At 55.5% G+C, this 230,686-nt stretch carries 192 protein-coding genes, 3 tRNA genes, 4 pseudogenes and 1 riboswitch (1 of these 200 running past the window's edge); of the genes and pseudogenes, 102 read left to right on the plus strand and 97 right to left on the minus strand.

Going from position 1 to position 230,686, the window contains the following annotated elements; genetic code table 11:
- Positions 1–187 carry the 3' portion of a TIGR04282 family arsenosugar biosynthesis glycosyltransferase gene (locus tag GSQ62_RS17955; RefSeq protein ID WP_161890785.1) on the plus strand. The gene continues 410 nt to the left of window position 1, outside the view, so only the last 187 of its 597 coding nucleotides appear in the window; the start codon falls outside the window, past its left edge; the stop codon is at positions 185–187.
- 153 nt (positions 188–340) lie between these two features.
- The gene (locus GSQ62_RS17960) at positions 341–1,021 is read left to right on the plus strand and encodes a DUF2461 domain-containing protein (protein WP_161890786.1); all 681 of its coding nucleotides are present in this window, start codon (positions 341–343) and stop codon (positions 1,019–1,021) included.
- A 159-nt stretch (positions 1,022–1,180) separates the two neighbouring features.
- Here GSQ62_RS17960 and GSQ62_RS17965 read toward each other — a convergent pair whose 3' ends face one another.
- From GSQ62_RS17965 to GSQ62_RS17975, 3 genes are read right to left on the minus strand one after another with little or no spacing between them, the layout of a single operon-like run.
- Positions 1,181–2,536 carry a hypothetical protein gene (locus tag GSQ62_RS17965; protein ID WP_161890787.1) on the minus strand — a complete coding sequence of 452 codons (1,356 nt, stop codon included), beginning with the start codon at positions 2,534–2,536 and terminating at the stop codon, positions 1,181–1,183.
- Positions 2,537–2,538: 2 nt separating this feature from the next.
- Entirely contained in the window at positions 2,539–4,008 is a 1,470-nt protein-coding gene (locus GSQ62_RS17970; RefSeq protein WP_161890788.1) for a cellulose synthase family protein, read from the minus strand.
- 11 nt (positions 4,009–4,019) lie between these two features.
- The gene (locus tag GSQ62_RS17975) at positions 4,020–4,712 is read right to left on the minus strand and encodes a glycosyltransferase family 2 protein (RefSeq protein ID WP_161890789.1); all 693 of its coding nucleotides are present in this window, start codon (positions 4,710–4,712) and stop codon (positions 4,020–4,022) included.
- Positions 4,713–4,849: 137 nt separating this feature from the next.
- Here GSQ62_RS17975 and GSQ62_RS17980 point away from each other — a divergent pair, with 137 nt between their 5' ends.
- Positions 4,850–5,353, plus strand: a complete 504-nt coding sequence (locus GSQ62_RS17980; protein ID WP_161890790.1) for a peroxiredoxin — start codon at positions 4,850–4,852, stop codon at positions 5,351–5,353.
- Between the two features lie 76 nt (positions 5,354–5,429).
- On the opposite strand, the gene GSQ62_RS17985 is transcribed toward GSQ62_RS17980, so the two are convergent.
- From GSQ62_RS17985 to GSQ62_RS18010, 6 genes are all read right to left on the minus strand, one after another.
- Positions 5,430–6,026 (minus strand): hypothetical protein, encoded by a 597-nt coding sequence (locus tag GSQ62_RS17985; RefSeq protein ID WP_161890791.1) that lies wholly within the window; start codon positions 6,024–6,026, stop codon positions 5,430–5,432.
- A 241-nt stretch (positions 6,027–6,267) separates the two neighbouring features.
- Positions 6,268–7,353 carry a Gfo/Idh/MocA family protein gene (locus GSQ62_RS17990; protein WP_161890792.1) on the minus strand — a complete coding sequence of 362 codons (1,086 nt, stop codon included), beginning with the start codon at positions 7,351–7,353 and terminating at the stop codon, positions 6,268–6,270.
- Positions 7,354–7,858: 505 nt separating this feature from the next.
- Complete coding sequence (locus GSQ62_RS17995; RefSeq protein WP_237586769.1) at positions 7,859–10,945, minus strand: PQQ-dependent sugar dehydrogenase; 3,087 nt, start codon at positions 10,943–10,945, stop codon at positions 7,859–7,861.
- Between the two features lie 371 nt (positions 10,946–11,316).
- Positions 11,317–14,748 (minus strand): type ISP restriction/modification enzyme, encoded by a 3,432-nt coding sequence (locus tag GSQ62_RS18000; protein ID WP_237586770.1) that lies wholly within the window; start codon positions 14,746–14,748, stop codon positions 11,317–11,319.
- A 222-nt stretch (positions 14,749–14,970) separates the two neighbouring features.
- Positions 14,971–15,204 carry a hypothetical protein gene (locus GSQ62_RS18005; protein ID WP_237586771.1) on the minus strand — a complete coding sequence of 78 codons (234 nt, stop codon included), beginning with the start codon at positions 15,202–15,204 and terminating at the stop codon, positions 14,971–14,973.
- 491 nt (positions 15,205–15,695) lie between these two features.
- The gene (locus GSQ62_RS18010; RefSeq protein WP_237586775.1) at positions 15,696–17,081 is read right to left on the minus strand and encodes a neutral/alkaline non-lysosomal ceramidase N-terminal domain-containing protein; all 1,386 of its coding nucleotides are present in this window, start codon (positions 17,079–17,081) and stop codon (positions 15,696–15,698) included.
- A 726-nt stretch (positions 17,082–17,807) separates the two neighbouring features.
- On the opposite strand from GSQ62_RS18010, the gene GSQ62_RS18015 reads away from it, so the two are divergent.
- The 13 genes from GSQ62_RS18015 (at position 17,808) to GSQ62_RS18075 (ending at position 31,901) form a co-directional block, all read left to right on the plus strand.
- The gene (locus GSQ62_RS18015; RefSeq protein ID WP_161890793.1) at positions 17,808–20,066 is read left to right on the plus strand and encodes a Tex family protein; all 2,259 of its coding nucleotides are present in this window, start codon (positions 17,808–17,810) and stop codon (positions 20,064–20,066) included.
- Positions 20,067–20,203: 137 nt separating this feature from the next.
- On the plus strand, positions 20,204–20,389 hold the full coding sequence (locus GSQ62_RS18020) for a hypothetical protein (protein ID WP_161890794.1): 186 nt from the start codon (positions 20,204–20,206) through the stop codon (positions 20,387–20,389).
- Between the two features lie 271 nt (positions 20,390–20,660).
- Positions 20,661–21,821, plus strand: coding sequence for a PQQ-dependent sugar dehydrogenase (locus GSQ62_RS18025; protein ID WP_161890795.1), 1,161 nt, complete (start codon positions 20,661–20,663; stop codon positions 21,819–21,821).
- Between the two features lie 527 nt (positions 21,822–22,348).
- Positions 22,349–22,939: a hypothetical protein gene (locus GSQ62_RS18030; RefSeq protein WP_161890796.1), complete on the plus strand. Its 591-nt coding sequence runs from the start codon at positions 22,349–22,351 to the stop codon at positions 22,937–22,939.
- Between the two features lie 129 nt (positions 22,940–23,068).
- Positions 23,069–23,971, plus strand: coding sequence for a M48 family metalloprotease (locus tag GSQ62_RS18035; protein WP_237586777.1), 903 nt, complete (start codon positions 23,069–23,071; stop codon positions 23,969–23,971).
- A gap of 278 nt (positions 23,972–24,249) precedes the next feature.
- Positions 24,250–24,840 (plus strand): hypothetical protein, encoded by a 591-nt coding sequence (locus GSQ62_RS18040; protein WP_161890797.1) that lies wholly within the window; start codon positions 24,250–24,252, stop codon positions 24,838–24,840.
- A 47-nt stretch (positions 24,841–24,887) separates the two neighbouring features.
- Positions 24,888–25,802 carry a M28 family peptidase gene (locus GSQ62_RS18045; RefSeq protein ID WP_161890798.1) on the plus strand — a complete coding sequence of 305 codons (915 nt, stop codon included), beginning with the start codon at positions 24,888–24,890 and terminating at the stop codon, positions 25,800–25,802.
- Positions 25,803–25,858: 56 nt separating this feature from the next.
- Positions 25,859–26,359: a hypothetical protein gene (locus GSQ62_RS18050; protein ID WP_161890799.1), complete on the plus strand. Its 501-nt coding sequence runs from the start codon at positions 25,859–25,861 to the stop codon at positions 26,357–26,359.
- A gap of 334 nt (positions 26,360–26,693) precedes the next feature.
- The gene (locus tag GSQ62_RS18055; RefSeq protein WP_161890800.1) at positions 26,694–27,464 is read left to right on the plus strand and encodes an outer membrane beta-barrel protein; all 771 of its coding nucleotides are present in this window, start codon (positions 26,694–26,696) and stop codon (positions 27,462–27,464) included.
- A gap of 92 nt (positions 27,465–27,556) precedes the next feature.
- Positions 27,557–28,576: an SDR family NAD(P)-dependent oxidoreductase gene (locus tag GSQ62_RS18060; protein WP_161890801.1), complete on the plus strand. Its 1,020-nt coding sequence runs from the start codon at positions 27,557–27,559 to the stop codon at positions 28,574–28,576.
- Between the two features lie 58 nt (positions 28,577–28,634).
- A complete protein-coding gene (locus GSQ62_RS18065) occupies positions 28,635–29,150 on the plus strand; it encodes an NUDIX domain-containing protein (RefSeq protein ID WP_161890802.1) in 516 nt (171 codons plus the stop codon).
- A 328-nt stretch (positions 29,151–29,478) separates the two neighbouring features.
- A complete protein-coding gene (locus GSQ62_RS18070) occupies positions 29,479–30,600 on the plus strand; it encodes a sulfatase-like hydrolase/transferase (RefSeq protein WP_161890803.1) in 1,122 nt (373 codons plus the stop codon).
- 179 nt (positions 30,601–30,779) lie between these two features.
- Positions 30,780–31,901, plus strand: coding sequence for a hypothetical protein (locus GSQ62_RS18075; protein ID WP_161890804.1), 1,122 nt, complete (start codon positions 30,780–30,782; stop codon positions 31,899–31,901).
- 60 nt (positions 31,902–31,961) lie between these two features.
- Here GSQ62_RS18075 and GSQ62_RS18080 read toward each other — a convergent pair whose 3' ends face one another.
- Together GSQ62_RS18080 and GSQ62_RS18085 are read right to left on the minus strand one after the other, a co-directional pair.
- Positions 31,962–33,845, minus strand: a complete 1,884-nt coding sequence (locus GSQ62_RS18080; protein ID WP_161890805.1) for an ABC-F family ATP-binding cassette domain-containing protein — start codon at positions 33,843–33,845, stop codon at positions 31,962–31,964.
- Positions 33,846–34,036: 191 nt separating this feature from the next.
- Positions 34,037–34,540: an RDD family protein gene (locus GSQ62_RS18085; protein ID WP_161890806.1), complete on the minus strand. Its 504-nt coding sequence runs from the start codon at positions 34,538–34,540 to the stop codon at positions 34,037–34,039.
- 337 nt (positions 34,541–34,877) lie between these two features.
- On the opposite strand from GSQ62_RS18085, the gene murI reads away from it, so the two are divergent.
- The 14 genes from murI to GSQ62_RS18155 all read left to right on the plus strand — a co-directional run bounded on the left by murI (position 34,878) and on the right by GSQ62_RS18155 (position 52,328).
- Positions 34,878–35,681 carry a glutamate racemase gene (murI, locus tag GSQ62_RS18090; RefSeq protein ID WP_394351359.1) on the plus strand — a complete coding sequence of 268 codons (804 nt, stop codon included), beginning with the start codon at positions 34,878–34,880 and terminating at the stop codon, positions 35,679–35,681.
- Between the two features lie 146 nt (positions 35,682–35,827).
- Complete coding sequence (locus GSQ62_RS18095; RefSeq protein ID WP_161890807.1) at positions 35,828–36,376, plus strand: hypothetical protein; 549 nt, start codon at positions 35,828–35,830, stop codon at positions 36,374–36,376.
- 31 nt (positions 36,377–36,407) lie between these two features.
- On the plus strand, positions 36,408–37,586 hold the full coding sequence (locus GSQ62_RS18100; protein WP_161890808.1) for a glutathionylspermidine synthase family protein: 1,179 nt from the start codon (positions 36,408–36,410) through the stop codon (positions 37,584–37,586).
- 295 nt (positions 37,587–37,881) lie between these two features.
- A complete protein-coding gene (locus GSQ62_RS18105; RefSeq protein WP_161890809.1) occupies positions 37,882–39,018 on the plus strand; it encodes a glycerate kinase in 1,137 nt (378 codons plus the stop codon).
- An 18-nt stretch (positions 39,019–39,036) separates the two neighbouring features.
- A complete protein-coding gene (locus tag GSQ62_RS18110) occupies positions 39,037–40,395 on the plus strand; it encodes a GntP family permease (RefSeq protein WP_202621799.1) in 1,359 nt (452 codons plus the stop codon).
- Positions 40,396–40,520: 125 nt separating this feature from the next.
- Entirely contained in the window at positions 40,521–41,624 is a 1,104-nt protein-coding gene (locus GSQ62_RS18115; protein WP_161890810.1) for a complex I subunit 1/NuoH family protein, read from the plus strand.
- On the plus strand, positions 41,621–42,238 hold the full coding sequence (locus tag GSQ62_RS18120; protein ID WP_161890811.1) for a NuoI/complex I 23 kDa subunit family protein: 618 nt from the start codon (positions 41,621–41,623) through the stop codon (positions 42,236–42,238). Before GSQ62_RS18115 ends, GSQ62_RS18120 begins: the two co-directional genes overlap by 4 nt.
- 169 nt (positions 42,239–42,407) lie before the next feature.
- The gene (locus tag GSQ62_RS18125; protein WP_161890812.1) at positions 42,408–42,920 is read left to right on the plus strand and encodes an NADH-quinone oxidoreductase subunit J family protein; all 513 of its coding nucleotides are present in this window, start codon (positions 42,408–42,410) and stop codon (positions 42,918–42,920) included.
- Between the two features lie 2 nt (positions 42,921–42,922).
- Complete coding sequence (nuoK, locus tag GSQ62_RS18130) at positions 42,923–43,234, plus strand: NADH-quinone oxidoreductase subunit NuoK (protein WP_161890813.1); 312 nt, start codon at positions 42,923–42,925, stop codon at positions 43,232–43,234.
- Between the two features lie 9 nt (positions 43,235–43,243).
- Positions 43,244–45,430 (plus strand): NADH-quinone oxidoreductase subunit L, encoded by a 2,187-nt coding sequence (gene nuoL, locus GSQ62_RS18135; protein ID WP_237586779.1) that lies wholly within the window; start codon positions 43,244–43,246, stop codon positions 45,428–45,430.
- Between the two features lie 225 nt (positions 45,431–45,655).
- Entirely contained in the window at positions 45,656–47,398 is a 1,743-nt protein-coding gene (locus tag GSQ62_RS18140) for a complex I subunit 4 family protein (RefSeq protein WP_161890814.1), read from the plus strand.
- Entirely contained in the window at positions 47,399–48,904 is a 1,506-nt protein-coding gene (locus GSQ62_RS18145; RefSeq protein WP_161890815.1) for an NADH-quinone oxidoreductase subunit N, read from the plus strand.
- A 13-nt stretch (positions 48,905–48,917) separates the two neighbouring features.
- Positions 48,918–50,813 carry an amidophosphoribosyltransferase gene (locus GSQ62_RS18150; protein WP_161890816.1) on the plus strand — a complete coding sequence of 632 codons (1,896 nt, stop codon included), beginning with the start codon at positions 48,918–48,920 and terminating at the stop codon, positions 50,811–50,813.
- 210 nt (positions 50,814–51,023) lie between these two features.
- Positions 51,024–52,328, plus strand: coding sequence for a T9SS type A sorting domain-containing protein (locus tag GSQ62_RS18155; RefSeq protein WP_161890817.1), 1,305 nt, complete (start codon positions 51,024–51,026; stop codon positions 52,326–52,328).
- A gap of 80 nt (positions 52,329–52,408) precedes the next feature.
- Here the strand turns inward: GSQ62_RS18155 and GSQ62_RS18160 are convergent, their stop codons facing one another.
- The 4 genes from GSQ62_RS18160 to GSQ62_RS18175 form a co-directional block, all read right to left on the minus strand.
- Complete coding sequence (locus tag GSQ62_RS18160) at positions 52,409–52,735, minus strand: HesB/IscA family protein (RefSeq protein ID WP_161890818.1); 327 nt, start codon at positions 52,733–52,735, stop codon at positions 52,409–52,411.
- A 14-nt stretch (positions 52,736–52,749) separates the two neighbouring features.
- Positions 52,750–53,160 (minus strand): hypothetical protein, encoded by a 411-nt coding sequence (locus GSQ62_RS18165; RefSeq protein WP_161890819.1) that lies wholly within the window; start codon positions 53,158–53,160, stop codon positions 52,750–52,752.
- Positions 53,161–53,172: 12 nt separating this feature from the next.
- Complete coding sequence (gene iscU / locus GSQ62_RS18170) at positions 53,173–53,586, minus strand: Fe-S cluster assembly scaffold IscU (protein WP_161890820.1); 414 nt, start codon at positions 53,584–53,586, stop codon at positions 53,173–53,175.
- 112 nt (positions 53,587–53,698) lie between these two features.
- The gene (locus GSQ62_RS18175) at positions 53,699–54,913 is read right to left on the minus strand and encodes an IscS subfamily cysteine desulfurase (protein ID WP_161890821.1); all 1,215 of its coding nucleotides are present in this window, start codon (positions 54,911–54,913) and stop codon (positions 53,699–53,701) included.
- A gap of 114 nt (positions 54,914–55,027) precedes the next feature.
- On the opposite strand from GSQ62_RS18175, the gene mce reads away from it, so the two are divergent.
- The 3 genes from mce (at position 55,028) to GSQ62_RS18190 (ending at position 57,919) form a co-directional block, all read left to right on the plus strand.
- Positions 55,028–55,429 carry a methylmalonyl-CoA epimerase gene (gene mce, locus GSQ62_RS18180; RefSeq protein ID WP_161890822.1) on the plus strand — a complete coding sequence of 134 codons (402 nt, stop codon included), beginning with the start codon at positions 55,028–55,030 and terminating at the stop codon, positions 55,427–55,429.
- A gap of 152 nt (positions 55,430–55,581) precedes the next feature.
- Complete coding sequence (locus GSQ62_RS18185) at positions 55,582–56,154, plus strand: L-threonylcarbamoyladenylate synthase (protein ID WP_161890823.1); 573 nt, start codon at positions 55,582–55,584, stop codon at positions 56,152–56,154.
- Positions 56,155–56,494: 340 nt separating this feature from the next.
- Positions 56,495–57,919 carry a CCA tRNA nucleotidyltransferase gene (locus GSQ62_RS18190; RefSeq protein ID WP_161890824.1) on the plus strand — a complete coding sequence of 475 codons (1,425 nt, stop codon included), beginning with the start codon at positions 56,495–56,497 and terminating at the stop codon, positions 57,917–57,919.
- A 274-nt stretch (positions 57,920–58,193) separates the two neighbouring features.
- Here the strand turns inward: GSQ62_RS18190 and GSQ62_RS18195 are convergent, their stop codons facing one another.
- Positions 58,194–60,695: a PspC domain-containing protein gene (locus tag GSQ62_RS18195; RefSeq protein ID WP_161890825.1), complete on the minus strand. Its 2,502-nt coding sequence runs from the start codon at positions 60,693–60,695 to the stop codon at positions 58,194–58,196.
- Positions 60,692–61,036 carry a PadR family transcriptional regulator gene (locus tag GSQ62_RS18200; RefSeq protein WP_161891519.1) on the minus strand — a complete coding sequence of 115 codons (345 nt, stop codon included), beginning with the start codon at positions 61,034–61,036 and terminating at the stop codon, positions 60,692–60,694. The genes GSQ62_RS18195 and GSQ62_RS18200 overlap by 4 nt, the downstream gene beginning before the upstream one ends.
- 278 nt (positions 61,037–61,314) lie before the next feature.
- On the opposite strand from GSQ62_RS18200, the gene GSQ62_RS18205 reads away from it, so the two are divergent.
- Together GSQ62_RS18205 and porU2 are read left to right on the plus strand one after the other, a co-directional pair.
- Entirely contained in the window at positions 61,315–62,415 is a 1,101-nt protein-coding gene (locus GSQ62_RS18205; RefSeq protein WP_237586781.1) for a putative type IX sorting system protein PorV2, read from the plus strand.
- 41 nt (positions 62,416–62,456) lie between these two features.
- Positions 62,457–67,505: a putative type IX secretion system sortase PorU2 gene (gene porU2 / locus GSQ62_RS18210; RefSeq protein WP_237586783.1), complete on the plus strand. Its 5,049-nt coding sequence runs from the start codon at positions 62,457–62,459 to the stop codon at positions 67,503–67,505.
- A gap of 284 nt (positions 67,506–67,789) precedes the next feature.
- Here porU2 and GSQ62_RS18215 read toward each other — a convergent pair whose 3' ends face one another.
- The 3 genes from GSQ62_RS18215 to GSQ62_RS18225 all read right to left on the minus strand — a co-directional run bounded on the left by GSQ62_RS18215 (position 67,790) and on the right by GSQ62_RS18225 (position 70,621).
- Positions 67,790–68,275 carry a dihydrofolate reductase gene (locus tag GSQ62_RS18215; RefSeq protein ID WP_161890827.1) on the minus strand — a complete coding sequence of 162 codons (486 nt, stop codon included), beginning with the start codon at positions 68,273–68,275 and terminating at the stop codon, positions 67,790–67,792.
- A 146-nt stretch (positions 68,276–68,421) separates the two neighbouring features.
- The gene (gene fmt, locus GSQ62_RS18220; RefSeq protein ID WP_161890828.1) at positions 68,422–69,351 is read right to left on the minus strand and encodes a methionyl-tRNA formyltransferase; all 930 of its coding nucleotides are present in this window, start codon (positions 69,349–69,351) and stop codon (positions 68,422–68,424) included.
- A 1-nt stretch (position 69,352) separates the two neighbouring features.
- Positions 69,353–70,621: an exo-beta-N-acetylmuramidase NamZ family protein gene (locus tag GSQ62_RS18225; RefSeq protein ID WP_237586791.1), complete on the minus strand. Its 1,269-nt coding sequence runs from the start codon at positions 70,619–70,621 to the stop codon at positions 69,353–69,355.
- 33 nt (positions 70,622–70,654) lie between these two features.
- On the opposite strand from GSQ62_RS18225, the gene GSQ62_RS18230 reads away from it, so the two are divergent.
- Positions 70,655–71,863, plus strand: coding sequence for an ABC transporter permease (locus GSQ62_RS18230; RefSeq protein ID WP_161890829.1), 1,209 nt, complete (start codon positions 70,655–70,657; stop codon positions 71,861–71,863).
- Positions 71,864–71,989: 126 nt separating this feature from the next.
- On the opposite strand, the gene GSQ62_RS18235 is transcribed toward GSQ62_RS18230, so the two are convergent.
- The 3 genes from GSQ62_RS18235 to GSQ62_RS18245 form a co-directional block, all read right to left on the minus strand.
- Complete coding sequence (locus GSQ62_RS18235) at positions 71,990–72,826, minus strand: mechanosensitive ion channel family protein (RefSeq protein ID WP_161890830.1); 837 nt, start codon at positions 72,824–72,826, stop codon at positions 71,990–71,992.
- 96 nt (positions 72,827–72,922) lie between these two features.
- Entirely contained in the window at positions 72,923–73,624 is a 702-nt protein-coding gene (locus tag GSQ62_RS18240) for a peptidoglycan DD-metalloendopeptidase family protein (protein ID WP_161890831.1), read from the minus strand.
- Between the two features lie 47 nt (positions 73,625–73,671).
- Positions 73,672–74,232: a Pathogenesis-related transcriptional factor and ERF protein gene (locus GSQ62_RS18245; protein ID WP_161890832.1), complete on the minus strand. Its 561-nt coding sequence runs from the start codon at positions 74,230–74,232 to the stop codon at positions 73,672–73,674.
- A gap of 260 nt (positions 74,233–74,492) precedes the next feature.
- Between GSQ62_RS18245 and GSQ62_RS18250 the strand changes: the two genes are divergently transcribed.
- Complete coding sequence (locus tag GSQ62_RS18250) at positions 74,493–75,575, plus strand: ferredoxin--NADP reductase (protein ID WP_161890833.1); 1,083 nt, start codon at positions 74,493–74,495, stop codon at positions 75,573–75,575.
- 117 nt (positions 75,576–75,692) lie between these two features.
- Positions 75,693–77,423: a M3 family oligoendopeptidase gene (locus tag GSQ62_RS18255; RefSeq protein WP_161890834.1), complete on the plus strand. Its 1,731-nt coding sequence runs from the start codon at positions 75,693–75,695 to the stop codon at positions 77,421–77,423.
- Positions 77,424–77,488: 65 nt separating this feature from the next.
- Here GSQ62_RS18255 and paaD read toward each other — a convergent pair whose 3' ends face one another.
- The 5 genes from paaD to GSQ62_RS18280 form a co-directional block, all read right to left on the minus strand.
- The gene (paaD, locus tag GSQ62_RS18260) at positions 77,489–77,968 is read right to left on the minus strand and encodes a 1,2-phenylacetyl-CoA epoxidase subunit PaaD (protein ID WP_161890835.1); all 480 of its coding nucleotides are present in this window, start codon (positions 77,966–77,968) and stop codon (positions 77,489–77,491) included.
- 96 nt (positions 77,969–78,064) lie between these two features.
- Positions 78,065–78,820, minus strand: a complete 756-nt coding sequence (gene paaC / locus GSQ62_RS18265; RefSeq protein ID WP_161890836.1) for a 1,2-phenylacetyl-CoA epoxidase subunit PaaC — start codon at positions 78,818–78,820, stop codon at positions 78,065–78,067.
- On the minus strand, positions 78,817–79,431 hold the full coding sequence (locus tag GSQ62_RS18270; RefSeq protein ID WP_237586792.1) for a phenylacetic acid degradation b: 615 nt from the start codon (positions 79,429–79,431) through the stop codon (positions 78,817–78,819). The genes paaC and GSQ62_RS18270 overlap by 4 nt, the downstream gene beginning before the upstream one ends.
- A 32-nt stretch (positions 79,432–79,463) precedes the next feature.
- Complete coding sequence (gene paaA, locus GSQ62_RS18275; RefSeq protein WP_161890838.1) at positions 79,464–80,450, minus strand: 1,2-phenylacetyl-CoA epoxidase subunit PaaA; 987 nt, start codon at positions 80,448–80,450, stop codon at positions 79,464–79,466.
- Positions 80,451–80,523: 73 nt separating this feature from the next.
- Positions 80,524–81,117: a TetR/AcrR family transcriptional regulator gene (locus tag GSQ62_RS18280; RefSeq protein WP_161890839.1), complete on the minus strand. Its 594-nt coding sequence runs from the start codon at positions 81,115–81,117 to the stop codon at positions 80,524–80,526.
- A gap of 304 nt (positions 81,118–81,421) precedes the next feature.
- Here GSQ62_RS18280 and GSQ62_RS18285 point away from each other — a divergent pair, with 304 nt between their 5' ends.
- The 25 genes and pseudogenes from GSQ62_RS18285 (at position 81,422) to ftsZ (ending at position 107,068) form a co-directional block, all read left to right on the plus strand.
- On the plus strand, positions 81,422–82,195 hold the full coding sequence (locus GSQ62_RS18285; protein ID WP_161891522.1) for an enoyl-CoA hydratase/isomerase family protein: 774 nt from the start codon (positions 81,422–81,424) through the stop codon (positions 82,193–82,195).
- Positions 82,196–82,245: 50 nt separating this feature from the next.
- Positions 82,246–82,740, plus strand: coding sequence for a sterol desaturase family protein (locus GSQ62_RS18290; protein WP_237587155.1), 495 nt, complete (start codon positions 82,246–82,248; stop codon positions 82,738–82,740).
- Positions 82,712–83,590 carry a MerR family transcriptional regulator gene (locus tag GSQ62_RS18295; RefSeq protein WP_161890840.1) on the plus strand — a complete coding sequence of 293 codons (879 nt, stop codon included), beginning with the start codon at positions 82,712–82,714 and terminating at the stop codon, positions 83,588–83,590. Before GSQ62_RS18290 ends, GSQ62_RS18295 begins: the two co-directional genes overlap by 29 nt.
- Positions 83,591–83,826: 236 nt before the next feature.
- Complete coding sequence (locus GSQ62_RS18300) at positions 83,827–84,342, plus strand: RNA polymerase sigma factor (protein ID WP_161890841.1); 516 nt, start codon at positions 83,827–83,829, stop codon at positions 84,340–84,342.
- A gap of 24 nt (positions 84,343–84,366) precedes the next feature.
- The gene (locus GSQ62_RS18305) at positions 84,367–85,857 is read left to right on the plus strand and encodes a phytoene desaturase family protein (protein WP_161890842.1); all 1,491 of its coding nucleotides are present in this window, start codon (positions 84,367–84,369) and stop codon (positions 85,855–85,857) included.
- A 26-nt stretch (positions 85,858–85,883) separates the two neighbouring features.
- The gene (locus tag GSQ62_RS18310; RefSeq protein ID WP_161890843.1) at positions 85,884–86,717 is read left to right on the plus strand and encodes a phytoene/squalene synthase family protein; all 834 of its coding nucleotides are present in this window, start codon (positions 85,884–85,886) and stop codon (positions 86,715–86,717) included.
- 4 nt (positions 86,718–86,721) lie between these two features.
- Positions 86,722–87,255 (plus strand): hypothetical protein, encoded by a 534-nt coding sequence (locus GSQ62_RS18315; protein WP_161890844.1) that lies wholly within the window; start codon positions 86,722–86,724, stop codon positions 87,253–87,255.
- Positions 87,256–87,954 (plus strand): lycopene cyclase domain-containing protein, encoded by a 699-nt coding sequence (locus GSQ62_RS18320; RefSeq protein WP_161890845.1) that lies wholly within the window; start codon positions 87,256–87,258, stop codon positions 87,952–87,954. It abuts the gene before it with no gap.
- An 8-nt stretch (positions 87,955–87,962) separates the two neighbouring features.
- Entirely contained in the window at positions 87,963–88,814 is an 852-nt protein-coding gene (locus tag GSQ62_RS18325) for a 4-hydroxy-3-methylbut-2-enyl diphosphate reductase (protein WP_161890846.1), read from the plus strand.
- 76 nt (positions 88,815–88,890) lie between these two features.
- Positions 88,891–89,580, plus strand: a complete 690-nt coding sequence (locus GSQ62_RS18330; protein WP_161890847.1) for a fatty acid desaturase — start codon at positions 88,891–88,893, stop codon at positions 89,578–89,580.
- Positions 89,581–89,717: 137 nt separating this feature from the next.
- Entirely contained in the window at positions 89,718–90,305 is a 588-nt protein-coding gene (locus GSQ62_RS18335) for a hypothetical protein (protein WP_161890848.1), read from the plus strand.
- Between the two features lie 948 nt (positions 90,306–91,253).
- On the plus strand, positions 91,254–91,721 hold the full coding sequence (gene mraZ / locus GSQ62_RS18340) for a division/cell wall cluster transcriptional repressor MraZ (protein ID WP_161890849.1): 468 nt from the start codon (positions 91,254–91,256) through the stop codon (positions 91,719–91,721).
- 3 nt (positions 91,722–91,724) lie between these two features.
- The gene (gene rsmH / locus GSQ62_RS18345; RefSeq protein ID WP_161890850.1) at positions 91,725–92,645 is read left to right on the plus strand and encodes a 16S rRNA (cytosine(1402)-N(4))-methyltransferase RsmH; all 921 of its coding nucleotides are present in this window, start codon (positions 91,725–91,727) and stop codon (positions 92,643–92,645) included.
- Between the two features lie 29 nt (positions 92,646–92,674).
- Positions 92,675–93,106 carry an FtsL-like putative cell division protein gene (locus tag GSQ62_RS18350; protein ID WP_161890851.1) on the plus strand — a complete coding sequence of 144 codons (432 nt, stop codon included), beginning with the start codon at positions 92,675–92,677 and terminating at the stop codon, positions 93,104–93,106.
- A complete protein-coding gene (locus tag GSQ62_RS18355) occupies positions 93,096–95,198 on the plus strand; it encodes a penicillin-binding protein (RefSeq protein ID WP_161890852.1) in 2,103 nt (700 codons plus the stop codon). Before GSQ62_RS18350 ends, GSQ62_RS18355 begins: the two co-directional genes overlap by 11 nt.
- Positions 95,198–96,661, plus strand: coding sequence for a UDP-N-acetylmuramoyl-L-alanyl-D-glutamate--2,6-diaminopimelate ligase (locus GSQ62_RS18360; protein WP_161890853.1), 1,464 nt, complete (start codon positions 95,198–95,200; stop codon positions 96,659–96,661). Before GSQ62_RS18355 ends, GSQ62_RS18360 begins: the two co-directional genes overlap by 1 nt.
- Before the next feature lie 61 nt (positions 96,662–96,722).
- Positions 96,723–97,943, plus strand: a complete 1,221-nt coding sequence (gene mraY, locus GSQ62_RS18365) for a phospho-N-acetylmuramoyl-pentapeptide-transferase (protein ID WP_161890854.1) — start codon at positions 96,723–96,725, stop codon at positions 97,941–97,943.
- Positions 97,944–98,001: 58 nt separating this feature from the next.
- Positions 98,002–98,277 (plus strand): four helix bundle protein, encoded by a 276-nt coding sequence (locus GSQ62_RS18370; RefSeq protein ID WP_161891523.1) that lies wholly within the window; start codon positions 98,002–98,004, stop codon positions 98,275–98,277.
- 91 nt (positions 98,278–98,368) lie between these two features.
- The gene (gene murD / locus GSQ62_RS18375; protein ID WP_161890855.1) at positions 98,369–99,709 is read left to right on the plus strand and encodes a UDP-N-acetylmuramoyl-L-alanine--D-glutamate ligase; all 1,341 of its coding nucleotides are present in this window, start codon (positions 98,369–98,371) and stop codon (positions 99,707–99,709) included.
- Between the two features lie 25 nt (positions 99,710–99,734).
- Positions 99,735–100,900: pseudogene (locus tag GSQ62_RS18380) on the plus strand (FtsW/RodA/SpoVE family cell cycle protein).
- Positions 100,893–102,005, plus strand: coding sequence for an undecaprenyldiphospho-muramoylpentapeptide beta-N-acetylglucosaminyltransferase (murG, locus tag GSQ62_RS18385; protein WP_161890856.1), 1,113 nt, complete (start codon positions 100,893–100,895; stop codon positions 102,003–102,005). Before GSQ62_RS18380 ends, murG begins: the two are co-directional and overlap by 8 nt.
- Positions 102,002–103,411: a UDP-N-acetylmuramate--L-alanine ligase gene (gene murC, locus GSQ62_RS18390; RefSeq protein WP_161890857.1), complete on the plus strand. Its 1,410-nt coding sequence runs from the start codon at positions 102,002–102,004 to the stop codon at positions 103,409–103,411. The genes murG and murC overlap by 4 nt, the downstream gene beginning before the upstream one ends.
- 100 nt (positions 103,412–103,511) lie before the next feature.
- Entirely contained in the window at positions 103,512–104,162 is a 651-nt protein-coding gene (locus GSQ62_RS18395; protein WP_237586794.1) for a cell division protein FtsQ/DivIB, read from the plus strand.
- Positions 104,163–104,174: 12 nt separating this feature from the next.
- On the plus strand, positions 104,175–105,497 hold the full coding sequence (gene ftsA, locus GSQ62_RS18400) for a cell division protein FtsA (RefSeq protein WP_161890859.1): 1,323 nt from the start codon (positions 104,175–104,177) through the stop codon (positions 105,495–105,497).
- A gap of 26 nt (positions 105,498–105,523) precedes the next feature.
- Positions 105,524–107,068, plus strand: a complete 1,545-nt coding sequence (gene ftsZ / locus GSQ62_RS18405; RefSeq protein WP_237586802.1) for a cell division protein FtsZ — start codon at positions 105,524–105,526, stop codon at positions 107,066–107,068.
- Between the two features lie 568 nt (positions 107,069–107,636).
- Here the strand turns inward: ftsZ and GSQ62_RS18410 are convergent.
- The 4 genes from GSQ62_RS18410 to GSQ62_RS18425 form a co-directional block, all read right to left on the minus strand.
- A complete protein-coding gene (locus tag GSQ62_RS18410) occupies positions 107,637–108,161 on the minus strand; it encodes an NADPH-dependent FMN reductase (RefSeq protein WP_161890860.1) in 525 nt (174 codons plus the stop codon).
- A gap of 165 nt (positions 108,162–108,326) precedes the next feature.
- Complete coding sequence (locus tag GSQ62_RS18415) at positions 108,327–109,079, minus strand: succinate dehydrogenase/fumarate reductase iron-sulfur subunit (protein ID WP_161890861.1); 753 nt, start codon at positions 109,077–109,079, stop codon at positions 108,327–108,329.
- Positions 109,080–109,228: 149 nt separating this feature from the next.
- Entirely contained in the window at positions 109,229–111,163 is a 1,935-nt protein-coding gene (locus tag GSQ62_RS18420; RefSeq protein ID WP_161890862.1) for a fumarate reductase/succinate dehydrogenase flavoprotein subunit, read from the minus strand.
- Positions 111,164–111,181: 18 nt separating this feature from the next.
- Entirely contained in the window at positions 111,182–111,868 is a 687-nt protein-coding gene (locus GSQ62_RS18425; RefSeq protein WP_161890863.1) for a succinate dehydrogenase cytochrome b subunit, read from the minus strand.
- 242 nt (positions 111,869–112,110) lie between these two features.
- Here GSQ62_RS18425 and GSQ62_RS18430 point away from each other — a divergent pair, with 242 nt between their 5' ends.
- From GSQ62_RS18430 to GSQ62_RS18445, 4 genes are all read left to right on the plus strand, one after another.
- Complete coding sequence (locus GSQ62_RS18430) at positions 112,111–114,840, plus strand: T9SS type B sorting domain-containing protein (protein WP_237586805.1); 2,730 nt, start codon at positions 112,111–112,113, stop codon at positions 114,838–114,840.
- On the plus strand, positions 114,837–115,262 hold the full coding sequence (locus tag GSQ62_RS18435; RefSeq protein ID WP_161890864.1) for a thiol-disulfide oxidoreductase DCC family protein: 426 nt from the start codon (positions 114,837–114,839) through the stop codon (positions 115,260–115,262). Before GSQ62_RS18430 ends, GSQ62_RS18435 begins: the two co-directional genes overlap by 4 nt.
- Before the next feature lie 135 nt (positions 115,263–115,397).
- On the plus strand, positions 115,398–116,279 hold the full coding sequence (gene fabD, locus GSQ62_RS18440) for an ACP S-malonyltransferase (protein WP_161890865.1): 882 nt from the start codon (positions 115,398–115,400) through the stop codon (positions 116,277–116,279).
- Positions 116,280–116,561: 282 nt separating this feature from the next.
- Positions 116,562–116,795, plus strand: coding sequence for a hypothetical protein (locus GSQ62_RS18445; RefSeq protein ID WP_161890866.1), 234 nt, complete (start codon positions 116,562–116,564; stop codon positions 116,793–116,795).
- A gap of 184 nt (positions 116,796–116,979) precedes the next feature.
- On the opposite strand, the gene folK is transcribed toward GSQ62_RS18445, so the two are convergent.
- Together folK and GSQ62_RS18455 are read right to left on the minus strand one after the other, a co-directional pair.
- On the minus strand, positions 116,980–117,471 hold the full coding sequence (folK, locus tag GSQ62_RS18450) for a 2-amino-4-hydroxy-6-hydroxymethyldihydropteridine diphosphokinase (RefSeq protein WP_161890867.1): 492 nt from the start codon (positions 117,469–117,471) through the stop codon (positions 116,980–116,982).
- Positions 117,464–118,309: an alpha/beta hydrolase family protein gene (locus tag GSQ62_RS18455; RefSeq protein ID WP_161890868.1), complete on the minus strand. Its 846-nt coding sequence runs from the start codon at positions 118,307–118,309 to the stop codon at positions 117,464–117,466. The genes folK and GSQ62_RS18455 overlap by 8 nt, the downstream gene beginning before the upstream one ends.
- Before the next feature lie 376 nt (positions 118,310–118,685).
- Here GSQ62_RS18455 and GSQ62_RS18460 point away from each other — a divergent pair, with 376 nt between their 5' ends.
- From GSQ62_RS18460 to GSQ62_RS18480, 5 genes are all read left to right on the plus strand, one after another.
- Entirely contained in the window at positions 118,686–119,663 is a 978-nt protein-coding gene (locus tag GSQ62_RS18460) for a polyprenyl synthetase family protein (protein ID WP_161890869.1), read from the plus strand.
- 119 nt (positions 119,664–119,782) lie between these two features.
- Positions 119,783–120,298: an energy transducer TonB gene (locus GSQ62_RS18465; protein WP_161890870.1), complete on the plus strand. Its 516-nt coding sequence runs from the start codon at positions 119,783–119,785 to the stop codon at positions 120,296–120,298.
- 265 nt (positions 120,299–120,563) lie between these two features.
- The gene (locus GSQ62_RS18470; protein ID WP_237586807.1) at positions 120,564–121,025 is read left to right on the plus strand and encodes a DUF6265 family protein; all 462 of its coding nucleotides are present in this window, start codon (positions 120,564–120,566) and stop codon (positions 121,023–121,025) included.
- Positions 120,983–121,720, plus strand: coding sequence for a class I SAM-dependent methyltransferase (locus tag GSQ62_RS18475; RefSeq protein WP_237586809.1), 738 nt, complete (start codon positions 120,983–120,985; stop codon positions 121,718–121,720). Before GSQ62_RS18470 ends, GSQ62_RS18475 begins: the two co-directional genes overlap by 43 nt.
- Before the next feature lie 193 nt (positions 121,721–121,913).
- The gene (locus GSQ62_RS18480; RefSeq protein WP_161890871.1) at positions 121,914–122,480 is read left to right on the plus strand and encodes a sugar O-acetyltransferase; all 567 of its coding nucleotides are present in this window, start codon (positions 121,914–121,916) and stop codon (positions 122,478–122,480) included.
- An 11-nt stretch (positions 122,481–122,491) separates the two neighbouring features.
- Here the strand turns inward: GSQ62_RS18480 and GSQ62_RS20925 are convergent, their stop codons facing one another.
- The 11 genes and pseudogenes from GSQ62_RS20925 to GSQ62_RS18530 form a co-directional block, all read right to left on the minus strand.
- Positions 122,492–123,079: a sugar phosphate isomerase/epimerase gene (locus tag GSQ62_RS20925; RefSeq protein ID WP_237586811.1), complete on the minus strand. Its 588-nt coding sequence runs from the start codon at positions 123,077–123,079 to the stop codon at positions 122,492–122,494.
- Positions 123,076–123,417, minus strand: a complete 342-nt coding sequence (locus GSQ62_RS20930; protein ID WP_237586813.1) for a hypothetical protein — start codon at positions 123,415–123,417, stop codon at positions 123,076–123,078. The genes GSQ62_RS20925 and GSQ62_RS20930 overlap by 4 nt, the downstream gene beginning before the upstream one ends.
- A gap of 25 nt (positions 123,418–123,442) precedes the next feature.
- Complete coding sequence (locus tag GSQ62_RS18490; protein WP_161890872.1) at positions 123,443–124,891, minus strand: c-type cytochrome domain-containing protein; 1,449 nt, start codon at positions 124,889–124,891, stop codon at positions 123,443–123,445.
- 110 nt (positions 124,892–125,001) lie between these two features.
- On the minus strand, positions 125,002–126,498 hold the full coding sequence (locus GSQ62_RS18495; RefSeq protein WP_161890873.1) for a DUF1501 domain-containing protein: 1,497 nt from the start codon (positions 126,496–126,498) through the stop codon (positions 125,002–125,004).
- A 118-nt stretch (positions 126,499–126,616) separates the two neighbouring features.
- Positions 126,617–129,364, minus strand: a complete 2,748-nt coding sequence (locus tag GSQ62_RS18500; protein ID WP_161890874.1) for a DUF1553 domain-containing protein — start codon at positions 129,362–129,364, stop codon at positions 126,617–126,619.
- A gap of 637 nt (positions 129,365–130,001) precedes the next feature.
- Positions 130,002–130,139, minus strand: coding sequence for a hypothetical protein (locus tag GSQ62_RS18505; RefSeq protein ID WP_161890875.1), 138 nt, complete (start codon positions 130,137–130,139; stop codon positions 130,002–130,004).
- Positions 130,140–130,241: 102 nt separating this feature from the next.
- Positions 130,242–130,655 (minus strand): hypothetical protein, encoded by a 414-nt coding sequence (locus tag GSQ62_RS18510; protein WP_161890876.1) that lies wholly within the window; start codon positions 130,653–130,655, stop codon positions 130,242–130,244.
- 614 nt (positions 130,656–131,269) lie between these two features.
- Positions 131,270–132,253: an SGNH/GDSL hydrolase family protein gene (locus tag GSQ62_RS18515; protein ID WP_161890877.1), complete on the minus strand. Its 984-nt coding sequence runs from the start codon at positions 132,251–132,253 to the stop codon at positions 131,270–131,272.
- A 124-nt stretch (positions 132,254–132,377) separates the two neighbouring features.
- Positions 132,378–132,683, minus strand: a pseudogene (locus GSQ62_RS21200) (type II toxin-antitoxin system RelE/ParE family toxin).
- Positions 132,684–132,851: 168 nt separating this feature from the next.
- On the minus strand, positions 132,852–132,974 hold the full coding sequence (locus GSQ62_RS21015) for a ribbon-helix-helix domain-containing protein (RefSeq protein WP_262886636.1): 123 nt from the start codon (positions 132,972–132,974) through the stop codon (positions 132,852–132,854).
- A gap of 284 nt (positions 132,975–133,258) precedes the next feature.
- Positions 133,259–134,434, minus strand: a complete 1,176-nt coding sequence (locus GSQ62_RS18530) for a peroxiredoxin family protein (RefSeq protein WP_161890879.1) — start codon at positions 134,432–134,434, stop codon at positions 133,259–133,261.
- 277 nt (positions 134,435–134,711) lie between these two features.
- Between GSQ62_RS18530 and GSQ62_RS18535 the strand changes: the two genes are divergently transcribed.
- A complete protein-coding gene (locus GSQ62_RS18535) occupies positions 134,712–136,988 on the plus strand; it encodes an aconitate hydratase (RefSeq protein WP_161890880.1) in 2,277 nt (758 codons plus the stop codon).
- Positions 136,989–137,366: 378 nt separating this feature from the next.
- Here the strand turns inward: GSQ62_RS18535 and GSQ62_RS18540 are convergent, their stop codons facing one another.
- Both GSQ62_RS18540 and GSQ62_RS18545 read right to left on the minus strand, forming a co-directional pair.
- Complete coding sequence (locus tag GSQ62_RS18540) at positions 137,367–138,068, minus strand: hypothetical protein (RefSeq protein WP_237586815.1); 702 nt, start codon at positions 138,066–138,068, stop codon at positions 137,367–137,369.
- A 62-nt stretch (positions 138,069–138,130) separates the two neighbouring features.
- A complete protein-coding gene (locus tag GSQ62_RS18545) occupies positions 138,131–139,978 on the minus strand; it encodes a glycoside hydrolase family 3 protein (protein ID WP_161890882.1) in 1,848 nt (615 codons plus the stop codon).
- Between the two features lie 228 nt (positions 139,979–140,206).
- Here GSQ62_RS18545 and GSQ62_RS18550 point away from each other — a divergent pair, with 228 nt between their 5' ends.
- The 4 genes from GSQ62_RS18550 to GSQ62_RS18565 all read left to right on the plus strand — a co-directional run bounded on the left by GSQ62_RS18550 (position 140,207) and on the right by GSQ62_RS18565 (position 143,647).
- The gene (locus GSQ62_RS18550; RefSeq protein WP_161890883.1) at positions 140,207–141,052 is read left to right on the plus strand and encodes a rhomboid family intramembrane serine protease; all 846 of its coding nucleotides are present in this window, start codon (positions 140,207–140,209) and stop codon (positions 141,050–141,052) included.
- The gene (locus GSQ62_RS18555; protein ID WP_161890884.1) at positions 141,030–141,851 is read left to right on the plus strand and encodes a TVP38/TMEM64 family protein; all 822 of its coding nucleotides are present in this window, start codon (positions 141,030–141,032) and stop codon (positions 141,849–141,851) included. The genes GSQ62_RS18550 and GSQ62_RS18555 overlap by 23 nt, the downstream gene beginning before the upstream one ends.
- 347 nt (positions 141,852–142,198) lie before the next feature.
- Positions 142,199–142,717: an RlpA-like double-psi beta-barrel domain-containing protein gene (locus GSQ62_RS20705; RefSeq protein ID WP_202621801.1), complete on the plus strand. Its 519-nt coding sequence runs from the start codon at positions 142,199–142,201 to the stop codon at positions 142,715–142,717.
- Between the two features lie 87 nt (positions 142,718–142,804).
- Complete coding sequence (locus GSQ62_RS18565; protein WP_161890885.1) at positions 142,805–143,647, plus strand: potassium channel family protein; 843 nt, start codon at positions 142,805–142,807, stop codon at positions 143,645–143,647.
- Between the two features lie 199 nt (positions 143,648–143,846).
- On the opposite strand, the gene GSQ62_RS18570 is transcribed toward GSQ62_RS18565, so the two are convergent.
- Positions 143,847–144,038, minus strand: a complete 192-nt coding sequence (locus GSQ62_RS18570) for a hypothetical protein (protein ID WP_161890886.1) — start codon at positions 144,036–144,038, stop codon at positions 143,847–143,849.
- Between the two features lie 193 nt (positions 144,039–144,231).
- Here GSQ62_RS18570 and GSQ62_RS18575 point away from each other — a divergent pair, with 193 nt between their 5' ends.
- From GSQ62_RS18575 to GSQ62_RS18590, 4 genes are all read left to right on the plus strand, one after another.
- The gene (locus tag GSQ62_RS18575; protein WP_161890887.1) at positions 144,232–145,197 is read left to right on the plus strand and encodes a sterol desaturase family protein; all 966 of its coding nucleotides are present in this window, start codon (positions 144,232–144,234) and stop codon (positions 145,195–145,197) included.
- A gap of 157 nt (positions 145,198–145,354) precedes the next feature.
- A complete protein-coding gene (locus tag GSQ62_RS18580) occupies positions 145,355–145,873 on the plus strand; it encodes a hypothetical protein (protein ID WP_161890888.1) in 519 nt (172 codons plus the stop codon).
- Between the two features lie 96 nt (positions 145,874–145,969).
- Positions 145,970–146,668, plus strand: a complete 699-nt coding sequence (locus GSQ62_RS18585; protein ID WP_161890889.1) for a hypothetical protein — start codon at positions 145,970–145,972, stop codon at positions 146,666–146,668.
- A gap of 90 nt (positions 146,669–146,758) precedes the next feature.
- Entirely contained in the window at positions 146,759–146,926 is a 168-nt protein-coding gene (locus GSQ62_RS18590; protein WP_161890890.1) for a hypothetical protein, read from the plus strand.
- 116 nt (positions 146,927–147,042) lie between these two features.
- Here the strand turns inward: GSQ62_RS18590 and GSQ62_RS18595 are convergent, their stop codons facing one another.
- Positions 147,043–147,483 (minus strand): hypothetical protein, encoded by a 441-nt coding sequence (locus GSQ62_RS18595; RefSeq protein ID WP_161890891.1) that lies wholly within the window; start codon positions 147,481–147,483, stop codon positions 147,043–147,045.
- Positions 147,484–147,594: 111 nt separating this feature from the next.
- Positions 147,595–148,644 carry a nucleoid-associated protein gene (locus GSQ62_RS18600; RefSeq protein WP_161890892.1) on the minus strand — a complete coding sequence of 350 codons (1,050 nt, stop codon included), beginning with the start codon at positions 148,642–148,644 and terminating at the stop codon, positions 147,595–147,597.
- 241 nt (positions 148,645–148,885) lie between these two features.
- Here GSQ62_RS18600 and GSQ62_RS18605 point away from each other — a divergent pair, with 241 nt between their 5' ends.
- Positions 148,886–149,611 carry a porin family protein gene (locus tag GSQ62_RS18605; RefSeq protein ID WP_161890893.1) on the plus strand — a complete coding sequence of 242 codons (726 nt, stop codon included), beginning with the start codon at positions 148,886–148,888 and terminating at the stop codon, positions 149,609–149,611.
- A gap of 229 nt (positions 149,612–149,840) precedes the next feature.
- On the opposite strand, the gene GSQ62_RS18610 is transcribed toward GSQ62_RS18605, so the two are convergent.
- Positions 149,841–150,068 carry a hypothetical protein gene (locus GSQ62_RS18610; RefSeq protein WP_161890894.1) on the minus strand — a complete coding sequence of 76 codons (228 nt, stop codon included), beginning with the start codon at positions 150,066–150,068 and terminating at the stop codon, positions 149,841–149,843.
- A gap of 128 nt (positions 150,069–150,196) precedes the next feature.
- Between GSQ62_RS18610 and GSQ62_RS18615 the strand changes: the two genes are divergently transcribed.
- Together GSQ62_RS18615 and GSQ62_RS18620 are read left to right on the plus strand one after the other, a co-directional pair.
- Positions 150,197–150,946, plus strand: coding sequence for a DUF547 domain-containing protein (locus GSQ62_RS18615; RefSeq protein WP_161890895.1), 750 nt, complete (start codon positions 150,197–150,199; stop codon positions 150,944–150,946).
- A 100-nt stretch (positions 150,947–151,046) separates the two neighbouring features.
- Positions 151,047–151,409 carry a hypothetical protein gene (locus GSQ62_RS18620; RefSeq protein ID WP_161890896.1) on the plus strand — a complete coding sequence of 121 codons (363 nt, stop codon included), beginning with the start codon at positions 151,047–151,049 and terminating at the stop codon, positions 151,407–151,409.
- 412 nt (positions 151,410–151,821) lie between these two features.
- On the opposite strand, the gene GSQ62_RS18625 is transcribed toward GSQ62_RS18620, so the two are convergent.
- Together GSQ62_RS18625 and GSQ62_RS18630 are read right to left on the minus strand one after the other, a co-directional pair.
- Positions 151,822–152,232, minus strand: coding sequence for a response regulator (locus tag GSQ62_RS18625; protein WP_161890897.1), 411 nt, complete (start codon positions 152,230–152,232; stop codon positions 151,822–151,824).
- A 12-nt stretch (positions 152,233–152,244) separates the two neighbouring features.
- Entirely contained in the window at positions 152,245–155,592 is a 3,348-nt protein-coding gene (locus tag GSQ62_RS18630) for a PAS domain S-box protein (protein ID WP_161890898.1), read from the minus strand.
- Between the two features lie 357 nt (positions 155,593–155,949).
- Here GSQ62_RS18630 and GSQ62_RS18635 point away from each other — a divergent pair, with 357 nt between their 5' ends.
- Both GSQ62_RS18635 and GSQ62_RS18640 read left to right on the plus strand, forming a co-directional pair.
- Complete coding sequence (locus GSQ62_RS18635) at positions 155,950–158,184, plus strand: heavy metal translocating P-type ATPase (protein ID WP_161890899.1); 2,235 nt, start codon at positions 155,950–155,952, stop codon at positions 158,182–158,184.
- A gap of 51 nt (positions 158,185–158,235) precedes the next feature.
- A complete protein-coding gene (locus GSQ62_RS18640; protein WP_161890900.1) occupies positions 158,236–158,445 on the plus strand; it encodes a heavy-metal-associated domain-containing protein in 210 nt (69 codons plus the stop codon).
- A gap of 51 nt (positions 158,446–158,496) precedes the next feature.
- Here the strand turns inward: GSQ62_RS18640 and GSQ62_RS18645 are convergent, their stop codons facing one another.
- The 3 genes from GSQ62_RS18645 to GSQ62_RS18655 all read right to left on the minus strand — a co-directional run bounded on the left by GSQ62_RS18645 (position 158,497) and on the right by GSQ62_RS18655 (position 165,953).
- Positions 158,497–158,886, minus strand: a complete 390-nt coding sequence (locus GSQ62_RS18645) for a transmembrane 220 family protein (RefSeq protein WP_161890901.1) — start codon at positions 158,884–158,886, stop codon at positions 158,497–158,499.
- A gap of 170 nt (positions 158,887–159,056) precedes the next feature.
- The gene (locus GSQ62_RS18650) at positions 159,057–160,082 is read right to left on the minus strand and encodes a PorP/SprF family type IX secretion system membrane protein (RefSeq protein WP_161890902.1); all 1,026 of its coding nucleotides are present in this window, start codon (positions 160,080–160,082) and stop codon (positions 159,057–159,059) included.
- A 9-nt stretch (positions 160,083–160,091) separates the two neighbouring features.
- Positions 160,092–165,953, minus strand: coding sequence for an Ig-like domain-containing protein (locus GSQ62_RS18655; protein ID WP_161890903.1), 5,862 nt, complete (start codon positions 165,951–165,953; stop codon positions 160,092–160,094).
- 813 nt (positions 165,954–166,766) lie between these two features.
- Between GSQ62_RS18655 and GSQ62_RS18660 the strand changes: the two genes are divergently transcribed.
- Positions 166,767–167,039, plus strand: coding sequence for a hypothetical protein (locus GSQ62_RS18660; RefSeq protein WP_161890904.1), 273 nt, complete (start codon positions 166,767–166,769; stop codon positions 167,037–167,039).
- A gap of 148 nt (positions 167,040–167,187) precedes the next feature.
- Here GSQ62_RS18660 and GSQ62_RS18665 read toward each other — a convergent pair whose 3' ends face one another.
- From GSQ62_RS18665 to GSQ62_RS18715, 11 genes are all read right to left on the minus strand, one after another.
- Positions 167,188–169,131, minus strand: a complete 1,944-nt coding sequence (locus tag GSQ62_RS18665) for a PA14 domain-containing protein (RefSeq protein ID WP_161890905.1) — start codon at positions 169,129–169,131, stop codon at positions 167,188–167,190.
- Between the two features lie 898 nt (positions 169,132–170,029).
- Positions 170,030–170,653 carry a DNA-3-methyladenine glycosylase family protein gene (locus GSQ62_RS18670; protein ID WP_161890906.1) on the minus strand — a complete coding sequence of 208 codons (624 nt, stop codon included), beginning with the start codon at positions 170,651–170,653 and terminating at the stop codon, positions 170,030–170,032.
- Positions 170,654–171,015: 362 nt separating this feature from the next.
- Positions 171,016–171,468 (minus strand): hypothetical protein, encoded by a 453-nt coding sequence (locus GSQ62_RS18675; RefSeq protein WP_161890907.1) that lies wholly within the window; start codon positions 171,466–171,468, stop codon positions 171,016–171,018.
- 7 nt (positions 171,469–171,475) lie between these two features.
- On the minus strand, positions 171,476–171,922 hold the full coding sequence (locus GSQ62_RS18680; RefSeq protein WP_161890908.1) for a hypothetical protein: 447 nt from the start codon (positions 171,920–171,922) through the stop codon (positions 171,476–171,478).
- 46 nt (positions 171,923–171,968) lie between these two features.
- Positions 171,969–172,508 (minus strand): RNA polymerase sigma factor, encoded by a 540-nt coding sequence (locus GSQ62_RS18685; RefSeq protein WP_161890909.1) that lies wholly within the window; start codon positions 172,506–172,508, stop codon positions 171,969–171,971.
- A gap of 103 nt (positions 172,509–172,611) precedes the next feature.
- Complete coding sequence (locus GSQ62_RS18690; RefSeq protein WP_161890910.1) at positions 172,612–173,571, minus strand: transketolase family protein; 960 nt, start codon at positions 173,569–173,571, stop codon at positions 172,612–172,614.
- On the minus strand, positions 173,572–174,966 hold the full coding sequence (locus GSQ62_RS18695; RefSeq protein ID WP_161890911.1) for a vWA domain-containing protein: 1,395 nt from the start codon (positions 174,964–174,966) through the stop codon (positions 173,572–173,574).
- 70 nt (positions 174,967–175,036) lie between these two features.
- Complete coding sequence (locus GSQ62_RS18700) at positions 175,037–175,894, minus strand: transketolase (RefSeq protein WP_237586817.1); 858 nt, start codon at positions 175,892–175,894, stop codon at positions 175,037–175,039.
- Between the two features lie 232 nt (positions 175,895–176,126).
- Entirely contained in the window at positions 176,127–176,579 is a 453-nt protein-coding gene (gene bcp, locus GSQ62_RS18705; protein WP_161890912.1) for a thioredoxin-dependent thiol peroxidase, read from the minus strand.
- Between the two features lie 8 nt (positions 176,580–176,587).
- Entirely contained in the window at positions 176,588–178,519 is a 1,932-nt protein-coding gene (locus tag GSQ62_RS18710; protein ID WP_237586819.1) for a M23 family metallopeptidase, read from the minus strand.
- The gene (locus GSQ62_RS18715) at positions 178,479–179,090 is read right to left on the minus strand and encodes a fumarylacetoacetate hydrolase family protein (protein ID WP_161890913.1); all 612 of its coding nucleotides are present in this window, start codon (positions 179,088–179,090) and stop codon (positions 178,479–178,481) included. The genes GSQ62_RS18710 and GSQ62_RS18715 overlap by 41 nt, the downstream gene beginning before the upstream one ends.
- A 364-nt stretch (positions 179,091–179,454) precedes the next feature.
- On the opposite strand from GSQ62_RS18715, the gene GSQ62_RS18720 reads away from it, so the two are divergent.
- Both GSQ62_RS18720 and GSQ62_RS18725 read left to right on the plus strand, forming a co-directional pair.
- A complete protein-coding gene (locus GSQ62_RS18720; protein WP_161890914.1) occupies positions 179,455–180,252 on the plus strand; it encodes a M48 family metallopeptidase in 798 nt (265 codons plus the stop codon).
- Between the two features lie 15 nt (positions 180,253–180,267).
- Positions 180,268–180,879 (plus strand): hypothetical protein, encoded by a 612-nt coding sequence (locus GSQ62_RS18725; protein ID WP_161890915.1) that lies wholly within the window; start codon positions 180,268–180,270, stop codon positions 180,877–180,879.
- Between the two features lie 165 nt (positions 180,880–181,044).
- Here GSQ62_RS18725 and GSQ62_RS18730 read toward each other — a convergent pair whose 3' ends face one another.
- Together GSQ62_RS18730 and GSQ62_RS18735 are read right to left on the minus strand one after the other, a co-directional pair.
- Complete coding sequence (locus GSQ62_RS18730; protein WP_161890916.1) at positions 181,045–181,851, minus strand: 3'-5' exonuclease; 807 nt, start codon at positions 181,849–181,851, stop codon at positions 181,045–181,047.
- 21 nt (positions 181,852–181,872) lie between these two features.
- On the minus strand, positions 181,873–183,252 hold the full coding sequence (locus GSQ62_RS18735; RefSeq protein WP_161890917.1) for a UDP-N-acetylmuramate--L-alanine ligase: 1,380 nt from the start codon (positions 183,250–183,252) through the stop codon (positions 181,873–181,875).
- A gap of 154 nt (positions 183,253–183,406) precedes the next feature.
- Here GSQ62_RS18735 and dnaB point away from each other — a divergent pair, with 154 nt between their 5' ends.
- Positions 183,407–184,984, plus strand: a complete 1,578-nt coding sequence (gene dnaB / locus GSQ62_RS18740; protein ID WP_161890918.1) for a replicative DNA helicase — start codon at positions 183,407–183,409, stop codon at positions 184,982–184,984.
- Between the two features lie 81 nt (positions 184,985–185,065).
- On the opposite strand, the gene GSQ62_RS18745 is transcribed toward dnaB, so the two are convergent.
- The 6 genes and pseudogenes from GSQ62_RS18745 to hppD all read right to left on the minus strand — a co-directional run bounded on the left by GSQ62_RS18745 (position 185,066) and on the right by hppD (position 193,719).
- Entirely contained in the window at positions 185,066–185,653 is a 588-nt protein-coding gene (locus tag GSQ62_RS18745; protein WP_161890919.1) for a nitroreductase family protein, read from the minus strand.
- Positions 185,654–185,836: 183 nt separating this feature from the next.
- Positions 185,837–186,967 carry an IPT/TIG domain-containing protein gene (locus GSQ62_RS20935; RefSeq protein WP_237587156.1) on the minus strand — a complete coding sequence of 377 codons (1,131 nt, stop codon included), beginning with the start codon at positions 186,965–186,967 and terminating at the stop codon, positions 185,837–185,839.
- Positions 186,855–188,390 (minus strand): DUF7619 domain-containing protein, encoded by a 1,536-nt coding sequence (locus GSQ62_RS20940; protein ID WP_237586820.1) that lies wholly within the window; start codon positions 188,388–188,390, stop codon positions 186,855–186,857. The genes GSQ62_RS20935 and GSQ62_RS20940 overlap by 113 nt, the downstream gene beginning before the upstream one ends.
- A gap of 501 nt (positions 188,391–188,891) precedes the next feature.
- Positions 188,892–190,370: pseudogene (locus GSQ62_RS21205) on the minus strand (NHL repeat-containing protein); the annotation flags it as partial.
- A 362-nt stretch (positions 190,371–190,732) separates the two neighbouring features.
- A complete protein-coding gene (locus GSQ62_RS18760) occupies positions 190,733–192,466 on the minus strand; it encodes a phospho-sugar mutase (protein ID WP_161890922.1) in 1,734 nt (577 codons plus the stop codon).
- A gap of 158 nt (positions 192,467–192,624) precedes the next feature.
- Entirely contained in the window at positions 192,625–193,719 is a 1,095-nt protein-coding gene (gene hppD, locus GSQ62_RS18765; RefSeq protein ID WP_161890923.1) for a 4-hydroxyphenylpyruvate dioxygenase, read from the minus strand.
- Between the two features lie 145 nt (positions 193,720–193,864).
- Here hppD and GSQ62_RS18770 point away from each other — a divergent pair, with 145 nt between their 5' ends.
- Together GSQ62_RS18770 and GSQ62_RS18775 are read left to right on the plus strand one after the other, a co-directional pair.
- Positions 193,865–194,263, plus strand: coding sequence for a hypothetical protein (locus GSQ62_RS18770; RefSeq protein ID WP_161890924.1), 399 nt, complete (start codon positions 193,865–193,867; stop codon positions 194,261–194,263).
- 235 nt (positions 194,264–194,498) lie between these two features.
- The gene (locus GSQ62_RS18775) at positions 194,499–194,867 is read left to right on the plus strand and encodes a methylglyoxal synthase (protein ID WP_237586822.1); all 369 of its coding nucleotides are present in this window, start codon (positions 194,499–194,501) and stop codon (positions 194,865–194,867) included.
- A gap of 91 nt (positions 194,868–194,958) precedes the next feature.
- Here GSQ62_RS18775 and trpS read toward each other — a convergent pair whose 3' ends face one another.
- The 4 genes from trpS to GSQ62_RS18795 form a co-directional block, all read right to left on the minus strand.
- Positions 194,959–195,933 carry a tryptophan--tRNA ligase gene (trpS, locus tag GSQ62_RS18780; RefSeq protein ID WP_161890925.1) on the minus strand — a complete coding sequence of 325 codons (975 nt, stop codon included), beginning with the start codon at positions 195,931–195,933 and terminating at the stop codon, positions 194,959–194,961.
- Between the two features lie 78 nt (positions 195,934–196,011).
- Positions 196,012–196,551 (minus strand): copper resistance protein NlpE, encoded by a 540-nt coding sequence (locus GSQ62_RS18785; RefSeq protein ID WP_161890926.1) that lies wholly within the window; start codon positions 196,549–196,551, stop codon positions 196,012–196,014.
- Positions 196,552–196,949: 398 nt separating this feature from the next.
- The gene (locus GSQ62_RS18790; RefSeq protein ID WP_161890927.1) at positions 196,950–197,858 is read right to left on the minus strand and encodes an EamA family transporter; all 909 of its coding nucleotides are present in this window, start codon (positions 197,856–197,858) and stop codon (positions 196,950–196,952) included.
- A gap of 76 nt (positions 197,859–197,934) precedes the next feature.
- Positions 197,935–198,726 carry a queuosine precursor transporter gene (locus GSQ62_RS18795; protein WP_161890928.1) on the minus strand — a complete coding sequence of 264 codons (792 nt, stop codon included), beginning with the start codon at positions 198,724–198,726 and terminating at the stop codon, positions 197,935–197,937.
- Between the two features lie 582 nt (positions 198,727–199,308).
- On the opposite strand from GSQ62_RS18795, the gene GSQ62_RS18800 reads away from it, so the two are divergent.
- Complete coding sequence (locus GSQ62_RS18800; RefSeq protein WP_237586823.1) at positions 199,309–199,707, plus strand: hypothetical protein; 399 nt, start codon at positions 199,309–199,311, stop codon at positions 199,705–199,707.
- Here the strand turns inward: GSQ62_RS18800 and GSQ62_RS18805 are convergent.
- Genes GSQ62_RS18805 through GSQ62_RS18815 form a run of 3 tightly spaced genes read right to left on the minus strand, consistent with a single transcriptional unit; the run spans position 199,697 to position 202,008 of the window.
- Positions 199,697–200,614, minus strand: a complete 918-nt coding sequence (locus GSQ62_RS18805) for a ribonuclease Z (protein ID WP_161890930.1) — start codon at positions 200,612–200,614, stop codon at positions 199,697–199,699. The two genes, GSQ62_RS18800 and GSQ62_RS18805, sit on opposite strands and share 11 nt — an antisense overlap.
- A 14-nt stretch (positions 200,615–200,628) precedes the next feature.
- On the minus strand, positions 200,629–201,006 hold the full coding sequence (locus tag GSQ62_RS18810; protein WP_115567158.1) for an STAS domain-containing protein: 378 nt from the start codon (positions 201,004–201,006) through the stop codon (positions 200,629–200,631).
- A 45-nt stretch (positions 201,007–201,051) separates the two neighbouring features.
- The gene (locus tag GSQ62_RS18815) at positions 201,052–202,008 is read right to left on the minus strand and encodes a phosphoribosylaminoimidazolesuccinocarboxamide synthase (RefSeq protein ID WP_161890931.1); all 957 of its coding nucleotides are present in this window, start codon (positions 202,006–202,008) and stop codon (positions 201,052–201,054) included.
- A gap of 395 nt (positions 202,009–202,403) precedes the next feature.
- A riboswitch (SAM riboswitch) is annotated at positions 202,404–202,511 on the plus strand.
- A gap of 267 nt (positions 202,512–202,778) precedes the next feature.
- Between GSQ62_RS18815 and GSQ62_RS18820 the strand changes: the two genes are divergently transcribed.
- The 3 genes from GSQ62_RS18820 to GSQ62_RS18830 all read left to right on the plus strand — a co-directional run bounded on the left by GSQ62_RS18820 (position 202,779) and on the right by GSQ62_RS18830 (position 206,276).
- A complete protein-coding gene (locus tag GSQ62_RS18820; protein WP_161890932.1) occupies positions 202,779–204,104 on the plus strand; it encodes an O-acetylhomoserine aminocarboxypropyltransferase/cysteine synthase family protein in 1,326 nt (441 codons plus the stop codon).
- Between the two features lie 14 nt (positions 204,105–204,118).
- Positions 204,119–205,180: a homoserine O-acetyltransferase MetX gene (gene metX, locus GSQ62_RS18825; protein ID WP_161890933.1), complete on the plus strand. Its 1,062-nt coding sequence runs from the start codon at positions 204,119–204,121 to the stop codon at positions 205,178–205,180.
- Between the two features lie 421 nt (positions 205,181–205,601).
- Complete coding sequence (locus GSQ62_RS18830) at positions 205,602–206,276, plus strand: hypothetical protein (protein ID WP_161890934.1); 675 nt, start codon at positions 205,602–205,604, stop codon at positions 206,274–206,276.
- A 155-nt stretch (positions 206,277–206,431) separates the two neighbouring features.
- On the opposite strand, the gene lysA is transcribed toward GSQ62_RS18830, so the two are convergent.
- The 11 genes from lysA to GSQ62_RS18885 all read right to left on the minus strand — a co-directional run bounded on the left by lysA (position 206,432) and on the right by GSQ62_RS18885 (position 219,113).
- Entirely contained in the window at positions 206,432–207,577 is a 1,146-nt protein-coding gene (gene lysA / locus GSQ62_RS18835) for a diaminopimelate decarboxylase (RefSeq protein ID WP_161890935.1), read from the minus strand.
- Entirely contained in the window at positions 207,570–208,901 is a 1,332-nt protein-coding gene (locus tag GSQ62_RS18840) for an aspartate kinase (protein WP_161890936.1), read from the minus strand. Before GSQ62_RS18840 ends, lysA begins: the two co-directional genes overlap by 8 nt.
- Positions 208,902–209,067: 166 nt before the next feature.
- Positions 209,068–210,270, minus strand: a complete 1,203-nt coding sequence (locus tag GSQ62_RS18845) for a beta-ketoacyl synthase N-terminal-like domain-containing protein (protein WP_161890937.1) — start codon at positions 210,268–210,270, stop codon at positions 209,068–209,070.
- 89 nt (positions 210,271–210,359) lie between these two features.
- Positions 210,360–211,676: an adenosylmethionine--8-amino-7-oxononanoate transaminase gene (gene bioA / locus GSQ62_RS18850; protein WP_161890938.1), complete on the minus strand. Its 1,317-nt coding sequence runs from the start codon at positions 211,674–211,676 to the stop codon at positions 210,360–210,362.
- Between the two features lie 57 nt (positions 211,677–211,733).
- Complete coding sequence (bioD, locus tag GSQ62_RS18855; RefSeq protein WP_161890939.1) at positions 211,734–212,348, minus strand: dethiobiotin synthase; 615 nt, start codon at positions 212,346–212,348, stop codon at positions 211,734–211,736.
- Positions 212,345–213,481 carry an aminotransferase class I/II-fold pyridoxal phosphate-dependent enzyme gene (locus GSQ62_RS18860; RefSeq protein ID WP_161890940.1) on the minus strand — a complete coding sequence of 379 codons (1,137 nt, stop codon included), beginning with the start codon at positions 213,479–213,481 and terminating at the stop codon, positions 212,345–212,347. Before GSQ62_RS18860 ends, bioD begins: the two co-directional genes overlap by 4 nt.
- A gap of 76 nt (positions 213,482–213,557) precedes the next feature.
- Positions 213,558–214,556, minus strand: coding sequence for a biotin synthase BioB (gene bioB / locus GSQ62_RS18865; protein ID WP_161890941.1), 999 nt, complete (start codon positions 214,554–214,556; stop codon positions 213,558–213,560).
- A 258-nt stretch (positions 214,557–214,814) separates the two neighbouring features.
- A complete protein-coding gene (locus GSQ62_RS18870; RefSeq protein WP_161890942.1) occupies positions 214,815–215,441 on the minus strand; it encodes an HAD family hydrolase in 627 nt (208 codons plus the stop codon).
- 175 nt (positions 215,442–215,616) lie between these two features.
- Positions 215,617–216,930 (minus strand): toxin-antitoxin system YwqK family antitoxin, encoded by a 1,314-nt coding sequence (locus GSQ62_RS18875; protein ID WP_161890943.1) that lies wholly within the window; start codon positions 216,928–216,930, stop codon positions 215,617–215,619.
- Between the two features lie 336 nt (positions 216,931–217,266).
- Entirely contained in the window at positions 217,267–218,451 is a 1,185-nt protein-coding gene (locus tag GSQ62_RS18880; RefSeq protein ID WP_161890944.1) for an acetyl-CoA C-acyltransferase, read from the minus strand.
- Between the two features lie 206 nt (positions 218,452–218,657).
- Positions 218,658–219,113 (minus strand): PaaI family thioesterase, encoded by a 456-nt coding sequence (locus GSQ62_RS18885; RefSeq protein ID WP_161890945.1) that lies wholly within the window; start codon positions 219,111–219,113, stop codon positions 218,658–218,660.
- A 123-nt stretch (positions 219,114–219,236) separates the two neighbouring features.
- Here GSQ62_RS18885 and GSQ62_RS18890 point away from each other — a divergent pair, with 123 nt between their 5' ends.
- The gene (locus GSQ62_RS18890) at positions 219,237–219,632 is read left to right on the plus strand and encodes a VOC family protein (protein WP_161890946.1); all 396 of its coding nucleotides are present in this window, start codon (positions 219,237–219,239) and stop codon (positions 219,630–219,632) included.
- Between the two features lie 9 nt (positions 219,633–219,641).
- Here GSQ62_RS18890 and GSQ62_RS18895 read toward each other — a convergent pair whose 3' ends face one another.
- Both GSQ62_RS18895 and GSQ62_RS18900 read right to left on the minus strand, forming a co-directional pair.
- A complete protein-coding gene (locus GSQ62_RS18895; RefSeq protein WP_161890947.1) occupies positions 219,642–220,604 on the minus strand; it encodes a tetratricopeptide repeat protein in 963 nt (320 codons plus the stop codon).
- Entirely contained in the window at positions 220,601–221,572 is a 972-nt protein-coding gene (locus GSQ62_RS18900; RefSeq protein WP_161890948.1) for a VWA domain-containing protein, read from the minus strand. The genes GSQ62_RS18895 and GSQ62_RS18900 overlap by 4 nt, the downstream gene beginning before the upstream one ends.
- 345 nt (positions 221,573–221,917) lie before the next feature.
- On the opposite strand from GSQ62_RS18900, the gene GSQ62_RS18905 reads away from it, so the two are divergent.
- The 4 genes from GSQ62_RS18905 (at position 221,918) to GSQ62_RS18920 (ending at position 226,353) form a co-directional block, all read left to right on the plus strand.
- Positions 221,918–222,004, plus strand: a tRNA-Ser gene (locus GSQ62_RS18905).
- 122 nt (positions 222,005–222,126) lie between these two features.
- Positions 222,127–222,200, plus strand: a tRNA-Pro gene (locus GSQ62_RS18910).
- 69 nt (positions 222,201–222,269) lie between these two features.
- Positions 222,270–222,343, plus strand: a tRNA-Arg gene (locus GSQ62_RS18915).
- An 899-nt stretch (positions 222,344–223,242) separates the two neighbouring features.
- Complete coding sequence (locus GSQ62_RS18920; RefSeq protein ID WP_202621802.1) at positions 223,243–226,353, plus strand: transglycosylase domain-containing protein; 3,111 nt, start codon at positions 223,243–223,245, stop codon at positions 226,351–226,353.
- 166 nt (positions 226,354–226,519) lie between these two features.
- Here the strand turns inward: GSQ62_RS18920 and GSQ62_RS18925 are convergent, their stop codons facing one another.
- Positions 226,520–227,401, minus strand: a complete 882-nt coding sequence (locus tag GSQ62_RS18925; protein WP_202621803.1) for an SMP-30/gluconolactonase/LRE family protein — start codon at positions 227,399–227,401, stop codon at positions 226,520–226,522.
- A gap of 593 nt (positions 227,402–227,994) precedes the next feature.
- Here GSQ62_RS18925 and GSQ62_RS18930 point away from each other — a divergent pair.
- Complete coding sequence (locus tag GSQ62_RS18930; RefSeq protein ID WP_317164383.1) at positions 227,995–229,239, plus strand: acyltransferase family protein; 1,245 nt, start codon at positions 227,995–227,997, stop codon at positions 229,237–229,239.
- Between the two features lie 465 nt (positions 229,240–229,704).
- On the opposite strand, the pseudogene GSQ62_RS18935 reads toward GSQ62_RS18930, so the two are convergent.
- Positions 229,705–229,895: pseudogene (locus GSQ62_RS18935) on the minus strand (CsbD family protein).
- Positions 229,896–230,686: the final 791 nt, after the last annotated feature.

Here is a 230,686-nt window from a genome sequence, read left to right on the forward strand (position 1 = left end):
CGGGTATTACCTGCTGGGGATGAAGCAACTGCACTCAGAACTGTTCCGGAACAAGCGCTGGAGCACGGAGCATGTTTTGCCGGATACGCTGCAGGACATCCAGACGCTGCGACTGTCTTACAGCCTGCTTCCGCGCCTCTCCGATGTGGACCATGTGGAGGACCTGGATGCTTCGCTGTTATCCTGACAGAAGCCCCGGTTATATATAAACAGAGCATCGGCTCATCCTCATTTACCCTCAAAAGTGTACCTTGCATTCCGATTACAGCCTATATACAGGCACCCGAACAGCTGCTGCTACTTATATAGGCTATATATATAGCCCATCATCTTAAATTCAATGGCAACCAGGATACAGAAAAGCACCCTGCAGTTTCTTTCAGACTTGACCGGGAACAACACCCGGGAGTGGTTTAACGGGAACAAAAAACGGTACGAAGCCGCCCGCCACAACTACACGGATTTCTTAGACGAACTGCTGCTGGAGATACAACAGTTTGAGCCGGCGGCACGCGGGCAGAAAGGCAAAGACCTGCTCTTCCGGATATACCGCGACGTCCGTTTCTCTAACGACAAGCGCCCGTACAAGGACCATTTCGGAGCCTATATAGCCGAGGGTGGCCGAAAATCTATATACCCTGGGTATTACCTGCATCTTGCGGGCGGCGATAAATCGTTTGTGGCCGGAGGACTCTGGATGCCTCCTGCCGAGCAGTTAAAAGCCGTGCGCCAGGAAATCGACTACAACCTCGACGGATTCAGGGAAATTGTGGAGGCTCCCGCGTTCCGGGAAAGGTTTGGAGAATTGCAGGGGGAGCAGCTTAAAACCACGCCCAAGGGCTACGACAAGGAGAACCCGGCCATCCAGTACCTGCGCTACAAAAGCTGGAACGCCGTGATGCCGCTGCCCGATGCGGTGGTGCTGCAGGACGACTTTCTGCAGGTGGCAGTAGCGGCGATGCAGGCGCTGAAACCCCTGAACGACTTCCTGCTGCAGCCCATGCTGGATATAGGCGAGTAGCGCGAAAGACATAAGACAAGGCCATATGGCTATGTCTATTGCCCCATATCTTGTCCATCTTTCCCCTTGCAAACGCGGATAATAAATCCGCAACTCAATACTCCCGGATTGCAAATCCGGAAGAGCAGGCATTGCGGCTAGTGCCAGCTTGAACTCATATTACCTGTTTCCCGTCCGTTCGCCGGACTCCACCAAATTCGCGTGGCGGCGGCGCTGGCGGTAGAGGTACAATTCCACGAGCAGCCACAGAAACACCAGCGCATACTCCAGCCCCACCAGCAGCAGGTCCTCGGTATAGGCGCTGGTGCGGTAAGCGCCATAAGACAGGATGGCCGCCCCAGACCAGGCAATGGCGTAGCGGAAGTGGCTCGTGACGGTGAGGGCCAGGAGCGGGGTGATGTACCAAGGATGCACCGTCGTGGCCAGGAAAAGATAAACCGTAAGGGCCGCGGCCATATAGCCGGAGAGCCTGCGGACGGAGCCCAGCTTTTTGGAAAAGGCAAGCGTTATGATGATGCAGAAAGTTACCAATGAAAGGAAAGGCCCCAGGTACTGGATGATGTTGAAGCCAGTCAGTTCAAACCCAAGCCAGCGCAGCAGGTAAAACACGCTGGCGTTAAACTCGAACTTCCGGAAATAGAGGTCCAGGCTGCGGGAAATATTCTGAAGGACTTCGGCAGAGACGAGCGGGTAAAATAAAACCACCACCGTCAGCACCAGCACGCTTCCGAAAAGCAGGAACCGGCGCAGGCCGAGCCGCCGCAACAGGAAAGGCAGGAACATGAGCGGCAGCAGCTTTGTGCCAACCGCCAGCCCCATCGCGATGCCGGAAACGGCGAGCCGCTGGTAAAAGAGCTGGTACAGGCAAAGCAGCAGGAAGAAAATCAGGAGCGCCTCGAAGTGCAGGTTGCCCACCAGCTCAATTATCACAAGCGGGTTGAGGGCGTAGAGCAGCACGTTTTTATCCGGGAGGCCCATCTTGCGGAGCAGGCGCAACAGCAGGAAAATACTGCCTGTGTCGGCCAGCAGCAAAACCACCCGCATCACCACAATGCTCCCTAGGAAGCTACCACCAGACAGTTTCACAGACAGCCAGAACACGGCCTGCATCACGGGCGGGTACACGCTGTAGTATTCGGGTGAGTTCAGGTGGCGGTACAGGCCTTGGGTGATACCGGCTATCTGCGGCGCATCCATACCCATATAGTAAGCAGGCAGGTGCAGGTAGGGGTTTTGCCCGGCGGCGAGCAGGCTTCCATCCCATATAAACCGGAAATAGTCGTCGGAGAGCGCGGGCATGGCCACGATGAAGAGCAGCCGGAAAAGGACCCCTGCGACAATGCCCTGCCATATCGGAAAGCGCAGGTTCACCAGGTAGGCATAGCAGGCAAACACAACCGCATACAGCGCCAGCAACTGCATGAAGCCTTGGCGCGGCGTGGCGTAGGCCAGCGCCATATAGGCCAGCGCCGAGACAGCCAGTGCCATATAGCCTGTCGTGTTGCTTTTTCTCATGTTTAACCGCGCCTGCTATGGAAGAGCGAATAAAAGAAAACGGCACCAAACCCAAAGGCGAGCAGCAGGTGTAAAGGCAACTGCCCATATAGCTCCCACCTGAGCCCCAGCACGATGGCATATATAAAGTAAAGCGCCAGCAGCCCTTCCAGCACTGTCACGAAGCTTATACTCTTCAGGCGGTAGCCGCGTTTCCGCCAGGTGTCGCTGCGGGCCACCAGGTTGTATTTCGGCGTGCGGATGAACGGTGTTTTCCGGCCCATAAATCCCTCCAGCACCGCGATGCTGTTGTGCAGCGAGAGGCCCATGGAAATAGACAGGAACAAAAAAAACTCCGGCACAAACCGCAGCGTCGTGCGCCAGGCGCTTTCGCTGCGGGCATGCTGCGCCGACCAGTAAAACGCGACCAGCGCCCCCAGGCTCAGGAGCAGTGCATACCCGAACTGAAACAGCGGCGAAAGGGTAGGGGAGGTGTGCTTTATATATAAAACGGGCACGCTCAGCACGGCCGTGAGCAGCACGCAGACAAAGATGGCGCTGTTGAGCAGGTGGAAGAAGGCATGCAGCTTTGTCAGGAACGGGGCGTTGGAGCGCAACACGGGCCACAGGTGCTTGCGGGCCGTTTCGGCGGCGCCTTTCGTCCACCGGAACTGCTGCGATTTGAGCGCCGCCATGTCGGCGGGGAGTTCGGCGAGTGCCTCCACCTCCTCCATATATATAAACTGCCAGCCCCGGAGCTGCGCGCGGTAGCTCAGGTCGAGGTCTTCGGTGAGGGTGTCGGCCTGCCAGCCACCGGCGTCTTCGATGCAGGCCTTGCGCCATATACCGGCCGTGCCGTTAAAATTGATGAAGTGGCCGCCGCGGCTGCGCCCTGTCTGCTCCACCGTAAAATGCGCGTTCAGCCCGAACGCCTGCAGGCGCGTGAGCAAGGAGTAATCGCGGTTGAGGTGGCCCCAGCGTGTTTGCACCACGCCTGTATTGGCCTCGGTAAAGGCTACTACCGTGCGTTTCAGGAAATCGGGGGCAGGCACAAAATCAGCGTCAAAGATACAGATGAACTCCCCGGTGGCAAGCGGCAGGGCATGCTGCAGCGCCCCCGCCTTGTACCCGGAGCGCGTTGGCCGCCGGAGGTGCTGCACGTTCAGGTGCGGATAGGCTTTCAGCTTTGCCTCAATGATGGCCGTGGTATCGTCGGTGGAGTCATCCAATACCTGTAACTGTAGCCGATCGGGCGGGTAATCAAACGCAGCCACGGCTTCCAGCAGCCGCTCCACCACGTAGCGCTCGTTGTAGATGGGCAGTTGCACCGTCACCAGAGGCCAGCTCTTCTGCGGGTTTATATATGGCTTCTCCCGCTTGCCATGGCGCAGCCAGTAAAGCACCGTCAGGTGCAGCTGCGCCATGCTGTAGCAGAAAATGAAAGCGAGGCACCCGCCATATATAACCAGCACCGTTGCTTCTGCTATAGGCATGCCTCCAGGGTTTACAGGTATTTAAAAATGGTCCATATGATTTTATAGCCCGCCAGCACGGTTCCTTTCACAGTGCCCGACACTTTGGATGTGCCGATGCGCCTGCGGTAGGTTACAGGCACCTCGGCGTAGCGGATTTTCTGCTTCGCGGCTTTCGCCTGCATTTCCACCGTCCAGCCGTAGGTGCGGTCGCGCATGTCCAGGGCCAGCAGCGTGTCCAGCCGGATAGCCCGGAACGGACCCAAATCTGTGAAGCGGGCTTTATACAGCCAGCGCAGCAGGGTGGTGGCGAGCCAGTTGCCGAAAATCTGCTGGGGCAGCATGGCTCCCGCCTCGCGTTTCCCCAGCGCCCTCGACCCTATCACTATTTCCGCCTGCGCCGCCACAATCGGCTGCACCAGCATGGGCATCTCCTCGGGGTAATCCGAGAAATCCCCGTCCAGAAAAACGATGATGTCCGGGCGGGTGGTGGCGGGCTTGGCGGCGGCATAGGCAATTCCCTTCAGGCAGGCGTTGCCGTAGCCGGCCGCGGGCTCCTCCAGCACCGTGGCCCCGGCCTGCGCGGCGGCGGAGGCGGTGCTGTCGCTGGAGTTGTTGTTCACCACGATGACCTCCTCCACAAACCCGGCCGGTATGGCGTGCAGCACCTTGCCAATGGAACGCTCTTCGTTGTAGGCAGGAATGATAACGTTGATTCGGGGCATATACTCGGGCGTGGCCACAAAGATGCCTATTTTCTTTTTCTCATGCTATAATTGCGGACCTTCTTTGGATTTGTGCGATAACATCCGCTAACTTTGCGCGCTGAAAATTTTTGCATGGCGTTTGTTATAAACCGGTTATGATACTTGAGGCACTTTTGAAAGAAGAGGCAGTGAAGGAGGGAGACAAAGCGCCTGACTTCGAACTGCAACGGCAGGACGGCGGGCTGTTTCGCCTGTACGACCTGCTGAAGGAGAAGAACGTGGTGCTCTACTTTTACCCGAAAGACAGCACCCCTGCCTGCACAAAGCAGGCCTGTGAATTCAGGAACCAGTACGAGGTGTTTAAGGAGTATGACGCGGAAGTGGTGGGCGTGAGCTCTGACAGCCTGCAGTCGCACCAGAAGTTTGAGCGGGTGCATCACCTGCCGTTCACGCTGCTGAGCGACAGGGGCGGCCAGATCAGGGGCATCTACGGGGTGCCGCGCCGGCTGGGCCTGCTGCCGGGCCGCGTCACGTACATCATCGGCAAGGACAAAATCGTCCGGGCCGTCTATAACTCCATGAACAAACCGCTGGAGCACATAAACACCGCCCTGGAGGTGCTGCGCAGCATTAACACCGAGCAAGCACAGCTTGTCTGAGAAATGTAGATTTGTAGAACCTTAAACACGAGGGGCCAGCCGGAATTCCGGCTGGCCCCTCGTGGCTTTGGCAGGTTTACGGCGCAGCTATTCGTTCCAGCTTCTTGCCGCTGTTGAACGCCACGCGCAGGAATCCGAACTCCTTGTTGTACAGAAGCTGCGATACATTGTTTGCTGCCGTGCTTTCCGGGTTCACCTCAAAAACCTCGTAGTACATCCTGTCATTCACCTCCAGGCTGTCGTAGCTAGGGCTGCGCTCGTCTATTTCCCACACCCCAAGCTCCACCGCCTTGTCAGCCGCGTTTTCGCCTACGGCCAGTTCCACCACCAGGTCGTTGGGTTTGCTGAGGATGCGGGTGCTCAGGTACGGCTGGGCGTCTGCGATATCCTCCAGCACCGTGCGCACCTGCACATCTACCTGGTCGATGCACTCATCCTCCAGCGAAAGGCCCTCTCCCGGCACGTTCTGCGCATAGATTCCGGTGCGGGTGTAGCGCACCACATCGGCTGTCTCTGTCTGAAATGGAATGGTGTCTTTCTGCTGATATACCAGCCACTGAGAGTCTTCCGGGGTGGGCTCTGTGATGGCGACATTGCCGCACTTCTCGCAGGAGGTGAGCGCCGTAGCCGCGAGAAACAGCACTGACAGCGTTTTATATAGCGTTTTGTTCATATAGGTAAGGACAGGTAGCAAGCAGCGCGAAGGTAAGTTGAAATAAATTAAGTCAGGTTTTACGGTTGATTTTATATAGGCAGCACCCTTTCCAACTGCGGATGGTTGCACTGCGGCTGATAGATCCCTCTCAAATCGCTGCCATCATGAAATATCTACGGCATTGGGTTGCGGCAGGATGCGGTTGCGCGCTTTGTCCGGGAACCGAAACACCCTTCCATATAGGCGAGTGGACCCGGCGCTATAGAAGTGAAACCACCTGCCCGGTTCTGACGGACTCATCGCAGGCGAAGGCAATACGCAGGCTATTGACGGCATCCTGTATATGATCCGTCAGGTCCAGGTCCTCCTGTATGGCTTTCAGAAAATAGCGCTGTTCACGGTTGCAGAGTTCCTGGTGGTCGGGTTCGTCGTCCAGGTTTATCCAGCTGTCCGGCCGCACAAACTGGTCATCCTTATCCAGCGCCGCATGGTGAAAGCGGAGCGCTTCTGTTTTTGTGTGGGCCGCCACGGTATCCGATTTTCCTGTGCCGCCCGCTTCCTTTGCCACAATCGACACCGACCCTTTCGGCCCGATCACGTCTTTCACGAAAAAAGCGGTTTCACTCATCATCGGCCCCCACCCGGCCTCATACCAGCCCACCGAGCCGTCCTCGAAGCGGATTTGCAGCTGGCCGTAGTTGTAATTGCCCTCCGGGATTTCCTCGGTGAGCCGGGCCCCGATGGCGCTCACCCAGACAGGCCGGGAGCGCGTCATCTGGCACATCACGTCGATGTAATGCACGCCGCAGTCCACAATCGGGCTCAGGCTTTTCATCAGGTTGCGGTGCACGGTCCACATATAGCCGTGGCTCTGCTGGTTGAGGTTCATGCGCATCACCAGTGGTTTGCCCAACTCCTGGCTCAGATCGATGAAGCGCTCCCAGGAAGGATGGTGCCGCAGGATATAACCCACCACCAGTTTCCGGTTGGCTTGGCGGGCGGCGGCGGCGACGCGCTCGGCACCCGCTACCGAGTCGGCCAGTGGCTTTTCGATGAACACGTGGCAGCCCTGTTCGAGGGCTTTGATGGCGAAGCTTTCGTGCGTGTCCGGGTATGTGGAGATGCAGACGGCCGCTGGCTGCGTCTCCTGCAGCGCCTTTTCAAAATCATCGAACAGGGGGTAGCCGCCGCCCAGTTTTTGGTTCAGCGCTTCTTTGCTCTTGCCGGTGGAGACAAGGCCGCAGATTTCGAAGCCGTCCAGCGTGTGGTACGCCCAGGCGTGGGCCGCGCCCATGTTGCCGCAGCCCACCACCAGGATGCGCAGGTTCTCTGTTTTGTTAGACATAGCGTGCGTTTATATATAGATTTATATATGTTACGTTAATTTCACCTTCTTAGGGACAGGTCGCGACCTGTCCCTAAGAAGACATTGCGCCATATATGAAAGCGCTCTTCTGAAAAATTATACCATTATCAATTAGATTTTATGCATACTCGCTTTGCAACTATATCCAACCACCCCAGCCCCTCCTTGTCCAAGGAGGGGAGCCTGCTACTGCTTCCTCAAATTTTCAAGACTATAGTTATAGATATAGCCGTCAAATTAAACAAATTTAGTACACCCATATATAATCAGCCATTTGCCATGGGGAAGGAAGCAGAAGCAGTAAGAAAAACTCCCCTCCTTGGACAAGGAGGGGCTGGGGTGGTTCGACTTACAAGCAAAACTCATTTGATACTGGTATTATAGAACAAGATAAGGTTTAAGCACCGGCGTTGGCACTTAGCCGGTTAGTTTTAAATAAGGCATCCTCCTTTCAAAAGTATCCACCGTTGAACCTACCCTGACATCAGTTTAAGAAATACAGCCAGTCGATGTGGAACAGGGTGGCTTGCGGGGCCTGCTTGTTTGTGAAAACCAGGAAGACGTCGTGCTTACCCTTTGTCTCTTTCAATGGCGCTGTAACCTCTGTCCATTCTTTCTTCGCGTCAGCGGCTTTGCCTGCGGGTATGGGTACGGTACTCACCAACGGGCCGTTTAAGCTGTCAAGCCGCACTTCAATTTGGCCACTGGCGCCCTGCTGCTGCACACGGTATTTGATGCGTTTCAGGTGCGTGAGGTCGAGCTGGCTGAATTTCGCGTAGTTGCCGTGCCTGGCGCTGCCGTAAGTCAGGAACTCCGTGGTAACCGTGCCGAGGGCAACGTCGCCGCTGTCGTAATCCTCCAACTGCACCAGCGGGTGGCGCAGGGATATATGGCTGCGGGTTGACAGCGGTTCGATGCCGTTGGCGCCTTTGTCGGTGTAGCTGGCCGTCAGCAGGTAGGAGCCCTCGTTGCCTTTCCCTATATGGTCTTTCAGTTTCAGGGAACCCTGCAGCGGAAGCGACTGGCTGCCCTCGCTCAGGGAGAGGATATAGCGCACGATTTCTTTGGCATCGTCCACGGGCAAATCCGGGTGCGCCGACATCGTCCGCTGGCCCCAGTTGCCGCTTCCGCCCTCGATAATTTTCCGGGCCAGCTTCTCTGTTGCGCCAGCCTTGCCTGTATACCGTGCGGCAATGGCGGTATAGGTGGGCCCCACGGATGCTTTGTCGATAGAGTGGCAGGCTTTACAGTCGAGGTTGGCGAGCAGGTTCTGGCCCGCTATATGCCGCAGGTTATTGGAGGCCTCTGGGTTAGCCAGCGCCACCGCTACGTCTTTGCCGCGCGGCAGGAAGTTCAGTTTCACCGATACCCGACTGGTGTCGATCGCTTCATCTTCCTGGTCTGTCACGTTTACCCGGTAGTCCAAAACAGTATCATCCCAATAAAACGACTGGTTAGCGGTGGTGGAGATGGCTACGGCGGGCGACGCGTTTCCTACGTTTATTTCCACGGCGGCGGTGCCTGCCTCGCCCTGGCTGTCCGTTATCGTCAGGGCCACTTTATATATGCCTGGCTCGGAGAACGTGAACGACACATGCTCACCGTTCAGTTCTTTCTCTTCTATCTGCCATCTATAACGCAGCGTGTCGTCCGGGTCGAAATCTTTAGAGCCGGCGGCGGAGAACCGGGCGGTAAAGGGGGCGGCTCCGTAGAAGCTGTCGGTTTGGATATGGGCCACGGGCTTGCGGTTCCCTTCGGCATACTCTACCCGTATCAGCCGGGCGTCGGTGTTTTTGGCGAACCAGTTGGTGCCGTATTCGAGGATGTAGATGGCGCCGTCCGAAGCGAACTGCATATCGGTGGGGGCCGTGAATTCCATGTGGTCCAGGAAGGGCTCCATGCGCAGGTAATCCATCTCGGCATCCAGCGTGACGGCCATAAACCAGCGACGCACCCAGTCATATATAAACAGCTTGCCGTCGTAATATTTCGGCAGCTTGTAGGGCGCATCCGGATATAAATCAGCATAATACACCGGCCCCGCCATCGCGCTCTCGCCGCCTTTGCCCACCAACGGAAACTCCTCCGAAACGCCGTCGCCGTACCAGATCATGGCGGGTTGGGCAGGCGGCAAGTCCCGGATGCCGGTGTTGTTGGGCGAGCTGTTGAGGGGCTTGAGCGGGTTGAACTTCGGGCCTTCCTTTTTGGTGGCGAAGTCGTAGTCGGGGAAGGCCTCGTTGTTGCCCAGGAAGTAAGGCCAGCCAAAGAAGCCGGGCTTCCGGGCCTGGTTTATCTCGTCGTAGCTCAGGGTGCCGCCAGCGGAGGGTACTTTGGTGTCGGGGCCGACATCTCCCCAGTACACGAAGCCGTTCTTCGGGTCCACGGAGAAGCGGTAGGGGTTGCGGTGGCCCATGGTGTAGATCTCCGGGCGGGTGTGGGGCGTGCCTTTCGGGAAGAGGTTGCCCTCCGGGATAGAGTAGCTGCCGTCCGGCTCGGGCTTTATCCGCAGGATTTTCCCGCGCAGGTCGTTGCTGCTGGCGGCCGTTGCCTGGTCGTCGGCGAGTTCCCTGCCCGGCCGCTCGTCTATCGGGATATAGCCTTCTGTTTCCTCGGCGTTGGTGTTGTCGCCGGTGGAGAGGTATAGCAGGCCGTCGGGGCCAAAGTGGATGTAGCCGGCGGAATGGCAGCAGTATTTCCGCTGTGTCGGGATCTCCAGCAGCACTTTCTCAGAAGCCATCTGCAGGTGGCCGTCCTTCAGCTCAAACCGCGACAGGCGGTTTACGGATTTATCGCCAGCCAGGGCGTAGTAGAAGTACACCCAGTTGTTCCGGGCGAAATCCGGGTCAGCGGCCACTCCGAGCAAGCCGTCCTCGATGCCGCTGAACACGTCGAAGTTGGCGATGGTGCTGGTCTGGCCGGTGCCGGCATCATAGAATTTCACGGCGCCTTTGCGCTCCACAAACAGCACGTCGTTGTGGGGGAGCAGCGCCAGTTGCATCGGCTCGTCGAGGCCCTGGGCCAGCTCCTGGTAGGTGTAGCGGCTGGCCTCCGGCACGGCGGGCGTGGTGGCTTTGCTGTAATCGGGCAGGGTGTTGTTGCCGTTGGCGTACGTCAGCGACTTCTGCAATTCATCGGGGGAGAAGCTTTTGTTCAGGATAACCAGGTTCCCGGCGTCCTGCTTCATCTCCTGGCCTGGCTGCATCTTGTTCCAGGCCGTGAGCCAGGGCCATCCTGGCTGAGTGAGCGCGGTGTCCTTTACCGCCACCACGCCTCCGCCTGCCTCCATGTAGCGTTTCAGGGCGTTGATGGCCCGGTAGTCGAAGGTGTTCAGCGCCGAAAACGGCAAAAGCAAACGGCTGAACTGCCGCAGGGAATCCTCGTGGAAATACGCCGGGTCTGTTGCCTCTGTATAGCTTCCCGCCGACTTCCCGGCTGCCTGTTGAAACGGCTCCGCTGTATATAAACCCGCTGCACCGGCATACACCAGCGTCCGGTTGCCTGCGCGCTCAGAAGTGGTGGTGCAGGCGCAGAGGCAGGTCAGGAGGAGAAAAAGAAGGGGGATTGGTTTCATGGTTATGTTTTTTGTCTGATGCGGCGAGTTACTGGCTATATAAGATAGCGCCTGAGCATACGTGCCTCTGGCAACTGCTGTATTTTCTTGTTCCATGTTCTCGTAGGGACAGGTCGCGACCTGTCCGAATCGTTCCCGAATTATCTGAATCAGGATTTACAGGATTTATCGCGGGACCCTGCCCCCATGATGCACAGGATTGGCTGTTGCCATATTACTTGTTCCTGTTTCATCTTGCAGCCGTCGCACGGACAGGTCCCGACCTGTCCCTACGATAGGATTGAAACGCCGCACTTAAAATTTTTAGGACACAAGTTTGAAAATTTGCGCCATCGGGGGTTTATATAGGGTGCAACAGTTTATATGTTATGTTAACCTGGTGCCGCTTCGGCTGCTGCGCTTTCTTCCAGGTCCACTTTGTCGATTGCCTGCATCAGCCGGTCGGTTTCGGTGAGGGCGACGATGATCTTCTGGTAGTGCAGGATGTCGTCGAAGTTGAGTTGGCGGCCTTTGCGGTCTTTGAGCCACTTCTGGGCGGGCTGGTAGCCGCCAATGTAAAACTCCCAGGCCGTTTGCGGCACGCCGTCAAAATACTGCGTGTCATTGATGTAGACGCGGCCAAGACCTCGCAGCGTGCGCACCTGCCCCGAGGAATTTCGGGGGCTCTGCGAGTGTCTGGTTACATCCTCCGCAGTTGTTGCATCGTTACCCCAGACGCTCGCAGGACCTTCGGACGCTGCGAGGTCTGGTGCGTACCTCGGTTTCTCTATCATGTTGCTGCCGTCTTCGGGGTATTGCGTGATATAGTCGGTGACGGCGGGGCTTTCAAGCAGGTGGAGTTGGCGCAGCTCGGAGCCCAGGGCCACCAGTTGCCAGAACATGTCGGGGCTGGCGGGGTAGGGCACGCGGGGGAAGTCTATTTTCAGGAACTCCTTGTACTTGGCGCGGTAGGTGGGGCTGTGCAGCACGGCGTATATATAATCCAGCAGGTCGATGGGGGCGAAGGTCTGGCGGAACTCCGGGCGCAGGTCCGGGTTGTTGGCGAAACAAACTTTTCCCTCGGCTTCCTTTTCCGGCACAAACGTCAAGCCCAGCTTCGCGGCGATTTGCTTTACAATGTCCTTGTTGAGGTTCGGGGTGCGGGCGGGCCGCTCGTCTATAGATGTCTGGCCGGTGTTTTCAGGATATATGTAGAGGGGGGCAATATAGCTTCCATCATAAGGTGTTGCTATCTTATGTTGACCTAACGGCTCCTTTGATAAAAAGGCAGAAAATGCTTCTTTTGTTTGTCTCGTTGTGATGAAGGCAAAGTTTTCTTTCCTTAAAAGTTCGTCATTTATTTTAGGTCGATGATAGTCAAATGCAAATTCACCATAGAGCATATATCTGTAATCAAATGGCCGATAAATGCATTTTATGGGTTTATCGCTTTTCTTAATAGTCTTTCTTTTGCTATCAAACTTCCAGTCCCTATTATCCGCCAAACCATATTTCTTCCTAAGGAACTCTGTAGAAAGATTCTCATTTAAAAGGTCATTTATCTTCACTGCGGCATGTTCTCTATCAAAGGAAATTGCAAAATCATCACGGTGTGAATTTGGGCCAAGTAGCAAAGTAAGAAATAGGCTTTCCACGCTAAACCCTTGTAGGTAATTATCTTGAATTGTAAAATCCTTTTGGATGAAAAAGTAATTTGGAGCAGTGGTTTCCAATTCTGTATATGGAACAGAGTTGATTGAATTCTCAAACAAGAAATCATACTTCAACTCGCGTTTTCCATATAGATCATAGTGATAAACTTTCCCAAGTTCATCCGCTTTCTTCTTTCCCGTTTTGATGAACAGGTTAATGCTTACGCCCTGCATGATGTCAAACACGTTCACATCGGCAGAACCGTCCGGCGCAGTTTCTTTCTTTTTGCTGTTGCCGTGCAGGTCAATGGTATATATCTTGTCATAAGTTTTCAGCAGATTCCAACGCATACCCCTGAAGGTTGGGTTATCTAAAAAGCCGTGCGGGTTAATAAATGCCAGTACACCTTCGCCGTTCTTTTCAATGAAATGCTGCCCGTATCGGATGAACTTCACATAATCATCATTTATCCATTTCGGGTTTTTTTCGTTCAGCTTCACTTTTCCGCCCGGCTCTTTCTTATAATCTTCCATCAGCCCCGAAATCCACTCGCCTTTGTTGGCGCTTTCCCCGCTGTAGGGCGGGTTGCCGATAACCACCATTACCGGCGTGTCGCGTTTGATGTGGTTGGCCTCGTTCGCTTCGTTGGCCAGGGCGGTGGCGAACAGCGAGCCGGTGTCGGGGTGGTGCTCTTCCAGGCTGTTGGTCAGGTACACCCGGAAGCGCTGGTCGCGGGTGGGCTTGTAGCCCGTCTCGGTCAGCAGCAGGTCCAGTTTCAGGTGGGCCATGGCGTAAGAGGCCATCAGCAGCTCGAAGCCGTTCAGGCGCGGAATCAGGTGGTTCTCCACGTAGTTGCTCCAGATGCCCTGCTGCCCCTTAAACCTGCCATATATATGCTTCACCACCTCGGCCAGAAACGTGCCGGTGCCGGTGGCCGGGTCCAGGATCTGCACCTTGTGTACCTCCTGCTCGTACTCCCGCTGCCCCGCCTTAAAGCGCTTGTCGTGGGTGGGCACCTTCAGCGTCACCTTGGTTTTGGAGGTGTCCGCCAGGCCCTGCGGCAAGCCGAACTCCGTCTTCAGAATGTCGTCTACGGCCCGCACAATGAAGTTTACCACCGGCTCGGGCGTGTACCAGACGCCGCGCGCCTTGCGCAGCTTCGGGTCGTATTCGGCCAGGAAGGTTTCGTAGAAGTGGATGATCGGGTCGTGCGTCTGCGTGGCTTTCCCGAAGTTTTTCAACAGCGCCGCCACATCCGTTGCCCTGAAAAGGTCGGCCAGCCCGTCCACAATCCAGGCGATGCGGCTGTCGAGGTCGTAGCCGGCGATGTACTGGAACAGCGTGCGCAGAAAGGGGTTTGTCTTCGGAATGAGCCCCGCCGCCTCCTGGCGCGTGAAGGTGGGCAGCGTAGGGTCGTGCAAACGCGCCGCGAACATGCCGTAGGCGATGGTCTGGGCGTAGATGTCGGCAAACTCCCTGTTTTTTATATCGTGCATCAGCACCTGCTGAAAAGCGCGCATCTGGTCTTTGAGGGTGCTGTTTTCCTGGTTCTCCTCGTCGCTGTTCAGGGCGTTTTCAATCACGTCGGCCAGCATGCGCGCCTTGCCCGCCATCATCTCGGCCAGCTTTTTCGAGCTTTTGATGGTCTGCCCGTTAAAGGCGCAGAAGTCTTTGATGAGGTGGGTGAAGGCGGCGTAGTTGGCGGGCAGCGGCACGATTCGCCCGTGCTGTATCTCCGCAATTTTCACGGAGGTCTTAAACTCGCCGTCTATATATAAATGGAAGTCGAGGTAGTCGGTGATGAGGAGGTTGTCCAAAGAGGCCCGGTAGCGGTCGAACTGCTCCTTCAGGGATTTGCTGCCGAGCGCCACGCCAATGTCCTTGGCCTCTATATAGCCCACCGGTATGCTTTTGCGGGTGAGGATATAATCGGGGGCGCCGCAGGCCACGCGCGCCGGCTCGTTGGTGACCAGCACGTCGGGGGCCAGGGTTTCCAGCAGGTTCTGCAAGTCGCCGCGGTAGCTGTGCTCCCGGGAGATGCCAGTGTTGTAGCGGGTGGTGATGCGGTCTATATAGTCCTGAAGCGTCATGTGGGTCCGGTGTACAAGGGTGTTGGTTTGGTTTGCCCGGCGGGATGCTGTGCCCCGCGCCGAAGCCGTAGTAAGTTGCATATAAAACCCGCTTTATGCAAGAACTGCGATGTTTGCGCGGGAGACCCGGCTATCGGTTGGGGAAGGCAGGGCTATATATGGCCGGAGGGTTTGTCTGGATCTTCTCGAGGGACCCTACCCCCAGGATTTACAGGGTTGGTAGGCAAAAACAACAAAGCAGGCTTCAGGATGAAGTGCCATCCCAAAGCCTGCCTTACCCTTGACAGATTATATATAAAGCGTTTAGCTTCTCACCGGAATCGGCTGCGGCTTCATCTTCGGCCGGAGCAGGAGCCAGGCCAGCGTCCCGAAAACAGTGCCGGAAAAGAAGGTCAGGCCGGTAATCACCCAGCCGTTGAGGCCGCGCTGCTCGGCATCGTTGTACACCCAGGTCAGGATAAACGCAAGCAGCAGCATATACACGCCGATGATGGCCATAAAGATCAGGTTCGGTATATCGATTGTCGTCAGTTCCATGTCATTTTCTGTTAATTGTATCCAATGCAGCTGCCAAAGAAGCAGCTCTGCTTTATATAAACCGAAATCAGAAGCGAATGTTTAGCACTATGTAAAGAAGGAGATGGTATAATACAGAGTATATAGGATTTGCCGTTGCATTTTATGAAAAATACAGTCTGTTAGATGCCCCCTGTATAATTGCATTGGCTGCGACAGGCTTTTGCGCGGAGGCTATATACCCCGTGCGGACGCACATGTTTACATGCTGGCGGTGGACCCGATTGCACTCATTTTACCTTCAGGAAGTAGCTCAGCGCTGCCGCGAGACTATTTTTGTCCCCCTTTGAAGGGGGTGAGGGGGATGATGACACCTGCGAACAATCACGTGAGGGGTGTAATTACAACGACTTTGTCATCAAGCCAGAGCAGCTGAGGTACGTCCGGCCGCCTCTCATCCCCCTGCCCCCTTCAAAGGGGGACTTGCTCACAGTTGCGTAAGTACTATCATTTCAGCGCACCCCTGCCGCCTGCGGTTTGTCGTGCTGGGCTAGCAGCAACCGCAGGATATGGGTGAGGTACGAGCCGCTCTCGGGGCCAAAAAAACTCATGCTTCGCGTCTCGTACTCGTCCAGGTCGTAATGCTCTTCCGGGGTGATGTAGCCGACATAGCCGCCGTTGAAACTGGTAGCCACCACCTCCAGGTCCTCCTGTGCGGCGGTATGCTCCAACTCATCCATAAACTCCCCCGAATAATCAGCCGGAGCGCCCAGCAGCACAATATCTCCTATTTGCAGGCTGGTGACGTAGGCGGGATGCTTCCCGAACACCCAATTGAAGAGAAAAGGGGCCAGCCGGAGGTTTGTGCTGAGGCGCCACTGCGGCTCCGGCAGCAGCAGCGGCACGCGGTTGTAGCCGAGTGTATACACATAATCGGTTTTCACTTCGTGCAGCTCGCGGCGTAGGATCGTAGCCAGGCGCTCGCCCACTTCCGCTGTGCTCGCAAACGTAGCGCCATCAAAATAAACGGCGCTGTGGCTGCCCACGGCTCCCGCCGAGAAAGCCGCGAAATCCATCCGTTCTTCCAGTTCGTCCACCAGCACGCCGGGGTAGTCGCGGGAGAGGATGGGCTGCATGGAGGGCAGGATGGTGGGGTGGGCCGAGAAAAAAGAAAGCACCGCCGCCGTGCCGTCCGGCCGCTCGAACCGGATAAAGCGCAGCTCCGTGTCCCGGTCCTCGCGCGATTCGGTGAGGCGGTTTTTGACGAGGCTGGCGGCATTGGCGCTGCCGTAGCCGACTTTGGTGGGTTCGAGGTTTTGCCTGGCCAGCTGGATGCTCTCCACAATCTGCTGCGCCAGCTGTTGCACAAGTTCCTCATCGTACTTGCCAGACATGATTTTGATACCCGGCTTGCGGCCCCAGCCACCAAAGCTGGTGTGGCTGTGGGTGGCCGAGAGGTAGACCTGCTCCGGTTTCAGGCCCAGTGCCGGGTAGCATTTCTCCAGTTCCTGCAGCACCAGCATGGGCGTAATCAGCATATCCAGCGCCACGTAATACGCCTCCGTCTGCCCGTTGTCGAAAGCGAACGTGCGCACCCAGGCCGAGTCATGCACCTGCTCGTATTCCATGCCCAGCCGCTTGCCGTAGCCCGCCAGCGGCGTGGGGGCCGGGGGCGTGATGTTCACCTTCGCCCAGCCCACCTGCAGCGTGTCGGCGGTGGTAACGGTGGCCGGGTGGCTTTCCAGGTTTTGGAGGGTTGCTTCATAGTATTCGCTTTGCTCGTAAGGCCTGCGGTCGATGCGCTGCACCACGCAGGCGGGCAGCAAGAGCAGCAATAGTAGCCAGTACCAGCGCGAGACAGGCTTTTTCTCAGGGACAGTTTTCAGCGTGTGTAACAAATGATGATTCGGCAAAGCTACAGCTTAACAGCAAATAAGGAGCCGTGTTTCCAGATGTCGTGGAAATTCACAATGGTCGCATCCATGGGGTTACTCTTTCTTTACAACGTAGGCCAGGAAATAGAATCATATGGAAGCTGTTTAGCGTTTTCAATAAATCGATGCATGATGCCCTTGCTGCGTGTTCTCACCAGCAAGAATCTGTTGGTGAAAGTACAGTTGTCGGTGAAAACACCAACAACGGCAGGTGTTGACACTAAAACCGAAAACGCTAAACAGCTTCATACTACCATTTGAAGGGCTATATCATAAGTGAGCGTCTGCCCAACGGCTCGAAGCGAAACTGTTTCCAGTTTTTCCTTGAGGCGCCTTGTAAGTGATGTGGTGCCGAACGCAGAGAGGCAGCCCGTAGCGGAGCGAGGGCAACTTCACTTACACAGCGCTGAGAGGGAAAACGAGGCCTCTCGGCCCGAGAGCACCAATGCCAGCTATAGAACTTAAGAGTTGTAGGGCCCGCAGGGATATGCTGAAGAAAGAAGAGAAGGCAGAATAATTGCAGACTTCACGCTACTTAAGGCAATATACCTTAAATTTGGCGTTTCGATAACCCAGGCAAAACTTTAAAACCAGGCGGCAGGGCGGGGCGGCCATATATAATTCCTTTGCACGGGCACAGCAGCCTACATCCCGCTCATCATACAACCGTCTTCAGTATCAGCATTCTATATGGAACAAAACCTTGACCACCTTTTAAAAATCGCCACCGAGCTTTCCATCACCATCAAGCAGGTAGAGGCCACGGCCGCCCTGCTCGACGAGGGAGCGACGGTGCCTTTCCTTTCCCGTTACCGCAAAGAGGCCACCGGCTCGCTCGACGAAGTGCAGATTGCCGCCATCCGCGACAGGATGGAGCAGCTGCGCGAACTCGACAAGCGCCGCGAGAGCATCCTCAAATCCATCCGCGACCAGGAGAAGCTGACGCCGGAGCTGGAGGCGCAGATCATGGCTGCCGAAAACATGGCCCGGCTGGAGGACATCTACCTGCCTTACAAGCCAAAGCGCCGCACCCGTGCCACCATCGCCCGCGAAAAAGGACTGGAGCCGCTGGCGCAGCGCTTGTTTGAGCAGGAGAACTTCGATGTAAAAACCGAGGCCGCCAATTATATATCCGAGGAGAAAGAGGTAAAGGACGCCGAGGAGGCCTTGGCCGGAGCACGCGACATCATGGCCGAGTGGATGAACGAGAATGCCGAGGCGAGAGCTGCCATGCGCCAGCTTTTCGAAAAGAAGGGCGTGTTCAAGAGCCGCGTGATGATGGGCAAGGAGGAAGAAGGCCAGAAGTTCAAGGATTACTTTGAGTGGGAGGAGCCAATTGAGAAAGCGCCGTCGCACCGGATACTGGCCATGCGCCGCGGCGAAACAGAAATGGTGCTGATGCTGAGCGCGCAGCCCGAAGAGGAAGCGGCCCTGGCGAAGCTGGAGGATATGTTCGTGAAAGGCCACAACGCCGCCTCCGAGCAGGTGCGTATGGCGGCGAAGGAATGCTACAAGCGCCTGCTGAAGCTGAGCATGGAAACAGAAGTGCGCCTGAGTTCCAAAAAGCGGGCCGACGAGGAAGCCATCCGCGTGTTTGCCGACAACCTGCGCCAGTTGCTGCTCTCTTCGCCGCTCGGACAGAAAACGGTGCTGGCCTTAGACCCCGGCTTCCGGACCGGCTGCAAACTGGTGGTGCTGGACAAGCAGGGCAAGCTGCTGCACAACGACACCATCTACCCGCACACCGGCCAGGGCAAAGCGCTGGATGCCGCGCAGAACGTGAAGTACCTGGTAGACAGATATGAAGTGGAAGCCCTGGCCATCGGCAACGGAACGGCCAGCCGCGAGACAGAGGCGTTTGTAAAAGGCCTGAATCTGCCGAAATCCGTGCAGGTGGTGATGGTGAATGAAAGCGGCGCTTCCATCTACTCTGCCTCTGACGTTGCCCGCGAAGAGTTCCCGGACCAGGACGTGACCGTGCGCGGCGCGGTGTCCATCGGCCGCCGCCTGATGGACCCGCTGGCCGAACTGGTGAAAATCGACCCGAAATCCATTGGCGTGGGCCAGTACCAGCACGACGTGGACCAATCGGCGCTGAAGCACTCGCTGGATGACGTGGTGATGAGCTGCGTGAACGCCGTGGGCGTGGAAGTGAACACCGCCAGCAAGCAACTGCTGACCTACGTTTCCGGCCTCGGACCGGCGCTGGCGCAGAACATCGTGGAGTACCGCAACCAGAACGGCCCTTTCAAAACCCGTACGGAACTGAAAAAAGTAGCCCGTTTAGGCGACAAAGCCTTTGAGCAGGCGGCAGGCTTCCTCCGCATCCGCGATGCGAAGAATCCGCTCGATGCCTCTGCCGTACACCCGGAAAGCTACCCGATTGTGGAGCAGATGGCCAAAGACCTGGGCGTCACGGTGCAGGACCTGATCAAGATCGATGAGCTGCGCAAGAAAATCAACCTGAAAAATTACGTAACCGATAAAGTGGGGCTGCCCACGCTGCAGGACATCGTGAGCGAGCTGTCAAAACCCGGCCGCGACCCGCGCGAGACCTACGAGGCCTTCAGTTTCACGGAAGGCGTGAACGAGGTGAAAGACCTGCGGGCGGGCATGAAGCTGCCGGGCATCGTGACCAACATCACCGCCTTCGGCGCCTTCGTGGACATTGGCGTACACCAGGACGGCCTGGTTCACGTGAGCCACCTCTCCGACCGCTTCGTGAGCAACCCGCATGACGTGGTGAAAGTAGGGCAGAAAGTGGAGGTGACGGTGATGGAAGTGGACGAGGCCCGCAAGCGCATCTCCCTCAGCATGAAAAGCGACCCAACGGCCACCCGGCCTGCCGGTGGCGGCGGTGCCAACAAAAAAAGCGGTGCCAAAAAAGAGGAGGAGCCGCTGGATGATTTCCAGGCCAAGCTTGCCAAACTGAAGGGCATGTTCAAGTAAACGAGAAGTCCCTATATGAAGAAGGCCCTGCATGGTTGACGTGCAGGGCCTTCTTCATATATAATACTATTGGCATTTGGGTTTTATGCATACGCATACTCGCTGTGCAACTATACTCCAACCACCCCTGCCCCTCCTTGTCAAAGGAGGGGAGTCTGCTGCTACTTCCTATAACTTTAAAGACTATAGTTGAATATATAGCTATCGAAATCAACCCATCATATATACCCATATATAAGCAGGCGTTTGCCATGATGAATGAAGAAGCAGTAGTAAGAAAAGCTCCCCTCCTTGGACAAGGAGGGGCAGGGGTGGTTGGATAGATATGCTAAACTCATTTGATATTAGTATAAGTCTCTGTTACGCAGGCTAGGCGGTTTATATATGAACCCGCGTAATAACACGATGACTGATAAACCGTCCCTGCGATGAGAAGGCGTAATATAAGCATGTGAAGGAACTGCCGTACGCACTCTTTCCGCATCAGGCATCCATCCTTCAAAAGTTTAACCGCATTGCGTTTTCGCGCAGCCATTGCAGTTAGAGCGCCGTATGAGTTTAGATACTTCTAACCTGAAAATGAAACGCTTCTATATGCGATTGCAAAAATTAAGCTGCCTGCTGTTTATAGCGCTGTTGCTCGGCTGTTCCGGGACGGCCGATGCACAATATGAACTGAAAGATGCCTATCCCGGCGTGGAGATCAACGACCCGGTGGAGGCCGTTTCGGTGAACGCCGGGCAGGGCCGCCTGTATGTGGTGGATCAGGAGGGAAAGATCTTCTGGCTCCCGGAGGATAACGCAGCCAATGCAAAGCCCATGCTGTTTCTCGACATCTCTGACCGGGTGGCGGCAGGCGGCGAGATGGGCCTGCTGGGCCTCGCCTTTCACCCCGACTTCCAGAAGAACGGCTATTTCTATGTCAACTACACCACCGACGACCCACTGCAGACCCGAATCTCCCGGTTCAAAGCTCCGACAGATGGCAAGGGGCAGGCGGACCCTAAGAGCGAAACGATCCTGCTCACCTACGACCAGCCTTACCGCAACCACAATGGGGGCAAGGTGGTTTTTGGCCCTGATGGCTATTTATATATCGCCGTGGGCGACGGCGGCAGTGGCGGCGACCCGCAGAACAACGGCCAGGACCGGACAACGCTGCTGGGCAAAATCCTCCGCATCGACTTGAACACCGCATCCGGCAACCGCAAATACGGCATCCCGCCCGACAACCCTTACGCCAGCAACACCAAAGGCTTCCGCGAGGAGATATACGCCTACGGCCTCCGCAACCCCTGGAGAATCTCGTTTGACGAGGAGACGGGCCGCCTGTGGGCCGCCGATGTGGGGCAGAACAAGATTGAGGAGGTAGACATCATCGTGAGCGGCGGCAACTACGGCTGGCGCATCATGGAGGCCTCCGACTGCTTCAAACCCTCCGCCAACTGCGACACAACGGGCCTGATTCTGCCCGTACACGAGTACACCCACGACGACGGCGTCTCCATCACCGGCGGCTTTGTGTACCGGGGCAAGGCCATACCCGAACTGCAGGGCAAGTATATATATGCCGATTATGCCAGTGGCAAGGTGTGGGCGCTCAGCGTAAACGAGGATGGCAAAAAGACCGCCAATACGCTGCTGCTCACCACCGGCTTCCCCGTCTCCGCCTTCGGCGAAGACAGGAACCAGGAGTTGCTCCTGCTGAACTACGGCGAGGGCAAACTGCTGCGCTTGCACCGAAAAGCGAATTAGATCCAGGCCAAGTCGCGTGCCGGCAACCATGCGGTGCGGAGTCTGGCATCGCGCATTAGAATACAGGCGGCTTCTGTGAGAGCAGGAGCCGCCTGCGCGTTTATGAAACCAGGTTGCTATATATAACCGATTGTTATTTGATGCTTTAGCTCCCATTCAGCCTTCGTGACGTCAGCTTCAGGAAAAGCGTAGTGCTGTTTCGAATTTCTTGATCAGGAACTTTGTCTTGAGCGAATCTCCTAATCCCCGTGCATGCTTATATATGGGGATTCTCTGAAGTTGGCGGCACTGGGAATGGGTTATGCTTCAACATTGAAAGCAAATCGACCTGTGATTTAAAAATTAGTGAAGCCCCGCTTAAAGAAGGTGCAGCGATGCCATGTTCAGCGATGTCCAACGTAAGCATAGAGAAGAACCGCTATGCAGACAAGCATATTCTGGCAATGTATAGGTAAATACTGGCTACGGGCACTTGCCAAACAACACTGGTGCGCCATTTGCTTTCCTTCAGGTTTTAAGCGAAAAAGATGAGGAGATTAGCATTTATATATAGCCTGTTACTGGGCCTCGCCCTGGTGAGCGGGTGCAAGCAGGCCAGCGACCTGAAAGCCTTTACCGAAGCCACATACAGCCTGCAGGAAATGCACCACCTCGAGCTGAACGGCGTGGATGTGATGCAGAAGCGCAGCCCCTACGACTTCACCACCAGCGAGGGCGACAGCCTGCTGGCCTCCATCTCAAACAACACCCTGCAAGCCAGCACCACCCTGCTGTTGCAGGTGCAGATGCCCGAGCCGGAAGCAGACCGGCAGATGACGATCACGGAGATGAAGTGGCAACTGCTGGTAGACGGCGAGGAGACGCTGCAGGGCGTGGTGCAGGACACGATCAATTTGCGCGTGGGGCTGAACGAGCTCCCCATCCAAACGTCCGTGCTGATGTCGGAGCCGGAAGGCATGCGCAACTACGAGGGGCTCTCCAAGCTCATGACGCTCATCTCCCGGAAAAAAGACCTGCGCCAGCGGCTCACCATCCAGATAAAGCCCACGGTGCAGACGCCGCTGGGGGAGGTGGAATTGCCTGAGTACATCACCGTGGCAGAGCCCGCAAACAGTTAGGATAGCAGCCGCATCCCTTTTTCTGGCAACATATTTGCAACTAAGCAACTTGCCGCTAACAACTGGTGTACTACTGGTTGCCGCGCCGTCGTTTGAGCTTTACCGGACATACAAAAACCTCTTCTGAACATGTTGTACCTGAAAAAACTAACCTTCCTGCTTTTGCTGGCCTTCGCACCTTTGCTGGGCCAGGTTGCCACCGCAGCCGCGCCTGCACCCGACGGGCCGGGAGCCACGGCGACGGCGGTGGGGGCCCGCGACATTGTGCAGGAAATCATCAACGTGATCGGACTGAAGCCGCGCTTTGAGCTGCAGCCCGCCGACATCGAAAACGCCGCCGCCGTAGTGTACGGCGGCAAGCGCTACATCCTGTACAACGAACGCTTCCTGGCCGCCATCAACAACGCCGTACACACCGACTGGGGCGGCGTGAGCATTCTGGCGCACGAGATCGGGCATCACCTGAACGGCCACACGCTGAGCCGCAGCGGCAGCAACCCGGAGGATGAGCTGGAGGCGGACGAGTTCTCGGGCTTTGTGCTCCGCAAGATGGGCGCCAGCAAGGCAGAGGCCCAGGCGGCCATCGAGCTGCTCTCGGAGGAGGAGACTTCCCGGACGCACCCCGGCAAGCGTTATCGCCTGGCCGCCATCAGCAGGGGATGGCAAACCGCCAACGAACAGCTGCTGGCCAGCGCAAACGCGCCCCAGCCCGACAACCGCGGCATCGTAACCGAATCGCGCCCCGCCCGGCAGCGCCCGGCCGCCACAGCGCAGCGCGTAGCCCTGGACAGCCGCAGCGTGCTGACGCGGGTAAACTTCAACGAGGCTCCCGAACAGCAGTTTTACCTGACCACCCGCTACAACCTGGTGCGGATGACAGCGAACGGCGTGCAGGTGATCGGCAGGCTGGCGAAAACGAACAACCCGGACTATCCCTTCTATTTCGAGAGCGAGTACCTGGACACGGTGTTTGTGACCGCCGAAGGCTACCTCGTGAACGAACGGGGGCAGGAGGTAGGCTACCTGTCCTGAACATAAAGCCATTATAACTTAAATACCCGGAAGCCATGTCCGTTACAGGATGTGGCTTCTGGCTATATGCCCATCTTTTGATATATTGCCCGCTTATTCTGTCGGGCTCTTGTGTCTGGCTTTTGGGAGATAATAAAATAGCTAGAGTATGTAAGTACTCGGACAGAACTAATTTGTATTATCTATAAGATCACCCTATATAAGGCACCTGAAAGTCAGCAATATATAGCATGATAAGTCTTGTGTCTTGATACTTGTGTCCTTTTACTTAAAACGATATGATCAGAAAGATTGGAAATTATACGCTGGTGCTGGCCCTGCTGCTGCTCAGCTTTGCGTGTAAGAAGACGAGTGATGTAGAGGCTTTCAAGGAGGCCGATTATAAGCTGCAAAGCGTGGACAAGGTGGAACTGAACGGGGTGAATCTCCTGAAAATCAAGACGGCGCAGGACATGTCGTTCAGCGATGTGGCGAAGCTGTTCTCGGCTTTCTCCGATAATAACCTCAGCGCTGTCTCCACCATCGGCCTTGATGTGGCCCTGGGCGAGGGGCAGGAGGAACGCACCATGACGGTGAGCCAGCTGAAGTGGCAGCTTTTGGTAGACGACCAGCAGGCGGTGAGCGGCATAGTGGACGAGCCGGTGGAGTTGAAGAACGGCCTGAACGTTATCACCGTCCGTTCGCCCCTGAAACTGACAGAGGTGAACGGCCGCCCCGACATGAGCACGCTGCTGCAACTGGCCACGCTCCTGAACCAGGACAGCGCCTCAACCAAGCCGGACATCAAGCTGCAGATAAAGCCCACCATTCTCACCTCCGTCGGCCCGCTCGAGATACCCTCCTTCATCACCGTCACAGACAACAAATAGCCGACGGCATAGCTGTCTTTTGAGTGTTATATATAAAGTCGTGCCCCATGAAGAAGATACTCACTTTGTGTTTACTGCTGGCCCTGCCCCTTTTGGGGATGGCCCAGCGCCCCACGCTGGACAGGGAGCAACTGCTGAAAGACGTGGAAGTGCTGTCGGCCGACGCGATGCAGGGGCGGCAGAGCGGGAGCGAGGGCAGTAAAAAAGCGCAGGCCTATCTCCTGAAGCGCTTCCGGCAGGTTGGGCTGAAACCATTTGGGGAAAGTTACAAACAGCATTTCCGCATTGAGTCGAAGCGGCTGACGGTGGAGCAGGCAACGAACCTGGTAGGCTATATACCCGGCAGCTCCGAAAAGGCCATTGTAGTGACGGCGCACTACGACCACGTGGGGCAGCGCGACGGACAGATATATAACGGCGCCGACGACAATGCCTCCGGCGTGAGTGCCCTGCTGGCCGCCGCGGCCTATTTTGCGCAGCACAAGCCAACGCACACGCTCATTTTTGCGGCCCTCGACGGCGAGGAACTGGGGCTGCAGGGGGCAAAAGCCTTCCTCGAAAACCCGCCCGTGCCGCTGCAGCACATCCTGCTGAACGTGAACATGGACATGCTCAGCATCAACGACAAAGGCGAGCTATATGCCAGCGGCGCCCACCACAACCCACAACTAAAGCCCTACCTCGGGCAGGTAAAACCCTTGCCCCACGCCAAACTGGTGCTCGGCCACGACCTTCCGGAGCAGGGCCACGACGACTGGACAGCCCAGTCAGACCATTACCCGTTCCACAGGCGCGGTATCCCCTATATCTACTTCGGGGTGGAGGACCATCCGCACTACCACCAGCCCACCGACGATTACGCCCAGGTGAACAAGACCTTTTACCCCGATGCGGCGGCGCTGGTGCTGGACTTTATCCAGCGCATGGACGCAAACGCAGCGGTATTGGAAATGAAGGAGTAGGGAGAAAAGTATCGTCACACATATAGTCCAGATTATCAGGTATAATAAATAAAGGAATGATTCAGTTGAACGACCCTAAATGGAAAGAACTCAAAGGCGGATATAATACACCTTATGACGCTTCCATTGCATTAAAGAAACTGGAAGAGACGGACTACTCTCATGAAGTTGATAATATATTTAAAGAGCTTTGGGAAGAATTGCACCATCAGGGTGATGTCGGCTTAGCTTCCTATTTCGCTGTTCCGCACCTGATAAGGATAGCTAAAGTAAAGAAAAGAGTCAATTCAAGTTTACTTGGGCTGATAGCTGTAATCGAAATTCAAAGGCACAAGAAAAATCCTCAAATACCTAAAGAATACGAAGAAGCTTACCTGAATTCTCTGAATGAGATATCGGAACTGGTAGAAACTACAAAAAACAGGAAATGGGACTTGGAGTTCACGGCAGCTGCTTTATCTGCAATTGCGGCATCAAAAGGACAAATAAAAGTAGCTGAAGCTGTATTGAACTTTGATGATGAAGACATTCTGGACGAATTTCTTGAAAGCTACTAAGGATTTATCAGCCAACAAGATATAAGAATCAGCTACGCCTCGCTCAACTTTTATACAAGCTAATGCAGCAGCTATACTTCCATATAGCTGCTGTTTCGTTATATGACAGGTATAGTACCTCTGGATTTGCAGCTAAACATTAGCCTATTCAGATATAAAGATGAAATAATCGTTTTTTCTCCATCTTTATACTCGTTCAGACGTAGACAGGGAAAATCCACAGTTTGTCCTGCATGAGCGCAGGCCGCGCGAAACATCCGGCGCTATATATGGCAGACTTCGAAGGGACAAACCATATCCGGGATTTAACGCGAAATTCAAACCTGCCAGCCCTATGAACAGGAAATTTTACCCTTCTCTCCTGATTCTTTGCCTGATTCTCCTTAACCTCGGCTCCGCTGCCGCGCAACAATTGTTCGGCGGGAAGAACAGCACCAGCAAAACAACCGAGAGCGGCATCGTGGTAATAGTGGGCGCGGGCGTATCGGCCGCGAAGAGCAGCATCTGCGGCAGCCCCAGCTGCAGCGACTTCGGACCGAGCGTGAGCGTGGGGGCGCTTTATAAAGTGACTTCCCGCATCGGCCTCAGCGGGCAGATAGAGTACGCCCGCTTAAGCGCGACGGAAGAGAGTGCGAAACGGCCGCTCGACATTTCATTCCAGTCAGAAGTGATTGGCGTAACCGGAACAGCGGTCCTTAACCTGTTGGACAGCTACGCCGGCGGCTTCGGCTATCGTTCGCTGCGCAAGCGCTTCATAGTGCCCTATGTGCGGGTGGGCGCAGGCTTCGTTTACTACACACCAACTTCGTATCCGGGCCAGGGAGAGCTGCACGATTCCCAGACCACCTACTACCCGGCACGAAATTATCCCGGCATTGCCCTCGTTATTCCAATGGGAGCCGGGCTCCGGTTCAGGCTGAACGACGAATTCAGCATCGCCACCGAGGTAACGTACCACCTCACCTCCACCGACTATCTGGACAACATTGGTCCGGAGCTGCATCCTGCGGCCACCAAAGACCATTATGGCATTGCGGCTGTCAAGCTCCTGTACACGCCTCCCATCGAGAACAAAATCTTTTCCCGCAAGTACTCCCGCAAATAGCCTTAGACGGCGCGGTACCGTAGAGGAAAGGGCGGATGAGTTGCCGCTGTGGGCACAGCTGTGTCCGTACATCAACAAACAAACCTAACACAATGAAAACAGACGATAAAAAGAAGCTGTGGTGGCTGGCGGCGGGCGCGGGTGCCCTGATGGCCGCCCGCACGGTGAGCAGGAAAATGACGGCCTACAATTTCAGCAACAAGACGGTGCTGATAACGGGCGGCTCCCGAGGGCTTGGCCTGGTGATGGCCCGGCAGCTGGCCGCCGAAGGGGCCCGGCTCGTGCTCTGCTCCCGCGAAGAAAACGAACTGGAGAACGCCCGCATGGAACTGGCCGGAAACGGGGCGGAGGTGCTGGTGCAGAAATGCGACGTGACGGTGCAGCAGGAGGTGAACGATATGATCGCGAACGTGCAGAACGAGTTCTCCCCGATTGATGTGCTCATCAACAACGCAGGCCTCATCCATGCCGGACCAGTAACAGAAATGACTGTGCAGGAGTTCGACGAAGCCATCAAAACGCATTATTGGGGGCCGATATACACCATTCTGGCGGTGCTGCCGGCTATGAAGGCGCGCGGGGAAGGTATGATTCTGAACGTGGCCTCCATTGGGGGCAGGATAAGCGTGCCGCACCTGGTGCCGTACAGTGCGAGTAAGTTCGCGCTGGTGGGGCTGTCGGAGGGGTTGCGGGCCGAGCTGAAGAAATTTAACATACAGGTGACCACCGCCACGCCGGGTCTGATACAGACCGGCAGCACCGGCCACGCCATCGTAAAGGGGCAGCACAAAAAAGAGTACGCGCTGTTCAAGCTCATGGACTCCAGCCCACTGACCTCCATGAGTGCGGAGGCCACCGCCAGAAAGATCCTGAACGCCCTGCGCCATGGCGATGCGGAGGTGACGACCACCCTTCCGGCTAAATTTGGCGCTTTGCTGCACGGCATATCCCCGGAGGTGGTGACGGACATATTCGGTTTCGTGAACAGGCTGCTGCCCGGCGAAGGCGGCATCGGGAAGAACAGGGCCAAAGGCTTCGAAAGCGAGACAGCACTGTCAGAATCGGTGCTGACAGAGCGGACGCAGCAGGCGGCAAAGCGCAACAACGAATAAAGTTTTTGAGGGATATATAACAGCCGGCGGCACACCTTGCCTCTGGCCCGGGAGAGTTATGGAAATTAAAAAGAAAGAATGCGCCTACGACGGCTATTTTAAAATAAATAAGCTGACCGTTTCGCAGAACGGGCAGACCTTCACCCGCGAGCAGTTCGACCGTGGCAAGGCAGTGGCCGCACTGGTGTTCGATACCCAAAAGCAGGAGTATGTTCTCACCAGGCAATTCAGGGTTGGGGCGGAGTTTGCGCTGGTAGAGGTGGTGGCGGGCATGGTGGACGAGGGCGAGGCACCGGAGGAAAGTATCCGGCGGGAGATTGAGGAAGAGATCGGCTACCGCGTGGACCGGCTGCAGCACCTGTGCGGTTTCTACTCCTCACCGGGCGGTAGCACCGAAAAAGTGGAGCTGTATTATGCGGAGGTGTCGGAGCAGCACGCGGAAGGCGGCGGCAACGCCCACGAGCACGAGCAGATAGAAATCCTGCGGCTCACGGCGCCCGAGCTGGCCGCACTGGAGACCCCTGATGCCAAAACCATCATCGCGCAGCAGTGGGTAAAGCTGCAGCGGAGATAGTCCGGCATATAGAAGCCCGATATAAATCTGCTGGTGTGTAAGCCTTACTTTTTTCTCTTTTGGAAATAATCCATATACTCCAAGGAGACTAATTAAACTGCTTTGCTTTTGCGCAACACCATTTATGCTTTCATTTCGGGAGCATAGATGGTGTTGCATCTGGCGGACTGGTGAACTATCAGCTCCACTAATTTGCGGCAACCATATTGATTGCCAGTTGAATGACATGAAAAGTTCATATCAGGTTGAAGGCTCCTGATAGCCATCCGGCATAATGCTTCGTATATATAGGTATAGGTAAAACTATCCTGCAAATACTTAAAAGGCGATGGAAGCGACCCATGCTCCGGCAAAGAGAGGCGGCACAAATGTGCTGGCCTGCCTGCGCTGTTGCTTCGTCGTCGCTTTGCTGGCCGGGGCATTTTCCTCCTGCATCACTTCCGCTTCCAAAACAGAGGCGCACCTGCGTACCCGGAATGTGGTGATAGTGGTTATCGACGGCCCCCGGTACTCGGAGACGTGGGGAAATACGCCGGGCCTGATCCCAAACATGGCTACCACGCTGAAGCAGAAAGGCGTTTTCTTCAGCAATTTCCAAAACGACGGCTTTACCTATACCAACTCCGGCCACGCCGCCATTACGACCGGAGTGAACCAGCCCATCGACAACTACGGCGATGAGTTTCCGGCAAACCCTTCCATCTTTCAGTACTGGCTGAAGGAAACAGGAAAACCCGCCACTGCCGCCTGGCTTATCTCTAGCAAAGACAAACTTCATATACTGGCCAACACCATGGACTCGCTTTGGCACGATATGTTTCTGCCGTCCGTAAACTGCGGCGTGAACGGGCCGGGCACAGGCTACCGGGCAGATTCGCTGACGCTGGTGGAGGTGAAGCGGATTCTAACGGAGCACAGGCCAAACCTGGTGCTCATCAACTTTATGGAACCGGACGGGTTTGCCCATGCTGGTAACGCGGACTTTTACAGAAGGGGCATCTCCAGAGACGACAAGCTGGTGAAAGAGCTCTGGGATTTCCTGGGCAAGGACAGCCACTACCGGAAAAAGACAGCCCTCCTCATCACCAACGACCATGGCCGCCATTTAGATGGCATAGACGGCGGCTGGCAGGAGCATGGCGACGGATGCGAAGGCTGCCGCCATGTCAGCCTACTGGCTCTGGGCCCAGATTTCCGGAAAGGGGTGGCAATAGACGCCAGCCGCACCCTGGTGGATATTGCCCCCACGGTGGCCAGGTTGCTCCATTTTGAGATGGATTCCGTAGCAGTGGTGCCCAGGCTGGATACCACAGTCTTGCAGGTCGCCGCCGACTCTGCGCGGCTGGCAGGGCCCACGCGCGATTCGCTGGTTATCGTGCCCCGGCTGGAGAAAACGGTGCTGAAGGGGCAGGTAATCAGAGAACTGTTCCCCGCCGGGAAGCTCCGCTGAAGTGTAGCCGGGATAGTTCCCGTCGCAATTATTCTCCGCTGGCGCAAGCTGCGTCCTGCCTCCTGTCTAAATCCGGCAAATTTTTTATCCGGATTCCGCCTGTTAAACCTTTACATATATGCCCTACAGGTGAAAGGACCTCGCCCGGCAGCTTTTCGGGATTTAATTTTTAGCGCAAGATGAGACGCATCCTCTGGTTTTTATACATGCTGGCAGTGGCATCCGGCCTGCCGTACCCGGTTTCGGCACAGGATGTAAATGGGCAGGGCAGGCAGGATTCGCTGCGGGTGGCAGGTACTGAGGCAGACGGTTTCGAGAATCCTTTGTTTACGAGCGAGGACCTGCTACAGCTTACCCTCACGCTTGATTTCCAGGAACTCCTGAAAGACCGGGGCGAGGAGCGGGGGTATCATCCGGCCATTCTGAGTTACAGAGACGCCGCCGGTGCTGAAGTGGCTTTAAACCTGAAAGTGATGGTGAGGGGAAACCACCGCCGCAACCCCGAAACCTGCAATTTTCCGCCCCTGCTTCTCAACTTCTCCCGCAAAACAACCCGGAATACTGTTTTTGAGCATGTGAACAAGGTAAAACTGGTGACGCACTGCCTGAACGAGTCATACATACACCGGGAGTACCTGGTCTATAAGCTATATAACACGCTGACAGAGAAAAGCTTCAGGGCCAGGCTTTGCCGCATTACGTACGAGGACCTGCACAGCAAGCGGAAAGTAGAGACGAAATACGCTTTCCTGATTGAGGATGACAAGGAGATGGCCAGGAGAAACCACGGCGAGATTGTGCGGAAAGAGCTTGTAGTGGGGATGGAGGGGACAGATGAGCAAGCCATGGCCACCCTCGCCGTGTTCCAGTATATGATTGGCAACACCGACTGGTCCGTGCCTTACCGCCACAACATCAAACTCCTGTCCCTCGATTCGCTGGCTGCGCCTTTCCCGGTACCTTACGATTTTGATTACTCCGGAATCGTGGCGCCGCCCTATGCCATTCCTCCGGCCGAGCTGGGAATCTCCTCAGTGCGCCAGCGGCTGTACAGGGGCTACGATTTCCCGGACCAGGTATATAAGGAGGTTGTTAAAACTTTTGCCGCGCACCGCCCTGCTATATATAACCTGTACCGAAATTACCCTTACCTGGAGAAAAGCGAGGTGAAGCGGACGCTCAGTTTCCTGGACGAGTTTTACGAAACGATGGATGATCCCAAAGACTTTGAGAGGCGGATTGTGCGGGTAGGGCAGAAGAACCAGAAAAACTATGTCGTGGTGAAGGGCCTGAAGGAATAGCCTGACCTGAAAAATTAATGCATTCTCAGGTCAGGCTATATATAAGTTCGGGGGGAAAGCCTAAACTATCTCGGCCAGCTCCAGCCAGCGGAATTCCTTCTCCTCCAGGGTTTCATCTATCTGTTTCAGCTCCCTGGCCCAGGCAGCCAGTTGCGCGTGGTCGGTGGTGGTGCCGGCGTTCATGGTTTCGATGAGCTCTGACCTGCGCTTCTCCAGTGTGGCTATTTCTTTTTCCAACTGCTCGTACTCCTTCTGCTCGGCAAAAGTGGCTTTGCGCTTGTTGTTCGGCTGCTCAGGCTTTTTCTCTGCCGCAGGCGTGGCGGCCTTCTTTTCCTCCTGCTCCTGTTTATCCTGCTTTTCCTGTTCCTTCAGCCATTCGCGGTAGTCGGTGTAGTTGCCCGGGAAGTTGCGGATGCGCCCTTCGCCCTCAAACACAAACAGGTGCTCCACCAGCCGGTCCATGAAATAGCGGTCGTGGCTCACGATGAGCAGGCAGCCGCCGAAGTTGAGCAGGAAGTCCTCCAGGATGTTCAGCGTGATGATGTCGAGGTCGTTGGTCGGCTCATCGAGGATGAGGAAGTTCGGATTTTTGATGAGCACGCGCAGCAGTTGCAGGCGGCGCTTCTCGCCGCCGCTCAGCTTGCTCACAAAGGTGTACTGCTGTGCCGGCGCAAACTGGAAGTGCTGCAGAAACTGACTGGCCGTGATCACCTCGCCGTTGGCCATTTCCACCACTTCGGCTATCTCCTTCACAATATCAATCACGCGCTGGTCGTCCCTGAACGTCAGTTCGTCCTGGGTATAGTAGCCGAAAACGGTAGTCTGCCCTGCATCTATCGTGCCTGTGTCCGGGGCTAATTTACCGGTCAGCATGTTCAGCAGTGTGGATTTGCCCGCCCCGTTGGGCCCCACCACGCCAATGCGGTCTTTCTTCTTGAACACGTAGGTGAAGTCCTCCACAAGGTTTTTGCCGTCGAAGGATTTTGAGATGTGCTCCACCTCCATAATCTTGCCGCCCTGCCGCGTGGTCTTCACCGACAGCTCCATCTGCGGGCCGGTCACCTTTTTCGCTGCTTTCTCCTTCAGCTCCTCGAAGGCATCCACGCGGTATTTGGCTTTGGTGCCCCGGGCCTTTGGCATGCGCCTGATCCACTCCAACTCTTTGCGCATCAGGTTGCGGGCTTTTTCGGTTTCGGCCACGGCCGCTTCTTCGCGCTCCGCTTTCTTCTCCAGAAAATAACTGTAGTTGCCCTTGTAGGTATATAAATCGCCGTTGTCGAGCTCCACGATTTCGTTGGCCACCTTGTCGAGGAAGTAGCGGTCGTGGGTCACCATCAGCAGCGTGGTGTTCTGCGTCGAGAGCAGCCCCTCCAGCCATTCGATGGTGTCGAGGTCCAGGTGGTTGGTCGGCTCATCCATGATCAGCATGTCCGGCTCGTCTATCAGCACGCGGGCCATGGCCACGCGCTTGCGCTGCCCCCCCGAGAGGTTTTTCACCACCGCATCGAGGTTGTTGATGCCCAGTTTGGAGAGCACCTGCTTCACCTTCACCTCAAAGTCCCAGGCCTGCAGTTCGTCCATGCGCTCCATCAGTTCCTGCATTTTCTCGGCGCTGGTGTTGGGGTTGGCCATGGCTGCCTCGTAGTCGCGTATCAGGTCGAGGGTGGCGTTCTGGCCGGAGAAGATGTTCTGCTGCACGGTCTTCTCCTCGTCAAATACCGGGTTCTGGCCCAGGTAGCCGATGCTGATCTCTTTCCGTACGCTCACGCTTCCCTCGTCGGGGGGCAGAAAACCGGCCAGCACGTTCAGGAGCGTTGTTTTGCCGGAGCCGTTTACGCCCACCAGCACGATGCGCTGGCCCTGGCTGATGCCGAAGCTCAGGTTTTTGAAAAGCCAGCGGTCGCCGAAGCTCTTGGCTATATTGTCTGCAGATAGAAAATTCATAGGGCAAATTTAGGCATTAATCGGCACAGGTGCAGGCAAAATAAAACAGGCCAGCCCTATATGGCCAGCCTGTTCTACGTCGGATGTTATATAGACCGCCGGCGGATGGTGTCGTGCCGCGTCAGCTTAATGGAAAACCCATATGCGCTTCCTGAAGAATGGGAGGGAAAAGAGCGCTTTTTCAGCGGGATTCAGTTTGCCAACACTACTGTGCGGCACAGGTAATCGTGCAGGGCCTGCCTGCGGCGGGAAGTGCGCACCAACAGGAAGCCCAGGCCAAGCGTCATCGCAGAAAAAACCATGGCGAAGTAGCGGAGGTTGGCGTGCAGGAAGCTGATGCGCCTGCCCCGGAGGTCCGCCACACGCAGGCCCAGCTGGTATTTGCCGATGGTGGCCTGCTTCTGCGACGATTGCAGCACCGTGAAGTAAAGCCAGTGCAGCGCCGGAAAGTAGGGGTTGTAGAACACTATTTTGCCAACCTCCACCAGCTGGTTCATTGTGTCTCCTCCCTGGAAAATGTTCTCCCAGGTGTACAACTGCTGGGACGCGTCGCTCAGCCCGTACAGCACAAGCGAGTACGAGAAGACAAGCAGCGTAGAATCCACCAGGAAGGCAACAAAACGCGCGGGAAGGCTGCCGTACAGGGCGGCGCTCTTAACAGTGGGCGTGGGCTCCAGGGTAAAAACTGCTTGCATAAAAGGGCTGCTGGTATACTGGTTATCGTTTGTTCTGCTACACTTTGGTCAGGCGCACGAGGGTTTAGGCAGTTCTATATTTCCCGGTTCTGACCCACAGGTCGGGAGGCGTTTGTCAATTTATTATCGAAATTACACTATTGTTTTAATCTAACAAATTTTTATAATTAAATAATTTAAAAATTTACTATATAGTGTTGTTTTCTATTGAGAGGTAACCCTGCGGGCGAGGAAATGACTTCAGGCTCGGGCGCGATTCCAGTAGACGCACATAAATTGATGGTTGAGGCAACTCTTGCCTGGATTTTACTTAAATTCGCTGCTGATGGTGGAGGATATGAAACAACGGCCAATCGGCATTTTCGACAGTGGCATCGGCGGACTGACGGTGGCGCAGGCCATTATAAACGTGCTGCCGAACGAGCGCATCATTTATTTCGGCGACACGGCCCATCTGCCCTATGGCGACAAATCCACGGCGGCCATCCAGGCCTACGCCGTCAAAATATGCGATTTGCTGATACGGCAGCACTGCAAGGTGATTCTGATTGCCTGTAACTCGGCATCGGCGGCGGCATATGAGTTGGTGAAGGAATACGTGGGCAGCAAGGCCAAGGTGCTGAACGTGATAGACCCCACCGTGCAGCACATCGGGCAGCTATACCCCCGCAAGACAGTGGGACTGATCGGTACCAAGCAGACGGTGAACTCCAACGTGTACAAGAAGAAGGTGGACGAACTGGACCTGGGCATCACCCTCAAATCGCACGCTACGCCGCTGCTGGCCGCCATGATTGAGGAGGGCTTTTTCAACGACTCCATTTCGGAGAGTGTCATCCACGCCTACCTGTCTGACCCGGCTCTGAATGGGATAGAGGCGCTGATACTGGGCTGTACCCATTATCCGCTCATCAAAAAGCAGATAGAGGGGTATTACAAGGGGGAGGTGGATGTGCTGGATGCCAGCCAGATTGTGGCGCAGCATGTGAAGGAGTATTTGGAGGAACATAACTTAGCATCAGAGAAACTGACAGGCGACCATACGTTTTACGTATCCGACTTTACCCGCTCTTTTGAGGAGAGCACGCGCATTTTCTTCAAGCGCCAGGTGCAGCTCGAGCATTACCCGCTGTGGGAGTAGGGGGTGCGTTGCGTCAATTACGAGTTACGAATTAAGAATGAGGAGTATATATACAGTTAAGGGAATGGACAGGTAAATTATAGTCTATAGATTGTCTCCCGCTGATTTTCCGTACAGGGTATACTATCCTCCATAAAAAGACGAAAATGAAAAAGCGATATCTTTCCGTCGGCGACTTCCGGCGCAACGCCTTCATTGTGGCCGCCGCCGCCTGCATGGGCCTGACCAGCTGCGACAACCCATCCAGCCAGAACGAATGGAACGCGGGCGGCGAGGTGGCCGTGCCCGACGGCATCATTACCGAGATGACGGAGGAAGCGCCGGACCAGTGGAAAATAACCGACGAGCGCACCACGGCCCCCGGCCAGAGCATGGCGATACTGAAGTACAGCGACGGTCGCGTAGACACCCTGCAGGGGCTGGAACTCGATAATAAATTACAGGATCTCTCCCAGAACCAAGGCACCTACCAGCAGGGAGGCTTCGGGATGAGCAGCGTGCTGTGGTGGAGCGCCCTCGGCTATATGGCTGGCCGTAACATGGCACCGCGTGCCGGCTACTATGCCAACCCGAACCTGATGAACCGCACCGACACCTGGCGCCAGAACGTGCAGACGTACCGCCAGCGCGCCACAGCACCCACCTCAGGCCGCAGCGGGTTTTTCAGGGGGCGCAGCGGCGGTGCCGGGGCCTGATACAGGGCTGCCTTCTTAAACTGGTTTATATATGGAAAAAGGAACTGTGCGCCTGACCACCCATGGCGGTGACGTGGAAACGGCTGTGCGTGGCCTTGGCTGGGAGTGGTGCGTGGAAGACGGCTGTGCCAACTACGTGCCCGGTGAGGCGGTGGTGCTGACAGAGAAAGAGGCCGACGCGTTGCTTGATGCCGCCGATACCGTATATGATATGCTGGTGCAGGCCGTGCCCGACGGTCTGCCCGATGCGTTTCTGCAGGTACTGGGCATACCGGAGAATCTGTGGCCGCTGGTGCGGCAGTCGTGGAACGACGAGCGGCACTGGCACCTATATGGCCGTTTCGATTTGGCGCAGACGCCGGAAGGGCCCAAATTGATTGAGTTCAACGCTGACACGGCCACATCTATCCCGGAAACGGCCGTGGTGCAGTGGGCGAGCCTGGCCGCTGCCGGTAAAAAAGACGCCAACCAATATTCCGGTTTATATGAGGCGCTGGTGGAGCAGCTCCGGACCTGGCGCATTCTCAACGATGACCTGCCGCCTGCCTTGCTGCTAACCTATATAGGGGCCAGCGCCGAAGACGAAACGAATTGCGCCGTGCTGGCGCAGGCTGCCCGTGAGGCGGGCTTCGATGCGCACCTCTGCCCGATAGAAGAGTTGAACATTTCCACGGAAGGCGCTGAAAAAGGCATATGGGCGCAGGTAGGTTCGGAGCAGTGGCAGCAATTTCCATTCCTCTTTAAGCTGCTGCCCTGGGAGCAGATTGCCTGGGAGGAGCCGGAGCTGCTCGAAAGCCTGGCGCTGCTCTCCCGCACGCGCAATGTCGTGGTTGCCAACCCGGCGTACACCCTGCTTTTTCAGAGCAAAGGCATGCTGGCCTGGCTCTGGAAAGCCTATCCCTACCACCCGCTGCTCCTGCAAGCCGATCTGGAGCCTTTGACCGGTAAGTATATCCGCAAGCCTTACTTTGGGCGTGAAGGACAAAGCGTGGAAGTGGTGGACCGCGTGCGCGTCGCAAAAACAGAGGGTGAGTACGACGCCCAAAAGCAGGTGTACCAGCGCTGGTGCGAACTGCCCGAGGACAAGCAAGGTTATATATACCAGGCCGGTGTGTTCTGGGCCGGGGAGGGCTGTGCCATCGGCTTCCGCCGCGAGAAAGGCATCATCACCAACCTCTCGCAGTTTGTGCCGCATGTGGTGGAGGGGTAGAGAAGTGATGCGGTTATATAAAATTATAACCTCGCGAGGGTGCTAAAGACCTCGCGGTGTCCGAAGGTCCCGCGAGCGTCTGCGCTATGAAGCTACGGCCTTTCTCACCAGACGCTCGCAGGAGCCCCCGAAATGCTTCGGGGCAGGTGCGCACGCTGCGAGGTCTTTCGCAACCGCAGTTTGTGTTTTTTCACCCCACCATTTTCTGAATCTATATATAAAAGCATCTTCAATTAGGCTGCTTCTATATAGTTTCGTAAGTTATACCGCCAACGGATATAACTGAAGATTTTCCATGAAAATAGTTGTTGCGCCGGACTCTTTCAAAGGAAGCTTGACTGCAAAAGAAGCGGGCCTTACCATCCAGACGGCTTTTGAAAAGGAAATCCCCGGGGTGCGGGTGGCGGTAGTGCCGATGGCAGACGGCGGGGAAGGCACGCTGGACGCGCTGGTGTTTGCCACCAACGGCAAGAAGATAGCAGCCACGGCGACTGGCCCGCTGGGCGAGCAGGCCCAGACACATTACGGCATCCTGGGCGATGGGAAGACAGCGGTAATTGAGATGGCGCAGGTGGCGGGTCTGCCCATGGTGCCTGCAAACAGACGGAACCCCTTGCTGACTACCACCTATGGCGTGGGAGAACTGATAGCTGCTGCGCTGGATAAAGGGATTCGCTCCTTTATCATCGGCCTGGGCGGAAGCGCCACCAACGATGGAGGTCTCGGTATGCTGCAGGCACTGGGCGCTGCCTTTTTAGATGAAAAGGGGAGTCAGGTAAAACCTGTTGGCGCGTCGCTGCAGCAGATTGCAGAAGTAGATTTCACCAACCTCCGCCCGGAACTGAAGGCGTGCCGGTTCAGGATTGCCAGTGATGTACAGAATCCGCTGTGCGGGGAAACCGGCGCCTCTCATGTCTTTGGTCCGCAGAAGGGAGCGACAGCAGCACAGGTACGGCAACTGGATGAAGGCCTGAGCCATTATGCCTGCCTCGTGGAAAATCACCTGTATGTAAAACTGCAGAATACGCCTGGCGCAGGTGCGGCAGGCGGCCTTGGATTTGGCTTGCTGGCGCTGGGTGCAGAGATTCTATCCGGGGCACAGGTGGTGGCCGAGGCAACAGGCCTGGAGAAACAAATAGCCGCCGCCGACTGGGTGATAACAGGCGAGGGGCAGAGCGATTTCCAGACGCTGTATGGCAAAGCGCCTTTCTTTGTGGCAACTTTGGCGAAGCAGCACAAGGTAGATACCATTTTAATCTCGGGCGGATTGGGGAAAGGGCACGAGCTGTTGCTGGAGCATTTCGTGAGCTGCCATTCCATCATCAATGCCCCGATGCCGCTGGAGCAGGCCATTGCCGAAGCGCAGCCGCTATTGTTTTCCTGCGCCCGCAACATCGCCCGCTTAGTTAACAGAGCCTCCAAGTCAAAATAGACGCTTCTATATATTCTCATGGTACAAGGTCCCCTGCTTTTCCTGATTCTGCTGCTGGGCGTAGGCTTCATCGTGCTGGCCACCGCCAAATTCAAACTGCACCCTTTCTTCGGTTTGCTGCTGGCCTCCTTCGGGGTAGGCATCGCCGCGGGTTTGCCTTTGCTGGAAGTGGTGGACGCGGTCAACGAAGGCTTCGGCGGCCTGATGAGCTATATAGGCATTGTGATTGTGGCGGGCACCGTGATTGGCAAAATCCTGGAGAAGTCGGGGGCGGCGCTGCGCATGGCGGAGGTGGTGCTGCGGGTGGTGGGAGAGAGGCGGCCGCAGCTGGCCATGTCGCTGATCGGTGCGATTGTGAGCATTCCCGTGTTCTGCGACTCGGGCTATATCATCCTTTCGAGCCTCAAGAAATCGCTGGCGCACCGCGCGAAGGTGCCGCTGGCCTCTATGTCCATTGCCCTGGCGACAGGTTTATATGCCACCCACACGCTGGTACCGCCCACGCCGGGGCCAATCGCCGCCGCGGGCAACATCGGGGCAAGCGCCTACCTCGGCACCATTATATTGATAGGCTTGGTCGTGGCCATACCGGTGGTGGCAGTGGGGTATATATGGGCGGTCAAAGTGGCTGCTGCTGTTAAAATCGAGGGAGAAGACGACGGGATGTATAACTACAGTGAGGTGGTGCGGGAATTCGGACCGATGCCTTCTGCCGCGAAAGCCTTCACCCCAATCCTCCTCCCTATTCTTTTAATTGGGATGGGCTCCGTCGTCAGCTACCTGCAGTACAAAGGTGGTTTTGTCGATTTCCTTCTTTTCCTGGGCACGCCCGTCGTGGCGCTGCTCCTCGGCGTGTTTGCCGCCTTCCCGCTCATGCCGAAATGGAATGAAGAAACACTGACGGGCTGGCTCGGGGATGGTCTGAAAGATGCGGCCATCATCCTGCTGCTGACGGGTGCAGGCGGGGCCTTCGGCTCCGTTATCAAGGCAACTCCTGTAGCAGGCTTGATAGAAAGTATGGCGGGGGACGGAGAAGTGAGCGGCGCTCTTATTTTGCTGCTGCCTTTCTTTGTTGCTGCCGCCCTGAAAACAGCGCAAGGCTCCTCCACGGCGGCGATGGTAATCACCTCGGCTTTGGTGGCGCCCATGCTAGCGCAGGCGGGCATCGTAAGCGCCGTGCCCCTGGCCCTGGTGGTGATGGCCATTGGGGCCGGTGCCATGACAGTGAGCCACGTCAACGACAGCTATTTCTGGGTGGTCACGCAGTTCAGCGGCATGAAAGTGACGGATGCCTACAAAGCGCATACCATGGCCACGCTGGTGCAGGGCACCACGGCTATCCTTTTTACGATGCTGCTCTGGTACGTTTTCGTGTAGTAGGTCAGATTGTTTCTGTGGCTATATATGGCCCTGCTTTCTGGAACCTCAATTCCCATATCTCCTGATTAGCACATTCGCACTTTAAGCCCTACCTTTGCGCTCTTAAAACAACCCGGACGCCTATGCTCGCTTTCCTGCTGACACTGATGCTCTTACTCGGAGTCGTGATTGTGCTGGCGTATGCGGAGCGGAAGGTGGCGGCCTTTATGCAGGACCGGCTGGGACCAACCGAGGCAGGGCCCTACGGCTCGCTGCAGGCGGTGCTGGACGTGCTGAAGCTGCTCCAGAAAGAAGACATCGTGCCCGCGCAGGCGGATAAAGGCCTTTTCAAGCTGGCGCCCATCCTCATCTTTGCCGCTGTCTTCGCCGGGTTTGCCGTGATACCTCTCACCCCTGATTTGGTGCCTGCGGGCATCGGCATCGGTGTTTTTTACCTGCTGGCTATTATTTCGCTGGATGTCATCGGGTTGCTGATGGCTGGCTGGGGCTCTAACAACAAATACGCGATGCTGGGTGCCATGCGCTCGGTGGCCCAGATTGTCTCTTATGAAATTCCGGCCGGGCTGGCTATCCTGTCCGCCGTGATGATATGCCAGTCGCTGGACTTCCAGGAAATCAGCTACCAGCAGGGCGTGCTGCTGAATGCCTTTCCGGGAATGGGATATGATACGAACTGGCTCTTTGGCATCCAGGCGCTGGGCATCGACACCACCCATGTCGGCGGCATCACCACCTGGAACATTTTCCGGGCGCCCATGCTGCTGATAGCCTTTATCATCTACTTCATTGCCTCGCTGGCCGAAAGCAACCGCGCCCCGTTTGATATACCGGAGGCAGAGTCGGAGTTGGTGGCGGGTTTTCATGTGGAGTACTCCGGCTTCCGTTTCGCGATGCTTTTTCTGGCGGAGTACAGCATGATGGTGTTGGTGAGCCTGGTGGCAGTTATCCTTTTCCTGGGAAGCTGGAACACACCGCTCCCGAACATTGGTCCCGTATACCTTGCCAACTGGACCACCGGTACGGTCGGCGAGATTTCCAGCATCCTGTGGGGTGCTTTCTGGCTGCTTTCCAAAACGTTTGTACTGTTGTTTGTGCAGTTGTGGGCCCGCTGGACGTACCCGCGCCTGCGCGTGGACCAGCTCATGCACCTGTGCTGGAAGGTGCTGACTCCGGCAGCTCTAATTGTGGTGTTATTGGCAGGCATATGGCGACTACTGATGATATGAGGACGATAGAAAAAGAGGCATATAAACATAAAACAGGTTTCTGGCAGGCGGTGAAGTCGCTGGTGAGCGGTGCGCGCCTGACGCTGCGCCACTTCTTTAATGCGAAGGAGCGGCGCAAACCGGTTTACGTGACGGACGACAGCTACTTCAAGCAGCCGGACGGATTGGCGACGCTCACCTATCCTTACGAGTCATTGCCTGTTCCTGAAAATGGCCGCTACCGCCTGCACAACGAGATAGACGACTGCATTGTGTGTGACCTGTGCGCCAAGGTGTGCCCCGTCAACTGCATCACCATCGAGTCGGTGAAGGCGACAGAGGACATTGGCATGACCTCAGACGGGACCAAGAAGCGCCTGTACGCGCCGGTGTTCGACATCGACCTGGCCAAGTGCTGCTACTGCGGCCTCTGCACCGCCGTCTGTCCCACCGATTGCCTGACGATGACGCCGGTATATGATTTCGCGGAAGTGGACATCAAGAACATGATATACCACTTCACCGACCTCTCGCCGGAGCAGGCCCAGGAGAAGCAGCGGCTGTTTGAGAAGCAGCAGGAAGAAATGGCAGCGGCAAAAGCAGCGGCGCTGGCGGCGCGGAAACAGCAGGGGTAATGAACACAGACCTCGCGGAGTCCGAAGGTCCCGCGAGTGTCTTGCCTGCTACGAGGCAAAAGCTTATAGCACCAGGCGCTCGCAGGAGCCCCCGAAATGCTTCGGGGCAGGTGCGCATGCTGCGAGGTATTTGGAGATTATAGAGCAATGTTAACTGATAAATGACGTAATGCTTTTCTACATTTTCGCTTTACTGGCTGTACTTTCAGGGGCATATATGGTGCTGACGCGCAACCTGCTGTACGCGGGCTTTTCGCTGCTGGTGACTTTGCTGAGCGTGGCGGGCATCTACGTGCTGCTCTTCGCTGATTTTGTAGCGGTGACGCAGCTGATGGTATATGTGGGCGGTGTGCTGGTGCTGATTCTGTTCGGCATCATGCTGAGCAGCCGGGTACACGACCAGTCGGTTCTGTCGGAGAGTGTGAACAAGGTGTGGGGCACGGTCATCACCTTCTTGATTCTAGTGGGCCTGTGCCACACCATCCTGAATGCCAACCTCAGTTCGCTGCCCTGGCTGCAAACGGGCAATACAGCGGTGCTGGGGCTGCGGGAAAGTACGGTGCAGGCCATCGGCGTTAAGCTGATGACGGACTTTGTGGTGCCGTTTGAGGTCGTCTCGCTGCTGCTGCTGATTGCCCTGATGGGTGCCGCCTATATAGCCACCGATAAAACGAGAACCTAGCAATGAAGGAAATTCCCTTAGAGCATATCCTGCTTTTGAGCGCTGTGCTGTTCAGCCTGGGCATCCTGGCCGTTATCACGAAGCGGCACGCGGTGGTGGTGCTGATGGGCATCGAGTTGATTTTCAACGCTGCCAACCTGAACCTGGTCGCCTTCAGCCGCTACGACGCCACGCTTTTGCAGGGCCAGTTGTTCTCGCTGTTCGTGATGGTGGTGGCCGCCGCCGAGGCTGCCGTGGCGCTGGCGATTGTGCTGCGCGTGTACCAGTATTTCAAGACGGCCAACCTGAATCAAATCGACCACCTCAATAAATAACAGGACACCTTGGAGCTTCCCTCACTCATCGCGCCGCTGGCGGCCTCCCCTCAGACTACACTCACCCTGCTTGTGCTGTTGCTGCCGCTGCTGGGCTTCGTGGGGCTGGCCCTGTTCGGGGAGCGCCTGCCGCGCCGGGGCGATTGGCTGGGGATAGGCATTGGCGTGCTGGCCCTGGCACTGTCCGTCTGGCTTTTTACCCAAACCTGGAACACCGCCACCTTCCACAGCCGCACTATATGGTTCAGCCTGCCGTCGCTTGGCGGCTCTGTCACGGATTTTACGGCGGGCGTGCTGCTCGACAACCTCGCAGTGCTGATGCTGGTGATTGTCACGTTTATATCCCTGCTGGTGCAGCTGTTCTCAGTGGGTTATATGCACGGTGACCAGGGCTACAGCCGCTATTTTGCCTACCTGGGCCTGTTTACCTTCAGCATGCTCGGCATTGTGCTGGTAGATAACCTGCTGCTGCTTTTCATGTTCTGGGAACTCGTCGGCTTCTCTTCTTATTTACTGATTGGCTTTTGGCTGGAGCGGCCTGCGGCCATTGCGGCCAGTAAAAAAGCGTTTCTGGTGAACCGGGTGGGAGACATTGGCTTGCTGCTGGGCCTCTTCGCTTTCTACACCTATTTCCGCACATTCGATTTGGAAGCCTTGCGGGCGCTGATAGGCACTGGCGAATGGACAGCGGAAGGCTTTAGGCTTACCTATATCGTGAACGGGCAGACATGGCTGGTGGAAATGCCCCCGCTGCTGCTGACGTTTGCCGGTTTGGGTTTGTTTATGGGATGCGTGGGCAAGTCGGCGCAGTTTCCGCTGCAGGTGTGGCTGCCGGATGCCATGCAGGGCCCGACGCCGGTTTCTGCCCTCATACACGCCGCTACCATGGTGGCGGCCGGTGTTTACCTGCTGGCCCGCTGTTACGCTTTTTTCACGGTGGATGCCCTGACGGTGATTGCCGTGGTAGGTGCCATTACGGCGCTGCTGGGCGCTATAGCCGCACTTACGCAGTACGATATCAAATCAGTGCTGGCCTTTTCCACTATTTCGCAGCTGGGCTATATGGTGATGGGCATGGGCACCGGTGCACATGATGCATCGCTCTTCCACCTCACCACGCACGCTTTTTTCAAGGCGGCGCTCTTCCTGAATGCGGGCATCATCATCCACGCCATGCACCGCGGGCTGCACCACACGCACCAGCCGCACGACGTGGACGCGCAGGATATCCGGAACATGGGCGGGCTGCGCAAAGCGATGCCGCTGACATTTTATACCTACCTGCTGGCCGCCGCCGCTTTGGTTGGTTTGCCGCTGTTCTCAGGTTTTCTGTCCAAAGACGCAATACTTTCCGGCAGCTGGGCCTGGGCGCAGACGATGAGCGCCGGAGGCAACATTCTCTTTTATATAGTGCCGCTTACCGGGTTTACGGTGGTGCTGCTGACGGCGTTCTATATGGGCAGGCACCTGTGGTTCATGTTTTTCGGCGAGTTTAGGCTTCCGTTTGATGTGCGGGAACTGCGGGTGTCGGCGGGGCAGGAGGTGGAGCGCGTGATGGCACTGCCGGTGGTATTGCTGGCCATTCTCTCACTCGGGATTTTCTTCTCGCTCAACCCTTTCAGTTTCAGCAGCAGTTGGGTCATGCAGGGCATCAGCCTGCAGCAATTGACAACCGAGGGCGCACTGCTGGCGGAAAGACTGCTGCAGGCGGTGGTGGCGCAGGACGAAGCAAACCAAACGGCTCATCTGGTGATTGGCGTGCTGTCGGCGGTGCTGGGCGCGGCAGGGGTAGGGCTGGCCATCTCGAAATACAGAAACAGTACCGCCGAGGCGCTGCGGCAGGAGCAGCCACAAACCGCGTTTGAAAAGCTCTCCTATCATCATTTTTATCTCGAAGGCATTTACCGGAAAGCCTTAGTGCAACCCACGCAACTGCTGGCGAAGGGCCTTTACCGCCTGGACAAGCGCGTGATAGACTATACCCTGAACTACGGCAGCAAATGGCTGGTGGTGATAGCGAAAATGATAGGAGGCTTCGACAGGCTGGTGGTGGATGGGGCTGTTTGGCTTGTGGCGGTACTGCCACGGCTGTTCGGGCGCGTGGGCCGGGGCTTGCAAAACGGCAAGGTGCAATCCTACTACGCGTACTCCCTCTTCGGATTTATTTTGATTTTACTGTACATCGTCGTGTTTTGATGGTTAAGTTTGCAGGCTGAAAGGGGGGTGTGGAGATTTGGAAATTTGAAAATGCGCTGATTTGAAAATTTAAGATTTAAACATAGGTTGATTAGCCGGGAGATGGCGCAAGTGCGAAGCGTTGCTTTCACCGTTGCAGGCCTCCAAGGTAATGCGCTCAATCAACCATTTAACAATTCAACCATTTAACAATCAGCAACCAATAATCAACCCTAAAAACAGTTGATGGATTTTATACTCAGTAGCCTCATTTTTACACCTTTGCTGGCGGCGCTTGCCGTGCTGCTGCTGCCCGCGCATCTGCAGAAGCCGATAAAGTCGGTGGCGCTGCTGGGCGCGGTGGTGCAGATGGGGCTGGCCGTGCTGCTGTATATGCGCTTCGATGGCGCCGCCCTTGCCAACGGGCAGCAAGGCTACCAGTTCCTGCAGAAAATCCCCTGGATAACCTTTTCGCTCGGCAGCATGGGCCGTTTTCAGATTGAGTATTTTGTGGGGGTAGACGGCATCAGCATCAGCCTGGTGCTGCTCACCGGCATTGTAGGCGTTATCGGCGTCATCTCCTCCTGGACTATCACCAAAAACATAAAGGGCTATTTCCTGCTCTACCTGCTGCTGCTCACCAGCGTGATGGGCTGTTTCCTGGCCCTGGATTTCTTCCTGTTCTACCTCTTCTTTGAGTTCATGCTGCTGCCGATGTATTTCCTCATCGGCATATGGGGAGGCCCCAAGCGCGAGTACGCCGCCATCAAGTTCTTTATATATACCCTTGTCGGCTCGCTCTTCATCCTGATCGTGATGATCGGCCTGTACACTTCTGTAGTGGACCCGGTTGCCACGGCCCTGCAATTAGGCATGGCAGGAGAGGCCAGTATAACAAAGGATATGGTCCGTCAGGTGCAGCAGATGCTGCAGGAGAATACCATCCTCAGCCAGGACATGGTACATACATTCAGCATTCCGGCTATGATGGAGGCGGCCAACTTCGCGCCAGACAGCCTCCTGCATGTGCTGTCGGGGGTGCGGCTGTGGGACCTGCCGATACGTTTTGTGGCGTTCCTGCTGCTGTTTGCAGGCTTCGCTATCAAAGTGCCGGTCGTTCCGGTACACACGTGGCTGCCCGATGCCCACGTGGAGGCGCCCACACCTATTTCGGTGGTGCTGGCCGCCATCCTGCTGAAAGTGGGCGGCTACGGCCTCATCCGGATTGCCTATCCTGTTTTCCCCGATGCCGCCGCTTACTTTTCGGTGCTGGTGGGCGGGCTGGGCGTGCTGTCGATTATATATGGCGCGCTGAACGCGCTGGCCATGAATGACCTGAAAAAGCTGATTGCCTACTCCTCGGTGTCGCATATGGGCTTTGTGCTGCTGGGCCTGGCCTCGCTCACCACAGAGGGCGTGAACGGCGCGGTCTATATGATGTTCAGCCACGGCATTATCTCGGCGATGCTCTTCCTGGTGGTGGGGGTTATATATGACCGCACGCACAACCGCATTATTCAGAACTTCCGGGGACTGGCGAATGCGATGCCCCTCTATACCACCTTTGTGGTGATTGCCTTCTTTGCCTCGCTGGGCTTGCCGGGCTTCTCCGGCTTCATTGCGGAACTGCTGGTGCTGGTGGGCGGTTTCAGTGCGCCGGAGGCGACGGGCATGCTGCCACGCTGGCTCACGGTGGTGGCGGTGTTAGGGCTGCTTTTGTCGGCGGCGTATTACCTGTGGGCGCTGCAGCGCATGTTCTTCGGCAAGTACTGGCTTTTCCCGGGGCTGCGCGAGAAAGCCGCTATCACCGACCTCGACACACGGGAGTACCTGATGCTGGTGCCGCTGGCGCTGCTGGCGCTGCTCTTCGGCATTTTCCCGCACCTGCTCCTGGACAAAACCGGCGTTGCTGTGAACGGCTTTACAGAAATGATGCTGCTGAACGGGCAGGAGCAGCTCGACATGGTTCTATCCTCCATCTTACGCTAAGTGAACGGGCAGGCGGCATATCTATCCAATACGATTGATGCCATTGTGGCGGGAGCGGGGTCGCTGTTGCCCGAACTCCTGCTGGCCGGGTTTTTCCTGCTGCTCGTCACCCTGGACCTGTTCAAGTCTCCGATCATCAAGCGCCTGCTGCCCTGGCTGGCCCTGTCCGGCTTTTTCGCTGCGCTGGTGGTGCAGGTTTTGGGGGGGTATGCCGATGAGAGCCAATCGTTTTTGAGCCTGCTGCTCTCTGACGGGCTGGCGCGCTACGTGGGCATCCTGTTCAGTGCGGCGGGGATATTCACCGTGCTGCTCTCGCTGCAGAACAGGCAACTGGAGCGGCTTATATATGGCAAAGGCGAGTATTACGCCCTGCTGCTGATGCTGGTGCTCGGCCTGAACCTGATGGCAAAATCGGTGAACCTGCTGATGGTGTTCCTGGCCATCGAACTTGTTTCCATCGCCTCCTATATCCTCACCCTCACCTTAAAAGAAGAAAAACGGGCCGTGGAATCAGGTTTGAAATACATCCTGTACGGGACGCTGTCGGCGGGCGTGATGCTCTACGGCATGTCGTTTTTCTACGGGCTCACCGGCACCCTCCACTACACTTCCGACACCTTCGGGCTGTCGCTGTTGCAGGCCGATTCGCAGTTGGTGACGGTGGCGGCGGTGCTGGTTTTCGCTGGCTTCTTCTTTAAAATCTCGGCTGTTCCGTTTCATTTCTGGGCGCCTGACGTGTACCAGGGAGCCCCCATGCCCGTCGTTGCGCTGTTCTCCACCGGACCCAAGATGGCGGGCATCATTGTCATTCTCCGCTTTGTGGCTGCCTTTGCCGACCCGCTGGCTTTCAGCGATGTGCAGCTGTTCCTAGGCATTGCGGCCATCGCCACGCTTGTAATCGGAAACGTTACGGCGCTCTGGCAGCGTACGCCGCGCAGGCTGCTGGCCTACTCCTCTGTGTCGCACGCCGGGTTCCTGCTCACGGGCATGCTGGCCTTCGGCACCGATTACCAGACAAGCATATTGTTTTACCTCACGGTGCTGCTGTTCATGAACTTCGGAATATTCCTGTTTCTGCAGCTGGCCGAGGACGGATTCGGGGTGGAGCAGTTGGAGGACTTCGCGGGCCTGGGCCGCACTTACCCCTATATAGGTGTGATGGCGCTGCTGTACCTGCTTTCGCTCACGGGCCTGCCGCCGTTTGCCGGTTTCACCGGGAAGCTGCTTATCTTCAGCAATATATGGGAAGCCTATGCCCTGAGCCAGAACGCATTGTTGCTCACCCTGCTGATGGTCGGGATATTGCTGACGGGCGTGGCCTTGTTTTATTATATCAAGATACCTTACTACCTTTTCTTTAAAAGGAATTATACAGAAAGAAATTTAGTTATTTCACTGTCGGATAAGCTGCTGCTGGCGCTGTTTGCCCTGCCACTGCTGGTCCTGTTTTTTAAACCAGACCTGCTGCTGACCTGGATGGAACAACTGCTGGCACAGACACCATAATTTAATAGCACTCATGAGCGACGCTATAAAGCACGAATGCGGTATTGCCTTAATCAGGCTCAGAAAACCAATCAGCTTTTACGTGGAGAAGTACGGCACTCCTATGTATGGCATCAACAAACTGTACCTGCTGATGCAGAAGCAGCACAACCGGGGTCAGGACGGGGCAGGGGTGGCCAGCATCAAGATCAACGCCTTGCCCGGCATCGAGTACATCAGCCGCTTCCGCTCCGTGAAAACCCGCGCCATCGACAGCATCTTCGGGAAGATCGCCAAGGAGTACAGGCACCTGAAAGAGGAGCACCCAGGCAGGGCCGACGACACGGAGTGGATATGGGAAAACACACCTTTCCTGGGAGATGTGTACCTGGGCCACCTGCGCTACGGCACGCACGGCATCAACAGCGTAGACAACTGCCACCCGATGGTGCGCGAGAACAACTGGCGCAGCCGTAGCCTGGCCGTGGCCGGTAACTTCAACATGACCAATGTGGACGAGCAGTTTCAGAAACTGCTGGAGTTGGGGCAGCATCCGAAGCAAAAATCCGACACCATCACGGTGCTGGAGAAAATCGGCCACTTCTTAGACGAGGAGAACCAGGCGAAGTTCAACCACTACAAAAAAGGCGACCACACCAACCAGGAAATCACGCAGCTGATTGAGGAGAACCTTGACCTGCAGAAAGTGCTGCGCCGCGCCTGCCGCGACTTCGACGGGGGTTACGCCATGGCCGGGCTGACAGGTTACGGCGGCTCCTTTGTGGTGCGCGACCCGAACGGCATCCGCCCGGCCTACTACTATATGGACGACGAAGTGGTGGTGGTGGCCTCCGAAAAACCGGCTATCAAAACGGCATTCGATATAGATTACAGCGAGATAAAAGAAATCAATCCGGGCTACGCGCTGATTGTGGATAAGGCGGGCAACGTGAGCCACGAGGAAGTGGTGCCGCCACGCGAGAAACTCTCCTGCAGCTTCGAGCGCATCTACTTCTCGCGGGGCAACGACCCGGAGATATATACCGAGCGCAAGAACATGGGCAAGCTGCTGTGCCCACAGATTCTGGAGGCCATCAACTACGACCTCAAAAACACGGTGTTCTCCTATATACCCAACACGGCCGAGTCGTCGTGGCTGGGGATGATGAAGGGCATTGAGAACTACCTGCGCGAGTACCGCAAAAATGAAATCCTGAACAAGGACCTGACGGAGGAGCAACTGGACGAGATTCTGCAGTTTAAGCCACGCGCCGAAAAACTGGTCATCAAAGACGTGAAGCTGCGCACCTTCATCACCGACAACGACAGCCGCGACGACCTGGTGACCCACGTATACGACACCACGTACGAGGTGGTGAAGAAAGGTATAGACACCCTCGTGGTGCTGGACGACTCCATTGTGCGGGGCACCACGCTGGAGAAAAGCATCATCAAGATGCTGGACAAGCTGGAGCCGAAGAAAATCATCATCGTGTCCTGTGCCCCGCAGATCCGCTACCCTGATTGCTATGGCATCGACATGTCGCGCATGAAGGAGTTCGTGGCTTTCAGGGCGCTGCTGGCCCTGCTCAGGGAGAGAGGGCTTTACTTTAAGGCGGAGGAGGTATATGATAAATGTGCGGCCCTGGAAGGCACGCCTGCTTTCAAGGCGGCTAATTATGTGCAGGAGTTATATGACCTGTTTACGGCGGATGAAATATCTGTGAAAGTCTCTGAGATTGTGAAAGCGCCCGATGTGCATGCCGAGGTGCAGGTGATTTACCAGCGCATCGAAGATTTACATCTGGCCTGCCCCAACCACAAAGGCGACTGGTACTTCACCGGAAACTACCCGACCCCAGGGGGCACCGGTGTGGTGAACAGAGCCTTCATGAATTTCATGGAAAATAAAATGGCAAGGGCCTACTAAACGGCGACGTAAAATACCGTCTTTCTGTAGTTAAAGAGCCTGTTCCGACATTGTCGGGGCAGGCTCTTTTTTATATATAAATGTGCTATATAACACAGGATGAAAATAAAATGAACTGATTGAACTATATATAGGAGCGGGAGGTTTTGGCTTAGTAAAACAAAATAAATTCTTATTATATACTAAAAAAACACCTCATCAAACCCACCTATGAACAAACTTTTAACACGCATTGCGCATGCCTGTGTGGCTGCTTGGTGCCTGAATGTAGTGCTATTTTCAGCGCCAGCAGCAGCTCAGGTCAGTATGGGTCGCGACACCACCACCTACACGCAGAATTTCGACACCTTGCCCGCAGCGAAAGACGGTGTCTGGGAGAGCGGTGCCAGCTATATGGAGGGTTGGTATGTGCAACGGACGAAAGCAGGGAACGCGCTTGTGGTAAGCCCCGGCAACCTCATATCGGGCAACCTGTACAGCTTTGGCGCCACTGGGTCTGCAGAGCGCGCCCTGGGTGCCCAGAGTTCACTGCTGATGGGGGAGTTTGCCTGGGGCCTGCTCCTGCAGAACAACACGGGGAGTACAATCAACTTTATTGATATCAGTTTTTACGGAGAGCAGTGGCGCATCTCTAACAAGACCGCCGGGGAACACAAAACAACTTTCCACTATGCTGTCAGCAGCGATAAGACAAGCTTTCAGCTGTCGCCCAAGGCCGATGCCGCCTGGACACCCTTCCCCGACCTGGACTTCAGAGGCCCCCACTTCCATACCGAAGGGAAGGCGCTGAACGGGAACGCAGCCGCCAACCGCAGATACCTGTCGGCTGTGCTGGCAGTGAACATACCCAGCGGGCACTACCTGATGCTGCGCTGGAAAGATGCAGATGAACTGGAGGCGGACCACGGCCTGGCCATTGATGATTTCAGCCTGACCTGGACGATGGAAGACGCCGATGGGCCTGCTGTGGTGTTGCCCGTCGAGTTGGCGCATTTCACCGCATTCAGCAAAGGGGCCGCGGTGGAGCTGCAGTGGCGCACCGCCTCCGAAGACCGGAACGATTATTTCATGTTAGAGCGCAGCGCCGATGGCCAGGCTTTCGGGGAGATTGGCAAAGCTGACGGAAAGGGCACCACGGCGATTGAAACCGTTTACACTTACACAGACGAGCATCCGCTTGCCGGCACCTCCTACTACCGCCTGAAACAGGTGGACGAGGACGGCAGCCACACTTACTCTTCAGTAGTGGCTGTAGCCAGGGGCGGGGTTGCTTCAGCCTCCAGGGTATATCCCACCGTCGCCACAGATTACCTGCAGCTTGATCTGGCGCCGGAAAGCAATTTCAAAGCCGCGCTTGTGCTGGACATGACGGGAAGGCAGTTGACTCATAAACCTCTTGATAATGGACTAAGGCAGCTTAGTCTGGATGTCCGCGGGCTGAATATGGGAACATATATATTGGTGCTGCTGGATGAAGAGGGCCAGCGGCAGGCAACGCGCTTCCTGAAAAGGTAAAGGATGCTGCCTCCCTATATATAAAAGAAGGCCCGGCTATATGTAGCCGGGCCTTCTTTTATATATAGGGAGTAAGTCGTTTATACCGAGAAGCTGTCGCCGCAGCCGCAGGTGCGGGTAGCGTTCGGGTTGTTGAAGTAGAAGCCCTTGCCGTTCAGGCCGTCGGAGAAGTCGAGCTCTGTGCCTGCCAGGTAGAGGAAGCTTTTCATATCCACGACCACCTTCACGCCTTTGTCCTCAAACTCCTGGTCCATCGGCTTCACCTCGTCGTCGAAGTCGAGGTTGTAGGAGAGCCCGGAGCAGCCACCACCCGCCACAGAAGCGCGCAAGCGGTACGTGTCGTCCAGCTGCGCGTCATGCTTCAGCTTGATGACTTTCTCTTTCGCTTTGTCTGAAACTGTGATCATATCCTGTATATATTTTAGGAGACAGGATTCAGCACCACGCTGAAAACGGTGATGGTGTTCATGTCTCGGCCATAGTATAATTTATCGAGCGCCTCATATATGTTACGCGCCCTGAAGTAAGAAGTGTTCAGCTCCTTATTGCCGCGCGACATCCACTGCACCGTGTAGGAACTCTCCTGGTCGCGGTAGCTTTGCACGTAGGCCAGCATCTTGCGCAGGACATCCACCCGGTTATAGCCAGTCTCTGAATGATACAGGAACGACTGGTGGTGGCGCGGGTTCACGGTAATCAGGTCGAGGCGCTCTTTGTTGTCGATGTGCCTGAATTCAAAAAGCAGACTGTTGCTGCTTATGCCTAAGTGGTTCTCAATCTGCTTCTGAATGCGGGCGCTCTCCAGGTGTACGTCTGTATTCGGAGACTCCATTGAGCCCGTGGCTTAGTGGTGCGACTTGGCCAGTTCTAAGGCGGGCATGCCGTTCTTCACCCGGTAGTCGTTGATAGCAGATTTGATAGCGTCCTCAGCCAGTACAGAGCAGTGGATCTTTACCGGCGGCAGGGCCAGTTCTTCCACAATGGCCATGTTGTCGATTGTCAGGGCCTCATCTACCGACTTGCCTTTGAGCCACTCCGTGGCCAGCGAAGAAGAAGCGATAGCCGAGCCGCATCCAAATGTCTTGAACTTGGCGTCGGTGATGATCTGGTTCTCGTCCACTTCGATCTGGAGGCGCATCACGTCGCCGCACTCCGGGGCTCCTACCAGGCCGGTACCCACACTTGTCTTGGATTTATCAAGCGTACCCACGTTGCGCGGGTTGCTGTAATGATCGATTACTTTATCTGAATAAGCCATAGCTTTTATTTAATTAGAAATTAAAAATTACAAATTAGAAATTAAACTTAGAAGTTATGAATCAGAAGGTTGTTTAGGACACATTTCTAATTCATAATTTCTAATTTAAGTATCAGTGTTCTGCCCACTCAATAGAGTCGAGGTCGATACCCTCCTTAAACATCTCCCAAAGCGGGGATAGTTCACGGAGCTTGGCAACTGCCTCTTTTACATGGTTGATGGCGAAGTCAATCTCCTCGTCTGTCGTGAAGCGACTCAGGCCGAAACGCAGAGAGGAGTGCGCCAGGTCATCGCTCAGGCCCAGTGCCTTCAGTACATAAGACGGCTCCAGAGAAGCTGACGTACAGGCGGAACCGGAAGAAACTGCCAGGTCCTTCACACCCATCATCAGTCCTTCCCCTTCCACATATTTGAAGGAGATGTTGGAGACGTGCGGCAAACGGTGCTCGCGCGAACCGTTCACATATGATTCCTCAATCGTGGTCAGCTCGCGCTCCAGCCGGTCACGCATGGCGGAGATACGGGCCGTGTCGGAGGCCATGTCCTGCTTTGCCAGTTCGGCAGCCTTGCCGAGGCCCACAATGCCCGGCACGTTCAGGGTACCGGAACGCATGCCGCGCTCGTGGCCACCGCCATCCATCTGGGCTGTTACCTTCACACGCGGGTTTCGGCGGCGCACATACAAAGCACCAACGCCTTTCGGGCCGTACATTTTATGGGCCGAGAAAGCCATCAGGTCGATGCCGTCCGCCTCCACGTCCACCGGAATTTTGCCTACCGCCTGCGTCGCATCCGTAAAGAACAGGATGCCGTGCTTTTTGGCAATGGCAGAAATCTCGCGCACGGGCTGAATCACGCCGACTTCGTTGTTGGCGTACATGATGGAGATTAGGATCGTTTTATCGGTAATCGCGTTCTCCAACTCGTTCAGGTCAATCAGGCCTTCCCTGTTTACCGGCAGGTACGTTACCTTGCCGCCGATTTTCTCGATGTGCTTGCAGGTGTCCAGCACGGCCTTGTGCTCGGTGGTAGCCGTAATGATATGGTTGCCCTTGGAGGCGTACATTTCATACACCCCTTTGATGGCCAGGTTGTCTGACTCAGTGGCACCCGAGGTGAAGATGATTTCTTTTGGAGAACAGTTGATAAGCGCAGCGATCTGGTCGCGGGCATAATCAACAGCCTCTTCCGCCTGCCAGCCGAACGCGTGGTTGCGGGAAGCCGCGTTGCCAAACATTTTGGTCATGTAAGGCAGCATGGCATCCAGCACACGCGGGTCTAGCGGCGTAGTGGCATTGTTATCCAGGTATATGGGAAGTGTTAGCATAGCACTATTTTTCTATTTATAGTCTGTTTTATCAACAGTTGAAAGAATTTATTAGTTTTGGATTCCGCGCAAAATTACTAAAAAAAGCTTACTTAGACTAATTACAAATATAAAATGCGTAACGTAGAACATATAGGGATAGCAGTGAAAGACTTTAGCCAGGCGAACGCCCTATACTTCCAGCTTCTGGGAGTAGAACCGTATAAGACGGAGTTTGTTCCTTCCGAGAATGTGAACACCTCTTTCTTCAGGGTTGGCGGCACCAAAATAGAACTGCTGGAAGGGACGACCGAGGATAGCGCCATCAACAGGTATATCCAGAAGCGCGGCGAGGGAATCCACCATATCGCTTTTGAAGTAGAGGATATATATAAGGAAATGGCGCGGCTGAAGCAGGAAGGTTTCACGCTGCTAAGCGACACACCCAAGAAGGGCGCCGACAACAAACTGGTGTGTTTCGTGCATCCCAGGAGCGCCAACGGCGTGCTGATAGAACTGACGCAGGAGATTTATTGACAGGTAGATTGGTGGTTGCTGATTGTCGATTGCTAAATGGCCCAATGGTTAAATTGTTAAAGGGGGAAATATTGGTATCTGACAAATCACATATACAGCTGTCTAACAATCAACAACTAACAACCAACAACTAACAACCAACAACAAAAAGAATGAACCCATTGATAAGCGCCGTGCAGGCGGCGGAGGAGGAACTGCTGCTGGGCAATGTAATACTTTACCCCACCGACACGGTCTGGGGAATCGGCTGCGACGCAGAGAACGTGGCTGCCGTGCAGAAGATCGTGAAGCTGAAAGAGCGCGAAGCTTCCAAGGCCATGATACTGCTGGTGGCCGACCAGCAGATGCTGCTCCACTATGTGCAGGCAGAGCCCGCCGACTTCGAACAGCTTGTCGAAATGCAGGAGCGGCCCACCACATACGTTTTCCCTAACCCAAAGAACTTGCCGAAGGAAGTGCTGGCGGAAGACGGCACAGTGGCGATCCGGGTAACAGCCGATCCGTTCTGCCACCGGTTGATCCGGCAATTAGGCCGCCCGATTGTCTCCACGTCGGCCAACATCAGCGGAGCGCCCACACCCCGTTCATTTGCAGATGTGTCCGAAGAAATAAAAGCGCGCGTGGATTACGTGGTGCCCTGGCGGCGGGAGGAAACGATGGATGCAAAGCCGTCCCGGATCATCAAAATTAACCCGGACGGCAGTAGGGAAGTGCTGCGCGACTGAGCCATATATACCTCGGGCACTGCCTCCAGATGTGGTTTATACACAAGCCATTATATGTAAGCTGTGCGATATATGGCATTGGCCGCCCGGCCGTTAATGTTTTATACAGCAGTTCGCACCCGTCTTAAATTAGTGTGATATCCCCTATATAATTCAAAGCCATATAGGGGTTAAGGCGCAGGAGTGGAGGTATTATATCAGCGCATTAACCCGTGACCTTTTGGTTAAACCCGGATTGCAATATTCCTAATTCGAACCTGCAATTCGTAAATGAAAAGGTATTCCCTAATTTTGCACCTCAGGCCGCGCCACCGTTGCCTGAGGTTTTTGATTTTTAGAGATGGATAAAGTAGAACTACCGGAACACCCCATATTTCAGGTCATAGCCGGGGCCGCCGCTGAGTTAGACACCGATGCCTATGTTATCGGGGGCTTTGTGCGCGATCTTATATTGAAGCGGCCCTCCAAGGATATAGACATCGTGTGTGTGGGCGACGGCATTGCGATGGCAGCCATGGTGGCGCAAAAACTGCCGCACAGGCCCAAGGTGGCCGTGTTCAAAAATTTCGGGACCGCCATGCTGCGCGCCGATGAGTGGGAGGTGGAGTTTGTGGGGGCGCGCAAGGAGTCGTACCGGGAGCACTCGCGGAAGCCAGAGGTGGCGCAGGGCACACTGGACGACGACCTGAAACGCCGCGACTTCACCATCAATGCCCTGGGCATCAGCCTGAACAAGCAGAATTATGGGGAACTGATTGACGAATTCGGTGGGGTGAAGGATATGAAGCGCAAACTCATCCGGACACCGCTGGAGCCGGGCATCACCTTCTCCGACGACCCGCTGCGCATGATGCGCGCCATCCGCTTTGCCTCCCAGCTGGGCTTCGATATTGACCCGGACACGTTTGATGCCATCGCAGACAACAGGGAGCGCATCCGGATTGTGTCGCAGGAGCGCATCACGGACGAGCTGAACAAAATCATCCTCTCGCCCACGCCCTCATACGGCTTCAAACTGCTGTTCGTGTCGGGACTGCTGCAACTCATCTTCCCGAAGATGACGGAGCTGCAGGGGGTGGAAACCATCAACGGCAACTCGCACAAGGACAATTTCTACCACACCCTGCAGGTGCTCGACAATGTGGCGGAGGTGTCGGATGACCTGTGGCTGCGCTGGGCGGCCATCATGCACGACATTGCCAAACCTGACACTAAGCGCTACTCGCCCAAGGTGGGCTGGACTTTCCACGGGCATGAGGACCGGGGCGCCCGCATGGTGCCGAAGTTGTTCAAAGACCTGAAACTGCCCCTGAACGAGCACATGAAGTTTGTGCAGAAACTGGTAAGACTGCACCTGCGCCCGATTGCCCTGGTAAAGGAAACCGTGACCGACTCTGCCTTGCGCCGCCTGCTGTTTGAAGCCGGTGATGATGTGGAGGCGCTGATGGCGCTGTGCCGCGCCGACATCACCTCCAAGAATGACACGAAAGTGAAGCGCTACCTGCAGAATTTCGACAAGGTGGAGAAGCGCCTGGTGGAGGTGGAGGAGAGCGATAAACTGCGCAATTTTCAGCCGGTGATAACGGGCGAGGTGATTATGGAAACCTTCGGCCTGAAACCATCCAAAACAGTGGGAGAACTGAAAGAGGCGCTGACAGAGGCGATTCTGGAAGGGAAAGTAAGGAATGAGTTTGACGAAGCCTTCGCCTTCCTTTTAGCGAAAGGAGAGGAGAGGGGGCTTCGTCAAGAGCACTCAAACAACTAAACAAACGTCATTATTAAAATAAACGGATGCAGTATTCCTTTATTATATAACACGAGTTGCGGCATATAAAACCACCCAACCTTTATAATCAAAAATCCGCCTCTACCCCTACAGTAAGGGGTAAGGGCGGAGTATGCTTCGGCAGTGCGTATAGCTGGCAGCCGGGGTTATAGTTTTATGTTGTACTAATGGCGGATTTGAGGATAGCAGGCCGGTATATAGGGTTATATATAAACCAGCCTGCTGTTGTAACAGCGTAATACGACACCCATCTTTAGCGGCGCTTTACGCTGCTTGGCCCGCTGCTGTCGATGGTGGTGTCGGTAGGGTTGCCTTTGTAGGTGATGCGGCTGGCGCCGGATGCCTGGGCGCGCAGTGTGTTGGTGGCATATACCTCAGCCGCACTGGCGCCGGTCACGTCCGCGTCTACGGAGCTTGCCTCCAGGTTCTCGGCATCCACAACGCCTGCTCCCGTCACGTCCAGCTCAAAGTTCTCGGCGCGGCCTGTGAACTTGCTGATGCAGGCCCCGGCTATGTCCACTTTCAGGTCACGCACATCCAGCTCAGCGGTTGATTTAATGGCCCCCGCCAGGTTCAGCCGCAGCGCATCGGTGTTAATCCTTCCTATATCTGCCTTTATGGCCCCACCCAAGTCGATTTCGCGGTAGTTGGGAGACACAATCTGAATCAGCACCGGCTCCCTGTCATCAAAAAGCTCGATGTTCTTTTCGGTGAAGCCGATGCGCAGTTCCTGTCCAAGCTTCTCCACCTTCATGCGCCGCAGTTCCCTGTCCTCGGCCCGCACGCGCACGCTGTAGCTGTCGCCCTGTTTCAGCTGCACATGGTAGGGACCGCTAACCGTCACCTCATCAAAGTCGCTGAAGTCGAACGTCTGGACATTGTCGCTGTATGCGCTCTCGTCAAGCAGCACACTGCCCCTGATGTTGTCGATGTCACTGCCTGCATCATACCCTGCTGTTTCGGTCTCATCAGTGTCCAGCGTGTCGGCGGCGCAGGTCAGGCACTCCAGCTGGCTGCCGTTCGCCTGCCAGGTGTTGCGCACGATTTTGTCCACATCGTAGTTCTGGGCGAAGGCGGCGTCCGGCAGCAGGTACGTAAACTCACGGGTCAGGCGCAGCGGCTTGTTTTGTGGCAGCATCAGCGTGATGCTGAGGTCCTGGTCCCGGAACCGGGCGTTCTCCTTAAACTCGTAGCTGTTGTCGAAGCGGATAACAGAGTCCTGCTGCACCACGCGGTAGGTGATCATGCGGGCGTTGCGCTTTGCCTCCTCCTCCGTTCTTCCCTTTGCCTCAGCGCGCTGAACAACCTCTACGTCATTGCTGTTGTGGGCGCGCACGTCGAAGTAGATGTTATCATAGTCCAGGCTGGTGTTGTAAGCGTCCAGCGTCAGGGTGCCGTAGCCGGACACCGGGATAGTCTTAGAAGTAACTACCTCGCCGGTTCGGCGGAAATTCGCGCTGTAGACGCCGATGGTGGCCGCCATGGTGAAAAGGCTCACCAGCCACACCCCGAACATCGACCACCCCACAATCGGACGCAGGAAGATGCGCTTGGCCAGCAGGCTCACCGCCAGGATGATGAGGAACAGAAGGGGAATCAGACCTGCAAAAAAACCTGCAACCAGTCCGAGCCGGGGAAAGCCCCCGAGAAGCACGGAGGCCGGAAAATCATTAGGAAAGATATATTGGGGGTCGTCAACAAGGCCAAGGGAAACAAAAAACGTGGAGAAGAGGGCAATGGTGAGGCCGATGGACACCACCAGCAGGATGATGCCAGCCCCTACCCGTATGAGCGTGATCAGGAAAGCGAGGACAGGCCCCAGCACCCTGCCCAGCCAGTTAAAGATCTGGGACACCAACCGCACGGGCAGCAGGATAACTTTAGCCAAGGTGCTTTCCCGGCCGTTGCTGTCCTTCATGTTCAGGTTGTCTTTCAGCGTTTTCTCAATGCCGGCCAGCGTCACCGGGTCGCCCTGCATCTGCATGCGCTCGGTCAGGGTAACGGCTTCGGGCATGGCCACCCAAAGCACGATATAGGCAATCACGCCGAAGCCTCCCAGGAAGATGGAGAGCATGAACAGGATGCGGACAGCCGTGATGTCGATGCCGAAATACTTGGCGATGCCGCTCGCCACCCCGGCCAGTTTTTTGTCGTCGGGGTCGCGGAACAGCTTCCGGGCGGTGGTTTCCGGCAGTTGGGCGTTCTCCGGCATCGCTATCCACAGCACCGCATACAGCACCACGCCCATCGCAGCCGATATGCCCGCCGATAAAAGGCCCAGCAGCACAAACAGCACGAAGAACAGCCTGATCCACAGCGGGTCCACGTTCAGGTAGTTGGCGATACCCGCCGAAACCCCTGAGATGACCTTTCGGTTCACGTCGCGGAACAGCCTTCTGGGCCCGGTGGTGGTATAGGTGCTATACTCAGCTTCGGGCTCGGGCGCAGCCTGTCCCGGCTGTGGGTTAGGGCGCTCCTCTTCCTCCGGGTCCAGCACCTCAAAGTCCGTCACATTGCCCATCCGCGCCATCAGGTACTCCACATCCTCCAAAGAGATTACCTGCTTGCCGGGGGAGAGCCTTGCGGAGAAGATCTCGGCGATGCGTGCCTCGATGTCGGCCACGATTTCCTCATGTCCCTCATAGTTGGAGAAATAAGTTCTGATGGAGGCAAGGTATCTGCTGAGCTGCTCGTAGCCATCCTCTTCTATATGGAAGATGATGCTTTGCAAGTTGATGCTTATGTTCTTTTTCATAATTGCTGCGCTTTCTTGTTAAGGATAATGTATTCGGTGGAGGCAACTAAGTCAGACCAGGTCAGGCGAAGCTGCTCTAAGAATTCGCGTCCGGTTTCGGTAAGGGTGTAGTATTTGCGGGGCGGCCCGGAAGTGGACTCCACCCAGTTATAGTCGAGAAGCGACGCGTTTTTGAGGCGGGTGAGCAGGGGGTAGAGCGTACCCTCCACAACGATCATTCTGGCCGCTGTCAGCTCCTCCAGCATATCTGACGCATATACTTCACCACGAGAGATAATCTCAAGGATGCAGAACTCCAGAATTCCCTTCCGCATCTGCACTTGTGTGTTTTCTACTTTCATGATGATTCCGTTATAGTGTTGAGGCAAATATATGATAAGGTACTATGTAAAGCAAGGTACTGTTTAAAAATAATTACGCGCGTTCTCCCAAATAGTTGACATCCATTCGGTTTATATTAATTAATTAGTATTTTTGGATTGAAATTTATGTGCTCCGCCGACAACTAAAATAGGTCAGGCGGTGTTGCAGAGGGAATTAAAGACACCAGGTGCCGCGCTGAACGGTGTTGAAAAAGTGCATTAAAGTTTTGCTCGTGATATAACCTTTACCCTTACAGATGATCAGATTCACCTTTCGCTGCCTGCTGGCTGCGGTCCTGCTTTTCTCCTGGTCGTCAGCCATGGCACAGTTGTCCACCCCCAAATACAGCAACGAGTTCCTGAACATAGGCGTGGGCGGCCGGGCGCTGGGCATGGGCAACGTGCAGGCCGCCATCACGGACGACGCCACCTCCGGCTACTGGAACCCGGCGGGCCTGCTGCGCCTCCGGCACCGGTATAACGTCAGCCTGATGCACTCGGAGCTTTTCGCCGGCATTGCCAAAAACGACTTTGCCAGCTTTGCCATGCCCCTCGACACCAACAGTGCGCTCGCTGTCTCCGTCATCCGGTTGGGTGTGGACGACATCGCAGACACGCGCCGCCTGCAAAACGAGTACGGCTATATCCAGTACGACAGCATCCGCTTCTTCTCTGTGGCCGACTATGCCATGCTCCTGTCTTATGCCCGCCGCAGCAACCTCGTGCCGGGGCTGATGCTGGGCGCTACGGCAAAGGTTATATATAGAAACGTGGGGGAGTTTGCCAATGCCTATGGCTTCGGGGTGGATGTGGGGGGCCAGCTGCAGCGCGGCAACTGGCAATTCGGCCTGATGGCCAAGGATATCACCACCACCTTCACCGCCTGGACCCACAACGTGGAGGAACTGGAGGAGGCTTACCTGCAAACCGGGAACGACTTGCCGGTGAACACGGCGGAACTGACGCTGCCGCGGGTGGTGCTGGGCGTCGGGCGCTCCTTTCAGTTCAATGAGAAACTCGCAGCCCTCGTGGCCGCTGACCTGGACTTCACCTTCGACGGCAAGCGCAACGTGTGGCTCAAATCGGATGTGGTGTCAGTGGACCCGCACGTCGGGCTCGAGCTGGCCTATGCCAACGCCGTATTTGTGCGGGGCGGCATCAACAACTATCAGGAGACGGTAGACTTTGACGGCGGCACCACCAGGCGTCTGCAGCCCAACTTCGGGGTGGGCGTGAAGACCTCTGGCCTCAGCCTCGACCTTGCCCTTTCACGCGTCAACAACAGTGAGCGCAATGCCGTGGGGGGCGCCAACACCTCTTCCGTGATTGTATCCCTTGCCTACGCATTCGACAAATAGCCCAGAGCTTCTTCTAAGTACCTTTTGACATGCTATATATAATGAAGCGATTTTTACCGGCACTCTTGCTGTTTCTCTCAGGCTTTGTGGCAAACACCGCGCAGGCGCAGGAAGTCTACGGAAACGAGTGGATCGACTATTCCAAGACCTACTACAAGATCAACGTCATAAACACGGGCTTGCACCGCCTCAGCTACGGCTTCCTGGACAGCCTGGAGCTGGAAGGCGTGAATCCGCAGCACCTGCAGCTTTTCCGCAGGGGAAAAGAAGTTGCTATATATATAGCCGGTGAGGCCGATGGCAGGCTGGACACGCAGGATTACGTCGAGTTCTATGGCCAGCGCAACGACGGGGCCCTGGACAGTGAACTATACAAGAACCCGGCCCACCAGGTACACCAGTTCTACAGTTTATATACCGATACCGCCGCCTACTTCCTGACAGTGAACCCCAGCGGAGGCAAGCGCATGCGCGAATCAAATCCGTCCGTCGACGGCCGTACGCCTGAGCCATACCACCTGCAGAAGGCATTTCACATCAACACCGACCGCTTTAACTACGGGAAGGCGTATGATTTACAAAACGGCCTGACAAGGATGCCCTGGCTGGATGAGGGGGAGGGGTACTTTTCGCATAATTCTGTCAATCCCAAGACCTATGAAATTGCCAATATCAGGAATCTGTATACCAGCGGACCCAGGCCATATATAGAATACGCCACCGTTGGAGCAAATCATGAGCAACATAAGCTGAACGTAAAGGTGATTGGCCCGGCAGGCACCCGAAACCTTAATTACTTCGAGTACAAACCATATGGGTTTGCCAGGGACAAGCAGATCATCAATTTCAACGATATTACCGCTGCAGGGAAACTAGTGCTGCAGGTGGCGCCCGTTCCTAACCCGTCGAACAAAAACTCAATTAGCTTTTCTTACGGCATTCTCACCTATCCCCAACAACCTGTTTTCTCCGGTTCTTCCATGTTCCTGTATTCTGATTCGACCAGAAGCGCGAACCCCTTCTACGCACTCTCCAATACGCCCACCACTGCCGTTGCATATGATGTGACCGATCCATATAATACTGTCCGGATTCAAGGACAGCCTGTCGGCCCGTCCAGAGGGTTTGTTCTGGAGGGGATTGGCGGTAATACGCACAAGATCCTCGTTGCAGATGCGGCCAGACCTTTTAAACCGCGGAGAGCTAAGAACTATCTAGTAAGCTTCAGACAGATTAGCCCAGATGATCATAATTATATAATTCTGACCAACAAGCGCCTGATGAAGGTGGCAAGCGGAGGCAGCAGACCCGCTCCCGCTGAGTATGCCGCGTACAGGGCCTCGGAGGCCGGAGGTGGCTATGACACCCTGCTCCTGGATGTGGAAGAGGTGTTTAACCTGTTTCACTACGGTGATTATTCTTCCAATGCCATACGCCGCATGACCAGGTATATGGCCACCTCCGCAAGACCCGTGCAGTTGTTTATCATAGGAAAAGGAGTGAAATATGCAGACCAGGACTATTACTATACGCATTACCTCGGTAAGTTCAGTTACTACCAGGTGGGCGCGCGCCATCCCAGAGCGGCTGAGCTTGACTTGGTGCCCACAGGCATCGTGCCTTCCTCTGACCTGGTCTTCTCGGCTGATTTCAGGAACGGATCCTATGTTCCCGCTGTGCCTACGGGGCGGCTTGCTGTTACCACACCGGAGGCCATCATCGCTTACCTGAACAAAGTGAAAGAGTATGACACCGCGAAAGAGGGAGAACCCTGGCGGAAAAATATTCTGCAGTTGGGGGGAGGCAAAACGACCGCCGAAATTAACCAGATAGCGGGCTACCTGAGGGGATACGCGGCAATTGCCGAGGGACCGCTGCTGGGGGCAAACGTGAAGGAAAGGTACAGGCAGAACGTGAGCGAAGTAGTGGAGGCGGTGAATGTGTCTGAGGAGTTGAACAACGGCCTCTCGCTCCTGACCTTCTTTGGGCACAGTTCGCCGGGTACTACCGACTTAGATATAGGATATGTATCCAGCGCCGTCAATAACTACAACAACAAAGGGAAGTACCCGCTCATCCTGATGAACGGCTGCAACGTCGGAAACTCCTTTATTCCCAATTCGGTATCATTCGGGGAAGACTGGCTGCTCACACCCGATAAAGGGGCCGTCTCGCTCATTGCCCATGTGGATGCAGGATATCCCACGTACCTGAACCTGTACACCAACTATTTCTATAAAGTAGCCTTCCAAGATCCGGAATTCTGGGGCGCAAACCTGGGAGCGGTGCTGCAGGAGACCATAAGGCGCGTGACACAGGCCACGGCAAGCGATCTGGCGACTGCCATGGTGCTGGAGATAGCGCTGCAGGGAGATCCGGCCTTAAGGCCCTATAACCCCAGCAAGCCCGACTACGTGATAAAAGAGTCCGGCTTTGAGGTGACGGGTACCGGTGGCGGTGTAGTGACGGCCTCTGCCGACACATTTAACATATCTTTTGAAGTAGACAACCTGGGGAAAGCCATCCCTGAGCCCATCTACGTGACTGTGAGGCGGACACTGGCTGATAACAGCGTGCTGGAGCAGGACAGCCTCCTGATCGATCCGATTATCAAAGGGCGGACGGTAACGCTGCAACTCCCGAACGCAGGGGTGGAGGCACTGGGGATGAACTCCTTTGAGATTATGCTTGATGGCCCGGATGCGGTAGAGGAGTTGAGCGAGGAGAATAACACCGCCACGTTCCAGTACTTTTTCCCGATCAGCGGCGTCACAACCGTCTATCCCGCCAATTACAGCATTATCGGCTCCGACAATGTAAAGTTGGCGGTGCAGGCGACCGTGCTCAGCGAGAACCAGAATTTTTACTTTGAGTTGGATACAACCACGGCTTTCAACAGCCCGTTCCGGCGGTCGCAGAACGTTGCCAATGCGGAGGTGCCGGTATGGGAGGTCACCTTGCCCAATGCAGCTGAAGACAGCACCGTCTACTACTGGCGGGCACGGTTCACGAACTACGAGGCCGGGCAGGACACCGTCTGGGCGACAAGCTCATTCCGGCACATTGTCGGGGCAAAGGGGGGCTGGTCACAAAGCCACTACGGGCAGTTCCATGATGTGCATGCGGTAGGGTTCGATTCGCTGAAGGAAGACAGCAGGACCTGGCGGTTCACGCCCATCCGGAAATTCATCAACATCAAAACGGCGGGAGGGGACATACGGTACGTTTACTCCCCTTACGGGCTGTACGTGAACGGCAACTCCGAACTGAATGGCGCCTGTGGCAACCCTGCGGGCTCCTCTGTGGGGCGGTTTTATTTCATCGTTTTCAGTAACGTGAATTTAGAGCCCGTGACCTCCCTGCCTGGCCAGACGTTTTGCTCTACACGAATTGAAAACCCATACCTGTTCGATACGGGGGATTTGACGAAGGCAGCAAACGTAGCGAAGATGAAGGCATTTTTAGATGCGGTGCCGGAGGGCTATTACGTGGCAGGCATCAGCATCAACAAAATTCCCTTCAGTGATTACCCTGCGGAGTTCAAGGCGGCTTTCGGTAGCATTGGCTCCAGCCTGATCGATAAACTGACAACAGGCGCGCCGTTCGCCATCGTAGGGCAGAAAGGGGCCGCCGTGGGCACAGCCCAGGAAATGTCAGCAACAGCAGGTAGCGCAACGCCAGTCACTTCACAGGAAATTTCGCTGGACGCTACGCTGCAGTCTGCGAGGGCAGCCGGAACCATCACCTCTGCCGCCATAGGGCCTGCACTGCAGTGGGGCACGCTCTACCACAACATAGAGAGTTACAAGGGCGGCGACGACAAGTATACCCTAAGTGTGGTAGGGGTGGATACGGCAGGGAAGGAGACGGTGCTGGTGGAGGACGTAGCACAGAAGACATTGGATCTGGCTACTATTGATGCAACGCTTTACCCGAACCTCAAGCTGTCTGCTTTGCTTTCGGACTCCACGGCCCGCACGGCACCACAACTGAAGGAGTGGTTTATATACTACGAAGGTGTGCCGGAAGGAGTGGTAAGGCCCGATTTGGTGGAGGTGAGCAGCGAACTGCTGACCAGCCAGGCCGGAGGCGGCAGCATCAAGGTGCCGATGGCCTTCCAGAACATCTCCCAGACCGCCTTCCGCGACTCGCTGACAGTGGAAATCACGCTTACCGGCGACGGCCTGCAGCCCGCCACCTCACGGTTTAAAATAAAGCCCGTGGAAGCGAACGAGACCGTGACGTTTAACCATACCTTGTCTACCCAGGCGCTGGATGGCAACTATAAACTGAGCATGTTCGTGAACCCGCGCCTGCAGCCGGAACTACACTACTTCAACAACATATATGAGGTGGCGTTTAGCGTGAAGTCGAAGTTGCACCCGATCATGGATGTGGCTTTCGACGGGGTGCATATTCTGGACGGGGACCTTGTTTCGCCCTCCCCGGTGATTAGTGTGACGGTGAAAGACGAGAACAGCCATCTATACCTGCAAGACCCCTCGGCCATGTCGCTCATCCTGATCACGCCGGAAGGGCAGGAGCAGGAGGTGTCGCTGCTGAACAACCCGCAGGAGATAAGCTATATGGCCGCCACCGAAGAGAATGACTTCAAACTGGAGTATAAGCCCGCCAAACTGATGGACGGCAAGTATATGTTGGAAGTGCGCGCCCGCGACGCCGCCGGTGTGGCCTCCGGTATATCGCCTTACCGGATTAGCTTTGAGGTGGTGAGCGAGGCCAGTGTCACCAACTTCTACCCCTTCCCGAACCCGTTCTCCACCAAAACCAATTTCATCTTCACGCTCACGGGCAGCACCATTCCGGAGCACATGAAAATCCAGATACTGACGGTGACGGGCAAGGTGGTGCGGGAAATCATGAAGGAGGAACTGGGGCCGCTGCGCATCGGCAACAACAAAACCGAGTATGCCTGGGACGGCACAGATGCCTACGGTGATAAACTGGCAAACGGCGTGTACCTCTACCGCGTGGTGATGAGCAGGATAGACGAGGAAATGAAGCACCGCAACACCTTCGGCGACGGCGCTTTCAAAAACGGATATGGCAAGCTATATATCCTGAGGTAAGATATTCATCCTATATAAAAAGGAGGGGCAGCCAAAGTAGCTGCCCCTCCTTTTTATATAGGGTATCGAATCTATATATGGCTTCTTTATATAGTAGAGCCAAATAAGTAATGCTGCTGTTTTCTATATAGTGTCACTAATATGGCAAGAAGGTGCGAGCAAAAGTTTGTCCTATGGGCATTTCATTAGTATGTGTGATAATGAAGTAGCGCTATTTTTTTTATTACTACCCTTTATATTTGATATATGGCTATTCTGCTCAGAAACTTTATTTCTGGACTGCTCTACTTCCGCCTGAGCGTCAGGAAGCTGTAGCGGTATTTATTCTTTTCATCCGGCGCGTGGTGCTCCCGCGCCACCGTCTCCCACTCTTCATCGTTCAGTTCAGGAAAATATACGTCTCCGTCGAACGTATGGTGGAGGCGGGTAAGGTAGATGGTGTCGGTGAGCGGCAGGGCCTGCCTATATATCTCCGCGCCGCCAATGATATAGACATTTTCGTCCAAAGCTTTTGCCTCCTCCAGCGCCTCCTGCAACGAATTCGCCACGATACAGCCATCCGCGACATAATCTTCCTGGGATGTCACGATAACAGAAGTTCGGCCGGGCAGCGGCTTCCCGATGGACTCATAGGTTTTGCGGCCCATCAGGATGGGGTGCCCCATCGTAATCTGCTTGAAATGGCGCAGGTCGGCGGGGAGGTGCCATATCAGGCCATTGTCTTTGCCAATCACATTGTTTTCGGCGGCGGCTACCACGATTGCTGTCATCTTAATGATTTAATTGTTAGATGATTAAATTGTTGTTAAGCATATATAGTGGTTACCGGTGCTTTTATCGAGTATGCTATATAAGTGAAAGCAAGGTTATATAATCAACCCTTTTGTCAGGCTTAGCCATTCAACCATCCAATAATTCAGCCATTAAAGCTATACCCTCGCAGCAGATCCTGCACCGGCATGCGCTTCTTGCCCTCCATCTGCAGGTCGAGGACAGCGATGGCACCTGTGGCTGTTTGCACGTGCAGGTACGTTTTGTTGTCGGTGTGGATCTGACCTGGCGCTGAGCTGTACGTGATATTCTCCAGCACCTCCGTCTTAAAAATCTTAAAGGTCTTGCCGTTGAGGCGTGTCCAGGCGGCGGGGTAGGGGCTGAGCCCCCGGATAAAGTTGCGCACCTGCGGGGCGGGCTGGTTCCAGTTAATCTCGCAGGTTTCCTTATATAGCTTCGGGGCGTGTTTTGTTTCTGCTGTGGTGATTTGTGGCTGTGACTTAACCTCGTCGCGCGCGATGGCCTGCACGGTGCGCAGCGCCAGCTTTGCACCCTCGTATTTCAGCTTCTCATATACAGCGCCAAAGTCGTCGTCCTCCAGAATCGGCACCCGCTCCTGGAAAATCAAATCGCCGGTGTCGATGGCGTGCTTCAGGAAAAAAGAAGTCACGCCGGTCTCTTTCTCCCCGTTGATGATGGCCCAGTTGATGGGGGCTGCCCCGCGGTACTGCGGCAGCAGCGACCCGTGGATGTTGAAGGAGCCGAGCTCCGGCATATCCCACACCACCTCCGGCAGCATCCGGAACGCCACGATGACCTGCAGGTTGGCCTGGAAGCTCCGCAGTTCTTCCAGAAAGGCCTCCGACTTCAGGTTGGTGGGCTGCAGCACCGGGATATTTTGCGCCACGGCATATTCCTTCACCGGCGACTGGTGCAGCTTCTGTCCGCGCCCGGCCGGTTTGTCCGGCGCCGTAATGACCGCCACCACATTATACCCATGCTCCACGAGCGTTTGCAGCGTGGGCACGGCAAAATCGGGCGTGCCCATAAACACAATGCGTAAGTCTCTTGCCATTTTAGTCGTTTTCGGGGTACAGCAGGTACTGCTGGCGCATGGTTTTGTAATCCGACAGAGCAGGCTCCCAACTGGCGCGTATCTCCGCCTCGGTTTTTCCGGCTTTTATCTGACCCCGCAGCTCGTCGTTTCCTGCCAGTTTCTCGAAGAAGTTATTGAAGAACTTGTCTTTCTGGGTCGAGTGCTGGTACATCTCCAGCAGGTAGGCCAGCGTGAAAGGCTGCGCCTTAGCCGGGTCCGTCAGGTCCATGCCGTAGCAGGTCTGCCCCTCGTGCGGCGGGGTTGAGGCACCGGCGGTACTTTTCGGGGTAAAAGAGAAGCGTTTGTCGGTATAATACGGGCTGCCAATCACCTGGAACGGCATGTCTGTGCCGCGGCCCACGCTTACGTTGGTGCCCTCGAACAGGCAGAGCGAGGGATACAGCGTGATGGCCTGCTGGTTGGGCAGGTTGGGCGAGGGCCGCACGGGCAGTATATAGGCGGTGTTGTGTGTGTAGTTTGCCACGGGCACCACCGTCAGGTCGGCTTGCCGCTGTCCTGCCAGCCATTCCTCGCCGTTTATCATCTCGGCCAGTTCGCCCACTGTCAGGCCGTGCACAATCGGGATGGGGTGCATGCCCACAAACGACTGCTGCTCCATCTCCAGCACCGGGCCGTCTACATAATGGCCGTTGGGGTTGGGGCGGTCCAGCACCAGCACCGGCTTGTTGTTCTCGGCGGCCGCCTCCATCACGTAGTGCATCGTGCTGATATAAGTATAAAAACGGGTGCCTACGTCCTGTATGTCGAACACGAGGATATCCAGATCTTTCACCTGCTCCGGGGAGGGCTTCTTGTTTTTGCCGTAGAGTGAAATGATGGGCAGGCCTGTGCGCGTGTCTTTGGCGTCTTTCACGTGTGCCCCGGCATCAGCCTCGCCCCGGAAGCCGTGCTCCGGCGCGAAGATCGTGACCACGTCCACGGCGCGGCTCAACAAGGTGTCTACTAAGTGCGTTTGGCCTACCAGAGAGGTCTGGTTCACGACCAGGCCCACGCGCTTGCCCTGCAACTGGGGCAGGTACAGTTCCAGTTGCTCCGCGCCGGTTTGCAAGGGCTTTGCCTGTGGTGTTGGTTCAGGGGCAACGGCCGTTGCCTGTGCCGCAGGCGGAGCGGATAACGGAGCGGTGGCAGGCGTTTGTTTGGGCGCGCAACTGCCCAGGGCCAGCAGGATGGAGGTGTAAAGTATAAGCATGGGCTGTGTCTTCATCATACGGAATAAGTCAAAATTCATACCTATCTTTAAGGCTTTTAAGAAACAAGGCGAGTGAACATCTCCAGATACATATCCGATAAGATTTCAGAAGTGCAGGCCGGCTCATTTACCTCGTCGGTCACAAAAATAGCAATAATCAGCATAGCGGCAGGCATTGCCATCATGATCGTTTCATTTGCTATCCTGGAGGGCTTCCGGGACGAGATCAGGCAGAAGATATTTTCCTTTGGGGCGCACCTGCAGGTAAGCAAGTACGATACCAACAACTCGCTGGAGGGCGCGCCCATCAGCATGAACATCGGCGTGGCGGATTCGGTGCCCGGCATCAAGCAGATTCAGGCCTTCGCCCGCAAAACAGCCATCATCAAGACGGAGGACGAGGTGCTGGGCGTGGTGTTGAAAGCGGTTGGTCCGGACTACGACATGAGCGCGATGCAGCAGAACCTGGAGGCGGGCGGGCTCATCAGCTATACCGACACTGCCTCCTCCAAAGAAGTGCTCATCAGCCGGGCGGTGGCCGATAAACTGAGCCTGGACGTGGGCGATGAGGCGGTTTTTTACTTTATACAGAACCCGCCGCGCGCGCGCAAACTAAAGGTGAAAGGCATATTTAACACCGGGCTGGAGGAATTTGACGAGGTATTCGTAATCGGGGATATAAAGCTGGTGCGCGAGCTGAACAACTGGCCCGACACGCTGGTGGGGGGCGTGGAGATTGTGCTGAAGGACTTCGACCAGATAGACCAGGCGGCAGACCAGGTGTTCGACCAGATGAACTATGATTTACAGTTGGAGAAGATAACCGACCGCCACGCGCAGCTGTTCGACTGGCTGAAGCTCCTGCGCAAGAACGTGATCATCTTTCTGGTGCTCATTATTTTCGTGGCTTCCTTCAACATGGTGTCCACGGTGTTTATCATGATCATCGAGCGGATCAACATGATTGGCGTGCTGAAGGCCGTGGGGGCCACCGATGCGCAGATCCGGCAGGTGTTTTACTTCCGCGGCCTGAAGCTCACCATCAGAGGCCTTATCTGGGGCAACGTCATCGGCCTCGGTTTCTGCGCTATCCAGTATTACTTCCGCATCATCCCCCTCGACCCTGAGAATTACTATATGGACCGGGTGCCCATCAGCTGGAACGCGGGCATCATCGTCGGGCTGAATGTGATTACGCTGCTGCTCACCATGCTGGCCATCCTCATCCCCACCGCCATGGTGTCGCGCGTGAAGCCCGTGAAAGCCATCAAGTTCGATTAAGTTGCTTGTCCGGTTGTTGGTTGCTGAATGTGATAAGAACCCTTGTGCCTATATATAAAACCGGCAGCCTCACAACAGGACGTGGCTTCCGGTTTTACATATAGGTATATAGGCTGATGAAGGTTTTCATGATTTTGTATCCGGCTGCAGGGTAACCACCTCCCGTTTCTGGATGGGGGCCGGGGCTTTCACGCCGTTCTCCTCGAAGGCGGTTTTTATGCGCTCGTTCATCTCCCAGTTCAGCGGCCAGAATTCTTCCTGTTTGGCCCAAAGGCGCATGCTGATGGTGATGGAGTACTCGGAAAAGGCGGTTACGGCAATCACCGGGGCCGGGTCGGCGAGGATGCGCGGATCGGAGTCTATAAAGGTCTGGAGCATTTTCTTCACCGCCGCCACATCGTTCTCCGGGCTGATGTTCAGGTTAAACTCCATGCGGCGTGTGGGTTCTACCGAGTAATTGATCACGACGCTGGACGCCAGCGGGCCGTTGGGCATATAAATCACCTGGTTGTTGCCTGTCTTGATGACTGTGTTGAAGATGTTGATGAGGTGCACCGTGCCCGACTGTCCCTGCGCCTCAATAAAATCGCCTACCCTGAAGGGCTTGATGGTCAGGATCAGCACCCCGCCCGCGAAGTTGGAGAGGCTGCCCTGCAGCGCCAGGCCGATGGCCAGACCGGCGGAACCCAGCACCGCGATAAAGGAAGTCATCTCCAGGCCCAGTTGTGCCACCACCAGCACCAGCAGCAGCACCCAGAGCGCGATGTTGATGATGCTGCCCAGAAACGGCCGCAGCGACTCGTCCACGCCCTTCCGCAGCATCATGGCCTGCAGCAGCCTGTTCAGGCGCTTTACCACCCATGCGCCGATTACCAGAATAACGATAGCCACCAGAAGCCGCAGGCCATATACCATGGCAAAATTCACGATGAGCTCACGGACAGAATCAATGTTAATCTCCATTTTCAATCAGAGGTAAAATGTATAAAAGGAAGCGCCGCCAGGGCCAGCGCAGTGGCCGAGGAAGGCATCTCAGGCAAAAATAAGATTTTTCTGCAACTACAGCGGCAGGTGGCGGCACTGCAGGATCAGGTTCGGGTTGGGGCAGCGCGCCTCATATATAGCTCTCTCTGCGGTGGTGGCCACACCCGGATAGTCTCCTTTCCGGCCCTCCATCGAAGCTATGAGCTGGAAATGCAGGTGCGGCGGCCAGCCGCCGTTCTCCGGATGCGGGCCCACTTCCGCGATGCGGCTGCCTTTGGCAAAAGCCTGCCCTTCCCGCAGCCCCTGCAGCGAGGCGCGGGTGAGGTGGCCATATAGGGTGTTGAAGGTCACCTCCTCCAGCCGGTGTTGCAGAATGATGGTGGGGCCGTAGTCGCCGAAGTGGGCGTTGTCGGCGAACGAGTGTACCACGGCGTCAAGGGGAGCGAACATCGCGGTGCCCGCCTCCAGCCACACGTCCACGCCCAGGTGCAGGTTGCGGCTACCGGAGGCGGCGGCAAAATGCTGGCTGCGCCCATATATAAACCGGTCTTCCAGATAGCCCCCAACGCCTATGGTGGCGCCTTTTTCCCGTAGCATCTGCTGCACGGCAGCCTCAAACGCAGCGGTTTCGCTTAGGTTTGTTTTCTGGAGCAGCGTGCTGGCCGCCGTAAAATCCAGCGCGCAGACGTTTTCGGCGTTCAGGTCGGCGGCCAGCACAGGGGCAAAGGCATGGCGGTGCCTGCCCAGCAAATCGCTTAGGTGGTGGGCTAGATGCATAAGCGCGGAGAGGCGCAGGCGGAGCCTCCTGTAAGTAAGGGCATAAATCAGCTGACAGCCTCTTCCTCTACCAGTTTAGCCAGTGTCCGGAGGCTCTTGGTCTTGCCGAAAAGCTCTTCTGATTTTCGGCTGTAGGCAGAAGCCGCCTCCTGCAGGGTCTCGAAGGTGCCCAGGTTAATGCGCTGCTTGTTGTAGTGGATGATGGCGCGGTACTTCTGCGCCTCTTTGTGCACGCCGCGCACGCCCAGCTTGTTCTCTGTTTTGGCCGTGTTGCGCACAATCTTGCAGAGCGGGGCCCACTCCAGGTTCTCTTGGCGGCAGTCCAGCTTGTTGCCGTTCTTGAAGTGTACGTACAGCTTCAGGTCGCTCTCCGGCTTTTTGAGCAGCTGCTCGCCAATCATCTTGTGCAGGTAAATCGTCTCGTTGCGGTATTTGCCGTTTTTGAGAGGCCAGTTTTTCTGGAAGAAAGCGTAGCCGTTGGAGTGGATGCGCAGGTGCCGCAGAAATTCTATCTGTTGCAGGTACACGTTGTTGTGGATGTACTCGTAGGTTCTGTCGTCTACGACTACGGTTTTTTCACAGTTTTTGAGGGTAAGTTTGTACAGCATGTTGTTTTCATTACGTATAAATTGTTGAAAAGCGTAAAGGCTGCCGACATGAGGCGACTCATCTGCACATGAAGCATGCTGTAAAGTTGCGTATTTTTTTATATTTCATACAACTAATATTTGTAAATATTATTATTTTTTATATATAATTTCCTGAATCTATATTTTGCTCAGAGGCTTCCCCAAAGCAGGCTTGATTATCGTAACTTTCGGGCCGGGAAATTGTTTCCAAAATAAACTTTCCGAACAAGACACCTTATATGCGTAACCCTTACCTCAACCTGAAGGTTGTAGCCATCACAAAAGAATCCCCCGATGCCATTTCTGTCCATTTCGAGCACCCTGACAGGAAACCTGTTCCCTATAAACCCGGCCAGTTCCTGACGCTCATCCTGCCCATTGGAGGAAGGGAAGAGCGCCGTTCCTACTCCCTGAGCAGCTGCCCGCAGGAGGGCACGCGCCTGGCCGTAACCGTGAAGCGCGTGGCGGGCGGGCTCGTCTCCAATTTCCTGATCGACAGCCTGCGGGTAGGGCAGGAGGTAAAGGTTATGGAGCCGCTTGGTAACTTCTGCCTGACCTGCACCCCCGCCAGCCAGCGCCAGGTAATCCTGTTCGGGGCCGGCAGCGGTATCACGCCGCTCATGTCCATCCTGAAGGCGGTGCTGGCGGAAGAGCCCGGCAGCACGGTGACACTGATATATGGCAACCGCGACGAGGACTCCGTTATTTTCAAGGATAAGCTGCAGCAGTTGGAGAAAGATAATCCGGGCCGCCTGCAGGTGGTGTATACCTACAGCCAGCCCCAATACGACTGTGAGCACCGCGGGCGTATGAACCAGAGCATGATTCTGAAAATACTGGAGCGCCTGCAGCTTGCCAGGCCCCAGAATGCCGTTTACTATATATGCGGGCCCGAGGGGATGATGGCAGAGGTGCGGCAGGCGCTGGAGGTGCTGCACGTGCCGGCAGACCGCATTTTCCGCGAAAGCTTTGTGAGCAACAAGTCGCAGGCGGCGGAGGAACAGCCACAGCATGGCGTCGTCTCTACGGAGGAGGATGGAGAGATTGTGACGCAGACAGTGACGATTATATATGAAGGCGCAGAGTATTCCGTGACAGTGGAGCCGGACCAGACCATCCTGGAGGCTGCCCTCGAGCAGGACATAGACTTGCCTTACTCCTGCCAGGCGGGCCTGTGTACGGCCTGCAGGGGCAGGTGCCTGAGCGGGAAGGTACACCTCGAAGAGCGCGAGGGGCTTTCGGACGCGGAGATGGAGGAGGGCTACGTGCTCAACTGCGTCGGGCACCCGCTCACGGATAATGTGGTCATTGAAATTGGCTAGCGGCTCAGGCGCGTATACAGGGGCGGTGCCAGACAATATTTCCTGCGCCTTGGAGGTTTTTATTTGCACTTTCAAAAGAAGTGCCTACATTGTGATTCTAAAATGCTTCTTGCCATAATGACAATACAAACAACCAATCTGATAATTCCTGAGCGAAAGCCGAGGCGGTACCTGGCTGACGACTTTCAGGTGGGGAACTGGGAAACCCTGCAGCCCTATTTTGATGGGCTCAAAACCCGTGACATACCAAACGTAGCCGAACTGGAAAAGTGGATGCAGGACCGCAGCGAGCTGGAAAGCGTTCTTTCTGAGGACCTCGGATGGCGCTACATCCGGATGACCTGCGACACGCAGAACGAGGAAACCACGAAGGCCTTCCAGTACTTCGTATCGGAGATTGAGCCGAAGATAGCGCCCTATGACCACGAATTGAACCTGAAGCTGATGCACTCGCCGTATGTGGCCGGGCTCGACAAGGAAAAATATAAAATATATATGCGCGGGGTGGAACGCGCTTTGGAAATTTTCCGGGAAGAGAACATACCGCTCCAAACTGAGATAAGTACGAAACAGCAGCAGTACGCCGCCATCACGGGGGGGATGACCGTGACCTTGGACGGGGAGGAAATGACCCTGCAGCGCGCCTCAGACCGGCTAAAACGAACGGACCGCGCCGTGCGCGAGGAGGCCTGGCGCACCATTCAGGAGCGCCGCTTCCAGGACCGCGAAAAGCTGGACAACCTGTTCGACGAGCTGTTGCAACTGCGCAACGGGGTGGCCCAAAACGCCGACTTCGCCAACTTCCGCGACTATATGTTTGCCGCGCTGGGCCGCTTCGACTACACGCCCCAGGACTGCTTCGATTTCCATCAGTCCATCCAGGAAACCATCGTGCCGCTGCTCAACAAAATTGACGAGGCACGCCAGGAGAAGCTCGGGCTCGATGAACTGCGCCCCTGGGACCTGGATGTGGACCCGAGCGGAAGGAAGCCGCTGGAGCCGTTTAAAACAGGGGAGGAGTTGCTGGAGAAAACAGTGCAGGTATTTTATTCGCTAGACACTTTCCTGGGCGACTGCCTGGCCACGATGCGCGAGATGGGCCACCTGGACCTCGAATCGCGGAAAGGGAAGGCGCCCGGCGGCTATAACTATCCGCTGGATGAAATAGGGGTGCCGTTTATCTTCATGAACGCCACCTCCAGCCTGCGCGACGTGATCACGATGCTGCACGAGGGCGGGCACGCCGTGCATTCGTTCCTGACGCGGGAGATGAGCCTCAATGCCTTCAAGCATCCGCCCTCAGAGGTGGCGGAGCTGGCCTCTATGTCGATGGAGCTGATATCGATGGACTACTGGGACACGTTTTTTGAGGATGAGGACGAACTGCGCCGCGCCAAGCGCACGCATCTGGAGAGTGTGCTGGAGACCTTCCCGTGGGTGGCGACGGTAGACAAATTCCAGCACTGGATATATAAGCATCCGGCGCAAACACAGGAGGAACGCCACCAGGAATGGGTGCGGATTTTTGACACGTTCAACCACAAGCTCGTCAACTGGTCGGGGCTGGAGCAGTACAAGCCCTACATCTGGCAGAAGCAGCTGCATATATATGAGGTACCGTTCTACTATATAGAATATGCCATGGCGCAGCTCGGTGCCATTGCCGTCTGGAAGAACTACAAAGAAAACCCGGCCGAAGGCCTGGCTGCCTACAAGCGCGCGCTGAGCCTCGGGTATACGGTGTCTATCGGGGAGGTGTACCAGGCAGCTGGCATCAAGTTCGATTTCAGCACAGCCTATATCAGGAGCCTGGCAGATTTTGTGCAGGCGGAGATGGAGAAGATATAAACTTCTTCTGGCCTATATATAAAGCGGGGGCCCGCTTTATATATAGGCTTATATATGGAAGCCTACTACAGCGGCTTGAACTGCTCGAACATCTGGCGGCAGTTGTGGCAGTAGTGCATAGACCGGCAGAGCGTGGGGCCGAAGGGCGTGCGCAGGCTTGTGTTGTTGCTGTTGCAGTAGGGGCAGGTGGAGTACTCCAGCATGTCGAGGTCCGGCACCAGTTCATAAGCCGGCGGCGGCGCCAGCCCGAATTCCTTCAGTGCCTTACGTCCTTTCTCTGATATTCTGTTGCTGTTCCAGGGGGCATCAAACGACATGGTGACGGTGTGGCGGGTGATGCCGTGCTTCTCCAGGGTGCGCTCCACATCCTTTTTCATATAGTCCATGGCGGGGCAGCCGGCAAAAGTGGGGGTCATGTTCACCGTCACGTGGCCTTCCTCCACCTCCACGGATGTGATCACCCCCAGATCCACGAGTGAGAGCACCGGGATCTCAGGGTCTTTGACCTCCTCCAGCAGCGCCAGGATATGTTCTTTGGTCAGCATTTCCCTACGTTATGCGTTGATTGTTGCTCGTTGTTCGGGATGATGGAGTTGCAGCTCCTATATATAGATCGAATATCGAAACACGATCAACAAGATTTACCATTCCGCCGTTGGGTCGATATTAAACACTTCGGCCATTTCATCGAGCAGGGGCTGCAGGTGCTCGGTGTGTTGGCCGTAGCGTCCCCCGAGCTTTGGGGTGATGCTGCCCAGTTCAGGCAGCTTTAGTTCTGTTTTCTCCAGCACCGCCTGAACGCGCTGCAGCCATTCCTTTTTCACGGCTTCCTCGCCGTTATAGATACCCGCCTCCACCAGTTCCTGCTCATATATAGAGACTTCAAACAAACCCAGGGCGAAGGGCAATGCCTCAGCCAGAGCTGATTGCAGCCGGAGGATAGCTTCCTCCGTAGAAGCGCCTAAATGCTTTATCCAGGTGTTGGCGTGGAGCACGTGGTACCTAACCTCACCCTTCAGCTTGGTCGCAACCTTGGCAATGGGTTCATGGCTGGATTTGCTCAGCATCTCAAAGCGGATCATCTCCGCATTGTCGTACAGGAAATGCCGGATCAGGCTGAAGTCGTACTCCCCGTTTGGCAGCTCCACCAACTGGCTGTTATGGAACTGGCTGGCGTTGCGGGTAAAGGCAACGGTGTCCGGGGCAGCCTCGCCCATCTCGTGCAGCAGCGTGTAGAAAGCCAGGCTGTGCCCGATTTTGTCCTGCGCCATCGAGGAGAAGGCGATGTCCTCTTCCAGGATGGGGCCGAAGCCAGTCCATTCGGAGTTCCGGTGGCCGAGTATCAGCTGGTCGTCGGCGAGCTTATATAGCAGGTCTTTCAGGGCTTGCTCGTTCATTTCTGTTCAGCTTTAAACTGCGTGATCTTGTCCATCACCTTGTAGGCGGTGGCCTCGCGGTACTTCTTTTCCGGCACAGTCAGCCACATTTCCCTGTCCCCTTCCGCAGAGGACAGCACGTGCGCCGATTTCACGAGCCACACGTTCACGACAGGCCCCTTTTCGCCAAACGCCTGCCTGGCCTGCTGCAGCGCCTCCTGGTACGAGGCGGCCGTGACGCGGCCCATGTGGGTATGGGCTTTTCCGCGCTTCTTCAACTGGAAGATTTCATATGGCTCTGCTTGCTCGCTGCGCACCGCTGGCTCCTCCGCCCGCAGCATCTCATATATGTTTTCCCCGTCTCCGGCGTAAGGCGTCACCTGTATATGCTCTGTGCGGACAACCCACAGGCCTGCGCAGGCGGCCCGGCGGCTGTACTGCTCCTTCGCAAACAGAAACGCCACTTCCTCGTTTGGGGCATGCACCGGCCCGACATAGGTATAGGCCGCGCCTTCCTGCTTCAGATGAAACACTTCATATGTCTCAAACTGATCCAGCGCGGGTTTTTCCTCCATCGGCGGCAGCTCGCCCTCCGGCAGGTGCAGGCGGGTTACTCGGGGGTCTAAGCTCATGGCCTTCAATTATGAATTTCTAATTCCCTTGGCTACGCCAACGGGCGCACGTATTTCGCTTTTGGGTGGAGGAGGGCTTTGCGCACCCAGGCGCCGCGCTCTTCGGCGGCGCGGCGCACGGCCAGCCGCTCGGCGTTGCAGGGGCCGTCGCCGTTGATGACGCGCATAAACTCCTCCCAGTCCGGCTCGGTGTATTCCCACTGGCCGGTTTCTGCGTTTTTCTTCAGGTTCGGATCAGGCACCGTCAGGCCCAGTTCCCATATCTTCGGCACGTACATGTCGAGGAACTGCTGGCGGCACTCGTCGTTGGTGGCCATCTTCACTTTCCAGCGCATCAGGGTTTCGGTGTGCGCGCTCATCTTGTCAGGCGGTCCGAAGAACGTCATGATGGGGGGCCACCAGCGGTTGAGGGCGGCCTGTATCATTTCGCGCTGCTTCGGGGAGCCAGTGGCCATATGCACCACGGCGTCGTGGCCGTACTTCAGGTGGAAAGCCTCCTCGGCACAGATACGCTCCAGCGCACGGGAGTAAGGCCCGTAACTGCCCCGCGCGTTCGCCAACTGGTTTACGATGGCACCCGCGTCAATCAGCCACGAGATGATGTTGGAGTCGGCCCAGGTGTAGGCCGGGTAGTTGAACACGTTGGAGTACTTGGATTTGCCGTTGATGAGGTCCGTCAGCATCTGCTCGCGCGTTTTGCCCAGTGTCTCGGCGGCGCTATATAAGAGTTGGGCATGGCCCACCTCGTCCTGCACCTTCGCCATCAGCGCCATTTTTCGCCGGAAGCCGGGGGCGCGGGTAATCCAGGTGCCTTCGGGCAGGGCGCCGATAATCTCGGAGTGCGCGTGCTGCTCAATCATCCGGATGAGCTGCCTGCGGTACAGCTGCGGCATCCAGTCGCTGGGCTCAATCTTCTCGCCGCGGGCGATGCGTGCCTCAAACCCGGCCAGTTGCACAGGGTCCTCTGCCTGCAGGGCATCGTATTTAGTAGCCTCGAAAACGTTTCCTCCTCCGTACATAACATTGGTTTTAAGGTTCAGTAATGGCGCTGGCCGTTGCCTGCCCCGTTAAGATTGTCTGGTCCTATATAGCCTATGGCTTACCGTCTGCCATTGCACGCGCCGGTGCGCGCAGGCCGTTCAGGAGCATGTCCGACAGCGTGTTGGCTATCTCGGCCGGTTGCAGCTTACCTTCGGGCCTGAACCAGGTAGGTAGCCAGTTAAGCGCCGACAGGATGGTGAGTACGGCAAACTTCTCGTCCGGCACCGCAAACTCCCCGCTCTCTGCGCCGCTTTTGATAATCTGCCGGAAGTGCCCCTCATACAGGTCGCGCAAGGCCAGGAACTCGCTGAGATATGGTTCGCTCAGGTGGCGCCACTCGTGCAGGAACACAGCCGAGGCCTCCGTGTTTTTCGTCAGTACCTGCACATGCGCCGAAACCGCGTTCCTCAGTTTGTCAGTCGACGTGGCGCCCGTTGCCTCTGCGGCATCCATCGCCTCGAAAAACTCCTCCGCCATGCGGAAGCAAACCCGCTGCAGAATCTCCTCCTTCGACCTGATGTGCGAGTAAATGCTGGCGGCCTCTATGCCCAGGGCATTGGCGAGGTCGCGCATGGATGTCGCCGAGAAGCCCTTGGCCTTGAAGAGTGCTGTGGCGGTATGCTCAATTTGTTTTTTTCTGCTCAAGCTGCCTCCCTGTCTTTTAAACAAATATACATTACCTAGCGTTCGCTAGCAAGCCTGCCTAGGATAAACGTTCCCGACACCATAAAAGTTGATGTAGAGCAGGTTGCAGCCTGCAGGAGTGCCAGAGCTGGTGTGCTTTTTGCTCTCGTTCCCGCGTGGCGGCGCGTACCTGCACGCCAGCTTCGGGCGGATGCCGGACGGGACGCCCACGGAATTCTGTAACCTTGCCTGACTTTTTTAAGATATACCTGTTATAAAGAAAAACACCATGACCGACACGACCAGCACAGTTGAGATGCAGACGATGGAGTTTGTGCATTATGAGGTAAACGAGCGCGTTGGCTATATCACGCTGGCCCGCGCCGAGAAGCGGAACGCCCTGAACCAGGAGGTGGTGTCGCAGCTGAAGCGCGCTTTTGCCACCGCCGAGGACGACGAGGCCTGCAAGGTGATCGTGCTGCGGGCGGAGGGGAGCGTGTTTTGCGCCGGGGCCGATCTGGAGTATATTCAGCGCCTGCAGCAGAACAACTACCACGAGAACCTGCTGGACTCCACCCACCTGATGGAGTTGTTCCGGCTTATATATACCCTGAAGAAAGTAGTGATCGCCCAGGTACACGGCCATGCCATTGCCGGCGGCTGCGGCCTCGCGGCCGTCTGCGATTTCAGCTTCGCGGTGCCGGAGGCCCGGTTTGGCTACACTGAGGTGAAGGTGGGCTTTATACCAGCCATCGTGACGGTGTTCCTGTTGCGAAAGCTGGGCGAGGCCCGGGCCAGGCAACTGCTGCTGACCGGCGACCTGGTTCCGGCAGAGGAGGCGGAGCGTTACGGGTTGATAAACTATGTGGTGCCGGCAGCTGAGCTGGAGACACGCGTTTTCGCCTTCGCACGGAAACTCTGCACCGAAAATTCGCGCCAGTCGGTGGAGGTGACCAAGGAGATGATTGCGCGGGTGCAGGGCATGGGGCTGGAGGAAGGCCTGCAGTACGCGGCCGAGATGAACGCCGTGGCCCGGGGCAGCGAGGACTGCCAGCGCGGCATTGCCGCTTTTCTGAACAAAGAGCCGCTGACGTGGTAGCCGGTTGTTTAATATTTTAAACTATTTGTTAAACTTGCTGTTGATTGGATATGCTGACGGGCATCGGGATAATGCTGCTGACTTTTGTGGCGATGGAGGGAGTGGCGTGGATCATGCACAAGTACGTGCTGCACGGGTTTCTGTGGTTTGTCCACAGATCGCACCATACGCGCCATACCCACGCTTTTGAGCTGAACGACCTGTTTTTTGCCTATTATGGCACACTGGCGATGTTGTTCTTCGTATTCGGCAGCGACCCCATCGATTACAGGTTCTGGGTGGGCGCAGGCATCACGCTGTATGGCGTGGCCTACTTCCTGATTCATGATGTGTTCATCCACCGGCGCATCAGAGTTTTCGGGAATACGTCTAATGTTTACCTCAAAGCGTTGAACATGGCGCACAAGGTGCATCATAAAGCCCGTGGCAAGCATGGTTCAGAGTCGTTCGGGATGCTCTGGGTGGCACCCCGGTACTTTAAGTCGGCATACGGAATAGTTAAAAAACAACAAGAGCGTGGCGCAGTATACAATCAAAGAACTTGAGCATCTTTCCGGCATTAAGGCCCATACCATCCGCATCTGGGAGCAGCGCTACCATATATTAAACCCCAGGCGCACCGACACCAACATCCGCTACTACGACGATGCCGACCTGAAGTCGCTGCTCAACATCTCGCTGCTGAACGAGCGGGGCTACAAGATATCCAAAATTGCGCAGATGGAGCCGGAGCAGATCCAGCGGACGGTGGCGGAACTGTGCGACTCGCCCTGCGCGTGCTCGCACCACGTGAGCGCCCTGGTGGCGGCGATGGTGGACATGGATGAGGTGAAGTTTGACAAGCAGCTTTCCACGGCAACGCTGCAACTGGGGCTGCACAGCGCGATGGAGGAAATCATATATCCCTTTCTGAACAAGATCGGCATCCTGTGGCAGACCAACAACATCTCGCCGGCGCACGAGCATTTCGTGAGCAACCTCATCCGCCAGAAGCTGATTGTGGCCATAGACGGCCAGACGCTTCGCCGCGAAGAGCAATCCACCACCTATATTCTTTACCTGCCCGAAGGCGAATTGCATGAACTGGCGCTGCTGTATATGAATTACATTCTCAGGGCGAACGGCCAGCACGTGGTGTACCTGGGGCAGAACCTCCCGTTCCCGGACCTGGAGCTGACCTACGAACAGTTCAAAAAGGCCTGTATCTGCACCGTGATGACATCCACGCCAGAGCGCGACCAGGTGCAGCATTACCTCAACCGGCTGTCGCAGCGTTTCCCGCACACCACCATCTACATATATGGCTTCCAGGCCCAGCACGATTTCCTGATAATACCCTCTAACGTAAGGCGCCTCGGCTGCCTGCGCGACCTGGAGGCAGAGCTAAAGGCATAAATTTCTGGCTTGGCAATCCGCGCGCGCGTCTTTGCCGTTTATATGAAGGGCGCGTGAAGGGCGCGGGCGCTCGGCATTCCTGTGTCGTTCGCCTTAAAAACAGGTACATAAGCAGGGTTTTTCAGGGTGTTTGTCGTATTTGTTTAACATTTCTTAAAAATAAAGTAAACAGAATGAGTTTAATTTCTGATTACTTCGTATATTTGTTTATGGTTCAACCATAAAAGTATAAACAAATGACATCCATCGAATTCAACTCCCTCGTACAGAACATAGCACAGTCTCTTCGGCCGGTGGCCATGAACCTGACGCGCGACGTGGACGACGCCAAGGACCTGGTGCAGGAAACGATGCTCAAGGCGCTCACCAACCGCGACAAGTTCAAGTCCGGCACCAACCTAAAGGCATGGTTGTACACCATCATGCGCAACACGTTCATCAACAACTACAACAAGATTACCAAGCGCAGCAGCAACATCGACAGCGCCGAGTACCTGCAGTACCTGAACACGGACGAAAGCTACATCACGCAGAACAAGGGCACAGCCACTTTCGTGATGAACGACATAAACGCGGCCATTGCCAACCTCAGCGAGGAGCACCGCGCCCCTTTTATGATGTACTATATAGGCTACAAGTACCTTGAGATCGCCGAGAAGCTCCAGATTCCGATTGGCACGGTGAAAAACCGCATCCACATTGCCCGGAAAGAGCTGAAGCAGGCGCTGAAGGTGTATAACAGAGACATGTAATTGGCTTTATCCGCACCTAACGGCATGGCACCCCCTCGCGTAATCGTGATCGGATCCGGTTTTTCCGGCTTGTCGGCGGCAACGTGCCTTGCCGAAATGGGGTATGCCGTGACGGTGCTGGAGAAAAACAGTGGCCCCGGCGGGCGGGCGCGAAGCTTTTCCGCCGAAGGTTTTACATATGACATGGGCCCCAGCTGGTACTGGATGCCCGATGTGTTCGAGTCTTACTTTGGTCGCTTCGGCAAGCGCGTGTCCGACTACTACGACCTTAAGCGCCTGGACCCTTCCTACACCGTGATTTTCGGAGAGGATGATTTTATGGACATCCCCGCCCCGATGGATAAAATGCGGGCGCTGTTTGAGGGGCTGGAGAAGGGCAGCGCCAGGCAACTGGACAAATTCCTGGAGCAGGCCGCCTACAAGTACGAGGTGGGCATCAACCAGTTGGTATATAAGCCGGGCCGCTCCGTCACGGAATTTATGAGTCCGCGCCTGCTGTTGGATGTGCTGCGGCTGGACGTGTTCCAGTCGATACACAAGCATGTCCGCCGCTATTTCCGGCACGAGAAGATCATCAAGCTGATGGAGTTCCCGATCCTCTTCCTGGGTGCCCTGCCCGAGAACACACCCGCCCTGTACAGCCTCATGAACTACGCCGACATCAGCCTGGGCACCTGGTACCCGATGGGCGGCATGCACAAAATTGTGGAGGGCATGGTAAAGCTTGCCGAGGAAAAGGGAGTGCAGTTCATATATAACCAGGATGTGCGGCAGATTGAGGTGCAGGAGGGGGTGGCGCGAAATGTGGTGACGGCAAGCGGTGCCTTTGCAGCGGATGTGGTGGTGGCCAGCGCTGACTACCATCACGTGGAAAAGCAACTGCTGACCGGCGAATACAGAAGCTACTCTGAGCATTACTGGGAGAAACGCGTGATGGCGCCCTCGTCCCTGCTGTTTTACCTGGGCGTGAACAAGCGCCTGAAGAACCTGCGGCACCACAACCTGTTTTTCGACGAGGACTTCGGGCCCCACGCCCGCGAGATTTACACCGACCCGAAGTGGCCGCACAAGCCGCTCTTTTATGTCTCGGCGCCCTCCGTCACCGACACTTCGGTGGCGCCGGCAGGCTGTGAGAACCTGTTTGTGCTGATACCGGTTGCCCCCGGCCTGCAAGACACGGAGGAGGTGCGCGAGAAGTACTATCACCTGGTGATGGACCGGCTGGAGAAGCTGACAAAACAGGACATCCGCAGCGCCGTCATATATAAGCGCAGCTACGCCCACAACGATTTCATCTCCGACTACAACGCCTTTAAAGGCAACGCCTACGGCCTCGCCAACACCCTCACGCAGACGGCCCTCCTAAAACCGAGCCTCAAGAGCAGAAAAGTGCAGAACCTGTTCTATACCGGCCAGCTCACGGTGCCTGGTCCCGGCGTGCCCCCTTCGCTCATTTCGGGGCAGGTGGTGGCGGGGGAGGTCGCGAGGGAATATGCCGCTCCGGTTTCCGTATAAGTGTAAGTCCCAAACCTCTAAAGCCTATGGAGCTATTTAAACAAACCTGTTTGCAGTGCAGCAAGGTCATCACGCAAGCCTACAGCACTTCCTTCACGCTCGGCATCAAAACCCTCGACAAGAAGTTTCACCTGCCCATCTACGGCATATATGGCTTCGTGCGCTGCGCCGACGAGATTGTGGACACCTTCCACGACTATGACAAGCGCCGCCTGCTGGCCGATTTCGAGAAGCAGACCTACGAGGCCATTGAAACGGGCATCAGCCTGAACCCCGTGCTGCACGCCTTCCAGAGCGTGGTGAACGAGTACAAAATCGACAAGTGCTATATAACTGCCTTTCTGAAGAGCATGGAAATGGACCTGGAGGACCATGCCTACGACCGCTCGCTTTACAAAGAGTATATATATGGCTCGGCAGAGGTGGTGGGTCTGATGTGCCTGAAAGTCTTCTGCGAGGGCGACGAAGAGATGTTCGAGCGCCTGAAAAAGCCAGCTGCCAGCCTGGGGGCCGCCTTCCAGAAGGTGAACTTCCTCCGCGACATGAAGAGCGACTACAGTGAGCGGGGCCGGGTGTATTTCCCGAAGGTGGAGTATATGAACTTTAGCAACGCCTGCAAGGTTGAGATTGAGGCAGACATCCTGCAGGATTTTGAGGAGGCCTACGCCGGCATCATGGCACTGCCCCGCTCGGCTCGGATGGGGGTGTACCTGGCCTACGTGTACTACCTCAAACTTTTCCGGAAGATACAGAACCTCCCGGCAACCCATATACTGAAAGAGCGCGTAAGAGTACCTGACAACACAAAGCTGGCACTTCTGCTCGGCTCGTATCTCAGGTACAGATTTAACGCACTCTAATCATATGTCAAAAAAATTCCTTACCCTTTTTCTGATCGTCTTACTTTGCAGCAGCGCATGGGCCGACAGCACCCGCTACAATGTCTCGCAGCTGCGCCTGCAATACCTGCAGGCAAGCAAGGAGGAGGCCGTGGCACACAAGTTCCACAAAAAGATGAGCTCCTACAATGAGCGGGACCCGCTGGTGCTGGCCTACAAGGCGGCCTCGGAGGCGGTGATGGCCAAGTATGTGTGGAACCCTTACGGCAAGCTGAAGCAGATAAAAACCGCGAACGCCATTTTTGCCGATGCCGTGGCCCTGGACAAAGACAACGCCGAAATCCGCTTCCTGCGCTTTACCCTGGAGCATTACGTGCCCCGCTACCTCAACCTGAGCGCCCATGTGGAGGAGGACAAAAAATTAATTATCAGCAGCCTGCAGGATTACCCGGATTCTGAGTTGTCGGAGGGGCTGGCCCGCACCATGCGCGATTTCATGCTCACCAAAGACCACTGCACCGAAGCGGAGAAGGAGATACTGCGCAACATCAACATCTAAATGTACATCTACCTCTACCTCAACATCTTCACCATCCTGTTCCCGCTGCTGCTGTCGTTCGACAAAAAAGTGGCTTTCTACAAAAACTGGCCGGCGCTGTTCCCGGCCATCTTTGTGAACGCGGCGGTGTTTATGGTGTGGGACAGCTGGTTTACCGGCATCGGCGTGTGGGGTTTTAACAAGGAGTACCTGACGGGGATTTATATATATAACCTGCCGCTGGAGGAGGTGCTGTTTTTCATCACGGTGCCTTACGCCTGCGTGTTTATATATGACGTGCTGAATGCCTATATAGCCAAAGACCTGCTGCAGCCCTACGCCAAAGCCATTGCGCTGGCCCTGATACTCGCGCTGCCGCTGATTGCCGTTTTTCAGGTGGGCAGGCTATATACCGTCGTCACATTCTGCGGACTTTCCCTGCTGCACCTGGTTCACCTGCGCTTTTTCGGGACGCGCTACCTGGGCCGCTTTTACCTGATGTACGTGGTGCATCTGGTGCCTTTCCTGCTGGTGAACGGCGTGCTCACCTACCTGCCGGTGGTGTGGTACAACAACAGCTACAACCTCGGCCTGCGCCTCGTCTCCATCCCGGTGGAGGACACCATGTACTCGATGTTCATGCTGCTGCTAACTATCTCTGTATATGAAGGGTTGCGGGAGCGAAAAACAGCTAAACAATATAAGCCTCTGGCTGTATAATACAGTATATGCAAAGCCTCAGCGTCACCATCGACTCGAACTCCGGATTCTGCTTCGGGGTGGTCTACGCCATCCAGATGGCGGAGGACATTCTGGCGGAGCAGGGGTACCTGTACTGCCTCGGGGATATCGTGCACAACGACGAGGAGGTGGCGCGCCTGCAGCAGCGGGGCCTGCGCATTATTGACCATGCCCAGATGGCGGAACTGCACAACGAGGCGGTGCTGATACGCGCGCACGGCGAACCGCCCGAAACCTACCAACTGGCCCTGAAAAACAACCTGACGATCATCGACGCCTCCTGTCCGGTGGTGCTGAAGCTGCAGAACCGCATCAAGACCAGCTTCGACAAAAAAGACAGGATATTCATATATGGCAAGCACGGCCACGCAGAGGTGATGGGCCTGCTGGGGCAGACGGGAAACGAAGCCGTGGTGTTTGAGAACATGGAGGAACTGCTGCGGCACGAGCTGCCCCACAACATCACGCTCTATAGCCAGACCACCAAAAGCACCGACAGCTTTTACCGCATCAAGAGCGAGCTGGAGGAGCGCGGCTACGAGGTGAACGCCAACGACACCATCTGCCGCCAGGTCTCTAACCGTGACAAGGACCTGCGCCGTTTCGCCGCCAGGTTCGACAAGGTTATCTTTGTGTCGGGCACCAAGTCCTCGAACGGCAAGGTGCTCTACCAGGTCTGTAAGGACACCAACCCGGCCACTTACTTTATATCCAAAGTGGAGGAGTTGCGGCCGGGGTGGTTCAAACCCGGTGACAGCGTGGGCATCTGCGGGGCCACTTCCACACCCATGTGGCTGATGGAGCAGGTGCGGGACGCGCTGGAGCAATATGAACTGTGAGTGGGATTTTGAAGATCTTAGCAATCGGCTCCTGCTATCTGCGTCACTTCACTGATTACGGGCAATATAAAACTGCATGGCGATAACAAGGCAGAGCGATAAACGGGGTATGCTGATAGCGGCACTGATTGTGGCGCTGTGGGCCGGGTTGCTGGTGTATCTGCTGCGCTGGCCCGTTTCTTTTGCGTCTCCGCTCACGTACCTGTTCGTGCTGCTGCAGACACACCTTTATACCGGGCTTTTTATCACGGCCCACGACGCCATGCACGGCGTGGTTGCCCCGGGGCGCCCCAGGCTGAACAGGGCTATCGGCACGGTTACCGCGCTGCTGTTTGCCTACAACTGGTACCCGCGCCTGCTGCCGCGCCACCACCAGCACCACCGCCACGTGGCCACCGAGCACGACCCCGACTACCACACCGGCTCCTTCTGGCCCTGGTACTTTAGTTTTCTGAAGCAGTACATCACCTGGTGGCAACTGCTGCTGATGGCCCTTACGTTTAATATCCTGAAATTTTTCTTTCCGCTGGAGAACGTGGTGCTGTTCTGGATGCTGCCAGCCATACTGGCCACGTTCCAGCTGTTCTACTTCGGCACTTACCTGCCGCATCGCGGCGAGCATCCCTCCGACAACCCGCACAAATCTGGTACGCAGGCCAAAAACCATATATGGGCCTTTGTGAGCTGCTATTTTTTCGGCTACCACTACGAGCACCACGACAAGCCTTACCTGCCCTGGTGGCAGCTGCACAAGGCTAAAAACTGACGGCCGCTGTGTTTGTTAATATTAGAAGTTAAATATATATATAAACAGGCAACTGCCGCCGGGCATGTGACGTAATGTAAGGGATTTAACTGCGGCAGGTGGCTGCCTCTTCCACATCATCCCCTAACCCTTATCTCATGAAAATTTCTTTTCCCGGCCTTGCGATTTTCCTGCTCATCCTGCTTTTCCAGTTGCCGCCGCGCTCTGCTGCAGCACAGAATGCTTTTGGCAAGAAGAGCCCCACCTCGCTGAAAGCCGGTGTAAGCTTTAACTGGCTTTCGGACTTTGACAGCCAGGGCGTCATGTTTACCAACCGCCTGCATCACTACCTCGGGGAGCGGGTGGGGGCAGGGTTGACCGTGGGCTTGCTCTCCAGTTCCCGCTTCGATAAAGTAAAGGACATCTACACCATCAAAAGCACCTACTATATGTGGGGAGTGGAGGGGAGCTTTGATCTCATGCAGAACGAGTCGGTTGCCTTCCGGATAGGCGGCGGCCCCGCAGCGCGCCACCGCTCCGAAATTTCGACAGAGGATGAACTGGGCGGGACGAAAGACGGCTCCGTCACCCACATCAGAACTGCCGACGTGGGGGTAAGCGGCTTTATAGAAAACGACTTCGGGATTCTGCGCAACGGCATGGCAGGGGGCCGTATAGAGTACATCTACTACACCAAAGGAACCCCGGTGCTGTCGGTGGGGCTGCACGTAGGCTTTCGCTTTTGATAATACTTCCCCCCACAGAAAAGGGACCGCCAGCGCGGTCCCTTTTCTGTTAAGGCAATTTTACAGCTCGCGTTCTGTCAGCGCCCTGCCCTGCTTTCTCAGGTCCTGGGCAGGTTATCGCTTACTGCCCTTCTTCGGCTGCACCCGCTGCCAGTTACTCGCTGCCCATGCTCAGAAACGAGGCCTCTACTGCAGGCCGCTGCTTCTCTCCGTTTTTTGCACTCGCCGCACCCAGCCTTTGATTTGATTTTGCACTGATTTCTGCGCCTGTGCAGGGGCCGCATCCGTGCCAAAGTACCCTCATGAGGCAACGGCGGCGTCTCTAACTCGTTCATCTCCATCTCTCTGCCAGCCCTACCCGTTGAATAATTAGCTGCGTGTAGTGCGCTGCCTTGTTAAGGTTTATGCTGTCCGTCCCGGGTAGTAATGCTTCGCCCCGGATGCGGAGTTTTATATATAAGCGTGTTTTTCCAGGGCTGCAGCTTTGCTGTAACCGGCTTGTCTGCAGCCACATTCACCCGCCAGGGACAGTGCCCACGACACTCCCATTAATCCGCAGATGACCAGCCGCGGTTAGGGAAAGAAAAGCCTGCTTTCGGTGCTGCAGTGATGCACCCTCTCCCCACTTTGTCCCACTTTTACCACTTTCCCCCACTTCTGCTGCAAGAGCCGAAAAGGTTCCTGTGATAGTTAAGATGATCGACATAAAATCCTGATTGTTAGGAGTATATATGAAAGGGTCTCGTATTATAGTGAAATGCTATATTAGAAGCAAATAAACTTATACCCAAAATGTAAACCTAAAAATGTGGATAATGTGGATAAGTGGAGTGGAAAACCATAATTTATCCACAAAGTGGTAAAAAGTGGGAGATTGTGGTTGCCGTCTTTGGCTGAATCGCTACATTTGTAGAGTGCGAAATCTACATGGTCTAAACCTCTAAGCCTATGAATTTTCTCTCTGGCGAATATGAGTGCAAGATTGACCCCAAAGGAAGATTGGTTTTACCTGCGAAGATAAAAACCAACCTGCCCGAGGAGTCTGGCAACCATGTGGTGCTGATGAGAGGATTTGAGCCTTGCCTGGTGCTGTACCCCAAGGCAGAGTGGAAGGTGATCTATGACAAGGTGGCCGGGCTGAACGAGTTCAACGAGGAGTACCGCCACTTTCAGCGGAACTTCTTCCGGGGCAACACCGAGATTGAGCTGGACGGCACGGGTCGTTTCATCGTCCCGAAGACCATGGCGCGTTTCGCGGAACTTGACAAAGAGGCGATTGTGGTGGGGCTCGGGAACCGCGTGGAGATATGGAACCCTGACCGGTATGAGGATTTCCTCATCAAGGACCAGCAGAATTTCTCACAGCTCGCCCAGAAGTTTCTGGGGGATAAACCGGCTGAAGAGCCGCTGATGTAATAAATGGAGTACCACCGACCGGTCATGTTAGAGGAGTCAGTAGCGGCTTTGGCCGTGAAGCCGGAGGGCATCTATGTAGACGTGACCTTTGGCGGCGGCGGGCATTCGGCACTCATCGCAAGCAGGCTTACAACCGGTAAGCTGTACGGTTTTGACCAGGACCGCGATGCAGAGGAGCAGGCGAAGAAGCTGGCTGGCGCTACATTCCAGTTTGTCCGCGCCAACTTCCGCGACCTCAAAAAATACCTGCGCCTGTACCGCATCACAGCGGTAGACGGTGTTCTGGCTGATCTGGGGGTGTCGTCGCACCAGTTCGATGTGCCGGAGCGCGGCTTCTCCACCCGCTTCGATGGCCCGTTGGACATGCGCATGAACCCGGAGTCGGGCATGACGGCGCAGGAGGTGCTGGAAACCTACCCGGAGGAGCAACTGCACCGCATCTTCGGCATATATGGTGAGGTGAAGAACGCCAAGACGCTGGCCCGCACGGTGGTGGAGAAGCGAAGCAGAGCGCCGCTGCACACCATCAGCGACTTTAAGCAGGCGATAAGCTCCTGCACGCCGAAAGGCAAAGAGAACAAATACCTGGCGCAGGTCTTTCAGGCGCTCCGCATCGAGGTTAACGACGAGATGAAGGCCCTGGAGGAGATGCTGGAGCAGGCCACGGAGCTGCTGAAGCCCGGCGGGCGACTGGCGGTGATTTCTTACCACTCGCTGGAAGACAGGCTTGTGAAGAATTATATCGGTAAAGGAAAGTTTTTCGGGGAGGTGGAGAAGGACCTGTTCGGAAACGAGATAAAACCGCTGGAGGCGGTGCACCGCAAACCCATCACACCATCCGGGCAGGAACTGCTGCAGAACAGCCGCTCGAGAAGCGCGAAGCTACGGGTGGCAGAGAAGAAGGAGGAGCGCGTGCGAAAGTAAAGCATACGATTAGCTAAGGGGGGATTTTTATGGCTTCAAACGTACTAACAAGGAAGGCAGAGGCGCCCAGGGGTAACCTGGCGCGTGTAAAGCCAGCACCGGAAGTGCCTAAGCCTCCGAAGGCCAGGGGCTTCAGCCTCTTTGCGCTGCTTGACAAGTATGCCAACGTTGATGCCCTGTTTGAGCACGGCGTTCCCCTCAAGTTTATGCCGCACGTCCTTTTCCTGACGGGCATCACCCTCTTCTATATAGGCAACACACACTTCGCCGAGAAGACCATCCGCAAGATAGACAAGACCAAAGTAGAGACAGAAGACCTGCGCGCTGATTTCACGACGCTGAAGTCTGAGTATATGGAGGCCAGCAAGCAGTCGGAGGTGGCACGCAATGTGGCGCCCCTCGGCCTGGTCGAAAGTTCATCTCCACCCTTTCAAGTGATTGTGCCCGCCGATGAATATTAAGAAATCCATACTGGTCCGGGTAAGGGTGGCATTCCTGCTGGTGTGCCTTTTTGCGTGCGCGATAGTTTACAAAATCGTGCAGATCCAGTTTATGGACGGGCAGAAGTGGAAGAGCATCTCCAAAGAGCGCCGCATCTACTACAAACCGGTGGCGGCCACCCGGGGCAACATCTTCTCCGACAACGGCAGCATCCTGGCCACCTCGCTTCCCTTCTACCGCGTGGCACTAGACCCGACGGTGGCGAAAGCCGAAACCTTCAACAGCGGCGTAGACTCGCTGGCCCTGCTGCTCTCTGATTTCTTCGGCGACAGGTCGGCCGACTACTACCGCCGCAAGATCAAGAACGCCCGCCACTCCGACCGCCAGTATATCCGCCTGAACAGCCGCCAGATCAATTACCAGGAGAAGAAGATGATGGCGAAGTGGCCCATCTTCCGCGAAGGCAAGGGCCGGGGCGGCGTCATATTCGAGAAGGTGGAGAAACGCTTCAAGCCCTTCGGCCTCCTGGCCGACCGCACCATCGGCTTCATCAACGAGGATATGAACGGCGCCGGGCTGGAGTACAGCTTTAACCAAAACCTGGCCGGCACCGACGGGGAGGCGCTTTTCGAGCGCATCGCCGGGGGCAGCAAACCTATATATGACGGCACTGACGTAAAGCCGCAGCACGGCTACGACATCAAGACCACTATCGACATTAACCTGCAGGACGTGGCCGAGAACGCGCTCTATAAAGCCCTGGAGAAAACAGAGGCGGAGTACGGCTGCGTGATTATGATGGAGGTGGAGACAGGCGAGATCAAGGCTATCGCCAACCTGGGCAAAACAAAGGGCGGCTATATAGAGGACTACAATTACGCCGTCGGTAACCAGGGGCGCACGGAGCCGGGCTCCACGTTCAAGCTGGCTTCGATGATGGCCCTTTTCGAGCACGCCCCCCACATCAACCTCACCGACACGGTGGACACGGGCGATGGCCGTTACCGCATCAAGAACACCTATATGACCGACTCGCACCACGGTGGTTTCGGAAAGATAACGGTGCAGCAGGTGTTTGAGAAGTCGTCGAACATCGGGGTGGCCAAGCTGATGGAGACAACCTTCGGGCAGGACCAGCAGGCCTATGTGGACTACCTGCACAAGTTCGGCCTGGGCAGCACGCTGGGCTTCCAGATGGACGGCGAGGCGAGGCCCTATATGAAGAGCCCGCAGGACAGGAACTGGTACGGCACCACGCTCACCTCCATGTCCATTGGGTATGAACTGAAGCTGTCGCCGCTGCAGACGCTTGCCTTTTACAACGCCGTGGCCAACAACGGGGTGAAGGTGCAGCCCATTATCGTAAAGGAAATCCGCAAGGCCGACAATGTCATCCAGTCGTTCAGCACCCGCGTGCTGAACGAGAAAATCTGCTCTGACGAAACGCTGAAGAAGCTGAAGGCGATGCTGGAGGGCGTGGTGACGCACGGCACGGCCAGGAACATCCTGAGCGAAGACTATAAAATAGCCGGCAAGACAGGCACGGCGCGCAAAGTCAAGAACGGCCGGTATGTAAGGGAGTACTCCACCTCCTTTGTCGGCTACTTCCCGGCTGATAACCCCAAGTATTCGTGCATTGTCATCATCGACAGCCCGCAGGGCGTGAACGTGTATGGCAGCGATGTGGCGGCGCCGGTGTTCAAAGAGTTGGCCGATAAGGCCTTCGCCCGCGATCTGGCCATGCACAAGCCCCTGCAGGCGCGCATAGCGCCGGACAAGGAAAGCCTTCCGGTGGTAAAGGCGGGCAACTTTGACGACCTGACCGTGATCCTGAACAGGATGGGCATCAGCAGCCATGCCACAGCGGCCGCAGATGAGGAGTGGGTGAAAGTGGAGCAGCAGCGCCGGTCGCTCAACTTTACCCCGAACGAAGTGCTGGAGGGCAAAGTGCCCGACGTAACCGGCATGACGCTGCGCGACGCGCTATATATACTGGGCAACCAGCACCTCGAGGTGCAGGTGGAAGGCTTTGGCAAAAGGGTGCAGAAGCAGTCGGTGAAGCCGGGCACGGATATCATCAAAGACAAGAATATAACCATTACGCTTAGCTGATGCAGTTGCTGCAGACCATACTGACCGATGTAAACGTGCTGGACACCCGCGGAACGCTGGATGTGCCGGTGGCAGGCCTTGCGTTCGACTCGCGCCAGGTGCGGGAGGGGGTGGTGTTCGTGGCAGTGCGTGGGGCGCAGGCAGATGGCCATGACTATATAGCTGCGGCCGCAGGGGCCAATGCCGTGGCCATTGTGTGCGAGCAACTGCCAGCGCAAACGCAGCAGGGCATAACGTATGTGGTGGTGGAGAATTCGGCACAGGCGCTGGGGCAGATGGCCTCGGCCTTTCACGGCCACCCCTCCCGCAAGCTGAAGCTGGTGGGGGTGACGGGCACGAACGGTAAAACAACCTCTGTCACGCTGCTGCACCGGCTGTTCCGGGAGCTGGGCTACCACGTGGGGCTGCTCTCCACGGTGCAAAACCAGATAGATGAGGAGGTGATTCCGGCCACGCACACCACACCGGACGCCGTGAAGCTGAATGAACTGCTGGCTTATATGGTGACTGCGGGCTGCACGCACTGCTTTATGGAGGTGAGTTCGCATGCCATGGTACAGCAGCGCGTGGCGGGGCTGACGTTTGCGGGCGGCGTTTTCACCAACATCACCCACGACCACCTCGACTACCACGGCACCTTTGATGCATATATAAAGGCCAAGAAGTCCTTCTTTGACTTGTTGCCGAAAGGCGCCTTTGCACTGATAAACGCAGACGACAAGCGTGGGCCAGTGATGGTGCAGAACACCAGGGCTAAAGTGCGATATTATGCGCTGCGCAAGGCCGTGGACTTCAAAGCCCGCATCATCGACAACACGCTGCAGGGCCTGCACCTGGAAGTGGACGGCCATGAGATATGGTGCAAGCTGATCGGGTCGTTTAACGCCTATAACCTGCTGGCCGCATATGGCGTGGCGGTGCAGCTGGGTGAGGACCCGTTGGAGGCGCTGACGGTGCTCTCAAGCCTGAGCTCTGCTGCCGGCCGCTTCGACTATATCGTCTCGGAGGGGCAGATTACGGCCATTGTGGATTACGCCCATACACCGGATGCGCTGGAGAACGTGCTGAGCACCATCCAGCAGATCCGCAACCCAACGCAGCAGGTGATCACGGTGGTGGGCTGCGGCGGCAACCGCGATGCGGCGAAGCGCCCGCTGATGGCGGACATTGCCTGCCGCCTGAGCGACAAAGTAATCCTGACTTCAGACAATCCGCGCTATGAGGAGCCGCAGGCCATCCTGGAAGATATGCAGAAGGGCGTGAAGCCGCTTGATTACAAGAAAACTTTATCCGTGCTGGACCGGCGCGAAGCCATCAAGACGGCCTGCATGCTGGCCGAGCCGAACGACATCATCCTGGTGGCGGGCAAGGGCCATGAGACTTACCAGGAGGTGAAAGGCGTGAAGCATGCTTTTGACGATAAGCAGGTGCTGCGCCAGCTGTTTCAGCAGTTGGGCAAGTAGCCATATATAGATTAAGTATAGAGTACAGAATAAACAGCCAAAGGTAACCGAATACGATTTAATGCTTTACTACCTCTTTACATACCTTGACCGGGAGTTCGACCTGTTCGGCGCCGGTGTATTCCAGTACATCTCCTTCCGGGCGGGTATGGCTACGCTGGTGTCGCTGCTGATTGCCATGATCTTCGGCGGCAGGCTGATAAAGGTGCTCCAGCGCAAGCAGGTGGGCGAGAGCATCCGTGACCTGGGCCTGGAGGGGCAGATGGAGAAGAAGGGGACTCCGACCATGGGCGGCCTCATCATCCTGCTCGCCATTCTGGTGCCGACGCTGCTCTTCGCGCGCCTCGACAACGTGTATGTGCAGCTGATGCTGGTGTCTACCGTCTGGCTGGGCCTCATCGGCTTTCTGGACGACTACATCAAAATTTTCAGGAAAAACAAGGAAGGGCTTGCCGGGCGCTTTAAAATACTGGGCCAGGTGGGGCTGGGGCTGATTGTCGGCTTCACCCTGTATTTCAGCGACGACGTGACGGTGCGGCAGTATATCTTCTCCGACGGCACCGTTTCGGCTGTGGATGCCACCAGCCGCTACACCGACGTAAAGTCTATGATCACCACCATCCCGTTCCGCCGCAACAACGAACTGGACTACTGCAACCTCTTTGCCTTCGCCGGTCCGCTCTTCCAGGACTGGTCCTGCTATTTATATATCCCCTTTGTCATCCTGATCATCACCGCCGTCTCCAACGGGGCCAACATCACGGACGGCATCGACGGGTTGGCCGCGGGCACGTCCGCCATCATTGGCATGACGCTGGCGATTTTTACTTACGTGTCGGGTAACACCATTTTCGCGGATTACCTCGACATCATGTTCATCCCGAACTCCGGTGAACTGGCCATTTTCTGTCTCGCCTTTGTGGGGGCCTGCGTGGGTTTCCTGTGGTACAATACCTACCCGGCGCAGGTGTTCATGGGCGATACGGGCAGCCTGGCCATCGGCGGCATTATCGCAGTGCTGGCCCTGATTGTACGCAAAGAACTGCTGATTCCGATACTGTGCGGCATTTTCCTGGTCGAGAACCTGTCGGTGATGCTGCAGGTGAGCTACTTTAAGTACACGCGCAAGAAATACGGCGAGGGCCGCCGCATCTTCAAGATGTCGCCGCTCCACCACCACTACCAGAAGTCAGGCTACCACGAGTCGAAAATCGTGGGCCGCTTCTGGATTGTGGGCATCATGTTGGCCATCCTGACGCTGGCGACATTGAAACTGAGATGAAGGTCGTTATCCGTTACTCATGCGTTTAGATGATGAAGGATGACAAGGAACTGGATGTCTGGAAGAAGAGCAGGGGTTAGCGAACAGGATATATAGCTTAACAAAATCGTTTCCTAAAGAGGGAATGTTTGGCCTGACCAGTCAGATGCGGCGGGCGGCAGTACCGGTGGCATCAAACATAGCGGAAGGCTGTGGAAGGCAACATGCCAAAGGCGCGATTCAGATATTTTATATAGCAAGAGGATCTTTGTATGAGCTTGAAAAGCAACTAGATATAGCCTCGGACTTAGATTACATAAACGAGGCGGTTTTAGTGGATGCCTTGAAGAAATAACAAGTTGTAAGCAAGTGTTGAATGGCTTGATCAAGTATTTCAGAAAGCTGCAGCCTGCGAACAACGATTAACAAGTAACGAACAACGAAAAATGATAGCGATACTGGGAGGAGGAGAGAGTGGCGTGGGGGCCGCTTTGCTGGCAAAGGCAAAGGGGCTCGGGGTGTTTGTGTCGGACAGGGGGCAGATACAGGATCAGTACAAAGCGAAACTGGCTACAGCCGCCATCCCCTATGAGGAAGGCGGGCATTCAGAAGAGCGAATTCTGGGAGCGTCTGAAATAATCAAAAGCCCGGGCATACCGGACAAGGCGCCCATTATACAGAAAGCGAAAGAGCGGCAGATACCGGTTATATCGGAGATTGAGTTTGCCGGCAGGTACACCGATGCGAAGTTTATCGGCATCACGGGCACCAACGGCAAGACAACCTCCACGCTGCTGACATACCACCTTCTGAAAAGCGCAGGGCTGAACGTGGGGCTGGCGGGGAACATCGGGGAGAGCCTGGCGGAGAAGGTGATCGACAACAAGTACGAGTACTATGTGGTGGAGCTGAGCAGTTTTCAGCTCGACAACATGTACGCGTTCAGGGCGCACATTGCCGTGCTCACCAACATCACCCCGGACCACATGGACCGCTACGAGTACAGCATGGAGAAATATGCGGCCTCGAAGCTGCGCATCGCCCAGAACCAGAACAATACGGACTACTTTATATATAACGCCGATGATCATACTATCACTCATGCGCTGGGTTCTGCTGCGGTTGGCGGAACACCAGTCCCCTTCTCCTTACAGGGGAAAGAGGAGGCAGCCGTCACATTCCAGGGACAGCATATAAAATTAAGCTCCCCTTTTGTTGAGGGGAGCGTGGACACTTCCAAGTCGAGCCTGATCGGGAAGCACAACCAGTACAATACCATGGCTGCCGTGGCGGTGGCCAAGCTGCTTGGGGTAAGCGACCGGGAAATTTCGCAGGCGCTGGAAACTTTCCGGAACGCGGATCACCGGCTGCAGGAGGTGGGCGTGGCCAAGGAGGTGACCTATATCAACGACTCCAAGGCCACAAACGTGGAGGCGGTGTGGTATGCGCTGGAGGGCATCAAGCAGCCCATTATCTGGATAGCGGGCGGAGTGGACAAGGGCAATGACTACAGCACCCTGGTGGAGCTGGCCCGGGAGAAAGTGAAAGTGCTGGTGTGCCTGGGCAAGGACAACGAGAAGCTGAAGCAGGCTTTCGGGCGGGTGGTGCCCATCATCGCGGAGACCACCTCCATCGAGTACGCCGTGCGCCTGAGCCGCTCCCTGGCCACACCGGGCGACGTGGTGCTGCTGTCGCCGGCGTGCGCCAGTTTCGATTTGTTTAACAATTACGAGCATCGTGGGCAGCGCTTTAAGGAGGCTGTAGAGAAGATAGTGCTGAAGAAATAAGAACACAAACCGGGGCCAAAGGGGTATGACAAAGCAGTGGGTACAGAAGAACCTGAATGGAGATGCCGTGATTTGGGGCATCGTGATCATCTTTTCGTTAATCAGCGTGGCGGTGGTATACTCTGCGACGGGGACGCTGGCGTACAAGAAAATGGAGGGGAACACCGAATACTTCCTCTTCAAGCACTCTTTCCTGATAATCGTTGGCCTGGCCTTTATGTGGGCGGCGCACAAGATCAACTACCGCTATTACTCCAAGCTGTCGTTGCTGGCGCTGCTCTTCTCCGCGCCGCTCCTCATCATCACCTATTTTTACGGCTCCAACATCAACGAGGCCTCCCGCTGGATCACGATCCCGGTGATTAACCAGACCTTCCAGCCTTCGGATCTGGCCAAACTGGCGCTCATATCCTACCTGGCCAGCATGCTCTCGAAGCGGCAGCAAATCCTGCACGACATTAAAGGAACCCTGCTCCCGATCTTCGGCTGGACAGTGGCCATCTGCGCCCTCATTGCGCTCACCAATACTTCTAATGCGGTACTGCTCTTCGCCACCTGCCTGCTGCTGATGTTCATAGGCCGTGTGCCGGTGAAGTACCTGGCGATTGTGCTGGTGGTGGGGGTGGTAGTAGGGGCATAGGCCTGGCCGTCGGGCAGCGCATGGAAACGGCCGTCAGCCGTGTGCAGGATTTCATGGATCCGAATGAGGTGCCCTTTCAGTTGGAGCAGTCCTATATAGCCATCGCCACGGGCGGCGTGGTGGGCAAAGGGCCCGGCAACAGCGACCAGCGCGACATTCTGCCGCACCCCTATTCCGATTTTATATTTTCCATTATACTGGAAGAGTATGGCCTGATAGGCGGTGTGTCGGTGCTGTTTTTGTACCTGGCGCTGCTCTACCGGGGCCTCGTGACGGTGAGCAAGAGCAACGGCGCGTTCGGCGGGCTGTTGTCGGCCGGGGTTAGCTTTAGCCTGGTGCTGCAGGGGATGGTGAACATGGCGGTTGCCGTGGGCCTCGGCCCAATCACGGGGCTGCCGCTGCCCCTGCTGAGCATGGGCGGCACGTCCCTCATCTTCACCGGCATCTCCATCGGCATCATCCTGAGCGTGAGCCGCAGCGAGGGCGACCTGGAGCGCAAGGCAATGGCCAGCACCGTGAAATCACCCATAAACGCGCCCGTAAATGCCTAAGCCGCACCGTCCATATCGCGTGATCATCAGCGGTGGCGGCACCGGCGGGCATATATACCCGGCCGTGGCCATCGCCAACCAACTGAAGGCGGTAAGCCCGGAGTCGGAGATCCTGTTTGTGGGCGCGAAGGGCCGGATGGAGATGACGCGCGTGCCGGAGGCGGGTTATAAGATTGTGGGCCTTTGGATCAGCGGGCTGCAGCGCCGCCTGACCCTGGACAACCTGTCGTTTCCGTTCAAGGTGCTTTCGAGTGTGCGGGTGTCGCATAAAATTATACATGATTTCAAGCCTGACGCCGTGGTGGGCGTGGGCGGCTATGCCAGCGGTCCGCTGCTGTATGCAGCCACGGCCCGGAAGATACCGTCGCTGATTCAGGAGCAGAACTCCTATGCCGGCATCACAAACAAGCTGCTGGCCAAGCGCGTGAATAAAGTCTGCGTGGCCTACCCGAACATGGAGAAGTTCTTTCCGGCGGAGAAACTGGTGCTGACGGGCAACCCGGTGCGGAGCGACATCATGGACGTGCAGCAGAAGCGGCAGGAGGCCCTGCTGCATTTTGGACTCGTCGGCACGAAAAAGACGATATTGGTGATCGGTGGAAGCCTCGGTGCCCGCACCATCAACCACAGCATAGCCGCCGGGCTGGAGCAAATCCTGCAGGCAGGTTATCAGTTGATATGGCAGACGGGCAAGGCCTATATACCGGAGGCAAAGGCACTGGAGGAGAAGCTTAATGCACAGGATGTGCGGGCCTTCGACTTTATCCGGCGCATGGACCTGGCCTACGCCGCCGCAGACGTGGTGATTTCGCGGGCTGGGGCCTTGTCTATATCTGAGCTTTGCCTGGCGGGGAAGCCCGCCGTGCTGGTGCCCTCGCCGAATGTGGCGGAGGACCATCAGACAAGAAACGCCATGGCACTGGTGGAGCAGCACGCGGCTTTGCTGGTGCGCGACGCGGAGGCGGCGGAGAAACTGGTGCCGACTGCCCTGCAACTGGCGCAGGATGAGGAGGAGCAGAAGCGGCTGCAGGCGAACATTATAAAAATGGCCCGCCCGAACGCGGCAGCGGATATTGTGAACGAGCTAATACAACTGATCAAGTGAGACTGGAGGACTATTCATATATCTACTTCCTGGGCATCGGCGGCATCGGCATGAGCGCCATTGCCCGCTGGTTCAAGGCCAAAGGCTACCCGGTGTGGGGCTACGACAAGACCCGCACCGCCCTGACCGAGGCGCTGGAGCAGGAGGGCATTCTGGTGCATTACGAGGACGATGTAAACCTGCTGCCGCAGGAGGTGCTGCTGCATAAAGAGGAGACGCTGGTGGTGCTGACGCCCGCTATTCCGGCTGACCACACGGAGTGGGCCCATCTGAGGGAACTGGGCTATACCATTAAAAAACGCTCGGAGGTGTTGGGCATTATCACGGCCTCGGCCTATACGGTGGCGGTGGCCGGCACGCACGGCAAAACCACCACTTCGTCCATCGTCACGCACCTGCTGCACCATGCCGGCGTGGACTGCTCTGCCTTTCTGGGCGGCATCGCCACCAATCTCAACTCCAACCTGCTGATCGGGAAAGGCACGGCAGAGAAAGAAATCGTGGTGGTGGAGGCCGATGAGTACGACCGCTCGTTCCTGACGCTCTTCCCGGATGTGGCCATCGTCACTTCCGCAGACCCGGACCACCTGGACATATATGGCGACAGGGAGGAACTGATCCGCACTTTCCAGCGGTTCATAAGCCAGATCAAACCCGGCGGCTACCTGTTCATCCACGACAGCACCGACCCGCGGCTGACGGCAAATGTGCAGGAGGGCGTGCAGGTGGTAAAGTACAGTTTAGACAGCGGAGACGCTTATGTACAGGGGCTGCAGATCAATGGCCGCTGGTTTGAGTATGATGCCGTGGGTCCCTTTGGGAACATAGCTGGACTGAGCCTCGGCGTTCCGGGTTTCCACAACGTGGAAAACACCCTGGCGGCCATGCTGGCAGCGCAGGTGCTGCAGGTGCCGGAAGAGGAAATCAGGAGCGGCGTACAGTCTTTTACCGGTGTGAAGCGGCGCTTCGAGTTTGTGTACGAAAGCAAGCGCAAGGTATATATAGACGACTACGCGCACCACCCAAAAGAGATAGACGCGTTCATGAATTCGCTGCGTGCGCTCTACCCAAACGCCAGAATTTTAGTGATATTTCAGCCGCACCTTTTTACCCGCACGCGCGACTTCGCGGACGAGTTTGCGGAGAGCCTGAGCAAGGCCGATGAACTGATTCTGCTGGATATATACCCGGCACGGGAAAAACCCATTGAAGGTGTAACTTCGGACATGATTTTAGACCGGGTAAAGTGTCCAAAAAAGAGCCTGGTGCAGAAAGAGAAAATAGTGGAAAAACTGTACAAAAACAGCGATTTTGACGTTTTGGCCACGATCGGTGCCGGAGACATTGACACACTGGTTGAGCCATTAAGAATTTTTTTTGAAAATAGCGGCGATGGGCTTGAATAGTAAAATAAAATCTTTAATTTTTGCAGGCTGTAGCATGGCCACGATGGGCGGCCTGGCGGCTTTTGCCTCTTCACGCCAAAATGAAAAAGTATGTGAAAAAGTGTCAATAAATATTGATAATGAGTACAATAATTACTTTATTGGCGATAAGGAGGTCCGGGACCTGCTCACGCGTGGGGGAGAGCGAAAACTGGAGGGGCTGCCAAACCAGCACATAGACCTGAAGAACCTGGAGAAGCGCATCGAGGCAAATAAATTTGTGAAAGATGCGGAGGTTTCCAGGGGCCTGGACGGGAACGTGCATGTACAAGTAAAACAGACAAGACCTATAGCAAGAATTATACGGACAAATCAACAGGATGTCTATATAGACGCAGCGGGCAACATACTGCCCCTCTCTGACAGATACACCGCTCGTGTAATCCCCATAACAAAGTCAGCTCTTATCAAGCCGTCTGACAAAGGATTCTTTCAGGATTCTATAGGCCAGTCTTACCTTTCCCTGCTGGAGTTCATCGAGAACGACCCATTCTGGAAAGCCCAGCTTGCACAAATGCACATTGACGGCGCCGGAAAGGTGGCTTTCCTGCCGCAGGTGGGCGAACACACCATCGAGTTCGGCAAGCCCGTCCGGATAGAGGAGAAGTTCAGGAAACTGATGATCCTATATAAAGAGGTGCTGCCCACCATGGGATGGGCGCGCTACAAGAGAGTAAACTTGGAATACGAAGATCAGATAATTTGTGAATAACAGACAAAAAACATGCAGAACGACAAAATAGTAGTAGGCTTGGATATTGGCACCACCAAAGTTTGCGCACTTGTAGGTCGTAAAAATGAGTTTGGCAAGCTGGAGATATTGGGGATGGGGAAAGCGGCCTCTGAGGGGGTCGTGCGGGGCATTGTGAGCAATATCGACAAAACAGTAGAAGCCATCCGCAAAGCGATTCGGCAGGCTGAGGAACAGTCGGGCATCAACATCGGGGTAGTGAACGTGGGCATAGCCGGGCAGCACATCAAGAGCCTGCAGCACAACGGCAGCATCACCCGCCAGATAACAGACGACGAGATCACGGTAGAGGATGTGAACCGCCTTACGAACGACATGTACCGGCTGGTAACCCCTCCGGGGAGTGAGATCATCCACGTGATGCCGCAGGAGTACAAGGTGGACTACGAGGAGGGGATCGTGGACCCGGTGGGGATGTCCGGGGTGCGCCTGGAGGGTAACTTCCACATCATCACGGCGCAGTCCAACGCCATCAACAACATCAACAAGTGCGTGTCGCGCGCAGGCCTGGAGGTAGACCAGTTGATTCTGGAGCCGCTGGCCTCGAGCATGTCCGTGCTCAGCGAGGAGGAGAAGGAGGCTGGCGTCGCCCTGGTGGACATTGGGGGCGGCACCACAGATTTAGCCATCTTCAAAGATAATATTATCCGCCATACGGCAGTTCTACCTTTCGGGGGCAACATCATCACCTCCGACATTAAGCAGGGTTGCATGGTGATGCAAAACCAGGCAGAGCAACTGAAGGTGAAGTTCGGAAGGGCCATTGCCGACGAGGCCTCTGAGAACGAGATCGTTTCCATACCCGGCCTGCGCGACCGCACGCCGAAGGAAATCTCGCTTAAAAACCTCGCCTATATCATTGAGGCCAGGATGGAGGAGATTGTGGAACTGGTGTATGCCGAGATTGTGCGCTCTGGCTACGCCAACAGCCTGGCAGGGGGCATCGTGGTAACGGGAGGGGGATCCCAGCTGCAAAACCTGGTGCAACTGGTGGAGTATATCACCGGCTTGGACACGCGTATCGGCTACCCGAACGAGCACCTGGGCAGGTCGAAGATAGACTCTGTGAAGAGCCCGATGTATGCCACCAGCGTGGGGTTGGTGCTTGCCGGATATCAGCCCCTGGACCAGCGTGCCGACGGGTACACCAGCGTGGAAGAACTGCCGGCGTATCAGAAACAGAAGCCGCAGCCGGAGCCGAAGAGCACCACTGGCGGCAACAGCGGCGGGGGAGGCCTTCTGCAGAAGCTGAAGGGCTTTTTATCAGACGACATCGACAACAAACAAAGTTATTAACCCATTTTAGAGCAGGAGAAATTAGCATGAGTTCAATGTACACCTTTGACTTGCCAGCCAGCGGTAAGTCTATCATAAAAGTAATTGGCGTTGGGGGCGGTGGTAGCAATGCTGTGAACCATATGTATAGCCAGGGCATCAAAGATGTAGAGTTTATCATCTGCAACACCGACGCCCAGGCGCTGAAAAGCAGCAGCGTGCCTAACAAGCTTGCCATCGGGCAGAACCTGACCGAGGGGCTGGGCGCGGGCGCTAACCCTGAGAAAGGCAAGCACGCGGCCCTGGAGAGCAAGGAGGAGATACGTGAGATGCTCAGCAACGACACCAAGATGGTGTTCATCACGGCTGGCATGGGCGGCGGCACTGGCACAGGCGCTGCGCCGGTTATCGCGAAGGTGGCCAAAGAACTCGGCGTGCTGACAGTGGGCATCGTGACAGCCCCCTTTGTTTTTGAGGGGAAGAAGAAGAAGGTGGCGGCCGAGAATGGCATCAAGGAGCTGAGCGAGAACTGCGACACGATCCTGGTTATCCTGAACGACAAGCTGCGCGAGATGTTCGGCAACCTGACCATCCGTGAGGCCTTCGCCAAAGCCGACAATGTGCTGACAACTGCTGCGAAATCTATCGCCGAGATTATTACCGTAACGGCCGAAGTGAACGTGGACTTTGAAGACGTGAAAACAGTAATGAAAGACTCTGGTGCTGCAGTGATGGGTTCTGCAACCACAGAGGGCGAGGGCCGTGCCCTGCGTGCCGCTGAAGAAGCGCTTTCATCTCCGCTGCTCAACAACACCGACATCCACGGCGCTCAGAAAATCCTGCTTTCAATTATGTCTGGCGAGCAGGCCGAACTGGAAATGGATGAACTGACCGAGATAACAGAGTATATACAGGACAAGGCTGGCCAGGAGGCCGAGGTGATCTTCGGCCACGGCATCGATTCTTCGCTGGGCCAGAGCATCCGCGTAACAGTGATCGCCACAGGCTTCGCAGCCGATGCTGAGAGCATCATTGAGCCTAAGAAGACGGTATTTGACCTGAACAGCCAAAAAAAAATTGAAGTAGCTGAGCCTGCCAAGCCAGAGCAGGAGGTAGCCGCTTTCGCGCCGCGCCCGGTAGCTCCGGCCCCCGTGCCGCCGCAGCAGCCTGCGTCGCAAACGCCGCCGTCTCAGCCTGCCTATGAGCAGCCTGTGCGCCGCCCGGAGCCACAGCCCGTACAGCCACAGCCTATCATCTTTGAACTGGACGGCAATGTGCAGCAGAACGCCTACAACGCCCGTGAGGAGGAGAGCATGGCCGCCCGTGAGCGCGAGGCAGCCATGCGCCTTTCTGAAGAGCGCGAGCTGATGCAGCGCCGGGCCGAAGAGCGCCGGGAGCGCCTGCGCATGCTGAGCTCCGAAATCACCACAGAGGCCATCAAGGAGAAGCTGGACACGCCCGCTTACCTGCGCCGCAACGTGGCCCTCGACAGGGTGTCGCATTCTTCGGAGCGCAACATCTCGCGCTTCAACCTGAACGATGACAATGAGATTTTAGGCGATAACCGCTTCCTGCACGACAACGTGGACTAAGCCATATATGCATGAACAGGAAGGGCCTGCATTGAGAAATGCAGGCCCTTCCTGTTTTATATAGTTCGGTTGCTGAATTACACCCATCTAACACCAATATCAATTCTAGGATGCGTGTTTGAAGCACCATCAGTGTTTAGTAAAGCCAATTTCACTCCTCGGAGGGGTGGGGGTGGGTTCAAAAAGTTAACTTTTTAAGCACGCAAAAATTATTCGAGGCTGATATTATGTATGAGTGCATATATGGCGCGAGCGCTTCGCTCGTGTCTACTATCATAGGGCTTATATATCTCAATTTATATATAGCTTGGGTAGTGGCAGACGTGCCTATATGATGGGTTTCCGGTATGGCAGCCTGAATTAATTCGGCGGCCGCGGGATAGGAGGTTACGAGCGAGGACTTCCGCGCCATATACGCAAAGCAGACTTTTTAAACCGCTTTGCTTTTTGCGTAACGTCAGTTATATAGAGGCAGAAGCTCAGATAAGGTCACTCATTCTGAATCAGGGTAATCATATATAAAAAGGTTGATTCAGCAGCTACAGTGTCTTCTATGCTGTGCCTGTTCCTAAAAGCGGATAAGCTGTGCTACATGCTGCTCCAGCAGCTCGTTATACAGCTTGTTGGTGATCTGCCTGCCGTCGAAGTTTTTTTCGATATGGGCGAGCTTTAGTTTCATCGCCATGATGTGCATTCCCAGGTAGTTCAAGATGTCCGTCAGGTGGCTCAGGGCAAGGCCGCTGCCCTGCATCCCCGACGACAGGCCAATCAGGGCGCCCTTTTTGTGCAGGAAGGGACAGGGGTAGCTCAGCGCGTCGATAAAAGCCTTCAGCACACCGGGGAAGGAGGAGTTGTACTCCGGCACCACAAACACGAACTTATCCGCCGTTTCTATCATCTGGACCAGTTTGTTGAACTGCTCGTTCTTTCCCGCATTCTTGTACATGTCCGGCACGATGAAATCCGGCGGCAGGTCGGCCAGGTCCAGTATCTGGTGGGGCTCTCCCCGTTCCTGAAGCATCGCCGCGTATATGTCAACGATCGCCCTGGACTTGGAGCCGATTCTGTTCGTTCCTGATATCAGTGTAATCATGTGGCGGGGTTTCCTCTATTTCCTCTAAACAGTTTAGGACGGCTTAGGTTATATATTCCTTGTATTTTATATATAGATCCTGTACGGCTACGTTGGGTTTGGCCTGAAAACAGGGGAGGCGGGGACAATAACTGCCCCCGCCTCCCCTTGTTACATATAATCCTGTTATAAGTTCTCGGAGGTAGCCTTGGCACCGATATACTCTCTTCTGAGCATATCGATGTTTTCCATCGAGATGCCCACCGGGCACTCGACTGCACAGGCGCCGGTGTTGGAGCATGAACCGAAACCCTCCAGGTCCATCTGCGCCACCATGTTCTCCACGCGCGTCTTGCGCTCCGTCTTGCCCTGTGGCAGCAGGGCAAGCTGCGACACCTTGGCACTCACAAACAGGATGGCAGAAGAGTTTTTACAGGCAGCCACGCAGGCACCGCACTGGATGCAGGTCGCCGCGTCGAAGGCTTTGTCCGCAATAGTTTTCGGGATCGGGATCTCGTTGGCGTCAGGCACGCCGCCCGTGTTCACGGATATGAAGCCGCCCGCCTGCTGGATGCGGTCAAAGGCCGAACGGTCCACGATCAGGTCTTTGTGTACCGGGAATGCTGCGGCTCTCCAGGGCTCAATGGTGATGGTGTCGCCGTAGTTGAAGTGGCGCATGTGCAGCTGGCAGGTGGTGGTGCCGCGCTCGGGGCCGTGCGGACGGCCGTTGATGAACAGGCTGCACATCCCGCAAATGCCCTCGCGGCAGTCATGGTCGAATGCGATGGGCTCTTCGCCACGCACTATCAGGTCCTCGTTCAGCACATCCAGCATCTCCAGAAACGACATGTCCGGAGATATGCCCTTCACAGGATAGGTGACCATTTGCCCCGCGGCCTCTCTATTTTTTTGGCGCCAAACCTTCAGTGTCAGGTCCATTGGTTTAGCATTTGGATTACTTCCAGCCATTTCTTTTAAATTAGAAATTATAAATTATGAATTAGAAATTATTAGAACGGATGCCCTATATCACAATCTTTCGCGGGCTACTCATTTCTAATTTTTAATTTCCAATTTTTAATTAATCATTACTTGTAACTGCGCTGTGTCAGTTTCACGTTCTCGAACTCCAGCTCTTCCCTGTGCAGGATGGGCTCGTTGCCGACGCCAGTGAACTCCCAGGCCGCCACATAGGCGTAGTTCTCGTCGTCGCGCAGCGCCTCGTTCTCCGGTGTCTGCGACTCTTCGCGGAAGTGGCCGCCGCACGATTCTCTTCTGTTCAGGGCATCGTCCACCATCAGCTCGCCGAGCTCGAAGAAGTCGGCCACGCGGTTGGCGCGCTCCAGCGTCTGGTTCAGTTCCTCGTTCACGCCCGTCACCTTCACATCGCGCCAGAACTCATCACGCAGCCTGCGTATCTCCTGCTTGGCCAGTTTCAGGCCTTCCTCGTTCCGGGCCATACCACAGTGCTCCCACATAATCAGGCCCAGCTCCTTGTGGAAGTCATCCACCGTGCGGGTGCCGTTAATGGAAAGCAACAGGTTGTTTTTCGCCAGCACGGCTTGTTCCGCCTCTTTGAAGGCAGGGTGGTCCGTCGACACTTTCTCGTACGGCATCCTGGCCAGGTAATCGCCGATGGTATAGGGCAGCACGAAATAACCGTCGGCCAGGCCTTGCATAAGCGCGGAGGCTCCCAGGCGGTTGGCGCCGTGGTCAGAAAAGTTGCACTCGCCGGCGGCATATAAACCAGGGATGGTGGTCATCAGGTTATAGTCAACCCAAAGGCCGCCCATGGTATAGTGTACCGCAGGGTATATGCGCATCGGTCTTTCGTACGGGTTCTCATCCGTGATTTTCTCGTACATCTCGAAGAGGTTGCCGTATTTGGCCGCAATGGCCGCCTGGCCATCGCGTTTGATGGCATCCGCAAAGTCAAGGTATACCGCAAGGCCGGAGGCGCCCACACCGCGTCCTTCGTCGCACACCAGTTTGGCGTTGCGCGAGGCCACGTCGCGGGGCACCAGGTTACCGAAGGCCGGGTACTTGCGCTCCAGGTAATAGTCGCGGTCTGCCTCGGCTATGTCAGCCACCTTTATCTCTCCCTTCCGCAGGCGCTGTGCCATCTCCACCGTCTTTGGCACCCACACCCGGCCGTCGTTGCGCAGCGACTCAGACATCAGCGTGAGCTTTGACTGGTAGCCGCCGGAGACCGGGATGCAGGTAGGGTGAATCTGGGTGAAGCATGGGTTGGCGAACAGTGCTCCTTTTTTATAGGCCCGCCAGGCCGCTGTGGCATTAGAGCCCATCGCATTGGTGGAGAGGAAGAACACGTTGCCATATCCTCCGGTGGCCAGCACCACCGCGTGTGCGCTGTGCGATTCAATGGCTCCCGTGATCAGGTTGCGCACCACAATACCGCGCGCCTTGCCGTCTACCATCACCAGGTCCAGCATCTCGGTGCGGGGGTACATCTTCACCTTGCCGTAGGCGATCTGGCGGTTCAGGGCCGAGTAAGCGCCCAGCAGCAGCTGCTGGCCCGTCTGGCCGCGGGCGTAGAAGGTGCGCGACACCTGCGCGCCGCCAAACGAGCGGTTGGCCAGCAGCCCACCGTAATCGCGGGCAAACGGAACACCCTGCGCCACGCACTGGTCGATGATGTTGACTGACACCTGCGCCAGGCGGTACACGTTGGCTTCGCGGGAGCGGTAATCACCGCCCTTCACGGTGTCGTAGAAAAGACGGAAAACAGAGTCCCCGTCGTTCTGGTAGTTTTTGGCGGCGTTGATGCCGCCCTGCGCCGCAATCGAGTGCGCGCGGCGCGGCGAGTCCTGAAAGCAGAAGGCTTTTACGTTATATCCCAACTCGCCGAAAGTGGCAGCCGCAGAGGCGCCAGCCAGGCCCGTGCCCACTACAATGATATCGTATTTGCGTTTGTTGGCCGGGTTTACCAGCTTCACATCAAATTTATGTTTATCCCATTTCTCAGCTATCGGGCCTTCCGGGATTTTAGAATCTAATATCATAGCGATTATTTCGATCAGTTATAATTCGAAGAAGAAGAAGAAATAAAGTGGGATAATGGCAAAGCCAAAGCACACGATAACAGAAAAGGCATAGCCGAACTTCTGAATGAAAGGCGTATATTTCTTGTGGTTGAGGCCCAGTGACTGAAAAGCGCTCTGGAACCCGTGGATGAGGTGGTAGGCCAGGGCCACCATGGATATCACATAGAGCGCCACGTACCACCATATCTGGAACGACTGCACCACTCTCAGGTAGAGGTTCTCGTATTCTACGTCTTCAATCACAACGCCCTCCAGGCCCCCAAAGCGGGCGGGCACGAAGAAATTCCACAGGTGGATGATCAGGAAGACAAGTATAACCGTTCCCAGAAGGCCCATATTGCGCGAGGCCCAGGTGCTGTTCTCTTCCGGGTGGCTGTTGACGTAGCCTATGGGGCGCGCCGCCTTGTTGCGGCGGGTTATCACGATAGCATCGTATATATGGAACAGAAAACCCAGGAGAAGCACAATTTCCATGGTGCGGATAATCGGGTTGGTGCCCATGAACCTGGAGTATATATTAAAAGCCGCCCCTCCGTCGTTGTTGAAGAGCTGCAGGTTACCGATCAGGTGTACCACCAGGAAAGAGCACAGGAAAAGACCCGTGATCGACATGATGATCTTGCGCCCTACTGTACTGGAAAACGTTTGAGTAAACCAATTCATCTGTAAGAGTTATAGGTTAAAGTTATGAAGCTTTTTAATTCTCAAAGGTACATGCGGACCTTCTATAAACCAATATTAATATCATATTTTGAATCAATCTAAATTGCTACGCGTACCACAAAAAGCTATATTCCGATAACCTACTGCGCTTCTACTGGTTGATAATAAAATCAAAAGACGGAAGTTTGTTTAATATCTGATTTTACCGCCAAACCCAGCTTTCTATGCCAAATTGTTTACGCATGAAGTACTTGCTGCGCGCCAGTCTGCTGTTCGTGCTTTTACATTTTGTGTCCGGTGTTTTCACAGAGGCCCAGGCAACACACATACGGGCAGGAGACATCACCGCCCAGCGCGACACGACCCCCAACCCCAACCCCCGCCGCTTCTTTTTCACCATGACGATATATACCGATCAGGCCTCCTCTGCTGAAGATCCGATTGTATATATGAACATGGGCGGCGGAGTCGTGCTGGAAGTGCCGCGGCTTGCCGTAATCCCCATCGGGAACGAGACCGACCGGGAGGTATATAAATGGGAGTACACTTTCCCGACAGATGGAACCCACCGGGTTTCGTGGGTGGGCGTAAACCGCAACAACGACATCCTGAACATGGCGCCGCCATCCGACCAGCGATCTTTTTTCATTGAGACGGTCATCAACATCAACGCATTGCGTGGCTTCAACAGCACGCCGGTGCTGACGGTGGCGCCGATAGACATCGCGGCGGTGGGGCGGCGGTACGTGCATAACCCCGGCGCCTACGACGCAGACGGCGACAGCCTGGCCTTTAAGCTGATCGTGCCCCGCTACGAAGACGCGCAGGGCAGGATAACCGTTGTCCCGGGCTACAGTTTGCCGCACCTGACGTTTAACTGCACGACCTCGGACGGGGGCGCTGCGGCCTTTCTGACGCTTGACGCCCTGACGGGCCAGCTGACGTGGGACGCGCCGTGCGTGAAGGGGGAGTACAACGTTGCCTTCGTGGTGGAGGAGTGGCGGGTGTCGGAGAACGGTGGGGCGGTGAAACTGGGGGAGGTGGTGCGCGACATGCAGATCCTGGTGCGGGAGTCGGAGAACCGGCCGCCGGTGCTGGAGCCGCGGGACACGTGCGTGGTGGCAGGTACGATGTTGCGTGGCGCAGTGCGGGCCACGGACCCTGACGGGGACCTGGTGGACCTGACGGTGGCGGGTTCGGGCATCGTTCCGCCGGCCACCTTCGAGCAGACGGTGCGTGCGCCGGGGGAGGCGGCCGGGGTGCTGGCCTGGCAAACCCAGTGCTCGGACGTGCGGGAGCGCCCCTACCAGGTAGTGTTCCGGGCGCGGGATGTGCGCCCGCCAGGGGAGGAGCGCCTGACGGACCTGCAGCCCTGGAATATCCGGGTGGTGGGCCCGGCGCCGGAGAATCTGGTTGCACGGGCCGGTCAGGGCGAGGTGGCCCTGACCTGGGACGCCTACACCTGTGAGAACGCCTCCTCCATCCGGGTATACCGGCGGGAGGGCCCCTCAGGCTTCGTTCCCAACGGCTGCCAGACGGGTGTGCCTGCCTCGACGGGCTACGTGCTGATCGGAGAGGTGGAGGCCTCAGCCTCAGGCTTCACGGACACGGGGGCGCAGGCCGGGGTGGAGTACTGTTACATCATTTACGCGGTGTTCCCCTCGCCGGGGCGGGGCGAGAGCCTGGCATCCAACGAGGCCTGCGCGGGTGTGGAGCGCGACATCCCCTACCTCACCAACGTGACGGTGGAGCAGACCTCCGCCACCGACGGCCGCATCCTGGTCCGCTGGACGCAGCCTGAGCCGGGGCAACTGATTCCACCGTTGGAGTACCGGCTGCTGCGCAAGACAGGCCAGGGAGCCGGCGAGGGATATGTGGAAGTGTACCGCAGCCGAAACATGGCCGACACGGTGTTCGTGGACAAGGGGCTGAATACACTGGAGGAAGCCTACCGCTACCGCCTGGAGCTCTACCAGGCACCGACCGGGGGCGGCCAACCCACCGAACTGCGGGAGGGGGCGGAGGCCTCGAGCGTGCGCCTGGAGGTGACCCCGGCAGAGGGAGAGGAGGCAGCCTTCGAGCTGTCGTGGACGTACCAGGTGCCGTGGGACAACACAGCCGGGCCCCTGCACCGCATCTATAGGCGCGCGCCGGGCGGGGCGCTCACGCTTATTGACAGCGTGGCGGCCACGGCCGCGGGAGGCGCCTACACCGACGATAGCCCCGGGCTGGAGCGGGGGGCAGACTACTGCTACGTGATAGAGACGGCCGGGGCCTACCAGGTGGCGGGGCTGCCGGCGCCGCTGCGGAACCGGAGTCAGGAAACGTGCGCGCAACTAGAGAAGCTAGTGTGTCCGCCGGAGCTGAGCATTAATCAGCTGGACTGCGAGGCCTTCGCCCGCAGCCCGCAGGAGCCGCCATACGAAAATGTTCTGACGTGGGTGCCGCAGGTAGGCGGGGACTGCACCGACCAGATCGCCTTCTACACAGTGTACTTCCGCTCCTCCCCGGATGCAGAGTACGCGCCCATTGGAACCACAGAGGAAACAAGCTTCACCCACTCCGGGTTGGAATCATACGCCGGGTGCTACGTGGTGACGGCCACGGACGAGGCCGGTCGGGAAAGCACGATGAGCAATGAGGTTTGCAACGACAACTGCATCACATTCGTGCTGCCCAACGTCATCACCCCCAACGGGGACGATAAGAACGATGTGTTCCGGCCAGGGCCGGGGACGGCGTTCATCAAGAGCATGAAGTTCCGGGTGTTCAACCGCTGGGGCGCCGAGGTGTACTCCAGCCAGGCCACCAGCGGAGGGGACGCTCTCTACATCAACTGGCCGGGGGTAAATGCGGAGGGGAACCCACTGAGCGACGGCACGTACTTCTACGAGGCCGAGGTGGAGTTCCACACGCTGGACCCGGCCAAGGCCCGCGCCACCTACAAGGGATGGGTTGAGATCATCAGGTGACACGCCAAAACTACAACACGCTGAACAGGGAAGCCATCGTTTTTTACGATGGCACCTGCGGCTTTTGCCAGGCAAGTGTTCAGCTTGTGCTGAAGCATAACGTGCGTCGCAATCTCAAATTCGCCGCGCTCCAGTCGGAAGTTTTCAAGGCCTTAGCGTCCTCCTCACAACTCCCTGAGCCTTTGCCGGATTCAGTTGTCTTTTATGAGCAGGGCCTGGTATATACTGCCTCGGATGCCGTGCTGCGCATCGCCCGCCATCTCAGGTTTCCGTTCAGCGCGCTTTACTATTTCCGGTTTATTCCTTTATCTTTCCGCAATCTGCTGTACCGCTATGTCGCCAGGCACCGCTACAACATCGCGGGGCAGAAAGAAGCATGCCTGCTGCCGTCGCCTGAAGAGCGGGCGCGGTTTATGGCGTAAATTGCTATATGGTTAATTGTTGAATGGTTAAAGGTTGTGCCCTTTAATTGTCTAAACTCATCTTCGGACCGAGCGAAACCATTTAACAACTTAGCCATTCAACAATTCAAGAGGAAAACCATAAACGAACAACGAATGAAGAAAGCATACATTTTCCCGGGACAAGGGTCCCAGTTCACAGGGATGGGTAAAGGTCTGTATGAGCAGCATGAGGAAGTAATGCGACTGTTTGACATGGCGAATGAAATTCTGGTCTTCGATATCACAGCCGTCATGTTCAGCGGCACCGACGAGGAGTTGAAGCAGACGAAAGTTACGCAGCCCGCCATATTCCTGCACTCCGTGGCACAGGCCGCCGTGGCCAAAGACTTTCACCCGGATATGGTGGCGGGACATTCGCTCGGAGAGTTCTCGGCGCTGGTGGCCAGTAAGGTGCTTCGTTTCGAAGACGGGCTCCGGCTGGTATCGAAACGCGCCTTGGCCATGCAGGCCGCCTGCGAGGCGAACCCTTCTACCATGGCGGCCATCCTGGGTTTGGAGGATGCAAAAGTGGAAGAGGTGTGCGCCTCTATCGAAGGTGAGGTAGTTGTGGCTGCAAATTATAACTGCCCCGGCCAACTCGTGATCTCCGGAACCAACAGGGGAATTGAGCTTGCCTGTGAGAAAATGAAGGAGGCTGGCGCCAAACGGGCGCTCCCGCTGCCGGTGGGTGGTGCGTTCCACTCCCCTCTGATGAAGCCGGCTGAGGAGGAACTGGCAAAGGCCATTAGCGAAACAACCTTCCACGAAGGCATCTGCCCCATCTATCAGAACGTGGATGCCCGGCCACACACGGACCCGGAGGAAATCAAACAGAACTTGATTAAGCAGCTGACCGCCCCGGTGCGCTGGACACAGACGGTGCAGGCCATGCTTGCCGACGGCGCCACACACTTCGTGGAGTGCGGCCCGGGCAAGGTGTTGCAGGGCCTGGTGAAGAAGATAGACCGGAACGCGGAGGTCAGTTCAGCAGAATAATTTCTCAGCATATATGCCTATATACAAGAAGAGCCCTTTCCGGCATATGTCCGGGGAGGGTTCTTTTGTTTTTGAGGACCTTCCTCAGCCTGTGGTGCGCCTTGCCTATATACCCGAATCATGAAAAGTAGCTGAGAATGTTTGAGGTTGCCGGCACCACGGACGCCTCTTTTATATATGTGCTGATGGGGCAGGCCTTGGTGGCCATGTTCTTTTCATCGGCTGTAAATGATGTGCTGATCAGGGGGATATACGCTGGCTTTTCTTCGGAAGAAGCAGCTGATGCTGTGGTATGTGCCTGTTGCCACGGTGCTATATATGCCGGACGATTCCCGGAAGGAGGGATTCAGTATAGAGAACATCGTTTTCTCCGTCACCGTGGGATTTACGCCTGCCTATACAGTGCTGAAGACAGGGACAATCTGGCTGTCGGTCGGGCTGCACAGGGGCGGAGACGTAATAAACAGGGTGCTGTATGGTTTTAGCGGGCAGGGCATCTGGAAACTGACTGGATAATATGGCGGAGGGGCCGCTTTTCCAATACCTAGGCCTTGCTGTTACTGCCCTGCTGTTTCCGGTGGTCAATCTGCTGCTGCAGCGCAGGGTGCTGAAAACGGATGAAGTAACTAAAGCGCAGGGAACGGTGCCAGCTGCAAATATGGCCTGGTGGTTACCTCACGGAGACGGTATATCCTCTCCTTTAACTCCCTTCCCGAATTTCCCGAACCTCCAGTGCATCCGGGCACGCAGCCAACAGCCCGGCTACGGTCTTTCCAAGAACGGGGTGCATCCGGTCGGGAACCAGTTCGGCCAGCGGCAGCAGCGTGAAACGGCGCAGGTGCAGTTGCGGGTGCGGAATGGTGAGGCGCTGGCTTTGCAGCACGATGTCCTCATAAAATAAAATGTCGATGTCAATGACGCGGGCTCCCCAGTGCTCCAGCCGCACCCGGCCCAGTTCCTGCTCCAGGTTATTTATCCTTTGCAATAGCTGCGCTGGCTGCAGCTCCGTCTGCATCTCCAGCACCTGGTTCAGGAAGGCGGGCTGATCGGTTTTGCCCCAGGCCGCCGTTTCATATATACCGGAGGACCGCAGGATGCCGCCGACCTGTTTGGCTAGCCCTTCGCGGGCCTGCGCCAGATAAGAGAGGCGGTCGCCGAGATTGCCGCCCAGCAGCAGGTAAGTCTTAGGCATGGCGCTGAAAGAAGTTCATGGTCAGGTCTGCGGCGGCGCGGGCAGGGGCGGGCAACTCGCCGTGCGGGTACGGGTGCTGGCCTCCGAAAGAGTGGTTGGTATCGGGCAACAGGCGCAACTCGGCGTCGGGTTTCCATTTTTTCAGGTCATGTGCCATCTGCAGCGGCAGTGTCTCGTCCTGTTCGCCGTGCAGGATGAGCAGCGGCTGGCTCATTTTTCTGATGACCTGCGGGATGTCGAGGCGCGCGCGGTTCAGGTGATAGTCTTCGGCCAACTGGTAATAGAGCGGCATCTGCTGACCCGTGCGGCCATTGAGCACGTACTGCACGCCTTCCTGCTTCCACTGTGCCATCTGCGGCTCCGTCCAGCGCTGGTCGTAATCGCTCACAGCCGACCAGGTGGCCACGGCTTTCACACGGGGCTCCTCGGCAGCCTTCAGAATAACGGCCCCGCCACCCCGGCTGTGCCCAACAAGGTAAATGCGATTCAAATCGAGCTCCTGCCGCTGTATGGGTGGGTTCGTGTCGTGCAGCAGGTCGATGAGCGCCTGCATGTCGTCGAGTTCAAGGCTGAAGTTGTTGTTGCCGAAAGCCTCCAGGTCGTGCAGGTCGCTGTCGTCCTCCACGGAGGTGCCGTTGTAGGCAAAATTGAATTTCACGAACACAAACCCGTTTTCGGCGAAGTGGCGGGCCAGCAGGTTAAAGTGCCCCCAGTCTTTGAAGCCCTTGAAGCCGTGCGTGAAGATAACCACGGGCTTTGGCCGGCTGTCGGGCATATAGGTGGCGTCGGCAGTGAAAGGGCGCCCGTGCACCGGGTATACGACAAAATCTACTTTCATACTTTCTGTTGTTGGTTGCTGGTTGTTAGGCGGTAAAGTGATTTGAATTTATTTAGCGTAGCCTTCCCTCCTTGAAGCTTATTATATATAACTCATTTATATGGCTTGTTATACGTGCTAGTTATATATAAATCACTCTTTGTATGACCCACTTTTTGAAATCGCTGTAATAAGATGGCTATATGCGTTCATAATATATGAACATTATATATGGCAAAGCCAGCAGTAAATCATATAGCAGTTCATCCTCATCAACCAACAATTTACAAACAGCAACCATCCATCCAACCATACAGCAATTTAACAATAAAAACCCGTTTTGCGGGCCCGCGTTTGGAAACCACTCTGCGGGATAGTAATATTGCGGTCTTAACACATGAGCATCAGCCTAAAGGATATACAAGCGCCCATTGCGCCGGAAATGCAGCTTTTCGAGAAGAAGTTCAGGGCTTCGATGAAGTCGAAAGTGCTGCTTCTGGACCGGATCATGAGCTACATCGTGAAGCGCAAGGGCAAGCAGATGCGCCCGATGTTCGTGTTCTTCACGGCCAAGTTGTTCCGCGAAAGCATCAGCGAGGCCACTTACCGCGGCGCCGCCCTGATCGAGCTGTTGCACACCGCCACGCTGGTGCACGACGACGTGGTGGACGACGCCAACTACCGCCGGGGCTTCTTCTCGGTGAACGCCCTCTGGAAAAACAAGATTGCCGTGCTGGTGGGCGATTACCTGCTCTCTAAGGGCCTGCTGCTCTCGCTGCAAAACGACGATTACGACCTGCTGAAGATCGTGTCGAACGCGGTGCGGGAGATGAGCGAGGGGGAGTTGCTGCAGATGGAGAAAGCGCGCCGCCTCGATATAACAGAGGAAGTGTACTTCGACATCATCCGGCAGAAGACCGCCTCCCTGATTGCCTCCTGCTGCGCCGTGGGCGCCGCCTCGGCGGGGGCCTGCAAAGAGGAGGTGGAGAAAGCCCGCCTGTTTGGCGAGAAAGTGGGCATCGCCTTTCAGATAAAGGACGACTTGTTCGACTACGGCACCGCCGAGATAGGCAAGCCGGTGGGCATCGACATCAAAGAGAAAAAGATGACCCTGCCGCTGATACACGCCCTGCGCCAGGCCGACTGGCTGACGAAGCGCCGCATTATCTACAACGTGAAAAACAACAACGGCGACAGCAGGCGCGTGCAGGACGTCATTGATTTTGTGAAGCAGTCGGGCGGCATCGCCTATACCATCAAACTCATGAACCAGTACCATGCGGAAGCGCTGGCTATTCTGGGCACATTCCCCGCGTCGCCCTCGCGCACGTCGCTGGAGCAGCTCATCGCCTACACCATAGAGCGAGAGAAATAGCTCTTTTGCAGCTGGAATAAGACATATCAAACTTTTTTCGGTATTTTACGATAGCATTGCTGATGCTGTAATGGCAAGTCCTCTCAGTTAATCACACTGCTTCACCACACATGCTGCATATGCGCAAGGCCCTGCTTCTGATCGGCACGATGCTGCTGATGTTCTTCCATTCGGTATCGGCCCAGGATCGGGATCCGGTCTTCGTACACGAGCGGTACAAACACCCCACCGAGCTCTTGGCTGAGAAGATGCTGCCGGACGTGTTTGAGCTGTCGAAGCTGTGCGAGAACTCTGTCACGTTTGTGCGCTTTGTGATCGGCGCCGACGGGAACGTGAAGAACGTGGCCTGCACCAAGGATACCCCCGCCGTTATCGCCGAATCGCTGAAAGAGGCGGTGCTGGCAACCAATGGCAGCTGGCTGCCAAAGGAAGTGAACGGCAAAGCCGTGGAAAGCAGGCCCTACCTGCTGCCCGTGATGTATAATGTAAGCTACGGGTGTCCCAGAAGAGACAACAGCGCCAACAAATTTGAGGAGGCCGTGCGGCGCGTGCTGGTGTTTGACGATAGTACCGTGACGGAGTCCATGGAGTGTACCTTACTGCCCCCCATGGTGCAGCGCTACTCTAAAAACTGACACGATTTATATATAGCCGGTTATATATGGCCGGCGTTCCGCCAGCCTTCCATATGCCATAGGCAGCCTATATATCCTGCCGTGCTGGCGGTTTCTTTACGGCTGCTTCTCCAGGTTCAAGAGGCGTCTGTTTAAGGATAGGTTGCGATATAGCATCCGAAGTGCTACCTTAAGCATCCATTAAATATAATTGCCACCTTCACTAAGCCAATACCTGTATATGAGAAGCTTTTCCCTTTTATTCCTCCTTTTATTGTCCGTTTGTTTGCTACCATCTGCAGTTGCCCAAACCAAGGCCCAGGCAGGGCCGTTGGGAGCGATGCAGTTTATTGAGGGGCACTGGAAAGCGACCCAGCCCGACGGCTCCACCGTAGAGGGCACCTGGCTGGCCCCGCAGGGAGACAACATGCTGGGCATGATGCGCATGATGAAGGACGGCAAAGCAACCATGTACGAGATACTGGCTTACGAACCATCCGGGAAAGGGCTGGTGTCGCTGGTGAAGCACTTTAAGCCGGGCCTGATCGGGATAGAGGAGAAAGAAAAGCAGGACCGCTATAATTTCCTGGAGGCCACGAAGGGCCAGGCATATTTTGAGAAAGAGGGCGGCGATCTCCGCATCCTTTACGAGCAGCGCTCCCCCGATCAGTTTGCGATAATGCGGGGGAACCAGGAGAACGGCCAGTGGGTGTACAAGGATCTGTTCTTATTCAACCGCGTGAAGTAGCCTCGCTGGCATCCCCGGCGGCCATATATGCCCGCGCCGCCCAAAACCTGGCGCGCCTACAGCAAAACGATATGGGTATCAACACCAATACCTGGAACCGCGTCCGCTACACGGTCTATTTACCCGTCTATGACTTTGTGGCTGACCGCGTGTTCCGGAAATACAGGCAGCGCTCCGTCTCCTTGCTGCAGGCCTCGCTCACAGATGCCATCCTGCTGCTGGGCGCGGGCAGCGGCCTCGATTTACCCTATCTACGCAACTACACCAACCTCACCGCCATCGACATAACGCCGGGCATGGTAGCAAAACTGGAAAAGCGGGCGCAGCGCCTGAACCTGCCGGTGCGTGCAGCGGTGATGAATGGCCAGCAACTCCGCTTTGCCGACGCCTCCTTCGATGCCGTCATCCTCCACCTCATCCTCGCCGTGATTCCGGACCCCGTGGCCTGCCTGCGGGAGGTGGAGCGGGTGCTGAAGCCGGGCGGCACCGTGATGGTGTTTGACAAGTTCCTGCCTGATGGCGAAACGCCCTCGCTGCTGCGCCGCCTGCTCAACCAGGTTGCCAGCACCCTCTTCTCCGACATCAACCGCCGCCTCGGCGACATTGTCCGCCACACCGCGCTGTATCAGGAACTGAACGAACCGGCTGCCTTGGGCGGCGCCTTCCGGATTGTGCGGCTGCGCAAACCGGCGTAACGGCGGCGTGGTTAAGCTTTAAAGAAAACCGGTCGCATCGGCTGTTTCCTTCCGATGAGTAGGTGCTTGCCACTTTCAGAGGTAGGGTTACTCTTTTCGCAGGACCCGAAGCAAGTGCGGGTTGCCCCGCTTTCAGGGCGGCAAAAAATGAGGCAAGTACAGCGGTAGGCGAATTACTAAAACATAAAGTTATATGAAAACTGAAAAAGAGAAAATGCTCGCGGGCGAGCTGTACGACCCCCTGGACAAGCAGCTTTCGGACGAGAGGCTGCGGACAAGGCTTCTGATCAAGGAACTGAACGACTCAAGGGAGGACGAGACAGCGGAGCGGGCGCGCATCCTGAAGGAACTGATCCCAAATGCCGGAGACGGCCTGTGGCTGCAACCGCCTTTTTACTGCGACTACGGCAGCAACATGGTGGTGGGCGAGCGGGTGTTTTTCAACTTCAACTGCGTGGTGCTCGACGTCATGCAGGTAACCATCGGCAGCAGGACCATGTTCGGCCCCAATGTGCAACTCTATACCGCCACGCATCCCTTGAACCATATGGAGCGCTCTTCTGGCGTAGAGTATGCCAAACCCATTGCCATCGGGGAGGATGTGTGGATGGGCGGCAGCGTGGTGGTTTGCCCCGGCGTCACCATCGGCGACCGCTCCGTGATTGGCGCGGGCAGCGTTGTCACCAAAGACATCCCCTCCGATGTGTTTGCCGCCGGAAACCCCTGCCGTGTCATCCGGTCACTGGCGCAGGCGGAATAGAAATGGTTTGCCTATGATGTATATCTCTCGCGCAGCAGGTGCATCATATGGACATTTACTGCCCACTGGTCAGCTACCGGCTGCCGCGTATACGGCAGGGTGGGCATGTAATTGGGCGGGCCGAACTCTGTCAACACTGTCAGAGGCTCTCCCTTTGCTGTTTTCAACTGCACTACCTTATCCCACCAGGCAAAATGCGCTTCCACGGCCTCCGCCCACTCGGGGGCGCGTGGGTCGCTAACCTGGGGGCCCTGCGCGTGCCCGATGCGGGCATGCACATGGTCCACCCTCGGCAAAGCCAGGTCCATGGTGCTTTGCTGATCTTGCAACAAGCTCTCGCTCACGTTACACCAGTGGGAAGCATCGAGGGTAATCCTTAGGTCGGGAATCTGCTCGATATATTGTCTGGCTACAGAAGCGGCAAACAGCATCCGGGAACGGTGGGTTTCGTGACTGATCCTGATGCCGGTCTTTTTAGAGAGGGCGGTGGTATAATCAATAAAAGCCTTGTTTTCTTCAAAGCTAAAATAATCTTTCCCTGAGTGGCAGTTGATATACAGCGGCTTCACTGAGCTGTTGCCCGCCGCCGCACTTATCATTTCCTTAAAATAGTTGAAGTTTTCCCGCCAGTTGCTGTGCCCAGCGCCGCAGAGGAACCTTCCTCCAGGTCGTATTCTTTCAGCAGGGAGAACAGTGCGCCCTGCTCTTTCTTCTTCATAGGCCACCAGATCTCAATGCCGTCATAACCCTCTTTTTTTACCTGGGCACAATACGCTTGCAGGGAGCCGGGATAGCCCCATTCAGTGGCTAATACTTTCAGATCAAAATTGGCATTCGTCTTAAATGCAGGTTCGCGGGAGGTCGCAAACATATCCAGTGAGGAAAGTATCAGGGCAGTGGTCGTTGTTTGAATAAATCCTCTTCTATTGATAGACATGGGTTCGTTCTTAAAAAGGCATGAATTACTCTGATTGCGCCACCGACGGCTGCTGGTCTTTTACCTCTGTTTCTATGGAATTGCCGATGATGATTTGGAGTTCTTGCTGCTTTTGTTGCAAGGCCGCCACGCCGGCTGGCGTCACTTTTGTTTTCCAGAGGTACAGCTTTTGCAGGTGAGGGATCTTTGCCAGTAACATTATGCCTTTATCAGTAATGGGATTGCCATAGAGGTTGAGGTACTCCAGGTTAGGCAAGTTCACCAGTTGGGAAATACTGGCATCCGTTGCCTGGGTGTTCTGCAGGTACAGGCGCGTCAGGTTCCCAAATGTGCCGATGGCCGCCAGCAGGCTATCCGAAACTGGCGTCCCGTTCAGGTCCAGGGCTACGAGCTGCTCGGCCAGGGGTGCCAATGCCGACAGATCCTCCGGCACCGGGGCACCTGTCTTTCTTTGCACCTGGAGGAAGGGCTGCCCTTTTGCCAGCGGCATCACCAGAAAGCCGGCACGGTCAGCCGCTTGTAGCACTTGCTCCGGAGCGTGCGCTATCTTTTTGGCAAATACCGGGTTCTCCCATTTATTTCCTGCCGTATAATTGGCCAAAGCCAGCTTGACGGAGGGGGTCTGGGCCAGTTCCTTTACTTTTTTACCGGCCGCCGCACCGCCCTCATTTATCCACCAGGCAATCAATTGCAGCTCGGATTCGGTGAGGGGCTCTTTGCCTTTGGGCGGCATGGCGTGCTCGTCTTCCGGGGGCAGCAATAAACGCTTGTAAAGTTCACTACGGTACGCCTGACCGGCCTCCACCACAGAACCACCTTTTCCGCCTGCCTGCAAACCGGCAAAAGCCTCCAGCCGTAAGTCCCCCTTCTGCTTGGTCGGATTATGACAACTGATGCAGCGGCTGTCAAATATTGGCTGTATGATATCGGTATATACCACCGCTTCCGGCAGGTTCGTAATCACCTTCACCTTCTTGTTCTTGCCGGTTGAGCCGCCTGTAAAGGACTCCAGGGAAGTGGGAAAGTAAGTTGTCAGGTAGTCGGACCCGTGGGTAAGCGAACCGCCGTAATGGCCCGCCCCCATCATCAGCACCACCGTCAGGCTTAGCGTCAGGACATAAATCCGCTCTTTTAAGCGTGAAGCCTGGTTATTTAAGCGCGTCTTTAACAACAAGGCCCCCAGAGCCGCTATCGCCGTGCCTATCCCCATCCACTGGTGCAGAGCTAATGCGTCTTCATCATAACCACCTCCCAATGAAAGAAAGTAACCGAGTCCTGCGGCTAAGATGGAGCTCCAGGCGCCCAGGAACAAGACAAAGGAAACAGCATGCCTGATGCTCTGATAGCGCTGAAATCTGGAAAATAACTCAAGTAGGAAGGCGATGAGCAGAAAGCCAATGGGCAGGTGAACCAGCAAAGGGTGAAAGCGGCCAAAGAACAGTACAATTTCCGGCGGATCGGCGACCTCGAACATATAAGTTTAATGTGCTAATTTGAAAACTGATAAATGGATACACCTCCTGGCATGGGGCAGGCAACAAATACCCGCTTCTAAACTCGACTTTTATGACCTGAGCTATCTAATCAGGCAATGACTTCTTTGATTACCTTTCCATGCACATCGGTGAGGCGGAAATTACGGCCCTGGAAGGCATAGGTCAGTTTCTCATGGTCCATGCCCAACTGGTTTAGAATGGTGGCCTGTAAATCAAAAATGCTGGTCCGGCCACTGGTGCCATAATAGCCGATTTCGTCTGTTTCGCCATGGGTATAGCCGCCCTTGATGCCGCCGCCGGCCATCCAGACGGTAAAGGCATCGGTGTGGTGGTCCCGCCCCTTGAAGGACATCTCTTTGCCCTCGCGGTTTTCCTGCATCGGCGTGCGGCCAAACTCCGCCCCCCATACCACCAGCGTCTCGTCCAGTAGTCCGCGCATCTTCAGGTCCTCCAGCAGGGCCGCCACGGGTTTGTCAATGTTGCGGCATAGGTTGCCGAAGCCTTTGTCCAAGGCATTGGTGGGGTCATTGCCGTGGGAATCCCAGCCCCAGTCGAAGAGCTGCACAAAACGAACACCTTTTTCCACCAGCCGCCGGGCCAGCAGGCAGTTATTGGCAAAGGAGGCCTCTCCAGGTTCTGCCCCGTACATCTCGTGAATATAGGCGGGCTCTTTCTGGATATCCATCACCTCCGGCACCGAAACCTGCATTTTAAAGGCCATTTCATACTGTGAAATCCTGGATATTGTCTCGGGGTCATTCATCTCCTCATAGTGCAGTTGATTGACAGCGTTGATGGCTTCAATCGACTGCTTCCGCAGGTCGCGACCCATGCCAGCGGGGTTACCTACATACAAAACCGGTTCACCGTGCTGACGGCACTCCACCCCCTGGTACACGGTCGGTAGAAAGCCGCTGCCATAGCCGGCTTTTCCGGCGTCCGGGGCCTTGCCTCCTGAAAGCAGCACCATGAACCCGGGCAGGTTCTCGTTTTCCGAACCCAAGCCATAGGTAACCCAGGAACCCATGCTGGGCTTGCCCAGGCGCGCACTGCCGGTTTGCATCAGCAACTGGGCCGGCGCGTGATTGAACTGGTCGGTATGCATGGCTTTGAGAAAGGAAACTTCGTCGACCATCCTGCTGAATTCGGGGAGGTGCTCCGAAACCCAGGCGCCCGACTGGCCATACTGTTTAAACTTCGCCTGCGGGCCAAGCATTTTGGGCACACCCGTAATAAAGGCAAACTTTTTGCCTTCCAGCAGCGACTGCGGGCAATCCAAGCCGTCGAGCTTCTGCAAAGCGGGTTTATAATCGAATAATTCCAGTTGAGAAGGCGCTCCGGCCATATGCAGAAAAATGACGGATTTGGCCTTAGGGGCAAAATGCGGCGCCAGAGGCGCAAAAGGTTTGCTCAGGTCGCGGACAATTCCACTAACCGGGGCTGGGCCGCTTCCGTCTTTCATCCAGTTGCACCCGATTAGGGAGGACAGGGCCAGCGCCCCCAGTCCGGTCGTGCATTTGCCGAGGAAATGCCGGCGGGTCTGGTATTCTGCTTGTCGCATCAGTGCCTCTTCAAAAATATTCATACAGTATAACGCTTATGACACAGTACACGAGGTAAAAGTGTCAGGGATAACAATGGTTAATATGTACTGCAAGCCCCAGGGTGCTGTTCTGATACACTAATCTGAGGCGCTCGTTGTCTCATTCTTTCATCACGAACTCATCTAAGTTAATAATAGCACTGGCCACCAAAGTTAGTGCCGCCAGCTTGTGCGGGTCGGGGTTTTGCGCGCATGTTTCCTTGCCCAAAAACAAGGTTAGCTGCTGCGGGTTTTGGCGGTAATAGGTGTCCGCCTGCTGATACAGGGTAGCCAGCAGTTTCAGTTTCGGCGCCGACGGCTGATGGAAAAGGGCAGACGCATATCCTGCCGCGATTTGCTTTTCCGGGGTGCCATTGTGCCGTTGCATTTCACTGGCCAACCCTTGGGCTGCCAGCATGTAGACCGTATCGTTCAGAGTCACCAGGGCCTGCAGCGGAGTATTGGTCCGGATCCGCCGGGAAACGCAGATGGTCCGCTCCGACGCATCAAACGTCAGCAGCGAGGGGTAAGGGCTGGAACGGCGCCAGAAGGTATAAACGGCGCGGCGGAAAGCATCCTCCCCGGGGCTGGTTTCCCATTTCATGTTGCTGTATACAGTCTTCCATACTCCTTCGGGCTGCAGGGGCATCACGCTCTCGCCGTACTTATTGTCGCTCAGCAGGCCGCCTACAGCCAGCGCCTGGTCCCGGACCTGCTCTGCCGTGAGCCTGAAGCGGGGGCCTCGGGCCAGTAGCCGGTTGGCGGGGTCTTTCTCAATCATCTCCGGCGTCATGCCGGACGCCTGGCGGTAGGTATGGGACATGACCAGCAGCCTGAGCAGCTTTTTCACTTGCCAGCCCTGCTGGTGCTGAAAGTTCAGCGCCAACCAGTCCAGCAACTCCGGGTGCGAAGGCGTTGTGCCCTGAGAGCCGAAATCTTCCAGGCTCTCGACCAGGCCGTACCCAAAGAGCTGTTCCCAGAAGCGGTTTACCGTCACTCGAGCTGTTAAGGGGTTTTCCGGGCTTACCAGCCATTGCGCCAGACCGAGGCGGTTTTTAGGGTAAGCATCAAAAGACGGCAGGGCTTTCGGAGTGCCGGGCTGTACCTCTTTGCCTTTGGTTAACCAGTTGCCCCGGTCAAAAAGGTGGGTGCGGCGTCTGAAATCAGCGGGGTTCTCCTGCATAATCGGGGTTCTTTCGGCTCCGGAATTCAAAAGCTGCAGCAGCTTTTCCCTGGCTTCCGCATAACCCGGCTTGCCTGCGCCCGGCAGCAACTCCGTAAATAAAACCCACTCTATCTGATAAACATAGTCCTGAGGGTTTTTGAAGCTGGGATTGAGGAACACAAAATACAAATCATGGCTGCCCGAGGTCGGTTTAATCGAAATGATTTCTTTCCGGTAGGGCTGGGACTCCTTTAAGTCAGGTAATTTATATTCCCCCAGCACTTCCCCGTCTAGCCTGCCTTTCCGGATTTGGAGGGTGCCGCCCTTCCTGCTTGCTATATTCAGAATTACGTTTGTCTTTCCCGTTAAATTCACCGCTTTCAGGCGTGCGAATCCTTTATGGCCGCCGCCTAAATATTTACCGTCTATCATGGCGGCATTGGTTAACTCATCAAAGGTATGGGGGTGTATCTTCGGTTCTCCGATCCTGACCAGGTTTTCAATTCTGGCTAATTCTTCCTGTAGCTTTTGTTCCGGTAATACTTGCTTCACCCAGGTTTTTAGGGCAGTGACTTTAAGCTCCTCTTCTTTACTAAAATGCGCCAGGGTCGGAGACTCGTTGGGCACGTCCTCATCGCGGGTGTTGTTGAAAAAAGCCATCGACTGGTAAAACTCCTCATGCCGGATAGGATCATAAGGATGGCTGTGGCATTGTACGCAACCCATTGTGATGCCTTGCCATACTTCCCAGGTATTGCTTACCCGGTCCAGCAGCGCCGCCGTCCGGAATTCTTCATCATCCGTGCCGCCCTCATCGTTGTTGGCTGTGAGGCGGTGGTATGCGGTGGCTATCAACTGTTCCTCCGTGGGCTGGGGGAGCAGGTCTCCCGCCAACTGCTCAATGGTGAACTGGCTGAAGGGCTTGTCCTGGTTAAAGGATTTGATGACATAGTCCCGATAGCGCCACACGTTGCGGAACTGGTCCTTCTCATAGCCTTTCGTGTCGGAGTAACGGGCCACATCCAACCACATGGCCGCCCACCGTTCGCCAAAATGAGGGGACGCCAGCAAGCGGTCCACCTGTTTTTCGTAAGCGTTAGCGGAAGAGTCGCGCTCAAAGGCCTGAACCTCTTCTTCCGTGGGGGGTAAACCGATCAGGTCCAGGCTTAGCCGGCGGAGCAAAACAGTCTTGGGCGCGGGCGGCGCAGGGGAAAGCCCCTCCTGGTGCAGCCTCGCCCAGATAAAGTTGTCTACCGGGTTCGCAGCCCTGCCAGATTCATCTTCCGGCACCTGGGGTTCCCGTGGGGCGACATAAGCCCAATGGTCTGCCCAGTTGGCGCCTTGTTCTATCCATTTACCTATCTTCTCAATTTCCTCCGGCGACAAAGGCTCGGCGTGGTAAGGCATGCGCTCTTCTGGATCTTCGGAAACGAGGCGCCGCATGAGTTCACTGTTGTCCGGATCCCCTGGAATAATAGCGGGCTTGCCGGAGTCTGTTTTACTTAACGCGTCTTCGCGGGAAAATAAACTGAAGCCAGCGGTTTCTTTCACGCCGCCGTGGCAGGAGATACACTTGGTGTTCAGGATGGGGCGGATGTCGGCGTTGAAGTCTACTGAGGTCGCGTGTCGCTGGGTACAGCCAACGTAAACCAGGAACATCGCCATCAGGAAGGATGAAAGGGTATAGAAATATCTTCTGGACATTATCTTTAAAAGTTTGCTGTTGTGCAGTGGTCCCTGAACTATTACCGCTTTAATGTAATAATCCACCCAGATAACTCCCTAAAGGATAGTAAATTTGCGTGCCGTAACCACGGTGATACAATAAATCAATATTACCTCTTTTTTTTAAAGCAATCAATAGACAGAAGGCCGGTAATGATGGACAGCCTTATTGTTTTGTAAGTGTTAGAAGCATAGGAAGCAGAGGCTGGCGGCGATTACCGGGTTTAAAGTGGCGGTTTTGCAGGAAAGCTAACCTTGGCTGGTGAGTCCTATAGAGCATGATGGCACATGGACTTGCAATAAAAAGGGGACAAAAGATGAGGCAGCTATAGATGTTTGATTAAGCCGCCGCTCCATCCACACCGGCGACCGATCCATGATTGGAACTAGCATCGTTGTCGTCAAGAACATACCCTCGGATGTGTTTGCCGCCTGGGATCCCCTGTCACGTCATCCGGTTGCTGGCGCAGGCGGAGTAGAAGTGGTGAACATATATAGCGCATGCCGCCTGTGCCTACAGGAGATGCGCCTATATACGTTTGGGCATGAAAGATATATGGAGACCTGGGTTTTGCTGCTCCAGTGCCGGGGAACAGCAGCCGTTTCAGAGGATTCTTTAAATGAAAGTTACCTCCTGTATCACTACAGCCGGAGCCACCATTCCTAAGGCGGGATCCTGCTTCTGCCTGTTTTTCCCGTCCCACATGCTCACGTGGTACAGGCCGTCAGATGATTCAGACAGATCAAAGCGCACGCGGGTGTCGCTTTCTACTTCCGATAAGGTTTTTGCAGTGGTGTTTTGGCCAGCGGGGTCTTCAATGCGAAAGATGAAAACACTACGCCCCGCCTCTGTACTTCACACCGCCGCTACGCCGTGCAGCAGGGAAATGAGGTAAGGAGAAGGCTGCAGCGGAATGCCGCACAGCACAGCGCCTACCGCAAAGTCATACACGCTGGTCTTCCCTGCGCGTGTGGCAGCGCTCTCCTGGTGCTGCATCTCGTAGCCGCCATCGGCAAAGTAGATACTGTAGGACCTTTGTCTGAGCCCCTCTGCGTAGATCTTACAGGGGACGCTCGTGCCGCAGCGGCTCACGGTCAGGTTGCTGAACATCGCCTTTGCATTCTCCCTCTCCGCTTTTTCCAGGGCATCTAAGATGCTCCTGTCTTTCCGGATTTTGACCGGTATGAGGCCGATGTGCTCATCAAAGGGAAGCGATTGCAGCAACTCTCTGTGCTGGTGAATACTGGCAAGGGTAAAGTTTTCTGTCATATGCTTGGTTTAAGTCATGTTGCATTTTATCCAACCATAAGCCAGCGCCCTGGCTTTTGGATAAAGGGCAGACACCGGGGCCGCCGCATCAGTTCCCGATTTAGCAGAATAATGCAGTTATTTTTTAATAATCCTGCAATTTTATGATTATAATACTATTTATAGTCTTGATAAAAGGTTTGCTTAAGTAATTAAGTTGGCGTAGGGCGACTAAGCAGTATCTATATAGCGGTTATGTCGCGGATGCATTGGCTCAACATATTGGCGTGACAAGATTGTCTTAGGCGCTCCGAATGAAAGGTTCTTAAGTAGATAAGGAGTTTATAGAAGCCATTCAGGCTTACCTGAGGACTGCCTGCTGAAAAGTGTAAGGCACATGAAGCCCAATTTTATTTACAGCCGATAAGTAGTTTCATGCTCCATAGCAAGATTAGGAGCAATGCAATTGGCCCGCCGTGTCAGCTGTTTTATTTCTATGATCAGTAATCGTGCTTTGAGAATTAGCTTCTGAACGATGTTTTGATTGAGAAGACTGCTGCCTACTGTTGTGCCTTTAGTTTTCCCTCCTAAAGCACTTATATATAGCCTGACCTGACACAGATAGCGCAGGCTCCTTAAGGGGCTACGCCCTTTACCGCAGCCCGGATGCGTTCTTCTATTTCAACATACCTTCGTTTTGCCTCTGCCAAGGGAATGCCTGGCGCCATGCCGGGGCGTCTGAAGCCAGTCTCCTTTAACCAGGCATCTTTCATGAAAGCCTGCCGCTGGCTCACCAGTTGATGGATTTCCGCTCCGCCGGAGCGCTTCCCCAGTGCGGAGTGCGCATCGGGTGCGTTCGCCGCCTCTTCGCCCAGATACAGCAGGACGGCTCTGGCCATGAGCCAGTGCCCCTCCTCGCCGGGATGCACACCGTCCTCGGCCAGCTTAAAATCAGGCTGGGCCAGCCTTTTGGTTTCCAGGTACCGGGTCATGGGCGTGTGGATGTCTGCCACCTCCCATCCAAGAGAATCCCGCTGGCCCAGCAGCCACTGGGAGTACTTGCCCAGCACCAGGTTGTACCCCTTTGTTCCCAGCGCCGCGTCATCATGCACCGGCGGCGTGAGGAGGATGATCCTTTTTGCCCCGCTCTTTTCCAGTGCGTCGTGCAGCCGCTTGATGCCAGAGCGGAATGCCTCAAACCGCTCCTGGTCGAAAGGCAGGTAAATGCCGTCGTTCATGCCGTAGCAGGCGAATACGACATCAGGCTTCACCCGGTCCAGCACCCGGCCAAGCCGCTCGTGCAAGTCAGGGCGGGGAAAGCTGCCTCCCGCGTGGCCGGGCTCGCTCAGCCCCGAAACCGTCTCACTGGGCAGCCCCAGGTTGATGAACTCATACCGCCGCTCCGGGTAGTGGGTGATAAAAAAAGCCTCCATGTCGGTGATGTATCGTCCGGCGTACGTGATGCTGTTACCCAGGAACAGGATTCGTTTCGTTCCCTCCGGGAAAGGGGGCTTGTTCTGCGCCTGGGCGAGAGCGGTTGTGATGATCGCCAGCAGCAGTAAAACTGATCGGCTGACATAACGGCTGTATCTTTTTGCGGGAAAATATATGGTGGCCATACTGTAGTCTTTTGTGTTGAATCTGGCTCCGACGGCTCCTTATGGCAGCGTGCGGTGCCTCCAAGGGCCGGTTCAGCGGCCTGCCCTTCTGCTGTAGAAGGTAGTGTACGGATGTGTAAGGATGTTATTCTCCCAAAAAAGCATCCACATCTCTCCTCTGATGCAGAACACGCCGCACCACGATATGATTAGCAGCGACAACATCATAGAAAATAAGATAAGCGCTTGCCGGAAAGCTCCGCAGCTATTCCCTTAGCTCATTCCTGGTCCGGCTGATCAGTGGGCGCTGAGCCAACTGCTGGCAAGTAGCGCTTATCTCATCAATGACGCGGTCCGCCACTTGTTCACTGGCGTTTTCGGAAAGGTTAAGCCAAATCTCTGTGAGGTCTGCCTCTGCTGCAGGGCTCAACTGGTACAGCACATTCCTCACGCGGACTTTTTTAGGCGCTGTGCCTTAAGCGTCCGTCCCTTCTGTTTAATGGCGGCTGCGTCAAAGGGCTTAGGTTCGCCTACATGTCCCTTTTCAATCTCCGCCCTTAGCTCCTCAAACGGTTCTCTATCAGCTTTTCCTGCAACTCCAGCGCACGCAGGCCTGCTCTCACACTTCACTGGTGTTGTTAAAAGTGCCGGAGTTGATTTTACCGGCGATATACTCCTCGAAATGTTTTGTCAGGTGAATGTTCATGGCCTTAAATCCTATAGCTCCAAGGTAAAAAAGCAAAGCATCTATGTCAATCTTTGACAGTCAGAAAAAAACATATCAAAAGTAACGATGCTTTGGCAGCCTTATTTATAGAAAGCTTTAGAATATGTAAAGCCCCCTTCCTAACTTTAAAGAAACGGCTTACGAGACAGCCATAAAAAAACTGCTGCTCTTACATCTGCCATATATAGACAACTGCTGACACGATACAGCGGATGGCTTTTATGTGAAGGGCGCTGCACCCGCAAGCCTCAGCCATATATAAATCGAACAACAATCAACGGAAAACAATCAATTACCTCCTACTTTTCCGCCAGCAGTTCCTCCATCGTCTTGTTGAATTCCGCAACCCAGCCTTCGTAGTACTGGCCGGTGCCGGGGCCGGAGAAGCCGGTGTGGATTTTGCGCACTTTCCCGTCGCGGCCAATGAAGATGGTGGTCGGGAACGACATGACGTGGTTGAGCGCTGGGAGGGCCCTGGCGGCGGCTTCCTTGTCTGAGGTGCCCGCCACCAGCAAATCATAGCCAACGTCCAGGCGGTCCTTCATTTTGGCAAGGCGCGCGGCGGCTTTCTCAAACTCAGGGCTGCGCTCGAAACCCAACCCGATTATCTCCAGTCCCCTGTCCTTGTTTTTTTCGTAATAGGGCGCCAAAAACTGTGTCTCGTCCATGCAGTTGGGGCACCACGAGCCCAGCAACTGCACCAGCACCACCTTGCCCTGGTACTTCTGGTCGGATAGGGACACCTGCTCGCCCTGCAGGTTGGGGAAGGTGAAGGAGAGTGTTTCGTAGCTCGGTTTCAGGTAGGTGAGGGTGTCGGCGCTGGCAAGTTCGGCGTTGGGGTTGCGTCTGGCGGTCCAGGTTTCGTAGCCGCTCATGCCCGAGTAAAATTTGCCCTGCAGCGTGCTGTCGCCGGTGGGGCTGGCCGTGAAAAGGTAGGTATGGTTGCCGTCGAAGGTGGAGAGTTTTAGCTGGTCGCCCGCTGCCTGCCCCTCCAGGTAGCGGTAGTCGCCGGTTTCGGTCAGGAAAGTGCCGGTCACGTGGTTGTCCTGCTGCTCAAACATGCCGATGGCATCGTAACGGTTGCCGGCCGTATCCGAAAACACCACTTCCCATTTCCCGCCGAAATCATATAGAGCCGGGGCGGGGTCTGCTGCAAAGCGGTGCTGCTGGCCATGCACCGCCGTGAAGGGAATGGAATAGGGGGTGGGGGAATCGTTTTTCACGAAGCGGCCCTGCATGGTGTCGCCGTTTACGCGGGCAATCAGGTCTGCATCAAAGATGTGCAGCCCAATTTTCAGGGAGTCGCCCTGCGGCTGCAGGTCGTTGAGCAGAATGCGCTCCCCGCCGTTCACCAGGTAAAGCATCGTTTTACCCTCCTCCTCCACGGCTTCCATGATAAAAGGGATTTCCTGGCCCTGTGTCCGGAGCGCCACGCGCCAGGGTCCGGTTTTGATGGTGTTGTCGGTAGATTCCATAGAGTTGCAGGAGTTTAGCAGCTGCGTAAGCAGGATTGTCAAAAACAAAATGAGGCTGGCAGGGGTATTAACAAAGTGATGTTTCATGCGGTAAACGTGGAAATGATTGCCGTGCAAAAATACATCCCGTATCCTTAAAAACCGCATGCAGCCGTATATACTCCTATATAATGCAGCTGCCTATATTCATGGGGGCTAATGTTTTTAGAGATACATTGTTTTTGTACCTTTGTGGAATTCATCAAAAAGCAATTAAATAACTAACAATAGCAAAACTATGGCATTTGATTTAGGAATGATCAAGGCGGTATATGCTGGCATGGAAGAGCGCATCGGTGCTGCCCGCCAGGCAGTGGGCCGACCGCTTACCCAGACAGAGAAAATCCTGTATGCACACCTCTACGACGGCAAGGCGCAGCAGGCTTTCACGCGCGGCAAGTCTTACGTAGATTTTATGCCCGACAGGGTAGCGATGCAGGACGCCACAGCCCAGATGGCCCTCCTCCAGTTTATGCAGGCTGGCAAAGCCACGGTAGCCGTGCCCTCCACCGTGCATTGCGACCACCTGATTCAGGCAAGGGTAGGGGCTGACGCTGACTTGCAGGACGCTTACGCCGAGAACAAAGAGGTATATGATTTCCTGGCCTCCGTGTCGAACAAATACGGGCTTGGCTTCTGGAAGCCGGGTGCAGGCATCATCCACCAGGTAGTGCTGGAGAACTACGCTTTCCCGGGCGGTATGATGATCGGCACCGACTCGCACACCCCGAATGCGGGCGGCCTGGGCATGGTAGCGATTGGCGTGGGCGGTGCCGACGCCGTGGACGTGATGGCCGGAATGGCCTGGGAACTGAAGTTCCCGAAAGTGATTGGCGTGAAGCTGACCGGTCGCCTGAGCGGCTGGACATCCCCCAAAGACGTTATCCTGAAAGTGGCCGGTATCCTGACCGTGAAAGGCGGTACGGGCGCTATTGTAGAATATTTCGGTGAGGGTGCCGAGTCGATGTCGTGTACGGGCAAAGGCACCATCTGTAACATGGGAGCTGAGATTGGGGCAACCACTTCCATATTTGCCTACGACGCCAAGATGCGGGAGTACCTGATGGCCACAGGCCGCGAGGAAATTGCTGAAATGGCAGACGGCGTGGCTGCTCACCTGCGCGCTGATGACGAGGTATATGCCGATCCGGCCTCTTTCTACGATCAGCTGATCGAAATCAACCTGTCTGAACTGGAGCCGCACGTAAACGGGCCCTTTACGCCAGATGCGGCCTGGCCTATCTCGCAGTTCGCGGCGGTAGTGAAAGAGCACGGCTGGCCGTCCAAACTGGAAGTAGGCCTGATAGGCTCCTGCACCAACTCCTCTTACGAAGACCTCACCCGTTCTGCCTCTATTGCGGCACAGGCGGTGGAGAAAAAGCTGGTGGCGCAGGCTGAGTTCACCATTACGCCGGGTTCAGAGATGGTGCGCTACACCACCGCCCGCGACGGGTTGTTAGATACTTTCGCAGAGATGGGCGGCGTGGTGCTGGCGAACGCCTGCGGCCCGTGCATCGGCCAGTGGGCCCGCCACACCGATGACCCGACCCGCAAAAACTCCATCATCACCTCGTTTAACCGGAACTTCGCCAAGCGCAACGACGGCAACCCGAACACGCACGCCTTTGTGGCCTCTCCGGAGATTGTAACGGCCTTCGCCATTGCCGGTGACTTGACGTTCAACCCGCTGACGGACACGCTGACCAACGAGAACGGCGAGCAGGTGCGGCTGGATGAGCCCAAAGGCATCGAGCTGCCCACACGGGGCTTCGCCGTGGAAGACGCGGGTTACACAGCGCCTGCGGAAGACGGCAGCCACGTAGAAGTGGTGGTTGACCCGGCATCCGACCGCCTGCAGTTGCTGGAGGGTTTCAAGCCGTGGGAAGGCACTGACCTGAAAGGCCTGAAACTTCTCATCAAGGCGCAGGGCAAGTGTACCACAGACCATATCTCGATGGCTGGCCCGTGGCTGAAGTACCGCGGCCACCTCGACAACATCTCTAACAACATGCTGATCGGTGCCATCAACGCGTTCAACGGCGAGGCGAACAAGGTATATAACGACATGACGCGTGGCTACGACACCGTGCCCGCCACTGCCCGTACCTACAAGGCTGCCGGCATCGGCACGGTGGTGGTTGGTGACGAGAACTACGGGGAGGGCTCATCGCGTGAGCACGCTGCCATGGAGCCGCGCCACCTGGGCGTTCGCGCCGTTATCGTAAAGTCTTTCGCGCGTATCCACGAAACCAACCTGAAGAAGCAGGGCATGCTGGGGCTTACCTTCGCCAACAAAGCGGACTATGACCTGATCGAGGAGACAGACACCTTCGACATCCTCGGCCTGACCGACTTCAAAGAAGGGCAGCCGCTGAAGGTGGTGCTGCACCACAAGGACGGTAGCCAGGACAGCTTTATGGTGAATCATACCTACAACCAGGGACAGATTGAGTGGTTCAAAGCAGGCTCTGCCCTCAACCTGATTCGGTTGAAAGAAAAAGGCGCCAGCGTTTAAAAGCTTCCGCCAGTCATATAAAAGAGAAGGCCTCCACATCAGGAGGCCTTCTCTTTTATATATAAGTAGAGGCTATATATAGTGGCTACAGGCGCAAGCGTCCTCGCTCGTGACTGGTCACTTTAGGGCGTCCGACCCGATGCGTTTGAAGGCGCGTTTGCAAACCTTTCCTCTTCCATAAATAGCAGAGCTATGAGGTAATATAGCACATGGCCTTTAGAAGGGACAAGTCGCGACCTGTCCCTTCTAAAATATGGAATCAGGAAGCACACCACTGCTGCCGCAAAGGCGGGCATCATCTGCAAAAATAGAAAGTCATATATAGCCTTGCCTCATGCTGCAAAACAACAGCGATTAGCAAACTTATATATAGCCACTTTATTCCGTACTGCCGCGCAGCATGCTTTGCGTGTCAGCTGCCCCTTCCAGCGTCAGGTATTCTGCCTGCAGCGTTCTTATCTTTAGCTTGTCGGCCGTTCGGAGCTGCCCCTCTATCTCGCGGCGGCGCTGGTTCAGCTGGCCGTACACATAATCCACGTAGTCCCAGTCGTCCTGCGTCCAGTTGCGTCGGTTTGTGCGTACCTCGCCCATAAACGTCAGGTAAGCTTCGCGGATGTTTTCCGGCTGCACTTTGTCCAGGTTTTTGTACTCCTCCAGGAGTCTGTCCTGCCACTGCGAGAGTGTAGCCGGGGCAAGCGGCTGTTCCTGGCGGCGCTCCTGGCGCTCTTCCCAGCGTTCGTAGCGGCTCTGCAGCTCCCGGAACTCTTCTTTAGACTCTGCCGAAAGGCTGTCGAACTTCTGCTCCAGCCGGGCGTTCCGCTCACGCAGTTCCTCGCGCACGGAGGGCCACTCGCGGCGGATGGCGGTGTCAGCTTTATCCGTTTGTTGGTTCAGCCAGGCCCTGAACTCCTCCAACTCGTCCTCCGCCGTGTTCCCTGTTTTTATCACTCTGGCCGTGTCGCCGCTCTCAGCAGTGTCCACGGTTATCTCCTCGGTTCCCTCCACTTCTCTGCGGCTCTCGCAACTCCAGAGCACGAGGCCCAGGCAGAGCGCAACCGTATAACGTAGCAATGTTTTCAAAGTGTCCATAGTCCTTTAAGGAATTATCCTGCTCTTCATACGCAAAGGATTACCCGAAGGTGCTATGGGGTGGCGACGAGCGGCAGGTCCTTGCTGATGCCATCGCCGTATTTGTAATGCTGGTTTACAGTGACGGGCAATCTGCCACGGGCCGGGATTTTGCCGAAGATGAGGCTGGCGGCAGCCTCCTGCGCGTGGAAGTGCGGCTGGTAAGCCACTACCAGCGCCCGGCTCTGCGCTATATCCGGGAATTGCGTCAGGGTGTAGGCATTGTCAAAAAGTGTGATGACTGCCTTGTCGGACCTGGCCAGTTTTTGGACCAACGCAGCGGCATCTTTGGAGTAGGCGAGGTTGTTGCTGGGCCGGATGCTGGGGCCGTACAGCCCTACCAGCACCACATCGTACCGTTGCAGCCGCTGCCACAGCTTTATTGTTTCCTTTGCGCTGGCTTTGCGTGAGAGGACGAAGTCGGTGGTGGTTGCATGCTCCTTCACCTCCCGCTGGAAAGAAGTTTCGCGTTTAGCCCCGATGGCGAGGGTGGCGATGCGGGTGTTGCGCCGCTGCCGCACAGGCAGCATGCGCTTGCGGTTGTTCAGCAGCGTAATGGCCGCCTCAGCGATGGCGTGGTTGGTGCTGTCGGCGGCGGGCGTATGCAGGTCTTCGTACAGATTTGCCAGGTCGATGGGTTGGTATCTGTCCAGCCCCACCCACTGCTTGGCGGCCAGCACACGCTTGCAGCGCCGGTCTATTGCTGCCTGCGTCAGGTCGCCGCGGGCAATGGCCGCCTTGATGGCCCGGATGGCGCGCGGCACGTTGCTGAGCCGCTCCAGCACATCGTTGCCGGCCAAAAGGGCGCGCACTTCGGCCTCGCCGGGCTCGAAATACTTTGTAACGCCTTTCATCACCATCGCATCCGTAAAAACAAGCCCCTCAAAATCAAGCTGCTGCTTTAGAAGGTCGGTCACAATGGGTCTGGAGAGTGTGGACGGCAGGTTTGGTGTGGCGTCGAGGTGGGGGATGTGCATGTGCGCCACCATGATGCCTCCGAGCCCATGCGCTATCAGTTGCCGGAAAGGATACAGCTCCAGCGAGTCGAGACGCTGCCGGTCGAAAGAGATGACAGGCAGGTCTTGGTGCGAGTCCACGTCGGTGTCGCCGTGGCCGGGGAAGTGCTTGGCTACGGCGATGATGTCATTCTCCTGCATCCCCCGCATGTAGGCCATGCTCTTGCCAGCTACATCCTGCCGGTTCTCCCCAAAGGAGCGGTAGCTGATGACCGGGTTCCCGGGGTTGTTGTTGATGTCCGCCACGGGCGCGAAGTTCACGTGCATGCCCAGCCGCCTGAACTCGGCTGCTATCTGCGCGCCCATGCTGTAGATGAGCCCGTTGTCGGCCACAGCACCCAGCATCTGCTGAAACGGGTATTGCACGGTGCTGTCGAGGCGCATGCCCACGCCGGTTTCCGCGTCCATGGCGATGAGCAGGGGCACTTTGGCGGCGGCCTGGTAGCTGTTGGTGAGCCTGGCCTGCCGCACCGGCCCTCCCTGGAAAAAGATGATGCCCCCCACCTTGTACTCCCGGACGAGCCGCATCACATCGGCCTCGTAGGCGGGGCCCTTGTCCGAAAATGCCTCCACTATCATGAGTTGGGCAATGCGCTCTTCCGGCGTCAGCGTATTGAACACCGAATCGACCCATTCCGATTCCGGTTCCTGCAGCGCCTTGATCAGCGACACCGGACGCTCATACGGCTGCCGCGCCACAGCAAGCGCGCTGGCAGCCTGCACCTGGGCCGTTGCCTGCTGTTCCTCGTCTGCCGATACGCCGCAGGAGCAGAGCAACAAGGGCAGCAGCGCCTGCGTTAGCAACCACTGGCATGGTGCGGCAAGCCTGTGTAGTAACTGAGACATAGTTCTGGTTTAACGCCGCTGGCCCTGCTTTCTTGCGCGGGCACCGTCAAAGACCCGTGCCCACCCTGAGCGGGAACGGTGGATTCCAAACCACCAGCCGTAGCGGCCATAAAGCCACTCCTTTACGTTGAAAGAACAAAAGTAGATGAAATTGCATACGCCAACTTTTGCATATAAACTCTAACTTTCCTGAGAACACAGCGGCTGAGGCTGCTTCTGAACATTCCTATGCCTGCATTATTACCAGACCAGCACACCCGCAACCTGCACGAGCAAGAGGTGGACTTCGGCCACAGCTTTTTGCCCGGCATTCTGTTTGCTGGGCTGCTGGCGCTCATCAGCCTGCTCACTTACCTGACAGGGGCTGATTTAACGTGGCTCGGGGTGCTGCCGCGCAGCGCCTTTGGCCTGGTGGGCATCGTCACCAGCCCGCTTGTCCACAGCGACCTGCTGCACTTGCTCTCGAACGTCTTTCCGCTGGTGCTGCTGTCGGGCTTTATCCTGTTCCTGCATCGTCGGGTGGCCCTGCGGGTGTTTATGTTGATATATCCGCTCAGCGGCGCCCTGACCTGGCTCATAGGGCGGCAGGCGTACCATGTGGGGGCAAGCGGCCTGGTATATGGGCTGGCGGGCTTCCTGCTGTTTAACGGGTTTCTGCGGCAGAACCGCAGCGCGATGGCTGTTTCGCTGGCGGTGCTGTTCCTGTACAGTGGCCTGTTTTACGGCCTCTTTCCGAACGAGGAGCGGGTGTCGTGGGAGGGGCATGTGGCGGGGCTGGTGGCGGGGCTGGTGGCCGCTGTCCTATATGGCGAGGGAACTCCAAAACAGGAAGTTGCGGCGCCCATAGCGCCCGGCGTTGTGCAGCGGCACATGAGCCATACGCTAGGGCCGCACTACCATTACTTCCGCATCCGGTACACGGTGCAGGAGCCTGGCAGGGGCAGCGAAAAAAGCTACACCTATACCCTGGATGCTGCCACAGGCGAGGCGGTGATGCAAACCAAGCCTGCCGCTGTTTCGTCTTATAAGAATAAATCAGTGGAAAAAGGAAATGGAAGAGGAGCAACAGGGTAAACCCTATATAGGCACATCAGATATAGAAAACCAGCACAGCAGGGGAGACTATCAGCACGCACCGGAGAAAACCACCACCGCACACGTAAAAAGCCGGGAAGGCGGGGGGGACGAAGGCAAGGAAAGCAAGTGGCCACTCATCATCACGCTCCTGATTATTGCCGGGCTGGTGGTGGCGTACTTCATTTTTCCCGGTTTTCAGCAGGAACTGCAAAAGGCCTGGGACGTGCTGACGAGCGGGGATGAGAAGCGCATTTCGGTTTGGGTGAGCCAGTTCGGCTTCTGGGGCCCCTTGTTCATTGTGCTGGCCATGGTGGCCCAGATGTTCCTGCTCGTGATAAACGTGGTGGCGCTGATGCTGGTGGCCATAATCGCCTACGGACATTTCTGGGGATCCATAATTGCCATTGTCGCCGTGGCCGTAGCCTCTACGGTAGGTTATTGGATTGGGCGCAGTGTGGGCGAGGCCGGTGTCAGCAAACTTATCGGCCGGAAAACAGAACGCAAGGTAACGGGCTTTGTGGATGAGTACGGCATCTGGGCGGTGGTCATTGCCCGCATCTCGCCCTTCCTGTCGAACGATGCGGTGAGCATTGTAGCGGGCCTGGCCCGTATGGGCTACCTGAAGTTTATGGCGGCCACCCTGGCTGGGATTGTGCCGCTCACGGTGCTGCTTGCCTGGCTCGGGCAGAACAACGAGCGCCTGAAAACAGGGCTTATCTGGGTTTCTGTTGTCAGCCTCGTCGGCTTCATCGCCTATATTGCGTACGACAAATACTTCAAAAAGGAAAAGCACTGAGTATATAGTGGCGGCTTTAGAGGCGCGGCCGTAACACCGCTTCTCAATTTTGCCATCCTTATAGCGGCATGTTCCACACAAAGGTACGGCCCGGTCATTGCAAATACACCTTCCGTCGGTTCTAAATTCTTTAGCTATATACCTGCGTCTTTGTATTCTCACGTAAGCATATAGTGTTATATGTATAAATCTGATAATATAAAGTATAGCTAAAATAATAATGTTGGGAATTTAGCTGTAAAATAGCATCCAGGGGTTCCTAAGCCGCATCATAAAACCATTCCGGTTAGCTGTCGTTAAAGCGGGTTACTGAAATAAAAAATGATGTTCCACGAAAAGGATACCTTATGTTTAGGACAAAATTATTTGCAGCCGCTTTCTCCATTCTGGTCGCAGTGGCTGAAGAATTTTCCCTATTTAACGAAGCATCCCCGGCACAGGCAACAGAGCAGCAAGACGCACAAGATGAGACCATATGGAAGCTGAAGGCTCCCGAGCGCACCATAACTGAAATCGAGCAACCCACCCTGGAAACCATGACCGTTTCCGCCTCTGTGTATTTCCCCGTGCCGGGGCAGACGGACTCCACCCCGTTTATCACCGCAGATGGCTCGCGCATCAACAAAGAAAACCCCAAAAAGCACCGTTGGATAGCCGTGTCGCGGGACCTGCACAGCCGCTGGGGCGGTGAGATCAGCTACGGCGACTCGCTGCAGGTGACGGGCCTGTCTAATGAACTCGACGGCCTGTACATTGTGCGGGACGTGATGAACCGCCGCATCCGCAACCGCATCGACATACTGGTGGGCAAAGACGACAAAGTGATGGGCTTTTGGGATGACGTCCAAATCTCCAAACTGAACTGAAGCCCCGGCATATATAAACGAACTGCTCCCTGCCCCGTACCCTAAGCAGTAGCCACAGCAGGTGCTGTGCTGCACTAACGAGCTGCTATGGGCGAGAAGAAGTTGCCGAAAGACCCCGAGAAGAAGGCGCTGGAGAAAGAGCGCTACGAACTGCTGAACAGGCTGCAGGATGCCCTGGAGATGCCGATGGTGGTGCTGGGCTTTATCTGGCTGGTGCTGCTGGTGGTGGAGCTTATATGGGGCCTGAGCCCGGTGCTGCAACTGACCAGCAACATTATCTGGGGCGTCTTTATCGTCGACTTCGTCCTGAAGTTCATACTGGCGCCCCGCAAACTGCACTTCCTGCAGCACAATGTGCTCACCACCATTTCCCTGTTTGTGCCTGCCCTGCGGCTTTTCCGCATCACGCGGGCGTTCCGGCTGATTGGCACTGTGCGGGCCACGCGCGGCCTGCGCCTGGTGAAGGTGGTGGGCTCCATCAACAGAAGCATGCGCAGCCTGAGCCGGGCCATGTCGCGGCGGGCATTCGGCTATGTGGCTGCCCTCACGCTGGTGGTGGTGGCGGCCGGTGCGGCTGGCATGTACGCTTTCGAGAACGGGCACGGCATCAAAACATACGGGGAGGCGGTGTGGTGGACGGTGATGCTGCTTACCTCCATCGGCAGCGACTACTTCCCGGTGACGCCGGAGGGGCGCGTGCTCTGCCTGTTGCTGGCCATGTACGGCTTCGCCGTGTTCGGCTATTTTACCGCCACGCTGGCCACCTTCTTTATCGACAGCGACGCGGAGAGCGATGAAAGCGAAGTAGCCGGTGCCCGGCAGGTGCAGGCGCTGCACCAGGAGATACGCCTGCTGCGCGAGGAACTGCAGACCGTGTTGCAGCAGGAACAGCGGCCTCCAGACCAGAACGCTCCCCCAATGGATATATAGCTTATAAGTAAAAGGACACAAGTATCAGGACATAAGACACAAGATTTTTTATACTATATATTTAATTTTCAGGCGACTTATATCCTGAGTGATTTTATGGATAGTGTAGGTTATGTTGTGGTACTTGATATGCGAATAAATAATCTATAGACCGCATATATAAATAGCCACCCATAACTGAAATTAGCTCCCTGTGATTTTACAGGATGTAATCCCGCAGAATCTCGTGTCCTTCCCGGTCATCCTGCGCTTCCACCACTTCGTTAATCACGAACTGAATTTCCTGTTCCGTCCAGTTCTCCTTCTCGGCGGCTTTCACAAAAATGTCGAGGGCGGCGAAGCGGGAGCCCTCGGTGGGCAGGGTAGCCTTTATTTTTTTACGGATGCGCATGTGTGTAGCTTTTGCTGCAAATGTACGAAAGCAGAAGCTTTCCGGTGATATATACCTGCCCCTGTTCTGCCTTCACCAACAGAGGGTTAATCTTGCCTTTGTAGCTTCTGCAGCATCCAACGCCTCTTTCCTGGCTTAACCCTTTACCCGATTGGCCGTTGATAAGACTGTCGCCAAGCAGTAAAACCACCACATGGAGAAAGAGATTTTCACGTTAGAAGACGCGCACCGCCTCGATGACCTGACCGTGATGCAGTATGCCATACCGGTTATTGTGCTGTCGGTGGTGGTGGAGTGGCTGGTGGGGATATATAAGAAGCGCAACTACTACCATAAAACCGAGTTTGTGTCGGCGCTTACCATCGGGGCGGTGAACGCGGCGCTGGGCAGCTTGCTGAAGGTGTGGCTTTTTGCCGCGTCGCTATATATCTATAACCTGGTGCCCTGGGCCATTCCGCGCTCGTGGTGGGGCTTTGTAGTCTGCTTCGTGGCCGTGGACTTCTGCCGTTACTGGGCGCACCGCATTGCGCACGAGCAGCGCTTCTGGTGGGCCACCCACGTTACGCACCACTCCTCGGAGCGGATGAACTTCTCGGTCTCCTTCCGCACCAGCTGGACGCAGCACATCAAGTTTATCTTTTTTCTGCCGGTGCCCCTGCTGGGCATCGACCCCTTCACGTTTTTTATATGCCACCAGGTGGCGGTGCTGTACCAGTTTTTTGTACACACCGAGCTGGTGAAGAAGCTGCCCGCACCCATCGAGTACATCTTCGTGACGCCCTCGCACCACTGCGTACACCACGGCACCAATGCCAGGTACATCGACAAGAATTACGGCTCCACGCTGATAATCTGGGACAGGATGTTCGGCACCTTTGTGCCGGAAGAGGAAAAGCCCATATATGGCCTGACCAAGCCTGTCACCTCCTTCAACCCCGTGTACCTGGTTTTTCATGAGTGGGTTGATTTATGCAAAGACCTGAGGCACGTGCGGTCGGTAGGGGAGGTGTTCCGGCTGCTGTTCTGCCCGCCCGGCGCGGTGGTAACTGAGCACCAGCGGTTGCGCCTGGCGCAACAACAGCCAAAGCAGGTGCCAGCTGTGGAGGGTGACGTTGAAACGCTATACCAGCAGCCGGCAGATACGGCCAACGTAGTCTAAAGCAGTATGACTTGAAACCGGCGGGATAGGTAGGTTGTCTATATGGTTCTCGCTATATTGTGATGAAGTTTACGCTGGGAAATGAAGCGGTGGAGTCATATATAGTGCAGATAAGCGTATGTTCACGTATAACGACAAGTTAGGGCGTATTTGAATCATGAAAAGAGACTTAGCAATTATACTTTCTATTTTAGCTTTACTAATTGCTGGACTTCTTATTGGTTCTCCTATAGAAGTATTAAACCCAATACCTCACAGAATCATCACCATTGTTGCGGGTGTTTTAGTTCTGACCCTTTTTGTCTTCTTGTATAGAGTGGCAATGAAGTTAAAGAGAAATGCTACAAGAAGAATAGCAATAGTTGTAATAAGTATAGTTGCACTACCTTATTTTCTCATCGGATTATATACTTCTCTTTTTATGCTATCAAGCTACTACCCCATGTGGGAAGATGTTGCAGTATACACTAACGCTGAAGGAGAAACTGTAATAAGCCAGTTTAGAAGGACAAGCGGCTCTATCTATGACTATCGTAATCGAAAGGTATTAAAGGACTTCGGTAATGGCTATAGAATCTCGCTTGACTGGACTGATAGTAAAATGCATGGAAAGTGGTTAGAGCATAATGTAGCAAAGGGAACTGAAAAAGCTGTAAATTTTAAAAAGGAAAAATAAAACAAGCCCTAACCCTGCATAGGCTCCATGTTCGGCTTTGCCTCACTCGTAGCCAATACTAACCGTTATGTAGCATTTAAACCATAGAAATAAACAATGCTTATTGTTCCCGAAGAAGATATTTACATTGATAAAGAAAAACAAGGAGGCTATAAATCATTAGGAATAGTTACCGACAAGCTGGAGAAATGCATTTCTAAATATCAACAGGAAAACTTTGATGGGATTTTTGGCAATCCAACTTTTGGATTTAGAAATGCAGACTTTGATTTTGTGAAGGATTTCAAAGATGCAAAGTTCGTTTGGTTCTGGAACATCAGTATAGAAGATGTGACAGGTTTATATAGTCTTGAAAATGCTGAATATTTTGGAGTAATGGGAAAGAGACCAATGATTGACTTTTCTCATTTCTCCTCTCTTAAAACCTTAGTTCTTGAGTGGCATCATGAGGATAAAAGCTTGATTACTTGTGAAAATTTAGAGCTATTTGACCTTTGGCATCATAAGCCAAAAGATAAATCCTTTGCAGACTTTAGCTTTCCGAAGTTTGCCAAAAAGGTTGGCCTTAACTGGACGAACGTTGAAGATTTGACATCATTAAACGGATTGCAGGGCATGAGTGAAATCTCCATAGATAGGTCCAAAAATCTCAAAAGCCTTAAAGGATTGGAAATGTATGCCGACTCAATAGAAAAAGTGCATATTGACACTTGCAATAGATTAAGTGACTACACCTTTATCTTAGAATTCCCAAACTTGAAAAGCGCTGTGGTCAATAGGGTAAGGCTGAAATAAAACACTACATAACCCAATACTTAAGTTAGGCTTCGGCTACGCCTCGCTCACCTTATGTACAACCAGTTACAGCCAGAAATACCAAAAACCATGTTGAAGGGATTAGCATTATTATTTGTGGCTGCAGTAGCGCTTTACTGGCTGTTTTACCCATTCCTGAAGAACGCCGTCAACAGGGATAAGCTGATAAAGTGGTTTTTTATTCTATATGCCATCGCTGCGGTTTTCTCCATCATAGGAACCTTCTTCCTGAACTGAAGAACTGCAAACAGCAAAAGCCCCGCCTGCGCCTCCTATATATAGAAATTGCAGGCGGGGCTTTCTTTATAGTTTGGTAACGCGGGTTATATATATGCCGCTATTGCCTGTAAGCTTCAGTAACTTTCCTGGTAGCGAAGGCCTTGTTGGCTGGAGGAGGGATTACTTTGTGCCTCTGCCGGTACGCCCATTTTCTCCTCGCGGCGCTGCTGGTACTGCTGAAACTGCACCGGCGTCAGCACATCCTTCAGCTGCGAAAGCCTTGTCTCGCTGATAACGTCTATCTGCTGCACTAACTGGCGCGGTTTTTTCGCGAATTTCTTTTTGGCGTCTTCGACATGCTGCATGTTGGTGAGGTTGATGGCTTTTACCTTCAGTGTCTGTTCAGGTGTCAGGCGCAGGTGCGTGGCCATGCCTTTGGTCATTTTATCCGCCTGCTGCTCCAGCGTTTGCGGCGCGGTTTGGGCGGCTTTTGCCTGTGGCCCGGCGGCGGGAATCTGTGCGTAGCCAGCGGTGGAAACCAGGGCAAAAAACAAAGCGAAGGCTAATTTCTTCATATAGGGCAGTTCTTTTCTTCTGGAGCACTTAAACAATTATCGTTCCGGTTTACAGCGCCCGAGGCTACCGTAACAAAACAAAGGCTATCATTAGTTTCTGGTGGAGCGGCCTTAGCTTTCGCTGTGAAAGAAGACTTTGTAGAAGTGCATGCCGCGCTCCTTGTCGAAGCCGCGCTCCACGTACTGCTCGCTCTGCTCGGGGTTGTAGCCGCTGAACTTAATCTCTATCTGCGTGTCGAGCTTGATGAAATTGCGGAACTTGCGCTTCATGTTGCGCACCGTGTTCTTGTTGATGGCAAAGTCAGTGAAGCCTTCAATGTCGCGCTCCTCGGCAAAGGCCTGGCTGTAATTTTTGAAACGCTCCTTCGTCTCGGGCTCATCAATAACACTGCTCGTAAACTCCTCCAGATCAAATGTTTCGCTTTTGGAGAAGTAGTCAACGGAGCGGCTGATGAAATCGACCTGCGCCTTTTTGCTCTCCGTCTGGGCAAACACCTCCTCCGAAAAGTCCTTGCAAAGGTTCAGGACCGTTTTGGTGTTGAAGTTGGTGTCTTTTAGCTCGGTCACGTTCAGGAAATCCTCCTTCCAGAACACGGCGTCGGTGCTGTTGGCATCCACCAGCTTCACCCGGAAGCCGTCCTCGGCCTCCACATTGAAAATCATGCAGCCTTTGTCTACGCTTTTTAGGTTTACGCCGGTGTGGTAATTCACCTGAATGTCCTCGTCGCTGTCCTGGATGGTCAGAAAGGCGTCCTTGTTTTCAGACTTGAAAATGCCCACTGCCTCCACCGGTTCATCATCCATCCGGCAGCCGGCAAAGTGTACCACATACAGTTCCCCGCTCTTCACCTTCGGGTGGTCCGACTGCTCGTAGAGGTGATTCAGGATGTGTACTGAGTAGTCCAGAAACTTGGCGGGCTCGCTGAAGATAAGGGCGGAGTAGGCGAACATCTCGTTCAGGGCCAGGTCGGAGGTGTGGGTAAAGCGGAAAAACTCCTCCTGCTTAAACGGAGACAGAAAGTAGTTGAGCAGCAGGTCGTTCAGCTGCTCATCCCGCAGGTCCACCACCTCGCGCGAGGCGATCACGCCCTCTTCTTTTGCTTTGTTGCCTACCCGGTGTACGGCCAGCTGCTTCAGGCGCACCTGTGTTTTATCGTTCATCGCTACATCCTGCTGATTCGGGAGCAAAACTACCATTTTAATTATTAGCCCCCCAACCAGCAAATTTTCATTGGAGGGATATATGGCTCTATCAAAAATTAAAAGGTTGGTTATGAATTATATATGGTTTCAGTGATTATTATTTCTTTGGTTAGGAACTTTTTTTGGCACGGTATTTCCATTCAGCACAAGCAAGCAGCGCAGCTTTCAACCGAAGGAGTTCATTCTAAAGATTTTGACCATGAAAAAGATATTTTTACTTGTAGCGGCGGCATTCGGATTGGTGATAAGCGATGCGGCTGCTCAGAAAAGGCCTGGCTATATGAACCCGTCTCAGGAGTTAAACACGCAGGGGCAGGACCCCGTGCGCTTCGGGATAAGGGCTGGCGTGAACGTGGCCGACTGGGAAGGCGAAACGATGCAGAGCGTGCAGGACCTGGTGGAGATGACCAACGGCTCCGTGTCGCAGCAGATGCGCACCGGGTACCATGTGGGCGGCTACGTGGCCATACCGGTTCTTCCAGGGTTTGAGATTGAGCCGGGCCTGCAGTATTCGCAAAAGGGCATGGTGCTGACCGGGAAACTTCCGATAGAGCAGGTCGATTTCCTGAACGCCAACGTCACCATCACCAACCAGGCAGAGTATATTGATTTACCGGTTTTAGTGAAGCTATATATAGGCGAGGGCTTCCATGTGTTTGCGGGGCCGCAGGTGTCTTACCTGGTATCCAACAAGGTAAAAGCAGAGGCAGGCGCGCTGGGCTTCAACGCACTCAAACAGGAGTTCGATATCAAGAGCAGCATGCGCGAAACGGATGTGGCCGTAACAGGCGGCCTCGGGTATAAATTCGCCAACGGCTTTAACATCAGCGCAGGCTACGATTACGGCCTCAACAGCGTGGACAAGAACGGCAGCTTCGATACCTTTAACCGCGTGGTGAAGGCCTCAGTGGGCTACACGTTCTAATCCGTAAGACAATGTTTGTGTTTAGTTTCAGGCTACTGCATTGCGGTAGCCTGATTTTTTAATGCACTATTATATATAGATTGCTGAAAGCAGCCGAGGGAATTTGAGGTGAGATGCCTGCTGCTGGTGCAAAGAGGTTCATGGCTTGGGCAATTGTATGCCTGGTTATGCAGAAAGTAGCCCCAATAATATATAGCACATATACAGCATGGGGAATCAAGGTCCACGCTTAATGATGGTGGTGATGGTCGTGGTCGTCGGGGTTGCTGTTGAAGTTGGCGATGGTGCCCAGCGTGAAGAAAACCGCCCAGCAGAGGTACAATGCCTCAAAATTTTGTACGGTCTTGCCGATCAGCAGCAGGATGATGTTGGCTACCAGCGTCATCACCAGGCCGGTTAACGCCACAAACTGGTAAGAGTTCATCTCCCGTGGGTCGTATATCTTTGTAAGTTTCATATGCTGCATCTCTTTGCCGTGTCTTTAGGCTAACGCTTATTTCGCAACAGTGGTGCCATAAGCCTTGAATTTACTGCAAAGGTAACAGAACGGTGCAGTTGTTGTTAGCTAACCGTAAAACTTATGACATGGCCATTATCAAACGTTTTCTGTTGCTGATTTGCCTGTCTGTATTAGCTGCGCCAGCCAAACCCGCTGCAGCCGCCTCTGCCACGCAGCAGCAGGATTTCTATGGCGCGACTTCCGGACTGTTGCAGGATCATGTGCAGGAGGGGCAGGTCAATTACCGCTCGCTACAGGAGGATAAGGCCCGGCTGCAGCGCCTGGTGCAGCAACTGGCTATATATGATCTCAGAAACGCGCCCGCTGCCGAGTGCAAAGCCTTCTACCTCAACGCGTACAACCTGCTGGTGCTGTGGCAAGTGCTGGAACATTACCCCCTTCCATCAGTGATGGATGTGCCCGGTTTCTTCGACAAGCGGCAGTACCGCGTGGCGGGCGAAAACCTGACGCTGAACCAACTGGAAAAGCAAAAACTGATGGCCACTTACCGGGACGCACGCGTGCATTTCGCGCTGGTCTGCGCCGCCAGATCCTGCCCGCCGCTCCTGAACACGGCCTACCTACCCGACAGGGTGGAGGAGCAACTGGAGGCACAGGCCAAACGCGCGCTGCAGGATCCCGCCTTTGTCCGGATACACCCTGACGAGCGGAAGGTGCTGGTGTCTGAGTTGTTCAAGTGGTACCGGCCCGATTTTCTGCGGCAGGCCCCCTCGCTGGCAGCCTATATAAACCGCTTCCGGAGCACACCGCTGCCGCCGGGGTACCGCCTGGGCTACTACCCCTACAACTGGGGCCTGAATGACAGCAGGAAGTAAAAGTTTATTAAGTTGCTATATTATGTTCAGTAAAAGACCTGTCGCTGAACATGTGCCACCGGGCGGCGTATACGCTTAGTACATATAAACCTACTGAGCTATGAGCGAGAGAGAAGAAAAGACCGATAAAACAGCAGACAATATAAACAACGACTACCGCAAGCGCGTGGCCATGGGCAACCAACCGGACCCCACCGCAAAGCGCAACATGGGCCCCAACGGTGAAACTGAACGCCCGGGCCAGAAAGATAAACTGGAGAACCTGCATATTGGCGGGAACGAAGCAACTGGCTACGGTGCCAACGACCCGGATAGCGTAGAGGCTGTCGCGCAGGGCCCCGGCTTTGAGTTTGAGGGCAGCGACACAGGCATGGACGACGACGTGGCGGGTATCCGTCGCGGCGACCAGCCGCTTGGCGCGGACGAGAAAAGACGGGATGACGCAGACTACAGCCGCCGCTGATTCAGATTCGGCAGCCATAAAAGCAGCAAGGGAGCCATATAGGCTCCCTTGCTGCTTTTATGGCTGCCGTGCGCTATAGGCCGATTGTCAGTTGGCCTATAGCATCCTGGTCTGTCTCAACGTTTATCTACAAACATATAGCCCCGCGCGGGAACACAAACTTCATTCGTACAATTGCCAGTAATGAACATACGCATATATCGGCTCCGGGTTGGGAGAGTTACTGGCGCTATTTTCTGGCAGAATTTGTTATTTATATTTTTTCTTTAAGAGCGGGGCCGCTTCTTTTGTACGGTTCAGGAAGGGTACAGCAAAATGCACCACTAATGATAGCGGTGACGGGCGTTGAGGGCGCTACGCGTGAGAGAAGGGGAAGGCTGTGGGGCGTAATCGCTAAAGGCCACAGGCACTGTCAGTTGCTGATATATTCTTCGCGGATAATCTCCAGTATTTCCGGGGAGAGGGGCTTGGAGAAAAACTCCCGTACTTCCTCAATGCTCTTGGCCGTCAGGATATCTTTCCTGTCCACGGCAGAGGAGAGCATAAAGAGGCAGCAGTTGGAGGTACACTGCTCCGGCAGCCTGCGGTATTCTTCGATAAATGACCAGCCGTCCATTCCGGGCATGTTAATGTCCAGGAAAATGAGGTCGGGGAAGTATTCTTCCCCTTTTTGAGCCTGTTCCTGCAGGTACTTTAAAGCGTCCTCGGCCCATTCAAAGCTGATAACCTCATCAGAAAACTTCTCGTTGCGGATAATGCTCTCGCAAACAAAGTTGTTCACTGTGTCATCGTCAACCAGTACTACCTTCTTTAATGTGCTCATGACTGCAATCTTCTAACTTTTAAAGTAAATGCTGAACGTAGTCCCTTTTTGTGGCGCGCTTTCAACCTCTACTTTCCCTTCCAGCATTTCTACCTGTGTTTTCACCAGGTGGAGCCCGATTCCTTTGCCTTCAAATCCCTTATGGAAACGCTTGTACAGGCCAAAGATGTTTTCCTGCTGCTTCTCAAGGTCGATTCCAAGGCCATTATCCTGAACCTGGAGGCAAATATAACCCTTTAGCCTGAATGTTGTAACGCTGACGACAAGTTTTCTGTCCGGAGATTTGTACTTTACCGCATTCGAGAGCAGGTTCAGCAGGATGCTCTGTGCATAACTGCGGACAGTGTTCACGGCCGGTGCATCCCCGAAGTCGTAAGATATGTCCGCCTCCGCAGCATTGCCTTCCAGCTTGAGCAGCCCGAGCACATCCTGCAGCAGGCACTCAAAATAAACCGTCTCGTACACATTCCCGATCTGGCTCCGAATGGTCAGGAGGTCGTTCAGGTCGCGGATAGTCGAATCAAGCAGTTTCGCGGACTTGATCAGGTTATCGATCACCTTCTGGTTGATGGGGGAGCCGATCTCGTTGCGGTTGTAGATGGAGGTGAGCCCCAGCATGTTCGCGATAGGGGCCCGCAGGTTATGCGATACAATATAAGCGAACTGCTGCAGGTTCTGGTTTTGCCGCATGAGCTGATGCGAGAGCTCCTGCTGCCGCGCCTCTGCCTCTTTGTAGTCTGTCATGTCGGAGGCTGAGCCATATATGCGCGTCACCTTCCCGGTGCTGTCCATCCCCGGCGACATGCGGAGCAGGAGCCAGCGCAGCCTGCCGTGGCGGTCAACCAAGCGCATCTCGTATTCCTGGGGCTGCCCCGCCAGCACCGCCGGCAGCACTTCCTGCATCATCGGCTTTTTGTCGTCGCTGTGGATGGACTGCAGCCAGGTGGCCGCCTCGCCCAGGAAAGCCTCCTCGGGATAGCCGGTGATCTGCTCGCACTGCGGGCTTATATATATAATGTTGAAATCGGGGTTGGCCGTGAAAATAACCTCCGGAATGTTCTCGATCGTAGACTGGAGCAGGTTCTTGGCCTCCGTTATCTCCTGCTCCGCCTTTTTCCGGTCGGTTATGTCCTGCACGGTGCCGCTCAGCTTTATCACTTCCCCATCCTCGTCGCATATAACTTCGGCTACTTCCGTCACGTTTGCCACCGCGCCGTCGGGCAGCACAATGCGGTGCTCCACGTGCAGCATGCTTTTGGTTTCGATGGCGTTTCTATATACCTCCTGCACCCGCTGTCTGTCCTCAGGGTGTACGCGGGCCAGCATGTTGTGCAGCGACGGACCGAAATTTCCTTTCTCCAGCCCATATATGGCTAAAGTGCCGTTGGACCATTTCAGCACATCCTGCTTCAGATGGTACTCCCAGCTGCCAAGTTTTGCCAGTTGCTGTGCCCTTGCGAGCTGCAGCCCTTTTCGCTTAATCGTTTCGAAGTTTTTCTTCTGCTCCGAGATGTTCCGGATGTTCAGAGCAACCCCCAGTATCGACTGCCCGGTGCTGACGACCGGCTGGTACGTTATCTCGTGCCAATAGTCGCCCTGGCCCGCCTCGTACACCACCGTTTCGCCCTTCATCGCCCTGGCATGGTTTGCGACAATGGAGGGGACCTGCATGGGTGATACGAAGTCGAGCATGCTCTGCCCGGCCTGCAGCTCCTTGAGCAGGTAGCGGTGTACATCGGCGGCGGCTTCTTTGTTAAAGGAGAGCACGTTCAGGTTCTCGTCCAGCAGGAAGATGGCCTGAAAAGAGCTGTCGAGCAGCGCCTGGAGTTTTGCCTCATTGCGCATGAGTTCTGCCTGGGCCTCTTTCTGCTTTGTTATATCGATGAACGTGCCATTCCAGAGTACGGTACCATTCCCTTTTGCGGATGGGAGGCTGTGTCCGCGTACCCACAGGTATTTTTTCTTTTCCGGCTGCCACACCCGGATCTCCATTTCCCAGGGTGTCAGGTGGCGGTAAGTTTCTACGGTGGAGCGCTGCACTTCCGCCAGATCGTCGGGGTGCAGGTTTTTATAGAGCAGCAGGGGGTCGCTGTAGACCTCTTCCGGCGTCACGCCGCAAAGCACCTGCACCCCCTCGCTGATATAGGGGAAACAGAAACTCCCGTCACGCTCCATCTGGTACTGGAACACGGCACCAGGCACGCTGGAACTTACCTCGCGCAGCAGCTTTTCGTTTTTCTGCAGCTGCTCCAGGGCCTGCTCGCGCTCTTCCACGTTCACGGCCACCACCAGCCGGGGATGCGTCCCCTGTCCGGAAGGCAGGGCATGCGACCGGATCTCTACCTTGAATACAGATCCGTCTTTTCTCCTGTGTTCGAAACTGTTGTTTGGGGTGTCAGCGTCTCCACCCTGTTGCTCTATGCTAGCCAGCAGCTTATCCCGTTCCGTCTCCGGCCGTATGTCAAGCAGCGTCATCTGCAGGAACTCCTCCTCTATATAGCCATACTCCTGCACCGCTGCCCTGTTCACTTCCAGAAAGCGAAGGGTGCCCTGATCGTACACCCACATCGGGATGGGGTTGCGATTGAAGAGCATTCTGTATTCCTGCCGTTGCTCTTTCAGTTCCTGCTCCAGTTTGCTGCGTTCCCGGATCTCGGCGCTCAGCAGGGCATTCTCCTCCCGCATCCGCCCGAAGGCGCGCCTGACCATGAAAGCGGCGGCCCCTGTGGCCAGCAGCGCCAGCAGCAGCAGCAGCGAGTGCTTGTCAGTGGAGAACCCGATGCCCGATATGACCGTGTTAATCCGGCTGTCGGCGGCGACCTGCACCTGCCTGCTGAGCCTGTTCAGGTCCTGCTCGTGGCGCCGGGAGCCAGGTTCGAGGTATGCATCAAAAAGAGCCTGTGCCTCTTCCGCGCGGTTCAGGTCATTCAGGCGCACCAGGCTGTCCGCGAAAGTGTAATATGCCCTGCGTTCTTCTATTATCTGCTGTAGCAGGTCCTTTTTGGGCTTGTCTTGCAGCAAACGGCCGAGCGCATAGATGGCAGCTGTGTTCTCGTCGCGGTTCCGGATGATGTCTTTCCGAATCGTGCTGCTGCGCCTTTGTTTCCCTGACTTTGAGTGCGACATGAGCAGGCTGTGAACTCTGCCTTCGTTGTGGTGCAGTGTGTTGATCAGTTTCAGCTGGTTTAGGGCCTGAAACACCTCGTGGTTATACTTTTTCTGAGCCTGCCTGTCTATATGATAGGAGTTAATACAAACTGCTATAAGTACAAATGCAAGTCCGGCAAAGGAAAAGCCAATGTAACGGATAGTGCGTTTAGAAGTGCTATTACGATTCTTGTTAGTGTTGTAAGGGTGCATATGCAATCAAAAAACGCCGGGCGAAGGCCTGCCTCCGTAATGGCCCTTTCAGGCTAAAATCATAACTTAAAAGGGATATGCATAGCTGTCTCGCCTGATGATCCGGAAGCTAAATTAAATAAAAAAGAATTGTACAGCATAGAATAATTAAATAAAACAACACAAATTTAATTATCTATAATAATAGATATATTATTTTGTGTTGCAGAAATAATATAATTCATTTTTGAGGATGCATATCTGTCTACACGATGTGTTACAAGCCATTTTTATAAAAAACCTGTAACTCGCCGCAGGAATTATGTAACATACGGCGCGCATTGCCATCGTACCTTTGTAGCGTAAGAAGATAAGCAAATGGCAACAGCGACAAAACATAAAACAACAAAAAGCACTTTTCCGGTGGAGGGAATGACCTGCGCCTCCTGCGCCAGCAGCATCGAGAGCATGTTGCGGGCGCGGGAAGGAGTGGAGGAGGCAAACGTGAACTTCGCCGGCAAAACAGTTCAGGTAGCCTATGCCCCGGATGCCGTGACGCCTGCGCAACTCCGCGAGACGGTGCAGGAAATCGGCTTTGACATATTAATAGAGTATAAGACCCAAGAGGAACTGGAAGAGCGGCAGGTGAAATCGCTGGCCGCGCTGAGGCGCAGAACCATTCTGGCAGGCGTACTGGCCTTGCCGGTTTTTGTGCTGGGCATGTTCTTCCATGATTCCTTCGCCTGGGGCAACTGGGCTATGCTGCTGCTGACTGCTCCCATCCTGTTATGGGCGGGGCAGCGCTTTTTTGTGGGGGCCTGGGCGCAGGCCAGGCACTTCCGCGCCAACATGGACACCCTGGTGGCGCTCAGCACGGGCATTGCCTTCCTCTTCAGCCTGTTCAACACCATATATCCTGAATTCTTTCTGAGCCGTGGCCTGATGCCGCACGTGTACTACGAAGCAGTCGCCGTCATCATCGCCTTTATCCTGCTCGGGAAGTATCTGGAGGAAAACGCGAAGGACCGAAGTTCCTCCGCCATAAAAAAACTGATGGGGCTGCAGCCGAAGACCGTGCGGGTAGTCCGGAACGGCGGTGAGCTGGAGATAAAAATTGAAGAGGTGCAGGTGGGGGACAGGGTGCTGCTGCTGCCCGGAGAGCGGGTGCCTGTGGACGGTGAGGTGGTGGCTGGCGCGACCTATGTGGATGAGAGCATGCTGAGCGGCGAGCCGCTGCCGGTGCAGAAACAGCCGGGCGATGCACTCTATGCCGGCACCATCAACCAGAGAGGAAGCGTGCAGCTGGTTGCTCAGAAAACAGGTGGCGAGACCATGCTGGCGCACATCATCCGGATGGTGCAGGAGGCGCAGGGCAGCAAGGCGCCCGTGCAGAAACTGGTGGACAAGATTGCCGGGATCTTCGTGCCGGTGGTGCTGGGCATCGCACTGCTGACTTTGGTGGCGTGGCTGGTGCTTGGCGGGGAGGCTTACCTGTCGGAGGCGCTGCTGTCTACTATCTCGGTGCTGGTGATTGCCTGCCCCTGTGCCCTCGGCCTGGCCACCCCGACGGCCATTATGGTGGGCGTGGGGCGTGGGGCCGAGAACGGCATCCTGATAAAAGACGCAGAAAGCCTGGAGCGGGCGCACAAGGCGGATACGGTAATTTTGGATAAGACAGGCACCATCACGCTTGGCAAACCGTCCGTGACGGATGTGGTGTGGGCAGACCAACAGGTGGCGCAGGAGCAGTTGGAGCAGCTGTTTTTCTCCATGGAGGCCCAGTCGGAGCACCCGATTGCCCAGGCCATATATAGCTATTATAAGGAGAAGGGGCTGCAGGCCCGGCAGCCGGAATACTTCAGCAGCCTGACCGGACTGGGTATAGAAGCGGAGTTTGAGGGTGTGCGGTACTTCTCCGGCAATGAGAAACTACTGCAGCAGCAGGGCATACAACTGCCCGGGCACCTGTTGCAGGCGGCAAGACAATTGCAGGAAGACGCCAAAACCGTGATTTTCTTTGCCGACAGCGCACAGGCCCTTGCCGTTTTTGCCGTAAGCGACCCGGTGAAACCCGAGGCGGCGGCGGGCATCAGAGCTATGCAAGAGGCGGGCCTGGAAGTATATATGCTGACAGGCGACAACCAGCAGACTGCGGCCGCCGTGGCGCGTCAGGTAGGCATAGTTCATTACCAGGCAGAGTTGCTGCCGGATGATAAAGCCGGATTTGTGAAAAAGCTGCAGGCGGAAGGTAAGACAGTGGCCATGGTGGGAGACGGTATTAACGATGCGCAGGCGCTGGCCACCGCCGATGTCAGCATTGCGATGGGGCAGGGCACCGATGTAGCGATGGATGTGGCGGGCATCACGCTCATGCGCTCCGACCTGATGCAGGTGGCCAAGGCCGTAAAACTCTCCAGGGCCACGGTGCAGACAATACGCCAGAACCTGTTCTGGGCCTTCTTTTACAACGTTATCTGTATTCCGGTAGCAGCCGGGCTGCTGTATCCGTTCACCGGTTTCCTGCTCAGCCCGATGATTGCGGGCGCCGCGATGGCCCTGAGCTCTGTGTCGGTGGTGGGGAACAGCCTGCGCCTGCGGTCTAAAACATTATAATGCGGAAGAAAGGAATTTAAATAGATGTATAGTTTATAAATTATGTTAAGTATGGAAACCTATAAATTTAAAACAACCATCAACTGCGGCAACTGTATAAAGGCCGTGACCCCTCACCTGAACAAGCTGGAGGGAGTAGCGGAGTGGAACGTAGACACCAATAACCCGGACAAGGTGCTGGAGGTTAAATCTGACTCCTTGGATGCCCAATCGATCAAAAGCACCGTGGAGAAGGCCGGCTTCAAAGCCGAGCAAATCTAAAAGGTAATATCAGACAAAAGAGGCTGGCCATATATGGCCAGCCTCTTTCCTTTATAGCGCTGTTCTGTTCGCTTCGTGGGTCTTGCCAAACCTCGACAGCAGGATGAAAGTCAGCATGGCGGCGGCACAAATGGCCATTCCCAAAGACTCCCTGCCTTCCTCCACATTCACCAGCAGGGCGCCAGTCGCCGCGTCTCGCATGCTGTCACCCACGCCTTCGAAGCGCTCTGGCCACCAGTAGACAACACCGCCTATATATACCACACAGGCCACAGCCAGTACCGCGTTGCTCACCCTGCCGAATCCGGCAGCGAAGCTCAGCACAGCTGCAATCAGGTAAATAGTCACCCAAATCAGCGGGTCCGGGTCGTTGTACTGGAAAGCGGCGAATGACAGGAAGAGGATCCCGAAAATGACGCCTAAGGTTTTCTTTAGAAGCATATATGTTCTGGGTTTCTGTGGTTATGCGGCGGGTAATACTCTGGCAAACAGGTTGGCTTGCCTGAGCAGCCTCTTTTTCAAGTTGGGAATATTCCGGGTAAGTGCCAAATAAAAGAGGCAACTAAAATAGCTGCCCTTTTCATATTACAAACTAAACTAAAAAACTCGTTTTACCAGGCCCACTCCGGGCATATGATTTTTCGGGTGTTGCTGATCTTGAACCCCAGCACCACTTCATGGCTGCCCGCGTGCACGCGGCCCAGCGGCGAGGTGCCGGCATCGTAGGAGTAGGCGAGGTCCAGCAAATGGCTGATGTTCAGGCCCGCCATGGCCGCCACCGATTCCTTGTGGCGGTACGAGGCCGCTACCCACAGCCTGTCGCTGTACAGGGCCTTCACGGTGGCATCCACCGAAATCGGGCTGGGCTGGGCCATCTTCACCATCACCGATGGAATAAGGGTGAAGGTGGGCGTCAGGTCGAAGCGGTAGCCGGTGGTGGCAAAGTAGTGCTTCTGCAGCTCTCCCTTGTTGTACTCCTCCGAACCGCCCGTCGAGATAAGCTGCCGCTTGCTCGGCACCAGCTGCGCGCCGGAGGCACCAATATAAAAGTTGCGGGAGTACAGCCAGAGGCCCATGTTCAGGTCAAACTTTATCTCGTTGAGGCGGCCGTCCATCACTGCGGGGTCGTTCTGCTTGGCCGTCCTGACATAGGAGGGATCCAGGCTGTATTGGATAAAGCCGGGTGCCACACCGGCCGCCACGCGCAGGCTGCGGGTGATAGGCTGGTGGTAGGCGTAGCTCAGTGAAAAGGAGCCCCGCTTCAGCGGCCCGGTTCGCGTGGACATGGCCATGGCCCCCAGGCCGTGGTGCGCCCGTAGGCGGCGGTACACGTTTGTCCTTTTGCTCATACCCTCCTTGGGCGCCGCGCCGCGCCGGCGGCGGCCGTGGTAAGAGGCGGTCATGTCTTTGTTGACGGGCATGTGCAGCGTTGCGTAGTAAGATTCCGGCGCCCCCTCCAGGCCCGACCACTGGTGCCTGGTTCCCAGTTTCAGGTCCGCATAATCCTCGATGCCGGTGATGGCCGGGTTGAGGAGGTAGTTGTTGAGCGTGTACTGCGTGTACTGCGGCTTCTGCTGCGCCTGTGCCGCGCCAGCGGCCATTGCCAGGAACATAACGAGGGCTAAAAGTCTGTTCATATAGCGAAATTATTTAACGATGGTCACGCTGCCAGATATCGGCTTCTCGTTCTGGCCCAGTTCGATGATATAATAGTAAGTCGCAATCGGCAACTCCATGCCTTTGTGTCGCCCATCCCAGGGAGCTTTGTAGCCGTCTGAGGTGAACACCTCGCTGCCCCACTGGTTAAACACCTTTACCCGGCAGTTCTGGTACTGGCTGAGGTTCTCAATCTCCCAGGTGTCGTTGATGCCGTCCTGGTTCGGGGTGAAGGTATTGGGCACCGAGACGAAAGGCAGCACCGTGACCACCACCTCGTCGGTGAAGGTACAGCCCTCAGCGGTGGAGGCCGTCACCGTATACACGGTGGTCTGTTCCGGCGTGAGCAAAGGGTTCGCGATGTTGGGATTGTCCATGCCGGTGGCCGGAGCCCAGGAGTAGGTGACGCCGCCGCTCGCCCGCAGCTCCACGCTGCGGCCTTTCACCACGGTCACATCCTCCCCGGCAGACACGCGGCTCTCCACCACCTGCGCCACCACCGGCTGCCGCGCGCTGGCGCACGACTGCGACACTTCCTGCACATAGAAGGTGGTGGTAAAATCCAGGCGGGGCGTAACGAGGGTGCCGCCGGTGGCAATCGGGTCTCCGCCGGATGCGCTGGCATACCACTCCAGGCGGCCGCCCTTTCCTTTGGAGGTGAGCGTGGCGCTCTGGCCGGCGCAGACGCTGGTGCCCGTTGCCACCGGTGCCTCCGGCAGCGGCGTAACAGTCATCTGCACCGCAGCGCTCACCAGGGCATTGCACGACTCGGAGGTGACCACGCGCCGGAACCAGGTTGTCTGTGTCAGCGGGCTAGGGCTGTAGTCTTTCCTGTTGTTCTCACCAGGGGCCGTTGTGAAAGCGGTTTCGGGGCCGGAGGTGCTCATCTCCCACTGGTATACATATTTTCCGCTGCCGCCGTTCGGCAGCGTGCCGGTGAGGGTGGCAGGAGCCGTGCCGAAGCAGACTGTCTGCGGCGTGCTGACCTTGTTGTTGCTCATGGCAGGCTTCACAGAGACCATCACGGCTGCGCTGGTGTCGGTGTTGGTGCCGGAGATGATGATTCTTCTGTACCAGGTTTCCTGCGTAAGCGCCGGAGGGCTGTAGTTTTGCGTGTTGCCCGAGGCCGTGGCGGTGCGCCAACCCGTGGCCGGGCCGGAGGTGCTTTGCTGCCACAGGAAGCTGTAGCCGCCTTTCCCGCCCACCGGCTCCGATCCCGTCAGCATGGCGGGTGTGTTGCCGAAGCAGATAATCTGGTCTGCCTGGATGTTGTTGTTGCCGATGGCGGGCGTAATGGTGATTTTAATTGTGTTTGACACCATCTCGCATCCGCCCGAATACACGATTCTCCTGAACCAGGTATTTTCTGTCAGCGCCTTGGGTGAGTAGTTCTTGCCATCGTTCGGTATGGGAGCCGACCTGAACGTTATCCCATCCTCACTGTACTCCCACATATACGTATAGCGCTCATCGCCTCCGGTGGGCGTGGAGCCTATCAGCGGCGCGGGCACCTGCCCGGCATATATGGTTTGCGGTGCCATCACGGTATTGTTCGCGATCTGCGGGTTCACCGTAATCTCCACCACATTGGATATGTGCGAGCATGAAGCCGTGCGGGCCACGCGGCGGAACCAGGTGGTGGTGGAGAGGGCGCCGGGGCTCAGGTCACGTCCCTGGCCGTTCTGCGTCACGGCGCGGTAGGTGCCGTTCGGGCCGGTGGTGGCGTATTCCCAGATATAGGTGTAACCGGCGTTGCTTGCAGATGGTATATAGCCTCCGTCCGGGTCAGAGCCAATGATGGCGGCTGGCGCATCACCTTCGCAGATGGTCTGGCTCTCGCGGACCTGGTTGTTGCTGATGGGCGCTGCCACCATCACGCGCAATACGTCAGAGTAGCTGTAGCACTCTCCGGAGCTTACCTTGCGGCGGAACAGGGTAGCCTGTGTCAGGGCGGGAGCGGTGTAACTGCTGTTGGTGCGGGTGCCCGGAGCCTCCTGAAAGGTCACGCCATTGTCCTCGCTCATCTCCCATATATAGGTAAAGCTTTCGTTTCCGCCTGATAGTCCTTCCACCGCTGTGAACGTTGCCGGAGCCTCGCCGTAGCACAGGGTGAGCTCCGTTATGGACAGTTTGTTGTTGCGGATAGCCGGCTGCACGGTTACCAGCACCGGTGCGCTGATGTCGCTGTTGCAGGTGCCGGAGTTCACGATGCGGCGGTACCAGGTGTTGCGCGACAGCGGAGCAGGGGCAGTATACGTTTCGAGGGTGTGTTCTCCGGTGGCGGCGGTGAAGTTTTTGCCGTCCTCGCTCATCTCCCATATATAGGTATACTGGCCGTTGCCGCCCGACAGCGGTTCACCTGTCAGCGTGGCTGGCATATCGCCCTCACATATTGTTTGGGCGTTTTTGATGATGTTGTTGCTGATGGCGGGCGTTACCGTCACTTCCACCGCCGCCGACACATCCGTGCAGGCAGAGGACTTCACTATCCTTCTGAACCAGGTAGTACGGCTCAGCGCGCCGGGCTGATAGCTGATGTCGGTCGCTTCCGGTATGGCGGAGAAAACAGCACCGGGGTTGGTGGCCGGGTCAACCAGGCTGCTTTCCCATATATAGGTGTGTTTTCCGTTGCCGCCTTTCGGCTGAGAGCCAAGCAGTTTGGCGGGTTGCTGCCCGGCGCAAATCACCGGCACAGGCGTGACCGTGTTGTTCTCTAACACCGGGTACACCGTTACCTGCACTTGCGTGCGGGGGCTCAGGCATCCTTCGATGCTGGCCTGCACGTAGTACGTTTTATCAGCATCCAGCGCCTCTGTCTCGAATGTCCTGCCGGTGAAAATAGGCGTGCCGCCGGTGGCGACCTCGAACCACTCATATATCGTGGCATTGCCTTCGGCTAGCAGTACGGCCTTGTTGCCGGGGCCGCAAAGCGCCACCGGGGCCACCACCGGGGCGGGCGTGGCCGGGCGCACCGTCACCGTCACAGGCGTTCTGACGCTGGTACAGCCGCCGTCCACCGTTGTCTGCACGTAATAGGTTTTCGTCTGGTCCAGCGCCGGGGTAGTGAACGTAGCTTTGTCGCTTAGCAGCGTACCGCCCGCAGGGGCGTCGTACCAGGCGATGGCGCCGACCGGACTGGCCGCTGTCAATGTAGCGCCGAAGCCCGGGCAGATGATGGTTCCTGCGGCCGCAGGGGCAGCGGGCAGGGGATTCACCCTTACCTGCAGCTGGTCTTTGGATTCGCAACTGCCTGTGCCGTGGGTATATATGAGCGTGAAGGTGCCTGCGGCGTCTGGCGTGAAGGTGCCATCCGCCCGTATATACTTCGAGCCCGACCAGGAACCGCCAGCGGGCAGTCCGGCCAGTTTAAAGGAGCCGCTGTTCAGGCAAACGACTCTGTCGTCACCCGCCTCGGCCAAAGGCACCTCTTTTACCGTCACAACCATTTTATCAGAGGCCACGCAGCCCGAGGCATTGGTATAAGTGTAGGTGAGTTCGTAATTCCCCAGCGTGGCCGGAGGCGTGAAAAAGCCAGTTGCCGTTACGTTCGGCCCGCTCCAGGTGCCCCCTGCGGGGCTTCCCTGCAGTTTGGTTGGCACTGGGGCGTTGCAAACAGTTATATCCAACCCTGCATTCACTTTTGGCAACGGATTTACAGTTACGGTGACGGTGGCAGCGTTGGTGCAGCCGGTCGCGGCGTTCAGGCCGATGACGGTGTAGGTAGTTGTGTTCAACGGTCTTGCCGTCACCGAGGCGCCGGTGGTGGCACTCAGCCCGGTGGCAGGGAACCAGGTGTAGCTGTCGGCACCCGCTGCTGTGAGCGTGGCAGCGCCCTGGGTGTAGCAAATGGCGGCCGCGTCTGACCTGACGGAAACTTCCGGCAAAGGGTTCACTGTCACCGTGAAGGTGGTGCTGCTGAAGCAGCCTGTCTCCGTATTGGTGCCGGTGATGGTGTAGGTGGTGGTTTCGGTCGGACTCACCGTCACCTCACTGCCTGTCGCGATGTCCAGGCCGTTTGCAGGAGCCCAGGCATAAGTGTCGGCACCGCTTACGCGGATGGTGGTGCTCGCGCCCAAACAGATGGTGGGATTAGGCGAAATGGCGCTTAGCTCCGGTATCTGGCCGATGGTGATTTCCTGCGTGGCGGCCGCTGAAGGGCCGCATTCATTTACAGCGACCACCGAGACGGTGTATTTCCCGGCCTCTGTAAAATGGATGCTGGGGTTTGCCGAATGGCTGTCGGTGCCGTCCGTGAAGGCGGTTTCTGCCGGACCGGCCACCGTCCAGTTGTAGCTGCTGATGGTGCCCGACTGCGCATCGTACTGCGGTGTGTGTTTAGAATTGGATGCAGAAAAGGAGAGGGTCTGAGGGCCGCAATACAACTGCGGGCCCGGTAGCAGCGCCACCGGCTTGTCCTGTATGGTCACGGTTCTTTCCTTTACCTCCGTTGCGCAGCTGTTGCTGGTAGTCAGGGAGACGGTGTACGTGCCGGATTTGATGAAGCTGAAGGACGGGTTTTCTGAGCTTGCGGTGGAGCCTTCGGCAAAGGCCCATCCCGCCGCCGGGCTCACCTGCCATATATACTGCAGGTCCGCACCCGTGGATTTGTTCTGCGCCGTGAAGAGTGCCGGGGCGCAGGTGCCGTTGCCGCTCAGTTCAAAACCGGCGGTGGCAGGTTCGTTCACTTTATATACCTTTTGTGCCGAGCTGCTGGCGCAGGTGGTGCCGGAGCCTGCCGGTGAGGAGGTCATTTTAATGGTGTACTCACCCGCCTGGGTAAACACCACGGTGGGGCTTTTGGTGGTGGCGTTGCCGATGCTGTATTTCCAGCCGGTTGCCGGCGAAATCTCCCACTCCACGGTGTAGGCTGCGCTGGCGCTGGGGTTGATGGTGTTGGCGTTGAAACCCACCACTGTCATGTCCTTTAACAGCACCGGCACATTCACACAGCCTGCTGATTTGCTGAAGCTGAACTCCGCCTCAGGCCCCTTGGAAATCTTGATGCCGCCCACGGAGGCCGGGGTGAAGCCGCAGGGGTTGGTGGCGGTCGCCTTCAGCGTGAACGCACTGTTCGGCGCGTCTTTAGACGACACCTCGTAAGTATGCGTGATAGCGGCGGGCAGGTTGGCGTGGGTGAAGGTCTGCACGGGCGTTCCGTCTCCGAAATCAATGGTGTAGACGGTGAGCGGGGAGTTTCCTTTGGTGTTGAGTATGTCGAAGGTGTAGGTGGCCGGAAGGCAGTCGTTGGTGTTGCCGCGGCTGGCCAACCCCAGGCTCGGGTTGCTGCCGATGAACACCCGCTCGGTGGTGGTGCTGGTGCAGCCGCTCTCGCCAGTCACTTCCACTACCAGCTGAAAAAAGCCGGTGGCTGTGTAGTTGTGCGTGGCGCTCTCAAAGTCTTTGCCCAGCGTTGTGGTGGCCCCATCGCCCCAGTTTATCCTGTAGCTCTTGTTCGACGCTTTGGTGGTGGAGGTGTTCTCAATGGTCAGCTCGAAACTGGCGCTGCCACCGGCCGCGCTGCACGAGGTGAAAAAGTTCAGAGGGTCCGCAACGCTGGCGTCGGGCGTTCCGGCTATATGGATGGGAGCGGAGGTAGCCTCGCACCCGTTTGATTGTACTGTTTTGACCCAGTAAGAGCCGCTGCCTGTAACAGAGATGGACCTGGTGGTGGCTCCTGTCGACCAAAGGTAAGTATCCGCTTCACTTGCTGAAAGTTGAACTTTGCCACTGTCGCACAGGCTCCCGGAGGAACTGATAGTGGGCGTGCAGTCCTGGGCGCGCAGGGAAAAAGGTGAAATTCCGCATGTTCCGATAAACAAAATGAGCAGAAGGCTCTTCAAAATCGGCTGCATAATCTTGCTGGTAGATGTTTTTGATAATTTATTTTTTAATTGGTTTGTCTCCGGAAGCTAGGTGCTTTCGGATTAGAAGTATGCAATTAGTGCGTCCTTTCATCGAGAGCGACGTGCTGTGCAGGATGGTGCTGTGGCAATGCAAGGCAAAATGTGTGTTTGCGCTAATACAAAATACTTGATGATGGCATAAGCAGGAATTGCTCTCTTAAGTTCAATCTTTATAAATTATTATCACCCGGTTCCGATATGAATATAAAGTTTTCCTTTGAACCCGCTCATGATTATTTTTCTAAAGGTAATTGAATAATAGAATAGGCTGCATGGGTGAGTGAGATTTTTTTAACCTAAAACAATGATATTAATACAATTAAAGCCATTTTTCGGATTTTTGATGCAATTAAGACGATATATTAATTATAATTTATATATAATAAAATTTATATTAAGTAAAGAGAGATGGTTGCACAATATTTAGGTGGCATGTTTTTTTTGTAACTTGAGGCTGCATTAGAATTTTAATAATTGAATTATCCTAATATATAAATTGCTTTTTTTCGGCTCGACTAGTGTTGTGGAGCCTGCGGCCTGTTATGTTACCTTGCTGGAAAGCAGGTAAACTGTGCTGAAGTACTGCACCTCCAGCAGGAGCGATAAAAGAAAGTCTAAGATATAGTGCAAATTAATTATTTTGCCGGATGCGCAACGGGCTATGAGTTATTGCCAGTTAGAGGGAGTATTAGCAGACAGCTTAAAAATTAGCCGATTATATATATTATTTAATATATAAAATTAATTCTGTTATATTAACCCGTGGATCAGAATTTACAAGCCTTCCCTGCTGCACCATCGCATTTTGCACAAAATCCTTCCATCAAAGCCAGGCGCACGGTTGATTTGATTCGGTTGTGTTTCCGGCATTTAGGAAAAGTATTGCACTGCACAACTGATGGATTGACCGGCAAAGCCGTCCTGGAGCAGACCGCCACCACACGCTCGGGCGGAAAGATGCAGGTAGCGGCAACTCCAAATCGACAGCCCGCACTTGGCTTGTACAACCTCCTGCTGCTCCCGGCAGAAAGGTAGGTAAATAGAAAGGTACTGGTGTGGCATGAAGGGATATTCCCTCAAAAGAGGAAGATACTCCCTGTATATAAAGCAGCGGCTCCCCGACGATATGCCGGGGAGCCGCTGCTATATGTACCTGCTCCTATGTATCAGAGAAGAAGGAAGGCTACTGCTTTATCACCTTCAGGCTCCTGCTGCTTCCTTGGGCGTCGGTGTAGCGGAGGAAGTACAGGCCTCTCGCCAGACCGGAACCGGAGAGCTTGATGGATAATCTGCTGTTATCAAGTGTCAGGTCCTCGTGCTTATATAAGACCCTTCCCGACTGGTCCAGCAGCACGACCTCCTTCAATTCCGCCTCCTGGCTGCCCATATACAAGGTTATCACCTCGCTGAATGGGTTTGGATAAGCAGTTACCTCAGAGAGGAAAGGCTCTTTCTGGGTTGCGCTAGCCACCTGCATGCTGCTGCTGATGGAAGGTGCGTGGCTATATGGGGAGAGCCTGCTGCCGGCGATGGGTCGCTCCAGCGCCCCGCTGGGCAGCTGCCAGCCCACGGCCAGGTGGTCGCTTCCGGCCGCCTCCAGGTGCAGGGCCTCGATGTAGTAGCGTTTGCCCGCCTCCAGCCTCACCCTCGCCGACCGCTGCGAGGCGTACTTGTCCCACTGGCGAATGCTGGTGTAGCCTTTCACGGAGGCAATCTTCACTTTTTTAGTGGCATCGTCGGAGGGGCTCAGCCACAGCTCCCCGGCGTCGTCGGAGGCCAGCCAGAAGGTGTACTCGCCGCTATGCGGGGCCGTCACGAAGCCCCGGATCCGCTGGCCGTAGTGGTCGCCTGCATTGGAGGGAGCTTCAAAAAAAGTCAGTTCGCTGGTATTGCTTGGTGCTTTGGCCACGGGAATATCCTGCACCGTGCTGCCTGCTACGCCTCCCCAAAATTCGCGGCTAATCTTTCCTGTTATATATACGGGTACTGGGTTTACGTTGGCAATGCTTCCGATGGGGGAGAGCCTGTTGCCGGCGATGGGCCGCTCCAATTCCCCGCTGGGCAGCTGCCAGCCCACGGCCAGGTGGTCGCTTCCGGCCGCCTCCAGGTGCAGGGCCTCGATGTAGTAGCGTTTGCCCACCTCCAGCCTCACCCTCGCCGACCGCTGCGAGGCGTACTTGTCCCACTGGCGAATGCTGGTGTAGCCTTTCACGGAGGCAATCTTCACTTTTTTAGTGGCATCGTCGGAGGGGCTCAGCCACAGCTCCCCGGCGTCGTCGGAGGCCAGCCAGAAGGTGTACTCGCCGCTCTGCGGGGCCGTCACGAAGCCCCGGATCCGCTGGCCGTAGTGGTCACCCATGTTCGTCGGGGCCTCAAAAGAAGTGAGCTCGCCGGTTTGGGTAGGGGCAGCCGCCACCGGTATGTCCAACACGCCTGAGCCTGTCACGCCCGCCCAGAACTCGCGGGTGATTTTGCCAGAAGGCGCTGGGGCCGCAGACGCAGGTTCCAGCGCTGGGGCCGCTTTGGTTACAGTCACGCTGATGGCAGCGGAGATTGTGGCTCCGCCCTGCTTGTCGGTTGCTTTGGCTGTCAGGCTGTAAGTTCCGGGGGCGAGGTTGCTCAGCCGGAATTCATAGGGGTATTCAAACTCGGTCCCAACTTTTGTGCCGTCCCGAAACAGCTCCACTTTTGCCACTGCGCCGTCAGCATCCTGGGCGGCCACCGAAACTGCAACGACCATGTTTTCTGTGGAAGAGGCCGTCGCCTTGGGAGAGGTGATGGACACCGTCGGGGCCTGATTTGCGGGGGCTGCGCTGCCATCGCCCACTATTGGGCCAGGCACGATGCCAAGTTGCTGCAGCTTTTCGCTCCAGGTAATGAACCCATCCTGCTTCATCTGCCTGATAACCAGATTTGGCAGAAAAGCGTAGCTCCTGAAGTAGGTTCGCCCGGCAGCGGATACAGCATGCTTATTATTTATATAGCCCCAATAAGCGGGTGCAACCGTGTTATTATCGACCGAGGTACCCGCTCCCGATATCGCTGCTGGCTTCGAATAATGCTGGGCGCTGCCGGAAGTAGTATACAGCGGGGCAATGGTAACAAGGGCAAGTAAAAGTGCAGACATAGAAAGGGCCGTTCTATTCTTAAGAAGGTGGTAAATAGTATGCATCTTTTTTGGCTAAAAGTTAACGCTTTGCATTTTGCTGGTTTTATACCGTGTGCTCCTATCTTAAATCAGAAGAAGGATTGCATTAATTAGTAGCAGCGGTATGGGTTTAATCAATCTATATATAAAATACCCGTACTCATTTGAGTTCCCTCTTTAGATCGGTACAAATATATAATATAAGTATTTAAAACAGCTAATATATTTTTTAAGAATCTTGATTTAGTTATGTAATACTGAAATAATTATATAACCATATTATGTGTAAATCACGCATAATGTGCTGTTATAGCTTGTTTTATTGTAAAAGGAGCAGGTGAATATTTTAATGGCATTAGTATATTTATATATAAATTGTATGGTTATTTAAATTTAGTAATTGTACTTTTTGAACAGAACTCAATTTTATTTATATAGAATTTATGTAATATTATCAGGTGGTTTTTTGACGACTTAAATAGGTTGTGGTTTGACGAAAATCCATTTTAAGTTTGTGTGGGTATAATTTGATTTTTGGATTATGCTTTTTTTGTCATAGATGCAGCTGGCAGGAGAGGAGGGCGTCAGTTTGTATGTAATGCTCCTCACATGGCCAAGGCTGCTGGCTTTACTCTGGTCTGGATGTGCAGAGATGTGCCTGTTCAGAGGTATAGGAGCAGTGGTTGCAGGGAAATATTTAGTCGCCGCACAGTTAGCCGTGGCAGAGAAAGTAAGGACGATGAAGCAACAGTGTGCCCCAATTGGCTGGCGCCTGCAGCTTGTATGAGTTACTCCAAGAGTGAACCCTATGCTGAGGCGTGTATTGGTTTACTCATCTGACTGAAGTGACGCGATGTCATTAAAACAGCTGCTTCTCTTACTTCGGGGTGCTATCCAGCGACTGCCACAGGTATTTGCTGGCGATGGTGCGGTAGGGTTGCCAATTCTCGGCTATATCCTGCATCCGGAGCTTCAGGCGCTTGCCCGTTTCCTCCAATCCGTAGTGCCGTTTCATCGCGTTCTGTATGCCCAGGTCATCCACCGGGAACACATCGGGCCGCTCCAAGGCGAACATCAGCAGCATCTCTACCGTCCAGCGCCCTACGCCCTTTATCTGTGTCAGGTGCCTGATCAGATCCTCGCTTTCCATGGCGTCGATGGTGGCGTGCGCCATATGGCCCTCTTTCGCAAAAGTAGCCACATTGCGCATATAGCCAATTTTCTGAAACGAGAGACCGGCTCCGCGCAGTACCTCATCGGTAGCCTTCAGGACCAGTTGCGGATGCGGGTAGTTATCGGGAAACAGGCCGGTGAATCTTCTGAAAATAACGGCTGCCACTTTCGTGCTCAACTGCTGCGAAACGATGGAACCCAAGAGCTTATAATATAAATCCTCCGATTTGGAAGATATCAGGGGCTGGCCCCGGCTGATGATGGCCGCCAGTACGGGGTCTTTGGCCAGTACGGCAAAAGCCTCAGAGGAAGAATAGTCAGGAAACATGCTGTGTCTTCATTTGACCTCAAATAGCTAAAAACTATCCACTCCGCCAACCGAAGCGGCCGTACCTCTATATGATGACAAGTAAACGCTGTTTATATAGAGCGAGGGCATACGATAGCATCGGAATTGGTGAATTTTCCAGGCTGGGGAGGTACCTGGCTATAAGACAGAGGCTGATGCAGGCGCTTCATTTATATATAGCTCCATAGAAAGCATCGCGCGGCATCGTCTATATGGCTTTTGGGGGAGGAATAACTTTTACCACCTCATGTAAGGTAATTTCAGTAGCTTGCCTGCCTTCCCAAAAAGGAAGGCGCGCCGTAACGGCAACGCCTTCCACAATAAATTCTGCCGGGGTTGGGCTACTGGTTTTCCTTTTTTCGGTCCAGCCGCCGGATCAGCATTTTGGTGAACTCGTGCTCGCCGCGGTACAGCTTCACGAGCTGTTTTACAGAAATCACCTTCTGGTATTTCTCTGCATACTCCTTGTCCAGGGCCAGCTCCCTTTCTTTCATATCGAATATTTTGTTTATGCGGGCCTGCACCTGCTGGTCTGTGAGTTCGTCCACATCCTGACGGAAGTCGATGCGGTAGCCTTTCACCAGCTCACGGCGCTTAGCCTCATGCTCGTTATAGATAGGCCAGAACTTTTGCGCCTGCTCCGGCGTCAGGGCCATCTTATCGGTCAGGAAGGCCACTTTCGCGGCTTCTACGTGCTCACTCCGTTCGTGTTTGTGTTTGTCCTGTGCAAAGGCAGCGGTGCCGTTAAGGGTGAGGGCACAGAGGATCAGGGTTAGTACAGCATAGTGCTTCATGGGTGAATTAATAGTCTAAGTCATCAAGTAGTGGATAATATTGCAGCTCTTCTTCGGCTGTCATGGCGCTCACGTTCAGGAAATCAGAAGCAAGGCTTTGGTCGGCGGCCAGGTATTCCTCCAGGTCCGCTGTCTCCATCTGCGCGTAGGTGCTCAGGTAGTTCACAATTTCTTCATCAGAGAGCGTCGCCACCGTCAGGGTTTCCTGCTGCGGAGCCTGCCGCAAGCTGAACAGGAACGCGCCCACGAACAGGAAAAGCAGCAGCAGCGGTGCCACGGTGAGGCGTATCGGTTGCCAGAGCCGTGCCAGCCACAGGGTGGTGGCCATACGTTCCTGGGCAGCTGTGCATTCCATTACACGCATGGGCAAACGGTCGAAGTATCCTTCCGGAACCCGGTACACGTTGTGCCTCGGAATGTCGCTCAACTTAAAGTCCTTCTTCATGTTCCTCATCTTCAATTCTCCTTCTGTGGGTTAGATGCAATATGCGTGCAATAGTTTAATCCTGTTGTAGATATTCTTCAATTTTTTTAACGGCGATGTGGTAGGAGGCTTTTAAAGCCCCTACGGAAGTTCCAAGTATCTCGGACATCTCCTCGTATTTCAGATCGTCAAAATATTTCATGTTGAACACTAGGCGCTGCTTGTCGGGCAGGCGCAGGATAGCCTTTTGCAGTTTCAGCTGCACCTCGTCGCCGGCGATGTCGGGGGAGGAGACAAGTTTTTCCGTCAGCTCGGAGGTGATGTCGTGTATGGGCAGAAAGAACTTCCGTTTCTTGCTGGACAGGAAGGAGAGGCACTCGTTGGTGGCGATGCGGTAAATCCAGGTGTAGAGCTGGGCATCCTTTCGGAAAGTTTCGAGGTTCTTCCATATCTTGATAAAGACCTCCTGGGTCAGGTCGTCGGCATCGTCGTGGTCAATCACCATCTTGCGGATGTGCCAGTACACTTGCTGCTGGTACTTCCGGACAAGCTGGTTAAAGGCCAGGTTTCGGCTCTCAGGCTGGGCGAATTTCTCTAAAAGCTCTTTGTCTTCCACTACTCTGTTTTCAGGGAGCCTGCAACAAAAGTTAAATATAAAGAGGCTGTGCTTACTGAGCACAGCCTCTTCAAAATTTGTTTCGGATATTTTTATGCTTTGTTTACTGCTGTTTTCTGCGGATCACGCGCTCAGCGGCTGCCACAATGTCGTTCTCCGACAGCCCGTATTTCTCCATCAGTTCCTCCGGCGTGCCGGACTCGCCAAAGGTGTCGTTTACGGCCACGTACTCCATGGGCAGCGGCGTGTTCTTCACCAGCAGTTGCGCAATGCTGTCGCCGAGGCCGCCCAGGCGGTTGTGCTCTTCGGCGCTCACCACGCACTTCGTCTTCGCCACCGACTTCAGGATCGCTTCCTCATCCAGCGGCTTGATGGTGTGGATGTTGATGATCTCGGCTGAAATGCCTTTCTCTGCCAATATATGGCCAGCCAGAATTGCCTTCCAAACCATATGGCCGGTGGCGAAGATGCTCACGTCCGTGCCTTCGTTCACCATCCAGGCCTTGCCGATCTCAAACTTCTGGTTGGCATCGGTAAACACCGGAATGACAGGGCGGCCGAAGCGCAGGTACACCGGGCCCTCGTGGTCCGCAATGGCAATGGTGGCCGCCTTGGTCTGGTTGTAGTCGCAGGGGTTGATGACGGTCATGTGCGGCAGCATTTTCATCATGCCGATGTCTTCTAGTATCTGGTGCGTGGCGCCGTCCTCTCCCAGGGTCAAGCCAGCGTGTGAGGCGCATATCTTCACGTTTTTGCCGGAGTACGCAATCGACTGGCGGATCTGGTCGTAAACGCGGCCCGTGGAGAAGTTGGCGAACGTACCCGTAAACGGAATCTTGCCGCCGATGGTGAGGCCTGCGGCGATGCCCATCATGTTGGCCTCGGCGATGCCGATCTGGAAGAAACGCTCCGGGTTCTCCTTGATAAAATCAGCCATTTTGAGTGAGCCGACCAGGTCGGCGCAAAGGGCTACTACGTTGGGGTTGGTGCGGCCAAGCTCCAGCAGGCCGGCGCCGAAGCCGGAACGGGTGTCTTTTTTCTCGGTATACGTGTACTCTTTCATCTATCTGTTGAAAATTTTAACGGTTGTAGTTGCGCCCGATCGGATGCTGAAGTCTTTTACGTCAGTGAATTTACTCGCCTGGGCGTTTTTCATGCGGTAAACCAATCTATAATTCCCCGGCTGCAAGGCCATCGTTACTTTGCTGTTCTCTTCCGGCAGGTTGCATAGCCAGCGCTGCCTGCCGTCGTCTTCCATCAGGTACAGGCTGCCGTAACCCTGCATCTGCGATGATATGGCCAGCTGCCCCGGCGGCGGTATGGTCACCGTGTTCGTCTGCCCCTGTTTCAGTTCCACGTCCCGCAGGTACGTGCGCGGCAGCGTCAGAATCTCCAAATCATAGATACCGGCCAGGTATTTCTGCCGCTCCCCGAAGGTCTGCACGTGCAGCGTCTGCGTGGCGCCCTGCTGCCTCACAATGGCCGACAGCGTACCGTAAGGGGAGGGGCCGTCCTGGCGCAGGTGCAGGGTGCCCTGTGGCGCCTTTACCCGGATGGCGTTGTGCCTGCCGGGCTTGATGCTGATGCTCCGCTCCACCAACGCCGGTACGGTGTTCACCACCAGGTCGTAAGGCAGCAGGGCGTCGATGTCCAGCATGTCGGGCTTTCCCTCTGGGCTCTGGTAATGCACGTAGTTGTATTCCGGCTGGCCCGTCAGGGCGTTGAGGAACGTCAGGTTCACGTTTGTCTCCACCGGCTGGCCCTGCTCGTTCAGCAGCTCCACACTCACCGTCGTCTGGCTCAGCGCCTGCGTCACGATCTCCGTCAGCACCGACTGGAACGTCTCCACGTCAGCGGCATTGTAATACTCGCCGATGCAACTGAGCTGTTTCTCGTGCTCCGGCTCAATGCCGATGCCAATGACGAAGGGGCGCAGGAAAATGCGCTTCTTCTGCAGCGCCAGCGACATAGCGCAGGGGTCGCCGCCGCAGGACTCCAGCCCGTCCGTGATCAAAATGATGACGTTGCGTGTTTTCTCCTCCGGAAAGTCCCCCGCCGCCTGCTGCAGCGAGTACGTAATGGGCGTGTTGCCACGCGGCACAATCTCGGTTAGCTTCTTCTTGATGGCCTCGGTGCTGCTGGCGGAGAAAGGCACCTCCAGCCGGGTGTCTTTGCAGTCGTTGCGCTCGCGGTCGAACTGGTGCCCGTATACCCGCAGGGCCACTTCCACGTTTTCATGCCGGTCCAGCGAGTCCACGAGGTGGGCCAGCAGGTCTTTGGCCACCGACATGCGGTCGCTGTTCTCCCACTTGGCCAGCATGCTGCCCGAGGCATCGAGCAGAAACAGGATACGTGTCTTTGACTTTGCCTTTTGCTCCCCCTGGCCATATGCGGTCCCACTCGCTGAAAATATCAGCAACAGGAAAAATGCCGCGAACACATTGCGCCAGGGTGCCATGCCAGAATTGCTCTAATGCAATATATGAGCCCTGCTGCACCCGGCACTGCCATCGCGCAGCGGGGGAGTTTTAGTAGTCAGCGGCTTCATTCACAGCCAGCTGCTGCAGGGCTATCTGCAACTGCTCGTCGTTCGGGGCCACGCCGTGCCATTTGTGCGAGCCCATCATAAAGTCCACCCCGTAGCCCATCTGCGTGTCCATCAGAATCATCACCGGCTTGCCTTTGCCCGTCGCGGCTTTGGCCTGGTCCAGGGCGGGCAGCAGCGTTTCGAAGTTGTTGCCGTCGGCCTCCAGCACGTGCCACCCGAATGCCTCGAACTTGGCGCACAGGTCGCCCAGCGGCATGACTTCTTCCGTGGAGCCGTCTATTTGCTGGCCGTTGCGGTCTACGGTGGCTATGAGGTTGTCGACTTTCTTGGAACCGGCGTACATGGTGGCTTCCCATACCTGCCCTTCCTCCAGTTCGCCGTCGCCCATCAGCACATATATCAGGCTGTCGTCATCATTGAGTTTCTTAGCCTGCGCGGCCCCGATGGCAACCGAAAGGCCCTGGCCCAGTGAGCCGGAAGCCACACGGATGCCTGGCAGCCCCTCTTCGGTGGCCGGGTGGCCCTGCAGCCGCGAGTTCAGCTTGCGGAAAGTAGCCAGCTCTTTCACTTTAAAAAAGCCAGCGCGGGCCAGCGTGCTGTAAAACACCGGGGAAATATGGCCATTCGACAGGAAGAAAAGGTCCTCGCCTTTGCCGTTCATATCAAAGTCGGTGCTGTAGTTCATCACTTTAAAATAAAGGGACACGAAATAGTCGGTGCAGCCAAGCGAGCCGCCCGGGTGGCCGGAGTTAACGGCATGCACCATGCGCACGATGTCCCGGCGAACCTGTGCCGCTACTTCTTTCAGCTCTTCAATGCTTTTGTTGTGTGGATTCACTTTATATATGGTTATTAGTTAGCTTTTTGGTAATAATACACAAATAATCTGTTTCGCCATAAACATTGGCCTCCCATTGCCCTCCGGGTTAGCCGCTGGATGGTTTGTAACAAGGTTTATATATACAAGCGTCAAAGTAACACTTATTCAGGAGAAATGAAAACAAAATATATAAATTCCTGCACAAAGCAGAAACGCAGCCGCCTGAAAGACAGCTGCGTTTCTATATAGGCTACTTGGGCAGAATCTGGGCGGTGTGGTCGGCGGTCTTCACCTTTTTGATGATGTCCCGGATCACCCCGTTCTCATCGAGCACAAAGGTGTAGCGCATGGTGCCCATATACCTGCGGCCGTACATCGATTTCTCCTGCCATACCCCGTACTGCTCCACAATCTTTTTGTCGGTGTCGGCAAGCAGGGTGAAGGGCAGGTCATATTTGCCGATGAACTTCTGGTGCGACTGTTCGCTGTCGGTGCTCACGCCAATCACTTCGTAGCCTTCCTGCTGCAGGTCGCTGTAGTTGTCGCGGAGGTTGCAGGCCTGGGCGGTGCAGCCGGAGGTGTCGTCTTTCGGGTAAAAGTACAGGATAACCTTTTTGCCCCGGTAGTCGCTTAGCCGCACTGTGTTGCCGTGCTGGTCCTTGCCTTCAAACTCGGGGGCCTTGTCTCCGATGTTCAGTTCCATGTGTTTTGTCAGATGGTGGTGGTATAGATGGCTTCGTTGCCTGCGTTGTCCTTCACCTTCAATACAACTTCACCCGACAAAGGTATACTTTTATCTAACTTCTCTGACCAGATGGTGGCCTTTTTGTGCTCGTACTTCATCAGCAGCCACTGTCCGTTTATATAGGCGTTGAAGGAGTTGAGGCCCGAGAGGTCGTCGCCTATCCGGAAGCTTATCTGGTTGCGGTTTTTGCTGAGCAGGCGTATGGAGGGCTTTTTCGTGTCTTCCAGTACCTTAAACTTGCCCATGTTCTTGGTGCTGAAGGTGATGGTGCCGTCCGGGCCCCAGCTGCCGCCTATATACCCTTTGCCGCGCCCCGTGCCCAGGTAGTAAACCGATGCCTTCGATCTGTCTTTGATGGCGGTCATATCCGGTTTAATGGTGACTTTGATGGGCTTCAGCAGCGGCGTGAAATAATCGCCGACGGTATATACATTGTCATCCAGCTTTGTCTGCAGGTACAGCGTGTCGTAGAGCGAGCGCTCGTTGAAGAGCACCTTCAGGTAGTTGTTGGCAACCGCCACCTCCTGGCCGGGCGGCACCAGCTTTTCGAAATGGAAAGGCACCGTAATCCCGCAGAAGCGCATCGAGTCGGGCAACCCGGCGCGCAGGTCGAAAAGCCCGACGGACCTGGAATCCTTCATATAGCTAGGCACCAGCACCAGCGCCTTGCCGCCCTTCAGCAGCTCGATGTTCTGGGGCGTGCTGCTGGTGTCGGCGGCGCTGATCTTCAGGATGTTCCCGATGAGCTCATAATCCAGCGACGGCTTTTTGACAGTTTTGGCCAGCGACCGGGTAAAGGAGGGCTGCTGCCCCTCCACCACAAAGCGGAGGGTGGAGGTGTTGCCGTAGGAGTCGCGCGCTACCAGCTGCACCTGATACGTGGAGTCGGGGTGTACGAGCATGCGGCCCTGCCGGCTGTTGGCCGTGTTGTACAGGGGCAGGTCGTTGCCGGTGTCCACGTAGGCTTTCTGGAAGGTGCGGCCCTCGCTTTTATAGATGTCGTAGTTGATGTGCTGCGACACCTGGCGCGACAGCTCGAAGGGCACCTGGTCTATATAGTGGTTATAAAGCTGCCTTCCGTTTACGTACAGCGTCACTTCCTGCGTGCCGTTTTTGTTGGCGGCCCCGTCCAGCCGGTCGATGGTCTGCAACTCCAGCCCCAGCAGACCGTTGGCGAAAATGGTGTCGGCGATGCTGTAGTCAGAGCCGCTCTGCTTCGTGCGGTACTCGGCGCGGCTGAACTCGTTGTTGATGCGGGAGTTGATGCGCAGCGGCGTAATGGCCAGGCTGTATATATCGGGCGGGGTTGTGTCGAGCACCTCCTGGAACTTGTACTTCAGCGGGTTGTAGAGGCGGTCCTGCGCGTCGCGTATCTCGAAGTGCAGGTGCGGCCCGCCCGAGCCGCCGGTGTTGCCCGACAGGCCAATAACGTCGCCCCGCTTTACCGGGAATTTGCCCTGCTCCAGGAAAAGCTCCAGCTCAAAAGTCTGCTTCGCGTACTGCTGCTGCAGTATATAGTCCGCCAGTGGCTGCCCGAACTCCGAGAGGTGCGCGTACGTGGTGATCAGCCCGTTGGGGTGCGTGATGTAGATGATGTTGCCGTAGCCGTAGGTCGACTGCTTCACCCGGGATATATAGCCGTCGGCGGCGGCATGCACCGGCAGACCCTCGCGCTGGTCGGTTTTGATGTCGAGCCCGCCGTGGAAGTGGTTGGAGCGGATCTCGCCCATGGTGCCCGACAGGTAATTGCGCTCGCCCGGCTTTATCGGGAACAGGAAATCAATGGGCTCGGGCGCCAGCTGCGCTTTCGCGCCGAAAGAGGTGGCCAAGGCCAGTGCCGCCAGCACCAGCCGCTTCTTATTTAACTTCGAAATCAAGTAATTTTCTGTCTTCAACATACCCTTCTAATCTGTCTCCTATCTGTACCGGGCCAACACCCGCTGGCGTGCCGGTAAAAATGATGTCTCCTGTCTTCAAGGTGATGAACCGGGAGACGTAGGCGATGATGTCCTCGAACGGGTGCAGCATCATCGCGGAGTTGCCCTGCTGCTTCGCCACCCCGTTCACCTCCAGCCTGAAATTTATCTGCCGCAGGTCAGGGAACTGCCCGACGGGCAGGAACTCCGAGACGGGGGCGGAGCCGTTAAAGCCTTTGGCCAGCGCCCAGGGCAGGCCCTTCGCCTTTGCTTTTGCCTGCAAGTCGCGTGCCGTGAAATCTATGCCCAGCCCGATGCCGTCATAATATTTACGCGCGAATTTACGGTCGATGTTCTTCCCCTCCCGCGAAATCCGCAGGATCAGCTCCACTTCGTGGTGTACATCGCTGGTGTAATCGGGGTAATAGAAAGGCTCGTTGTTGCGCAGGATGGCCGTGTCCGGCTTAAAGAAAATAACCGGCTCGTCCGGCACCTCGTTTTTTAGTTCGGCGATATGTTCGGCGTAGTTTCTCCCGATGGCTACTATCTTCATGAAATCAGTTACTAATTGCTCTGATTTTCAAAATTAAGGTTTCTAATGTTGCAGTGCAGAAAAAAGCCGGAAAATATTCTGATGCCCTGTGGCGCGTCGCCGGCACCTTCTCTCCGGAACAACCCGCCCGGCGGCGGATTTATTGTGCGCCCCTGCTATATACCAACGCCGGAAAAGGAAAGTGGCACCCTGGGCAGGCCCACACAGCGCCGGGACGCGGTGGCAGAAAAACAAAATTGCCGCGCCGCCGTTAAAATATAGCACTTTGCTAATTTATATAGTAACTTACCATCCGGTTCTGAGGGAAATGGAAAATGGTTCAAAATTTGAAATGACTTCTGGAAACCACTTAAACTTTAAGAAAATGTACAAGAAAATAACTGTTTTTGCGATAATAGCCGTGATGATGGTGGCCTGTACGACAGTGCCCATCTCAGGGCGAAGGCAATTGAGCCTGGTGTCGGACGCCGAGATGCAGCAGCAGAGCTACGCCGCCTACAACCAGTTCCTGAGCGAGCACAAGCTCTCGCGCGACGCCCAGGCCACGGCCATGGTGAAGCGGGTAGGGAAGCGGATACAGCACGCTGTGGAGCAGTATATGGCTGCCAACAACATGCAGGACGAACTGGCGGGCTTCGAGTGGGAGTTTAACCTGGTGCAGGACGAGCAGGTGAACGCCTTCGCGATGGCTGGCGGCAAGACCGTGGTCTATACCGGAATTTTGCCGGTGGCCCAGAACGAGACGGGCCTTGCCGTGGTGATGGGGCACGAGATTGCCCACGCCATTGCCAAGCACGGAAACGAGCGCATGAGCCAGGCGCTGCTGCAGCAGTTTGGCGGGCAGACGCTGTCCGCCCTCGCCGGGGCACAACCGAGCACCGCAGCAAACCTGCTGCTGTCGGTATATGGCGTAGGCTCGCAGCTGGGTATGCTCAAGTACGGGCGCGACCAGGAGTCGGAGGCTGACCGCCTGGGCCTTATCTTTATGGCCATGGCAGGCTACGATCCGCAGGCGGCTGTCCCGTTCTGGAAGCGCATGGAAGCCCAGGGCGGTGGACAGGCCCCACCGGAGTTCCTCTCCACACACCCCAGCGCCGGTACGCGGCAGAGCGACCTGCAGAAGTGGATGCCGGAGGCGCTGCAGTATTACAAAGGAAAATAAACTACACCATCCCATATGGCCGACAACAGCTTCACCCGACTTCTTTCCTGCCTTGCCGGAACTAGGCATATAACCTTGTTTATGTTTATCCTGCTGCTTGCCGGCGGCTGCACCAGCCGTGAGGTAATAAGGGAGGAAAGCGAGGTGCCGATGGAAGAAGGGGTGGGAGAGGTGCCCGAGGTGCCTTATGACGGGCAGTTGCTGGCACAGGTCGTATTCGAGAAGGTGGAGTATATCGTGCCACAGCAGGAGTTGATGCAGCCGTTCATGCGGGAGTTTGGGGACGGCACCGTGATAGACCAGGTGATGATCCGGAAGGTGCAGGAAACGAAGGAAGACGAGCCGGTCTATTACCTGGTAGGCCTGGGAATCCGCAACGGCGCCTTCCGCTCAATGGCATTGGCGCTGGACCTGGCGGCAGACAACAGCCTGTACCTGAGCAGCAAAGGTGCTAAGCATATATGCCGGGCCTCTATCGGCTGTAACTTTTGCTTCTTCACGTTCTCAGGCAACAAAATTACCGGCTGCGAGTGTGATTCGCGCGCAACGGAGAATAACTGCTCTCATAAGTTCTCGGAAGGCAATACCTTGCTGCAGGACGTGCAGTTGAGCAACCAGCGGAGATAATCTTTTACGTTAGATATCAGATAGGTGAAGTTATATATAGATGCATCTCACATAACATTCTGAACATGAAACCGGAAGCGGCTGCGAATCTAGATTCGCAGCCGCTTCCGGTTTAAGAGAAAAGCCTAAGGTCTAACGTCCAAAATCCAACGCCTCATGTCCCTTTCAAGACAGCTGGACTTTGCGCAGGCGGATGCGGGTAAGCACCTTTTTGGTTTGCAGCGGGAAGTCTCCTTTCATCATCCAGTCGTAGTAGCCGGGCTCCTTCTGCAGCACTTCCTCCACCGGCACGTTTTTGTGTTTGCCGAAGTTGAAAACCTCCTGCCCCGCATTGTTATATATGATCCGGCCCGCCAGGTCGGCAGTTTTCTGCACCGTAAACCTGTGCAACTGCTCCATGTCGTTCTGCACCGGATATTCTTCCACGCCATCTGCTATCTCCACCGGCGTGTGCTGGTAGCGGTCCAACTGCGCCATCAGGATGTGGTAGGTGGCCACGGTGTCGGCCTCGGCGCTGTGGGCATTTTGCAGCTTTTTGTCGCAGTAGTAGCGGTAGGCAGCCGATAGGGTGCGCTGCTCCATCTGGTGGAAAATGCGGCAGGCGTCAATCACATTGCGGTTGTCGATGTCGAAGTCGATGCCGCAGCGCAGAAACTCCTCGGCCAGCAGCGGAATGTCGAAGCGCAGCAGGTTATATCCCCCTAAGTCACAGCCTTTCAGGAACTGTTCCATATCGCGGGCCACCTGCTTAAAGGTCATGCAGTCCTTCACATCTTCGTCATATATCTTATGAATCAGGCTCGACTCCAGCGGTATCGGGATGGTCGGGTTGATGCGGCGCGTGCGGAGAATCTCCTCGCCGCCGGGCATCACCTTCAGCAAGCTGTACTCTACAATCCGGTCTTTGCAGATGTCGGTGCCGGTGGTTTCAAGGTCAAAAAAGACGATGGGGCGCTTCAGGTTCAGCTTCATGGCCAGGGTATATAAGTTAAATTAAAGAACCGCCTTCGTCAGCGCCTCCAGGTTCATGTTGTTGTAGTTGCCCGAGCTCATCAGCAGCAGGTTGGCGTTCTTCCAGCTGCGGGTGATCAGGTGCTGCTGCAGTTTTTCAGAGTCGGTATATACCTGCACGCTTGGGTTTGCAAAGGCCTGCTTCAACTCGTCCTCCGTCAGCATCTCCATCTTCTTGTGCTCCACCGTTTTGGGGTTGAAGTACACAATGGCCTCATCGGCATTGTCCAGGGCTCCGGCATACTGCGGCAGGAAATTCCTGTTCAGGCTGCTGAAGGTGTGCAGCTCCAGCACGGCCACCAGTTCCCGCTGTGGGTACTGGGCCTTCACGGCCTTGGTGGTGGCTTTTACCTTAGAGGGGGCGTGGGCAAAGTCACGAAACACGATGCTGCTGCCTGATTCGCCCATCTTCTCGAGGCGCTTGGCGGCACCTTTAAAAGTCCGAAGCGCCTCGTAAAAGTCATACGCTTTCACACCGATGCACTTACACACTTCCTTTGCCGCACTGATGTTGCGCAGGTTGTGCTCCCCGAAGAGCGGAATCTCCACATCGCCGTCTTTCTTGGTGTGCAGGATGGTTTTGCCGTCGCGGATGCTGTGGTCGTGTACACTGTAGCCCACATAGGCAATGTCGGCGGGGTTGCGCGGCACCGCCACCAGCTGCACCTGTTCATCGTCCTGGTTATATATGAGCGTGCCCGCCTTCGGCGTCATCTCCGCAAAAATACGGAACTGCTCGCGGTACATCTCCGGGTCCGGGAACACGTTGATGTGGTCCCAACTGATGCCGCTGATCACGGCGATGTGGTGGTGGTACAGGTGGAACTTCGGCACCCGCTTGATCGGGTCGGAGAGGTACTCGTCGCCTTCGATAATGATGATGGGTGCATCGTCCGTAAGCTTCACCATCCGGTCAAAACCCTCCAACTGCGCACCCACGGCATAATCGAACTTGCGCCCGATGTGCCGCAGCACGTGCATGATGATGGAGGTGATGGACGTTTTGCCGTGGCTGCCACCTATGACGATGCGCTGCTTGTCGCGGCTCTGCTCATATATAAACTCGGGGAATGAATAGATGGGGATGTTCAACTCCTGCGCGCGCTTCAGCTCGGGGTTATCGGGGCGGGCGTGCATGCCCAGTATCACCGCGTCGGGCCCGGCCTCAATTTTCTCCGGAAACCAGCCTTCCGCCTCCGGCAGAATACCCGCTTTGGCCAGCCTGCTTTTGGCCGGCTCAAAAATCTCGTCGTCCGAGCCTGTCACTTTCAGGCCCTTGTCGTGCAGCGCCAGCGCCAGGTTGTGCATGATGCTCCCGCCAACCGCAATCAGGTGGATGTACTGTAATTCCTTCTTCTCCATAAACGCAGCAATATGATTGCAACTGGCAAAGTTAGGAGACCTTCCCAAATATAAAATAGGCATCATTTAATATGTTGATATCTTATATATGAATGTGGATTACTCTGCCGCCCGTGTGGATTACTTGCCTGGCAGGTTTTTTAAATTTGTGACTATGGAGGAGATGAAAATGAACGTGCGGCCTGCGGGCAGCCGGAACAGCTGGCAGAAGAAAGCCCCGGCTGTGTCGGAGTTGGGAAAGAAACCGCCACAGGCCCTTGATTTAGAGGAGGCTGTGCTGGGCGCACTGATGCTGGAGAAAGACGCCCTGACTACCGTTATTGACATTCTGCGGCCCCAGAGTTTTTACAAGGAGGCGCACCAGCGTATTTTCAAGGCCATCATCGGGCTGTTCGACAAGTCCGAGCCGATCGACATCCTGACGGTGACGCACGAACTGCGCGAGAACGGGGAGCTGGAGCTGGCGGGAGGCGCCTACTACGTGACGCAACTCACCACACGCGTGAACTCTGCGGCCAACATCGAGTACCACGCCCGCATCATCACCGAGAACTCCATCAAAAGAGACCTTATCTCTATATCCTCCGAAGTGCTTTCCAGCGCCTTCGAAGACACCACCGACGTGTTCGACCTGCTCGACAAGACGGAGGCGAGGCTATATGAGGTGTCGGAATCCAACATCCGCAAGAATTTCGACGACATGCGCTCGCTGATGCACTCGGCCATCAAGGAGCTGGAGGAGAAGCGCAAGCAGGCGGACGGGCTGACGGGTGTGCCCAGCGGCCTCGCCGCCCTGGACCGCGTGACCTCCGGCTGGCAGAAGTCGGACCTCGTGATCCTGGCTGCCCGCCCGGCGATGGGTAAAACAGCCTTTGTGCTTTCGTGCATGCGCAACGCCGCCGTCGACTTCAAAAAGGGCGTGGCTATCTTTTCGCTCGAAATGTCGTCGCTGCAGCTCGTGAACCGTCTCATATCATCGGAGGCGGAGCTGGATTCAGAGAAAATCAAAAAAGGGAATCTGGTGGACCATGAGTGGGCCCAACTGAACCATAAAATATCCAAGCTGACGGATGCGCCCATTTTCATCGACGATACACCGGGTCTTTCTATCCGCGAGCTGCGCACCAAGTGCCGTCGCCTGAAGGCCCAGTTCGATATCCAGATGATCATCATCGACTACCTGCAGCTGATGACGGGCAACACAGACGGCAAGGGAGGCGGCAACCGGGAGCAGGAAATCGCATCCATTTCCCGCGCCCTGAAGATGCTGGCCAAGGAACTGAGCGTGCCCGTGATTGCCCTTTCGCAGCTGAGCCGTGCCGTGGAAACCCGCGGGGGTGACAAGCGCCCGCAACTCTCTGACCTTCGCGAATCGGGTTCCATTGAGCAGGATGCCGACATGGTGCTCTTTCTTTACCGGCCTGAATACTATGGCATTACGGAGGATGAGATGGGCAACCCGACTGCAGGGGTGGGAGAAGTGATTATTGCCAAGCACCGGAACGGCTCGCTGGAGAACGTGCAGCTGAAATTCATCGGCAAGTACACCAAATTCACCAACCTGGACCACGACTTCGGGGGAGACGGCATGGGTGGATTCAATGCGCTGCCAAACAGCACGTTCGACACCGACACGCCGGGGGCGATACGCCTGGGCAGCCGCATGAACGACGGCGGAAAAGGCGGTGGCGGTTTCCCTACATCGAACTTTGACGAAGAGCCGCCGTTTTAAGGAACTTTATGAAATGAAGGCAAAGCCAAAGGAGGAGAAGCCGCTGTGTCAGGAACAGGCGGCTTTTCTGTTTAAATGCCCTCACGCATACCACTCCACCTTTTCCTCCAGCGGCACCAGACGCTTTCCCTCCGGAATGGGTTTGTCGGTGTAGCCAAGGTACAGGATGCCCAGCACGAGGTCCTCTTCCCGCAGTTGCAGCAGCTCTTTCATGGCGGGGTGATAGGCCATGCCGCCGGAGCCCCAGTAATTGGCGATGCCCAAAGCCGTTGCCCCGAGCAGCAGGTTCTGTATGGCACATGACGTGGCGGCAATCTCTTCCAGCGCGGGAATCTTCGGCAGATTGCCACGCTGCATGACGGCTATGATCAGGTGCGATGCCTGGTCACCCATGTGCAGCAGTTTCTCATATTTCTGCTGTTGAAATTTATCCGGTGCAGTGCGTGCTTTATATAGCTCTGCGTGCGAGCGACAGAATTCCTTCACCTGCCCTTTAGCATATACCCGGAAGCGCCACGGCTCCGTGTGGCCGTGCGTCGGGGCCCAGTCGGCCAGCGCCAGCAGTTGTCTTACCTGCTCGTCCGGCACCTGCTGCCCGTTCATTTGGGGCGGCTTCACGGTTCTCCTGTTTCGGATAACCTCCTGTATGGCTGAAAACGACTTGTTCATAAGATATAGCGTCAGTTTATAAGAGCCCCTGCCGCCTGATTGTTGTGGATGCCAGCGGCCCGCCTTCCTGTTTATATACGGGCAAAGGTAAGCACGGCCCGTATATAAATCCTGGGAATCTGGCGCAGCTGATCTAGCATTGGCTGCCAGTCCTACAAATGAAGCAATAGGGCAGTGGCTGACCTAAAGCACCGATAGCCTCTTCAAAACCTCGCCGCGCGAGGTGCTTACCTGGATATGGTATAAGCCGGCAGGCAGTGACGCGAGGTCTGCCTCCAGTTTTCCTCCCTCACCCGCTGCCTGGTGAAACACCCGCGTGCCGATGGTATTGAAGATTTCCACCTGCCGCACGTCAAAATCAGCTTTTATATAATCGATTGTGAATTTGCCGGAGGTCGGGTTGGGGTATATAACTATGGCCTGCTGCAGGGTCAGCTCCTCCACCACAAAGTCGGAGGCGCTGTGTGTGCTGCCCCCGATGCCCGACACCTGGATTTTTCCTGTTTGCGCCCCGCGCGGCACCCGCACCGTCAGGCTTGCTTCGCCAGCCCGCAGCACAGCCGCCTTGGCTCCATTAAAGAGCACCGTGTCCTGTTGGCCTAATACTAAGAAATGCTGGCCCTTCAACTCCACTATTGTGCCCACACTGCCTCGCCCTGGAAACACGGATGCCAGAACAGGGGCAGGAATCACCTCGAAAGCCGAGGTGCTGACAGCTGCGCCGCCGGGTGTTTCCACGGTGATGTAGCCGGAGGCGGCCCCTTGCGGCACCCGCACTTTCAAAGAAGTGGCAGATGCCTGCAGCACCCCTGCCGGCACCTGGCCAATTTTTACTGTGTTGCGTGAGGCGACCGTGGCGAAATTATCCCCATATATAACCAGCTCGCTGCCCACTTTGTCAGTATACTTGTTCAGGCCGTTGATTTGAGGCTGGTGCCAGACGATATAGGACGCAACGCTTTCCGCTCTTCCTCCCTTGGTAAGAACCTGGAACCCTCCGCTTGCCGCACCCTCGGGCACGCGGAGCACCAGCGTCTCCGGGGCAGCGCTGATAACCTCGCAAGCCAAATCACCAAGTTTTACGCTTTCCAACTCGCCTTCAGCCAGATAGTTGCCCTGTAGCGTCACCTTAGCACCCACCACGCCCTCTGCGGGGCTGAAGCCGGAGACAACCGGGCGCTGGTACACAACAAAGGCCGTCTTACTGCTGGCGCCTGCGTCTTCTGTCACGACGCTGATCGTTCCCGTGCGGGCACCCGCTGGTACACGCACCTTCAGGAAGGTAGCGGTGCCCTCCAGCACTTCCGCCTGCACCCCATTTATATATATATACTTTGTTTCGCCGGGCATCCTCAGAGAATTTCGAGCCTGTAATCAGCACCTCTGCGCCAAGTTTGCCAGCGGCGGGGGAAAAGGCCTGGACAGTAGGTGTCATGATGATCTCTTCACCCGATATCCTGTTTTCCGCCAGTACCTCCCTCGGGACATCATAAATGCGGTTCACCGTCACGTTGGTGCGGACGGGGGAGTTGTAATCGAAGAAGATGTCGGCAAAGTTCTGTACGGCTATTTTAATGGGTAAGTCTGCCTTCGGCCTGATGCTGAACTGGATATAGCCGTGGCTGCCCGGCTCGTTGGAGGTGCTGTCGGGCAGCATGATGTTATCAAACGTCCAGGTGAGGACAGGCTTCCCCTTACCGCTCACGGCATAGGTGTAGTTGTGGGAGGCGGAGCCCAGTTGCAAAGTGCTGATGTCCAGATGCTCCGAGAGCGTGTCTACGACCACGACCTGATAAGCTACATCGGTGCCCGTGTTCTGGAACCTGATTTTATATTGAAGCGCTGTGTTGGTTGGGGTGAAGTTCTCCGCGGTCACGCCGGTCGGGAAGACGGCCTTGTCGTTCGGGTCGAAGGAGTCGATGATGGGCAGGCACTCCGCTGCCACCTCCGCCTCCTCATCGTCGGCGGGCATGGCGTTCACAAAGCCGGTGCTGAAGGCAGTGGGCGAGCCTCCCACGCGGCAGGCCTCGACGGTGGCGCTGGCCAGCACATTGTCGCCGTTGCCGTCGGGCTGGTCTGCCTCCAGCCGGACGGTCCTGCCCATGGCCGGCACCCGGAACACCATGCTGTCGCCGGCGGCAATTGTATAGTTCTCCATTGTAGCGAGTTTTCCGTCCTGGTAAATCCGGAACTGCTCGTCTGTGGCCATATCTGCCTGACCTATGTTCCTGATCACGAACCGTACGTAGCCTGTGGTAGCGTCACACTTCCCTGTCACGGCGCTCACTGCTGTGGGTGGTGCGGTAGGGGGCTGGTTGCCTGGGGTTATCCAGGCTTTGGTGCAGACGGTGAGGCCGCGGATGCTTTCGTCGCCGCACATGACTTTGTCCTGGATGGTGATGACGCTGGTTTGCCCCGGAGCCACCGTGCCCGCCTCAAACACATAGGTGCCGTCGGGTAGGCGGGTAAAGGGCTTGTCTGCCGAGAGTAATTCTACCTGCTCGGGCAGTTGCAAATGTACTTTGGCGTCCTTGGCGGCGGCAAAGCCGGTATTGGAGTAGGTAACTCTGGTCGTGCTCTCGAAGCAGCGGCGGCGGCGCGTGGAGGAAACGCTGGCAGTGAGGTAGGGGGAGAGGGTGACCTGGATGCCAGCATCGTTTCCTGTCGAATAATTGCCGTAATCGCCGAAGTTTATACTGGCGGCGGCACCACCCGAAGTACAGGGTTGGTATATCAATTGTCCTCTGCTATTTTCTGTGACTGGCGACACAGTATAGCTTCCCTTTCCTACAAAAATCTTATAATTGCCTGATTTGTCTGTTGCGCCGTAATAAGGCCCAGGCTCGGCTTTGACCAAGATATCCGCAAGCCCGGTTTCTGCTTCATTCTGTTTGCAGTTTGCGTTGGCATCATGGTATATGTTGCCTTCTATGAGGTTGTACTCACGAGTGGACGCGGTTTCATAGACTGTGACTTTATCCTTGTATTTATCGGCGGCCGCAATCAATTTACCATCCTGACTCATTGTTACGCTTGGTGTGCCACTTGGCAAAGAAGATATTGCTTTACCCCTTATGTCATATATAATTACTTTAGGTAAAGCGCCATCTAAAGAAGAAACGACAGTATTGCCGAATGCATCTGACGTGATACTGGCCCGTTCTCCATAATCATATTCATCTGTTCGAAACGAGCCATATTGCTGTATGAATTTCCCGGTGGATGAGAATTTCTGAATGCGATGGCCATTGATATCAGCTATATATACATTTCCACCAGCATCTACACTTACATCTAAGGGTTTCCATAGTTGTCCTGCACCTTTTCCTGCGGTTCCGAATGTGTAGAGTAGAATTCCCTGGGAGTTATATTTGCTGAAAGCATTGGTATTGTGGCTGGTTACATAGAAGTTCCCGTTTAGGTCTACAGCGAGGCCAGCCGAAGTATACCTGCTATAGCTTATTTCATAAAATCCTGCTATTTTAGTGAAAGATTCAATTAAATTTCCAGAGGAATTAAATTTCTTTACATGTGTTCTGTCCTTCACTATGTCAAGCACATAAATGAACCCCTGATCATCTACGGCAAGGGTTAATGGATTAACGATGCCAGCACCCTTCCCTCCAAACACCAGGATTTCCTCGCCTTCAGGGCTGAGTTTAACTATCTCATTTTTATAAAGGTCTAACATGTAAAGATTATTATCTTTATCATATACCACCTCATATGGACGTCTGAGGCTACCCCACCGTTCTATAAAAATGTGATCTGAACCGTACTTCCGAATAGTGCTTCCATATTCGCCATATTTACCAATATACAGGTTGTTTTGGCTGTCTAAACAAATTTTGGAGTTTCCATAAAAGTATGGGTAATTAGTTTGGTCATAGGTCTGAATTGTTTTTTTGAATTCGCCAGAGGGAGAGAAAACATATATAACTGAGCCTGTATTAGGGAGATAGATGTCTCCATGTTTGTCTATCATCATATGTGTGAACGATACCATCCCACTCTCCTCGATAACATCTTCGCTGTACTGTTGTATTATATCTCCGCTATCAGAAACGACTATCAGGGAGTTAAAATAAGTTTTACCGTCTGCTTCTCTGTCAGATTCAGGCAAATACTTCTTATCAGCCACATAAATGTTATTCTGCTGGTCAAGAGCGATTTCTAAATCTAAAGAATGGTATTCGGGGGCAGCGTCAGCAATAGCAACGGTCCTTACGAATTCACCTTCCGTACTATATTTATGTAGCTTTCTTGTTGAGCCGTCTAAAATGCAAAGGTTAGAATCTTTATCAAAAAGCATAGATACAGGAAACATAAATTCATTAGGCCCTGTCCCAATATTCCCGAATACTTTCAGGAGCCTGCCTGCCGTGTCATGTTTTTCAATGCGCTTTTTTACCCGATTGAGCAGGTAAATATTTCCCTGATCGTCTATGGCGATATCGCCAGGCGCGCCGTCAGAAATGTAGGAGTTAGCATATTCTTCCTTTTTAATGGTGAATTCAAATAAAACCTCACCATCTTTCATCTTCAGTATTCTTGTCTTATCAATCACATAGATGTTGTCTTCCCTGTCAATTGCCATGCCTCCAAAGTCAAAGTTAGGAGTGCTGCCAATAATCATCTTCTCCTGGTAGGCAGGGCTTTGGGCAAAGGAAACGTACAGCGGAAGGAAGGACAGGAGTACAAATAATGCGGCTCTCATAAGCTTGTTTAGACGGAAGGCGGTAGTAAAGTGGATATCAATATTAAAACGGGTAAATATATATAATCTGTTTTATATAATCATTCTGATATTTGTGGATTCTCCAATTTATTATGAGTTGAGGCACAGCCGGTTCGCTGTTGCTTTCAACTGCTAAAGCAGCCTGCCTTAAAGTCCGGCTTTTAACCTCTGCCGCCGATTGTTCCCGGTATATAAAGAAGGACGGCCGCCCCATATGGCAAGCCACGGCGGTACATCCCGCTGAGGCTTGCCATATGGGGCGGCCGTAAAAAGTGAAATGGCTAAACCGTCAGCGAGTAGTCCCCGACAGTTTAGCCATTCCGCTATCAAATTTTAAGCCCCTACTTCAGCTTCAGGTCAGTCAAGGTCTGCTGTATTTTCTCATTCAGTTTCTGCGCCGTGGCGTCATAATCGGCTTTGGAGGCCAGCGGCTCGTTCACACTCACATAAAACTTGATCTTCGGCTCGGTGCCGGACGGGCGGGCGGAAATCTTGCTGCCGTCCTCGGTTATATACTGCAGTACGTTGGAGCTTTCCAGGTCCAGCTTTGATTCCTCGCCTGTCAGCAGGTTTTTGCGGGTGCCGGACTTGTAATCGCGCACCTCCACTACTTTGGAGCCCGCGATGGTCTGCGGCGGGTTGCTGCGCATGTCGGCCATCATCTGCTGAATCTCCTCGGCGCCGCGCATGCCCTTCTTCGTGATGGACACCAGCTCTTCCTTGTAAAAGCCATATCTGGTGTACATCTCCACCATCATCTCGAACAGGCTCTGGCCCTTGTCTTTGGCCACCGCCGCCATTTCGGCTATCAGGGCGCAGGAGGAGATGGCATCTTTGTCGCGCACGAAATCACCGGCCAGGTAGCCGTAGCTTTCCTCGCCGCCGGCTATATAGGTTTCCTTGCCTTCCAGTTCCCGGATCACCTCGGCTATATACTTAAAGCCGGTCAGGGTTTCGTACATCGTCACGTTGTAGCTGTCGGCAATCTTCTTGATCAGGTCGGTGGTGACGATGGTTTTCACCACGAACTCCTTGCCTGTCAGTTTGCCGGCTTTCTGCCATGCCTGCAGCAGGTAGTTGATGAGCAGCGCGCCGGTCTGGTTGCCGTTCAGGAGCACAAACTCGCCTTTCAGGTTTTTCACCGCAATGCCCACGCGGTCAGAGTCAGGGTCGGTGGCCAGCACGAGGTCGGCATCTAACTCCTCGGCTTGCTGCATGGCCAGGTTCATGGCGTCTTTTTCCTCCGGGTTCGGGTATACCACCGTTGGGAAGTTACCGTTTGGCTCTGCCTGCTCTGCCACCACATGCACGTTCGTAAAGCCGTAGCGCTTCAGGATTTCCGGCACCAGCGTAATGCCGGTTCCGTGAATTGGGGTGTAAACAATCCTGAGGTCGTGCTGGCGCTTAATGGCTTCCTGCGAGATGGACAGGCCCAGCACTTCTCTCATATAGGCCTCGTCCACCTCCGCACCAATTAGCTGGATATTCTCCGGCTTCGGCTCAAACTTCACTTCATCGATGGAGGTGATTTTATTTACCTCCGCAATGATGTTCTTGTCGTGCGGCGCGGTTACCTGCCCGCCGTCGTTCCAGTAGGCTTTGTAGCCGTTGTACTCCTTTGGGTTGTGCGAGGCCGTGATCACCACGCCGCTCTGGCAGCCCAGATAGCGGATGGCAAACGATAGCTCCGGCGTGGGGCGCAGCGCCTCGAACAGGTATACCTTGATATCGTTGGCCGAGAAGATGTCGGCGGTCACGCGGGCGAACTTGTCGGAGTTGTTGCGGCTGTCGTGGGCGATGGCCACGCTGATTTGCTGGCCGGGGAAGTTCTGCTTCAGGTAGTTGCAGAGGCCCTGGGTGGCCATTCCCAGCGTGTAACGGTTCATGCGGTTGCTGCCCGCGCCCATAATGCCGCGCAGGCCGCCGGTGCCGAACTCCAGGTCCCGGTAAAAAGCGTCGGCCAGCGCGTCCTGCTCACCGCGCGCCTGCAGGTCCCTTATCTCTGCTTTGGTGGCTTCGTCGTAATTTCCTGAGAGCCACTGGTCAATTTTTGTTTGTATGGCTTGATCCATCATAGTCTTACTGCTTGTATATATGGCTTTGTACGTTATATAAACGCATCACACCAGCCCTCTTACACCCGATGTACGATGAAAGAACTGGTGTGACGTATATAAATATCAAAATAAAGGAATTTAGGCCGGTTTACACGCGCATTTACCTTTTTTTCTGATCAAAGGTTGCCCCGCAGCGCCTGCTCCCGCTCAATGGACTCGAACAGCGCCTTGAAGTTTCCTTTCCCGAACGATTTGGCCCCTTTGCGCTGGATGATCTCGTAAAACACGGTCGGCCTGTCTTCCACGGGCTTGGTGAAAATCTGCAGGAGGTAGCCTTCCTCGTCACGGTCCACCAGAATGTTCTGGGCCTTCAGCGCCTCCATCTCCTCGTCAATCTTGCCCACGCGCTCGAAAAGAGTCTCGTAGTAGGTTTCCGGCACATACAAAAACTCCACGCCCCGGCGGCGCAACTCCGCCACGGTATAGAGGATGTCGTCGGTGGCGATGGCGATGTGCTGCACGCCGGCCCCGCGGTAAAACTCCAGGTACTCGTCTATCTGCGACTTCTTCTTGCCCTTCGCCGGCTCGTTGATCGGGAACTTGACGTAGCCGTTGCCGTTCGACACCACCTTCGACATGAGGGCGGTGTACTCGGTGCTGATGTCCTTGTCATCAAACGTGATCAGCAGGTTAAAGCCCATCACTTTCTCGTAAAACTCCACCCACTCGTTCATCCGCCCCAACTCCACGTTGCCTACGCAGTGGTCCACGTACTTCAGGCCGATAGGCTTTACCTCCAGTTCGGATGTTTTGGCTATATAGCCGGGCATGAAGGGGCCGCTGTAGTTGCTGCGCTCCACAAAGGTATGGATGGTTTCGCCGTAGGTGTGGATGGCCGACAGCTTTACCTCGCCGTGCTCGTCCCGCAGGGTTTTGGGTTCCATGGCTGGTCTGGCGCCGCGCGCTACCGTGTCACGGAAAGATTTCTCGGCATCATCCACCCACAGCGCCAGTACCTTCACGCCGTCGCCGTGCTGCAGCACATGCCGCGAGATGTCGGAAGCAGGGTCGAGGGAGGTGGTGAGCACCAGCCGGATTTTGCCCTGCTCCAGCACATAGGAGGCGCGGTCGCGCAGGCCGGTTTCGGGCCCGGCATAGGCCACTAACCTGAAGCCGAAGGCGGTCTGGTAGAAGTGGGCGGCCTGCTTGGCGTTGCCCACGTAAAACTCGATATGGTCGGTGCCGTTCAGGGGCAGAAGGTCTGTTTCCATAGCTATAGCGGGTTTGCTGGCGTACTTCAGATGTAAAAATACAGTTTTTCAGAACTTATCAAAACGGGATCGCGGGGCCAAATAATAAAACGTATTATTTGCAATTGCTACGGCATGTTGTCAACTTTGTAAAAAACACTACCTCATGAACGTAAAGGCACTTAATGATTCCATCGTTGCCATCCTGGCGAAGAAGCAGCAACTCAACTCTCTGGACTACAACGATGCGCGTTATGATGACATAGAAGAGGAACTGCACGACCTGGAGGACGATTTCAACGAGGAGTACGGCGACTACCTGGAGGATGTGCTGGAGGACGTACACGGCAAGCTGAAATCGGATGCCGACATCCTGCTGCCCACCGCGTACCTGGCCAGCACCCTGGACCCGGAGGCCGACCTGGAGCAGGACGAGAAAGAAGGCGTGTGGGTGGAGTCTGATTCCTTCCCGGGCGTGGAGATGCGCGTTGTGATTGTGGCCAACCCGCCGCGCGTGCTGCTGATACTGGCCGACCAGGAGCGGGTGCTCTGGACGGCAGAGTAAGCTTGAATATATATATAAACAGTGCTGCCCATATATAACCCATATATACGGAAGCCCTTTTTTAGCCGCACCCGTCGCTGCCATCTATAGCTGCGGCGGGTGCGGCAATTTTTTTGCGCGGGCCGCTGCAGATTAAGTTTTTATGAACCAGTATATATGTTCGGGCATATTATGCTAATTTAGCAGGAGGCTTTCAGGAAGTCTCCGATGCATTCGCACATCATAACCTAAAACTATGACCATGACAACTATTGCGTTAGTTGCGCATAACAACAAAAAAACAGACCTGCTGAACTGGGTGAAGGAAAACCATAAGGCGCTGGAGGGGCATAATCTCATCGGCACCACCAACACCTCCCGGCTCATCAACGACCTGCTGGACCTGAACGTGCAGCCTTTCGGCCACGGCCCGGCAGGGGGCGACATCCTGCTGGCGGCGCGCATCCTGCAGGGAGAGGTACACAAAATCATCTTCTTCATAGATGTCGAAACGCCGCACGGGCACGAGCACGACATCCAGACGCTGATCCGCACGGCAGTGCTCAACAATATTCCCATTGCGCTGAACCGCGCCTCCGCCGACCTGATTGTGCTGGAGCGGTAAATATTGAACAGGCTTATATGTGGCTTAGGCTAACAACAGCGGCGGCAACTGCACATGCAGTTGCCGCCGCTGTGTTTATATATGACCTGCCTTAGTACCCTATTTTCTGTCGCACGCGCTGCAAGACGGGACCACCGATGGCCTTGGCTTTTTCGGCGCCCTCCAGCAGCTTCTTGTCTATCTCCGGCAGGTTGTTCATATAGTAGCTGAACAGCTCGCGCTCTTTGGCGTACTTGCGGATAATCAATTCGTAGAGGGCCTGCTTGGCGTGGCCGTAGCCGTAGCCGCCCGCCATATAGTTGCCGCGCATGATCTCAATCTCTTCCGGCGAGGCCAGCAGGCTGTAGAGTTTGAACACGGTGTCATTCTCCGTTTCCTTCGGCTCCTCCAGCGGGGTGCTGTCCGTCACGATGCTCATGATGGTTTTGCGCAGCGGCTTGTCGGCCTCAAAAATATCGATGATGTTGCCGTACGACTTGCTCATCTTTTCCCCGTTGATGCCCGGCACCGTCATCACCGTCTCGTCCACGCGTGCCTCCGGCAGCACGAAGGTTTCGCCGTAGGCGTGGTTAAAGGCGCTGGCGATGTCGCGCGTGATCTCCAGGTGCTGTACCTGGTCTTTGCCTACCGGCACAAAATTGGCCTCATACAGCAGGATGTCGGCGGCCATCAGCACCGGATAGGTGAACAGCCCCGCGTTTACCTCGGAAAGCCCCCTTCTGGATGACTTGTCCTTGAACGAGTGTGCGTTAGCCAGCATCGGGAAGGGAGCGAAGCAGTTGAGGTACCACGTCAGTTCTGTCACCATCGGCACGTCCGACTGGCGGTAGAAGATGTGCTTGTCTGTGTCGAATCCGAAGGCCAGCCACGCCGCGGCCACGGAGTAGGTGTTGTGCCGCAGCACCTGCGCATCGCGCACAGTGGTTAAAGAGTGCATATCGGCAATGAAGTACAGGGAGGCCTCCTCAGAGGCCTTGGACAGCTCCACAGCAGGGACGATGGCCCCCAGCAAATTGCCCAGGTGCGGGCGCCCCGTGCTCTGGATTCCGGTAAGATAGCGTGCCATAGTCTGGATAATAGTTTCGGCTGCAAAGTAACGCAAAATGCCGGAAACACGCCCACCAAACCTGCCCCAATTCTGCTATCAGCGCTGGCGCTTCTTGAGCGAGTAGTTGTGCTTGCTCTTAATCTCTTGCTGCTGCCGGTCAAGCAGCTTTATCTCGGAGTCGCTCACCTGCAGGAAGTACAGCAGTTCCATGTTGTCTTCCGCCGGGATGAGCTGCAGCACGACCGCATCCGGGTTCTGCTTGTTGCCCTTGGCCAGAAACCACCTGCCCGAATTCGTCACCACATTCTTGCTGGCTGGCTTTCCGAGGTATGTCTGCTTCATGGTGAAGGAGCCGCTGGTGCTTCTCTCGCCGCTTTTTAATGTCAACTCGGTGTTGATGCCCTGGCAATCGGCGCAGGGGACGGTGCCCACAAAGGTTCCGGCAGGCGCAGCCATGGCCGCCTTTGGGGCCGCTGCCTTCGCACCCGCCTTTGCTTTGGCTGCTTTGCCAGTTTTAGCGGGAGCTTTTCTTTCTTTGGCTGCTGCGCGCCACGCTTCGTAGCTCGACTGTGCCTGTGCCTGCTGCAGGCCGAAAGTTATTGAGAATAGGATGAGTAAGGCGAGAATCGTTTTCATATAGAGGTTTTTTATCTGATTAAACCATGCCGGGATATATACCGGCTTTATCTGCCACGCAAGACGCTGCATCTGACAAACATAGAGACTGGCTGCAATCTTTCTTGTAGTGAAAGAGGTGCGGTTCGCCTGTTATTTAACTAAAGTTTGTTGTGATTTATTGTGCTATATATCCTGCGGAGAGACGTCTGCCCGCCTTGCCAGGATAGAGCAGAGGTGTAGCATACGCGCGGGTGGCGGTGGCATTTTGCTTGCTGGATGTGTATGGTTTGGGAGGAGTGGGAGAGATGTACCGGGAAGCGCGGCACCGTGAACAGGTGCGGCTGTTACCGCTGCGGGCAATTACCGGACGCTGTCAATGTATACTTTTCCGGTCGGAACGGCGGCCATAAACGTAGTCAGGCGGACATGGCTTTTTTGCGGCGGCTCTGGCGAAGCGAGTTGATGTTGGACAGGGCGATGGCCCCGACAATGAGCGCCACGCCCAGCCACTGCACCGCCCATACCTCCTCGTGTAGCACCACGCTCGACATCAGCACGGCCACGGGTAGCTCTGCGGCACTCAGGATGGCACTCAGGCCCAGGCCCGCCTTTGGAGTGCCATATGCGTAAAACAGCGGCGGTATGATGGTACCAAAGAGCGACAGCACAAGCCCCCATTTGAAGAGTCCATCCGCCAGAGCCCCGTTCACCAGAAACTCAGGCGGGAAAACAGTAAAAATAAGCAGACAGGCGCCGGTCAGTATCAGCGCACTCTTGGTGGTGGGGTGCATGTCATTTCCGGCCTTGCCGTTCACCATAAGGAATATGGAATAGAAGAAACCGGCCAGCAAGCCATATATGATTCCCATCAAATCAAAGTCGGGGATGCTGCCGGAAAACAGGCGCCCTGCCATGGCCGTGCCCAGCAGCACCAGCGCCACGGTGCCCACCTGCAGCAGCGGCGGGAATCTGCGGCTGGCGATAGCCTCCAGCGCCAGGCTCATCCACGTGAACTGCATCAGCAGCAGGATGGCGATTGAAGCCGGCACTGCCTGCACGCATTTGTAGTAGAAAATGCTCACCAGCCCCGAGCTGGTGCCCATGGCTACCAGTTTAAGCTTTCCCCGGAGCGTCGTGCGCTTGCCCGGGCCGCCGAACAGCTGCCGCAACAACACAACCGCCCAGAGCACCACCAGTCCGAAAAACACCTGCGCGCCCGTGACATCGCCTACGGTAAAACCTTCTTCATAGGCCAGTTTTACGAAGGTAGAGAGAATGCCAAAACTGCACGCGCCAAGAAAAACCAGAACGATTCCTCTGATCATTGATTGTCTTTTCTGAATTTGAGTCTAACAAAAGCCTCAGCCATATAGGCGGGGCCTATATGGCTGAGGCTGAAACCTATCCCTCGACACTGGCTTCTTCCACCAGTTGCTCCGCCTCCTGCTCCCCCAGGTACTTGTCTATCAGGTAATGCGCCAGGTACAGGAGCGGGGTGAGCAGGATGGCGATGCAGAATTTGTATATATAGTTTATCAGGGCCACGGAAAGCACCTGCTGCATGGGCCAGTTGCCGAAGAGGAAGAACGCCACGTACAGCACCACAAAGCTGTCCACTAACTGCGACACCAGGGTGGAGCCTGTGGCGCGGAGCCATATCTTCCGGCTGCCGGTAAAGCGGCGCAGCCAGTGAAAGATGGTGGCGTCGAGGAACTGCGAAAGCAGGAAAGCCGCCACAGAGCCGACGATGATGCCGAGCCCCTGGCGGTACACACTGTTAAAGGCAAAGTTGATGTTGAAAGGGTTACCCTCCGCATCCACGCTGTTCACGTCCAGCCAGAAGGGCGCGGGCGGCAGGCCCGTCACGATGCTGATCACCAGGAAGGCATATAGGATAAGGAACACCGTCAGCACGCTCACCTTCTTTACCCCGGCCTTGCCAAAGTAATCGTTGATGATGTCGGTGGTGATGAACACGACAGGCCATATAATCACACCGGCCGTTAGGTTAAAATCCAGCCGGGCGCCTCCCAGCACGGGTATCTGCGCGCCCGGCAGCCCGAGCAGCGCCTCCCCCGAGAATATCTTCACCCCAATCAGCTCGGCCAGCAGGGCATTGGCGACAAAGATGCCGCTGAGCACCAGAAACAAGGTAGTGCGTTTCTTATGTAAAGCAGATGTTGGGTGTGGCATAATTTTATGAGATGCAGCCGGATTTCCGGTAATCCGGGCGGGCTAAAATTAAGCATAAATCACCAAAAAGGTTTGATGATACGGCCCGTGGCAAATTGTATGCAGGCAAATGCTGGTGCTGCCCCCTCTGATCGCAACTGCAGCTATATATCGGATGGCAATTCAAGGATGCGGATTGTCTTAGGCAAAGCCTGCATCACCTTTCCTATCAGGCGCTCAAATTTCTCTTGTATTAGCCTGGCACAGGTACATTGTATATAGAATATGCGGGCAGCGCACCGGTACAGTTGCCTGTACACTTTCAGGCAGGCGTTCTGCGTCAGGGATCTATTCTCTTCTTTGGGCAGTTCCGCATCAGGGTTTCCAAAAGCTCTTATCTCAGCGCCCAGTTTGCCGCTGCTGAACCTGTTCTGGTTCCATGAGATCCGGTGCCATATATGGCTCTTTGAAGCATGTCGCCCCAGAAAATTACGGAAATCTGTAACGTCTCCTGAAAAACAGCATCTAACAAGAGAAAATTAACCAATCTAAATAAGGAGGATTGATATGGATGCTACAACTGAAAACCACGCACTTCACAGTGTGAGGGAAATTTTAAGGCTCACGTACGGGGTTGTGCCTGTTGTAGCGGGCTTAGACAAGTTCACGCACCTGCTCACCGACTGGGACAGGTACCTGGCGCCCGCCGTTGCCGACATGCTGCCCTTTGAGCCCCACACCTTTATGCTGATCGTGGGGGCGATCGAGATCATCGCCGGGATTATTGTGTTTGTGTGGCCGCGGATAGGAGGCTATATCGTGGCGGTGTGGCTGGCGGGCATTGCCGTCAACCTGCTCATCAGCGGACAATACCTGGATGTGGCAGTACGGGACCTGGTGATGGCCATCGGTGCATTTTCGCTGGCGAAGGTATCGGAGGCCGGCACGCCCTACCACAGCGTGGATATAAACCCGGCACACAGGCACACAGCTACGCTATAATACCGAAAATGCTCCCTTCCGTCGCCAGATCGGTGCGGGGGAACACCTCCCGCGCCTCAGCCAACAGGGGCGTCAGGTCTTTGTAGCGCACCGAGAAGTGGCCGATGAGCAGGTGGCGCACCCCGGCGGCGGCGGCGAGTTCGGCGGCCTGCCGGGCCGTGCTGTGGAAGGTATATGTGGCCCGCTCCCGGAGGTCGTCGGCGAAGGTAGCCTCGTGGTAGAGCAGGTCTACCTGGTGGAGGTAGGGGAGCAGCGCGGGCTTATAGCGGCTGTCGGAGCAGTAGGCGTAGCTGCGGCTGCGTTTCGGCTCCATGGTCACGTCCTTGTTATAAACCAGTATATGGCCGAGGTCGTCGGCAATGTCCTCGCCCCACTTCAGGCGCACGAGCTGTGGCGGCGTGAGGAAGGACGGCAGTTTCTCCTTGATGAGCGGGCGCGACTTCTGCTTCTCCCGGAAGAGGAAGCCACAGCAGGGCACGCGGTGCTCCATGGGCAGGGTGTGTACCGTCAGCTGTTTGTTCTCGAAAATCTTTTTGTGCGCGGTCGTCTCCAGCTCATGGAAAACTAGCGGGAAGCAGAGGTTGGTGCCGGCGTATTTGAACTGCAGGGTTAAAATCTCGGAAAGGCCGGGAGGGCCGAAGAGGTGCAGGGGCGTGTGGCGGCCCTGCAGATGCATGGTGGAGAGCAAGCCGGGCAGGCCGAAGTAGTGGTCGCCATGGAGGTGGCTGATATAAATATTGCAGATGCGCTGATGCTTTATCTTGTATTGCATCAGCTGCATCTGCGTTCCTTCACCGCAATCTATCAAATGGTACTGGTTGTCAATGGATAGAACCTGCGCGGTATGGTGTCTGTTTGCCGAGGGTGTGGCCGACGAACTGCCCAGTATCCTGAGTTCGAAATCCACAGCGGGCGGCTTCCTTAGTCTTCTTTGTTGGTCAGGTCCTGCTCAATCTCATGCAGAAACACGCGGTCAATGGCCTCTTCTACCGTTGGCAGGATATTCAGCACAGACTCCAGCTTTGATATTGTGATCAGCTTCATCACATGGTCCTGCAGGCCGGTCAGAATCAGCAGCCCGCTGGAGGAGTTGCACAGGCGGTTGGCGATCAGAATGGAGCTCAGGCCTGAAGAATCGGTGTATTTTACGTTGCTCAGGTCAAGAATCAGGTTGGTGATCCCTTCGGCATTCAACTTCACGAACTCAGACTTCAAATCCGGCGCAATGGAAGTGTCCAGCTTCTTCTCGTCAATCGTGATAATTGTATAGTTTTCCTTCTTATCAATCGTATACTTCATAGATCTACCAGTAAACATTTAGATGCGAATGTACCAAAAAGTACTTTAATATTCTCTATTTTCGGTGCTAAAATTATTGTTTCGAATGTGCTCCTCTATCCGGTTAAGCACGTTTTCGTAGCTGCTTTTCACAAACTTCCGGCCTGTGAAAACCTCATACAGCTCGATGTAGCGCTCTGAGATACCAGCCACGATGGCATCCGTCATTTCCGGCACCGTCTGGCCCTCCTGGCCCTGAAAGCCGTTCTCGATCAGCCACTGCCGCACAAACTCTTTCGACAGCTGCCTTTGCGGCTCCCCCTTCTCCTGCCGTTCCTCGTAGCCTTCGCTGTAGAAGTAACGGGAGGAGTCGGGGGTATGGATTTCGTCGATCAGGTAAATTTTACCGTCATGGCTGCCAAACTCGTATTTTGTATCAACCAGAATCAGTCCGTGCTGTGCTGCAAGTTCCGTGCCGCGGGCATATAACGCTCGCGTATATTGCTCTAAGATACTATATTCCTGCTCCGATACAAGTCCTTTGGCCATAATCTCATCCCGCGTAATATCCTCATCGTGTCCTTCACCGGCTTTGGTGGTGGGCGTCAGGATGGGCGCGGGCAGCTTGTCGTTCTCGCGCAGGCCCTCGGGCAGCGCCACGCCGCATATGCTTCGCCTGCCAGCCCTGTACTCGCGCCAGGCATGCCCTGCCAGGTAGCCCCTGATGACCATCTCCACTTTGTAGGGCTCACACCTGTAGCCAACCGTCACGTTCGGGTCCGGCGTCGAGAGCACCCAATTGGGCACAATATCGGAAGTGGCTCTCAGGTTCAGGCTGGCTATCTGGTTCAGCACCTGCCCCTTGTAAGGGATGGCGCGCGGCAGCACCACATCAAACGCCGAGATGCGGTCGGTTGCTACAATAGCCAGCTTGTCATCGAAAAAGTAGACGTCGCGAACTTTACCCCTGTAAAAGCCGGTTTGACCGGCAAACGAGAAATTGGTTTCTTTAATGGCCTCCATTTAGTCGGTGTCGTAGTAGACGGGCAAAGTTAACTATATTTTGGAGGCCTGGAAATATTTCAGAGTCTTGTTGCGGGGCAGGATGTGGCAAGGGGGATATGGGTTCCGTTTCATGTTGGATTATACTGTGGCCGGATGCATCAGGTTTTATACTATAGAAGCTATCATTAGTATTAATGCAAGTAGCTTGAGGTATGTGCCTATATATGTTGCAACACCTTTAATAGCCGCAGCTGAACCCCGGGGTTCAGCTGCGGCCCCGGCAACGAAAGCGGCAGAAGGCCCTACGACGAGAAAGAAAGTGCAGCAGATACAAAAAACGCTGTTTTTATTTGGATTTGCTTTTTTCGCGCTTTATCATTGTAACATCAAGTCAAGCATCCCTTCGGGAATTTGATTTATAAAGAAGAGTGGAGAGACAGGCTCTGGGAAACTCTAGCAACCTAACTACCGAAGTTAAGGTGCTAATTCCTGATTCCGGAACACCCGGAAGGATATAAATTGATACGAACATGAATAAGGGGACCAAGCCTACACAGCACAGTTTATTTTTTTCGCCAGCGGAAACACCGGCACGAAGCACTGGCTTTGCTTCTGCCGGTGCCGCCATGATACGCACGCCCCTGTGCGGCATGTGGTGTTGTTGCATCTGCTGACAAGCCGGGCAACTGCCGCCTCCCTCCGTCACCCGCTGGCTTTGGCCCGCCATCCATGAGCTTTGGCGAAAACCGCTTTCTAAACCAACATTCAAATCCATAAACTGAACAGCCATGTCAAAAACACTGCACTTCGAAACTTTACAAATACACGCCGGCCAGGAAGTTGACCCAACCACGCAGTCACGCGCCGTGCCGATTTACCAGACCACTTCTTACGCTTTCAAAAACGCGGAGCACGGGGCCAACCTGTTCGCCCTCAAAGAATTCGGCAATATCTATACCCGCATCATGAACCCCACAACGGATGTGTTTGAGAAGCGCATGGCGGCCCTGGAGGGGGGCGTGGCAGCAGTGGCGGTGGCTTCCGGCATGGCGGCCCAGTTCCTCGCGCTCACTAACATACTGGCGGCCGGGGATAATTTTATCACCAACAGCTACCTGTATGGCGGCACCTACAACCAGTTCAAGGTGTCCTTCAAGCGGCTGGGCATCGAGGCCCGCTTCGCCGCAACTGACAAGGCCGAGGACTATGAGAAGTTGATTGACGAAAACACCAAGGCCATCTATACCGAAACGATTGGCAACCCGCGCTTCAACGTTCCGGATTTTGAGGCGCTGGCGGCGCTGGCGAAGAAGCACGGCCTTCCGCTGGTGGTGGACAACACCTTTGGCGCGGGCGGCTACCTTTTCCGCCCGATTGAGCATGGCGCGAACGTGGTGGTGGAGGCCGCTACAAAATGGATTGGCGGCCACGGCACTAGCATCGGTGGCGTGATTGTGGATGGGGGCAACTTTAACTGGGGCAACGGCAAGTTTCCGCAGTTTTCGGAGCCTTCTGAGGGCTACCACGGCCTGAATTTCTGGGAGGTGTTCGGGGCAGACGGCCCCTTCGGCAACATTGCCTTTGCTATCCGCGCCCGTGTAGAGGGCCTACGCGATTTCGGCCCGGCGCTCAGTCCGTTCAATTCCTTCCTGCTGCTGCAGGGCCTGGAGACACTCTCGCTGCGCGTGGAAAGAACCGTAGAGAACGCCATGGAACTGGCCAGATGGCTGGAGCAGCACGAGCAGGTGGAGGCAGTGAACTACCCCGGCCTGGAGCGCAGCGAGTACCACCAACTGGCGAAGAAATACCTGAAGCGCGGTTTCGGCGGGGTGCTGTCTTTCACGCTGAAAGGAGAGAAGCAGCAGGCGGAGACTTTTGTGAACAGCCTCGAACTGGTGAGCCACCTGGCCAACGTAGGCGATGCGAAGACGCTGATCATTCACCCGGCCTCCACCACACACCAGCAACTTTCGGACGCCGAGCAACTGAACGCAGGGGTGGAGCCCACGCAACTGCGCGTATCTCTCGGCATTGAGCACATCGACGACATCAAGGCAGATTTTGAGCAGGCCTTTTCCAGGGTGCGTGAGTCGCAGCCAAAGGCGGCATTATAATTCAATTCGCAAGCATGCCATCACATCACGTTTTTCATTATAACGATACCTTCAGGCTGGAGACCGGCGCGGCGCTGCCTGGTTTCCAGCTTGCCTATACCACCTACGGCACCCTGAACGAGCAGCGCGACAACGTGGTGTGGGTGTGCCACGCCCTCACGGGCAGCTCCGACTTCACCGACTGGTGGTGCGACCTGTTTGGCGAAGGGAAGCTGTATGACCCGCGGGAGTGGTTTGTGGTATGCGCGAACGCACTGGGTGGCTGCTACGGCTCTACCGGCCCGCTCAGCCTGAACCCCCAGACGCAGCGACCCTACTACCATGCCTTTCCGCAGGTGACGAACCGGGACGTGGTGGCTGCCTTTGACTTGCTGCGGCTGGAGATGGGGCTGGCGCGGGTGCATACCCTGATTGGCGGTTCGCTGGGCGGGCAGCAGGCCCTGGAGTGGACGCTGCTGCAGCCGGGCGTGTTCGAGCGACTGGTGCATGTGGCCTCCAACGCACGCCACTCGCCCTGGGGAATCGCCTTCAACGAGAGCCAGCGCATGGCCATCCGGCAGGACCCCAGCTGGGCCACCGACACGGAGGCTGCAGGCAGGGAGGGGCTCAAAACGGCGCGGGCCATTGCCATGCTTTCTTACAGGCACTACGACACCTACGCCGCCACCCAGCAGGAAAAGGACGAAAGCGCCCTGGACAATTTCAGGGCTGCCAGTTACCAGGTGTACCAGGGCGAGAAGCTGGCGAATCGGTTTAATGCCTATACATATTTTCTACTCTCCAAAGCCATGGACTCGCACGACGTGGGCCGTGGGAGGGGAGGGCTGGAGAAGGCGCTCGCGCAGCTGAAGACCCGCTGCCTCTTTGTGGGGGTGGACACGGACATCCTCTTTCCGGTGGAGGAGCAGCGCTTCCTGCACGAACATGTGGGCGGCTCCTCTTTTTACCTCATCCGCTCCAACTACGGGCATGACGGCTTTCTGGTGGAGTTTCCGCAGCTAAAGGAGGCGGTGACGCAATTTTACCGGCAAGATGAAAAAGTAGCGGCAGTAGGTTATGCGCGGCAGGAGCACTAAAGGCATTGGTTATCTGGGCATTGCCTGATTTCATATATCAGCCACTCAGCCCATATATGATTAGAGCAGGCGAAGCTACATTTGCGCGTGAATAGCCTGATGGGCCATCAAATTTGGCATGAGCGAATGAGCGTCTTTTGCGGGATGGCGTAATTGGCACAAGCAGCAGTAGATTGAGCGCCTATGCCTGCTCTTCTATAGGTTGAGGAGGGGGTTAACGTCTCTCTTGCAGCAGTTAACAGAGATATATTGACCAGGTTCATACATGCCAGTTTATACCTTGATTATTTCCTGTTCTGCACAGCCTTTTAAAGAATAGGACAATTGCAATATCAAGAATCCATTTAGTTTGATATTTTGTAGCTGAAAAGCTTTTTTGACCGTACATATAAGCAGATTGATGGCGCTTATCTGTACGGACATGAAAAAAAATCTAACGCTCTACTTCACCTGCTTTCTGTTTCTTTTTGCATTCTCATCCTGCAGGCAGGATGGGCCTGCCCCCATACGCAATGTAAAGGCCGGGCCTAAGCTATTAAGAGCACAGGCAGGAAGCTCATTTACAAATTACGCTTACATTTCCAACCAAAAGCAAAAGAGCCTTGGCAGCGTGTACACGAAGCAGGTGCTGGTGGCCTTTGCAAGCGGCCTGTCAGCCGAGCAGGAGCAGGCTATACTGGCACAGTATGGCTTTGTGAAGGAGGCAGCAGCAGAACAGGTGGCCATGAGTTCCGGGCAGTTGCACCGCGTGGCGCTTGCAGACGGGTTAAACCCAGGCCAGGTAGAAGTGGCTTTGCAGGAACTGGCAGGCAACCCTCAAATCACTTATGCCGCCCCTTTTTTCATGAACGGCGATGAGCTGCTTGGCTTAACGAATGAGGCCCTGGTTACAGTGGAGGCAGGAGGGAAGGAGCACTTACAGGAACTGGCGAAGCAATTCAATGCGGAGGTGCTGCCGTCTAACGGCAGCAATTTATATATAGTAAAGCTAGACGACAACTCACAGGGCAATGCACTTGCTTTCGTAAACTACCTGCAGGGCAAAAAGGGAATTGTGCAGGCAGAGCCTGATTTTGTCGTGTCGCTGAGCCGGTAGTTAAAGCAGTATGGCCAGCGGCACAAGCCCCAGGTATAAATGGCCATGAGTTGCACCCGGAGTATTCGGAGCATTAATGGAGTTAATCCTATATAAACAGGCAGCCCCGGCACTCAGGTGTCGGGGCTGCCTGTTTATATAGGTCCGCACGCTTCTTAGGGCATATATATGGCCTTCGCTTTGTCGCGCAGGTTGTAGGCCGAAGACATCACCTCGCCGTAGGCACCTGCGGTCCGGATGGCAATCAAATCACCTCTCTTGGTTTCCGGCAGCAGCACGGCTTTCCCGAAGCAGTCAGACGATTCGCAGATAGGGCCCACCACATCGTAGCGCACCTCGCCTCTGCCGCTGCTCAGGTTCTCTATCTTGTGGTAAGACTGGTACAGCGCGGGGCGGATCAGCTCGGTCATGCCGGCATCCAGGATGGCGAAGTTCGTGTTCTGCCCGTTTTTGATATATAACACCTTGGAGATGAGCGTGCCACACTGCGCCACCAGCGCGCGGCCCAGTTCGAAATGCACTTCCTGCCCAGGCCTTACTTCCAGGAACTGGTCGAACAGCCCGAAATAAGCCTCAAAGTCAGGCACAGGCTGCTGCTCCGGGTGGTAGTAATCCACACCCAGGCCGCCGCCCACGTTGATGTGCTGCAGGCTCACGTTGCGTGAGGCAAACCACTCCTGAAACTCATTCACCCGCGTACACAGGTTCCGGAACACCGAGAGGTCCGTGATCTGGGAGCCGATATGGAAGTGGATGCCGATGAGGTTTATATGCTCCAGTTGCTGCAACTGTGCCAGCACCTGCTCCAGTTCCCAGGCGTTTATGCCGAACTTGTTCTCCTCCAGGCCGGTCGTGATATACTTGTGCGTGTTGGCGTTCACGTTCGGGTTGATGCGCAGCGCAATGCGGGCTATTTTCCCCTTTTTCCCAGCCAGCTCGTTCAGCACCTCCAGCTCGTGGCCCGACTCGCAGTTGAAGCAGAAAATGTCCTGGTCCAGTGCATAGTTTATCTCGTCGTCCGATTTCCCCACCCCCGCAAATACCACCTGCTCCGGCGCGAAGCCGTTCACGATAGCGGCTTTTATCTCGTTTCCGCTCACGCAGTCGGCCCCGAAGCCATGGCGGCGCATCTCGTCCAGCACGGGTTCGTTGGCGTTTGCCTTCAGGGCATAATGCACATAGAAGTTATACTTGCCGGCTTCCTGCTTTGCGGCCTGCAGCGTCTGGCGCAGCAGGTTTAGGTCGTAGGCATAGAAAGGAGTGGGATGCTGTTGCAACTCCTCCAGGTTCAGGTTAAGCATTTGATGTGTTCCTGTCAAAAATTCCCTCGTTCAGTTTTGTGAGCGCCTCCACTTTTTTGCTGGTGTCTATCAGCACGCTGATGTTGCTTCTGCTTCCGCCGAAAGAGATCATGCGGAGCGGAATGTCCTTCAGCGACTCGAATATCTTCAGGCTGGAGCCACTGTTTTTGGCGATGAAGTCGCCCACCACACACACGATCGTCTGCTCGCGGTCTACCTCCACCTGGCCGAATTTTTCCAGCTCCGCCACGATCTCCTGCAACGCTTTGTCGTTATCGATGGTCAGCGACACGGCCACCTCGGAGGTGGTGATCATGTCGATGGGCGTTTTGTAGCGCTCAAACACCTCAAACACGCTGCGCAGGAAACCATAGGCCAGCAGCATGCGGCCCGACTTTATCTTGATGGCCGTGATGCCGTCTTTCGCTGCCACCGCTTTGATGCTGCCGCCGATCCGCTCTGCGGAGATGGTGGTGCCTTTGGCTTCAGGGGCCATCGTGTTGAGCAGCCGAACAGGAATGTTCTTCTGCTTGGCGGGCGTCACGCTGCTCGGGTGCAGGATTTTGGCGCCGAAGTAAGCCAGCTCCGCCGCCTCGTCAAAGGAAAGCTGCGCAATCGGGTGCGTGTTTTTTACGATACGCGGGTCGTTGTTGTGCATCCCGTCAATGTCGGTCCATATCAGGATTTCGTCGGCGTCGGCGGCGGCGCCTATCAGCGAGGCGGAGTAGTCGGAGCCACCCCGCTTCAGATTGTCGATCTCCCCAAACGCGTTGCGGCATATATACCCCTGGGTGATGAACAGCTTCGCCTCCGGGTATTTTGCCAGTTCCACCTGCAGTTGCTTCGCTATATAGGCAGCGTCCGGCTCCTCGTTCTCATCAATCTTCATGAAGTTGAGCGCAGGCAGCAACACCGAGGGGATGCCGTTCTCCTCGAGGAAGAACTGGAACAGCGCCGTGGAAAGCAGCTCGCCCTGCGCCAGCACCGCCCGCTCCTCGTGTACCGTGAACAGGTCCTGGGTGAAGGCGCGGAGGTAGTCGAAGTGGTTTGTCAGCAGGTCGTTGGCCTGTTTCTTTTTCTCGGAGGAGGTGTAGAGTTCCTCCACCACCTGTTTATATTTATCGTGCAGCGCATCAATCAGCGCATTCGCTTCAGCGTTCTTGTTCTGGTACAGCGTTTCAGCAATCTGCACCAAGGCATTTGTGGTGCCCGACATGGCAGACAGCACCACAATCTTTGGCTCATCGCCCTGGATGAGCGAGGCGACCGACCTCATTCTCTCAGCGGATCCCACGGAGGTGCCGCCGAACTTCAGGATTCTCATTTATTTAATTCAAAAATGAATGTTAGTTACGCCGCAAAAATAGCAAAAAACTACGCATAACGTTATGTTTCTCCAAACTAAAGTCGTTAATGAGTACTGCCAGACGCCAGCTCTTAAATTTCCTATGAACGCCATTGAAATTCCTCTGGTTCAGACACGCTTTCCATTACCCGTGGCACCTTATGATAACACTTGCCGCATTGCCCCCAAAACCGGCGGCATTCACCATAATGCGCGTTATACGAGCAGCGGGCCGCTGCGACAGCAGGTTGGGATAAGGAATGGCCGCGAACTGCTGGTGCTGCAGGATATGGAGGGCGTACTGCAGGCTGAGGGCACCGGATGCACCGAGGGTATGGCCGATCAGCCACTTGTTCGTGGTGATGGCAGGAAGGGTAGGGCCAAAGACAGCTGCGATGGCGGCAAGTTCCGCGCTGTCGCCGGCGCGGGTGCCGGGGGTGTGGGTCATGATGAGGTCTATCCGGCGCTCCTGTTCCGGCAACTGGGCCAGCGCGTGCCGCATCGACTTCTGAAAGTTCAGGCCCTCCGCAGAAATGCCTGTCTTGCTGGTGATTTGCTCAAACCCTAACCCGATGGCTTCCACTATCCTATCTCCCGCCTTTAGCTGTGCCTGCGGCACCTGCTCCAGCGCAAACACAGCGGCTCCTTCGCCTAACACAAAGGTATTTTGCTTCTCCACGGCATATGGCTGGCAAGGGTATGGCTGGCTGGCCAGTTTGGAGTAGATGCCGATGGCCTGCATCTGCGCGATCGTAAAAGGAGTAAGGGGAGCCTCGGTGCCTCCGGCCAGGAAGCGCCGCGCCATGCCCGCCTTCAGCCAGGCGGCGCCGTTGGCGATGGCCATCAGGGCGGTGCTGCAGGTAATGGAGTGGCTGATGTGCGCGCCACCCGCGTTTACAGCATGGGCCACCCAACTTGAGAGGTTGCCCAGTGTGGTGGTGGGAGAGGCGCCGGAGGAGAGCGCCTGCTGCCGGAAAGCCTCGTAGTGGTGCTCAAACAAACCGGTGGCGCCCCGCGAGGAACCAACGTTCACCCCCAGATCATCAGCAAGAGGGCCCTCGTCCTGTAGCCAGCCAGCCTCGGTTGCCGCCTGGCGCGCGGCATATATGGCCAGCAACACCGAACGGTCGAGCTGTTTGTATGGTGCGTTTGATTGGACAAGTTCCTGTAAAGCGGCCTCAGCGGCGGCGGGAAGCGCGGCAACCGGTACCGCCTCGCCGTTGTAAGCAGCGGTAGAGAAGGCAGGTGTGCCTACTCTGTAAGCGGCGGAAGCCGAAGCGGCATCATGGCCCATCGGTGAAATGACGCCAGTTCCCCTGATAACGATATATGATTTTGCTGTATCCAACTTCGCAGCAAAGGTATATGATTCATTGCAGACTATTGTCCCGGATTGGGCGTGAAAGAGCTGCAATCAGGAAAATTCGGGTAGCTGCTTTAATCGTGCAGCATTGTCTGGTCTGGGCGCGGGTAAGGCCTGTCGCCGGAAACGACCTCCTGCATTCCCAGAATGGTTTTATACACCTGGTCGAGCTGCCCGTCGGTGATACAGTAAGGAGGAATGATGTAGATGATGTTGCCGAGCGGCCGCAGGACAACGCCTTGGTCCAGGGCGAAGCTGTAGAGCGTGTCGCGCAGGTCGCTGAAGTAAGAGGTGGTGCTGTCCTGAAACTCCACGGCCAGGATGGTGCCCTGCTGGCGTACCTCTCTTATATATGGCAGGGATTTATTGCGCGCTGCAAAGTCAGCATGCCGGCTGCAGATGCGGCTGATGCTGGCTTGTGTTTCCTCCTGCAGCAGCAGGTCGAGGCTGGCCAACCCGGCGGCGCAGGCCACGGGATTGGCCGTGTAGCTGTGGCCGTGGAAAAGGGTTTTGCTCTTGTCGTCGTGCAGGAAGGCTTCATATATGGCTTCGCTGCAGGAAGTCAAACCCAGGGCCATGGTGCCTCCCGTCAAGCCTTTCGACATACAAACAATATCAGGCCCGTGCTGCACGAAATTAGAGGCGAAATGCCGCCCGGTGCGCCCGAAACCCGTCATCACCTCATCGGCGATGGCCAGGATGTTGTGCTGCCGGCAAATCTGCAGCAGTTTATCCAGCACCTCCGGCGTGTACATGACCATGCCCGCCGTGCCCAGCACCAGCGGCTCATATATAAAAGCGGCCACATCGCCGCCCAAGGCATACGCCTCCAGCTGCTTTACTGTTTCCTCTTCCTTCCCAGAAACGGGTACGTCCACAAACTCCACCTCGAACAGGTAGGGCCAGAAGGGGGCGGTGAAGGTACTGCGCGCGCTCACGGCCATCGCCCCGAAGGTGTCGCCGTGATAGCTGTCGCGGAAGGCGATGACTTTCTTTTTGGGCGTGCCGAGGTTGTTCCAGTACTGGATGGCCATTTTCAGGGCCACTTCCACGGCGGTGGAGCCGTTGTCGGAGTAGAACATGCGGCGCTGGTTCTGGGGCAGAAGCTGCAGCAGGCGCTCGGCCAGCTCCACGGCGGGCGCATGCGTAAACCCGGCAAAAATAACGTGCTCCAGCGTCTGCAACTGCTCGGCCACCTTTCGGACTATATAGGGGTGCGCGTGCCCGTGCAGGTTCACCCACCACGAGGCCACCGCGTCTATATAGGCCCTGCCGTCTTGCGCGTACAGCACAGCGCCCTCTCCGCGCACAATAGGAATAGGCAGGGCCGCCGTCTTCATCTGCGTGTAGGGGTGCCAGATAACGTGCTGGTCGCGTTCGGCAAGGTTCATTCAGGTAATAGGTAAAATTTGAAAGTGTAGATTTTCTCCAAATGGAATTGATTGAGTTTACAAGGCTGATTTGAATTCCTGGGCGTAGGCGGCCACGGCCTCTTTGCAGAAATCGGCTTCCTGCCGGATGGAGGGCAGGCGGCGCAGGCCAGTGTATTTGATGATGAAATCCTCCGACGCCGCATTCTCCTCACCGTTGAAAATGATACCTGCCACCGGCACTTTGCGGTAGCGCAGCACCTCGGCCGTTAAGAGCGTATGATTGATGCTGCCCAGGTAATTCCGCGACACAAGCACCACCTCCAGCCCCAGTTGCTGCACCAGGTCCAGCATCAGGAAGCGCTTGTTCAGGGGCACCATCAGACCACCGGCACCTTCCACAATCAGGTTGTTCTCTGTCTGGGGGAGTTTGATGGCCCGCACGTTCAGTTCAATGCCCTCTGCGGCGGCGGCGCGGTGCGGGGAGGCGGCCATTTTGAGGCGGTACGCTTCCGGGTGGAAGGCTGATTTGGGGTTGGAGACGAGGCTTTTCACCGTGTCGGTGTCCGTGAAATCCAGGGCGCCTGCCTGCACAGGTTTCCAGTAGTCGGCGTGCAGGGCTTCGGTGAGGATGGCGGCGGCAACGGTCTTGCCCACGTCTGTCCCGATGCCGGTAACAAAATAACTTTTCATATTCCTTTGGCTATGGCCTTCGCGAGGCCCTCAATTTCTTCCATCGTATTATATGCGTGCACAATCACGCGCAGGCGTTCCCGGCCTTCCGGCACGGTCGGGGGCAGCACGGGGCGTACGTCAAATCCTTCTTCCTGTAAAAACAAAGCCAGCGCCTTCAGCTTCGCGGTACCGCCCTCCTCCAACATAACTGATAGGATGACACTCCCGTCGGGTGTGCAGCGGACGCCTGCTATATGATTCAGTCGCGCATATAGCCGCTTCGCCAGTGCCTTTGCCTTTTCCCGTTCGGCATGAAGCTGCGGAAGCAGGGCATAGGCGCATTTCAGCGTGACCAGCGCATGCGTTGGCAGCCCGGTGGTATAAATAAAGGCCCGGCTGTAGTTGATCAGGAAGTCGCGGAGCACCTGCGGCCCAACCACGGCGGCGCCGTGCGCTCCCATGGCCTTGCCATAGGTGATGACCTGGGCGAACACCTGCTGCTCCAGCCCCAGCGCCACCGTCAGCCCTTCCCCCTTCTCCCCATATAGCCCCACGGCGTGGGCCTCGTCCACAATTAGGGCTGCCCCTATATCCTGACACAGTTTAACTAACTCCTGCAGCGGAGCCATATCTCCCTCCATCGAGTACACCGATTCCACCACCACATATACCTGCCCAGTGGCAAACTTCAGTTTCTGCCGCAGGTCCTGCACGTTGTTGTGCCGGAAGCCGTAGCTTTTGGCGAAGCTCAGGCGCAGGCCGTCTTTCATGGAGGCGTGGCTGGCCTCGTCGTAAAAAACGGTGTCGCCGCGCTGCGGCAGGGCCGACAGGAGCCCGACATTTGCCATATAGCCGGAGTTGAACAGCAAGGCTGCCTCCCCGAGGTGATATTGGGCTATCGTTTGCTCCAGTTCCTCAAACAGCGGGTGGTTGCCGGACAGGAGCCGGGAGCCGGTTGCGCCCAACGGTAAGTGGCTGTACTTTTGCTCTGCCGCCTTTATATATGCCCGCAGGGTTTCGGAACGGGCCAGCCCAAGGTAGTCGTTCGAGCAGAAGTCGGTGAGCCCGGCGGTGGTATTGAGCTGGCGCAGGTTGCCCTGTGCCGCCCTATCCGCCAGCTTTTGCTGCATTGTATGTAAGACGTTAGACATAGGACGTTAGCTATTAGACCTGCAATTGGTTTTGAAAATTCTTGGAGTCCAGCGTCTTGTGTCTTACCTCTTATATTTAACAAACCGTCTGTGTTTCTTCTTTGAATGATTTGCGCGGCGACAGGCCCAGCAGTTGGAACATGGCCTTGTCCTGGTCGAAATCGGGGTTGGGTGTGGTGAGCAGTTTCTCGCCGGTGAAGATGGAGTTCGCGCCCGCCAGGAAGCAAAGCGCCTGCTCGGTCACGTCCATCTGCTCGCGGCCCGCCGAGAGGCGCACCATCGTCTTCGGCATCAGGATGCGGGCGGTGGCGATCATGCGCACCATCTCCCAAACCGACACACGCGGCTGATTCTCCAGCGGCGTGCCCTTTACCGGCACCAGCGCATTCACCGGCACCGACTCCGGGTGCTGCTCCAGCGTGGAGAGGGTATACAGCATGCCGATGCGGTCTTCGTCCGTCTCTCCCAGGCCAATAATGCCGCCCGAGCAAACAGAGATACCGGCTTTGCGCACATTATTAATAGTGCCTAAACGGTCGTCATAGGTGCGGGTAGTGATGATCTTGTCGTAGTGTTCTTCAGACGTGTCGAGGTTGTGGTTGTAGGCGTACAGGCCGGCTTCTTTCAGGCGCTCTGCCTGGTACTCGTTCACCATGCCCAGCGTGCAGCAAACCTCCAGCCCCATGTCGTTCACGCCCTTCACCATGTCCAGCACCTTGTCGAAGTCGCGGTTGTCGCGCACCTCGCGCCAGGCGGCGCCCATGCAGAAACGGGTGGAGCCGCCTTCTTTCGCCCGCTGGGCAGAGACCAGCACCTGCTCCTGGCTCAGCAGCTTGTGTACCTCCACATCGGTGTGGTAGCGGGCCGCCTGCGGGCAGTAAGCGCAATCCTCGGGGCAGCCGCCTGTTTTAACGGACAGGAGGGTACACACCTGCACCTCGCCGGTGGCCTGGTATTGCTTGTGTACGTTGGCCGCCTCCACTATCAGTTCCAGCACTGGTTTGTAGTATATGGCCTTTATCTCCTCCAGGCTCCAGTCGGTGCGGATGTCAGTTTTCAGTCCGTTTTCGGTCATGCTGCTCGTGTTTAGGTTACGAAGGTAATTTGAAGATTTAGCAATTAAAAATCAAAGGTAGGGGCTGGTTTAGTGGATAATTCCTTAAGTGGCTCTGCAATTGACGCTTTTCTGTGGAAAAAATGGTTTGTGAATTTGTGGAGCCGGTTTACCCGATGGCGTTGAAAAGGCAAGAAAAAGGCCTCCGGTTGGGGAGGCCTGGCTATGCTATATAACAACGCCGCTGGTGCAGGATATGGCGATTGTGTTTCCGGGTTTCTATATATGGAGGTAAGGCGCTAACTCCCGGAAGCTATATATGGTTTTCTGGTCCTCCACTTCGGGCTGTTCGGCGTTGTGGTTGTAAAGCACCGTCTCCACTCCCAATTCCTTCGCCGCTCTTATTTCAGAATGCAGGTCGTCGCCAACCACCAGAACCTCTTCGGGTTGATAGTGGTTGTCGGCAAGTATCTGCCGGAAGATATCTTTTTTAGTTAACTCAGATTTGCTCGGGTCCACCACGAATATGGCTTCAAAGTCTTGGCCGATGCCCAACTGTTCTATTTTACTGTGCTGCAGTTTGGTGAAACCTGTTGTCACCAGGTATTTCCGATGCGGCATGCTCCTCAGCGTTTCATACCCACTGAACGGCTCCATGTTGTCTTCATAGGTCAGATCGGCAAGCAGCGCCAGGCAATCTGATTTCAACTGCTCGCTGAAAGAAAAATCACTGGCGACCACCTGGAACGGCTGGCGCATGATCCGGAACCTGATATCCTCGAAGCTTCCCTGGTATTCCCCGCTTTCCTGAATAAGTGAGAACAGCGACTCAAACAGTTTATCCCCGATCGAGCTCACAGGATAAACCGTGTTGTCCAAGTCTAAGATGATTGCCTTCTTTCTCATAGCCGGGTTTATATGCTTTGTTCTCTCTGGCAGCCTTACTTACTTACAGTTATTCCTGCCAACCACCTGAAATGGCCGGACAACTGAAACAAGCTATATGTTCAAGATACCCCAAGCGGATATATAAATCAAAACAGCAGCTAAACGTGATGCTGTTTATATATAGGACGTAAGCTTATTTCTCTTCTACCACCTCTCCATTCCGGTACACTACGGTCTTCAGCACTTTGCCGGCTTCGTCGTAATATTTCCAGGTGCCGGTCTCCCTGTTGTTCCGGAACTGGCCGGTTGCTTCCACCTTGCCGCTCTCAAAGTACTGCTTGTAGGGCCCGAAGCGGAGGCCGTCTTTGTGGTTGGTCTCCGACTTTAGTTTTCCCGACGGATAATACTCGTAACTCAGCCCGACAATCTTGCCCTTTTCATACTCCTTCTTCTCCTTCACCTGACCGTTTTCGTGGTACAGCAGCCTTTCGCCCGTGAGCAGGTTGGCCTTGTAGGTTTCCGACACTTTGACCTTTTTGCCCGGCGCATCAAAGTACTGCTTCCAGTCGCCGTGCTTCTGCTTGTCCTTCAGTTGCTCCTCGGCCTGCAGGTTGCCGGAAGGGTAGTAGCGGGATGTTTTGCTGTCGTCGCCGTTGTTGCTGGATACCACTTCTTCTTTCAGGGTGCCGTTTTCGTAGTAATACTGCGCCGCGCCGTTGGGAGCGCCGTTTTTGTAGACGATGCTGCTGCGTAGCTGGCCGTTTTCGTAATAGGATTTGGAGGGCCCGTGCATTTTGCCTGCCACAAAGCCGCCTTCCGTGCTCAGTTTCCCGGATTTGAAGTAACTCCGGAACGTGCCGTTCTTTTCCCCGGCCACATTCGCCACCTCCGTTTGCAGCTGCCCGTTGTCGTAATAGGCTTTATGGGAGCCCTCAAGCATGCCGTTCCGGTAGGTAGCGTCCGTTTCGGGGTTGCCGTTGGGATAGTAGGTCTTGGCGGGGCCGTTCTGGTTGCCGTCTTTGTAGGTAATCTCCGACTTCAGCTTTCCGTCGGGGTAGTAGGCCCGCACCAGACCCTCCGGGGAGCCGTTCACAAACGCCGTCTCTGTCCTGACGGTGCCATCAGGGTAGTACGTTTTGAATAGCTTGCTCTGTTTGTCATTCTCGTAGTAGCCCTCCTGCAGCAGGCTGCCGTCCGGCTGGTACGCCTTAAACGGGCCCTGCTTCACATCCATCTCGTATGTCAGCTGCAGTTTCGGGGTGCCGTCCGGGTAAAACTCGGTATATACGCTGTCCTTCTTGCCCTCCACAAACTTCATCAGGGCTTCGCGCTCGCCGGTAGGGTAGTAGCGGTTATAATAGCCGACGATGGCCGAGTCGGGCGTCATATAGTACACTTCCTTCACCTGCGTCCGGGCCTCGTCGTGGTAGGTGGTGACTTTCGCCTGGGCCGAGGCAAGGGTGTGCAGCAGGCACAGCATCGGGAGAAACAGCAACGATTTAAGCATATATAAGTGCGGTAGCGGGTAATTTACGGCAGGGGAGGACTACATCCCCATATTTTATATCGATTATCAGAAACAAGAATCAGGCCCTAAGGATTCAATCAGGCGGATAGGCCCTGGGTTTATATATAAATGTAGCGGCATTGCATCAAAATACCAGTGCCCGCTTTCTGGGCCAGCCTCGTTTTGTTTTTTCGCCGGCGCGGACTTGCAGCTCGTGTCTCCTAATCTGAGATACATACGCTCCATGTTTAGCTTCTGTATAAACCTGCTATATAAACGAAGAAGCCCTACGCACTGAACGTAAGGCCTCCAATCTATATATGCCATTGTGGCAAATCACATTTTCTCAATCACGATGGAGGAGGCGCCGCCGCCGCCGTTGCATATACCGGTCACGCCGATTTTTCCGCCTTTCTTGTCCAGCACGTTGCAGAGCGTGACGAGGATGCGCGCACCGGAGGCCCCGAGCGGGTGACCCAGCGACACGGCGCCGCCGAACACGTTCACGTTGCCGCCCTCCAGGCCCAACTTCTGGTTGTTGGCGATAGACACCACCGAAAAAGCTTCGTTTATCTCGTAGTAATCTACCTCCGAGGCATCGATATGCGCATTTTTAAGAGCCTTCGGGATGGCGAGCGATGGGGTGGTGGTGAACCATATCGGGTCCTGCTCGGCATCCGCAAAGCCCAGTATTTTGGCAATAGGCTTCAGGCCCAGTTCCTCGGCTTTCTCTTTGCTCATCAGCAGCACGGCCGCAGCCCCGTCGTTCAGCGTGGAGGCGTTGGCGGCGGTCACAGTGCCTTCCTTGTCGAACACCGGGCGCAGGCCGGGTATCTTCTCAAAGTTCACCTTCCGGAACTCCTCATCCTCCGACACCACCACCGGGTCCTTGCCCCGCTGCGGAACCTCCACCGGCACAATCTCGTCTTTCAGCAGGCCAGCCTCGTTTGCCTCGGCCACTTTCCGGTAAGAGCCGATGGCGTACTCGTCCTGCATCTCGCGCGTAATCTTCAGTTCACGGGCAGTGTTCTCGGCGGCATTGCCCATATGGAAGTTGTTGTACACGTCCCACAGGCCGTCCTTCAGCAAGCCGTCCGTCATTTCGCCGTGGCCAAGCTTCGCCCCGAAGCGGGCCTTTTCCAGGTAATACGGCACGTTCGACATGCTCTCCATGCCACCCGCCACTATCACATCCTTGTGGCCCAGCATAATGGCCTGCGAGGCAAACATGATGGCCTTCGCGCCGGAGGCGCATACCTTGTTCACGGTAGTACACTCCACCTCATAGCCAAGGCCGGCAAAAATGGCCGCCTGGCGCGCGGGGGCCTGGCCCAGGTTGGCGGAGAGCACGTTGCCCATGATCACCTCCTGCACCAGGCTTTCATCGATGCCGGCTTTCTTTAAAGCACCCTTTATTGCGGCAGCCCCCAACTGGGTGGCCGTAAGGCTGGCCAGCGCCCCCCCGAAACTGCCAATCGGTGTCCGGACAGCCGAGATGATATAAACTTCCTTTGTTTCCATCGATTAATCCTGTATAGGTTTTCTCTGTGAAAGTACCAAGATTCGGGCGCAAAACCAAACGGTCGTTAGGCGGCTTAAACCGTTGCTTGTATAGGCTGAAGGATATTGATAATAAGGCCAGAGCAAGGAAAGAGCAAAGGAAGAATGGAATGAAGCGGCACATATACCGATGCTTATCCAACGGCGCACAGCTATATATAGGCGCTTCAGTTGCAGCTTATATGGGCGTTATATCCTTCCAGGCTGTCTAAAGGCTGAGTCGTTTTAAGGAACTGCCCGGTGCCGAACGCGACCTCTTTGCCCTTCTCGTTGTAAAGCGTCGCCTCCGCCACAAACAACTGCCTGCTCCGCGAGCGGAGTGTTCCCACGGCTTTCAGGGTGCCGCCGCTCACCGGCCTGATCAGATTCAGCTGAAAAGATGACGTCACGATAAACACATCCTGCACCACCGACGCCACCGCAAAGTAAGCCGCATCGTCCAGCAGCTTAAAGCAGACGGCGCCATGCACGGCGTCCGCTCCATGAAAGTAAGCGGGTTCAACCGGCAGGGTGATTTCTGCTTTGGAATGAGAAACGCTGATGCTGCTGCCTCCAAAAAGCTGCTGCACGTTGGCCTGGTGGTAGAGCCGCTCCAGCCGGCGGCAATGTTCGGTTGCGTCCATATGTCAGGTTTATATATAGGTTTGGCAAGTATACGCATTCGAGCTTAACCACTCCTGTACCCACGGTGCTTTCATATATGCGGGCGCTTTGATAGTTTCGGGTTTTGCTTGCCTGATGTATATATGACAACGAGCTACAAATACGGCGTGGGCATCAGCCACATAGAGTTTTGGGTAAAGGATTTGGAGGAGTCTCTCCGGTTCTACAGCCAACTGTTTCCCCTGATCGGGTGGCATGCCCTCACGCGCACATCGTACAGTTGCGGGGCGCATGAGATCTATTTCAAGGAGGTGCCGGTGCCGCTGCACGACAGCCTGGGTGTGCGCCATATATGTTTCCATGCCACCAGCCGCGAGGTGGTGGATGCTGTAGGAGCCTGGCTCACCAACACGGGCGGCAATATCATCCGGGGGCCGCAGCCCATGCCGCAGTACGATGCGAGTTACTTCACCGTCGACTTCCGCGACCCGAATGGCTTTGTGCTGGAGGTGGCGCACACGCCGGACATACGGCTGTAACAGCCAGCTTTACCAGTCGGGCTTCGAATGGTCCGGGGTTCTGGTCGATTTCTTGGGAAGCTGCTGGATGTACTGCAACTCGGCATTGCGCATGGCGTCCAGCAGCAGGCGCGCCTTCTCGGGGCTCATGTTCATCTGCTGCAACCGCGCCCGCCGCATCTGGGCCCGCTCGTCGCTGTCTGATATGCCCTCTGCGCTGCCGCCCTGTGGCAGCGCAGAGCCCGACTGCCCCTCCGGGTTCAGCCCCTCCGTATCGCCTGTAGCGCTGCCGCTTTGCTGCTCCCGCTCCAGTGCGCCATCAAGGCTATTGAGGCCCTTGCCCCGCCCTTCAGCACCGGCATTCTGTTGCTGCTGCCCGTCCGCGTCCGGGGCAGGCTGCTCTGTTTCTTCCTCTGTGTCTCCGTCGGCGTCCGGCTTCTTTTTCGGCTGCGGCTCCAGTTCGTCAGTTGCCGGTGGCGGCGAGGCGAGGCTGTCTGGCTCCTGCGCGTTTTCCTGCTTGTCCTGCTTTGCCTCGTGGTTGTCTTCGGGCGTTTCCGGGTGCAGGTCTATGTATTTTTTAAGCAGCTCGTAATTGTAGCGGGCAGCGTCGCTCCCAGGCTGGGCCACCAGGGCCGCCCTGTACAGCGCAAGCGCCTGCCGGTACTTTTTCTGTTTGGTGGCGATGTTGCCCAGTTGCAGGTGCGCCACCGACCGCAGATGAGGGTACGGATGACTAACCAGCAGACGGTACTCCTGCTGTGCTTCCGACCAAAGCCCTGCCCGGTAGTAGGCGTGTGCCAGGTTCAATTGCAGCTGGTCGTCGTGTGCCTCCAGATCGTACACCAGGTATTTGTAAGCGGCAATGGCCCCGGCATAGTCTTCCTGCTGGTAAGCGGCGGCGGCGCGGTCAGCGTATTCGTTGATGCGCGACAGCACGTTCAGGCCGCCGTTGAAGATGCTCACCAGGAAAAGAAGGAGGAACACGGGCTTCATATGCGTATCAGCTTAACGGTTATGAGCACATCCAGCACAATCAGGAACAGCGCCAGCGCCAGCGGGTATATGTATTTGTTGGCCGTCACGTCAATGGTTTTGCTTTCCCGCAGCTCGCCCTCTATGTTGTTGATGGCGCTGATTAGCCTGCTCACTTCACTCACCTGGTCGCTTACCTCAAAATACTGCCCGCCCGTCAGCTCGGCCAGTTGCAGCAGGGGCTCGGGGTTTAGGTACGTGGTGACAGTGCGGTTCTCGCTGTCCTGCTTGTAGCCCTTGCCCACGGGTATGCGGCCGCCCTCGGCGGTGCCGATGCCCAGCGTATATACCCGAATGTTCTGCTCCCGCAACTGCGCGGCCAGGGCCTCCACGTCATCCCCAAAATCTTCGCCGTCGCTTAGCAGCACGAGCACCCGCGCCTTCTGCTCGGCGGTTTCAGGCCCGTCGTTCTGCCGCAGCTTGTCGAGCGTGAGCTGCAGCACGGGGCCGTAGTCGGTGCCGGAGTGGGGGAGCAGGCCGGTGCTGAGGGTATGGGTATAGAGCTGCAGCGCGTTCTGGTCGTAGGTGAGGGGGCTCTGGATAAAGGCCTCGTCCGAGAAGATCATCAGCCCTATCCGGTCGGAGTTGAAGTGTTCAATCAGGCGCTGGATCTCGCGCTTCGCCTTCTCCAGCCGCGAGGGCTGCACGTCTGTGGCGTTCATCGACTGCGACAGGTCCACGGCAATGTAGAGGTCTTTCCCGATGGTCCTGATTTCCTTCTTCATCGCCCCGAAGGAGGGCCCCAACATGGCAATGAGGATGAGCAGCACGTAGAGGTGGCGCAGCACGAACTTGAACCAGACGATGTGCGGCCGCTGCCCGAAGAAGAGCGCCACCCGGCGCACCCTGAGCAGGTAGGCCACGTACAGCCCGAAGAACAGGCCGCCGAACAGGAGCTCGAGCAGGGTCAGGGTCTGGTACCAAGTCATGTGTATGGGAAACCGAAGGAAGCAGGGGCCGCTTTATAAATAAAGGCGTTGCCGCGTACAAATATACGAAAACCCGGCACATTTATTATCCCGGCAGCCTGGGCACGAAAGCCAGTTTCTGCCGTGCATGGGGCTATATGGCATACCGCCGCATGATGCCTGCCACGCAGGGGCCTGCACCGGAAATATTTTAAGGAAACGCGGGCCCGGCAAGCTGAAGCTAATCAAACAGTTAGCCTGTGCAGGCTATATAAATTGCAGGGGCGGGGCCTAAATTTTGAGGGGCGCTATTGCAGGGTTAATGCTAATGTAGTATGTTTGCAATCTCATTAGCAGAATGAGCCCGGAGAGGTGGGTGAGTGGCTGAAACCAGCAGTTTGCTAAACTGCCGTACTCGTAAGGGTACCGGGGGTTCGAATCCCCCCTTCTCCGCAAGTGAAGGACTAAAAATTTGAAAAAAGTGTTTGGCACTATCAAATCTTCACTTATATTTGCACCGCAATTAATTGTAGCAGCTGCTCAAAACGGCTGTTCAGGTTAAAGGTAAAACAGTTCGGGGTGTAGCGTAGCCCGGTATCGCGCCACATTTGGGATGTGGAGGTCGTAGGTTCGAATCCTGCCACCCCGACTAAAAAATTTCGGAAGCAATTCCGAAATTTTTTGTTTAAGGGAAGTCCGTCGCTTCCGCATAGACAATGGTCTCGTAGCTCAGCTGGATAGAGCAACTGCCTTCTAAGCAGTAGGTCTTTGGTTCGAATCCAAACGGGATCACTTCATTATCAAGCACCTATAAGTTTCAACTTATAGGTGCTTTTTTTATGTGCATACAATTTGCACACTTACCATCAGGGGGGAAAGGCAGCTGACTCCATGGGCGCCCCAGCTGCCACTTCGTAAATAAAGAAAGGGTTGCGTTTAGTACATATTTGTAACTAAAATATATGATTGACGCGATACAACCTCTGCCTTCGCACCTGCTGCTGTTCGCTGGCTTAGACAATCTGTACCTCAGAAAAGGCTGTTTTATATACAACACTCCGCTCTTGAAATAGAAGGAATGGCGTTATTCCCCTGCATGAAGCAATTCAGTTTTTAGTAGGTTTATCACCATAGAACATCTTTCTTCTTGTTACCTTGATGCTGACGATGGGCATGGACAAGAATTTATGGTAAATCTACTTTCGGCAAATAAAGCTGTGAAATAACACAGGATAGCCATTAGGGGAGAAACCGCCGGGGCCATGCTTCTCACAAAGAATAATCATAAAATATACTGAACCGCAAAGCTACATCTGTTCATAACGATGCATAAGCACATAGCTAGTATCTGGGGATGTAGTAACCAGTGTTACCAGTTGATATATTTTAATTCCACATATGACAATTTTACTGTTCATCACCCGCAAAGGAAATCCTATTCCATTGGAAAACAGCCGTACTGCTGCTCTCCGCCAGCTTTTAACAGCCATTGCCTTGTACCCTTAGCATATACTTCCTACAGCATTGCGCTTCAACCACAAAATTCTGCCTGCACAATTCACCATTAGACCCTGAAAAACGTAGTAATCTTTAAGAAGCCCTTCTGTCGATTGCCCTAAAATAGTCCCATTATGGTTATCAACAACTATGTTCCCACCCACCGGGACAGGAAAGAGAGGAAGCGAGGATCCATGCTGCTATGGATATTGCTGGGGATGCTGCTTTTGTTTGTTGGCGCTGCCCTTGCTTTTTTGATGTACGAAGCCCGTACCTCCAGGCTCCAGGCGCGGGAGATCTCACGCTACGCAGCCTCCCTGGCATATGATCTGCAGCCTGGCCTCAGCGACTCGGTCGTGTATCCTGGGAACGGCCCCTTTGACAAGCGCCTTGGGTATGCTCAATTGCCAAACCTGCTGAACCGTGGACGACAGCATGGTATGGAGGTGGCCTTCCAGTCATGTTTCTCTCCCTCCCTGCTGGAGTATACCTCCCGCGGCTATTTTGCACCTTATCAGGAGAAAACACAGACAGGCCTAAACATTATTGACAGCCGGGGCGAGTCTGTGTACCAGTCGCTTTACCCCAGGCTTATATATGACAGTTTCGAAGCGGTGCCTTCCTTGGTGGTGCAACCCCTGCTGTTCATTGAAAACAGGGAACTGCTGGACACAGCCAGGCTATATATGAACCCGGCTGTTGACTGGGGGCGCTTTACCAAAGCCATTTTATATGAGGCGGCCAGGTCTGTCGGGCTCGATTACAAAAGCATAGGCGGCAGCACCCTGGCCACCCAGATGGAGAAGTACCGCCACTCTCCGGCAGGCATCACCACCGACCCCCGCGAGAAACTGCGCCAGATGGTTTCCGCCAGCGTGCGGGCGTACCAGGCGGGGCCGGAAACACTGCCCGCCCGCCAGAAAATCGTGCTTGCCTATGTGAATTCGGTCCCGCTGGCGGCGGCCCCGGGGTTTGGGGAGGTGCACGGCCTGGGCGACGGGGTGCGGGTTTGGTTCGGCGCCGATTTCGACGAGTTGAACCGGCTGCTTCGCCTCCCGGAGGCGAAGGGCGATACGCTGCTGGCGCAGGGGCTGGCGCTGCGCCAGGTCATCTCCCTGATGATTGCCCAGCGCCGGCCCTCCTATTACCTGCGTGACGGTGGCCGCGCGGAGTTAAACGCTCTCACAGGGAGCTACCTGCGCCTGCTGGCCGCCAACGGCTACATCAGTCCGCAACTGCGGGACGCCGGGCTCGCCAGGGAGGTGACATTCCGGGATTTCAATGAAGATGCGCCCGTAACACCGAAAGAGACAGACAAAGGCATCCTGATGGTTCGTACCCACCTTTCCGAACTGCTGGGCACCACGCTATATGACCTCGACCGGCTGGACCTCTCCGCCACCACCACACTGCAGCGTGATTTGCAGGAGCAGGTGAGCGCCTACCTCAGCCATTTGAGTGATCCCGCTTTCGCCGATTCCGTCGGACTCTTCGGGGAGCGCCTGCTTTCGCCCGCGGAGACCCGTCAGGTGCGCTACAGCTTTACCTTGCTGGAGCGCACGCCGCAGGGCAACATGGTGCGCGTGCAGACCGACAACACGGATCAGCCATTCGATATAAACGAAGGGAGCAAACTGGAACTGGGCTCCACGGCCAAGCTGCGTGTGTTTGTCACGTACCTGCAGGTGGTGGCCGAGGTTCACCAGCGCTACGCCGCACAACCCCAGCAGGCCCTGCGCGAGGCGCTGGCAAAGCCGCAGGACAACCTGACCCGCTGGGGGCTGGGCTACCTGCTGCATGCGCAGGACAAAAGCCTGCCCGCGATGCTGCGCGCGGCAACCGCGCGGCGTTATTCTGCCAGCCCCCATGAAGTGTTCTTTACTGGCGGGGGCCAGCATACTTTCCACAACTTCCGGAGCGAGGACAACGGCAGCAACCCCACTGTGCGGGAGGCCTTGCTGAAATCCATCAACCTGCCCTTTATAAGGTTGATGCGCGACCTGGTGCGCTACAGCACGTATCAGGTGGTGGACAACCCGGCGCAGCTGATGCAGGATGTGCGCGACCCACGCCGCCGGGAGTACCTGACGCGGTTTGCTGACCGCGAGGGGAGGATGTACCTGCTGCGCTTCTGGCGCAAGTACAACGGCAAGAGCCCGGAAGAGCGCCTGGACCTGTTTCTCAGCGGGCTGCGCCAGAACCCGGTGCGGGTGGCCGCCTCGCACCGTTACCTCTACCCGGAAACAGACTCCGTCAGCTTCGAGAAGCTGCTGCACAGCCGCTTGCCAGGCGAGAGGCTTACCCATGCCCGCATCATGGAGCTGTACCACCGGTATGGCCCTGATGCCTACAACCTCCCGGACCAGGGCTATATAGCCCGCGTCCACCCGCTGGAACTGTGGCTGCTGAGTTACCTGCGCCGGCACCCCGGCGCAGGCTGGGCCGATGTAGTGGAGGCCAGCAAGGAAGAGCGGCAGGGGGTATATACCTGGCTGTTTCGCACGCGCTTCAAGTATGCCCGTGACTCGCGCATCCGCACGATGTTGGAGCTGGAGGCCTTCCGGGATATGCAGGAGCGCTGGGAGAAACTCGGCTATCCTTTCGGCAGCCTGGTGCCTTCGCTCGCCACCGCCATCGGTTCTTCCGGCGACCGCCCGGCGGCGCTCGCGGAACTGATGGGCATCATCCTGAACAATGGGGTGCGCCAGAAGTCTGTCCGCATCGACAACCTGCACTTTGCCGCCGGCACCCCCTATGAAACCGTGCTCCGGCCATTGGCAGTGGAAGCGGAGCAGGTGCTGGCGCCGGAAGTGGCCGCCGCCGTGCGGGAGGCGCTGACGGAGGTGGTGGACAAGGGCACCGCGCGCCGCCTGCAGGGGAGTTTCACCGGGGCTGACGGGAAACTTTTGGCCGTAGGTGGCAAAACCGGCACCGGCGACAACCGGCTGGTGACGGTCAGCGCCGGGGGGCACCGCCTGACTTCCCGCGCCGTCAACCGCACGGCCACTTTTGTCTTCTTCCTCGGCGACAGCCATTTCGGCACGCTGACAGCCTTTGTGCCCGGCAAACAGGCGGCAGCTTTCCACTTCACCTCATCGCTTCCCATCCAGGTGCTGCGCGGCATGGCCCCCATCCTGCAGCCATATCTGGAGCCGGGCGTTAACGGCCCTGCTCCTGAAGCTCCCAAAACTCCGGAAGCCGACGGAAAATTGTTAGTGGTGCAGGGAGCGGAGGCTAAATCGGTGCAGCAAGAATCAGGGTTATACGCCCAGGCGGCAGACAGTACTCTTCACGCTGATTTTTAATACATAAGTGAGGGGTATAACACTGGAGGCATATATAAACGGCAGCTCTTTGTTGCTGCCGTTTATATATGCCTCCAGTGTTTACTTTAGTTGGGTTATGAGAAACTCAGGACATATAGCTGGTGCAGAGTTTATCGCCTGCTATATATTGGCCCCACAGGCATTACTAATAATCAAGCTTATAGGCTACTACCCTGTTCTTGAGGAAGGTTGGCACCAGCACCAGTTGCTCATCCGCGATATAATCAATGTCAGCGGTGTTGGACTCTTCGCCCTTGGTGTCGAGCAGCAGGTGCTCCTTGCCGTTGCGGATCAAATAGATTTCCCCCTGCCAGCGGCTGGCGAGGTAGGTGCTGTCGTCGATGATGACCAGGCCGTCGCCCCCGGTTACTGTTTCATTCACGGGTTCGATGCTCTTGTCCTGCATGTTGTACTTGCGCAGTCCTTTTCCGTCTAGCACAAACAGCTCACCCGCCTCGTTAAAGGATAGCCCGTTGATGCCCTCCAGCCCTTCGGCTACGGTGATGACCTTTCCGTCCTCCAGCACATGCACGGTTCCTTTCGAGGAGTCGGTCACGTAGATTTTCTCGCCGTCTGTTGCCGCATCGTTCAGGAAGGTGGCGCCCTGCACCGGATAGCGGTTTGCGATAGCGCTGTCGGCCACGTTTATCTCCACCACCTCGTCGATGTCAGTGACGTAAAGCTTGCCGTCCAGCAGGGCCATGCCCTTCGGCGCGTTCAGCCCCGTTACCCACTTCAGCTGCGCAACGGTCCCGTCGGGCCGCAGCGTGGAGATAAAGCCTTCCCCGTCTTTGGTAGAGTGGTCGCCCTGGATGTTGCTGACATAGATGATATCGGCGTCTTTATCGTAGAGGGTCGATTCGGCTGTGGTCATCACCGTGTCGGTCTCCCAGGCCTTGGTGAGGGTGGGCTCCGCGGGTGCCTCGTTGGCGGCAGTTTCTGTTTCCAGGGTTTCCTTGTTTTCTGTGTCTCCGGAGCAGGAGTACAAGGCAGCAGCGAGGAACAGGAGCGAAAAGGAATTCTTCATAGTCAGTTGGTTTTAGCGTGAAAAAAGGTTTTAATATTCATATTACAAAATATTTTTGTCATACGGAAATCCGGCACCATCAGACAAAACTATGGCTTCTTTCTAATTTTCGGCATATACGGGTGAAGATAATTGCCCGAGGAAGGGATGCTTTCTGCCCGGACAAGCGCCGATGGCGCTGCCGCAGAGCAAAAACCCAGAGAGGAAGCAGGTCTATACAGGAACCGCCCCGCTGCATCTGTGGCAGACGGCAGCATGATTTACTGTGCCCTATAAGTTTTGAGTACCATATAAATTTGCTAATATGGCAGGAGGTTCAGTGTGGTTCTCCTGATGCCGCTGGTTCAGGCCTTTTCATAAACGCTGTGGCACGCTATACCGCAGACAACTCTGTAGGGCTGAGCCATATATAGCCAACCGAGCGTGGCGGGAGGGACGGAGGCTTTTCTATATATAAAGGCTGCTGTATCCAGTCCGGTGGGCAGTTATCGACAGGCAGAGCCATACGGAGATATGGCTGGAGGAAGGGCGCGCGGGAACCTGGCGCAGTAGCTTTTGCTGAGAATGAGTGGTCACAGAAAAATATAGACTTTATGCAAGCTGTATCTACCCCCGAAACGGAACAGTCCGTTGCCTCTGCCCCCATTGTGAATCCGGCTGCCCCCCGTGTGCAGCGGGTCGCCTCGATTGATGTGTACCGGGGCTTCGTCATGCTGCTGATGATGGCGGAGGTGCTGTCGCTCCCCGCCGTGGCCGAAGCCCTGCCCGAAAGCTCGTTCTGGCGGTTCCTGGCGTTTCACCAAAGCCATGTGCCTTGGACGTGGCTCAGCCTGCACGACCTGATTCAGCCGTCCTTCACGTTTCTGGTAGGGGTGGTGCTGCCCTACTCCGTGGCCAGTCGCCTGGCGAAAGGGGCAATTTTCAAGTCTTTGTTGGGGCATGCCATCAAGCGCTCCCTGATCCTGATTTTCCTGGGTATTTTCCTGCGTTCGATGCATTCGGAGCAGACCAATTTCACGTTTGAGGATACCCTTACCCAGATTGGCCTGGGCTATACCTTTCTGTTTATTTTAGGGTTTTACTCGCAGCGCGTGCAACTCGCGGCGCTCCTGCTCATTTTGGGTGGCTATTGGCTGGCCTTTGCCCTGTACCCCTTGCCCGGCGCCGCCTTTGACTATATGGCCTCGGGCGTAACCCCCGACTGGGCGCACAACCTGAGCGGGTTCGCGGCGCACTGGAACAAAAACACGAACCTTGCCTGGGCTTTCGACCGCTGGTTCCTGAACCTCTTCCCCCGGGAGAGCCCCTTTCTGTACAATGGCGGCGGCTATGCCACGCTGAGTTTTATCCCTACGCTGGGCACCATGATTCTGGGCCTGCTGGCGGGCAACAGGCTGAAGTCGGCTGGCACAGACAGGGAGAAGCTGAGGTTTTTTGTCATAACCGGCATGAGCCTGATGGCCTTCGGCGTGCTGCTGCACGTTACCGGCATCAACCCTGTCGTGAAGCGCATCTGGACCCCGGCGTGGACTGTCTTCAGCGGGGGCATCTGTTTTCTGTTCCTGGCTTTCTTTTATGCTGTGATAGACGTGGCGCACCAGAAGAAATGGTCTTTCTTCCTGATGGTGATCGGTGTCAACTCCATCGCCGCCTATGTCATCGCCGACGGCGGCATCAAAACGGTCATCATGGACTCGCTCTACATACATTTAGGCCAGAACTTCGATAATGTGTTTGGTCCGGCCTATGCCACGCTGGTTGCCGGCGGGCTGGTGCTGTTATTCGAATGGCTGATTCTGTACTGGATGTATAAGAGGAGGATATTTATTAAAATATAGAAAAAGCGCAGGATGCAGGATGGCTAATTGCATAGTTATTTCCTATTGCTTCCTTTGCTTAAGATTTCCAAAAATTAGCAGTATCCCGGTAAAGTTATCGGCTGTGGCAGCAATGCTGTAGCCAATAAGGACACCATACGCATCTGAATCTGCGCCCAGTTATGTGAGGCGTGACCGGATGACACAGAACGCAAGAATGACAATTCCTTTTGTGTATCTGAGGGACCTGTTCGTACTTTCCAGGAGCACCATAATATAGATGAATCGTTCCGGTTTTAGAAAAATGTTTTTCAATCCCTCTGAGGAAGGAGGAGGCGTATATAGTGGCCGTAATTGAATAGCTTTAAAATTTACGTATTAGAAGTTAAGAAGCGCTTCTCCGCCTGATGGTAAAGGTGCGCTAACAACAAAAATCCCCGTATCGAGGGCAGTGCCGGATGCGGGGATTTTGTAGCGTTTAATGGCTTATAAGGAGTCTATCCATTTCTTCATTTCGCCTTTCGCTTTGCCGGTTTTCTGCTGTAGCCTGCCCAGCCACTCGTCTTGCTTACCTTCTTCATAGGTCATGTCATCATCGGTCAGGTTACCATACTGTTGCTTCACTTTCCCTTCAACTCGTTCCAGTTGCCCCGGGTTCTGTATTCTGTCTCGTCCATGGTTGGTTTTCTTTAGTGTATAAGACGCATATAGTTTTACGTGCCTGGTGTGGGAGCGTTATGTAGGGCTCTACTGAAAATCTTTCCCTATGAGGAGCGGGGCCTGCATGAGTTACAGAATGAAAGGCAAAGCAGAATAATGTTTAAACAGTGGTAAGTAAGGGCTCATTCATTAGATGGCTATGTATTGTTTATTCAGAAAACCTTTTGCATATTTGGTGAGTAATGGCAGTAGGGCGGCGTATGGTTGGTACAGCAGGCCAAACAGAAAAAAGCATGCCGTTGTGCCATTACGTGCTTCTAGACAGTGTGGAGTGCTTCTGCTCTTCTGCTAAAATTCATATTGCCGCCTTATCAGCCGCCAACGAGCGTTCGCTACCTTGAAAACAATACTTAAGCCTAAAATTACCCTGATAGGGTGCGGTATTGTTTTGCTTTTGTTCCAGTGAATAACGTTTCACCATCTTAACACCAACGTATGAAGAAAATTTACACTACATCTCAGGTGCGCCCCAAGCGCACCTGAGATGTAGTCCATCACAAAAGAAAAGGTTCGTCATACTTCTGGCCGCCTTATGCTTGGCGCAGGGGGCGGAAGCCTCTTCGCTGCCTGGCTCCCGTCGAACTGGACTGAGGAGAGGTCCAGCAGCCTGCGTTTACTTTCGATAAATTCACCCGTACCTTTCTCAGGCTGCCATCCCCTGTTCACTTCTTGAAGTGGTGGTACATCCCTTGCCAGCTCATCGGCCTGCCCCCGCAGAACTCCTTGGTGGGCACTCTCGCCACTAGCG

This window comes from Pontibacter russatus (genome assembly GCF_009931655.1).
Classification (GTDB): domain Bacteria; phylum Bacteroidota; class Bacteroidia; order Cytophagales; family Hymenobacteraceae; genus Pontibacter; species Pontibacter russatus.

Bases quoted from the DNA above. Each gene is read 5' to 3' on its own strand.
- GSQ62_RS18920 (WP_202621802.1), top strand. From the start codon at position 223,243: ATGCTGCTATGGATATTGCTGGGGATGCTGCTTTTGTTTGTTGGCGCT.
- nuoK (WP_161890813.1), top strand. From the start codon at position 42,923: ATGAAGGAAATTCCCTTAGAGCATATCCTGCTTTTGAGCGCTGTGCTG.
- fmt (WP_161890828.1), bottom strand. From the start codon at position 69,351: ATGGCAAGAGACTTACGCATTGTGTTTATGGGCACGCCCGATTTTGCC.
- GSQ62_RS18165 (WP_161890819.1), bottom strand. From the start codon at position 53,160: ATGGAGTCTCCGAATACAGACGTACACCTGGAGAGCGCCCGCATTCAG.
- GSQ62_RS18430 (WP_237586805.1), top strand. From the start codon at position 112,111: ATGAAGTACTTGCTGCGCGCCAGTCTGCTGTTCGTGCTTTTACATTTT.
- GSQ62_RS17960 (WP_161890786.1), top strand. From the start codon at position 341: ATGGCAACCAGGATACAGAAAAGCACCCTGCAGTTTCTTTCAGACTTG.
- GSQ62_RS18720 (WP_161890914.1), top strand. From the start codon at position 179,455: ATGTACAAGAAAATAACTGTTTTTGCGATAATAGCCGTGATGATGGTG.
- GSQ62_RS18290 (WP_237587155.1), top strand. From the start codon at position 82,246: ATGCTGACGGGCATCGGGATAATGCTGCTGACTTTTGTGGCGATGGAG.
- GSQ62_RS18065 (WP_161890802.1), top strand. From the start codon at position 28,635: ATGGAAATTAAAAAGAAAGAATGCGCCTACGACGGCTATTTTAAAATA.
- rsmH (WP_161890850.1), top strand. From the start codon at position 91,725: ATGGAGTACCACCGACCGGTCATGTTAGAGGAGTCAGTAGCGGCTTTG.
- GSQ62_RS18200 (WP_161891519.1), bottom strand. From the start codon at position 61,036: ATGAAAGTAGAAAACACACAAGTGCAGATGCGGAAGGGAATTCTGGAG.
- trpS (WP_161890925.1), bottom strand. From the start codon at position 195,933: ATGGCACGCTATCTTACCGGAATCCAGAGCACGGGGCGCCCGCACCTG.
- GSQ62_RS18820 (WP_161890932.1), top strand. From the start codon at position 202,779: ATGTCAAAAACACTGCACTTCGAAACTTTACAAATACACGCCGGCCAG.
- GSQ62_RS18125 (WP_161890812.1), top strand. From the start codon at position 42,408: ATGCTTTTCTACATTTTCGCTTTACTGGCTGTACTTTCAGGGGCATAT.
- GSQ62_RS18895 (WP_161890947.1), bottom strand. From the start codon at position 220,604: ATGAAGCCCGTGTTCCTCCTTCTTTTCCTGGTGAGCATCTTCAACGGC.
- GSQ62_RS18140 (WP_161890814.1), top strand. From the start codon at position 45,656: ATGGATTTTATACTCAGTAGCCTCATTTTTACACCTTTGCTGGCGGCG.
- GSQ62_RS18025 (WP_161890795.1), top strand. From the start codon at position 20,661: ATGCGATTGCAAAAATTAAGCTGCCTGCTGTTTATAGCGCTGTTGCTC.
- GSQ62_RS18235 (WP_161890830.1), bottom strand. From the start codon at position 72,826: ATGGAGATTAACATTGATTCTGTCCGTGAGCTCATCGTGAATTTTGCC.
- GSQ62_RS18245 (WP_161890832.1), bottom strand. From the start codon at position 74,232: ATGCTGTACAAACTTACCCTCAAAAACTGTGAAAAAACCGTAGTCGTA.
- GSQ62_RS18580 (WP_161890888.1), top strand. From the start codon at position 145,355: ATGAAAAGAGACTTAGCAATTATACTTTCTATTTTAGCTTTACTAATT.
- GSQ62_RS18500 (WP_161890874.1), bottom strand. From the start codon at position 129,364: ATGTCCAGAAGATATTTCTATACCCTTTCATCCTTCCTGATGGCGATG.
- GSQ62_RS18355 (WP_161890852.1), top strand. From the start codon at position 93,096: ATGAATATTAAGAAATCCATACTGGTCCGGGTAAGGGTGGCATTCCTG.
- GSQ62_RS18730 (WP_161890916.1), bottom strand. From the start codon at position 181,851: ATGAAGCTGAACCTGAAGCGCCCCATCGTCTTTTTTGACCTTGAAACC.
- GSQ62_RS18760 (WP_161890922.1), bottom strand. From the start codon at position 192,466: ATGATGGATCAAGCCATACAAACAAAAATTGACCAGTGGCTCTCAGGA.
- GSQ62_RS18060 (WP_161890801.1), top strand. From the start codon at position 27,557: ATGAAAACAGACGATAAAAAGAAGCTGTGGTGGCTGGCGGCGGGCGCG.
- GSQ62_RS18515 (WP_161890877.1), bottom strand. From the start codon at position 132,253: ATGGCCACCATATATTTTCCCGCAAAAAGATACAGCCGTTATGTCAGC.
- murI (WP_394351359.1), top strand. From the start codon at position 34,878: ATGAAACAACGGCCAATCGGCATTTTCGACAGTGGCATCGGCGGACTG.
- GSQ62_RS18195 (WP_161890825.1), bottom strand. From the start codon at position 60,695: ATGAAAAAGAACATAAGCATCAACTTGCAAAGCATCATCTTCCATATA.
- GSQ62_RS18490 (WP_161890872.1), bottom strand. From the start codon at position 124,891: ATGTTCGAGGTCGCCGATCCGCCGGAAATTGTACTGTTCTTTGGCCGC.
- GSQ62_RS18465 (WP_161890870.1), top strand. From the start codon at position 119,783: ATGCGCAAGGCCCTGCTTCTGATCGGCACGATGCTGCTGATGTTCTTC.
- GSQ62_RS17970 (WP_161890788.1), bottom strand. From the start codon at position 4,008: ATGCCTATAGCAGAAGCAACGGTGCTGGTTATATATGGCGGGTGCCTC.
- GSQ62_RS18250 (WP_161890833.1), top strand. From the start codon at position 74,493: ATGCGTAACCCTTACCTCAACCTGAAGGTTGTAGCCATCACAAAAGAA.
- GSQ62_RS18190 (WP_161890824.1), top strand. From the start codon at position 56,495: ATGGATAAAGTAGAACTACCGGAACACCCCATATTTCAGGTCATAGCC.
- GSQ62_RS18205 (WP_237586781.1), top strand. From the start codon at position 61,315: ATGATCAGATTCACCTTTCGCTGCCTGCTGGCTGCGGTCCTGCTTTTC.
- GSQ62_RS18870 (WP_161890942.1), bottom strand. From the start codon at position 215,441: ATGAGAAAGAAGGCAATCATCTTAGACTTGGACAACACGGTTTATCCT.
- GSQ62_RS18320 (WP_161890845.1), top strand. From the start codon at position 87,256: ATGTACATCTACCTCTACCTCAACATCTTCACCATCCTGTTCCCGCTG.
- GSQ62_RS18095 (WP_161890807.1), top strand. From the start codon at position 35,828: ATGAAAAAGCGATATCTTTCCGTCGGCGACTTCCGGCGCAACGCCTTC.
- GSQ62_RS18575 (WP_161890887.1), top strand. From the start codon at position 144,232: ATGGAGAAAGAGATTTTCACGTTAGAAGACGCGCACCGCCTCGATGAC.
- bioD (WP_161890939.1), bottom strand. From the start codon at position 212,348: ATGAAAAGTTATTTTGTTACCGGCATCGGGACAGACGTGGGCAAGACC.
- GSQ62_RS18070 (WP_161890803.1), top strand. From the start codon at position 29,479: ATGGAAGCGACCCATGCTCCGGCAAAGAGAGGCGGCACAAATGTGCTG.
- porU2 (WP_237586783.1), top strand. From the start codon at position 62,457: ATGAAGCGATTTTTACCGGCACTCTTGCTGTTTCTCTCAGGCTTTGTG.
- GSQ62_RS18670 (WP_161890906.1), bottom strand. From the start codon at position 170,653: ATGTTTCCTGACTATTCTTCCTCTGAGGCTTTTGCCGTACTGGCCAAA.
- GSQ62_RS18445 (WP_161890866.1), top strand. From the start codon at position 116,562: ATGCTGTGGTATGTGCCTGTTGCCACGGTGCTATATATGCCGGACGAT.
- GSQ62_RS18330 (WP_161890847.1), top strand. From the start codon at position 88,891: ATGGCGATAACAAGGCAGAGCGATAAACGGGGTATGCTGATAGCGGCA.
- GSQ62_RS18745 (WP_161890919.1), bottom strand. From the start codon at position 185,653: ATGAACAAGTCGTTTTCAGCCATACAGGAGGTTATCCGAAACAGGAGA.
- ftsZ (WP_237586802.1), top strand. From the start codon at position 105,524: ATGAGTTCAATGTACACCTTTGACTTGCCAGCCAGCGGTAAGTCTATC.
- GSQ62_RS18875 (WP_161890943.1), bottom strand. From the start codon at position 216,930: ATGCTTAAATCGTTGCTGTTTCTCCCGATGCTGTGCCTGCTGCACACC.
- GSQ62_RS18335 (WP_161890848.1), top strand. From the start codon at position 89,718: ATGAAAATTTCTTTTCCCGGCCTTGCGATTTTCCTGCTCATCCTGCTT.
- GSQ62_RS18455 (WP_161890868.1), bottom strand. From the start codon at position 118,309: ATGAAAGTAGATTTTGTCGTATACCCGGTGCACGGGCGCCCTTTCACT.
- GSQ62_RS18120 (WP_161890811.1), top strand. From the start codon at position 41,621: ATGAGGACGATAGAAAAAGAGGCATATAAACATAAAACAGGTTTCTGG.
- GSQ62_RS20930 (WP_237586813.1), bottom strand. From the start codon at position 123,417: ATGTCTATCAATAGAAGAGGATTTATTCAAACAACGACCACTGCCCTG.
- GSQ62_RS18680 (WP_161890908.1), bottom strand. From the start codon at position 171,922: ATGAGGAACATGAAGAAGGACTTTAAGTTGAGCGACATTCCGAGGCAC.
- GSQ62_RS18635 (WP_161890899.1), top strand. From the start codon at position 155,950: ATGGCAACAGCGACAAAACATAAAACAACAAAAAGCACTTTTCCGGTG.
- GSQ62_RS18115 (WP_161890810.1), top strand. From the start codon at position 40,521: ATGCTCGCTTTCCTGCTGACACTGATGCTCTTACTCGGAGTCGTGATT.
- GSQ62_RS18420 (WP_161890862.1), bottom strand. From the start codon at position 111,163: ATGATATTAGATTCTAAAATCCCGGAAGGCCCGATAGCTGAGAAATGG.
- GSQ62_RS18645 (WP_161890901.1), bottom strand. From the start codon at position 158,886: ATGCTTCTAAAGAAAACCTTAGGCGTCATTTTCGGGATCCTCTTCCTG.
- GSQ62_RS18610 (WP_161890894.1), bottom strand. From the start codon at position 150,068: ATGAAACTTACAAAGATATACGACCCACGGGAGATGAACTCTTACCAG.
- GSQ62_RS18550 (WP_161890883.1), top strand. From the start codon at position 140,207: ATGCCTGCATTATTACCAGACCAGCACACCCGCAACCTGCACGAGCAA.
- GSQ62_RS18305 (WP_161890842.1), top strand. From the start codon at position 84,367: ATGGCACCCCCTCGCGTAATCGTGATCGGATCCGGTTTTTCCGGCTTG.
- GSQ62_RS18045 (WP_161890798.1), top strand. From the start codon at position 24,888: ATGAAGAAGATACTCACTTTGTGTTTACTGCTGGCCCTGCCCCTTTTG.
- GSQ62_RS17995 (WP_237586769.1), bottom strand. From the start codon at position 10,945: ATGAAACCAATCCCCCTTCTTTTTCTCCTCCTGACCTGCCTCTGCGCC.
- GSQ62_RS18695 (WP_161890911.1), bottom strand. From the start codon at position 174,966: ATGGCACCCTGGCGCAATGTGTTCGCGGCATTTTTCCTGTTGCTGATA.
- GSQ62_RS18225 (WP_237586791.1), bottom strand. From the start codon at position 70,621: ATGAATTTTGACTTATTCCGTATGATGAAGACACAGCCCATGCTTATA.
- mraZ (WP_161890849.1), top strand. From the start codon at position 91,254: ATGAATTTTCTCTCTGGCGAATATGAGTGCAAGATTGACCCCAAAGGA.
- GSQ62_RS18880 (WP_161890944.1), bottom strand. From the start codon at position 218,451: ATGGAAACAAAGGAAGTTTATATCATCTCGGCTGTCCGGACACCGATT.
- GSQ62_RS18555 (WP_161890884.1), top strand. From the start codon at position 141,030: ATGGAAGAGGAGCAACAGGGTAAACCCTATATAGGCACATCAGATATA.
- GSQ62_RS18185 (WP_161890823.1), top strand. From the start codon at position 55,582: ATGAACCCATTGATAAGCGCCGTGCAGGCGGCGGAGGAGGAACTGCTG.
- GSQ62_RS18810 (WP_115567158.1), bottom strand. From the start codon at position 201,006: ATGAAGTATACGATTGATAAGAAGGAAAACTATACAATTATCACGATT.
- GSQ62_RS18075 (WP_161890804.1), top strand. From the start codon at position 30,780: ATGAGACGCATCCTCTGGTTTTTATACATGCTGGCAGTGGCATCCGGC.
- GSQ62_RS18495 (WP_161890873.1), bottom strand. From the start codon at position 126,498: ATGAATATTTTTGAAGAGGCACTGATGCGACAAGCAGAATACCAGACC.
- dnaB (WP_161890918.1), top strand. From the start codon at position 183,407: ATGGAGGAGATGAAAATGAACGTGCGGCCTGCGGGCAGCCGGAACAGC.
- GSQ62_RS18175 (WP_161890821.1), bottom strand. From the start codon at position 54,913: ATGCTAACACTTCCCATATACCTGGATAACAATGCCACTACGCCGCTA.
- GSQ62_RS18930 (WP_317164383.1), top strand. From the start codon at position 227,995: ATGCAAGCTGTATCTACCCCCGAAACGGAACAGTCCGTTGCCTCTGCC.
- GSQ62_RS18005 (WP_237586771.1), bottom strand. From the start codon at position 15,204: ATGGAACTGACGACAATCGATATACCGAACCTGATCTTTATGGCCATC.
- GSQ62_RS18585 (WP_161890889.1), top strand. From the start codon at position 145,970: ATGCTTATTGTTCCCGAAGAAGATATTTACATTGATAAAGAAAAACAA.
- GSQ62_RS18725 (WP_161890915.1), top strand. From the start codon at position 180,268: ATGGCCGACAACAGCTTCACCCGACTTCTTTCCTGCCTTGCCGGAACT.
- GSQ62_RS18840 (WP_161890936.1), bottom strand. From the start codon at position 208,901: ATGAGAATCCTGAAGTTCGGCGGCACCTCCGTGGGATCCGCTGAGAGA.
- GSQ62_RS17985 (WP_161890791.1), bottom strand. From the start codon at position 6,026: ATGAACAAAACGCTATATAAAACGCTGTCAGTGCTGTTTCTCGCGGCT.
- GSQ62_RS20705 (WP_202621801.1), top strand. From the start codon at position 142,199: ATGTTTAGGACAAAATTATTTGCAGCCGCTTTCTCCATTCTGGTCGCA.
- GSQ62_RS17975 (WP_161890789.1), bottom strand. From the start codon at position 4,712: ATGCCCCGAATCAACGTTATCATTCCTGCCTACAACGAAGAGCGTTCC.
- GSQ62_RS18595 (WP_161890891.1), bottom strand. From the start codon at position 147,483: ATGAAGAAATTAGCCTTCGCTTTGTTTTTTGCCCTGGTTTCCACCGCT.
- GSQ62_RS18620 (WP_161890896.1), top strand. From the start codon at position 151,047: ATGAGCGAGAGAGAAGAAAAGACCGATAAAACAGCAGACAATATAAAC.
- folK (WP_161890867.1), bottom strand. From the start codon at position 117,471: ATGCCTAAGACTTACCTGCTGCTGGGCGGCAATCTCGGCGACCGCCTC.
- GSQ62_RS18425 (WP_161890863.1), bottom strand. From the start codon at position 111,868: ATGAATTGGTTTACTCAAACGTTTTCCAGTACAGTAGGGCGCAAGATC.
- GSQ62_RS18665 (WP_161890905.1), bottom strand. From the start codon at position 169,131: ATGTCTGCACTTTTACTTGCCCTTGTTACCATTGCCCCGCTGTATACT.
- GSQ62_RS18650 (WP_161890902.1), bottom strand. From the start codon at position 160,082: ATGAACAGACTTTTAGCCCTCGTTATGTTCCTGGCAATGGCCGCTGGC.
- GSQ62_RS18535 (WP_161890880.1), top strand. From the start codon at position 134,712: ATGGCATTTGATTTAGGAATGATCAAGGCGGTATATGCTGGCATGGAA.
- GSQ62_RS18600 (WP_161890892.1), bottom strand. From the start codon at position 148,644: ATGAACGATAAAACACAGGTGCGCCTGAAGCAGCTGGCCGTACACCGG.
- GSQ62_RS18080 (WP_161890805.1), bottom strand. From the start codon at position 33,845: ATGAATTTTCTATCTGCAGACAATATAGCCAAGAGCTTCGGCGACCGC.
- GSQ62_RS18015 (WP_161890793.1), top strand. From the start codon at position 17,808: ATGGAACAAAACCTTGACCACCTTTTAAAAATCGCCACCGAGCTTTCC.
- GSQ62_RS18040 (WP_161890797.1), top strand. From the start codon at position 24,250: ATGATCAGAAAGATTGGAAATTATACGCTGGTGCTGGCCCTGCTGCTG.
- mraY (WP_161890854.1), top strand. From the start codon at position 96,723: ATGCTTTACTACCTCTTTACATACCTTGACCGGGAGTTCGACCTGTTC.
- GSQ62_RS18050 (WP_161890799.1), top strand. From the start codon at position 25,859: ATGATTCAGTTGAACGACCCTAAATGGAAAGAACTCAAAGGCGGATAT.
- GSQ62_RS18155 (WP_161890817.1), top strand. From the start codon at position 51,024: ATGAACAAACTTTTAACACGCATTGCGCATGCCTGTGTGGCTGCTTGG.
- GSQ62_RS18510 (WP_161890876.1), bottom strand. From the start codon at position 130,655: ATGACAGAAAACTTTACCCTTGCCAGTATTCACCAGCACAGAGAGTTG.
- mce (WP_161890822.1), top strand. From the start codon at position 55,028: ATGCGTAACGTAGAACATATAGGGATAGCAGTGAAAGACTTTAGCCAG.
- GSQ62_RS18310 (WP_161890843.1), top strand. From the start codon at position 85,884: ATGGAGCTATTTAAACAAACCTGTTTGCAGTGCAGCAAGGTCATCACG.
- bcp (WP_161890912.1), bottom strand. From the start codon at position 176,579: ATGGAACTGAACATCGGAGACAAGGCCCCCGAGTTTGAAGGCAAGGAC.
- GSQ62_RS18255 (WP_161890834.1), top strand. From the start codon at position 75,693: ATGACAATACAAACAACCAATCTGATAATTCCTGAGCGAAAGCCGAGG.
- GSQ62_RS18900 (WP_161890948.1), bottom strand. From the start codon at position 221,572: ATGACTTGGTACCAGACCCTGACCCTGCTCGAGCTCCTGTTCGGCGGC.
- GSQ62_RS18150 (WP_161890816.1), top strand. From the start codon at position 48,918: ATGAGCGACGCTATAAAGCACGAATGCGGTATTGCCTTAATCAGGCTC.
- GSQ62_RS18415 (WP_161890861.1), bottom strand. From the start codon at position 109,079: ATGGACCTGACACTGAAGGTTTGGCGCCAAAAAAATAGAGAGGCCGCG.
- GSQ62_RS18110 (WP_202621799.1), top strand. From the start codon at position 39,037: ATGGTACAAGGTCCCCTGCTTTTCCTGATTCTGCTGCTGGGCGTAGGC.
- iscU (WP_161890820.1), bottom strand. From the start codon at position 53,586: ATGGCTTATTCAGATAAAGTAATCGATCATTACAGCAACCCGCGCAAC.
- GSQ62_RS18350 (WP_161890851.1), top strand. From the start codon at position 92,675: ATGGCTTCAAACGTACTAACAAGGAAGGCAGAGGCGCCCAGGGGTAAC.
- GSQ62_RS18410 (WP_161890860.1), bottom strand. From the start codon at position 108,161: ATGATTACACTGATATCAGGAACGAACAGAATCGGCTCCAAGTCCAGG.
- GSQ62_RS18315 (WP_161890844.1), top strand. From the start codon at position 86,722: ATGTCAAAAAAATTCCTTACCCTTTTTCTGATCGTCTTACTTTGCAGC.
- GSQ62_RS18675 (WP_161890907.1), bottom strand. From the start codon at position 171,468: ATGAAGCACTATGCTGTACTAACCCTGATCCTCTGTGCCCTCACCCTT.
- GSQ62_RS17990 (WP_161890792.1), bottom strand. From the start codon at position 7,353: ATGTCTAACAAAACAGAGAACCTGCGCATCCTGGTGGTGGGCTGCGGC.
- GSQ62_RS18860 (WP_161890940.1), bottom strand. From the start codon at position 213,481: ATGTCTAACGTCTTACATACAATGCAGCAAAAGCTGGCGGATAGGGCG.
- GSQ62_RS18100 (WP_161890808.1), top strand. From the start codon at position 36,408: ATGGAAAAAGGAACTGTGCGCCTGACCACCCATGGCGGTGACGTGGAA.
- bioB (WP_161890941.1), bottom strand. From the start codon at position 214,556: ATGACCGAAAACGGACTGAAAACTGACATCCGCACCGACTGGAGCCTG.
- GSQ62_RS18630 (WP_161890898.1), bottom strand. From the start codon at position 155,592: ATGCACCCTTACAACACTAACAAGAATCGTAATAGCACTTCTAAACGC.
- GSQ62_RS18000 (WP_237586770.1), bottom strand. From the start codon at position 14,748: ATGCAACTTACTACGGCTTCGGCGCGGGGCACAGCATCCCGCCGGGCA.
- GSQ62_RS18770 (WP_161890924.1), top strand. From the start codon at position 193,865: ATGAACGTAAAGGCACTTAATGATTCCATCGTTGCCATCCTGGCGAAG.
- GSQ62_RS17965 (WP_161890787.1), bottom strand. From the start codon at position 2,536: ATGAGAAAAAGCAACACGACAGGCTATATGGCACTGGCTGTCTCGGCG.
- GSQ62_RS18790 (WP_161890927.1), bottom strand. From the start codon at position 197,858: ATGATCAGAGGAATCGTTCTGGTTTTTCTTGGCGCGTGCAGTTTTGGC.
- GSQ62_RS18655 (WP_161890903.1), bottom strand. From the start codon at position 165,953: ATGCAGCCGATTTTGAAGAGCCTTCTGCTCATTTTGTTTATCGGAACA.
- GSQ62_RS18735 (WP_161890917.1), bottom strand. From the start codon at position 183,252: ATGGAGAAGAAGGAATTACAGTACATCCACCTGATTGCGGTTGGCGGG.
- metX (WP_161890933.1), top strand. From the start codon at position 204,119: ATGCCATCACATCACGTTTTTCATTATAACGATACCTTCAGGCTGGAG.
- GSQ62_RS18925 (WP_202621803.1), bottom strand. From the start codon at position 227,401: ATGAAGAATTCCTTTTCGCTCCTGTTCCTCGCTGCTGCCTTGTACTCC.
- GSQ62_RS18105 (WP_161890809.1), top strand. From the start codon at position 37,882: ATGAAAATAGTTGTTGCGCCGGACTCTTTCAAAGGAAGCTTGACTGCA.
- GSQ62_RS18300 (WP_161890841.1), top strand. From the start codon at position 83,827: ATGACATCCATCGAATTCAACTCCCTCGTACAGAACATAGCACAGTCT.
- GSQ62_RS18615 (WP_161890895.1), top strand. From the start codon at position 150,197: ATGGCCATTATCAAACGTTTTCTGTTGCTGATTTGCCTGTCTGTATTA.
- GSQ62_RS18360 (WP_161890853.1), top strand. From the start codon at position 95,198: ATGCAGTTGCTGCAGACCATACTGACCGATGTAAACGTGCTGGACACC.
- GSQ62_RS18605 (WP_161890893.1), top strand. From the start codon at position 148,886: ATGAAAAAGATATTTTTACTTGTAGCGGCGGCATTCGGATTGGTGATA.
- GSQ62_RS18590 (WP_161890890.1), top strand. From the start codon at position 146,759: ATGTTGAAGGGATTAGCATTATTATTTGTGGCTGCAGTAGCGCTTTAC.
- GSQ62_RS18530 (WP_161890879.1), bottom strand. From the start codon at position 134,434: ATGGAATCTACCGACAACACCATCAAAACCGGACCCTGGCGCGTGGCG.
- GSQ62_RS18775 (WP_237586822.1), top strand. From the start codon at position 194,499: ATGACCATGACAACTATTGCGTTAGTTGCGCATAACAACAAAAAAACA.
- GSQ62_RS18815 (WP_161890931.1), bottom strand. From the start codon at position 202,008: ATGGAGGCCATTAAAGAAACCAATTTCTCGTTTGCCGGTCAAACCGGC.
- GSQ62_RS18160 (WP_161890818.1), bottom strand. From the start codon at position 52,735: ATGATCACAGTTTCAGACAAAGCGAAAGAGAAAGTCATCAAGCTGAAG.
- murG (WP_161890856.1), top strand. From the start codon at position 100,893: ATGCCTAAGCCGCACCGTCCATATCGCGTGATCATCAGCGGTGGCGGC.
- GSQ62_RS18715 (WP_161890913.1), bottom strand. From the start codon at position 179,090: ATGAAGATAGTAGCCATCGGGAGAAACTACGCCGAACATATCGCCGAA.
- GSQ62_RS18030 (WP_161890796.1), top strand. From the start codon at position 22,349: ATGAGGAGATTAGCATTTATATATAGCCTGTTACTGGGCCTCGCCCTG.
- bioA (WP_161890938.1), bottom strand. From the start codon at position 211,676: ATGAACCTTGCCGAACGCGACCAGCACGTTATCTGGCACCCCTACACG.
- GSQ62_RS18480 (WP_161890871.1), top strand. From the start codon at position 121,914: ATGAAAACTGAAAAAGAGAAAATGCTCGCGGGCGAGCTGTACGACCCC.
- GSQ62_RS18285 (WP_161891522.1), top strand. From the start codon at position 81,422: ATGGAGTTTGTGCATTATGAGGTAAACGAGCGCGTTGGCTATATCACG.
- GSQ62_RS18545 (WP_161890882.1), bottom strand. From the start codon at position 139,978: ATGTCTCAGTTACTACACAGGCTTGCCGCACCATGCCAGTGGTTGCTA.
- GSQ62_RS18640 (WP_161890900.1), top strand. From the start codon at position 158,236: ATGGAAACCTATAAATTTAAAACAACCATCAACTGCGGCAACTGTATA.
- GSQ62_RS18570 (WP_161890886.1), bottom strand. From the start codon at position 144,038: ATGCGCATCCGTAAAAAAATAAAGGCTACCCTGCCCACCGAGGGCTCC.
- GSQ62_RS18890 (WP_161890946.1), top strand. From the start codon at position 219,237: ATGACAACGAGCTACAAATACGGCGTGGGCATCAGCCACATAGAGTTT.
- GSQ62_RS18055 (WP_161890800.1), top strand. From the start codon at position 26,694: ATGAACAGGAAATTTTACCCTTCTCTCCTGATTCTTTGCCTGATTCTC.
- GSQ62_RS18565 (WP_161890885.1), top strand. From the start codon at position 142,805: ATGGGCGAGAAGAAGTTGCCGAAAGACCCCGAGAAGAAGGCGCTGGAG.
- GSQ62_RS18325 (WP_161890846.1), top strand. From the start codon at position 87,963: ATGCAAAGCCTCAGCGTCACCATCGACTCGAACTCCGGATTCTGCTTC.
- GSQ62_RS18830 (WP_161890934.1), top strand. From the start codon at position 205,602: ATGAAAAAAAATCTAACGCTCTACTTCACCTGCTTTCTGTTTCTTTTT.
- GSQ62_RS18690 (WP_161890910.1), bottom strand. From the start codon at position 173,571: ATGAAAGAGTACACGTATACCGAGAAAAAAGACACCCGTTCCGGCTTC.
- ftsA (WP_161890859.1), top strand. From the start codon at position 104,175: ATGCAGAACGACAAAATAGTAGTAGGCTTGGATATTGGCACCACCAAA.
- paaA (WP_161890838.1), bottom strand. From the start codon at position 80,450: ATGTACGGAGGAGGAAACGTTTTCGAGGCTACTAAATACGATGCCCTG.
- GSQ62_RS18885 (WP_161890945.1), bottom strand. From the start codon at position 219,113: ATGGACGCAACCGAACATTGCCGCCGGCTGGAGCGGCTCTACCACCAG.
- paaD (WP_161890835.1), bottom strand. From the start codon at position 77,968: ATGCTGACCAAAGAACATATCCTGGCGCTGCTGGAGGAGGTCAAAGAC.
- GSQ62_RS18270 (WP_237586792.1), bottom strand. From the start codon at position 79,431: ATGAGCTTAGACCCCCGAGTAACCCGCCTGCACCTGCCGGAGGGCGAG.
- GSQ62_RS18625 (WP_161890897.1), bottom strand. From the start codon at position 152,232: ATGAGCACATTAAAGAAGGTAGTACTGGTTGACGATGACACAGTGAAC.
- GSQ62_RS20925 (WP_237586811.1), bottom strand. From the start codon at position 123,079: ATGATAAGTGCGGCGGCGGGCAACAGCTCAGTGAAGCCGCTGTATATC.
- GSQ62_RS17980 (WP_161890790.1), top strand. From the start codon at position 4,850: ATGATACTTGAGGCACTTTTGAAAGAAGAGGCAGTGAAGGAGGGAGAC.
- fabD (WP_161890865.1), top strand. From the start codon at position 115,398: ATGAAGAAAGCATACATTTTCCCGGGACAAGGGTCCCAGTTCACAGGG.
- GSQ62_RS18035 (WP_237586777.1), top strand. From the start codon at position 23,069: ATGTTGTACCTGAAAAAACTAACCTTCCTGCTTTTGCTGGCCTTCGCA.
- GSQ62_RS18460 (WP_161890869.1), top strand. From the start codon at position 118,686: ATGAGCATCAGCCTAAAGGATATACAAGCGCCCATTGCGCCGGAAATG.
- hppD (WP_161890923.1), bottom strand. From the start codon at position 193,719: ATGGAAACAGACCTTCTGCCCCTGAACGGCACCGACCATATCGAGTTT.
- GSQ62_RS18795 (WP_161890928.1), bottom strand. From the start codon at position 198,726: ATGCCACACCCAACATCTGCTTTACATAAGAAACGCACTACCTTGTTT.
- paaC (WP_161890836.1), bottom strand. From the start codon at position 78,820: ATGAACGAGCAAGCCCTGAAAGACCTGCTATATAAGCTCGCCGACGAC.
- GSQ62_RS18215 (WP_161890827.1), bottom strand. From the start codon at position 68,275: ATGACAGCAATCGTGGTAGCCGCCGCCGAAAACAATGTGATTGGCAAA.
- GSQ62_RS18240 (WP_161890831.1), bottom strand. From the start codon at position 73,624: ATGCATCTAGCCCACCACCTAAGCGATTTGCTGGGCAGGCACCGCCAT.
- GSQ62_RS18710 (WP_237586819.1), bottom strand. From the start codon at position 178,519: ATGTTGAAGACAGAAAATTACTTGATTTCGAAGTTAAATAAGAAGCGG.
- GSQ62_RS18085 (WP_161890806.1), bottom strand. From the start codon at position 34,540: ATGCAAGCAGTTTTTACCCTGGAGCCCACGCCCACTGTTAAGAGCGCC.
- lysA (WP_161890935.1), bottom strand. From the start codon at position 207,577: ATGCTTAACCTGAACCTGGAGGAGTTGCAACAGCATCCCACTCCTTTC.
- murD (WP_161890855.1), top strand. From the start codon at position 98,369: ATGATAGCGATACTGGGAGGAGGAGAGAGTGGCGTGGGGGCCGCTTTG.
- GSQ62_RS18785 (WP_161890926.1), bottom strand. From the start codon at position 196,551: ATGAAAACGATTCTCGCCTTACTCATCCTATTCTCAATAACTTTCGGC.